The 164,806-nt window shown below is 69.6% G+C and carries 130 protein-coding genes, 4 pseudogenes and 2 riboswitches; of the genes and pseudogenes, 52 read left to right on the forward strand and 82 right to left on the reverse strand.

The window, feature by feature from the left end:
• Positions 1–587: 587 nt before the first annotated feature.
• Positions 588–1,658: a DUF6973 domain-containing protein gene (locus ACH4FH_RS29435; RefSeq protein WP_398558974.1), complete on the reverse strand. Its 1,071-nt coding sequence runs from the start codon at positions 1,656–1,658 to the stop codon at positions 588–590.
• A gap of 267 nt (positions 1,659–1,925) precedes the next feature.
• Positions 1,926–2,108: riboswitch (cobalamin riboswitch) on the forward strand.
• 234 nt (positions 2,109–2,342) lie between these two features.
• Between ACH4FH_RS29435 and ACH4FH_RS29440 the strand changes: the two genes are divergently transcribed.
• Positions 2,343–3,041, forward strand: coding sequence for a (2Fe-2S)-binding protein (locus ACH4FH_RS29440; RefSeq protein WP_398558975.1), 699 nt, complete (start codon positions 2,343–2,345; stop codon positions 3,039–3,041).
• 53 nt (positions 3,042–3,094) lie between these two features.
• On the opposite strand, the gene ACH4FH_RS29445 is transcribed toward ACH4FH_RS29440, so the two are convergent.
• From ACH4FH_RS29445 to aceA, 14 genes and pseudogenes are all read right to left on the reverse strand, one after another.
• The gene (locus ACH4FH_RS29445; RefSeq protein WP_398558976.1) at positions 3,095–4,417 is read right to left on the reverse strand and encodes an MFS transporter; all 1,323 of its coding nucleotides are present in this window, start codon (positions 4,415–4,417) and stop codon (positions 3,095–3,097) included.
• Positions 4,404–5,648, reverse strand: coding sequence for an ATP-grasp domain-containing protein (locus tag ACH4FH_RS29450; protein WP_398558977.1), 1,245 nt, complete (start codon positions 5,646–5,648; stop codon positions 4,404–4,406). Before ACH4FH_RS29450 ends, ACH4FH_RS29445 begins: the two co-directional genes overlap by 14 nt.
• Entirely contained in the window at positions 5,645–6,829 is a 1,185-nt protein-coding gene (locus ACH4FH_RS29455; protein ID WP_398558978.1) for a pyridoxal-phosphate dependent enzyme, read from the reverse strand. Before ACH4FH_RS29455 ends, ACH4FH_RS29450 begins: the two co-directional genes overlap by 4 nt.
• On the reverse strand, positions 6,826–7,851 hold the full coding sequence (locus ACH4FH_RS29460) for an ABC transporter substrate-binding protein (protein WP_398558979.1): 1,026 nt from the start codon (positions 7,849–7,851) through the stop codon (positions 6,826–6,828). The genes ACH4FH_RS29455 and ACH4FH_RS29460 overlap by 4 nt, the downstream gene beginning before the upstream one ends.
• A complete protein-coding gene (locus tag ACH4FH_RS29465) occupies positions 7,848–8,669 on the reverse strand; it encodes an ABC transporter ATP-binding protein (RefSeq protein ID WP_398559097.1) in 822 nt (273 codons plus the stop codon). Before ACH4FH_RS29465 ends, ACH4FH_RS29460 begins: the two co-directional genes overlap by 4 nt.
• A 6-nt stretch (positions 8,670–8,675) precedes the next feature.
• The gene (locus tag ACH4FH_RS29470; protein WP_398558980.1) at positions 8,676–9,815 is read right to left on the reverse strand and encodes a FecCD family ABC transporter permease; all 1,140 of its coding nucleotides are present in this window, start codon (positions 9,813–9,815) and stop codon (positions 8,676–8,678) included.
• Positions 9,812–10,561, reverse strand: coding sequence for a class I SAM-dependent methyltransferase (locus ACH4FH_RS29475; protein ID WP_398558981.1), 750 nt, complete (start codon positions 10,559–10,561; stop codon positions 9,812–9,814). The genes ACH4FH_RS29470 and ACH4FH_RS29475 overlap by 4 nt, the downstream gene beginning before the upstream one ends.
• A gap of 144 nt (positions 10,562–10,705) precedes the next feature.
• Positions 10,706–11,278, reverse strand: a complete 573-nt coding sequence (locus ACH4FH_RS29480) for a GNAT family N-acetyltransferase (RefSeq protein WP_398558982.1) — start codon at positions 11,276–11,278, stop codon at positions 10,706–10,708.
• Positions 11,278–11,544: pseudogene (locus ACH4FH_RS29485) on the reverse strand (tRNA (adenosine(37)-N6)-threonylcarbamoyltransferase complex transferase subunit TsaD); the annotation flags it as partial. The pseudogene ACH4FH_RS29485 and the gene ACH4FH_RS29480, both read right to left, overlap by 1 nt.
• A pseudogene (locus ACH4FH_RS29490) lies at positions 11,513–12,329 on the reverse strand (phosphotransferase). The pseudogenes ACH4FH_RS29490 and ACH4FH_RS29485, both read right to left, overlap by 32 nt.
• A gap of 135 nt (positions 12,330–12,464) precedes the next feature.
• Positions 12,465–14,789, reverse strand: coding sequence for a 5-methyltetrahydropteroyltriglutamate--homocysteine S-methyltransferase (metE, locus tag ACH4FH_RS29495; RefSeq protein ID WP_398558983.1), 2,325 nt, complete (start codon positions 14,787–14,789; stop codon positions 12,465–12,467).
• Between the two features lie 162 nt (positions 14,790–14,951).
• A riboswitch (cobalamin riboswitch) is annotated at positions 14,952–15,172 on the reverse strand.
• Positions 15,173–15,342: 170 nt separating this feature from the next.
• Positions 15,343–16,212, reverse strand: coding sequence for a 3-hydroxybutyryl-CoA dehydrogenase (locus tag ACH4FH_RS29500; protein ID WP_398558984.1), 870 nt, complete (start codon positions 16,210–16,212; stop codon positions 15,343–15,345).
• Positions 16,209–17,801 (reverse strand): malate synthase A, encoded by a 1,593-nt coding sequence (aceB, locus tag ACH4FH_RS29505; RefSeq protein ID WP_398558985.1) that lies wholly within the window; start codon positions 17,799–17,801, stop codon positions 16,209–16,211. The genes ACH4FH_RS29500 and aceB overlap by 4 nt, the downstream gene beginning before the upstream one ends.
• A gap of 99 nt (positions 17,802–17,900) precedes the next feature.
• Positions 17,901–19,184, reverse strand: a complete 1,284-nt coding sequence (gene aceA / locus ACH4FH_RS29510; protein ID WP_398558986.1) for an isocitrate lyase — start codon at positions 19,182–19,184, stop codon at positions 17,901–17,903.
• A 418-nt stretch (positions 19,185–19,602) separates the two neighbouring features.
• Here aceA and ACH4FH_RS29515 point away from each other — a divergent pair, with 418 nt between their 5' ends.
• Positions 19,603–21,009, forward strand: a complete 1,407-nt coding sequence (locus tag ACH4FH_RS29515; RefSeq protein WP_398558987.1) for a short-chain fatty acyl-CoA regulator family protein — start codon at positions 19,603–19,605, stop codon at positions 21,007–21,009.
• Positions 21,010–21,033: 24 nt separating this feature from the next.
• Here the strand turns inward: ACH4FH_RS29515 and ACH4FH_RS29520 are convergent, their stop codons facing one another.
• Entirely contained in the window at positions 21,034–21,663 is a 630-nt protein-coding gene (locus tag ACH4FH_RS29520) for an alpha-ketoglutarate-dependent dioxygenase AlkB (RefSeq protein ID WP_398558988.1), read from the reverse strand.
• Positions 21,664–22,089: 426 nt separating this feature from the next.
• Between ACH4FH_RS29520 and ACH4FH_RS29525 the strand changes: the two genes are divergently transcribed.
• Entirely contained in the window at positions 22,090–23,424 is a 1,335-nt protein-coding gene (locus tag ACH4FH_RS29525) for a cytochrome P450 (protein ID WP_398558989.1), read from the forward strand.
• Positions 23,425–23,429: 5 nt separating this feature from the next.
• Entirely contained in the window at positions 23,430–23,618 is a 189-nt protein-coding gene (locus tag ACH4FH_RS29530) for a hypothetical protein (RefSeq protein WP_398558990.1), read from the forward strand.
• A gap of 223 nt (positions 23,619–23,841) precedes the next feature.
• On the opposite strand, the gene ACH4FH_RS29535 is transcribed toward ACH4FH_RS29530, so the two are convergent.
• The 3 genes from ACH4FH_RS29535 to ACH4FH_RS29545 all read right to left on the reverse strand — a co-directional run bounded on the left by ACH4FH_RS29535 (position 23,842) and on the right by ACH4FH_RS29545 (position 26,175).
• Entirely contained in the window at positions 23,842–24,399 is a 558-nt protein-coding gene (locus ACH4FH_RS29535) for a hypothetical protein (RefSeq protein WP_398558991.1), read from the reverse strand.
• 548 nt (positions 24,400–24,947) lie between these two features.
• Positions 24,948–25,592, reverse strand: coding sequence for a LysE family translocator (locus ACH4FH_RS29540; protein WP_398558992.1), 645 nt, complete (start codon positions 25,590–25,592; stop codon positions 24,948–24,950).
• 199 nt (positions 25,593–25,791) lie between these two features.
• A complete protein-coding gene (locus ACH4FH_RS29545; RefSeq protein ID WP_398558993.1) occupies positions 25,792–26,175 on the reverse strand; it encodes a winged helix-turn-helix transcriptional regulator in 384 nt (127 codons plus the stop codon).
• 114 nt (positions 26,176–26,289) lie between these two features.
• Here ACH4FH_RS29545 and ACH4FH_RS29550 point away from each other — a divergent pair, with 114 nt between their 5' ends.
• Positions 26,290–26,697, forward strand: coding sequence for a RidA family protein (locus ACH4FH_RS29550; protein WP_398558994.1), 408 nt, complete (start codon positions 26,290–26,292; stop codon positions 26,695–26,697).
• Between the two features lie 154 nt (positions 26,698–26,851).
• Positions 26,852–27,322 (forward strand): pyridoxamine 5'-phosphate oxidase family protein, encoded by a 471-nt coding sequence (locus ACH4FH_RS29555; protein ID WP_398558995.1) that lies wholly within the window; start codon positions 26,852–26,854, stop codon positions 27,320–27,322.
• Between the two features lie 130 nt (positions 27,323–27,452).
• Here ACH4FH_RS29555 and ACH4FH_RS29560 read toward each other — a convergent pair whose 3' ends face one another.
• From ACH4FH_RS29560 to ACH4FH_RS29570, 3 genes are all read right to left on the reverse strand, one after another.
• Positions 27,453–29,510 carry a phosphocholine-specific phospholipase C gene (locus ACH4FH_RS29560; RefSeq protein ID WP_398558996.1) on the reverse strand — a complete coding sequence of 686 codons (2,058 nt, stop codon included), beginning with the start codon at positions 29,508–29,510 and terminating at the stop codon, positions 27,453–27,455.
• A gap of 294 nt (positions 29,511–29,804) precedes the next feature.
• Positions 29,805–30,806: an agmatine/peptidylarginine deiminase gene (locus ACH4FH_RS29565; RefSeq protein ID WP_398558997.1), complete on the reverse strand. Its 1,002-nt coding sequence runs from the start codon at positions 30,804–30,806 to the stop codon at positions 29,805–29,807.
• A 435-nt stretch (positions 30,807–31,241) separates the two neighbouring features.
• Positions 31,242–31,451 (reverse strand): helix-turn-helix domain-containing protein, encoded by a 210-nt coding sequence (locus ACH4FH_RS29570; protein ID WP_398558998.1) that lies wholly within the window; start codon positions 31,449–31,451, stop codon positions 31,242–31,244.
• Positions 31,452–31,683: 232 nt separating this feature from the next.
• On the opposite strand from ACH4FH_RS29570, the gene ACH4FH_RS29575 reads away from it, so the two are divergent.
• Both ACH4FH_RS29575 and ACH4FH_RS29580 read left to right on the forward strand, forming a co-directional pair.
• Positions 31,684–32,265: a TetR/AcrR family transcriptional regulator gene (locus ACH4FH_RS29575; protein WP_398558999.1), complete on the forward strand. Its 582-nt coding sequence runs from the start codon at positions 31,684–31,686 to the stop codon at positions 32,263–32,265.
• Between the two features lie 584 nt (positions 32,266–32,849).
• Positions 32,850–33,095, forward strand: coding sequence for a hypothetical protein (locus ACH4FH_RS29580; protein ID WP_398559000.1), 246 nt, complete (start codon positions 32,850–32,852; stop codon positions 33,093–33,095).
• 341 nt (positions 33,096–33,436) lie between these two features.
• Here the strand turns inward: ACH4FH_RS29580 and ACH4FH_RS29585 are convergent, their stop codons facing one another.
• The 3 genes from ACH4FH_RS29585 to ggt form a co-directional block, all read right to left on the reverse strand.
• A complete protein-coding gene (locus ACH4FH_RS29585; RefSeq protein WP_398559001.1) occupies positions 33,437–35,287 on the reverse strand; it encodes a beta-galactosidase family protein in 1,851 nt (616 codons plus the stop codon).
• Between the two features lie 49 nt (positions 35,288–35,336).
• The gene (locus ACH4FH_RS29590) at positions 35,337–36,224 is read right to left on the reverse strand and encodes a hypothetical protein (protein WP_398559002.1); all 888 of its coding nucleotides are present in this window, start codon (positions 36,222–36,224) and stop codon (positions 35,337–35,339) included.
• Positions 36,225–36,820: 596 nt separating this feature from the next.
• On the reverse strand, positions 36,821–38,701 hold the full coding sequence (gene ggt / locus ACH4FH_RS29595) for a gamma-glutamyltransferase (protein ID WP_398559003.1): 1,881 nt from the start codon (positions 38,699–38,701) through the stop codon (positions 36,821–36,823).
• Positions 38,702–39,500: 799 nt separating this feature from the next.
• Here ggt and ACH4FH_RS29600 point away from each other — a divergent pair.
• The 10 genes from ACH4FH_RS29600 (at position 39,501) to ACH4FH_RS29645 (ending at position 51,773) form a co-directional block, all read left to right on the forward strand.
• Complete coding sequence (locus tag ACH4FH_RS29600) at positions 39,501–40,973, forward strand: APC family permease (RefSeq protein WP_398559004.1); 1,473 nt, start codon at positions 39,501–39,503, stop codon at positions 40,971–40,973.
• 494 nt (positions 40,974–41,467) lie between these two features.
• Positions 41,468–41,659, forward strand: coding sequence for a putative ATP-grasp-modified RiPP (tgmA, locus tag ACH4FH_RS29605; RefSeq protein ID WP_398559005.1), 192 nt, complete (start codon positions 41,468–41,470; stop codon positions 41,657–41,659).
• Positions 41,660–41,665: 6 nt separating this feature from the next.
• The gene (tgmB, locus tag ACH4FH_RS29610; protein WP_398559006.1) at positions 41,666–42,598 is read left to right on the forward strand and encodes an ATP-grasp ribosomal peptide maturase; all 933 of its coding nucleotides are present in this window, start codon (positions 41,666–41,668) and stop codon (positions 42,596–42,598) included.
• A 576-nt stretch (positions 42,599–43,174) separates the two neighbouring features.
• Positions 43,175–45,364: a catalase/peroxidase HPI gene (gene katG / locus ACH4FH_RS29615; protein WP_398559007.1), complete on the forward strand. Its 2,190-nt coding sequence runs from the start codon at positions 43,175–43,177 to the stop codon at positions 45,362–45,364.
• Positions 45,365–45,482: 118 nt separating this feature from the next.
• Positions 45,483–46,013 carry a peptidase inhibitor family I36 protein gene (locus tag ACH4FH_RS29620; RefSeq protein ID WP_398559008.1) on the forward strand — a complete coding sequence of 177 codons (531 nt, stop codon included), beginning with the start codon at positions 45,483–45,485 and terminating at the stop codon, positions 46,011–46,013.
• Between the two features lie 251 nt (positions 46,014–46,264).
• Positions 46,265–46,687 carry a potassium channel family protein gene (locus ACH4FH_RS29625; RefSeq protein WP_398559009.1) on the forward strand — a complete coding sequence of 141 codons (423 nt, stop codon included), beginning with the start codon at positions 46,265–46,267 and terminating at the stop codon, positions 46,685–46,687.
• 281 nt (positions 46,688–46,968) lie between these two features.
• Positions 46,969–47,808, forward strand: a complete 840-nt coding sequence (locus ACH4FH_RS29630; protein WP_398559010.1) for an SDR family oxidoreductase — start codon at positions 46,969–46,971, stop codon at positions 47,806–47,808.
• Positions 47,809–47,814: 6 nt separating this feature from the next.
• Positions 47,815–49,155, forward strand: a complete 1,341-nt coding sequence (locus ACH4FH_RS29635) for an NAD(P)/FAD-dependent oxidoreductase (protein WP_398559011.1) — start codon at positions 47,815–47,817, stop codon at positions 49,153–49,155.
• A gap of 87 nt (positions 49,156–49,242) precedes the next feature.
• Complete coding sequence (locus ACH4FH_RS29640; protein ID WP_398559012.1) at positions 49,243–50,733, forward strand: cytochrome ubiquinol oxidase subunit I; 1,491 nt, start codon at positions 49,243–49,245, stop codon at positions 50,731–50,733.
• Positions 50,733–51,773, forward strand: coding sequence for a cytochrome d ubiquinol oxidase subunit II (locus tag ACH4FH_RS29645; RefSeq protein WP_398559013.1), 1,041 nt, complete (start codon positions 50,733–50,735; stop codon positions 51,771–51,773). The genes ACH4FH_RS29640 and ACH4FH_RS29645 overlap by 1 nt, the downstream gene beginning before the upstream one ends.
• Before the next feature lie 34 nt (positions 51,774–51,807).
• On the opposite strand, the gene ACH4FH_RS29650 is transcribed toward ACH4FH_RS29645, so the two are convergent.
• The 4 genes from ACH4FH_RS29650 to ACH4FH_RS29665 form a co-directional block, all read right to left on the reverse strand.
• Positions 51,808–53,388 (reverse strand): GMC oxidoreductase, encoded by a 1,581-nt coding sequence (locus ACH4FH_RS29650; protein ID WP_398559014.1) that lies wholly within the window; start codon positions 53,386–53,388, stop codon positions 51,808–51,810.
• Between the two features lie 176 nt (positions 53,389–53,564).
• Positions 53,565–54,080, reverse strand: a complete 516-nt coding sequence (locus ACH4FH_RS29655; RefSeq protein WP_398559015.1) for a gluconokinase — start codon at positions 54,078–54,080, stop codon at positions 53,565–53,567.
• Positions 54,077–55,021, reverse strand: coding sequence for a cyclase family protein (locus ACH4FH_RS29660; RefSeq protein WP_398559016.1), 945 nt, complete (start codon positions 55,019–55,021; stop codon positions 54,077–54,079). The genes ACH4FH_RS29655 and ACH4FH_RS29660 overlap by 4 nt, the downstream gene beginning before the upstream one ends.
• A 3-nt stretch (positions 55,022–55,024) precedes the next feature.
• The gene (locus tag ACH4FH_RS29665; RefSeq protein ID WP_398559017.1) at positions 55,025–56,845 is read right to left on the reverse strand and encodes a glycoside hydrolase family 15 protein; all 1,821 of its coding nucleotides are present in this window, start codon (positions 56,843–56,845) and stop codon (positions 55,025–55,027) included.
• A 390-nt stretch (positions 56,846–57,235) separates the two neighbouring features.
• On the opposite strand from ACH4FH_RS29665, the gene ACH4FH_RS29670 reads away from it, so the two are divergent.
• Both ACH4FH_RS29670 and ACH4FH_RS29675 read left to right on the forward strand, forming a co-directional pair.
• On the forward strand, positions 57,236–58,156 hold the full coding sequence (locus ACH4FH_RS29670; RefSeq protein ID WP_398559018.1) for an aldose 1-epimerase family protein: 921 nt from the start codon (positions 57,236–57,238) through the stop codon (positions 58,154–58,156).
• Positions 58,157–58,376: 220 nt separating this feature from the next.
• Positions 58,377–59,120, forward strand: coding sequence for a class I SAM-dependent DNA methyltransferase (locus ACH4FH_RS29675; protein WP_398559019.1), 744 nt, complete (start codon positions 58,377–58,379; stop codon positions 59,118–59,120).
• A 40-nt stretch (positions 59,121–59,160) separates the two neighbouring features.
• On the opposite strand, the gene ACH4FH_RS29680 is transcribed toward ACH4FH_RS29675, so the two are convergent.
• The 14 genes from ACH4FH_RS29680 to ACH4FH_RS29745 form a co-directional block, all read right to left on the reverse strand.
• Positions 59,161–59,586 (reverse strand): pyridoxamine 5'-phosphate oxidase family protein, encoded by a 426-nt coding sequence (locus tag ACH4FH_RS29680; protein ID WP_398559020.1) that lies wholly within the window; start codon positions 59,584–59,586, stop codon positions 59,161–59,163.
• 145 nt (positions 59,587–59,731) lie between these two features.
• On the reverse strand, positions 59,732–59,974 hold the full coding sequence (locus ACH4FH_RS29685; RefSeq protein ID WP_398559021.1) for a ferredoxin: 243 nt from the start codon (positions 59,972–59,974) through the stop codon (positions 59,732–59,734).
• A gap of 4 nt (positions 59,975–59,978) precedes the next feature.
• Positions 59,979–61,220 (reverse strand): cytochrome P450, encoded by a 1,242-nt coding sequence (locus tag ACH4FH_RS29690; RefSeq protein ID WP_398559022.1) that lies wholly within the window; start codon positions 61,218–61,220, stop codon positions 59,979–59,981.
• Between the two features lie 92 nt (positions 61,221–61,312).
• Positions 61,313–62,104 carry an ABC transporter permease gene (locus ACH4FH_RS29695; RefSeq protein WP_398559023.1) on the reverse strand — a complete coding sequence of 264 codons (792 nt, stop codon included), beginning with the start codon at positions 62,102–62,104 and terminating at the stop codon, positions 61,313–61,315.
• The gene (locus ACH4FH_RS29700; protein WP_398559024.1) at positions 62,101–63,039 is read right to left on the reverse strand and encodes an ATP-binding cassette domain-containing protein; all 939 of its coding nucleotides are present in this window, start codon (positions 63,037–63,039) and stop codon (positions 62,101–62,103) included. Before ACH4FH_RS29700 ends, ACH4FH_RS29695 begins: the two co-directional genes overlap by 4 nt.
• A gap of 207 nt (positions 63,040–63,246) precedes the next feature.
• Positions 63,247–64,083 carry a DUF4097 family beta strand repeat-containing protein gene (locus ACH4FH_RS29705; RefSeq protein ID WP_398559025.1) on the reverse strand — a complete coding sequence of 279 codons (837 nt, stop codon included), beginning with the start codon at positions 64,081–64,083 and terminating at the stop codon, positions 63,247–63,249.
• Between the two features lie 93 nt (positions 64,084–64,176).
• The gene (locus ACH4FH_RS29710; protein WP_398559026.1) at positions 64,177–64,701 is read right to left on the reverse strand and encodes a hypothetical protein; all 525 of its coding nucleotides are present in this window, start codon (positions 64,699–64,701) and stop codon (positions 64,177–64,179) included.
• A gap of 707 nt (positions 64,702–65,408) precedes the next feature.
• On the reverse strand, positions 65,409–66,710 hold the full coding sequence (locus ACH4FH_RS29715; RefSeq protein WP_398559027.1) for an NADase-type glycan-binding domain-containing protein: 1,302 nt from the start codon (positions 66,708–66,710) through the stop codon (positions 65,409–65,411).
• Between the two features lie 3 nt (positions 66,711–66,713).
• Positions 66,714–67,271, reverse strand: a complete 558-nt coding sequence (locus tag ACH4FH_RS29720; RefSeq protein WP_398559028.1) for a phage tail protein — start codon at positions 67,269–67,271, stop codon at positions 66,714–66,716.
• On the reverse strand, positions 67,268–69,277 hold the full coding sequence (locus tag ACH4FH_RS29725; RefSeq protein ID WP_398559029.1) for a putative baseplate assembly protein: 2,010 nt from the start codon (positions 69,275–69,277) through the stop codon (positions 67,268–67,270). The genes ACH4FH_RS29720 and ACH4FH_RS29725 overlap by 4 nt, the downstream gene beginning before the upstream one ends.
• On the reverse strand, positions 69,277–69,693 hold the full coding sequence (locus tag ACH4FH_RS29730) for a GPW/gp25 family protein (protein WP_398559030.1): 417 nt from the start codon (positions 69,691–69,693) through the stop codon (positions 69,277–69,279). Before ACH4FH_RS29730 ends, ACH4FH_RS29725 begins: the two co-directional genes overlap by 1 nt.
• A 48-nt stretch (positions 69,694–69,741) precedes the next feature.
• Positions 69,742–71,661 (reverse strand): VgrG-related protein, encoded by a 1,920-nt coding sequence (locus tag ACH4FH_RS29735; RefSeq protein WP_398559031.1) that lies wholly within the window; start codon positions 71,659–71,661, stop codon positions 69,742–69,744.
• A 16-nt stretch (positions 71,662–71,677) separates the two neighbouring features.
• Positions 71,678–72,472 carry a LysM peptidoglycan-binding domain-containing protein gene (locus tag ACH4FH_RS29740; protein WP_398559032.1) on the reverse strand — a complete coding sequence of 265 codons (795 nt, stop codon included), beginning with the start codon at positions 72,470–72,472 and terminating at the stop codon, positions 71,678–71,680.
• Between the two features lies 1 nt (position 72,473).
• The gene (locus ACH4FH_RS29745; RefSeq protein WP_042160550.1) at positions 72,474–72,911 is read right to left on the reverse strand and encodes a phage tail protein; all 438 of its coding nucleotides are present in this window, start codon (positions 72,909–72,911) and stop codon (positions 72,474–72,476) included.
• Between the two features lie 2,500 nt (positions 72,912–75,411).
• Here ACH4FH_RS29745 and ACH4FH_RS29750 point away from each other — a divergent pair.
• Complete coding sequence (locus ACH4FH_RS29750) at positions 75,412–75,552, forward strand: hypothetical protein (RefSeq protein WP_398559033.1); 141 nt, start codon at positions 75,412–75,414, stop codon at positions 75,550–75,552.
• Between the two features lie 713 nt (positions 75,553–76,265).
• Here the strand turns inward: ACH4FH_RS29750 and ACH4FH_RS29755 are convergent.
• From ACH4FH_RS29755 to ACH4FH_RS29780, 6 genes are all read right to left on the reverse strand, one after another.
• Entirely contained in the window at positions 76,266–76,424 is a 159-nt protein-coding gene (locus tag ACH4FH_RS29755) for a DUF6760 family protein (RefSeq protein ID WP_362607040.1), read from the reverse strand.
• A complete protein-coding gene (locus ACH4FH_RS29760) occupies positions 76,421–76,834 on the reverse strand; it encodes a hypothetical protein (RefSeq protein WP_398559034.1) in 414 nt (137 codons plus the stop codon). Before ACH4FH_RS29760 ends, ACH4FH_RS29755 begins: the two co-directional genes overlap by 4 nt.
• Positions 76,834–77,277 carry a phage tail protein gene (locus tag ACH4FH_RS29765; RefSeq protein WP_018087540.1) on the reverse strand — a complete coding sequence of 148 codons (444 nt, stop codon included), beginning with the start codon at positions 77,275–77,277 and terminating at the stop codon, positions 76,834–76,836. The genes ACH4FH_RS29760 and ACH4FH_RS29765 overlap by 1 nt, the downstream gene beginning before the upstream one ends.
• 76 nt (positions 77,278–77,353) lie before the next feature.
• Positions 77,354–78,931, reverse strand: a complete 1,578-nt coding sequence (locus tag ACH4FH_RS29770; protein WP_398559035.1) for a phage tail sheath family protein — start codon at positions 78,929–78,931, stop codon at positions 77,354–77,356.
• A gap of 86 nt (positions 78,932–79,017) precedes the next feature.
• On the reverse strand, positions 79,018–80,742 hold the full coding sequence (locus tag ACH4FH_RS29775; RefSeq protein WP_398559036.1) for a DUF4157 domain-containing protein: 1,725 nt from the start codon (positions 80,740–80,742) through the stop codon (positions 79,018–79,020).
• A gap of 135 nt (positions 80,743–80,877) precedes the next feature.
• Positions 80,878–82,089 carry a hypothetical protein gene (locus ACH4FH_RS29780; RefSeq protein ID WP_398559037.1) on the reverse strand — a complete coding sequence of 404 codons (1,212 nt, stop codon included), beginning with the start codon at positions 82,087–82,089 and terminating at the stop codon, positions 80,878–80,880.
• A gap of 439 nt (positions 82,090–82,528) precedes the next feature.
• Between ACH4FH_RS29780 and ACH4FH_RS29785 the strand changes: the two are divergent.
• Positions 82,529–83,194, forward strand: a pseudogene (locus ACH4FH_RS29785) (BTAD domain-containing putative transcriptional regulator); the annotation flags it as partial.
• Between the two features lie 328 nt (positions 83,195–83,522).
• Positions 83,523–86,558: an NB-ARC domain-containing protein gene (locus tag ACH4FH_RS29790; protein ID WP_398559038.1), complete on the forward strand. Its 3,036-nt coding sequence runs from the start codon at positions 83,523–83,525 to the stop codon at positions 86,556–86,558.
• Positions 86,559–86,603: 45 nt separating this feature from the next.
• On the opposite strand, the gene ACH4FH_RS29795 is transcribed toward ACH4FH_RS29790, so the two are convergent.
• The 7 genes from ACH4FH_RS29795 to ACH4FH_RS29825 form a co-directional block, all read right to left on the reverse strand.
• A complete protein-coding gene (locus ACH4FH_RS29795) occupies positions 86,604–88,706 on the reverse strand; it encodes an ATP-binding protein (RefSeq protein WP_398559039.1) in 2,103 nt (700 codons plus the stop codon).
• On the reverse strand, positions 88,703–89,362 hold the full coding sequence (locus tag ACH4FH_RS29800; RefSeq protein ID WP_398559040.1) for a DUF4255 domain-containing protein: 660 nt from the start codon (positions 89,360–89,362) through the stop codon (positions 88,703–88,705). Before ACH4FH_RS29800 ends, ACH4FH_RS29795 begins: the two co-directional genes overlap by 4 nt.
• Before the next feature lie 130 nt (positions 89,363–89,492).
• Positions 89,493–90,194: a response regulator transcription factor gene (locus ACH4FH_RS29805; protein ID WP_398559041.1), complete on the reverse strand. Its 702-nt coding sequence runs from the start codon at positions 90,192–90,194 to the stop codon at positions 89,493–89,495.
• A 216-nt stretch (positions 90,195–90,410) separates the two neighbouring features.
• A complete protein-coding gene (locus ACH4FH_RS29810; protein ID WP_398559042.1) occupies positions 90,411–90,731 on the reverse strand; it encodes a hypothetical protein in 321 nt (106 codons plus the stop codon).
• Positions 90,732–91,130: 399 nt separating this feature from the next.
• On the reverse strand, positions 91,131–91,805 hold the full coding sequence (locus ACH4FH_RS29815) for a GntR family transcriptional regulator (RefSeq protein ID WP_398559043.1): 675 nt from the start codon (positions 91,803–91,805) through the stop codon (positions 91,131–91,133).
• A gap of 54 nt (positions 91,806–91,859) precedes the next feature.
• Positions 91,860–93,212 (reverse strand): MFS transporter, encoded by a 1,353-nt coding sequence (locus ACH4FH_RS29820; RefSeq protein ID WP_398559044.1) that lies wholly within the window; start codon positions 93,210–93,212, stop codon positions 91,860–91,862.
• A 26-nt stretch (positions 93,213–93,238) separates the two neighbouring features.
• On the reverse strand, positions 93,239–94,228 hold the full coding sequence (locus ACH4FH_RS29825) for a 2-hydroxyacid dehydrogenase (RefSeq protein WP_398559045.1): 990 nt from the start codon (positions 94,226–94,228) through the stop codon (positions 93,239–93,241).
• 146 nt (positions 94,229–94,374) lie between these two features.
• Between ACH4FH_RS29825 and ACH4FH_RS29830 the strand changes: the two genes are divergently transcribed.
• Positions 94,375–95,250: a dihydrodipicolinate synthase family protein gene (locus ACH4FH_RS29830; RefSeq protein ID WP_398559046.1), complete on the forward strand. Its 876-nt coding sequence runs from the start codon at positions 94,375–94,377 to the stop codon at positions 95,248–95,250.
• Between the two features lie 96 nt (positions 95,251–95,346).
• On the opposite strand, the gene ACH4FH_RS29835 is transcribed toward ACH4FH_RS29830, so the two are convergent.
• Genes ACH4FH_RS29835 through ACH4FH_RS29850 form a run of 4 tightly spaced genes read right to left on the reverse strand, consistent with a single transcriptional unit; the run spans position 95,347 to position 100,244 of the window.
• Positions 95,347–96,816, reverse strand: a complete 1,470-nt coding sequence (locus ACH4FH_RS29835; protein WP_398559047.1) for an FGGY-family carbohydrate kinase — start codon at positions 96,814–96,816, stop codon at positions 95,347–95,349.
• Positions 96,813–98,447: a fucose isomerase gene (locus ACH4FH_RS29840; RefSeq protein ID WP_398559048.1), complete on the reverse strand. Its 1,635-nt coding sequence runs from the start codon at positions 98,445–98,447 to the stop codon at positions 96,813–96,815. The genes ACH4FH_RS29835 and ACH4FH_RS29840 overlap by 4 nt, the downstream gene beginning before the upstream one ends.
• The gene (locus ACH4FH_RS29845; protein WP_398559049.1) at positions 98,444–99,532 is read right to left on the reverse strand and encodes an exo-alpha-sialidase; all 1,089 of its coding nucleotides are present in this window, start codon (positions 99,530–99,532) and stop codon (positions 98,444–98,446) included. The genes ACH4FH_RS29840 and ACH4FH_RS29845 overlap by 4 nt, the downstream gene beginning before the upstream one ends.
• A 34-nt stretch (positions 99,533–99,566) precedes the next feature.
• Complete coding sequence (locus ACH4FH_RS29850; RefSeq protein WP_398559050.1) at positions 99,567–100,244, reverse strand: GntR family transcriptional regulator; 678 nt, start codon at positions 100,242–100,244, stop codon at positions 99,567–99,569.
• A 219-nt stretch (positions 100,245–100,463) separates the two neighbouring features.
• Here ACH4FH_RS29850 and ACH4FH_RS29855 point away from each other — a divergent pair, with 219 nt between their 5' ends.
• Both ACH4FH_RS29855 and ACH4FH_RS29860 read left to right on the forward strand, forming a co-directional pair.
• Positions 100,464–101,840: an MFS transporter gene (locus ACH4FH_RS29855; protein ID WP_398559051.1), complete on the forward strand. Its 1,377-nt coding sequence runs from the start codon at positions 100,464–100,466 to the stop codon at positions 101,838–101,840.
• Between the two features lie 278 nt (positions 101,841–102,118).
• A pseudogene (locus tag ACH4FH_RS29860) lies at positions 102,119–102,866 on the forward strand (vWA domain-containing protein).
• A gap of 90 nt (positions 102,867–102,956) precedes the next feature.
• On the opposite strand, the gene ACH4FH_RS29865 reads toward ACH4FH_RS29860, so the two are convergent.
• The 3 genes from ACH4FH_RS29865 to ACH4FH_RS29875 form a co-directional block, all read right to left on the reverse strand.
• A complete protein-coding gene (locus ACH4FH_RS29865; RefSeq protein ID WP_398559052.1) occupies positions 102,957–103,466 on the reverse strand; it encodes a molybdopterin-dependent oxidoreductase in 510 nt (169 codons plus the stop codon).
• Positions 103,467–103,612: 146 nt separating this feature from the next.
• Positions 103,613–106,414 carry a molybdopterin-dependent oxidoreductase gene (locus tag ACH4FH_RS29870; RefSeq protein WP_398559053.1) on the reverse strand — a complete coding sequence of 934 codons (2,802 nt, stop codon included), beginning with the start codon at positions 106,412–106,414 and terminating at the stop codon, positions 103,613–103,615.
• Complete coding sequence (locus ACH4FH_RS29875; protein WP_398559054.1) at positions 106,411–107,244, reverse strand: FAD binding domain-containing protein; 834 nt, start codon at positions 107,242–107,244, stop codon at positions 106,411–106,413. Before ACH4FH_RS29875 ends, ACH4FH_RS29870 begins: the two co-directional genes overlap by 4 nt.
• Before the next feature lie 230 nt (positions 107,245–107,474).
• Here ACH4FH_RS29875 and ACH4FH_RS29880 point away from each other — a divergent pair, with 230 nt between their 5' ends.
• Entirely contained in the window at positions 107,475–108,995 is a 1,521-nt protein-coding gene (locus ACH4FH_RS29880; protein WP_398559055.1) for a PucR family transcriptional regulator, read from the forward strand.
• Between the two features lie 13 nt (positions 108,996–109,008).
• Here ACH4FH_RS29880 and ACH4FH_RS29885 read toward each other — a convergent pair whose 3' ends face one another.
• Both ACH4FH_RS29885 and ACH4FH_RS29890 read right to left on the reverse strand, forming a co-directional pair.
• Positions 109,009–109,404, reverse strand: coding sequence for a molybdopterin-binding protein (locus tag ACH4FH_RS29885; protein WP_398559056.1), 396 nt, complete (start codon positions 109,402–109,404; stop codon positions 109,009–109,011).
• Positions 109,405–109,646: 242 nt separating this feature from the next.
• A complete protein-coding gene (locus ACH4FH_RS29890; protein ID WP_398559098.1) occupies positions 109,647–110,402 on the reverse strand; it encodes an IclR family transcriptional regulator in 756 nt (251 codons plus the stop codon).
• 595 nt (positions 110,403–110,997) lie between these two features.
• Between ACH4FH_RS29890 and ACH4FH_RS29895 the strand changes: the two genes are divergently transcribed.
• From ACH4FH_RS29895 to ACH4FH_RS29925, 7 genes are all read left to right on the forward strand, one after another.
• Entirely contained in the window at positions 110,998–112,104 is a 1,107-nt protein-coding gene (locus ACH4FH_RS29895; protein ID WP_398559057.1) for a chitinase, read from the forward strand.
• 459 nt (positions 112,105–112,563) lie between these two features.
• Positions 112,564–113,979, forward strand: coding sequence for a DEAD/DEAH box helicase (locus ACH4FH_RS29900; protein ID WP_398559058.1), 1,416 nt, complete (start codon positions 112,564–112,566; stop codon positions 113,977–113,979).
• A gap of 193 nt (positions 113,980–114,172) precedes the next feature.
• A complete protein-coding gene (locus tag ACH4FH_RS29905) occupies positions 114,173–114,889 on the forward strand; it encodes a GntR family transcriptional regulator (protein WP_398559059.1) in 717 nt (238 codons plus the stop codon).
• Between the two features lie 236 nt (positions 114,890–115,125).
• Positions 115,126–116,409: an amidohydrolase family protein gene (locus ACH4FH_RS29910; protein ID WP_398559060.1), complete on the forward strand. Its 1,284-nt coding sequence runs from the start codon at positions 115,126–115,128 to the stop codon at positions 116,407–116,409.
• Positions 116,410–116,486: 77 nt separating this feature from the next.
• Positions 116,487–117,836 (forward strand): amidohydrolase family protein, encoded by a 1,350-nt coding sequence (locus ACH4FH_RS29915; protein WP_398559061.1) that lies wholly within the window; start codon positions 116,487–116,489, stop codon positions 117,834–117,836.
• A 367-nt stretch (positions 117,837–118,203) separates the two neighbouring features.
• Entirely contained in the window at positions 118,204–119,784 is a 1,581-nt protein-coding gene (locus tag ACH4FH_RS29920; protein ID WP_398559062.1) for an MFS transporter, read from the forward strand.
• Between the two features lie 848 nt (positions 119,785–120,632).
• On the forward strand, positions 120,633–122,276 hold the full coding sequence (locus ACH4FH_RS29925; RefSeq protein WP_398559063.1) for a purine-cytosine permease family protein: 1,644 nt from the start codon (positions 120,633–120,635) through the stop codon (positions 122,274–122,276).
• A 38-nt stretch (positions 122,277–122,314) separates the two neighbouring features.
• Here ACH4FH_RS29925 and ACH4FH_RS29930 read toward each other — a convergent pair whose 3' ends face one another.
• Together ACH4FH_RS29930 and ACH4FH_RS29935 are read right to left on the reverse strand one after the other, a co-directional pair.
• Positions 122,315–122,992 carry an adenosylcobinamide amidohydrolase gene (locus ACH4FH_RS29930; RefSeq protein WP_398559064.1) on the reverse strand — a complete coding sequence of 226 codons (678 nt, stop codon included), beginning with the start codon at positions 122,990–122,992 and terminating at the stop codon, positions 122,315–122,317.
• Between the two features lie 327 nt (positions 122,993–123,319).
• Positions 123,320–124,804 carry an MFS transporter gene (locus ACH4FH_RS29935; protein WP_398559065.1) on the reverse strand — a complete coding sequence of 495 codons (1,485 nt, stop codon included), beginning with the start codon at positions 124,802–124,804 and terminating at the stop codon, positions 123,320–123,322.
• Positions 124,805–125,118: 314 nt separating this feature from the next.
• Between ACH4FH_RS29935 and ACH4FH_RS29940 the strand changes: the two genes are divergently transcribed.
• Positions 125,119–125,745: a GntR family transcriptional regulator gene (locus ACH4FH_RS29940; protein ID WP_398559099.1), complete on the forward strand. Its 627-nt coding sequence runs from the start codon at positions 125,119–125,121 to the stop codon at positions 125,743–125,745.
• Positions 125,746–125,839: 94 nt separating this feature from the next.
• On the opposite strand, the gene ACH4FH_RS29945 is transcribed toward ACH4FH_RS29940, so the two are convergent.
• The 3 genes from ACH4FH_RS29945 to ACH4FH_RS29955 all read right to left on the reverse strand — a co-directional run bounded on the left by ACH4FH_RS29945 (position 125,840) and on the right by ACH4FH_RS29955 (position 128,439).
• On the reverse strand, positions 125,840–126,193 hold the full coding sequence (locus tag ACH4FH_RS29945; RefSeq protein ID WP_398559066.1) for a cupin domain-containing protein: 354 nt from the start codon (positions 126,191–126,193) through the stop codon (positions 125,840–125,842).
• Positions 126,190–126,993: a carbon-nitrogen hydrolase family protein gene (locus ACH4FH_RS29950; protein ID WP_398559067.1), complete on the reverse strand. Its 804-nt coding sequence runs from the start codon at positions 126,991–126,993 to the stop codon at positions 126,190–126,192. The genes ACH4FH_RS29945 and ACH4FH_RS29950 overlap by 4 nt, the downstream gene beginning before the upstream one ends.
• An 87-nt stretch (positions 126,994–127,080) precedes the next feature.
• On the reverse strand, positions 127,081–128,439 hold the full coding sequence (locus tag ACH4FH_RS29955; protein WP_398559068.1) for an MFS transporter: 1,359 nt from the start codon (positions 128,437–128,439) through the stop codon (positions 127,081–127,083).
• Positions 128,440–128,561: 122 nt separating this feature from the next.
• Here ACH4FH_RS29955 and ACH4FH_RS29960 point away from each other — a divergent pair, with 122 nt between their 5' ends.
• Together ACH4FH_RS29960 and ACH4FH_RS29965 are read left to right on the forward strand one after the other, a co-directional pair.
• Positions 128,562–129,248, forward strand: coding sequence for a DUF2848 domain-containing protein (locus ACH4FH_RS29960; RefSeq protein ID WP_398559069.1), 687 nt, complete (start codon positions 128,562–128,564; stop codon positions 129,246–129,248).
• A gap of 421 nt (positions 129,249–129,669) precedes the next feature.
• Positions 129,670–129,900 (forward strand): chaplin, encoded by a 231-nt coding sequence (locus ACH4FH_RS29965; RefSeq protein ID WP_398559070.1) that lies wholly within the window; start codon positions 129,670–129,672, stop codon positions 129,898–129,900.
• Positions 129,901–130,058: 158 nt separating this feature from the next.
• Here ACH4FH_RS29965 and ACH4FH_RS29970 read toward each other — a convergent pair whose 3' ends face one another.
• The 3 genes from ACH4FH_RS29970 to sigK form a co-directional block, all read right to left on the reverse strand.
• Complete coding sequence (locus ACH4FH_RS29970; RefSeq protein WP_398559071.1) at positions 130,059–130,769, reverse strand: 4'-phosphopantetheinyl transferase family protein; 711 nt, start codon at positions 130,767–130,769, stop codon at positions 130,059–130,061.
• Positions 130,770–131,038: 269 nt separating this feature from the next.
• Positions 131,039–131,773 (reverse strand): anti-sigma factor, encoded by a 735-nt coding sequence (locus tag ACH4FH_RS29975; RefSeq protein WP_398559072.1) that lies wholly within the window; start codon positions 131,771–131,773, stop codon positions 131,039–131,041.
• The gene (sigK, locus tag ACH4FH_RS29980) at positions 131,770–132,375 is read right to left on the reverse strand and encodes an ECF RNA polymerase sigma factor SigK (RefSeq protein ID WP_398559073.1); all 606 of its coding nucleotides are present in this window, start codon (positions 132,373–132,375) and stop codon (positions 131,770–131,772) included. The genes ACH4FH_RS29975 and sigK overlap by 4 nt, the downstream gene beginning before the upstream one ends.
• A 739-nt stretch (positions 132,376–133,114) precedes the next feature.
• On the opposite strand from sigK, the gene ACH4FH_RS29985 reads away from it, so the two are divergent.
• From ACH4FH_RS29985 to sbnA, 5 genes are all read left to right on the forward strand, one after another.
• Positions 133,115–135,664, forward strand: a complete 2,550-nt coding sequence (locus ACH4FH_RS29985) for a Pls/PosA family non-ribosomal peptide synthetase (protein WP_398559074.1) — start codon at positions 133,115–133,117, stop codon at positions 135,662–135,664.
• A 6-nt stretch (positions 135,665–135,670) separates the two neighbouring features.
• Positions 135,671–138,724, forward strand: coding sequence for an amino acid adenylation domain-containing protein (locus ACH4FH_RS29990; protein ID WP_398559075.1), 3,054 nt, complete (start codon positions 135,671–135,673; stop codon positions 138,722–138,724).
• A 41-nt stretch (positions 138,725–138,765) separates the two neighbouring features.
• A complete protein-coding gene (locus ACH4FH_RS29995) occupies positions 138,766–139,770 on the forward strand; it encodes a TauD/TfdA family dioxygenase (RefSeq protein WP_398559076.1) in 1,005 nt (334 codons plus the stop codon).
• Positions 139,767–140,840, forward strand: coding sequence for a 2,3-diaminopropionate biosynthesis protein SbnB (gene sbnB, locus ACH4FH_RS30000; RefSeq protein ID WP_398559077.1), 1,074 nt, complete (start codon positions 139,767–139,769; stop codon positions 140,838–140,840). The genes ACH4FH_RS29995 and sbnB overlap by 4 nt, the downstream gene beginning before the upstream one ends.
• Positions 140,841–141,068: 228 nt before the next feature.
• Positions 141,069–142,124 carry a 2,3-diaminopropionate biosynthesis protein SbnA gene (gene sbnA / locus ACH4FH_RS30005; protein ID WP_398559078.1) on the forward strand — a complete coding sequence of 352 codons (1,056 nt, stop codon included), beginning with the start codon at positions 141,069–141,071 and terminating at the stop codon, positions 142,122–142,124.
• Between the two features lie 600 nt (positions 142,125–142,724).
• Here sbnA and ACH4FH_RS30010 read toward each other — a convergent pair.
• Both ACH4FH_RS30010 and ACH4FH_RS30015 read right to left on the reverse strand, forming a co-directional pair.
• On the reverse strand, positions 142,725–143,198 hold the full coding sequence (locus ACH4FH_RS30010) for an ATP-binding protein (protein WP_398559079.1): 474 nt from the start codon (positions 143,196–143,198) through the stop codon (positions 142,725–142,727).
• A gap of 567 nt (positions 143,199–143,765) precedes the next feature.
• Complete coding sequence (locus tag ACH4FH_RS30015; RefSeq protein ID WP_398559080.1) at positions 143,766–144,833, reverse strand: Lrp/AsnC family transcriptional regulator; 1,068 nt, start codon at positions 144,831–144,833, stop codon at positions 143,766–143,768.
• Between the two features lie 113 nt (positions 144,834–144,946).
• Here ACH4FH_RS30015 and ACH4FH_RS30020 point away from each other — a divergent pair, with 113 nt between their 5' ends.
• From ACH4FH_RS30020 to ACH4FH_RS30030, 3 genes are all read left to right on the forward strand, one after another.
• The gene (locus ACH4FH_RS30020) at positions 144,947–145,336 is read left to right on the forward strand and encodes a VOC family protein (protein ID WP_398559081.1); all 390 of its coding nucleotides are present in this window, start codon (positions 144,947–144,949) and stop codon (positions 145,334–145,336) included.
• 15 nt (positions 145,337–145,351) lie between these two features.
• Entirely contained in the window at positions 145,352–145,813 is a 462-nt protein-coding gene (locus ACH4FH_RS30025; protein WP_398559082.1) for a hypothetical protein, read from the forward strand.
• Positions 145,814–146,222: 409 nt separating this feature from the next.
• Positions 146,223–147,860 (forward strand): flavin-containing monooxygenase, encoded by a 1,638-nt coding sequence (locus ACH4FH_RS30030; RefSeq protein ID WP_398559083.1) that lies wholly within the window; start codon positions 146,223–146,225, stop codon positions 147,858–147,860.
• A 123-nt stretch (positions 147,861–147,983) separates the two neighbouring features.
• Here the strand turns inward: ACH4FH_RS30030 and ACH4FH_RS30035 are convergent, their stop codons facing one another.
• Positions 147,984–148,931 carry an alpha/beta fold hydrolase gene (locus ACH4FH_RS30035; protein WP_398559100.1) on the reverse strand — a complete coding sequence of 316 codons (948 nt, stop codon included), beginning with the start codon at positions 148,929–148,931 and terminating at the stop codon, positions 147,984–147,986.
• 478 nt (positions 148,932–149,409) lie between these two features.
• On the opposite strand from ACH4FH_RS30035, the gene ACH4FH_RS30040 reads away from it, so the two are divergent.
• The 3 genes from ACH4FH_RS30040 to xdhC are packed head-to-tail and all read left to right on the forward strand — an operon-like array spanning position 149,410 to position 154,122.
• Positions 149,410–150,873, forward strand: a complete 1,464-nt coding sequence (locus tag ACH4FH_RS30040) for a xanthine dehydrogenase small subunit (protein WP_398559084.1) — start codon at positions 149,410–149,412, stop codon at positions 150,871–150,873.
• Positions 150,870–153,311: a xanthine dehydrogenase molybdopterin binding subunit gene (gene xdhB, locus ACH4FH_RS30045; RefSeq protein ID WP_398559085.1), complete on the forward strand. Its 2,442-nt coding sequence runs from the start codon at positions 150,870–150,872 to the stop codon at positions 153,309–153,311. The genes ACH4FH_RS30040 and xdhB overlap by 4 nt, the downstream gene beginning before the upstream one ends.
• 1 nt (position 153,312) lies before the next feature.
• Positions 153,313–154,122, forward strand: a complete 810-nt coding sequence (gene xdhC / locus ACH4FH_RS30050) for a xanthine dehydrogenase accessory protein XdhC (protein ID WP_398559086.1) — start codon at positions 153,313–153,315, stop codon at positions 154,120–154,122.
• Between the two features lie 178 nt (positions 154,123–154,300).
• On the opposite strand, the gene ACH4FH_RS30055 is transcribed toward xdhC, so the two are convergent.
• Together ACH4FH_RS30055 and ACH4FH_RS30060 are read right to left on the reverse strand one after the other, a co-directional pair.
• A complete protein-coding gene (locus tag ACH4FH_RS30055; RefSeq protein WP_398559087.1) occupies positions 154,301–155,359 on the reverse strand; it encodes a PP2C family protein-serine/threonine phosphatase in 1,059 nt (352 codons plus the stop codon).
• A gap of 482 nt (positions 155,360–155,841) precedes the next feature.
• Positions 155,842–157,047, reverse strand: coding sequence for a cytochrome P450 (locus tag ACH4FH_RS30060; RefSeq protein ID WP_398559088.1), 1,206 nt, complete (start codon positions 157,045–157,047; stop codon positions 155,842–155,844).
• A 199-nt stretch (positions 157,048–157,246) separates the two neighbouring features.
• Between ACH4FH_RS30060 and ACH4FH_RS30065 the strand changes: the two genes are divergently transcribed.
• On the forward strand, positions 157,247–157,906 hold the full coding sequence (locus tag ACH4FH_RS30065; protein ID WP_398559089.1) for a MarR family transcriptional regulator: 660 nt from the start codon (positions 157,247–157,249) through the stop codon (positions 157,904–157,906).
• A 247-nt stretch (positions 157,907–158,153) separates the two neighbouring features.
• Here ACH4FH_RS30065 and ACH4FH_RS30070 read toward each other — a convergent pair whose 3' ends face one another.
• Entirely contained in the window at positions 158,154–158,519 is a 366-nt protein-coding gene (locus ACH4FH_RS30070; RefSeq protein WP_398559090.1) for a hypothetical protein, read from the reverse strand.
• A 78-nt stretch (positions 158,520–158,597) separates the two neighbouring features.
• On the opposite strand from ACH4FH_RS30070, the gene ACH4FH_RS30075 reads away from it, so the two are divergent.
• Complete coding sequence (locus ACH4FH_RS30075; RefSeq protein WP_398559091.1) at positions 158,598–159,038, forward strand: hypothetical protein; 441 nt, start codon at positions 158,598–158,600, stop codon at positions 159,036–159,038.
• Here ACH4FH_RS30075 and ACH4FH_RS30080 read toward each other — a convergent pair.
• From ACH4FH_RS30080 to ACH4FH_RS30090, 3 genes are read right to left on the reverse strand one after another with little or no spacing between them, the layout of a single operon-like run.
• On the reverse strand, positions 159,016–159,882 hold the full coding sequence (locus ACH4FH_RS30080) for a sugar phosphate isomerase/epimerase family protein (protein ID WP_398559092.1): 867 nt from the start codon (positions 159,880–159,882) through the stop codon (positions 159,016–159,018). The genes ACH4FH_RS30075 and ACH4FH_RS30080 overlap by 23 nt on opposite strands.
• Positions 159,879–160,901 carry a Gfo/Idh/MocA family oxidoreductase gene (locus ACH4FH_RS30085; protein ID WP_398559093.1) on the reverse strand — a complete coding sequence of 341 codons (1,023 nt, stop codon included), beginning with the start codon at positions 160,899–160,901 and terminating at the stop codon, positions 159,879–159,881. Before ACH4FH_RS30085 ends, ACH4FH_RS30080 begins: the two co-directional genes overlap by 4 nt.
• Before the next feature lie 47 nt (positions 160,902–160,948).
• Entirely contained in the window at positions 160,949–162,379 is a 1,431-nt protein-coding gene (locus ACH4FH_RS30090) for a sugar porter family MFS transporter (protein WP_398559094.1), read from the reverse strand.
• A 296-nt stretch (positions 162,380–162,675) separates the two neighbouring features.
• Between ACH4FH_RS30090 and ACH4FH_RS30095 the strand changes: the two genes are divergently transcribed.
• Together ACH4FH_RS30095 and ACH4FH_RS30100 are read left to right on the forward strand one after the other, a co-directional pair.
• Entirely contained in the window at positions 162,676–163,719 is a 1,044-nt protein-coding gene (locus tag ACH4FH_RS30095; RefSeq protein ID WP_398559095.1) for a LacI family DNA-binding transcriptional regulator, read from the forward strand.
• Positions 163,720–163,797: 78 nt separating this feature from the next.
• Positions 163,798–164,151, forward strand: coding sequence for a hypothetical protein (locus ACH4FH_RS30100; protein WP_398559096.1), 354 nt, complete (start codon positions 163,798–163,800; stop codon positions 164,149–164,151).
• Positions 164,152–164,806 lie beyond the last annotated feature (655 nt).

Below are 164,806 nucleotides of genomic sequence, written 5' to 3' on the forward strand. Positions count from 1 at the left end.
CCACGGCCGTGGTGAGCTGGCTGACGGCGGTGCCGCTCGCGGGAACTTCCAGTCGCACCGTCATCGAATACGAGACGCTAGGCGCCGTTGCCATGAGTGACTTCCTCTGCTTTTCCTGTGGTGCTGTTGTCTACCGCCGGGCAGTCCGAAGCCGGACTCCGGAGAGTCCCCTCGTCCGCCGCCGGGCCGGTCCCGTACGTCTGTGTCCCGCCGAAGGCGCCCGCGTGACCGTCGGCAGCCGGCGTCCTCTCGTCAGCGGCAGCCTGCCGACCAGAACTTCGGTCACACGAGCCTGTCGCACTCCTTGGTCGAGGTTCCGCTCAGCTCAAATCCGCGGCAGTGCTGGTGACTATGCAGCAGCAGGGGTTGCCAGTCACCCTTGCGTTCATTTCGTTCGGAGTCACGGGGCACCGGAGTCCTCCAGGACGAAGCGGCCGCTGTCACCCCAGGGCGTGACAGCGGCCGCTTCGTCCTGGAGGACGCGCGGGGACCGGTGGGCGGCACGGAGCCCTCCGCAACCTTCGCGGAGTCGGTACGGGGCCTAGTCCGGGCGGCGTTCCCCGCGCACATTTCACCGCGCGGGGCGGTCACTCCATGAAATGCAGGACATTGCGGTACGGCCCCCCGGAGACCTGCACCCTCGTCGACCAACTCGGCTTTTCGGCAGGCACCTTGGTGTCCATCTGCATAGCCCGCACCGCCTCGCCGTCCTTGCTGAACACCCACAGGGAGGGCCCCGAATACGACGTCGTGGCGGTCTCCCACTCGACGCGGTCGCCCACCGCATCGGAGATGTCGCCATCGCTGGTGTCGTGCGCGAACACCTGAAGCCGGTCCCATGCGAAGCCGGTCATTTTCGCCAGGGGCAGTGGATGGCCCTTGATTGCCCTATCCACCTTTTTCTGGAGGGCTTTGTCCGTGGTGCTCACCACCGCCGGCTCTCGGAACACGTACCAGACGGCGCCCAGCGTGACGACCGCGACCAGCACGGCAGTCACTTTCCGCTTCAGGCTTCCCTCCCGGTCGATCACCACGGTCCTCCCCTGTTGCACCGCTACCTGCACTTTTTCGGCGAGCTGGGCCGGAGTGGCCGTCGGGTTCTCCACGGCAATGCGGCGCCCCAGCTCGTTGTTGTGCAGATCCATCGCCTCACGGTCCGACGGATTACCCGACATCCGCTCGTGCGCCGATCCGTAGCGCTCTGCCCAGTCCACGCCGTACCGCTGCGCCATCAGCGAATTCCAGTACGTGTGCCGGAAGGCGTCCATGTGCCCGTCTTGCTCGTCGTCGGGGAACCGTGCCTGGCACTGTTCCCATGCCTGGTCCCTGATTTCCATGAAGTCGAGCTTCTCGCCGGCGCTGAGTTCGGAAAGGATGTCTGCCTCGCCCTGAGTGACGTCCTCCCCGAAGTACGTGGTCATGCCTTCCGGATCGTCAGTGACCTGGTACTGACGCAGCATCTCCTTGGGGCTGAGCCTCCGCCCCATATGTACCCGGACGTTGAAGGCGTTCCTTTGGGTACCGCCATCGTCCTTCAGATCCCAGGCGATCCTCTCGTCGGCCCGTTCCCCCATCCGGAGCGCATCGTGAATCTGCGCCTGTGCCGCTCTTAGCTCTTCCCCCAGAGGGCCGCTGACCAGAACCGGATCGTCAAGCATCGTCGCAAGCCACCCGCCCTCGCCACAGCCGGTCGAGCGGATCCCCCCGGGAGGAGCATCACCTGCGGTGCGCCCGTGCGAGGGTGGGCGGTGACCTCGCCCGCCACCCCGTACACGACGGCCGGCAGCTTCGGAGCGAGCCCTCGCCCGGCGGGCCTGAGGCGGTGACTTCACCGTCGCGCAGGACGTAGAGCCGCTTGCCGCGTTGCGACAGGGTGCCTCGGACGAGGTCCCCCATGGCCGGTACGGCTCTGGTGCGTGGCGCGGGGTTTTCTGGGATGCTGCCGTCCGACCCGCGACGGCGGAACGAGGAGCCGGTGAGAATCCGGCACGGTACCGCCACTGTGAGGGGGGAGCCAACTTGCCACCGCCACGGCCTTCTTGTGGGGCCGGCGGCGGGGGCGGCGTCGCACCCGAGTCAGGAGACTCACGCCGTCGTACCTCGGCAAACCGGGGCGGATCTCCCCGAGAGAGGATGGTGGCATTCGTGTGCTCGCGTGCGTGCCTCGGCTGGTGTACGGCCTGCGTTCCTTCGTGGGGAGGGGGCGGCCGGCCCGCGGTGGGGGCGAAGAAGCGCAGGTCGTTTGCCCGGTCCGCGTCGAGGGGGACCGGCGCTTCCCGCGGCGCCGAGGACATCGTCCACTACGCCTCGTTCCGCGCACCGAACCGGCCGGTACGCACGTGGTGACCGCCGAGGATTTGGCCGAAGTCTCCACCGTCGGACCGTACTTCGCCATCTCCTGCGGACCACGAGGCGACGCCGAACGCTTCCGTCCCCTGACCGACCTCTACACCGACCACGACGCCCTGGATCGGTACGTACGCGCCCTAGGGCGGCGGCTGGGGACCGACCAGGCCAGGGTGGCCGCCTCCACCCTGCACATCGGCACGGCCGCCCGTCTGTGGTCCGTCGCCCTGGCCACCACCGCGCTGACCGGCCGGGTACCCGACCTGGCGCCCGAGCGGCTGTGGTGGCGGGCCCCCGAGACCGGCCCCATCGAGCTGTGGCTGCCCGAACCAGGGGAAGCCCCGGGGGATGACGCGCCCGACGTGCTCCACCGGACCGTCGTCGTGCGCAATCTGCTGCCGTTGGGCGACGCCGTACGACGCGCTACCGGGGTGTCCCCGCACGCTTTGCGGGGCAACGCGGCATCGGCGCTCGTCGGCGCCCTGCAGACGCTGCTGGCTCGCGTCCCCGACGCCCCGTGTTCGCCCGTCCCGCTCGCGAGTGCCCTGCTGACGCGGGAGCCACTCGCGAGCGCGGGCGTGTTCACCGTCAGCCCCCTCGAGTACCGCCGCCACAACTGCTGCCTCTATTACCGCGTTCCGGGCATGGGGACATGCGGCGAATGCGTCCTCAACGACAAGAAGACGCGCGCATGACCGGCCCCGAGCTCCCTGGCCCCGTGCTCTCGACTGAAGGCCATGGCGCAGGTTCAATGCGTCGGCGCCGCGGCCGGGTGGTCCGAGTTGGCTGTTGTGCAGGGGTGTCGGCGGCGCAGGAAGCGGAGCAGCAGCGGAGGCAGTAGTGCGCACTGCACGGCGACGGCTGTCCAGAAGAGGCCGGGATGGCCGGTCCGCTCGGCCAGCGCGTAGCCCTCTCCTCCCGCGATGCCGCTGACGAACGCGCCGATTCCGGCTGCCAGCCGCTGACGGCCGAAGACGACGGCGGGTGGGCGGGGGGACCGGGCCAGGGCTTCGAGATCGTTCTTGAGGAAGAGGACGATCTCGCCGAGGCAGATGAGCAGGGCTCCGGCCAGGATGGTGGTGGGAGAGCCGACGGCGAGGGTGCCCATGCCGAGGGCCAGCGCGGCGAAGCCCAGGAGCAGGGCGCGGGTGTAGGGCAGGCGGGCGATCCAGTCGGACAGCAGCGGCTGCGCGACCACGAGCAGCGCGGCGTAGACGGCCAGGACCAGGCCGTAGAACACCGTCGAGGTCCGGGGCACGGCGTAGACCGCGAGGTAGTGCTGGAAGAACATGAAGACGTACACGCTCAGCACGGTGATCGCGAACGGCAGGACCGGCAGTCCGGCGCGTGCACTGTCCCGGCTGTCACGTGCCTGGTCCCGGCCTTCCCCGTGTGGGGGCGGTCGGTCGGCGCCGTCGCCGTCTTCCGTTTCTTCCGGCCCGCGTTCGGGGTGTTCCACGGGCAGCAGGGCGTGCCCCGCGGTGACGGCCGCGAACAGCACGGTGACCGCGGTGAAGAGTCCCATGGAGGCGCTGAGGACGAAGGGCGCGGCGGCGAGCGGGCCCAGCGCGATACCGGCGTTGAGGGCGGAGCTGCTCGCGGACAGCAGCAGGGGGCGCTGTTCCTCCTCGACGCGGTGCAGCAGATACGCCTTGTTGGCGGGTAGATAGAGAGCGGCGCCGCAGGAGACGAGGAAGAGCGCGGTGACGGCCGCGGCCGGATGGCCGAGTCCCGGCAGGAAGCCGGCGAAGCCGGCCGTCCGGATGACGAGCGCGAGCAGCATGGTGCGCTGCAGCCCGATGCGCTCGGCGACCGCGGCCCCTACGACGCCGCCGGAGAACTGCACGAACGAGGCGACGGCGAGCACCACGCCGACGGTGCCGAGGCCGATGCCCAGCCGTTGATGCAGCAGGACCGACATGAAGGGCAGTACCGCGAAGCTGCCCAGCGGGATGAGGAACGATCCGGCCAGCAGGACGTACTGCGGTCCGGTGAGGTGGGCGAGCTGTGCGAGCCGGGCGGTCGACGGTGTCCGTGTGACGTGGGGCGGGATGATGTCACCCCTGGCCATCGGCCGTGACGGCCGGACGTATGCTTCCGGCGGCGCTGAGCGCCCGGTGCAGGGCCAACTCGGCGGTGGCGGCTTCGGCCAGCACGATGCCGGTGCAGCTGCGCTGATCGCCCAGGTGCTCCACCCGCTGCCCCGGGGCGGCCGTGGGGTACCACTCGGGGGAGCCGGGGAAGGCGGGCAGACCGTCAAGTCCGGTCCAGCCGGTGAGAGTTCCGGGTCGGTCGGGGTAGACGAGCACGAAGCCGGTGGCGGGGCCGGGAACCGGGGCGGGGTCGGTAGCGGCAAGGGTGTCCAGCAGTGCGGGGTGGCGGCCGAGAGCCGTGTCGACCATGGCGTCGTAGACGTTGGTGCCCAGGGAGCGGCACAGGGCCTCGCCGACGAGCGCGCCGCCGATGCGGCGGTTGATCTCCACCAGTTCCGGGCCCTCGGTGGTGAGGACGAACTCCACGTGCGCGAAGCCGGTGTCATGGCCCGCGGTCTTCAGTACGCGTCCCACCCAGTGCTGGATCAGGTCGAGTTCGGCGTGGGGGAGGGCGACGGGGAAGGCCGCGGCCTCTTCGCGGACGGAGGGCTCGGGGGACATCTGGCGGCTGAGGACGCCCAGGAGCTTCGCGTCGCCGTTCCAACTGAGGGTTTCCGCGCTGTAGACCGGGCCGCAGAAGAGGGGCTCGGCGAACAGCTGCCCGGTGAAGGGGCGTTGGGCGGCCTGGGACAGGGCGGTGTGCAGTTGTCCCTCGTCGCGCACCAGCCAGACGTTGCGGGAGGAGGTGCCCGCGGAGTCCTTCAGGACCGTGGGCAGACCGATCTCGCGAAGGATCTCGGCGGCCGCGGAGGGATCGGCCGGGACGGTGAGGGCTCGGCCGCGGCTCAGGCCGTGCGTGTGGAGGAGGCTGCGCACGCGGCTCTTGTCCCTCAGCAGGCGGACCGCGGCGGGGTCCGGTCCGGGGAGGCCGAACTTGGCGGCGAGGTCGGCGCCCGGAATGCTCCAGGTGTCGGTCGAGTTGACGATCCCGCGCAGGTCGGGCAGGGAGGCCAAGGCGTCGGCGCAGGCGGACTCGTCGGTCGTGTCGACGTCGACGACATCGAGTGCTCCCCGGTCGAGGCGTGCGAGTTCATGGCGGTAGACGGACCGGTCGCCGGTGAGCAGGCACAGCCGATGCCCGGCGTTTTCGGCCGCCTCCGCAAGGCGTCCCAGTCCGAAGGTGAGTGCTTCCAGGGCGGCGATGGTCACGATGCCGGGTCCTCCTTGGTCGGTGCGGCGAGCGGTGCCGGTGCTTGCGGAGACTCTTGCGCCGACGACGACGTCGGCGTGGGTGTGGCCGCGGAGGCCGGTGGGGAGGCCACGGCTTGTGCGGGCACGGTCTCCCTGCGTACGTCGAAGCGCCGTCGTTTCCACTCCATCACCGACCAGGGCGGGGCGAGGTCGGCGAGGGCGGTGATCTGGTGTGGTTTGAGGGTGCGCGGGTCGAGGGCTTCGTGGTGGCGGGCGAAGACGCGTTCGGTGTAACGGTGTCCGGTGTCGGCGCCGATGACCAGGTGCATGTGGTCCGGGTGGCGGGCGGCCTCCCAGCCCGCTACGAGGTGGGCGGCGCCGGTGGACAGGCCGGCGAACACGGCGTGTTCCCGCAGCAGGCCGACGGCGCCGGCCATGGCGTGGCGGAAGTCGAGCCAGTGCAGCGTGTCGTAGAGGTCGTGGCGGACGTTGTCGAAGGGGATGGAGCTGCCGATGCCGGCGATGATCGCATCGGGGTCGCTGAAGTCCTCGCTGCCGAAGGTCACACTGCCGAAGGGCTGGATTCCCCGTAGGCGGACGGACCGGCCGCGCCGGCGCAGCGGGCGGACGAGGCCGCCGGTGGAGGACCCGGTGCCCACGGCCCCTACCACTACCAACGGCGCATCGGGCAGGGCGCGGTCGACCAGGTCGGCGAACTCGCGGTAGCCGGTGTAGTGCACGGCGTCGTGGTACTGGCGCATCCAGTGCATGCCGGGCTGCTCGGTCAGCAGTTGCCGGACCCGGCGGACCCGGCGTTCCTGGTCGAGCCTCAGGTCCTCGGAGGGCGGCATCTGGTCCACGGTGGCGCCGAGGACCTCCAGTTGGGCGCGCATCGCCGCGTCGACGGTGGTGGAGGCGACGATGTGGCAGCCCAGACCGTAGCGGTGACACGCCATGGCCAGGGCCAGTGCGTAGATGCCGCTGGAGCTGTCGAGAAGGGTCTGGCCCGGTCGGACGACCCCCCGCTCCAGCAGGGTGCGGACCGCGCCGAGGGCGGCGTAGACCTTCAGGGTCTCGAAGCGGGCGAGCACGACGTTGTCGGACAGCCGAAGCAGGTCGGGCGCCTTGATCGCGTCGGTGATGTGCTCGTGGACCAGGGCGGTGGGGGCGAGTGCGGTGCGCGTCGGGTTCACGGTCACCGCCCGACCGATCGCAGGTAGCGGCCCAGGTTCTCGGCTCCGGTGACATTGCGCGGGCCGCTGACGGCGTCGCCGTAGGAGATGACGAAGAAGCGCTTGTTCTTCACGGCGGGCACCGACTTCAGGGCGGGGCGGGAGGTGAGGTAGTCGATCTTGTCCTTGGCGGGCTGGTCGGCGTAGTCGACGATCACGATCACTTCGGGCTTGGCCTTGACCACCGGTTCCCAGCCGACCGTCGTCCAGCCCTTGTCGAGATCGTGGAAGACGTTGGATCCGCCGGCGGCGGCGATGATGCCGTCGGGTGCGGCGTGGCGGCCCGCGGTGAACGGCTGGTCGGTGCCCGAGTCGTAGACGAACACCTTGGCGGGTTCGCCCTTGTCGGGCCAGGTCTTCTTCAGCGCGGTGAGACGGTTCTTGAGATCGGTGACGAGCTTGTCGGCCCGTTGCTCCACGCCGAAGATCCGGCCCAGGTTTCCCAGGTCGGTGTAGAGGGCTTCCATGGGTGTCACGTCGACGCTCTTGTCGCCGTAGTCCCAGCAGGTCTCGGTGTGCAGGTAACTGGCGATACCGACCTTCTTCAACAGGGCGGGCGTGATGCCGCGTTCCTCGCTGAAGCCGGAGTTCCAACCGGCCAGCACCCAGTCGGCCTCGGCGTCGACAACGATCTCCCGGGTGATGCGCTCGGTGCCGAGGCGCTCGGCCTTGGCGTAGTCCTTGCGCCAGGGCGAGCCTTTGATGGAGGGGTCCCCGAGTTTGTTCATGACGTAGCCGCGCATCCGGTCGGCCAGGCCGAGGGAGAACATCTTCTCCGCGCCGCTGACGTCGTAGGCGACCGGACGCTGCGGCTGGGCGTAGGTGATGTCCCGGCCGCAGTTGGAGACGGTGACGGTATCGGATCCGTCCTTCGCCGTCGGCTCGACCTCGGCGCCGCAACCGGTGATCGCCAGGAGCCCGGCCGCCAGTCCGGCGGCGAGGGCACGGGAGCGCACCCGGGGCAGTGGTCGTCGGATTCGTCGGATCATGCGTGCGGTCCTTCCGATGGGGCTACGGCAGGTGTGCGGATGCCGTTGGGCGCCGGGGAGAGGTCGTAGAGCAGTTGGGGGATTCCGGTCCGCGGGTGGGGCACGACCGTCGCGTCGACGCCGAACACCTTGCGGACCAGCGCGGGCGTCAGGACCTCCGCCGGATCACCGGAGGAGACGAGGGAGCCGGAGCCCAGTACGGCGATGCGGTCACAGACCTGGGCCGCGAGGTTGAGGTCGTGCAGGGCCGTCAGCACGGTCAGTCCGGACCCGCGCAGGAAGGACAGCAGCTCCACCTGGTGCCGTACGTCCAGGTGATTGGTCGGCTCGTCGAGGACCAGGACACGGGGCTCCTGGACCAGCGCCCGCGCGACGAGGACACGCTGGCGCTCCCCGCCGGAGAGGGTCAGCACGCTGCGGCCGGCGAGGTGCGCGATGTCCAGCCGTTCCATCGCCTGCCGGCACAGGGCACGCTCGTGAGCGGTCAGGGGCCGGTTGCCCCGGGCGTGCGGGGCGCGGCCCAGCGCCACCACCTCCTCGACGGTGAAGTCGAGTTCGGTGTGGCTCTCCTGTGTCAGGGCGGCGATCGACCGGGCGCTGTCACGCAGTTTCCGCGAGGTGAGGTCGCTGCCATCGAGCAGGACGGCCCCGGACGTGGGCTTCAGCGCCCGGTAGACGCAGCGCAGCGCGGTGGACTTGCCGCTGCCGTTGGGGCCGACGAGCCCCACGATCCGGCCGGCGGCCACATCGATGCTCAGCCGGTCGACCAGGGCGCGACCGGCCGCCTCGACCGTCAGGTCGCGCAGGGAGAGGACCATGTCCATCTACCGGCCTCCGAACAGATAGCCGCGGCGGCGCATCAGCACGATGAACACGGGCACACCGATCAGCGCGGTGATCACGCCGAGCGGCAGTTCCTCGGGCGCGAAGACGGTCCGCGCCACCAGATCGACCCACACCATGAAGCAGGCTCCGGCGAGCGGCGCGACCGCGAGCACCCGCCGGTGGGTGGAGCCGACCCAGATCCGCACCACGTGCGGCAGGACCAGTCCGACGAAGCCGATCGCGCCACTGACCGCGACGATCAGCCCGGTGACGGCCGCGGTCAGCACGAACATCCCGCGCCGCAGCGCCTCCGCGTCCACGCCCAGGCTGGCGGCGGTCTCGTCCCCGAGCGACAACACATCCAGCGACCGGCTCCGACGCAGCAGCACCACGATCGCCACCAGGACCGCCGCTGCCGCCGGTGGCAGCGACTCCCAGGACGCCGACCCCAGACTGCCCAGCAGCCAGAACAGCACCGTCCGCGCGGCCTGCCCGTTCGGAGAGAGGAAGACCAGGACGCTCATGAGCGCCTGGAACCCGTACGCCAGCGCCACCCCGGTCAGGACCAGCCGCAGCGGCGTCAGCCCCAGCGGGCTGCGCGCGGCCAGATAGACCAGCACCGTGGCACCGAGGGCGCCGAGGAACGCCGCGGCCGAAAGGGCGTAGACCCCCAGCCCCGCGAAGACCCCGAACACCACCACCGCGGTCGCCCCGACGGACGCGCCGGACGAGATGCCCAGGACGAATGGGTCCGCGAGGGCGTTGCGCACCAGTGCCTGGATGGCCACGCCGACGACCGAGAGCCCCGCCCCGACCACCACGGCGAGCAACACCCTGGGGGTACGCACATGCCAGACGATGGAGTACCCGGTCACCTCGTCCGCGCCGATGCTGCCACCGGTCACGGCCGCGGACAGGAAATGCACGACGTCGCCAAGCGGTACGACGGTGGGCCCCAGCGCGATACCCGCCAGGACGGAGACCACTAGGGCCGCCGAGAGCGCCACCAAGGTGGTCGGCAGCCTGCCGCGGCCCGCGGGACGGCCCTCCGGATCCTGGTGATTCTCCTCCGGCGGGAGGGCGGCGGAGGGGCCTGCCGGCGAGATGGCGGACGGCATTCCGGAAATGGCCTCGCTCATGACGCCCCCTCACGGGTGCCCCGCACGATCAGTCGCTGCGAGTGGTTGTCGTACGGGGCGCCGTCGAAGCCCCCGTAGCACCGCACGTCCGTGAAGCCGACCGCCTCGAACAGCGCACGCAACTCGGCCGCGCTGTAGAGGAAGGAGGTGATCGACGCCTCGCGCGCCACCCCGTCGCGCACCAGCGTCCAGTCGGTGCGCAGCCGCGTCCAGCTGTCCAGGACGGTGTCGCGCTGCACCACGTACGCGCCGTCGCCGAGTTCGACGAGCTTGGGGCGGCCGATCCAGCCCGCGAGGACCTCCTTGCCCATCACATCGACGAGCAGCTGTCCGCCCGGCACCAGCGAGTCATGGGCGTTGCGCAACACCCGCTCGTTGTCCCGTGGATCGTCGAAGTAGCCGAACGACGTGAAGACGTTGAGCACCACGTCGTACGACTCCGGCTCGACGTGCGTCAGCATGTCCGCCTGCACCAGCCGGACATCGACGCCGGCCTCCTCGCAGGCCGCGCGGGCCCGCTTCAACATGACCGGACTGAGGTCCACCCCCGTCACCTCATAGCCGCGACGGGCCAGCGGCGTCAGATACAGGCCGGGCCCGCAGCACAGGTCCAGCACGCGGCTTCCGGCCGGGAAGTCGAGCAGCGGCGAGCCGGCCACGACGCCCGCCGTCTCCGTGCGCCTGCGCTCGGAGAACATCGTCTCGGAGAAGTCCGACCAGAATCCGTCGTCCTCGTACCAATGCATACGGCTGCAACCTCGCTCCAGTGCCGGGTCAGGTCGGACGCCGCAGCGCCGCGACCTGGTCAGTGCGGGCCTTTCACTACACGGGTCGGTTGCCAAGGCCCGTGAGTTCCCGGCAAGTTCACCATCGGCTCAGGAGAAGGCTGTTCAGTCGGGAAGAGCGGCCGGTACGTCGGCAGGGTGGCGGGGACCGAGGAATACCGCCACCCCTCTGCCGCCGGGTGCCGGGTGGGTGGCCTGGCGCCAGCGGAGCCGCCGATAGAAACCGAGAGCGCCGCCGGCCCGCGCGGAAGTGAGCAGCCACGAGCGGCCATTGGCGGTCTCCGCGGTGAGCGCGCCGAGCAGGGCGGCGCCCAGACCGCTGCCACGCACCCGCGTGTGCACGGCCAGTTCGTCGACCTCTTGGGCGCCGCACAGCCAGCTTCCGGTGCGCTCGGCCCCCAGGGCGGCGGCCGCCTCGGGATAGCAACGGCCGGTGGGAAACGGGGCGGGGGTGGTCCAGGCGGTGGCGAACCCCACTATCGTGCCCTCGTCGAAGGCGAGCGCGGCCAGGAACCCTGGGCGGCGGGTGTCCTCGGCCAGCCGGGCCAGGTAGGTCTCGGCGAGTGCGGGGTCCTCCCGCCACGGTGGTGCGCCGAAGGCGTCGGCGTATACGGCGCGGATGCCGTCGGCGTACGGGGCGAGCCGTTCGCCTGCGACCAGGCGGACGCCTCCGGCCATCAGGCGGCCTTCCCGGCGAGGGGCCGGGCGACCGGGTGCAGCGTCGCGTATTCCAGGGGAGCCGACGGGTCGATCGAGACATCCAGCGGCGCGGGCTCCGCACCCGCCCGGACCAGGAGATCCCCGATGGCGGCGATCATCGCGCCGTTGTCCGTGCACAGCCCCATGGGTGCCGCGGACCTGGCGTTGCGGACGACGGCGGGGACGGCCGTGCGGGCGCGGCGCCCGCGCCGGTCAGTCAAGGAGAGCGGCCGAGAGCGTCTCGCGGTGGGCCGTCAGCCAGCCCTGCATGCGGTCCCAGCGTTGCCAACCACCGTGCTGTGCAAGTGACTTGATATAGGGCGGGTCACCGCCGGCCACACGGGTGGCGACGAAGGCCCGGCAGGTTGCGGTGGCCTGTTCGATGACGCCGGGCAGCTCGGTACGTTCCTGTGCCGAGAGGCCGTAGCTGTCCGCGAAGATCCGCAACCGTTCGTGCGCATCCAGCTCGGGTGGGTAGAGGGCGGCCGCGGAGTCCGGGTCGAGCATGGGCACCCAGTAACGGGCGGTCATGGCGACGTCCCAGATGGCGCGGCCCGGTGCGGCCATGTCGGAATCGATCAGGGCAGCGGCACGGCCGTCGCGGAAGACGACGTTGTCCGGGCACACGTCGTTGTGGCACAGCATCGTTCCTCCCTCCGGATCGGCCAGGTCCCGGGGCCAGTCGACGCGGGTGTCCACCGCGATGGCTGCGTGCGCCTCGTGCAGTCGCCGCAGCAGCTTGCCCACCGACCTCAGCGCGGTCTCCGTCATCACCCAGCGGGGGAACGGCGGCAGGGCGACATCGCCGGAGAGGAAGGTCAGTTGCTCACGGCCATCCGCGGTGAGACGGACGGGGACCGGAGCTGCGTCGAAGCCGTGCTCATTCAGCGCGAGAAGGTGAGCGTGCAGGGCGCGCGCGGTGCGCGGTGCCCGGACCTTCGACCAACGCACCCCGACGGAAGACCGCGCCTGCGTTCACCATGCCGCCGACCAGCGCTTCGCCGTCCGCCGCCGCACCCTCAGCCGTCATGCCCTGCACGCTACTGCCAGGCCGGCGGCGCGAGGGCAGGTCTCGAACGCCGCACGCCTCGTCCCCTGCGGGTCGCTCCTGCCCGTAGGGCCGGTCCGGGCCGGACACCACGGTGTCCGGCCCGGACTCAAGGGGTCAGGAGCCGTCGGCGGCCAGCTCGCTGCGGATCTCGCGGGCGGCGGTGACGAGGTTCTCCAGGGACGCCCGCGTCTCGGGCCAGCCGCGGGTCTTCAGTCCGCAGTCGGGGTTGACCCACAGCCGCTCGGCCGGGATGGCCTCAAGTCCCCTGCGGAGAAGCGCTGCTGCCTCTTCGGCGCTCGGGACACGCGGGGAGTGGATGTCGTAGACGCCTGGGCCGGCTTCACGCGGGTAGCCGTGCTGTGCCAGTTCGCGGGCGACCTGCATGTGGGAGCGGGCGGCCTCCAGGCTGATGACGTCGGCGTCGAGGGCGTCGATGGCCTGGACGATGTCGCCGAACTCCGCGTAGCACATGTGCGTGTGGACCTGGGTGTCCGGCCGTACGCCACTGGTGGTGAGGCGGAACGCCTCGGTCGCCCAGTCCAGGTAGGCGGCGTGCTCGGCGGCGCGCAGCGGCAGCGTCTCGCGCAGCGCCGGCTCGTCGACCTGGATGACGGAGGTACCGGCCGCCTCCAGGTCGTTGACCTCGTCGCGCAGGGCGAGCGCCACCTGGCGGGCGGTGTCGCCGAGCGGCTGGTCGTCACGCACGAAGGACCAGGCGAGCATGGTGACCGGGCCGGTGAGCATGCCCTTGACGGGCCGTTCGGTGAGCGACTGGGCGTAGCGGGTCCAGCGCACCGTCATCGGCTCGGGGCGGGAGATGTCCCCGGCGAGGACCGGCGGGCGGACGTAGCGGGTGCCGTAGGACTGCACCCAGCCGTGCTGGGTGGCCAGGTAGCCGGTCAGCTGTTCGGCGAAGTACTGCACCATGTCGTTGCGTTCGGGCTCGCCGTGCACCAGGACGTCGATCCCGGCCTTCTCCTGGAAGGAGAGGACCTCGCGGATCTCGTCCTTGATCCGGTCCTCGTAGCCTGCCGTGTCGATCCGCCCGGCCCGCAGATCGGCCCGTGCCGTGCGCAGCTCGGTGGTCTGCGGGAACGAACCGATCGTCGTCGTGGGCAGCAGCGGCAGTCCGAGGTGCGTGCGCTGGGCGGCGGTCCGCTCGGGATACGGCTGGGAGCGGCGCCCGTCGGCGTCGGTGACGGCCGCGGTGCGGGCCCGCACCGCGGGATCGTGGGTGAGCGCGGACCCGGACCGGGACGCGAGATCGTCGCGGTTCGCGGCGAGTTCGCCGGCGATGGCTTCCGTGCCCCGCGCCAGACCGCGCGCCAGAACGGCGATCTCTCGCGTCTTCTGCCGGGCGAAGGCCAGCCAGCGGGCGATCTGCGGGTCGATGTCGCGTTCGGCGGTGGCGTCCAGCGGGACGTGCAGCAGCGAGCAGGAGGCCGAGACGTCGACGTGGTCGGCGAGACCGAGGAGCGTGCCCAGCGTGGACAGCGACTTCTCGTAGTCGTTGATCCAGATATTGCGGCCGTTGACGACGCCCGCGACCAGGCGCTTGCCCGACAGCCCGCCCGCCGCTGCGAGGTCTTGCAGGTTGGCGGCGCCCGACTCGGTGAAGTCGATGGCCACACCCTCGACCGGGGCCTTGGCCAGGACGTTCAGCGCGTCGCCGAGCCGACCGAAGTACGAGGCGGCCAGGAGCTTCGGGCGGTCGGTGGCTTCGCCGAGTTCACGGTAGGCACGGGCGGCGGCGTTCAGTTCGGCCGGCGTGCGGTCCTGGACCAGGGCGGGTTCGTCGAGCTGCACCCACTCCGCGCCCGCTGCCCGCAGGTCGGCGAGGACCTCGGCGTACACCGGAAGGAGCCGGTCGAGCAGGGTCAGCGGCTCGAAGTCCGCGGCCACCCCCGGAGCGGGCTTGGCCAGCAGGAGGTAGGTGACCGGCCCGACGAGGACCGGGCGGGCGGAGTGCCCGAGCGCGAGTGCTTCCTTCAGCTCGGCGACCTGTTTGGTGGAGTCGGCGGTGAAGACCGTGTCCGGGCCGAGCTCGGGGACCAGGTAGTGGTAGTTGGTGTCGAACCACTTGGTCATTTCCAGCGGGGCGACATCCTGGTTGCCCCGCGCCATCGCGAAGTAGCCGTCGAGCGCGTCGGCGTCGACCGCCGCGCGGTGCCGCTCGGGGACAGCGCCGACCATGACACTGGTGTCCAGGACATGGTCGTAGTACGAGAAATCGCCGGACGGCACTTCGTGGATGCCGGCGTCGGCCAGTTGCTGCCAGTTCGCACGGCGCAGTTCTGCCGCGGTCTGCCGGAGGGCGTCGGCGTCGACGCGGCCCTTCCAGTAGCCCTCGATGGCCTTCTTCAGTTCCCGGTGCTGTCCCTGGCGGGGGTAGCCGTACACGGTGGCCCGTGCTGCCGCGGCTGCGGACTTCGCTGTCACGGAACTCTCCTTCGCGAAGATGTCTCGTTGGTGTCCCGGAGACGGAACGAGAGCGCGAAGGGAACGACAGACCGGGCGGACCACGCGGTGATGTCGTCGCGTATGCCGCTCGATATGTACGCCGACCCGCCCACGAGGTCACCGGGATGGCCGCACGCGATCGGTCGCGTGCGGGCAACGGGCAGGTCTTCGGACTCGTGGGCCCGTCTCGTACGCGTACGAGACACCTACTGGCCGTCGCTTCCCAGACCCGGCCGGGCCCAGTGCGTATGACGGCGTTCGTTCCCACTCACCGCTGCGGGGCAGTCCCGGATTCCCACCGGGTTCCCTCTTGCGACGCTCCCGCCTGGCGGACGGGGCGAACCAGCTGCACTCGTCACCCTAGAGGGACAACCAGCGGGCGCACACCCCGGACCGAATCGCGGACGGTGACAAGAGACACGGGCCGTGCACGCATAACAGTGCGCGAGGGTGCGGGACAGCCTCGTCAGGCGTCCCGCACCCCCGCAGCACAGCAGTCGCGGCCCCTCAGCCCCGACCAGACCCGGGTCCCTCAACCCCGGTCGTATGTGTGGAACCCGCGGCCCGTCTTGCGGCCGAGCAGCCCCGCCTCGACCATCCGCAGCAGCAGGGGAGGCGGCGCGTACAGGGGTTCCTTGAACTCTTCGTACAGCGATGCGGCGATGGAGGAGACCGTGTCGAGGCCGATCAGGTCGGCCAGCTTGAGCGGTCCCATCGGGTGCGCGCAGCCCAGCTCCATCCCGGCGTCCACGTCCGCCGCGGAGGCGAAGCCGGATTCGGACATCCGGATCGCCGACAGCAGGTAGGGGATGAGCAGGGCGTTGACGACGAACCCGGCGCGGTCCTGGGAGCGGACCACGGTCTTGCCCAGTGCCGTGGCGACGAACTCCTCGGCCGTCGCGGCGACGGCCGGTGAGGTGTGCAGGGACGTGACGACCTCCACGAGGGGCAGCACGGGCACCGGGTTGAAGAAGTGCAGACCGAGGACGTGGTCGGCGCGCCGGGTGGCCATGCCCAGCCGCATGACGGGGATGGCGGAGGTGTTGGTGGCCAGGATCGCCTGTGGATCTTCGATGATCTTGTCGAGGGCGGTGAACACCTCGGTCTTGGCCTCGGTGTTCTCGACGACCGCCTCGACGACGAGCTGCCGGTCGGCGAGGTCGACGAGGCTGCCGGTGAAGACCATCCGCGCGAGGGAGTCCTCCGCGGTGATCCGGTCCAGCTTTCCCCGCTGGACGGCGCGTTCGAGGGAGACGGCCACCCGCTCACGGGCGGCACGGGCGGCTACCGCGTCCGCCTCACAGACGACGGTGTCGAGCCCGGCGCGGGCGCACACCTCGGCGATGCCGGCGCCCATCTGGCCGCCACCCACCACGCCGACCCGTCGGATGTGCCGGCTCATGAGCGTGCCTCCGTCTGCTGGACGAGGTGCCGGGAGTAGGCGTCCGGGGTGAAGAAGGGCGGCAACTCCTTTGCCATCGCCGTCCGTTCGAAGAGGCCGCGGACCGCCTCGACCCGGGCCCAGGGGAACTCCGCCCCCAGGGCGGCGGTCTCGTCGTCGAGCACTCGCAGGACCGTCTCCCGGTCGATGACGCGATGCCGCAGCCATTGCCAGATCTGCACGCGGGCGATCTCGGCGGTCGCCGCGTCCTCCATCAGACCGTACAGCGCGACCGCCCCGCTGCCGCGCAGCCAGGCGTCGAAATAGCGCAGCGCGACCGCGATGTTGGTCCGCACGCCCTCCCGAGTGGGCGGATCGCTGATACGGCGCACCGACAGCAGGTCCGTCGCGGTCACCTCCACATCGTCACGGGTGCGCTCGATCTGGTGCGGCCGCTCGCCCAGAACGTCGTCGAAGACCGCGCGGCAGACGGGGACGAGGCCGGGGTGGGCGACCCAGGAACCGTCGAAGCCGTCCTCCGCCTCGCGCTCCTTGTCCAGCCGGACCTTGGCCAGCGCGGCCTCGTTGGCCTCCGCGTCCTTGGACGGCACCTGGGCGGCCATGCCACCGATCGCATGGGCACCGCGCTTGTGACAGGTGCGCACCAGCAACTCGGTGTACGCCCGCATGAACGGAGCGGTCATCGTGACCTTCGCCCGGTCCGGCAGCAGGAAGTCGGTGCGGTGCCCGAACGTCTTGATCAAGCTGAACAGGTAGTCCCACCGGCCCGCGTTGAGCCCGGAACTGTGCTCGCGCAGCGCGTGGAGGATCTCCTCCATCTCGAAGGCCGCGGTGATCGTCTCGATGAGGACGGTGGCGCGCACGGTGCCGCGGGGGATCCCCAGGAGTTCCTGGGCGAGGACGAAGACGTCGTTCCACAGGCGCGCCTCGTAGTGGTTCTCCAGCTTGGGAAGGTAGAAGTACGGGCCCTTCCCGGCGTCGATCTGCCGCTGCGCGCAGTGGAAGAAGTACAGCCCGAAATCGACGAGTGCGGCGGGCACGGGCCGGCCGTCCCACTCCAGGTGCTCTTCGAGGAGATGCCAGCCGCGGGGACGGACAACGATGGTGGCGACCTGGTCTCCGAGACGGTACGCCTTGCCCTCGGGAGTGGTGAAGTCGATGCGGCGCTCGATGGCGTCGAGCAGGGTGAGCTGGCCTTCGACGATGTTGTCCCAGGTGGGGGAGGTGGCGTCCTCGAAGTCCGCCATCCAGACGTCCGCCCCCGAGTTGAGGGCGTTGACGGCCATGCGGGGTTCCGGAGGGCCGGTGATCTCCACCCGCCGGTCGCTCAGGCCGGGCGCCGGCGGTGCCACGCGCCAGGACGGATCCGCACGGACCGCGGCCGTGGCGATGGAGAAGTCCAGGCCGTGCCCGGAGGCGAGCCGCGATGCCCGCCGCGTGCGCTCCTTCAGGAGCTCCGGGCGGCGTTCTCCGAAGGCGGCGGCGAGGTGGCCGATGAAGTCCAGAGCCTCCGGCGTGAGGATCTCCTCATGACGGTGCCCTGGTGCCGCGAGGACCTGGACGCGGTGCGTCAGTGCGCTGGTGGACATGCGGGTCTCCTGACGAGGGGAGGAGCGGGGCCGGACGGAGACGGTCGTCCGGCCCCGCTTGATCATGGGCCGACGGTTACGCGGGCGCCGTGGGGCGGCCTAGTGGAACTGCTCTTCCTCCGTGGAGCCGGCGAGCGCGGTCGTGGAGGACGTCGGGTTGAGGGCGGTGGAGACCTGGTCGAAGTAGCCGGTGCCGACCTCGCGCTGGTGCTTGACCGCGGTGAACCCCTGCGCCTGGGCGGCGAACTCCTTCTCCTGGAGGTCGACGTAGGCCGTCATGCCGGACTCGGCGTAGCCGCGCGCGAGGTCGAACATGCCGTGGTTGAGGGAGTGGAACCCGGCCAGGGTGATGAACTGGAACCGGTAGCCCATCGCGCCGAGTTCGCGCTGGAACTTGGCGATCTGGTCGTCGTCCAGCGCGGCCTTCCAGTTGAAGGACGGGGAGCAGTTGTAGGCGAGCATCTGGTCGGGGTGCTCGGCGTGGATCGCCTCGGCGAATTCGCGGGCCTGCGCCAGGTCAGGCGTACCGGTCTCGACCCAGATCAGGTCGGCGTACGGCGCGTAGGCCAGACCGCGGGCGATCACCGGGGCCATGCCGTTCCGCACGCGGTAGAAGCCCTCCGCGGTGCGCTCGCCCGTGACGAACTCGGCGTCGCGCTCGTCGACGTCACTGGTCAGCAGGTTCGCCGCGAGGGCGTCCGTGCGGGCGACGATGAGCGTGGGCACGTCGGCGATGTCCGCGGCGAGGCGGGCGGCGTTGAGGGTGCGGATGTGCTGCCCGGTGGGGACGAGGACCTTGCCGCCGAGGTGGCCGCACTTCTTCTCCGAGGCGAGCTGGTCCTCGTAGTGGATACCGGCGGCGCCGGCCGCGATCATCGCCTTGGTCAGTTCGAAGGCGTTGAGCGGGCCGCCGAAGCCGGCCTCGGCGTCGGCCACGATCGGCGCGAGCCAGTCGATGGGGTCACTGCCGCCCTCGGCGGTGGCGATCTGGTCGGCGCGCAGCAGCGCGTTGTTGATCCGGCGCACGACCTGGGGAACGGAGTTTGCCGGGTAGAGGCTCTGGTCGGGGTAGGTGTGACCGGCCTGGTTGGCGTCGGCGGCGACCTGCCAGCCGGACAGGTAGATGGCCTCCAGACCCGCCTTCACCTGCTGCACGGCCTGGCCGCCGGTCAGTGCGCCCAGGGCGTGGATGTAGTCGCGCTCGTGCAGCTGCCGCCACAGTCGCTCGGCGCCGCGCCGGGCCAGCGTGTGCTCCTCGCGGACACTGCCCGACAGCCGGACCACATCCTCCGCGCTGTAGGTGCGCTCGATCCCCTTCCAACGCGGATCGGACGCCCACCGCTGCTCGAGCTGCTCGGCCGCTGTCGTCTTCGCCTCTGCCATGACCTTCACCGTCTCCATGAGTCGCCTGGTCTGCCAATGTCTCCTCAGCCGTGCACCGGTTCTGAGGAGAGTGGCACTGCGTGTCTTGTATGGGTGCGGCCCGCCGTCCCTTCGAGGGCGACGCTGAGCAATGCTGCCTGGCTGTCGGGCAGAAGCTGCCGGGATCTCCGACGTCAGGGCATGAATCGCGCCCGGTTATCTGCCTCGGCTGCCAGGATTCGGCGGGCCGCACTGGAACCCTGACACTGGCACCGAGTGCCATCAATCATGGACGTGTGCCAAGTTCTGCGAATCTTCTCCGCTTGATTTGCCAAGGTTGCGAAGGGTCGAGGAGAAGGAATGCCGCGTACGCTGGAGCCCACGTCGACGGCTGCGCACACGGCCGGACCGACAGGTGACCGGACGGGACAGGAGCGCCGTGAGCAAGACATACGCGGGAGCGCGGCTGCGGCGCCTGCGCGAGGAACGCCGGATGAGTCAGGCGGAACTGGCCCGGGTCCTGGCCATCTCGCCCAGCTACCTGAACCAGATGGAGCACGACTCCCGCCCGCTCACCGTGCCCGTGCTGCTCAGGCTCACCGAAGCCTTCGGCGTCGACCCCGGCTTCTTCTCGGAGCGCGACACCGGCAGACTCGTCGCCGACCTGCGCGAGGCACTGGCGGGTGAGGTCGCCGAGGCCCGGGTCTCACCGTCCGATCTGGCGGAACTCGCCTCCCGGATGCCGGCCGTCGCGAAGGTGCTGCTGGATCTGGGCCGACGCGGTCAAGTCCTCGCCGAGCGGATCGCCGGGGAGGCCGACGATCGGGACGGCGCGCCCGTCGCGCCCCGCTCACCCCACGAGGAGATCCGGGAGTTCTTCTACCGCCGCCAGAACTACCTGCACGACGCCGATCTCGCTGCCGAGGACCTGGCCCGCCGCATCGGCATCCGGCCGGGCGACGTCGTCCGGGTGCTTTCCGACAGGCTCACCGAGACGCACGGTGTCCGTGTGACGACCGAGGCCACCGAGCGCCTGCACCACTACGACGAGACCTCTCGCACCCTGCACCTCTCCAGCCGGCTCCGGCCTGGTCAGCAGGCGTTCCGCATGGCCACCCAACTCGCCCTGCTCGAATTCGGCGACGAACTGGACCGCCTGGCCGAGGAGGACTTCCCGACCGGGTCGGCCACGCACGCACTGACGCGCATCGGCATCGCCAACTACTACGCGGCCGCTCTGATCCTTCCCTACCGCGCCTTCCACACTGCCGCCGAGAACGTGCGGTACGACATCGAGCGCCTCACCGACCACTTCGGACTCGGCTACGAAACCGTCTGCCACCGCCTCAGCACCCTCCAGCGGCCCCGCCTGCGCGGCGTGCCGTTCTCCTTCGTTCGTGTCGACCGCGCCGGCAACATGTCCAAACGCCAGTCCGCCACCGGATTCCACTTCTCCCGCGCGGGCGGCACCTGCCCGCTGTGGAACGTCTACGAGGCCTTCGCGGCGCCGGGCCGCATCCACGTCCAGATCGCCTCCATGCCCGACGGTCAGCGCTACTTGTGGACCGCCCGCGCGATCACGCGGCACCGCGGCGGCTGGGGCGAACCCGGCAAGACGTTCGCCATCGGCCTCGGCTGCGAAATCCGGCACGCCTCCCGGCTCGTCTACTCCGACGGCCTCGACCTCGACAACGCCTCCGCCGCGACCCCGATCGGCATGGGCTGCCGCATCTGCGAACGCCTCGACTGCCCGCAGCGCGCGGTTCCGCCTCTGGGGCGCCCGCTCGCGATCGACGAGAACAGCAGCACGTTCGTTCCGTATCCGGTGGCCGACCGTACGCAGTGATCTTTCCCCGAGCTCGGTGACCGGTCAGTGCACTCCGTGCGGCCGGAACTGGATGCTGATGCGTCCTCCGGTGGCTCGGGTCGACTTGGGGATGGCGTGCTCCCAGGTGCGCTGGCAGGAGCCGCCCATCACGATCAGGTCGCCGTGTCCGATCGGGCGGCGGACGGCCTTGCCGCCGTGGCGCGGGCGGAGCAGCAGGTCGCGGGGTGCCCCCACGGAGAGGATGGCGACCATCGTGTCCTCGCGGGCGCCCCGGCCGATACGGTCGCCGTGCCAGGCCACGCTGTCGCGCCCGTCCCGGTAGTGGCACAGTCCGGCCGTCGTGAACGGCTCACCGAGCTCTGCGGCGTAGTGCGCTGAGAGGGTTTCTCGCGCCTCGTCGAGGACCGGGTGCGGCAGGGGTTCGCCGTCGCGGTAGAAGGCGAGCAGGCGCGGCACGTCCACGACCCTCTCGTACATCTGCCGGCGCTCGGCCTTCCACGGGACGTCCGTGGCCAGCCGCTCGAACAGGACATCAGCGCCACTGAGCCAGCCGGGCAGGAGGTCGATCCAGGCTCCGTCGCCGAGGACCGTCCTGCGGACCCCCTCCAGCGGGCCCAGGCGCACGTCGTCGCTCTGATCGAAGAGCGATCCTTGGAGCTGGTGCGTTGCCATGCGGTCAGTGTAGACCCGATTCGAACGTGTGCACTAATTCGAACGTCGATCGCTTGCACCTCTTCGGGCCGCACGGGTCAGTGTTCCTGCAGGGGCAGGGGCAGGGGCAGGGGCAGGGGCAGGGGCAGGGGCCGGGGCAGGGCCGGGGCAGGGCCGGGGCGCAGGCTTCGGCGATCCTGCTCGCATCGGTGGCGTCGGCAACGGCGCAGGGAGAGCGCCGGGTGCCCGCCACGATGGGCTCGGCCGGCCCCCTGTGGTGTGACGCCACCACGTCATGAGCAGCGCGAGCGGCTGGAGCCCCGGCCGTGCTCGCCCCGTGGGCCGGGTTGCCCGTGCGGCCTGTCACCGGGTGCGTTCGCTCCCGTACAGTCCGTGGTGCCAACGCTCCATCAGGGACCCAGCCCAGTCGGCCGACAGGAGAAGAACGTGGCCACCGAAGCCAGCCCTGGCCCCCTCCCGTACATCCCCCGAACGGGGCTGCCGGTCCCCGAAGTCCAACCCGCGCTCGTGGAGCGGTGGCGCTCCCAGGGCGGCGAACTGGTCGATCTCCTGTCCCAGGTGCGCGAGCGGTGCGGCGGCGTCGCGGCGTTCCGCCTCGGGCCGGACCCCACTGTCCTCGTCACCGACCCGGACGCGGTCCAACACGTACTCGCCCGTCACCCGGACCGCTACGTCAAGCGGTCCCACCGCGCCCGCCTGCTGATCGGCGACGGCGTCCTCGCCGCCACCGGCGCGGCGTGGAAGCAGCAACGCCGCCTACTGCAATCCCAGTTCACCGGTCCCGGGATGCGCCGCTACGAACAGCGGATCACCGACGCGGCCCGGACAACAGCCGGTCGCTGGGCCGGCTACGCCCGCACCGGACAGACCCTTGATGTCGGGCGGGAGATGCACCGCTTTGCCCTGGACACCATCTGGCGCTCGCTCACCGGGCACCCCCTCGATGACGGGACCGAGCGCGAACTGACCGCCGTGGCAGCCGTCGTAGCGGCCCTTCCGACGCTGCCCGCCGATGCCACCGACGCCCAGAACGCCGTCGCCGCCGATCTCGCCCGGATCGACGCGGTCGCCCGGCACGCCATCGAGGCCGCCCGCGACGGCACGGCCGGCCCCGACGGCCCGGGGCTGCTGCATGTCCTGCTCGACGCCGCCACCGAGCGCCCCGAGTACACCGACCGGCTGATCCGCGACGAACTGGTCACGCTGCTCGTGGCCGGACATGAGACCACCGCCACCACCCTGACCTGGCTCTACCTGCTCCTCGACCGGTACCCCACCGCCCGCGAACAGGCCCTCGCGGTCGGCGGCGAAGACCCCGCACGACGACGCCGGGCCATCCAGGCCCTGATCCATGAGACGCTCCGGCTCTACCCGTCCGCCTGGATCCTGCCCCGTCATGCCACCGAGGACGACACCCTCGCCGGCCACACCGTCGCGGCGGGCACCGACATCCTGGTCTGCCCCTACCTCACGCACCGCGACCGCGAACTGTGGCCGGACCCGGAGCACTTCGACCCCCGGCGCTTCCTCACCCCCGACGGCCGGACCACTCACCCGGGCGCCTACTTCCCCTTCGGTATCGGCCCCCGCGCCTGCCTGGGTCTGCAATTCGCACTCCGCGAAGCGACCATCCTGCTCGAACACCTGCTGCCGGCCTACGCCCTGGCCTTCCACTCCGCCCCGACGACGACCACCTTCGGCATCACCGTCCGCCCCGGCGGCCCCACCCCCGCAACCCTGAAGCGGGCACAGTGCGGGTAGGCCTCGTGGCCACGGTCGAGAGGGAGGCCTGCCGGCTCCTTCGGGACCTGTTGGCCAACGCGCGCCAGGCAAAGGGACTCGGCGGCCTGATCACCGACGCCGGCGGCCAAGCGATCCGCCTCGGCGAAGGCGTCAACGCGGACGCCGACGGCGTGGTGGTCGTCCGGGTGACGACCTCGTCATTTGCAACCTGATGCCGATCCTGACTGCGAAGGGCGTCGCTCTCGAGGAGTAGTCGGCCCGTGCACCGTTGCGGGAGGTCAGAAAAACAGTGACGTGGCAGTGGAGGCGGAAGGGGCATCGTCGGGTCCGGCTCCGGCTCCGCCCACGACGGTGCCGGCCACGGCCCGGCCGGATGTGCCGCACGTCCGTCCTGCAACGCGCGGCACTGCCCGGTTCCGGGCCCGGTCGCGGTGCTTACGCGTCCGGGGGGAGCCAGAGGGCGAGGGTGGCGCGGAACGCCTCGATACGGGTGCGCCAGACGGCGTCGATCTGATCGGTGTCTTCGGGGCCGTTGACGCCTGCCTCGGTGTTCGGGAGGACCCCGAGGTCCGCGATGAAGCCGGCGAGTGCGGTGCGGTACTGCTGCGCGCCCTCATCCGTGCAGAGTTGGTGACGGGCGTCGTTGGTGAGCTGATCCGTGCCCGTCACGGCGCGGCGTGCGTCGGCCTGGGGGTCCTTCGGGGCGTCGTAGCTGCCGAAGACGACGGGCAGGTTCTGGAAGTCTTCGAGTAACCGGGTCTGGATTGCCGGTTCGAAGTCGTCCTTGGTGCAGAGCGCTTCCGCGATCACGCCCGCGTCATTGGCGAAGCCTTCGTCGGTGGGGTGGGCGTAGCCATCGGGGAGTGCAGGGGCGGAGAAGGATGTCTGGGGGATTTCCGGGTCGTCTGCGGCTTGGGCACTGCCTGCGGGAGCCAGGCAGGCACATGTCACTGCGACGGCCACGGCGAACCTGGTGGGAGTGGAGGGCTTCATGATGACTCTCCCTGCCGTAACGCACCTCAAGGTGAGGTGTGGTCACGGGGCGCCTACCCGCGCAGGCCCGCATCTCTGTGATAGCCAAAGCACTTCAGCATATCGAGGTATGGTGTGCACAAATTTTCGCATGCTGACGCGGGTGGCCGACGGCGGGTTGCCCTGAGGTCGGGCCCGCGTCCCTCTCCGACGCGGGCTGAGAGACTCAAGGAATGAAGCGGACGACTGACCAGAACACACGCCGTCTGCTGGCGAGCGGCTTGGTCTTTGTAGCGGTCATCGCGGCTGCCGGCGGATTCGGCCACAATCTGTGGCCCGGCCTCGCCATCTCGATCATCGCTCTGCTCTCAGCGGCATTCTTGTGGCGGCCCCGAACCAGATCAAGCACGCCATTTCCGACCGCAGAGAGCTGAGCGAACGAAGAATGCCCTCACGGGCTTCCGGGCCGTGCCCAAACGTTCCGAAAACGCGGCGCATGTCTGCCATGGCACGTTGACCGTCGCAGTCGTACGCTCCGCCCCTGACTCGCGGTGCGGTTCCAGTCGGCTTCAGTCGGCGCGACCCGTCGCCGCCACCGTTACGCCCAGGCCGATCATCGCGAAGCCGCCCGCCCCGCCGACCATCGAAAGCCGACGGTCCGAGCGGGCGAACCAGGAACGGGCCGCCGAGGCTCCCAGGCCCCACAGGGTGTCCGTGATCATGCCGATGGCGACCGGGACCAGGCCCAACACCATCATCTGAAGGGGGACATGGCCCGCCGAGTGGTCCACGAACTGCGGCAGCACCGCCGCGAAGAAGACGAGGCCCTTCGGATTGGTGACGCCCACGAAAATCCCGTCCAGGATCGTGCGCAGATCGCCACGCTGCTCACCCGCCGGGGCCTCCATGTCCGCCGCGCGCATCTCTTTGCGGTGGCGGAACGCCTGCACGCCCAGGTAGACGAGATACGCCGCTCCGGCCATCTTCACGCCCATGAACACTGCCGCCGAGCTTTCCACCAGAGCGCCGAGGCCCCACGCCACAGCGATCACCAGGGCGTACGAACCAACCAAGTTGCCAAGGACCGTCGCGAGCGCCGTGCGGCGGCCGTGTGCGAGGGCTCTGCCGATCACGAACAGCACACTCGGCCCCGGAATCACGATCACCAGTAGCGATATCGCCGCGAACGCGAGAACGCTCTCCGTGGACACCATGTGTCCGTCACCTCCTGAATTGCATTTCAGGGGGCAATACAAGCAGATGGCGGACCGCCGACTCCAGGCTCGTCCACATGCCGACGTCACCGGGTACCGGCGGACGCTGCCCCGCAAGCAGAACAGCTCGCGCCTACTGCACCATGGGCCCGTAGCCACAGCCGCGATCCCGTTGCTGGGCACGCGAGCGGCCCAACCGTCAGGCGTCGAAGCGGCGGCGGGCGGTCTCGATATGACCGAGGTATCGATGGGTCCAGTCGCACATTCCGTCAACTGTCTCTCGCAGGGCCCGGCCCGACTCCGTGAGGGTGTACTCGACCCGCGGCGGCACGGTGGGGTGCACGCACCGCTCGACCAGGCCGTTGCGCTCCAGCATGCGCAGGTTCTGGGTGAGCATCTTGTGGCTGATGCCCTCGATCTCGTTGCGCAACTCGGTGAAACGCAAGGTGCGTTCACCCACAGCTTCGATGATCAGGAGCGCCCACTTGTTGGCGACGTCCGAGAAGATCTCCCGCGCCAAGGAGTCCGCGCGTGTCAGGTCTGCTTCGTCCTTGGGCGAGCCCTTGAACTGCTTGGTCACCATGAGGTTCCCCAGTCACCGAAAAGTGCGTTCTTCCATGTCAGCAGCCACTCTCCTACGGTGCCTGAGTAACCACAAGAGACCGAAGATGTCTCTTCGGACATGGAGGCAGGCAGCATGGCCATCACTCTGATGAACCCCGGCGGGTTGCCCGCGATTGACGTCTACCGGCAGGTGTCGATCGCATCCGGGTCGAAACTGGTCTTCGTCGCCGGGCAGGTCGCCTGGGATGCGGAGGGGGCCACGGTCGGCGGAGGCGACCTCGCCGCGCAGGTCGAGCAGTGCTACCTCAACATCGGAACTGCCCTGGCCGCGGCCGGTGGTTCTTTCGACGACGTGGCGAAACTGACCGTCTACGTCGTCGACTGGACCCCCGACAAGATGCCCCTGCTCCTGGAGGGGATCTCAAGGGCGGCCGGAAAGCTGGGGGCAGCGCCGGTCCCGCCGGCCACACTGCTGGGTGTAGCGGCACTGGACGTGCCAGACCATCTGGTCGAGATCGAAGCCACCGCGGTCCTCGACTGAACAGGCCGACGAACCGGCAGGGACGTGTCTCGGTCTGCCAAGAGGGCCCATCAGATTGACCCGTGGTGTGACGTGGTCCGAGGCCCGCTCTCGGCCCTTCGTCCTAGATCCGCTGACGGATGTGGTGCGGTGCCTCAAGCCATAACCTCGCTCCATGACGTCAGTTGATTCTCGTCCCAGCGGCCCCCGCAGCCAGGAGCAACGCAAGCGCGAGGCGCTGGAACGGCTCACGCGGGACAACGATGTATGGGTCGCTACGGCCGACACCACCGGCGAGCCGTGCCTGGTTCCGCTCGCCTTCTGGTGGGACGGCGAGGCCGTGTGGCTGGCCACCCGCGCCACCAACCCGACCGGGCGCAACCTGTCTGCCACGGGGCAGGTCCGCCTCAGCTTCGGCCATACCCGGGACGTAGTCCTTGTCCACGGCACCGCGCGCACGCTGACCCGCGAGGAGCTGCCGGCTGAGGTGGGCGATGCCTTCGCGGCCAAGGACGGCTGGGATCCTCGGAAGGATCACCCCTCGTATGTCTTCTACCAGGTCATCCCAGAAGTTCTGCAGGCGTGGGGAACGGTTCCCGAGATGAAGGGACGGACTCTTATGCGGGAGGGGAAGTGGCTGGTCTAAAACCCGCCTCGACCTGCAAAGCGTCACTCGTCGATGGGCGCGCCGCGACGAGGACCGTCGTCTCGTAGTGGACCGCGAGCGGCAGGCCCGGCCCCCCCCCCCCGACCGGGCCTGCTCGCGGTGGTAGGGGTCAGGCGGTGCGGAGCGCGGGGTCGCTGGTGCCGGGCTCGCCTGTCTCGACGTGTCCTGCGAGCCGGCGCAGGTAGGTGCTGTCGCTGTCGGAGTGAATGCGGAGGTCGTACCAGCGCTTGCTGTGACCGAGGTCGACCCAGCGGGTCTTCCGGCCGCCCGCCTCGATGGTGATCTCGCTGCTCTTGCCGCCGTAGGCGTTGGTGATGGTGAGGCGGCAGGCGGTCTTGGTGGGGTTGGTGATGTTGAGTTTGATGCGGCCGGTGAGTTCGTCGTGGTGGCCGGTGACTTCCGGGCTCGCGGTCGCGGCCGTGCCCTCGTACGTACGCAGGTAGCCGTTGGGGCCGTGCGCGGTCAGGTCGTACGTCCCGTCGGAGGGGCCGGTGCTCCAGGTGTCGGAGATCTTTTTGCCGGCTTCGGTGGTGTAGGTCCAGGGCCCGTCGTCGCGGTTGCCGGAGGTGACGAGGAAACAGGCTCCGGTTTCGTCACCCGGGGTGAAGGTGAGCTTGATGTTGCCGCTGGAGGGCCTGAGGGCCGCGGTGACGAGGGGCACGTAGGGCAGGGGCCGGGTGGGCTTGGTGCCCTTTTCCTGCTTGGGCAGGGTCGGGGCGGCCGGCGGTGAGTGGGTGTAGCTGCTGTGCCGCTCCTTGTCCGGCGGCTGATATGCGTCGGTGCTGGGCAGCGGTGCGTGCTTGGTGTGTTTGAGGCTGAAGTCGAAGGCGGAGGTGAGGTCGCCGCAGATGGCGCGGCGCCAGGGCGAGATGTGCGGTTCATGGACTCCGAAGCGGCGTTCCATGAACTGGATGATGGAGGTGTGGTCGAAGACCTCGGAGCAGACGTAGCCGCCGGTCGACCACGGGGAGACGACGAGCGTGGGGACGCGCATGCCGAGCCCGTACGGTCCTGCGCTGTAGCTGCTGTCGCCGGGGAAGATGTCGAGCTCGGTGTCGACGGTGGACGCACCCCAGGAGGAGTCGGCCGGCGGGTAGGGCGGGGGCACGTGGTCGAAGTAGCCGTCGTTCTCGTCGTAAGTGATGAACAGGGCGGTCTTGCTCCAGACCTCGGGGTTGGACGTCAGCGCGTCCAGGACCTGGGAGATGTACCAGGCGCCGTAATTCGCCGGCCAGTTGGGGTGTTCACAGAACGCTTCCGGGGCGGCGACCCAGGAGATTTTCGGCAGGGTGCCGGCCTTGACGTCCGACCGGAGGTCATCGAGAAGATGGCCGCTCTTCTTGATGTTCGTTCCCTTGCATGCCTTTTCGTAGAGCGGGTCACCCGGCTTGGCGTTGCGGAACTGATTGAAGAACATCAGCGAGTTGTCGGCATAGTTTCCGCGGTAGGCGTCTTCGAGGGCGCCCCAGAGACCTTCCTCGGTGAGGCCGTCGCCGATGTCCTGGTAGATCTTCCACGACACCCCGGCCTTCTCCAGGCGCTCGGGATAGGTGGTCCAGTCGTAGCCGGCTTCCTCGTTACCGAGGACCGGTCCGCCGCCCTTGCCGTCGTTTCCGACGTGGCCGCTGTAGAGGTAGTAGCGGTTGGGGTCGGTGGCTCCCATGAAGGAGCAGTGGTAGGAGTCGCAGACCGTGAAGGCGTCGGCCAGGGCGTAGTGGAACGGTATGTCTTCCCTGGTCAGGTGGGCCATGGTGCCGGACGACTTGGCCGAGATCCAGTCGTCGTACTTGCCCTTGTTCCACGCCTGATGACCGGTTTCCCAGTCATGGTCGAGTCCGGCGATGAACTGCATTCCCAGATCGTCGGCGTCCGGGTGGTAAGGCAGGACCTCCTCGCCACTGCCGGACTGGTGCCATACGGATTTTCCGCTCTCCAGCGTCAGCGGCCGCGGGTCACCGAACCCCCGGACGCCCTTGAGCGTGCCGTAGTAGTGGTCGAAGGAGCGGTTTTCCTGCATGAGCACAACGATGTGCTCGACGTCCTCGATCGATCCTGACCGGCCGGAGGCGGGGATGCCGGTGGCGCGCATGATGCTGGCGGACAGGGCCGCGAAGCCGGCGGTGCCACCCGCTACCTGGAGGAAGCGCCGGCGGTTGAATTCAGGCATGGAGCTGTACCTCTGAAACGTGGGGGAGAGGGTCGGTCACCGTAATCCGGCTCGCCCTTGAGACGTCAAATAGTGCGAAGGAAAGGTGAAGGACCGGGAATATTTCAGCTTCAGAAGCAACGTGCCGTGCCTTCTGGGCCTCGCCATATTGGGCCTGCTCGACGAGGCCGAAAACGACAACCTGGGCTGCCGTTGCCGCCACGGCGAGCAGGGCCAGCCTGGGATCAGCGCTCTGCGGCGGGACGGGGGATTCGTCGCATGGTTAATGCAGCGGTTCCGTGGGTGTGTGCCGAATCAGTCGACCGGTTTGCCGGGTTCGTCGTGGGTGGAGCAGTGGATACCGCCGCCACCGGAAGCGATGGTGTCGATCCGGATCGGCACGATGTCGCGCTGGGGGAAGTGCTCCTGCAGGATGCTCCGGGCGCGATGGTCGGCCTTCCGGTCGCCGAACTTGGGTATGAACACGGAGTCGTTGGCGACGTAGAAGTTGGCGTAGGTCGACACGAAGTCGTCGCCCTCACCGGCGATCTTGTCCGGGTCGGGCTGGGGCAGATCGATGATCTCGAAGGACCGGCCCCTGGCGTCCGTCGCCTTGCTGAGGACGGCCTTCGCCTGGTCGGCCGCGCGTGACCAGGAGTCGGCGGGCATGCCGGGGAAGGCCCTGTCCAGGAGCACCACACCGGGCGCGGCGAAGCGAACCAGGCTGTCCACGTGCGCGTCGGTGATGTCCTGGCCGCGTACGCCGGCCAGCCAGATCACCTTCTTCATGCCCAAGGTCTGCTTGAGCTCGGCCTCGATCTGATCCCGGCTCTTTCCGCGGTTGCGGTTGTCGTTGACGATCGAGCTCTCGGTGATGAGGAGGGTGCCCTCGCCGTCGGTCTCGAAGGAGCCGCCCTCGGCGACGAGGGGAGCCTTCTTGCGGGGGATCCCGTACTTGGACAGGAGGGTGCGACCCACCCGGGCGTCGTTCGGGTGTTGCTGCTTGTTGCCCCACCCGTTGAAGTTGAAGTCGATGCCGAGGGTGTCGCCGTCCCGCTCCACGAACACCGGCACCGTGTCACGCGCCCACAGGTCGTCGACCGCCAGCGGGATGACCTCGACGTCCCGCCCGCACGCCTTCTGCGCCGCCGCCTGCTGGTCGGGCCTGGCCATCATCACGACGTACTCGTACTCCGCGATCGCGCGGGCGACGCGCGCGATGTCCTCGCGTACGTAGGGGAGGTCCTCCTCCCACACCGCCTCAAGCGCGGGCCACGCCATGAAGGTACGCGCGTGGCTTTCCCACTCGGCACCCATGCGCACGCCCTTGGCTGCCGTGCCCTCACCGGCGGTGCTTGCGGCCCCCGTCAGTTTGTCGCCGGAGTCGCAAGCCGAAGCGCCCAGGACGACAGCCCCGGCCCCGGCGAGTGCGCGGAGGGCTGACCTGCGGGAAGGGAGGGGAAGGGGCACGGTGAACTCCAACCATCGTGATGGGGATCAAGCTATCCGTCGACATCGCGTGACGCTCGACGAGCGCGGCGCGGACGGGCGTGACACGTGAAGGGGTGCGATGCGGGCAGAGCCGATCGCTGTCGCGACTCTGGCACAAACTGAAAATTCAGTCAAAGAAATCAGTCAAAGAGCTGAGAGCGGTACGCCGCAGCTGCGACAGTTCCACCGCGATGGCCTCGCGCATGAGCACGCGGGTGTGAGTCAAGGGCAGGGCCTCGCTGAGCCACCGTGTGCTGAGGTTCACCAATGCGGCGGTGAGTCGAAGTGGTGGGAGACGTGCGCCGTGGAGGTGCCTGCCTCGGCGGCGATCTCCGGCATGCGGGGGCCCCGGACTCCGTGCCGTTCGATGACCCCCCTGGCCTCCGCTTTCAGGATGGCCTTCCTGCGGTCGGCCCTCACCTCGTTCCCTCCTCGCGCACGGCCGGTCGTCGCCTCGCATGGACCACACATTGGCTGAAACTTTAGTCAGGGTAGGGTCGTCCCCCCAGCCGGCCCGCAGTCGCCACGTCACCGCATGCGGGTGCGGACACCGCTCTGTCCCGCGTTCGGGGCCCGTCACGGTGGTCGCGAGCCGTTACCGCGAGAGTGGCTGTCGAGGAGCCGTCAGGTCGGGCTGCGCTCCGTTCGGCCACCGGTCGCCCGAGATCACCGGGCAGGGAACGGCCCGGTAGGGTTCGGATCCATGGCGCCTCGCACTACTCAGATCCTCGAAGCGGCCGCACGGCTGATCGCCCGTCGCGGGGTCCGCGGCCTGCGCGTCGAAGAGCTCGCCGCCGAGGCCGGTGTCTCGACAGGGCTGATCTATTACCACTTCAAGGACCGCACCGGGATCCTGCGCCATACGCTGGAGTTCATCAACGACCGCGCCGAGCGCTACACCACGGGCCGCGACCCGGACGCCGAACCTCTGGCCCCCCGCGCGGAACTGGCGGAGACCCTCCTCCTGGAACTGCAGGACACCCCGGAGATCAGGGAGAACAGCTCGGCCTGGGGCGAGTTGAGGGCGAGCGCCGTCTTCGACGAGGTGCTGCGGGAGGACCTCGCCCGGGCGACCCTGGTCTGGGTCCAGGAGGTGGCGGCCCTTCTCGGTCAGGTACAGCCGATGGCCCCGGCGCCGGCCCTGGCCGCGGCCGGCGAGCGCCTCACCGCCCTGCTGGAAGGGCTCAGCATGCGCTGGCTCAGCGGCGGAGTGCAGCTCGACCACGCGCGTGACCTGGTGCGCGGCGCCATCGACGCCGAACTGGCACTGCTGCGGGAGAAGTAACCTCAGGCGCCTGCGGGCGCCGTCCTGCCACTGTCTCCGCTGCCGGTACGCAAGATTCACGACCATCAGCGATCAATCGGCGATCACACCGTCTCCCAGGGTGGGGCTCTTCCCGTCTGAACTCTCGACTGAAATTTCAGTTGGGCGAGCCCACAGGCCCGCAGTGGTTCGTGGGAGCGCACGCCGTCCGGCCCGCGCCCGCGAGGTGCAGATGGTCTTCCAGGAGCCCCTATCTGTCCCTCGACCCGAGGACGGCGACCATCCCCGGCTGGGTTGGTCCAGGCTGTTGTGCTGAGCGGAACACCCGCCGTCCTCAGCAGCCGCGCGCGGCTCAGTGGGCCGCTCGCCGGCCAAGGGCACCAAGCGCAACAGAGGTCGAGGCGTGATCCGGCTACCCGGCCAGAAGCGGCCCGCGGGCCGTCATCGACGGAGCCTCCGCCAGGCCATCGTCACCTGGCCCGGCGGGTGCCCGACACCCTCAGGGCGCGTGATCGCTGCGCAGTCCGGACGGTCTCATCAACAAGAGAGCATGAGGGTTGGCTGTTCTGGGCGCGATCACGCGGCTGCGCCCGTACCTTCGCCTCATGGACTTCAACATCACAGCGGAAGAGGAGACCCTCGTGTTCCGAATCGCGGAGCGGGCGGGGGCCGGCGACTCCCCAACAGATGACGATCTGGCGGGGGAGCTTGGTGACGAGGTCCGACCGCAGCTGCAGAGCCTCCTTGAAAAGGGCTGGCTCGTCGTCGACACCGAACGCTCTCTGAGCCTCTCCAGGATTGCTCAGGTGGCCATCTCAAGTCGGCGGGAGACCGGCGGTTCGGGAGCCTGACGACGCCCCCGCCTCATGACGGGAAACTCCCCGTTGCCGACCTCAACACAACGCAAGCCCCGCCCCGTCCCACCGCGCCGTCCGCCGGATGGCGGTACGGCGCGGCCGGTGGAGGGCGCGGCCGGTGTGTGGGACGGCGTACGACCAACGGGCGGAGGACGCACCCGACCGGTGCGCTGAGGCATGCACGCGACGGCTGAACGGCCACAGTGCGAAGAGGGCCGAGCCCGCCATCGCCTACCAAGGCGCGCACCTCACCGACCTTCATCCTCACTTGCACCCGCGCTGACCAAGAGGCAGAACCCAGAACCTGACCGGCGTCGGGCCTGACCGGTGTCGGCCTAGCCGATGTCGGGCTCGGACCGTACCTCGATCGGTTCCCCCGTCCGCTCCATCTCCAGGACGACGAGCTCGTTCAGCCCCTGCCGCCACAGATGGCTCGGCGCGTACAGGGTGGCCTGCGGCCCGAGGGACCAGTACCGGCCGAGCGTGAACCCGTTGAGCCACACCATGCCCTTGTCCCAGCCCGGAAAGGCGAGGAAGCCGTCCGCGGGCGTGTCCACGTGGATCCGCGCCCGGTGGAACGCGGGGCCGGTCGGCGTGTCTCCGCTGCCGAACTTCAGCGCCGAGAGGTTGTCGAGAGGCAGCCGGCGGATCTCCCAGTCGCTCAGTTCCTCGTCGTCGAGGAGAACCTTGCCGCTGATTCCCTTGGGGTCATTGAGCCCCTGGCCGAAGTTGACCCGCCCGGTGGGATCGACCAGGAGGTCGAGGGTGCTGGACGCGCCGGCCACGGTGAAGTCGACGGTGTGCTCCGGCTGATTACGGTCGAAGGTGCCGATGCGCGTGCCGTCGCCGAACACCAGCGCGCGGTCGCCCAGGCCCGTGATGCTCAGCCCCTTGGTCCCCTGCGGCCCGGGCACTCGGGTGCGGTAGTGGATCAGCCCGTACGGCTGCCCTAGCGCCTCCATGTGGACGGGAGCGGCGCGCCGCACCGGAGTGCTCAGCACGTCGAGCGCCTCCAGGAGCGGCACCGACTCACGGACGGCGACCCGCTGGGCCGGCATACGGCGGGGCGTCGCCGGCAGGGGCGTGCTCGGCAACGTGGTGTATTCGGCCAGCACTTCACGCACCTTGTGGAACTTCTCGGTGAGTTCGCCGGATTCGCTGATCGGGGAGTCGTAGTCATAGCTGGTGACGGTGGGCTGGTAGTCGCTGCCGCTCAGGTTGGCACCCGCGGACCAGCCGAAGCTCGTTCCGCCCACCGCCATATAGAAGTTGATGGATGCTCCCGCTTCGAGGAGCTTCGCCACGTCGGCGGCGGTCTGCGCCGGGTCGGTGGTGTGGTGCTGTTCTCCCCAGTGGTCGAACCAGCCGTCCCAGAACTCCGTGCAGAAGAGGGGCTTGTCCGGCTGGAATTTGCGCAGCTCCGCGAAGGGCCCGGTGGGGTCCCCGGCGAAGTTGACGGTGGACAGGAGGTCGGGAAGGCTGCCGGCCTCCAGCATTTCCTGGGTGGCTCCGTTGGAGCAGAACAGCAGGCTGTCCACGCCCTGCGCCCGCATGGTGTCCCGCAGATGCTCCAGGTGCGCATGGTCGTCGCCGTAGCTGCCGTACTCGTTCTCGACCTGCATGGCGATGATGGGCCCGCCGCGTGTGGCCTGCAGATCGACGAACCGGGGCAGCAATTCGGCGAACCAGGCGTCAACCGCCCGCTCGTAGGCGGGGTCGGAGCGGCGCAGTGGGGCGTCCTTGTCCTTGAGGAGCCAGGCAGGCAGGCCACCGAAGTCCCATTCCGCGCAGATGTACGGTCCGGGCCGCACGATCACCTTGAGCCCGACCTCGTCCGCGGTCCGCACGAAGGCGGTGACATCACGCCATCCGGTGAAGTCGGCCTTGTCCTCGTACGGTTGGTGGAAGTTCCAGGCGACGTAGGTCTCCACCGTGTTCAGGCCCATGGCCCGCATCCGCAGCAACCGGTCGCGCCAGTCCTTGGGGTGCGTCCGGAAGTAGTGGAAGGCACCCGAGAGGATCCGGAACGGCTTGCCGTCCAGCAGGAACTCGCTCCCGCGGATGGTCAGTCCTCTCGGGCTGTCGGCCTGGGCGATGGTCGTACGGCCGCTGCCCAGCATGACACCCGCGGACGCGGCCCCCACCACGGCCGCGCTCAGAAATCTACGTCGGTTCAACTCCGTCATGTCCGCTCTCCTCGACTCGAACGACCCGTCACCCAAGGTTCGAAGATGTTCAGTGGTGCGCGTTTCTGTGCATGGAGAGTGTTGTGTAGAACAGAATCGAGCACAAGGGGTCGTGAATGGCCACGGTGAACCAAGCGGGCGGGGCAAGTGCGGTGTCGTGTGCTGTCGTTCGGGGATGCCGGCGGCCAGGTCTCTTGCGCAGGAGCGCACGGACAACCGCGCTGGTCTGCGGGCAACGGCGTGCTGGTGAGCGGTGCGTCACGAGTCGGCCCGCCGGACCCCGCGGACGTGGAGGAGGGTCTTCTGCGTAGTTCGGGTTCTGGGGAGGCACCATCCCGTCCGCCGAGTAGCGGTGCGTCTCCGTCTCCCACTGGTGGTAGCCGCGCATCCACGCCTTCATCGCGTCGACATAGCGGTCGACGGCATTGCGGTCCTCGTCGCTCAGCGACAACGTCGAGCAGACTCCCGGGAGTTGACGCTCCAAGGCCGAGAAGGTCTCGATATGAGACATGGCGAGGCCGTGGACGTGGTCCAAGGCTTCGCCGCGGGAGAGGTTCCGTTCGCGTTGCACCACCAGCACGGCGTTGTCGACATCACCGCGGGGCTCCTCCTTGTGGACGGCGTACACGTCGTTGCACAGCAGAGGGACATCGGTGGCGGCCTGCCGCATCATGCGCAACTGCGGTGTGTGGAAGACGGCAGGCGGTACGTGGAACCGGCCGATTCGCTCGCCGTAGTCCATCAGGGTGCAGGTGCCGGCCATGCCCCGTCGTACCTGCAGGAAATGCTCCATCGAGGGGACAGTGCCGCCGACCCGGTCCAACGCCTCGCCGACGTAGGCCGCGAAGTAGTACTCCCAGTTGTGGGCGGCCCGCGCGCACCACGACGGCGCCATGCCCTGCACGCTCCGGTCCCAGAACGAACCGATGAGTGTCATCGAAGAGGAAGAAGAACGCCATCTGGTCCACCCCCAGGACCAGTTCGTCGCGCGCTGCGTAGGGGTAGCCGTATCCGGCCAGCTGCGCCATGTCCCAGCTCAGATACCACTCCTCCGCCGCGTCGGTCGCGAGCATCCCGTGCGATTGCAGACGCTCCAGATTGATCTCACGCGCGTACGGAACATGCGGACTGCTCCGCAACGGGAAGGGAATGCCGAAACCAGGGAGGTGGGCGTCGGTCACGTGTGGGCCCCTCATCAGCCGGCGCTGCATGAACACCACCGACGACAACAGAACACTTGGCGGTGGCGGAACGGCGCATGCTCGCAGGCTTGGGGCACGAAGACGTGCCCCTGTCTGCCGTGCGTGTCCAGACCACCGCTTCCCGTGGTTCTCCGGACCTGATCGACCGACCTCAAAAGGCTGTTGGAGCAGTTCAAGCGGGGCGCCGATGTCGACGTGCCGACCTGCTGTAGGTATCTGACCTTGCCCTTCTCCCACCGACACGAATACGGGTACGGGGCCACCGCTCAGCAGTGGCCCCGTACCCGTACGTGGTGCCTGTTTCCCGGCCGGACGTGGACCTGGTGTGGGACTACTGGTGCGCATCCTCCGGGGCCTGGGCCTTACGGAGAACCATTGCGGACCCGCCACCCCGGCGCTCCGGCTCGGCGACCGCCTGGACCCGGCCGTCGGCGAGGAACTCCAGGGCGGCGACGGCGCCGATCTCCGGTGAGGGGGTGAAGGTTTTCGGCGCCTCGACGAAGTGCTGGCCGAGGCGTTCCAGCGCGTCGCGATCAGGCGACTTGAGGAACGCCGGTTCGGCCTCGGTTTCCTCGCGGTTGCGCTGCGAGATCCGTGGCGCAGCGACCGCTTCGGGAAGGGGCATCCCCAGGTCGACTCGGTTGACCAGGGTCTGCAGCACGGTCGTGATGATCGTGGCGCCGCCGGGCGAGCCGACGGCGATGAGCGGCCGGCCGTCCTTCAGGACGATCGTCGGGGACATGCTGCTGCGCGGGCGCTTGCCGGGGCCGGGCAGGTTCGGGTCGGGTACGCCCTTGGTGATCGGGGTGAAGTCGAAGTCGGTCAGCTCGTTGTTGAGCAGGAAGCCGCGTCCGGGCACCGTGATCGCGGAGCCGCCGGTCTGCTCGATGGTGAGGGTGTACGACACCACGTTGCCCCAGCGATCGGAGGCCACCAGGTGAGTGGTCGAGGGGCCTTCGTAGGGCTCCGTGCTGCCGGTCCCCTTCGCGCAGCCGCTACCGGGGTGGCGCGGATCTGCGGGAGCGACCGGGCTGGTCAGGGTGGCGGTAGGGCTGATCAGGCAGGCGCGGGCCTTGGCGAACTTCTTGGAGAGCAGCTCGTCGGTGGGAACGTCGGAGAAGTCGGGGTCGCCCACCCACCGGTTGCGGTCGGCGAACGCGATGCGGCTGGCCTCGAGGTAGTGGTGCAGCGCCTGGACCCGGTCCTTGGCGGAAAGGCGGGAGTGTTCCAGCATGTTGAGCGCCTGGCCGACGGTGGTGCCACCGGAGGAGGAAGGCGCCATCGAGTACACATCGAGGCCGCGGTAGGTGGTGTGAGTCGGGTCGCGGCGCAGCGCGGTGTACTTCGCGAGGTCGCCGGCCGCCATCAGGCCGGGACGGACCCTCTTGTCGGCGCCCGGCGCCACCGGCGGGTGCTGGACGGTCCGCACGACGTCGCGCCCGATCCCGCCCCGGTAGAGCGCGTTCATCCCCTCCCGGGCGAGTTGCCGGTACGTACGGGCGAGGTCCGGGTTGCGAAAACGCGATCCCACGACCGGGAGCTCACCGTGTGGCAGGAAGAGCTTCGCGGTGGAGGAGATATCCCGGAAGCGCTCCTCATTCATCTTGGTCTGGGCGCGGAACTCGTCGTTGACGACGAAGCCGCGCTCGGCAAGCCGGGTGGCGGACCGCAGGGCCTTGGCGGGGGAGATCGTGCCCCAGTCGCGCAGCGCCTTCCGCCAGGTGGCCGGTGTACCCGGTACACCCACGGAGAGGCCGGAGTTGACCGCCTCGTCGAAGGGGATGGGCTTACCCGTCGAAGGGCTGATGAAGGCGTCCGATGCCATCCGGGCCGGCGCGGTCTCCCGGCCGTCGATGGTGCTGACCTTGCCGGTGCGGGCGTTGTAGTACGTGAAATAGCCCCCGCCCCCGATACCCGCCGAGTACGGCTCAACGACTCCCAGGGCCGCGGCGGTGGCGACCGCGGCGTCGACGGCATTGCCGCCGTGGCGCAGCACCTTCATGCCGGCCTTGGAGGCGTAGGGGTTGACGCTGGAGACTGCGCCGCCTTTGCCGGTGGCGACGGCTTCCTTGGCGGGCGGCTTTGCTGTGGATGCTGACGCGGTGGGAGATGACCCGGCGCCCGGCCGGGCATGGGCGCTGAGGGTGAGAACCAGGGGGACGGCGATCACCGCGGCGGATACCGCGGCGACCAAGGTGCGACGGACAGGCAACGAAGCCTCCGGGTGTTACGGGGGGAGCTGAGATGGATGAAACCCTGGCAGGAGGTGATCGCCACGGCAACGATTGATAGCAAGAATTGCGCTACTCCTGAGTTTCCTATGAGGTGACGTGGCAGCCGCAGGCCGACGCGATATCGGTGTCCGTGGTCCAGGTGCGGTCAGCCACGGGGATGCGGTGCACACGTCGGCACGCACGCAGGTCCTGCCGGGCGGGGATTTCTGATCCCAGAAGCAGCGTTTCAGCCCGCCAGACGGCTGCCGGGGCAGCGGTCTGGGTCGGGCTCGTGGCTGCGGACGATTTCGTGTGTGACCGGAGCGGTGTCCCCGCGGCCGAGCAGACCACCGGAACACGGGCGGCATGAGGCCACCTTCGGCGCTGCGTTGCGTCGCCCATTCTTAGCCCGCTCGGGTCATGTCCGCGCCAGGGATGGCAAGGATCCGGTGCGTACCAAGGGGAGGAGAGCCACGGAGCGCGAAAATGGCGGTCGTTGCGGTGCTGGCCTGTGAGTGGAGCGGTGATGAGGAGGGGATCGGTGACCGAGCCGTATGGAGGCGATGAGCCTGCCGCGCTTCAGGGCTGGGCCCGCGGGTCGAAGGCTGCAGATTTCTCCGGTCATTGGGCGGTGAGGGCAATGGGCAGCTTGAGGCGATCCGGCTATCCAACGGACGGTGAGAGCTCGGCCGCTGCGTTCGCCTCGTCGCGGGATCTGTCAGCCGCTTCGGCTGCTCAGTGGGCCGTGTACGCGCCCCGGCCGCATGACACGGCCAACGGGCAGGGGAGGCACTCCCGGTGACAGGAAACCCCGCCCCCGCACCAGAGGGCGCCGCAGGCACAGGGCCGGAAGAGGAGTCGGAGTTCCGCAAGGACATGGGCCCGTGGGCCAATTTCGCCCTCGGTTTCACCTACCTCTCCCCGGTGGTCAGCACCTACACCCTCTTCGCCACGGCACTGGCGACCGGCGGGCCGCCGATGATCTGGGCGTTCGTCCTGGCAGGGGCCGGCCAGTTCCTGGTCGCGCTCGTCTTCGGTGAGATCGTGGCGCAATATCCCATCGCGGGCGGGGTCTACCCGTGGGCCCGTCGGCTGTGGGGCACACGCTGGGCGTGGATGACCGGCTGGGTCTACATGTGGGCGCTGCTGGTCACCATCACCAGCGTCGCTTACGGTGCCGGGCCGTACATCGCCATCCTGATCGGCTTCGAACCAACCGTGCACACCACAGTGCTGTGCACGGTCGCGCTCATCATCGTGGCGGTTCTGATCAACTACGCGGGGACCAAGGCCCTGTCGTGGGCGGCCATGATCGGTTTCAGCGCGGAGCTGATCGGCGCGCTCATCGTGGGCATCTATCTGCTGGCCACCCACCGCGCCCACGGCCTGGGCGTCATCTTCGACACCTACGGGACACAGGGCGACGGTTCGTACGCCCCGGTGTTTCTCGCCGCCGCCATCATCGGCTTCTACCAGTACTACGGCTTCGAGGCCTGCGGCGACACCGCCGAAGAGGTCGCGCATCCAGGGCGGGTCATCCCCAAGGCCATGCGCCGCACCATCTACGTCGGGGGAGCGGCGGCCACCTTCACCTGCCTGTCACTGCTCCTGTCCGTGACCGACTACCGAGCGGTGATCGCCGGGGAGGACACCGATCCTGTCGTGAACTTGCTCTTCGACGCGATGGGCGAGACGGGGGCACGACTCGTGATGGCCGTGGTGCTCATCTCGTTCCTGTCCTGCACCATCAGCCTCCAGGCAGCCGCCGGCCGGCTGATCTACTCCTACGCCCGCGACAAAATGATCGTCGGCCACCAGCTGCTCCGCAGGTTCTCCCATGCCCGCGCCGTCCCCGGCTTCGCCCTGCTGACGGCAGCGGTCATCCCCGCACTGATCGCGTTCGGCTCCCTCGTCTCCGCCGACGCGCTGACCAAGATCGTGTCATTCGCCATCCTCGGCATCTACGGCTCGTTCCAGATGGTCGTCCTGGCCGCTCTCCGCGCACGCCTCAAGGGCTGGAAGCCCGCCGGAGAGTTCGTCATGGGCAGGTGGGGGCTGCTGGTCAACGTCGGTGCGCTGGCCTACGGCATCTTCGCCATCATCAACATTGCCTGGGCCCGCACTCCGGAAGATCCTTGGTACGACAACTACATCGTGCTGCTGTGCGGCGGACTGGTGGTCGGGGTCGGGCTCCTCTACATGTTCACCACCCACCACTACGGGCGCAGCGACGCGCCGTCCGGCGTCGCGATTCCCGAGCGCCGGAACTGACCAGCGGCAGGCCTGCCCGTGACCGCGTGGCAGTGCTCCAGAACTCCCCTCTGTCGCTGTGATGTTGACCATGAGGCGACGGCTCGGGGCAACACGCTCCACCGCCCGGCCCGGCAACCGCTGAAGGCCGGCCAGGCCGACGTCATCCGAGCGGGACAGGCCCTGGAGCTGCGGGAAGTCCGGCGGCCAGGCGCCCATGACGTGCCGTCAGGCAACGGGGTTCGGACGGGATGGCGTCAAGCGCCGGGGTCGTTGCCCCTGGCCGGAGACGGTGTCGCTGCACGGCCGGATGGAACCCCGGCCGGGATTCAGTCGTCTCTCCTCTCGCGAATACGCCCCGACCGGTTTCGTCAAGAACATCGGCAGAAGCGATCAAAAATGGCCATGATTCGATCGCTTTTGCCGTGTTTCTCGTAGAGATGAGTCAGAAGGCGCTACGTGTCCCCGGCCCAGACCACCGGATGTTGCGGCGCCCCGAGCCCTGAAGGAGAGGTATGCGACCGTTCGCTCTGAGCTTTGCCCGTCCGTTGGCTCAGTCGTCGTCCGCCGTGCCGTACACCTATGACGCCACACGGCAGTTGAACGTTCTCCCAGACGGCCGCCCGGCGGCGCACAGCAGGGCGGTGCTGCTGGCCACCGGCACCACCGCGTCCACTGCCGGCTCCAAGACCCACTTCGACGACTGATCCGCGATGACCGTCCTGATTCTCACCTGCGAGGAGGACATGACGGCGGACATGGTGGTGGCGAGGCTGCACGAACTCGGCACCCCGCTCGTCCGTCTCGACCCAGCCGACCTTCCCGGGGAGGTCGCCCTGTCGGCGGAGTACGTCAAGGGCGACTTCGAGGGCTACCTCAAGGCGGGCGAACGCGTGGTGAGTCTGAGCAGTCTGCGGTCCGTATGGGTCCGCCGCCCCGGCACGCCCGGGGCACGCGCCCCGGAGCCGTCCGCATGGCTCACGGCCGAGTCCGAGCATGCCCTGGACGGTGCGCTCGACTGCACCAGTGCACGCTGGATGAACCATCCCGTCGCGTCCGCGCGAGCACGTCGCAAGCCCTGGCAATTGCGCGCCGCCCACCACAGCGGATTCCCCGTGCCCCCCACCGTGATCACCTCATTCCCCACGGTCGCCCGGCAGTTCGCCAGGACGCATCGGGATGTCGTGGTGAAATCGGTGTCCGGCGGGCACCCCACCGATCCGCCGATGCTGCTGCCGACCACGCGCATCAGTCCGGACGCGGACTTCTCCGGGGTGGCGGCAGGTCCGACCCTGCTCCAGCTGCATATCCCCAAGCGGGCCGATGTCCGGCTCACCTGCGTCGGAGGGCAGCTCTTCGCCGCCCGTAGGAAGGCCGACCCCGAAGAGGTGGACAGCCGCTTCGGTGAGGGCGGCCTGTGGGAGCCGGTCGAGGTGCCGGACCGCGTCCGAGACGCGGTGGACTCCTATATGCATCACGCCCAACTCTCCTACGGGGCCTTCGACTTCGCTGAGGACGCCGACCGGACGTGGTGGTTCCTGGAGTGCAACCAGGGCGGCCAGTTCGGCTTCATCGAGCTCGACACCGACCAGCCCATCGCTCAGGCCGTGGCCGCTTGGCTCGCAGCCGAGCCCTCCGCCCGCTGAGGCCACCGCCGAGGACCTCGCCGGGTGGCGGCGACCACTCGGCGATATGCCGGGGGTGAACGTCCCCGACCCGTGCTCGCGCGTGCCGCCCCACGCCCCTGCAGCCGATCGCTTGGTGAAGCGAGTCCGGCGGGAAGAGCCTTCGGGAGGACGGCTCACTGTACGGGCGGCACTCCTCGCCAATTGATTTTCTGTCGCCTGATTTTCTGTCGCCGTTTCCCGTTTCCCGGTCATGCTTCCCGCGTCACTGATCAGATGATCGGAAGAATGCGCCTTTTCGTGCGTGCCTCGGATGCCGAAGTGTCGTCAACCAATGAGCAACCTCTCAAACAACTTTGGGCTTTGAGTGCTTGTTACGAGGGAGTGCTCTGCGTGTTCTCGTAGCGCTGCGGTCCGTGGTGCGCGACCATACGGACGCCGAGACAGGCTCGATCATCGACGTCTGGTCAGACGTTTCCAGCCGACGGGCGCCGTGGCGCGCTACCGCGGATCGCTGTGCTCGACACCAGCAAAAGCAACCAACTCAAGAGCAAGCAGTCAGCAAAAGGAAACACCGAGACAGGAAGAAGGACGGACGTGTCCGGCAGTGAAAGCGAGAACCCGGTAATCCCTTCCCCGACCCCTACGGCGACTCGACCCAGGACGAACCGGGACTGGTGGCCGAATCAGCTGGACCTTCAGGTTCTCCACCAGCACTCGCCTCGGTCCAACCCGATGGGCGAGGACTTCAACTACGCGGAAGAGTTCGCGACTCTCGACCTCGACGCGCTGAAGCGAGACGTCTTCGAGGTGATGACGGCGTCGCAGGACTGGTGGCCTGCCGACTACGGCCACTACGGGCCGCTCTTCATCCGGATGAGTTGGCATTCCGCGGGAACGTACCGCATCGCCGATGGCCGGGGCGGTGGCGGCGCCGGCGCTCAGCGCTTTGCCCCCCTCAACTCTTGGCCGGACAACGCGAGCCTCGACAAGGCACGGCGTTTGCTCTGGCCGGTCAAGCAGAAGTACGGCCGGAAAATCTCCTGGGCCGATCTTCTGGTCTTCGCCGGCAACTGCGCCATGGAATCGATGGGGTTCAAGACGTTCGGGTTCGGCTTCGGGCGGGAGGATGTCTGGGAACCCGAGGAGATCTTCTGGGGGCCCGAGGACACCTGGCTCGGAGATGAGCGCTACAGCGGCGACAGGGAACTCACCGGTCCTTTCGGTGCCGTGCAGATGGGACTGATCTACGTCAATCCCGAGGGGCCCAACGGCAACCCGGATCCGATGGCCGCCGCCAGGGATATTCGCGAGACCTTCGGGCGTATGGCCATGAATGACGAGGAGACGGCTGCGCTCATCATCGGCGGCCACACATTCGGCAAGTGCCATGGGGCAGTCGATCCCGAGTACATCGGTCCGGAACCCGAGGCCAGCCCCATCGAGCAGCAGGGCATCGGCTGGCGGAACACCTGCGGCAGCGGCAAGGGCGCCGATGCGCTCACCAGTGGGCTCGAGGGCGCATGGACCTCCGCGCCGACGACGTGGGACAACGGGTACCTGGACAACCTGTTCAGGTACGACTGGGAGCTGACGACGAGCCCCGCCGGTGCGCAGCAGTGGACTCCCAAGGATCCCGCGGCCCAGGGCACTGTGCCTGATGCGCACGATCCGTCGAAGAGGCACGCTCCCATGATGCTGACGACGGACCTCGCGCTGAGGGTGGATCCGATCTACGGCCCGATCGTGAAGAGCTTCCACGAGAACCCGGACAAGCTCGCGGATGCGTTCGCCAAGGCTTGGTACAAGTTGCTGCACCGCGACATGGGGCCCCTCTCGCGTTACCTCGGCCCGTGGATTGCCGAGCCGCAGCTGTGGCAGGACCCTGTCCCCGAGGTCGATCACGCGCTGGTCGCGGACAAGGACATCGCTGCCCTCAAGGGAAGGATCCTCGCCTCGGGGCTGTCCATTTCCCAGCTGGTCACCACCGCTTGGGCGGCGGCGGCGAGCTTCCGCGGCACCGACAAGCGCGGCGGGGCCAACGGGGCGCGGATTCGACTCGCGCCGCAGAAGGACTGGGAGCTCAATGACCTGCCCGAGGTGACCGAGGTGGTCCAGACCCTTGAGCAGATCCGGCAGGACTTCAACGGCTCACAGGCCGGCGGGGCGAAGATTTCGCTCGCTGACCTGGTCGTCCTGGGCGGGTGCGTGGCCGTCGAGAAGGCGGCGAAGGACGCCGGGCACGACATCACCGTCCCGTTCGCACCGGGGCGCACGGACGCCTCGCAGGAGCAGACCGACGTGGAGTCGTTCGCCGTGCTCGAACCGAGCGCGGATGGGTTCCGCAACTACCTCCGAGCCGGGGAGAAGTTGGCGGCGGAGACTCTCCTGCTGGACCGGGCCAACCTGTTGACGCTGACCGCCCCCGAGATGACGGTTCTGATGGGCGGCATGCGGGCCCTGAACGCCAACTTCAGGCGATCCCCGCACGGCGTCTTCACCGACCGCCCCGAGACATTGACCAACGACTTCTTCGTCAACCTGCTCGACTCGGGCACGGAGTGGAAGGTGTCCACCGCGACTGAGAACGTGTTCGAAGGTCGGGATCGCGCCACGGACGAGGTCAAGTGGACCGCCACCGCCGTCGACCTCATCTTCGGATCGCACTCCCAGCTCCGAGCGGTCTCGGAGGTCTACGCGTGCCAGGACGCGGGAGAGAAGTTCGCGCGTGACTTCGTGGCCGCGTGGGACAAGGTCATGAACCTCGATCGGTTCGACCTCGCCTGAGCCCGGTGTCCCGGTCGGCCACTCGTCGGCCGGCCGGGACGTCCTCGGGATCAGGTCAAGGCGTGCGACGAGCGGTCCGTGCAGCGTGCCCTGAGCGGGGCCCGCACGTTATTCGGTCATGAAGATCACTTCCGTGAAGCAGGGCCAGGGCCTGGAGGCCTGCCAGGCAGGCCAGTTCTGCCTGTACGAGAACGAGAACTACAACGCGTCGGGCAGCGCCCGCATCTGGATCTTCGCTCCCGACGCGGGCAAGCAGTGGGAGGGCTGGAACTTCAACGGCCTGACCGTCGCCAACAGGGGTCGGTCCGCCGCGAACAACCTCGCCGAGCACGACGTGTGTCTCTACGACAACTGGAGCGAGCCCCAGTCCACCGACTGCATTTTGATGGAGCGAGGGGACCGGCTCCCCAGCCTGAACAACGTCAGCAGCGGAGAGGGCGGAAGGAAGATCGAGCACAACGGGACCCTCCACGACGGCGGCCCGGCCCCCGAGCCGCACGGTGCCACCGTCCACATGAACAACCGTCTCGGCTCCATCACCACGACCAAGAACACCGGCCCGTCGCAGCGGCCCTCGTTCGGCGAAGTCCTGAGGAAACCGGTACGGATGGAACGGCATCTGGGCGACGACTCCGATCTGATCAAGTGACCCAGCCCATCTGACAGACCTGCAGAGCAGCGCCCCGTACCGGCTCTCGGTGCGGGGCGCCGTCGGTTGCCTGCACCGCGACGGTGTGAATCCAAGGAGAAGCAGTGGAAGTTCCTGACGCGCCACACGGGAACGGCGTGAGCCCTACAGTGCGGCAACCCCGGACAGTTGGGCCCCGCCGGGCGCTCCTTGCGGGGATCCGGTCTGCCGGCACCGCGGCCGGCTGCATCCTGGCGTACTACCTGCTCCCCATGGACGGCGAGTTCACCGGCGGTACTGCGGCCGGCCTCGTGGTCGGTCTGGTGGCCCTGGTGCTGCTTTTCGCCGGGCAGATCCTTTTGATCACGCGGTCCTCCGCCCCTCGGCTGCGCGCCGTGGAGGCACTCTCCACCACGGTCCCGCTGTTCCTTTGCCTGTTCTCGACCGCCTACTACCTGCTGGAGCGCGGCGAACCGGGCAGTTTCAGCGAGCCCCTCACCAGAACCGACGCGCTGTACTTCACCCTCACCGTGTTCAGCACAGTCGGTTTCGGCGACATCACCCCCCAAACCGCGCCGGCACGCGTGGTCACGATGGGACAGATGACCGGCAACATCCTGCTGGTCGCCGTTGCTGCCCGGGTGATGGTCGGCGCGGTCCAGGCCGGACTGCGCCGACTCAGGAACGAGGTCTGACGAGCCCGGCGGAGGCGAGCCGTCCGCCGGCACGGGTTTACGGCGGGCCCCGGGGAGCGTCCGGGCAGCTCGTAGCCCGACCGTGTGACGTGCCCGGCTGAAATGCGGCTGCGTGGCGTGCCGGTCCGTCTCGCCCGCAGCGCAGGGTGCTTTGGTCTGGGGGCCGAGTATGCGACGGCTCCTGTGTCTGTCCTGGCGGGCCGGCCGACTCATGGTCTTCCTCATGGGCGGCGCCCGGTCTCTGCGGGCGTGCCGTCCGAAACGCCGAAGGAGAGATCGTCGTGGCAGGGAAAGTCGACGAGAAGCGCGGGGTGGTGTCCGCGCAGCTTCTCAGGGGGCAGAAGGCGCTGGTGACCGGTGCCAACTCGGGCATCGGCCTCGCGACCGCCATTGCCCTGGGCCGGGCCGGAGCGGACGTGGTGGTGAACTACGTCGCCGGTGCGGACGAGGCAGAGAATGTCGTGAAGGAGATCGAGGGCTTCGGGGTCCGCGCCTACGCCCACGAGGCCGACGTGTCCGACGAGGACCAGGTGTCCGCCATGGTCGCGCGGGTGGTCGAGGAGTTCGGCACCATCGACATCATGGTGGCCAACGCGGGCCTCCAGCGGGACGCAGCCGTGACGGAGATGACGCTCGCCCAGTGGCAGAAGGTCATCGACGTCAACCTGACCGGCCAGTTCCTGTGTGCGCGGGAGGCCGCCAAGGAGTTCATCCGGCGCGGCGTGGTGGAGGAGGTCTCCCGTTCGGCGGGAAAGATCATCTGCATGAGCTCGGTCCACCAGGTCATCCCCTGGGCGGGGCACGTGAACTACGCCTCCTCCAAGGGCGGTGTGGGCATGCTGATGCAGACTCTCGCCCAGGAGCTGGCCCCCAAGCGGATCAGGGTCAACGCGGTCGCACCCGGCGCCATCCGCACGCCGATCAACCGCGACGCGTGGTCCACCCCCGAGGCCGAGGCCGAGCTCTTGCGCCTGATCCCGTACCGCCGCGTCGGCGACCCGGACGACATCGCCAACGCCGTCGTCGCCATGGCGTCCGACCTGCTCGACTACGTCGTCGGCAGCACCCTCTACGTCGACGGCGGAATGACGCTTTTCCCCGGCTTCGCCACCGGAGGCTGATCTCCGATGCAGGATCACGTCACGCCCCGCCGGGTGGTGATCCTCGGCGGGGGGTTCGCCGGGCTGTTCGCCGCCCGTGCCCTACGAAGGTCACCGGTCGCGGTGACCGTGGTCGACCACTGCGCCCACCACCTCTTCCAACCGCTTCTCTATCAGTGCGCCTCCGGAATCCTGTCCGAGGGGCAGATCGCGCAACCACTCCGCGCGGTCCTGCGGCGCCATCACAACGTGAGCTGTGTGCTCGCCGAAGCCACCGATGTGGATGCCGGCGCCCGGCTGGTGCACGCCCGGCGACCCGAGGGCGGGGCTGTACAGCTGCCCTACGACGACCTGATCGTCGCGGTCGGCATGCGCCAGTCCTACTTCGGGCACAACGAGTTCGCGGCGCACGCCCCTGGAATGAAGACCCTGGACGACGCGCTGGAGATCCGCCGGCGGATCTACCGGGCGTTCGAGATGGCCGAAACGGCCGGGGACGACCGGGAAAGGCAGCAGTGGCTCACCTTCGCGCTCGTCGGCGCCGGGCCGACCGGCGTCGAACTCGCGGGACAGATCCGGGAGATCGCCGGTCACACGCTCGACCGGGAGTTCCGGCAGATTGATTCCCCCAAGGCCAGGGTGCTGCTCTTCGAGGGGTCCAACGCGGTGTTGGGCACGTTCGGCCCCTCGCTGGCGCATCGTGCGGCCCGAAGCCTGCAGGGCCTCGGTGTGGAGATCCACCTGGGCACGGTGGTCACCGACGTCGATGCGCAGGGCCTGACGGTGAAGGACCATGACGGCAGGACGACCCGGTTCGACGCGCGCACCGTCCTGTGGACCGCGGGCGTGGAGGCCCCGCCGATCGCCGCCGCGCTGGCCCGGGCAACCGGCGCCGAGCAGGACCGGGCCGGCCGCATCCTCGTCGCACCCGACCTCACCGTCCCCGGCCATCCGGAGATCCGCATCACGGGCGACGTGATGAGCCTGAACCGGCTGCCGGGCCTGGCCGAGGTCGCCATGCAGTCGGGCACCTACGCGGGCCGCAGCGTACGCCACGCGGTCGAAGGCAGGACGAAAGAGCCGAAGCCGTTCAGGTACGTGGATCTCGGCAGCGCCGCCTACATCGCCCGCGGCCGGGCCGTCGTCAAGGCCGGCCCGCTGCACCTGTCGGGCTTCACCGCCTGGCTCGCCTGGCTCTTCATCCACCTGGCCTTCCTCACCGGCTTCCGCAACAGGCTGGGAGCGGTGCTCAGCTGGTCCGTCGCCTTCGCCACCAGCTCGCGCCGCGAACGCGCCTTCACCATGCCCGACTCCGACGCGCTTTCGGCCAGGGCGCCCGGGCCGAAGGCGCCTCCACCGCCTCCCTGATCCCGGGTCCGGCCGACCCTTAAGGGGCGTCCATCCGCATCCTGTCCTTCCTCAGCCCCGCCCGCAGGGCAGACCATCGAGGCGCACATGCTCAGCACCGCCGTCCTTCTGGCGAACAGCACCCCGGCCCAACTCCTGCCGGCCCGGGAGCTGATGGCCTTCACCCTGGGCTCGCACATCCTGCTGGTCCCGTTCGGCGTGGCACTGCCGTTCATCACCTTGCTCATGCACCACCGGGCGCTCCGCCGCAATGATCCCGTCGCCCTCACACTCGCCCGGCGCTGGTCGGCGGTGATGGCCGTCCAGTTCGCCATCGGCATCGTCACCGGCACCGTGCTGTCCTTCGAACTCGGCCTGCTGTGGCCGGGCATGATGGGCCGCTGGGGGGACGTCTTCGGTCTCGGGTTCGGTATCGAGGCGTGGGCCTTCTTCCTGGAGGCCGTCCTGATCGCGATCTACCTCTACGGCTGGCGCCGGCTCAAGCCCTGGACGCACTTCTGGCTGGCCGTACCGCTGCCGCCGACCGCCCTGATGGGGGCGTTCGGCATCATCGCGGCCAACTCCTGGATGAACACCCCACAGGGGTTCCGCCTGGACGCCCAGGGCAATCCCGTCGACGTCAATGTGCAGCAGGCGATCTTCACACCGATGTTCGGCCCGGAGTACTGGCACTTCGTGGTCGCGATGCTCCTGACCGCCGGCTACGTGGTCGCCGGCGTGTACGCGGTCGGTTGGTTGCGCGGGCGCCGCGACCGCTACCACCGGCTCGGCTTCACCGTGCCGTTCACGGTTGCCGCGATCCTCACACCGGTCCAGTTCATGCTCGGCGACTCCGCCGCTCGCGCCGTCTTCCACAAGCAGCCGGTCAAGTTCGCCGCCACGGAACTCGTCTGGAAGACCGACACCCATGTGCCCGAGTACCTCTTCGGTCGGTTGCGCAGCGACGGGACGATCTCCGGCGGAATCAAGATCCCTCAACTGGACTCGATCCTCGCCGGCTTCAAGCCCAGCACGCAGGTGACCGGGCTGACCTCGGTGCCGGCCGCCGACCGCCCCACCGTCGTCCAGGCCACCATCGCCCATTGGGCCTTCGACATCATGGTCACCGTCGGCAGCGCGCTGATCCTGCTGGCGCTCTGGTACGCCTGGTCCTGGTGGCGGCATCGGGACAATCCCGGCAGCCGCTGGTTCTACCGCTGCGCCGCGATCGCGGGAGTCGCGTGCCTGGTCACCGTTGAATGTGGGTGGATCACCACGGAGGTCGGCCGTCAGCCCTGGATCGTCTACCACCACATGAGGGTCTCGGAGGCGGTGACCGACACCCGTGCCTCGTCTCTGTGGGCGATGCTCGGCATCGTCATGGTCGTGTACGTGGCCGTGTTCGCCGGGTTCCTCGCGGTCGTGCTGAAGATGCGCACCCGCTGGCGCATCGCCGACGAGGGCTCGGCCGCCGCGCGCGCCGAACTGCCGCCGGAGACCGACACCCCCTATGGCCCCAGAAGCGAGCCCGAGGCTGCCGCCACCGGGGCCGCGCCGCCCGGTGGCGGGTCCGACCACACCCCTGGCGGTGCGTCGTAGTGGCCGAGTTCATCGCATGGGTGTTGGTGCTCGCCATCGCCGCCTATGCCTGTGCCGGTGGCGCTGACTACGGCGCCGGCTTCTGGGACCTCCTCGCCGGCGGCGCGGAGCGTGGCAAGCGGCCCCGCTGGTTGATCGACCACGCCATGGCACCGGTCTGGGAGGTCAACAACGTCTGGTTGATCTTCGTTCTGGTCCTCATGTGGACCGGCTTCCCGAGGGTGTTCCAGGCGATCTTCTCGGCGATGTGGCTGCCGCTCGTGCTCGCCGCCGTCGGCCTGGTGCTCCGCGGCGCCGGTTTCGCCCTGCGCAAGCCGTCCCGTCGACTGGCCCAACGACGCATCTACGGCGCGGTGTTCGCCGTCTCGTCGCTGGTCACGCCGTTCTTCCTCGGGGTGGTGCTCGGCGGCGTCGCCTCCGGGCGGGTCAAGGTGGGCACGACCGCCTCCGCGGACGCCTGGGCCAATGGAACCTCTGTTCTCGCGGGTCTCCTGGCCATCGCCGCCACCGCGTTCCTCGGGGCCGTCTTCCTCTGCTCCGACGCCCTGCGGTTCGGCGCGGACGACCTCGTCGACTACTTCCGCCTGCGGGCGCTGATCGCCTTCGCGGCGGTCGTCGTCCTCGCCCTCATCGGCCTGCCTGTCACCCACAGCAGCGCCCGGTATGTCTGGGAGGGCCTCACCGGGGGACCGGGCCTGCTGCTGATCATCCTGGCCGCGGTCTGCGGCCTGGCCACAGTGCTGCTTCTGTGGCGCCGGGCCTACGGCTGGTCCCGCTACACCTCGGTGGCGAGCGTCGCACTTGCCATCGGCGCCTGGGGCTTCGCGCAGCGGCCCTACGCGCTGCCCACCTCGCTGACGGTGGCCGAGGCGGCCGGTTCTCCGCACTCCCTGCGCTGGCTGGTGATCGTCACGGCCATCGCGATCGTCCTGGTCGGCCCGGCACTGGTCCTGCTCTACCGGCTCGACACGATGGGTGAGCTGGAGGAGCTCACCGACGCCGACACCCGGGCCGCCAGAACCCCGGGGGACAACCTGTAGTGACGCTCAGCCGGTTCGCGTGGCGGCGGAGCCGTCAGCTCAGCCGGGCGGCGATGTGGTCGCCGACCCTCAGAGCGTTGGCGATGGCCGTCAGTGACGGGTTCACCGCGCCGATGCTGGGGAAGAAGCTGGTGTCCACGACGTAGAGGTTGTCGAGGTCGTGGGCCTTGCAGTTGACGTCGAGCGCCGAACTCTCCGGGTCGTCGCCGAACCGCACGGTGCCGGCCTGGTGCGCCGTGGCGCCGATCGGCATGCCCTTGTGCAGGTAGATGCTGTGATCCAGCAGGTGGTGCTCGTGCATGCCCAGGCTCCCGAGCATCCCCCGCAGCTTGTGCTGGAGGCGATTCAATCCGGCGATGTTGTTCTTCTCGTCGAGGGCCAGGTGGATGTCGTCGTCCTTGTCGAGGGTGACCCGGCTCTCGGGCAGCGGAAGGTCCTCTCCGCACAGCCAGAAGTCGACGGCATGGTGCGCCAGTACCTCGAAGGGCATGTCGGGCAGGACCGTGCCTGCCCAGCGTGGCGCCTCGCCGTGAATCTGGTCGGCATCCGACTTGCCCAGCATCTGGATGCCGCCCAGCGGGTACTCCCAGTCGTCCGCGCCCAGGTACCAGTCGTTCAGCGCCAGGGTCTTCTGGAATCTGGTGGGGTTCGGTTCTTTCGACACCGCCATCAGCGCCAGGTTGTTGTGACGCATGTAGTGGCGTCCCACCACGTCCGAGCTGTTGGCCAGGCCGCCGGGGTGCTTGTCGTTGGCCGAACGCAGCAGCAGAACAGCGGAGTTGACCGCGCCGGCAGCGACCACCACGATGTCGGCGCTGAATTCCTCGGTCGCTCCGTTCTTGAGCTCGGCGACGACCCTGGTGACGGTGCGTCCGGTCGGGTCCGTCTCCAGGCGCCGCACATCGGAGTCGGTCACCATCGTGACGTTGTCGTACCGGAGCGCCGGGTCGACGCAGATCACCTGCGCGTCGGACTTGGCGCCCATCAGGCAGGGGAAGCCGTCGACCCGGTCGCAGCGGATGCAGACGCTGTCGTGGGTGGCCCGGCCGTTCTCGTCCTGGGTGAGGTTCACGCCGATGGGCAGGTGGAAGGGGTGCAGGCCGGCCTTCGCAAGATCGTCGCTGAGCTGCTGGATGCGCGCCTCGTGCTCGACCGGTGGGTAGGCGTACTGCGCGCCGGCCGGCCCGCCGGTGGGGTCCTCGCCGTGCCGGCCGTGCACCAGGTAGAGGTGCTCGGCCTCGGTGTAGTACGGCTCCAGGTCCTCGTAGCGGATCGGCCACGCCGGAGAGATGCCGTCGTGGTGGCGCAGCTCGCCGAAGTCCTCGGGCCGGAGCCGGAAGAGCGCGGCGCCGTAGAACTTGGTGTTGCCCCCGACGTAGTAGTTCACCTCCGGCGGGAACCGATTGCCGTGCCTGTCGTACCAGAACTCCGGCGCACGGTACTTGCCCTTGACGAAGACGGCGGTGGAGTCCCAGTTGTCCCGCTCCCGTGGCAGATAGCCGCCGCGCTCCAGGATCAAAACCCGCTTCCCCGTGGGGGCCAGCCGGTGCGCGAGCGTGCCGCCGCCCGCTCCCGTCCCGATGATGATGACGTCGTAGCGCTCGTCGTCGGCCATGCGAGGTCCCGTTCTAGGAGTCGATGACTGTCCTGGCCGTAAGCGCCCACCCGGAGGGACGGCTGCGCTGTGCTGTACCGGACGGGCCCTCGCGCAATCGGGACATTCGGTTTCAATTTTCAAAGTAACGGGTGGGCCGGCTGACGGCGACCCGGCCGATTCGAACGAATGTGCGGTCACTCGATCTCCCGCAGGGCGAGTACCGCCCTGTCGACGATCGCCTGTGGATCGGCCGACGCATCGACCGTCATGCCCGGCTCGTCCGGGCGCAGCGGCTCAAGGGCGGCGTACTGGGAGTCCACCAGCCGGGCAGGCATGAAATGGTCCACACGGCCTGCGACCCGGCGGTCGGCGGCCACTCGGTCGAGCGCCAGGTGCAGGAACCACACGCCTGGGCCTGCCCTGCGGAACAGATCCCGGTACGCGTACCTGAGGGCCGAGCACGCCACCACCCCGCCCTTGCCGGCGCCGGCTGCCTCCCGGATCCATGCGGCGATGGACAGCAGCCACGGCCGGCGATCGTCGTCGTCGAGCGGTCGGCCCGCAGCCATCTTGGCGCGGTTCGCGGCCGGGTGAACGTCGTCCGCCTCCAGGAAGGGCACCATGAGCCGCTGCGCGAGCAGCAGTCCCACGGTGGACTTGCCCGATCCCGAGACACCCATGACCACCACGACCGTGGGCACCGGGGTCACAGGACGGCGATGGGGTTGACCGGCGAGCCGGTGGCGTCCGGCAGCCTCAGCGGGGCGATCACGCAGAGGAAAGACCAGCGTCCCTCCGCCTCGCAGACCGGTGCCAGGTCCTCGAACTGCAGGTAGTCCAGCAGGTGAACGCCCATGGCGTGGACCGCCAGCACATGCACGGGGAAGGCGACGCCCTCGGTGGAACTCGGGGCCGTGTCGTTGTTCCCGTCGCCGCCGAGCACGGCGACCCGTCGGTCCGCCAGGAACTCCAGCGCGGACGGGTGGAGCCCGGCGCGCTCATGTGCCGTGTGCCAGGGCCCGAGTTCGGCGCGGCGCCGGCGGTGGCCGACCCGGACGAACAGGAGGTCGCCCTCGGTCACGCGGACGTGCTGGGCGGTCTCGGCCGCGAGGAGGTCGTCGGTGGTGACGTGGTCACCCGGTTCGAGCCACGGCACGCCGCGCAGCCGCGGGATGTCCAACAGCACGCCGCGACCGACGATCCCGTCGCGAGCCGTCTCGATGGAGAGCGCCGTCGCCCCGTCCGCCGTGACGCTGCTCGCGGCCACGCCGCCGTGCAGCGTGCCGTCGTAGATCACGTGGCAGAGGGCGTCGATGTGGCTGTCGGCGTCGCCGTGCACGTTCATCGCGAAGCGGTCCATCGCGAAGTGGAGTCCACCCGAGGTGTCTTCCTCCGGCTGCCCGTTCATCCGGTGCCTCGCGGGCTCCGGATTGTCCGGACCTGGCAGCGTCTCCACCGGCGCGGCGAGCGTGACCGTCCGGCCGGTCCGCACCTCCCGGGCGGCGGCCACGACCCGGGCAGGAGTGAGAGCGTCCAGAGCGCCCCGGTCAGTCGTGGCCCAGGCGGCGCACGAGCGCAGGCGCCGGTACAGCACGTCGAACTCGTCCTCGGTCAGCCGTGGCGGTCCTGCCGGACGGGCACGCGTGACCACCGGTCAGCGCCCCTGCTCCGCGTCGAGTGCCTTGTCGAGGGTGGTGGCCGCCATGATCAGCGACAGTTGGGTGAACGCCTGCGGGAAGTTGCCCAGTTGCTCCCCGCTCGGACCGACCTCCTCGGCGAACAGCCCGACGTGGTTGGCGTAGGTCTGCATCTTCTCGAAGGTGTAGCGGGCCTGGGAAAGCCGCCCCGCCCGGGCCAGCGCGTCGACGTACAGGAAGGTGCACAGACTGAAGGTGCCCTCGGAACCGCGCAGCCCGTCCGGTGATGCCGCCGGGTCGTAGCGGTAGACGAGGCTGTCGAAGACGAGCTTGCGGTCCATCGCGTCGAGCGTGGAGAGCCAGACCGGGTCCTTCGGGGCGATGAAGCCGACGCTCGGCATGAGCAGGAGGGAAGCGTCCAGGACGTCGCCGCCGTAGTGCTGGACGAAGGCGCCCTCGCTCTCGCTCCAGCCGCGTTCCATGACCTGCTCGAAGATGGTGTCCCTGGCGTTGCGCCACTTCTCCAGGTCGGCGGGCCTGCGGAACTGCTCGGCCAGAGCCATTGCGTGATCGAAGGCGACCCAGGACATCACCCGGCTGTAGGTGAAGTCCTGGCGGCCGCCGCGGGTCTCCCAGATGCCCTCGTCCGGCCGGTCCCAGGAGTCGGCGAACCAGTCCAGCATCCTGGCCAGCGCCTTCCATGCCGGGTAGGTGGCCTGCGGCATGATCTCGCGGCCCTGGGACAGCGCGTAGATGGCCTCGCCGTAGATGTCCAGCTGGAGCTGGTCGGCGGCGCCGTTGCCGATACGGACGGGGAAGGAGCCCCGGTAGCCCTCGAAGTGTTCGAGTGTCTCCTCCGGCAGGTCGGGGTTGCCGTCGATCCGGTACATCGTCTGGAGCGGCTCTGCCTCCTTGCCCTCGCGCTCGTGCAGCCTGGCCACCAGCCAGTGCAGGAAGGCGGTGGCCTCCTCGACGAAGCCGAGGTCCAGCATGGCCCGCACGGACAGCGCGCCGTCGCGTACCCAGGTGAACCGGTAGTCCCAGTTGCGCTCTCCGCCGACCTGCTCGGGCAGGCCCATGGTGGCCGCCGCGATCAGGGCGCCGGTGGGGGCGTAGGTGAGGAGCTTGAGGGTGATGGCCGAGCGGTGCACCAGCTCGGGCCAGCGGCCCCGGTAGCGGGACTTGCGCAACCAGTGCTGCCAGAACTGGCCGGTCTCCTCGACCTGTGCGGTGAGCCCGTCGACCGAGAGAGGTGCGGGTGCCTCGCCACCGGGCTCGCAGACGGTGAACACGGCGCCGCCCGACTCACCGGCGCTCAGCGTCACCCTGCCGCGCACGTCCTGGCCGTCCCGCGCCAGCGGGAAAGAAGCCTGCAAGTGCGCGTCCATCCCCGGGGACCGGAACAAGCCGCTGTTGTCGCCGAGTTCCAGATGGTGCTCGGCGCGGCCGTAGTCGAAACGCGGCCGGCACTCGAGCGTGAAGTCGACGGACCCCCGCACGGCACGCACGACGCGTATCAGGGTGTGACGGTCGGTAGCGGTGCGGGTTTGGTCCGGAGGCATGAAGTCGACCACCTCGCCCACCCCGTCCGGTGACATGAATCGGGTCACCAAAATGGCCGTGTCGGGGTAGTAGAGCTGCTTGCAGATCGCGTCGGGGTGCTCGGGGGCGAGCCGCATGTACCCGCCGCGGTCATGGTCGAGCAGGGCGGCGAAGACGCTGGGCGAGTCGAACCGGGGAGCGGCGAACCAGTCGACGACGCCCTGCGACGAGACGAGTGCGGCGGTCTGCAGGTCGCCCACCAGGCCGTGTTCGGCGATGGGAGGGTAGCGGTCCATGGCTGCTCCGCAGTCTCGGAAATGCCCCCCACGTCCACTATCGGCCACCCGGGTGGTCCTTGCCCGTCGGAGCCGGTCGACGACCGTTTGCCTTCGGCGCTGATCCCCCCCTCCGGGCGTTACCGAGTGGAGTCGGTCGGTAACAGATGGGCGTCGTTGTGGCGGTCGGTGCAGCGATCGCTCGTACGGCAGGTGAAGCGACCGTTTCGCCCGGCTGCTGCCCGTCGGCCCCAAGTGGGCGAACGCTTCGGCCGATTCCGCGCGCGGGAACGTGTTGCGCTTGACCGTGCCGGTGCGGGCCCGCACTCTCCCGACGAGAGGGCCGACACCGCAGGCCACCACTACGCCCGTGTCCACGAACGCCGGCCGGGCGAGCTGAGGAGGCCATGCGTGCAGGAGAGCCGCACCGGACGGCAAGTGACCCTCCGCCACGGCGCGCACAGTGCCGTCATCGTTGAACTGGGCGCGGCGCTCCGGTCGTACTCGGTCGGCGAGCGAGCCGTGATCGACGGATTCGGCGAGCAGGAACAGATCACCGGCGGGCGCGGCCAGATCCTGGTTCCGTGGCCCAACCGGATCCGCGATGGCCGGTATCCCTGGGACGGGCAGGACCTGCAGTTGCCGCTCACCGAGCCGGCCGGCGGCAACGCCATCCACGGGTTGCTCCGGTGGGTCGCGTGGCGCGTCGTGGAGGCGAGCGACAGCCGCGCGGTCCTGGAGGTTCCGTTGTGGCCGCAGCCGGGGTACCCGTTCCACCTCCACGTCCAGGTCGAGTACGTCCTGGGCGAGGGTGGGCTCGGCGTCTCCGTCGCCGCGCGCAACCTTGACGCGAGCGCCGCACCCTGCGGTTTCGGCCAGCACCCTTACGTCCTTGCGGGCACCGCGGTCGTCGATCAGGCGGTGCTGACGGTCCCCGCGCGGACGTGGCTGCGCACCGACGAGCGTGGCCTGCCGGTGGCCGCCGAGCCGGTCGCCGGGACCGACTACGACTTGCGTACGCCTCGGGCTCTCGGGTCGCTCGAACTGGACACCCCGTTCGGCGACCTCGACCGGGACGCGGACGGGCGGGCCGTGGTCCGTCTGGCCCACCCGTCGGGTGCGTTCGGTACGGACGTGTGGCTGGGTGAAGGCGCCGACTACGTCCAGCTCTACACCGGCGACGCCCTCCCGCCGGGGGAGCGCCGTCGCGCGGTCGCCATCGAACCGATGACCTGCCCGCCGGATGCCTTCCGTAGCGGCACCGGGCTCGTCACCCTCGAGCCCGGCGAGCGGCACACCGTCCGGTGGGGGATCGCTCCGTGGGGAGAGTGACGGCGCGCGTCCGCCGGAGTAGCCGTAACGCGGGCCCTAGGAGACCGGGTGTGGTCTTGGCTGACGCGCAGTGGGTCGCGGGCCGAGCCGTTGTTGCTCGATGCGGCGGCTCGCTAAATGCGTGGTGGCGCGGGGAACTTCGGCGGTAGGGTCCGGCCCGGCACGCGAGGATTCGTCAGGCTCGGCCATGCGAATCGGCTGATCATGAGAGGAACGTTCCGTGGAGGGATTCGATCCCAGGACGAGCTTCGGCTTTGAGGTGTCCCAGCGGTACGACGACGATCCACGCGGTGATGAGGACGAGACCGTCGCGTTCCTGGCCCAGCTCGCAGGGCAGCAGAACGCCCTGGAACTCGCAGTGGGTACCGGCCGGGTCGCGCTGCCCCTCCTGCGGGCGGGGGTACGGGTGGACGGGATCGAGCTGTCGCAGGACATGGTCGATCGGATGCGTGAGAAGCCGGGTGGCGATCAAGTGGACGTGACCATGGGCGACATGTCCCGCGTCACGACCGGCCGCACCTACGGGCTGGCCTACCTGGTCTTCAACACGATCGGCAATCTGCTCACCCAGGAAGACCAGGTCCGATGCTTCCAGAACGCCGCCGACCATCTCACCGACGACGGCGTGTTCGTCCTCGAATGCCGCATCCCCACCGCGCCCGCACGCCCCGGTCATCAGTACCTCGACACCGAGCAGGTCGGCCTTGAGCACGTCGACCTCGATGCCGGTCAGTACGACCCACTGACCCAGGTGCTCGACCTGAACCACATCCGCATCACCAGCGCGGGTATCAGGCTTTCCCCCATCAGGCTACGACTGGCCCACCCGCCCGAGTTCGACCTCATGGCCCGCATCGCTGGACTACGGCTTCGCGAACGGTGGGGCGGGTGGAACGGCGAGCCGTACACCGCGCAGAGCTGGCGCCACATCAGCGTCTACGAACGCGCAGAGCCCACGGCGTAAGAGACGCGCTGCCTTCCGGCGGGACCCGCCCCCGATGCGATCAGGAGGGCCCCAAGTCGGCGGACAGCCAGTGTTCCGGCTGCATGTAGATGGCGACGTGCTCACCGAGATGGGTGTGGTCGTACTCCACGAAGTCGGCGACCTTGCCGTGCGGGAGGTACCGCGCGGCCATCTCCCAGGATCGCTCGCGACTGTCCGGTTCTGTCCTGGTGACCGGCCCCTCCACCGATACGTAGCGCACCGTCGGCTCGGCCCGCTGCACCATGAGGCTGAACCGCCCTGCGGAGCGAATCGCTCGACCTTTTCGAGAATCCGGTCCCGTACGCACCCACAGGTCGCCGCCCGGCGTGTACTGGTACCAGATGGGCACTGTCAGCGGTGCTCGGTCCGGCCGCTCGACCACCGACAGTGCACCGATGTGAGGTTCCGCCAGAAATTGCTCTCGTTCTCGCCTCGACAGTGCCATGTGCCCGACCCTAGACCGACCGACAGCTCACAGACGTGCAGAAACAGGCCAAGGCGAGGTCGGGAGGTCTTTCGTCACCGGGGAGGAGATGGTGGGCGGCTTCGGCCCGGTGCAGCTGGTTATCCGGCCACGGACCCGGATACGGCTACGGCGTGGACGAACCGTCGGGTTCCCGCTGCTCGGTGACGGTGACGGTGATGGCCCGGGCGGGGCAAAGGACGGTGGCCTCGTGGGTGGCCGCGTGGTCCTGGTGGGGCGGCTGGGAGATCAGCAGCACCACCCGGCCGTCCTCGGTGTCCTGGTCGAACACTTCGGGGGCGGTCAGGGCGCACATCCCGGCGCCGACGCAACGGTCACGGTCGATGGTGACGGTGATGGTGGCAGCCACGGGACTACTCCTTGTCCCAGGTGACCGGGAGCTGGTGCACCCCGTAGATGGTCGAGAAGGTGCGCAGGGGCACCTCCTCGGGCGGGACGGCCAGGCGCAGCGTCGGGAAGCGGGTGAGCAGTGCCGGGAGGGCGACGCGCATTTCGACGCGGGCCAGTTGCTGGCCCAGGCACTGGTGGATGCCATGACCGAAGCCCAGATGCCCGGTGGCCTTGCGGTGCAGGTCGAGCGTGTCAGGGTCGGGGAAGCGCCTAGGGTCGCGGTTGGCGGCCTCCATCGACAAGGTGACCGTCTCCTCGGCCTTGATCAGCCGGCCGTCCAGCTCGACGTCCTCCAGTGCCGACTTGATGGAGGTGTGGGTGATGGTCAGGTAGCGCATCAGCTCCTCGACGGCCTGGTCGGCGAGGCCCGGATCGTCGCGCAGGGCGGCGAGCTGGTCCGGATTGCTCAGCAGGGCGAAGGTGCCGTGCGCGATCATGTTGGCGGTGGTGTCGAGGCCGGCGCCGAGCAGGAAGCCGCCGACACCGGCGAGCTCCTCATCGGTGAGGTCACTTGTGGTCAGGTCGCTGAGCAGGTCGTCGGTGGGATCGGCACGCTTGGCCAGTACCAGCGCGTACAGGTACTCCTGCAGCCCGGTCCAGGCCGCGTACCTCTCCTCCTCGGTGGACCTGAGGTCGGTCAGCGTCAGCGCCTGCCGCTGGAAGATCTCCCGGTCGGACGAGGGCACGCCCAGCAGTTCACAGATGATCAGTGCGGGGATGGGCTGCGCGAAGGCCTCCACCAGGTCCACCGACGGCCCCTGGCCCTCCATGGCGTCCAGGTGCTCCTCGGTGATCTGCTCCACACGGTCGGTCAGTTCGCGCATCCGGCGGACCGTGAACTTGCCGGCGAGCAGCTTCCGGTAGCGGGTGTGCTCGGGGGCGTCCATGCCGGTCATGTCGCCGACCGGTGCCGGGGGCAGGCCGCCTTCGGGCCCGCCGGGGAGCGGGTAGTGCATCAGCTCGTAGCGTGAACTGAAGCGGGAGTCGGCGAATATCGCGCGGACCGTGGAGTAGCCGGTGGCAAGCCAGCCCTCGTGCCCGTCGGGGTAGGTCATCCGACGGAGCGGTTGCTCCTCACGCAGCTGCGCCAGTTCGGCGGGCGGGTCGAAGGGGCAGCCGGTGGGGCGATTGATCGGCAGCTCGGAGAGCGGTGCCGCTTCCCCGGTGGTCCTGTCGGGCGAGTGGGGCGACGGTTCGTGCTGCATGGTTTCTCCAGAGGTGAGTCGGTTGCGGTGTTCCGAGGTGCGGCGCCGGGCGAGGTGCCGGGCGCCGCGAAGCGGCCGGTGCGCCGGGGCGTTCATCGCTTGGCGTCGCGGTCGAAGGCGGAGCGCGCCCACAGGTAGCCGACCAGGGTCAGACCGACGCACCAGATGAGCGCGAGGAGCCCGCTGTTGCCGATCCCGGTGCCCATCAGCAGGCCGCGCAGGGTCTCGATGACCGGTGTGAAGGGCTGGTATTCGGCGAACCAGCGCAGCCCGGCGGGCATCGACTCCGGCGGGACGATGGCGCTGCCGAGGAAGGGCAGGAACGTCAGCGGCATGGGCATGTTGCTGGCGGTCTCGACGTTCTTGGCGATCAGACCCATGGCGGCCGCCAGCCAGGTGAGCGCCAGGGTGAGCAGGGCCAGGAGGCCGGTGCCGGCGAGCCACTCGATGGGGGTGGCGCTGGGGCGGAAGCCCATCAGCAGGGCGACGCCGATGACCAGCGTGATGCTGAGCAGGGTCTGGATGACGCTTCCGACGACATGGCCGGTCAGGAACGCGGCGCGGGAGATCGACATCGTACGGAACCGGTTGACGATGCCCTCGGTCATGTCGGAGCAGACACTGATGGCGGTGGACAGCGCTCCGGAGGTCGCGGCCATCAGGATGATGCCGGGCGCGACGTAGTCGATGTACTCGCCGCCGCCGGTGGGCGCAGCACCGATGCCGCTCCCCAGGGCGCCGCCGAAGACGTAGTTGAACAGCAGCAGCATCACCAGGGGCATCGCGACGACCGAGACGGTCATGGAGGGGTAGCGCAGCGCGTGCTTCAGATTGCGCCGCACCATCGTCATCGAATCCCTGGCGGCGTAGGACACGGTGGTCATCGGGCGTTCTCCATCTGTGAGTTGGTCCCGGCGGCGGGCTGGGCCCGGCCGGTGAGGGTGAGGAAGACGTCGTCGAGGTCGGGGGTGCGCACGGTGAGCGACTCGGCGGTGATCGACGCGGCGTCGAGGGCGTCCAGGACGGCACGCAGGGTGGGGATGCTGCCGTCGCTGGGGATGTTCAGGGCTAGCGCTTCGTCGTCGCGGGTGTCGGAACCGAAGAGGGCGGTCGCCGCGTCGAGCCCGTCCATGTCGGTGAACTGGAGACGGATGTGTCCGCCGGGGATGAGGCGCTTCAGCTCCTCCGCGGTGCCTTCGGCGACCAGCTTGCCGTGGTCGAGTACGGCAATGCGGTCGGCGAGCTGGTCGGCCTCCTCCAGGTACTGCGTGGTCAGGAAGATGGTGACGCCGTCGTCGGCGACCAGGCCGCGGATGATCTCCCACATGGTGCGTCGGCTGCGCGGGTCCAGGCCGGTGGTCGGCTCGTCGAGGAAGATGATGCGTGGGTCGCCGACCAGGGTCATCGCGAGGTCGAGCTTGCGCCGCATACCGCCGGAGAAGGTGGCGACGGGCTTCTCGGCCGCCTCCGTCAACTCGAAGCGGCGCAGCAGCTCGGTGGCGCGCCGTCGGCCCTCGCGCCGGGGCAGATGGTGCAGGTCCGCCATCAGCATCAGGTTTTCGTGGGCGGTCAGCAGGTTGTCCACCGCCGAGAATTGGCCGGTGACGCCGATCGCGGCGCGTACGGCGTCGACGTCGCCGGTCAGATCGTGGCCCGCGATTCGCGCCTGGCCGGCGTTCGCGGAGATGAGGGTGGAGAGGATCTGGACGGTGGTGGTCTTGCCCGCACCGTTGGGCCCGAGCAGCGCGAAGACCGTGCCCTCGGGGATCTGCAGATCGATCCCGTCGAGCACCACCTTGTCGCCGTAGGACTTGGACAACCCGGTGACAGTGATCGCCGCGGTGGCCGCAGTCGCTGATGAGGTGTCGGTCGGTGTGGGCGTGGGACTGGTACCGGTCCTGGGCGTGGGACTGGGACTGGGACTGGGAGAAGTCATGGGCATGACAGTCCGCTCTCTATGCTGGGTGGGATGGTTGTTGGTCGTGAGCGGCGGCTCGCGTGGTCGAAACCCACCGCTCACGTGGGGTCAGGCGCGGCGGATGGCGACGTCACCGACGCTGGTGTTGGCCCTGACCTCGACCTTGTTGTCGGCGTCGCCGGGGCCCTCGGACGCGCCTAGGGAGTTGTGCACGCGGCCGACACGGGTGTGCACGTCGAGCCAGGCCGCGGTGGACTCGCGGATGCCGACGTCAAGATCGCCGACGGAAGCCTGGAGCGTGATCCGGCCACATGTCACTTCGCCGATCCGTACGGAACCGTTGGCGCTCTTGGCGTCGACCGAGGCGTGCGCGACGTCCACGGAGATGCGGCCGTTGGAAGAGTTCGCCTTCAGGCAGCCGGCGATCTCGCCGATCGAGGTCTCGCCGTTGCTGTTCTTCACCGTCGCCGAGCCCGCGATCTCGCCGATGTCGATCCGGCCCGCGCCGGTGATCTCGGCGTCTCCCGTCACTCGGTCCACGCTGATGCGGCCGTGGTCGGTCCTCAGGTGGGCGGCGGCCGCCTCTTCGACGCGAAGGGTGCCGAGCGAGGTCTTGAGCCTGCACTCGCCCAGACCGCCTTGGCAGATGAGGTCCGCCATGGGGGAGGTGGCGAGGACATCCGAGCCGGCCGGCAGTTCGACGGTCACGTCGAGCGAGCCGCTCTTGCCGAACAGGGAACGCTTCTTGGGGCCCTTGACCAGCAACTTGCCGCCCGAGCAGGTGACTTCGGTCTGCTGCGCGGCCCGTACGTCGGCGTCGTCCGCGCCGTTGCTCGGCAACACCTCGACGACCGTGTCGGTGCGCTTGCTTGCGATGATCCGCGCGGTCCCCAAGTCGAATTCGAGGGTGACGGAGATCGGCTGTGGAGTGTCGAAATATGGCATGGCTGTCCCGTCCTCTTGGCTGTGGTCCGCGTTCCCGCAGGTCAGGCGGGGCGCGGCAAGTGAGTGACTGAGTAAGTGAGGGAGAGGGGTCGGCTAACGGACCCAGCCCGTGAAGCCCTGCCCGCCCCGGGAGCGGCGACTGGCCGGGCGGGCTCGCTCGCCGGGCTGCTCCATGGCGGCGGCGACGGCCCGTACCAGCCAGGCGTTGACCGAGAGGCCCTCTCGTCCGGCGGCTTCCTCCACCCGGGTCTTGAGGTGGGCGGGCAGTCGGAAGTTGATGCGCGCGGTGCCGCCCTTGTCGTCGTCCGCAGAAAGGACGGGCGGCAGTGCGGAGACGTCCGTACGCTCGTCGGCCTCTTCGAACGCCTCCTGCCCCGGCGCCGGTGTCACCACGAACTCGGGGTCGAGCCCGCGCAGCCGCACATCGACGGAGCCCGGCGCCAGGTCACGGGTGACTTCCCCCATGGCAGCGGACAGTGCGCTCAGGAGGGTCAGCCGGGCGGCCGACTCCAGGGGTGCGGTGAGCCGCTCGGCCAGGGCGCGGGCTTCGTCTCCGCCGGCGTCCGCGGCGACCGCGAGCTCATGCCGGAGATTGTCGACGTAGGGCGTAAGGTCCATGACGCCACTATGGCACATCGGTGGTGCCATGGATAGTCGTGAGGTGTGGAGTCACCTGTCCACCCCCTCCCGGAGGGGTGGGTGTGAAGGGGTAAAGGGGTGCTGAACTCGATGGATGACCGTAAGTTAGGGCTCGATCGATGGTGCGCGACCGCGGCGAATTCGTCGTGGGATCTGGTGCAGGTGTTGCGCCATGGACCACGGAAGTGGCGCCGCTCCCGCCCCTGGTGTCTCCGGCGGTGGGCAGGTCTGGCGCCGGGGGGTGCCACCTTGGCTCATCGGTGCCATCGCGGCGTCAGAGCGGTGCCACGCGGTGGATCGTGCTTCCGGGAGAGGCTGTGGCGCCGGCGCACGCGCTCGTACGTAAAACGTAAGGCCCCGCCACGGTGCGGGCCGGGCATCGCCGCCGGACAGGGTGAACTGGCCGTGTAGCGGAGGCCCCGGAAAGGTGGTGTCCCGCCGGCGCCGAGCCGGCGGGACACCCTTCGCCTACCGGCGGAAGTTGATGATCACCTGGCTGCCTCGCACAGGATTTTCGATGAAGGCGGGCTCCTCAGCGGCCAGGACGGAGCGCTGAGCGGGCAGGCCAGGTCCCATGCAGCTCAGCTCGCGGCCGTCGATGGCGTTGGGGCGGGCCGGTCAACCCGGACCGGTGTTTTGCTGCCCTGCCCCAGCCCCTGCCCCAGCCCCCCTGCCCCTGTCGGCTTTCACGTCGACCGGCCGAAGAACTCCAGCTCGGCGATGGCCACTTGCTTTTTATCCGTGGCGCCGTACGCGGAGTGCAGCACCACCCGTACGGTCATCGCCTCCCGTACAGCCACATCGATCTTCTGCACCCCGCCGTCATTGATCCGACGGTGCGAGAGGTACTGCTTGCCCGCGGAGTCGGTCACGATCAGGTCGAACTCGCGCGGACGGGCCGGGTCGGTGGCCTGCGGGGTGCGTGCGGAGGATCCGGAGGTGATCAGAACGTTGAGCAGGTCGGTGGGCTGGCCGAATCCGGCCTCCAGGTACTGGCCGTCCGAGTTGCCTGAATAGCCCGTGCCCCACCAGGTGTTGGAGTAGCCGTCGAATGCCAGCTTCATGTCCTGCTTGGGGTCGGAGTGCGATGCCTTCCAGGTGGCGGGGGGTACGGGGACGCGCTTGGCGAAGTGATCCTGTATGGCCCGCGCGGCCGGCGGCCCCCCGAAGATTCCCCCGACCACTGCGGCTGCGATCGCCGTCGCCACCACGGCCCGGGTGATCCACCGGGTGCGGTCGCGTTGCAGCCGCGGCCGCTGCCCTGCGTACGGGCCTTCGGCGGCCTCTCGCGCGGTGTCGGCGAGGGGGTTGGCGCAGCTCCGGCAGAAGTGCCGGCGTGGCGCGTTGAGCGCGCCACAGCTCGGGCACGGTGCGCCGTGCTCGGGCTCGGGGGCCGCCTGCGGGGTGCGGACCCGGGGCCGGGGGGCATCGGGACGGCCCGGCAGCACACTGCCGGGTGCCTCGGGAGGCGGGGTGGGGGAGGCGCCCGGTACGGGGACCAGGAGGGCGCGGATGCCGGTGTCGGAGACGCCCCCTCCGCCGGCCGGACGGGGGGCGGCCGGGGCGTCCGGACCGGCAGGGCCGGACTGGGACCGGCCCGCGCCCGCGTCGTTCGCGGCGGTGGACGGGAGCGGGACGGTCGGGTCTGCGTCCGCGCCCTGCTGCGCGTCGGCGGCCGAGTGGCTGCCATCGCCAGTGGCGGGAGCGGGAGCAGCGGTGGGAGCGGTGGGGCCCGTTGCGGGCGTGGGGGCGCCGGACGGTCCAGGGTGGCCCGGGGCACCAGGGCCGGGAGCGGATTCCGGGACGTTTGCGGCCGGGGCCGGGGGAGTCGGATGCGCCCCAGGGGCCGGACGCTCCGGACCCGACGTGGGCGACTGCGGCGCCGGCCGGTCCCAGCGCAGGAAGGCACCGCAGGAGTCGCAGAAGGACTGGCCTGTCTGAGGGGTGGGGGTGCCGCAGTCGGGGCAGGTGGCGTGGTCTGTGGGCATGGGTCAGATCCCTTCAGGGGAGAGCAGGGGGGCCACCTCGGCCGTGAAGGGGAGGTGCGCGGGGCGGGCCGCCGCGACGACGGCGTGCAGACGGTGGGGGTCGGTGGCGGAGGGGTCGCGGACCCGCAACGTCACCCGCAGGCCGGGGCGCGACGCGCCAGGGAAGGGGCCCAGGGGGCGGGCGGACCAGGTCGCGCCGCCGCTCTCGGTGATCTCCGGGCGTACTCCGAAGGCCAGATGCACGGACTCCGACAGGCCACGCCGGGTGCCTCGTACGCGGTGCAGCGAGACGGCTGTGGCCACGGCGCGACGGCGGGTGGCCAGCGGTTCCGTGCCGTCGAGTTCGGTGCCGACCCACGTGGTCAGCCAGTCGACGAAGTCCTCCGGCGCGAGGGCGGGCGTGAAGTAGCTCTCCAGGCAGTCCAGGACGTTGAAGAGGGGGGCGAGTACGACATCGAGGCCCTCGACGAAGCGCTGGGCGAAGTCGTCGTCGGCGTAGACGGCGGGGAGTTGCCCGCCCAGCGGGTGCGGGGAGGGCATCCCCGCGGGTGTGCCTCTCATCGGGCCTCGATCACGCGGACGCGGTGGTCGAAGGGGAACAGGAGGGCGGACGGGGCGAGTTCGATGCGGTCGGTGGCGTCGCCGCGGCGACCGGTGAGCGGGTCCGCGGGGTGCAGGAGGACCTCGTCGACGAGCTCCACGCCGGGTACGCGCTGCAGGGCGGCGAAGATCTCGCCGGAGCGCAGCGGGCGGCCGAAGGGCCAGCCGTCGCCGAAGGCTCCGCCGGTCAGCGGATCGAGGTAGGTGTGGAGCGCGTCCAGGGCCTCGGCCCGTACGCGGTCGGCCCGCGCCGCCCGGAAGGAGTGCAGCGTCGCGACGACCGTGACGCCTTGGTAGAAGGGCGGGCCGACCGCGAGGCGGGTGCCCAGGGGGCGGCGCTCGTCGAGGAACTGCGTGACACGGCTCAGAAGTTCTTCCCCGGGCACCAGCTGTTCGAAGCGGAGCCGGCCGCCGCGGTCGGGGACGGCCTGGGGGACGACCAGGACCCGGACGGCGTTCTCGCCGGTTTGGCCGGGGTCGGTGGCCGACGCGCTCAAGGGGCTCGCGGCGCCCGTCGAGCGCTCGGCGGGATCGACCGCGAGGCAGGCGATGCGGGCGGCCTCGGGGGCCGCACGCCGCGCCAGCTCCTCGTAGTCGCGGGCAGTCACGGCCCGTTCCTGAGCGCGCAGCGCGATCGGCGCGCGGACCTTGGCCTCCTGTACCGTCTCGCCATCGACCCCGCCGCGCGCCGCCTCGCGGTTCTCCACACGCGCCACGTACGGGATCGAGCTGCGCAGCACCTGGATAGCGCCGCGCGCCACATTGCCCGACCTCCCGCCGCCGGTGCGGTAGTGCGCGGCCCGTATCACCGATCCCTTGACCGGTACGGCCCCGAACTGCCCTACAGAACCGTCCGGTTGGCGCACCGAAGGGCCGAATGCGATCTCGCCGGTCGCTTCCTCCAGTGTGATGTGCCGGTCGTGCGGGCCGGAGGCCGCGAAGTCGGGGACGACCTGCCACTCCTGCCAGCCGTCGCCGTCCGAGACCTCCAGCCGCAGCGGCGGGCGGTCGGCGACGACGGGTGCGTGCGCCAGGCGCAGGCGCTGGCCGGGCACGCCCGCGGACTCGCCGAGCTGTTCGTCCCGCACCACGTCGGCGTGCGCGACCTTCGTCGTGCCCCCGATGGTGAACGCGGAGGCAGACCGTACGGTCGGTGAGGCGCTGTAGAACGGCTGGCCGGGCGCGGCCTCGATGACGCGGCAGCGCAGCCACGCGGCATCCGTCCTGCCGACTCGGGAGACGGTGTGCCCGGCCGGGATGTGCAGCACGACCTCGCCGGGCCGGTTGAGGCCACCGGTGGAGTCCTCCTCGACCTCGCACTCCGTCCATCCGTCGGCGGTCCATGCCTCCCAGCGCAGCGGCGGCTGGCGCGGGTCGACGCCGACGCCGTCCACCCGGCTGTCCAGCCGCAGGACGGCCACGCACCGCGGCACCGCCGCCGACAGCCCGAACAGGAGGGTGTCGCCCGGCTGCGGGGCGGTCGCGAAGACGGCCACATCGCGGCCGCCGAAGACATCCTGACCGCAGTCCTCGGGAGTGGTCCCCGCCTCCTGCCGCAGTACGTCCGACAGTTCGCAGGGCACGACGGTCAGATCGTCCTCGGTGGCGAAGGCAACTGCCTCCTCGGTCTCGGTCCGGCCGGTGGCCACCTCCGTCCCGGCGGGCAGCACGACCGGCTCGGCCTGTGGGGCGGAGAGCCAGAAGGTGACGTCGGCGCGGGCGGCGGAGGGCGGGAACAGGGTGACGCCCAGCAGGTCGAGGAAGGCCAGATGGTTCTTCTCCGGCACACGGTTGAGCCGGTAGACGATCTGGTCGGCCATGTGCGCGACGGCCTCGATGAGGGTCACTCCCGGGTCCGAGACATTGTGATCGGTCCACTCGGGGCAGCGCTGCTGGATATAGCGTTTGGCGTCGTCGACGAACTGCTGAAAGCGACGGTCGTCGAGATGGGGTGCGGGCAGGGCCATCAGGCTTCGCTCTCCGGGCTCTCCGTGGACGGGATGACATAGAAGGGGAAGACGAGGCTGCGCGGGTTGTTGGTGCCGCGCACGCTGTAGCGCACGTCGATGAACAGCACGGACGGATCGTCGGGCGCCGGGCTGACCTCGACGTCCTGGACCTCGATACGCGGCTCCCAGCGGTCGAGCGAGGACCGCACCTCGTAGCGGATGCGCCCGGCCGTCGCCTCGTTGACCGGTGCGAAGACCATGTCGTGGACGGCGCAGCCGAACTCCGGCCGCATCGGGCGCTCGCCGGGCGCGGTCGCGAGGACAAGCCGGATCGACTCCTCGACCTCGCGCTCCCTGCGGGCCAGCGCGATGCCGCCGCCGGCGTCGATGCGCAGCGGAAACGTCCAGCCCGCGCCGACGAACTGCTCACTCACGTCCGGTGACCCCCTTGAGATGCATGTCCCTCAACTTCCTCAAGCCCCTTAGAAAGGAATGCCGTTGCGCAGGACGGCCGGTGCGTTCAGCGTGACCGTGGCGGGCGAGCTGATGGCTGCCGCGGCGCCCGCGTTGACGGCTACCGCGCCGACCGCGCTGACGGAGACCGCGCCGACCGAGTTGACGGCAACCGCGCCGGCCGACTTGAGGCTGACGGCGCCGGTCGCGTTGATGTCCGCCGCGGCGCCGGCCACGACTCCGAACTTCGCGCCCGCCTTGATGTCGACCGCCCCGCCGGCGCTCATCGTCAGTGAGCCGCCCGCGGTCAGCGACAGGTTGCCGCCCGCCTTGATGCTGACGTTGCGGGTCCCGGTGATGGAGACGGAGCCGTCGCTGCGAATGGTCACGCTGGTCCGCGTCTCATCCATGTGGACGGTGAGACGGCCGTTGCCGGTCTGCAGCCTGATGCCGCTCTTCATCCGGGACTTGGCGTCCACCAGCTCGACGGTGTGGCCGCTGCGCGAGGCGATGGAGCGCCAGTTGACCCGGCCGCTTGTCGGATCCACCGCGGGCAGCCCGTCCGGGTCGGGAGTCGGCTTGTCCTTGCCGTTGTACAGCCCGGCCAGGACGTAGGGATGCTCCAGCGAGCCCCGGTCGAAGGCGACAAGCACCTCGTCGCCCACCTCCGGCAGCATCAGACCGCCGCCCCGTACGCCGCCCAGCTGCGCGATCCGGCACCAGTCGCTCTCGTAGGTGTCCGAGAGCCACGGGAAACGCAGCTTGACCCGGCCCATCCTCAGCGGGTCCTTGCCGTTGCTGACCAGCGCCATGGCGACGCCCGGCATCGGCGGCGCCGCGTCCGCGCCACCGGAAGCCAGCCCGTACAGCGACCGGAACTGCCGCCCCGACACGGTCAGCCACGTGGTGAACTGCCGCCCGGACTCGAAGACATGGCGGACGCCGGTCGCGGTGTACTTCCCTTCGAAGGGGAAACCGGCGCCCTTCAGCGCGACGGGTTGGCCCGGCTTCAGCTGCGGATTCCCGGTGACCGCCACCTCCAGCTCCGCGAAGGAGCCCGCCACGTCGTCCGCGAGCGCCCGGGCGGCATGGGTGACCTGGGCCTGAGTGGTGAACGGCGTGTCCGTGGCGGTCAGTTCGGCCGCCCCGAAGGGTTTGCTGAGCGCCGCGGGTGCGATGTCGGCGACGATGTCCTTGCTCGCCGCGGCGGAGGACTGTGCGGACAGAGCCCGCTTTGCCCGCATGTCCCAGCCCCGCGCGCCCGCCTTGTCGACCTGCCCGGCGGCGGTGACGGCGATTCGGCTGTGCAGCGCGTTGTGGCCGAACTCCAGGACGTACGGGCTCTGCGCGGCCGGTGTGGTGTCGGCGGGCGCGGACGAGGCCGGGGCGAGCTTGCCGAACTGCAGCTTGCCCTTCGGGTCGAAGGAGAGATGGACGTCGTTCTCCTGGGCGAGGCGGGCCAGGAAGTCCCAGTCGGTGATATTGGGCTGGGTGGCCAGCTCGTAGACGGTGCGGGTGGCCTCCACCTTGCCGAGGGCGAGCTTGTTGAGGCCGGCGAGACGGCGCACGATGTCACTCGCGGTCATGTTGGGGTAGCCCGCGACCCGTCGATTGCGCAGTAGCCGGTGCCCCGGGTCGTATCCGCGTACGACCAGCGACTTGCCGCTCGCGTCCGCGTCCACTTCGAGAGCGGTGACCTCGCCGGTCAGCATGGGCGTGCCGCGCTGCCCGTCCGTGAAGGGCGACAGCACCGCCTTCGCGCCGACCTTGATCTGCGGGAAGGTCTTGAGGATGTCCGAACCCGTGTCACTGAAGGTGAGCTGGAAGGCGGACGGCACATTGACGCTCGCGTCCACCCAGCCTGCGGTGAGGAGGGCGGCGAGCTTGTCGGGCAGCGGCGTGCCGCCGATCTCGGCGTGCAGGACGCTGGTGTACGTCTTCTCACTCATCGCATGTTCTCGCTGGTCATCGGGCGGCCTCGTGGGTTGTGGGGTGGCCGGTGGGACTGTGCTCGGGACGGCTTCGGGGCCGGCCTTCGGGAGGGCCTTCGTCGGCGGCGGGCAGCAGCAGCTCCGTGCCCGGCCGGAGCCGCATCGGATCGTCGATCTCGTTCGCCTCCGCGATCAGCCGCCAGCGGGTCGCGTCCCCGTACTCCCGCCAGGCCAGCGAGGCGAGCGAGTCACCCGCGACCGTGCGGTGGATACGGCGTGCGGAGAGTGCGCCGGAGGTGGGGTTCTGCCCCTTGGTGGGCATGGCCACCTCGGTGAGGGACAGCGTGCAGGTGGCGCGGATCGGCTCGCCGGTGGGGTTGAAGAGGGTGTAGGTGGCGCTGACGTTCGTCACGTACGCCACGAACTGAACCGTGTTGAACGACCCCCAGGAGAACCGGACCCAAGGCGGCGAGGGCCGCTTGGAATTGACGCTCTGCGCCGTCACCTCGCAGCAGGACAGCAGCAGTTCGACCTGCTTCTGCACCTTCCCGGAATTCGGGGTGCCGGAGGCGTCCAGGAACACCTCCAGCTGGAGCGTGGCGGGCCGGGTGCCGGTGAACTTGGGTGGGGCACCTCGCATATAGGCGACTGCGGCCTGGGTGTGCCACTCCGCCTCCCGACCCAGTTGCAACTGGGTCGGATTGAACTGGAACTCCACCTCACCGATGCGGCCGCCGATGGAGCCGCCGAGGTCGGTGGGGGGCTGGTGGATGGCGAGAGCGGCCCGTACGAGGCTCGCGCCCGCCTTCCCGCCGGCCGGTGCGGCCACCTCAGGCACCTCCCGCGTCGGTGAATCCGTGGTGCGCGATCTCCAGCGTCTCGGTCGCCACGCCCGGACTGGCCGGGTCCAGACTCGGCCCCTGCCAGCGCACGGGCAGCACCTCCACCAGCCCCCACTGCGCGACGACCGAGCCGTCTGCGCGGAGGGCGGCGATCTGGGCGGTGGGCCGGCTGATGCCGGTGGCCAGGGACGAAATCCAGGCGGCCACACGGGAGGTGTCGGCGGTGAGGGGGCGGGTGAGACGGATCGTGGAGAACGTCACGCGGGTGGGCAATTGCCAGACGAAGCCGTTGTTGCCGCCCTCCTGGCGCTGCTCCACCTCCACCTCGGAGGCCAGTCCGTCGCAGCCGTTGAAGAGGCCGAGGTCCTGGCCGTCGATGGTCAGCTTGAAGAAGACGGTGGAGCCGGGATCCTGGGCCTGGGGCATGGTGGCTGGTCTTTCGGGTGGAGTGGTGGAGTGGGGCGGGGTTGGGTTGCGGGAGGGCGCGGGTCAGCGGCCGTGATCGCGTAGTCGGCCGATGCGCTCCCGGTCGCTACGCAACTCGGCGCGGAGCAGACGGGAGAGAGGGGCTATCAGCCGGTGGGCGAGAGCGTCCAGGGCGGCCGGGTCGGTTGGGGTGGTGGGGGCAGCCGCGGCAGCCGGGGTGGGCTGTGCGGGTGTCGGTGGTGTGGGGGCGGCTGTGGAGGAGCTGGGGGCACGCTGGATCGGCCGGGGGGCTCCTTGTGGTGTGGGGCCGGGCGATGTGGCTGACGGCGGCCGTCTGGGAGTGGCGGCCGGTGCGAGGGACTGCGGGGGCGGAGTTGGCGCCGTAGCCGGGGCATCGGGAGCGGTTCGCGCGCGCTGCACCACGGGCATGCCGGGAGCGGTTGGCGCACGCTGCACCATGGGCATTCCGGCGGCGGCGGTCGGTGCGGTGGGTGCGCCCGGTGCGGTTCGGACGGTACGAGACGGAGGGAGAGACTGGCTCGGTGGCCGTGTCGAAGCCTGTGCCTGTGCCTGTGCGTGTACCTGTGCTGACGAGTATGCCCGTGCCTGAGCCGATGCCGGTTTCCGTAGGGGGACGGCTGGGACACCCGCTCGTGCGGGAGTCGGTCCCGTTGTGCCTGCCGTGCCTGCCGTGCCTGCCGTGCCTGCCGTGCCTGCCGTGCTCGCCACGGGGCGCAGGGGGATGGCGGCTGCGGGCTGCACGCTTGATCGCTGCACCGCCTCGGGGCCGGCGGACTCCGCCCTTTGCCCGGTGGTCCGTTGCCGGGCGACGGGGTCCAGCGCACGCGTCGAAGCGAGCGGTGCTCGGCGGACGGCGAGGGGAACGGTGAGAGGAGCGGGGGCGCCGGTCGTCAGCACTCGGGTCGTCGGCGTCTTTCGGGATGCCCGGGGGTGGGGTTCCGAGGCGCTGGATGCGGACGTCTGACTCTGCGACGTCTGACTCTCCGGCGTACGGCCCTCCGGCGTACGGCCCTCCGGCGTACGGCCCTCCGGCGTACGGCCCTCCGACGTGTGTGTTGTCCCCAACGGGATTATGGGGATGGGGTGTTCGGTGGGACCCGCGGCACGCTGTACCGGGCTCGGTGCTGCAGGAGCCTGGCCCGGGGCCGGGGCCGGGACCGGGGGCGGAGCCAGAGCCGGGGCGGGGGCCGGGGTCGGTGTTTGGGTCGTTGCCTGCCTCGGTGTCCGCGTAGGTTCCGATATGGCTGTCGGCGTCGGTGCAGCATCCTGGCGAGGGATCGCTGTGGAGTCGACGGGGGCGCCGATCAGTGGCTTCCGTTGGACCGAGGGCTGTGCGGGCGGTGCGGGCTGTGAGGGCTGCGAGGGCTGTCCGGGTCCCCGCGTAAGGCCGTCGTCGGCCGGAGGCTGCACGGGCCGGCCGTCGGCGCGAACCGGCGCGTTCCGGACCGGGTTAGTGGTGCCCGCGCTCGGGGGCAGCGGAGCGCCAAATCCCAAGCGCTGACGACTGGTTCCTGCCGGGCGCCGCGCTGGCGGGTGGGCGGCTTGGCCCACTGCGCGCTGGACCGGGTTGCCTGCCAGGTCGTCGCTACTCGCGGCCGGGCTCGGGGCCGCGTGCTCGCCGGGTTCGGCGTTCGTGCGTGGGGGCGTGATCTCGGGCGAGGACGTGTACGAGACCGGTCGCGGGCTCGGGGGCGGGCTCACGCTTGATGCTGTGTCCCGGGTCGACGGGGTCGTGTCACCGCTCGGCGCCGGGCCGGCGGCGGGTGCCGCGTCCGCGCTCCGGGCGGCCTCTGTCGCGCCGCGCTCGTTCGGGGTGGCCGGTCGGTGTGGGCCAACCGCCCGCCGCTGTACGACCCGTTGGGGGATGTCGCGTCGTACAGCGGCGGGGGCCGCTGCCGCACCCTCGCTCGCCGGTTCGGCGGCAGGGGTGGGGAGTGAGGGGGGAAACGGAGGGGGCGCTGTCGCCCCTTCTGTGGTGGGCTTTGGTGCTGGTGCTGGTGCTGGTGCTGGTGCTGGTGCTGGTGCTTCGGTGCGTTGCAAGGGTGTGTCGGCGGGGGAGGGGGCGGTGCCGGTGCTCCCCGTACCCGGCGCGGTGGCTGTCCGCAGCCGGCGAGGCGGCATCGCGACCTTGCCCGCCGAGGTGAGCGGGGACCGTGCGCCGACGGCCTTCCGTACGGGCATGGCTACGGGAATTGCTGGGGGGAGGGCAGCAGACCTCCCCGCACGCGACGCGGAGCGAGCGGCCTCACCTCCGCCACTGGGCATGACCTTGCCGCCGGGCACGTTCTTGCCACCGGATACGGCCGTGGCTCCCGGCGCGACCTCGCGACCAGGCACGATCGCGTCGCCCCCTCCGGCCCCGCCAAGGCCCCCGGACGCCGGCTCGGCCATAGCCGACCCGGGCCGCTCACTCCGCAGGGCGCGCGACGGCATGACAGACGGCATGACAGAGGGAGTGGCGGAAGGAGTGAGGGACGGTGTGACGGATGGCCCGCCCGCCGAGGCCAACGGCCCGCCCGCCGAGGCGGTCGGCGGCATGCTCGGCGGCATGACCGATGCTGCGTTCGGCGCGTCGTTCAGAGGAGTCGCGGAAGGCATCTCGCTCCCCGAAGCCGATTGACGAGGAGTGCCTGGGGCAGCTGTCGGGATACGCGGCGCGCTCGACGACGCCGCGCGCTGAACGGCGGCCGCACCCCGGGTCTCCGTACCTGCCTCGCCCCGGGTCCCTTTACGCGCCGCCCCTGGGGCCTCCGTGCGTGCCCCATCCCGGGACCTCGCACGCGTCTCCCGGCCGACCCCGGCCTGAGGCACGGAACGCACCCCGACGCCCTGACCGGCACCCGCACCTCGTCCCACGTCAGCCCCCGGCAGGGCAGCGAACCCAGCGCCCGCGCCTCGCCCGGCGTTCGCCCCCTGCACGGCAGCGAACCCGGAGGCCGCCCCGGCGCTCCCGGCCGCCGCCTCATCGATCCGCCCCGCGACCGGAAGCTGCAGAACCGGCAGGCCGAGGTCGAGGGGGCGGCCCGCGACGGGCACCAGCGCATCGCGCACCACTCCGCCGGGTGCCGAAGCATGTACGTCATGCCCCAGCTCCCCTCCGAAGGAGGGATTGCGGTGCGCGCTCAACGACGCGGCGAAGCCGGCCTCCGCGACGGTGCGGGGCGCCCCCAGGACTCGCTGGATGGGGGGCATGGCGGACCAGCCGCCACCACCGCCACCGTCCGCGCTCCCGGCAAAAACTTCCGCAACCGCCCCGGCCTCAGGCCCGTGTGCACGGTGCGCACCCTCCGCACCCCGAGACCCTCGACGCCACCTGAACAACCCCATCCTCAGTCACTGCTTCCCTTCAGCCCGCTCCACCAGGGCGGCGATCTGTGACACGTACGCGCGCCGGTCGGCGTGCTCGAGGTCGAGGATGTCGTCGACGCCCCAGTGGAAGTGGTAGGCGAGATAGGCGACTTCCTCCTCGATACGCCCGGTCGCGTACGTCACGATTCCCCCAGGCGGCTCCCGGCCAGCTCCACTTCGAAGGGCTCCTCGCAGTGCGGGCAGGACACCGCGGCGCGCGTGTGTCCCTCCGCATTGATCTGCCGATAGAAGTCCTGGAGGAAGGCCAGGTCGGAGGCGAACATGTTCTCCACCGTCCCGTCGTGCACGGACGCGAGCGTCCCGAGCCGGGTGATGACCCGGCCCAGCAGCACGACCGACAGATACGCCGGGTTCTCGCGCACGCGCACGTCCCGCAGCGGGATCAGTTCGTCCCGTGCCGTGGCGAGCCGCATCGCGCCGTTTCGGTGGACGGCACCGGACTCGTCCACGAATCCGCGCGGCAACTCGAACTCGAATTCCGTACGCAATGGCTCGCGTTGTTGTTGCGCCCCCGCCGGGCCTTCGCGCCGCATTACTCGATGACCAGCTCTTCGAAGACGATGGTGACCTGCTCGGTCAGCGCGGCGGCGTCGCCGGCCTTGACCCCGCTGGTCTCCACCTTGCTGCACCAGGCGTTGCGCATGTTGTAGCGCTTCACGGGGTTGTTCTGGTAGTCCATCATCATGATCGTGGCGTTCTTGCGGGCCGAACCCATATCGCCCGCGATGGACTTGTTGATCCACTCACTGAACGCGCCGCTCTGCGTCATACCGCGGGTCACGGTGCATTCGCCGGCCTTCTTCGTGCCGGGCATCTTCTTCACGACGGGCTTTCCGTCCGCCGAGACCTGCTGGTATTCGATGACGTCCTGCTCCATGGTCAGACCGCTGACCTCCTGCAGATATTCGACCATCACGCCGTCGATCTGCAGGCCGAAATTGTGTGAGGTGAGGGCATCACCGGGCTGAAGGGACAAGGTGGTTCACTCCTGTTGTGAGAAGAGAAGATGGTGACGGGTGAGAGGGAGCGGAAGGGGGCGCTGGGCCCGGCTGTTACTCCTCCAGCTCCCCGCCACCGCCCGAGAACTGGGCCAGCCGGAAGACCACGAATTCGGCGGGCTTGACCGGCGCGATACCGATCTCGCACACGACCCGTCCCAGGTCGACGGACTCGACAGGGTTGGTCTCCGCGTCACACTTCACATAGAACGCGTCCTCGGGCCGCTGCCCGAACAATGCGCCCGAGCGCCACTCATTCACCAGGAACGCCGAGATGTTGCGCCGGATACGGGCCCAGAGTGCCTCGTCGTTCGGCTCGAACACCACCCACTGGGTGCCGATGAGAATCGACTCCTCCAGGTAGTTGAAGTAGCGCCGTACGTTCAGGTAGCGCCACGCCGGGTCGGAGGCCATGGTCCGCGCGCCCCACACCCGGATGCCGCGTCCGGGGAAGGCCCGGATGCAGTTCACGCCGACCGGGTTGAGCAGATCCTGCTCGCCACGGGTGATCTGCAGCTCCAAGTCGACCGCACCACGGACGATTTCATTGGCCGGGGCCTTGTGGACGCCACGCTCGGAGTCGTTACGGGCCCACACACCGGCCATGTGGCCGGACGGCGGAACGGTGCGGGTCTGGCCCGTGGCCGGGTCGAAGGCCTTGATCCACGGGTAGTAGAGCGCGGCGTAGCGGGAGTCGTAGCCCGCGACCTCCTGACGCCACTTGCGGATGTCGCGTGCGTTGAGCGCCGGCGGCGGGTCCAGGACCGCCATCCGGTCGCCCATCAGCTCGCAGTGGGCCACCAGGCCCAGCTGGACGGCCTTGACCTGTTCGAGGTCGATCAGGCCCTGCTGGTAGGCGGCCATGAGGTCGGGTACGGCCACCATGTTGATCTCGTCGAGCGCCTCCAGGCCGCCGAAGCCGGTGCGGTCGGCGGAGTCGCCGATGAACTGGCCGGAGGCGATCCGCTCGCCCGCGCGGTTCGCGGCGGGTGCGGCGGGCGCCGGGGTGGGCGGGGCGAGAGTGACGCTCTGCGCGTCCGGCTTCGCCAACTGCGCCGCCGGTACGGCCTCTTCGACGGCGATCGCCTTGGACCGCTGCTTCACCTGCGCGACGACGTAGTTCCGTGCGCTCTTCTTCGCGCTGACGTCGAAACTCTCGACGACCTTGTCGCCGTCCTTGACGAGCAGCGTGAACCGGTCGGCACTGCCCTCGCCCTCGACGTCCTGCACCTCGACGGTGAGCGCCCCGCCGCCTGCGGAACCGGCCGCGATCGCCGAGACCTTGAAGGTCCCGAGCGCGGTCGGCTCCCCGGCTGTCAGCGCCTTCGGCGCCTCAGGGGCCACGGCCGCCTGCGACTCTCCTTCGCCGGAACCGCCCACCCGCACGACGTACGCGGCCGTTCCGCCGTTGTTGAAGAATCCGTACACGGAGTGCGCGAGGTAGTACCCGTCCGTGAACTCACCGAAGGCGGCCACGTACTGGGACCAGTTCGTCACCAGCGTCGGGTCATTGAGCGGGCCGGTGGGCGCAAGGCCGACGAAGGCCGCAACCGACGTCCCGACGCCTTCGATGGGCCGCGATCCGCTGGCGACTTCCTCGACGTAGACGCCGGGGGACAGGTAGGTGGGCATGTTCTGTTACTCCCTGGATGTGTGAAGTGATCTGTTCGGTGTTTCTCGTGCTGTGCGAAGGCGAGGAAAAACGATGGCGATGAGGATCAGGGCATCGAGTACTCGAAGGTGGCGGCGAAGGAACTCATCGAGGTGGCCGCGATCTTGTCGCACCCCTTGTAGAACTCCTCCGCGTCGTGCGGATCGAATCCGTTGGCGGAGACCAGTTGAGCGAGTGCCTGGTACTCGTTGATCGCTCGCTCCTTGAAGTCCCCGTCTTCCTGGTCCACATCCGCATCACGATGGAATTGAGAGTCCTTGGAGCCGCCGGTAGCGGAGTTTCCCTTGGCCTTGGCGAAGACGGCGTACTTGGTGAGGGCCTCGTGCAATGTTCCGGCCGATCCGGAGACGACCTGGTTGAAGGCGGCGATCGCCACGGTCGGGTTGGCTGCGGCACGGCGGAATTCGGCGCCCTGGATGATGGCGACGATCTTCGTGCAGTACCTACGGCCGTCCTCGCTCATTCCGTCGAAGTCATATCCCGGCTCGGTCAGGGCCCGGATGAAGTGCTTGGCGAGTTCCTTGTCGGACAGGCCGGTGCTGTTCCCGGCGCGTTCGAAAAGTACGTCGTACTCGCCTTCCTGCGGGCCGCCCAGGACGAAGTTTCCGGTATGGCCGATGGAGTAGGCGTTGCCGGTCGGCTTGTGCGTGAACGGGTTCACCATCTTCTGGCGGTTGCGGAACCCGTCAAGATCTTGTTTCGTCCCGCGCGAGGAAAGCCGCCGGCGGACCTCGGCGAGGCGATGGATCTGCTCGGTTTGAGAGAGATCCACTTCCATGTGATCCGGATTCGAAGGACCGGTCGTGATGGCGGTGGGAACCACCGGCGGCAGGTTGGCCGCCCCTGCCTCTCGGACACGCCTTTCGGCGGAATCCAAGAGTTCCTCATACGACGGCCATCGACCGAGGTCCCGCTCATCGCTCGCCATCTTGATGATTTCGTCCCGGACCTTCGCCTTGAAATCTTCGTCCCACCGGGCATGGCGTGCCTTGCCCTTGGCGAAGAGGGTGTCGAGGGGGAGGACATCTTCAGCGGCTTCGATGCTCTTGTTTGCCATCTTGAACGTTCGCTGCACGGGACGATTCCCGTCCGCGGTGCCGTGGTCCGGGGCGTGCGCGGTACCGGCCGTACGCTGCACATCTGCGGAAAGCACCCGGCTCGCATGCGCCTCCGCCTCCCTCTCGAACCGATCGGAGGGATCGCTCACCTTCGTCCCGTCGCCGCGGTCCGTGCCCGAGACCGGGCCGCTGCGCTGCTGGATGACGTGGGTCAGTTCGTGAGCGAGCATGTGCCGGCCCGCCGCGGAGGACGTGTCGTAGCGGCCGCGCTGGAAGACGATGTGCGAACCGGAGGTGTACGCATGGGCATTGACGGACTCGGCGGATTCATGGGCGGAGGTGTCGGTGTGCACGCGTACGTCGGAGAAATCCGCGCCCATGCGGGTCTCCATGTCGGTGCGGACCGGCTCGTTGAGTGGACGGCCGGGCGTGCGCAGGACCTCTTGGACGGGCGAGCGCTGCACGGAGGGGGGCGCGGTGTGTCCGCAGCCCGCGCCGTGCCGGTGCTGCTGCGGTGAGGCCAGGGCGGCCGCGAACGCCGTGTTGCCCACGGCCCGTTGGAGTGCTGCGGCAGCCTCCGGGGTCAGGCGCTCCGCCTCGCCGGCCGCTGCCTGGCGGGCTGCGTCGGAAGCAGGGGAGGGCGTCGTGCGTGCGGCGCGCGTCGCCCCCGAGCGGTCGCTCCCCGAGCCGGGCTGCCGGTCCTGTGCCCGCATGACGTTCCTCCCCCATCACCACTGCTGATCACTGCTGTCGTTACTGCGCACTACGCTCTCGACCTTGGCCGACGGACGGGCCCGGCTGTAGAGACGAACGGGCGCCGTCGGGGGCAGAGCGCGCTGCCCGTTAGGTCACGCGGGGGGTGCTGTCCGTGCCGCGTAGGCCAGGTTCTGGGCGCGGATGACCGCGTCGAAGGACTCGTCGGTCCCGGCCCGGCCGTACAGCGCGAAGTAGCCGAGGGACTTGCCGTGCTGAATCGCGCTGGTGCGGTCGGCGGCCGTCTCGTACGTGAGGCTGTCGTGACCGTCGCGCAGGATGACGGCGGCGAAGTGGTTCGCCCAGCCGTCCGGGGCCGCTCCGGTCAGGTCGACGAAGTGGTTCTCGCCCACCGCGGGTGCGTCGCGTCGCACGCTGAGGCCGCCGTCCGCCGGCCTGCCGATGAGCTGCGCCGCCGCGCCCTGGCAATCGTTGGGGAGCGTGATGAGCAGCTCGTGCACCAGGCTTTCCTGGTTCTCGACGGCGGGGAGTCCGGCGAGGAAGTCGGCGGTCAGGCCCGGCATGAGGACGGCGAGGTCCTTCAGCCCCTCCCGGCCGGTGCGTTCCGGATAGGGGAACTTCGCGGCGGCCCAGCCACCGCCCATCGTGGCCACCGCCAGCTTCATGGCTTCGGCCCGCAGACCGTCGATGACGGGGTCCGGCGTTTTGGTCCGCGTCTGGAGCGCCGTCGTGATGCGCCGGGCGAGGGCGATGAGCTGCCCGAATTCCGGGGGGTCGGCCAGGGACCGCTGATATGCGGCACGTTTGTCGTCCCGCTGCGCCGCGCTGTCCCCGCTGACGGGCTCGTGACCCGCCCCTTCCGGGGACCGGCCTGCCGCCCGTACGGCGGCCTCGGCCCTCGCCGCATCCTTGTACACGGGCAGCACCCGATACAGGGTGCGCTCACCGACCTGCACCGCTGCCCCGCGCTCCAGAGTGATCGCCACCCGGTGCTGGGCGTCGAGGCCGCGCGCGGCGGCTGTGATCATGTCGGCGTCGGCGTACGCCTCGTAGCGGCCCCGGATGGCGATGCAGCCACTTGCGGAGACCTTGTCGAAGCCGAGGGCGGCCTCTCCCTCCGCGTACCGCTGTATGGGCTGGGCGTGCCGTGGGTCTCTTGCGTTCTCCGGCGTGGGGGCCAGGGCGCGGGCGACCGCGGCATTTCCCGCTGTCCGTTGGAGGGCGCGCAGTGCGTCCGGCTGATGGGTGGGCAGGGCTGAGGCAGGGGTGCGGGGGCGCTCGGTGCCGCGGGTCGCGGTGCGTGCCGCCGATTCCTCTCTCGTGGCCCGCCGTTCGTGTGCGTGCACGATGACTCCGTTCTGGCCGCCCGGTGGCTCGTCGGTCGGCGGTCGTTCTGAGCGGCCCCGCTGCCGATTTTCGGCCGCAGTGGGGTGCGCATCCAGAGGCGGAAGGGGGGCCGAAGGGGCAGGGCGGTTGCCCTGCCGAACACCGGTGAGCGTCGGCGAGGGCCGACGAGAAGCCCTGGTGGCGGGGGGAGGCGGGGAGCGAATAGTGGGCCGAAAACGGACGTTCTTGCGTCGGTCCTGATGAATCGGTGTCCGTACGCTGCGTTACCGTTTGGTACGACTGGTACACCAGTGCTGGTCCCAAGGGGTGGCGTCGCAGGACCGACATGGGCAGGGGAGCGAGCAGGCAGTGCGCGGCCACGCGGAGGAGGTGGAGGGCGCGGACGAGGCGAGCGGTCCGGACCGGGGGGACCGGTTACGGTTCCAGGTGCTCGGCCCGGTGGGCGCCTGGAGGGGTGACCGCCCGCTGAATCTCGGCTCACCGCAGCAGCGAGCCCTGCTGGCGGTGCTGATTCTGCACGCGGGCCGGCCCGTACCCGTACCGCAGTTGGTGGACGCGCTGTGGGGGGAGCGGCCGCCGCCGCGGGCGGTGGGAACCCTTCGTACGTACGTCTCGCGGCTGCGTGGCCTGTTGGAGCCGGACCGTGAGGCACGCCGGCCCGCGCGCCTGCTGGTGTCGTCGGGCGGCGGCTACGCACTACGGGTGCCGGGCGAGGCAGTGGATTCGACCCTGTTCGAGAAGCGGTTGGTCGCGGCGCGCCGGTTACGGGGCGTGGGCGACACCGCGGGCGCGTATGAGCAGCTGAGAGGTGCGCTGGCGCTCCCGGAGGGTGTGGCGCTGGCCGGGCTGCCCGGACCGTACGCCCAGCGGCAGCGCGACCGGCTCACCGAACTGTGTGTCGCCGCTCAGGAGGAACTCTACGACTGCGTAGTGAAGTTGGGTCGGCATAGCGCTCCGATGGGCGACTCGATCGCCGCCCTTCGCGCCTTCGCCACCGAGCATCCGCTGCGCGAACGCGCCCAGGCCCTGCTGATGCTGGCCCTGCACCGCGAGGGACGCCGGGCGGAGGCACTCGCGGTGTACGCGGCCACCCGCCGTACCCTCGACGCCGAACTCTGCACCGAGCCGGGCGACGAACTCCGTGCGCTCCATTCACAGTTGCGCGAGGGGTCGCTGCGCCCTGGGCCCGGTCGTTGGCCCGGGGGATCCGGCTTTGGCCATGCCGGTGATCGGGCCCGTTCTGACCGTGGCCGTACCGGTGACAGCCGCGCCCGCCGGCCCCACCCCACCCGGGGCACCTCGCGTATCGGCCCGCCACTGCGCGTACCGGCTCAGCTCCCGCCTGACATCGCCGATTTCTCGGGGCGCGCGGAGGCCGTCGCCCGCCTGGCGTCGGCGCTGCGGGGGGGCGTCCCTCGGACGGGCACCGGTGGTGGCCACGCTCAGTGGGCTCGGCGGGGTCGGCAAGACCGCGCTGGCCCTGCATGTCGCGCACACCGTACGGGCCCACTTCCCCGACGGGCAGCTGTATGTGGACCTGCAGGCCACCGGCCTGGCTCCGGCCGACAGCAGCGCCGTTCTGACGCATCTCCTGCGCGCCCTCGGCGTCGCGGAGAGCGCCGTGCCCGACGGGTTGGAGCAGAAGGCCGCCCTGTACCGCTCACTGCTCGCTGACCGTGAGGTCCTCGTACTCCTCGACAATGCCCGCGACAGTGCACAGGTGCGGCCGCTGCTGCCCGGGGCGCCGGGGTGCGCGGTGCTGGTCACCAGCCGTGCCCGGACGCTCGCGCTGCCCGCCGCGTTCCGCGTCGACGTGGAGGTGATGGACGAAGCAGAGGCGCTGGCGCTGCTCGACGCGATCGTGGGGGCGGAGCGGGTGGCCGCCGAGCCGGAAGCCGCACGCGAACTGATCGCCGCCTGCGGCGGGTTGCCGCTCGTCGTGCGGATCGCCGCCGCCCGCCTGGCGTCCCGGCCGGGCCGGACGATGGCCGACCTCGTGGCCCGGCTGAGCGATGAGCGACGGCGGCTGGACGAGCTGCGGGTGGGCGACCTGGGAGTGGAGGCGACCTTCCGGGGTGGCTACGACGCGCTCGGGCCGGGCCATGCCCACGCCTTCCGGGCCATCGCCCTGTGCGGCATGCCGACTTTCTGCCGGGGCGCCGCGGCCGCACTCCTGGACACCACCGACGACGAGGCGGAGGCGGCGGTCGAGACGCTGGTCGACGCCGGGCTCGTGGAGCTGCACGGCGACGACCGCTACCGCTATCACGAACTCGTCGGGCTCTTCGCGCGCCGGCTGGGCGAGGCATGCGACAGCCCACGGGAGCGGGAGGAGGCGCAGCGCCGCTTCTCGGACTACGTGCTGGCCACCGTCCTGACCGCGGAGCGGCTGATCAGGCCGCACGGTGCCCTGCCCGATCTGCTGCGCCGCCCGGAGTCCCCGGGCCGTACGCTCGCCGATGCCAACGCCGCGCACGAGTGGCTGCACCTCGCGCACACGCGGTTGTACGCGGCCGTGGAGCGGGCCTTGGACACGGCGCCCGGTCTGCTTCATTCCGCCGTGGATCTCCTCACCGCGTGGTCGCATGTGCTCAGCGGCACCGACCGCCACCGCACCCTCGAACCGCTCGTTCACCGCGCCGTGGACCGTGCCCGTCTGCACGGCGACGACGTGGCCACGGCGCGCGCCCTGCGCCTTCTCGGGGCTCCGTCCCACAGCACCGAGCCTCGCGGACGGGCTGAGCGCGCGCTGCTGGAGAGCTCGCGGCCGGCCAAGTCGTCCGGTGATCCATTGGTCAGCACCGACGCCGCACACGAACTGGTCCTCGTACGCGTGGCGATGGGCCGGGAGCGCGCGGCGCCGGCGTGCGCGCAGGCACTCACCGTGGCGGAGCCGCCGATCCCGGATCCGCACCGGGCTCCGTTCCCGGGCCGGATGCCGTATCTGCGCCCGCTGAACCGCCCGGCTGCGCGTGCGGAATACGGGGGACGCCGTGCGTGTCGAGGCGACCGAGCAGCACGAGGTCCGACTGTCGTAGGAGCCGGAAGGACATCTGGTTCTGCCCCCGGCTCTGCCCTTACGGCCCTGCCACGGGCCCGGCACGGCCGGTTGACTGACCTGGTGAGTATGTGGACTTCACTGGAACCGGCCGCGATCACCGTCGACCCCGGTTCCGTCGCGAGCGTAGGGCTGCGGGTACGCAACACGGGCGACACCGTTGAGGAGTACCGGCTGCGGCCGGCCGGTGCCGCCGCCGGCTGGACACGGGTGGAGCCGGACGTACTGCGGCTGTATCCCGGGGCCGAGGGCACGGCGCAGGTCTTCTTCGCGCCCCCGCGGACGTCGGACGCCGTGGCCGGTCCGACGCCCTTCGGGATACGCGTCGAGCCGGCCGAGCACCCCGAGATCCGCGATGTGGTCGAGGGACAGATCACGGTGGGGCCGTTCACCGAACTCCGCTGTGAGCTGGTGCCCTTGTCCGTACGCGGCCGATGGCGCGCCAAAGCGGCGGTCGCCGTCGACAACCTCGGCAACCAGCCGCTGACGGTTTCCCTCTCCGGCCGCGAGAACGGCGACGCCCTCACCGTCGAGCCGGAGCCGACATCGGTCCAGGTCGCGCCGGGCCGCGCCGGCTTCGTGCAGCTCAACATCCGTCCCGGAACGGTGAGCTGGATCGGCGGCACCGACAAGCACCCCTTCACCGTCGCCGTGCAGCGCGCCGGAGTCCCCGAGCCGATCGACCTGCGCGGCACCTACATCCAGCCGTCCGTGCTGCCGCGCTGGGTGATGGCGGTGTGCTCGCTGCTGGTCGTGGCGGCGCTGGCGTTCGTGGCGCTGTGGTTCAAAGCCGTGCCCAAGGTGCCCACGAGCGCGCGGGAGAAGCCGGCCCCGGCCGGGAGCAAACTCCCGCAGGAGGACAAGAAGCCCTCTCAGGAGCCGACCAAGGAGCCCTCCGAGAAGCCCCCGCCCCCGCCCGAGAAGGAGTCACCCGAGGACACCGGCGAGGAGGAGGGCCCGAAGGCGCAGACCATCCGGTCCAACGCCAACGGTGGCTGGTACCTCCAGGCCAACGGGGGCAACCAGGTCGACGGTACGCAGATCGGCCAGAACCCCGAGTGGACGGGTGACCAGTTCGGCCGCAACCAATGGTGGATCATCCACCACTACCCCGAGGACAACACGATCGCCCTGGAGCCGGCCAGTGCCCTGGGCAGCGTTGCCGAGCTGAAGGCGAACACCAACGAGGTCCAGCTCTGGGCGGCCGACCCGGAGCAACTGACGTCGGGCAAGCTGCCGCCCCAGCAGAAGTGGCGGCTGGTGGACGCGGGCGACGGCCGGACCCGCATCGTCAACATGCGCAACGAGGAGTGCCTGACCGATCTGCAGAACGACAAGGGCGCGTTGTCCTGGAAGTGCTCGGACGGGCCCAACGAGCGGCAGGACTGGAAGATCTCCGAAGGGCCGTGAGGAATGCCGGGGCCGGGGCATCGCCCGGCCCCGGCACCCGGAGGGTCAGTCCCACAACGGCGACGCGTCCGGCACCAGCCGCCCCATCTTGCGGTACTCGCGCTTGGCCCCGGCCCGTACGTCCTCGGCCGACACCGCCTCACCGCGCCCCGCCGCGAGATAGCCCGCGGTCACCGCGGCCGACCGGATCGCCCCGCCGGACAGCTCGAACTCCTTGGCGCAGACGTCGAGTTCAAGGTCATCCACGCAAGGGGTGGCCGCCAGACATGAACGCCACAAGGCGAACCGCTGCCCGGCGTCCGGGAACGGGAAGTCGACCACCAGATCCAGCCGCCGGGTGAACGCATCGTCGATGTTGGCCCGCAGATTTGTGGTCAGGACGGCGATCCCGTTGAACGCCTCCAGCCGCTGCAGCAGATACGCGCTCTCCAGGTTCGCGTACCGGTCGTGCGAGCTCTTGACCTCCGAGCGCTTGCCGAAGACGGCGTCGGCCTCGTCGAAGAGCAGCACGGCGTCCGTGCGGTCGGCCTCGGAAAAGATCCGCTCCAGGTTCTTCTCGGTCTCCCCGATGTATTTGTCCACCACCGCGGAGAGTTCCACCACATAGAGATTCAGGCCCAGCTCGCCGGCCACGACCTCTGCGGAGTGCGTCTTTCCGGTACCGGATTCCCCGGCGAACAGGGCCACCACGCCCCTGCCGCGCCCACCGCCGGCGCGCAGTCGCCACTCGCCCAGTACCTTCTCCCGATGCCGCGCCCGCTGCACCAATTCGCGCAACAGCGCCAGTGGTTCGGGCGGCAGGACGAGCTCGTCGAAGCCGACAGCCGGCCGCACGCGCCGGGCGTGCCGGTCCAGCAGTGGCGCGGACTGCAGGCGGGCGCTGTGCTGGACATGGGCGGCGGTCAGCGGCGTCCCGTCGAAGGCGGCGAGGGCGGTGGCCGCTCGGGCCGCCCGTCGGATCTGAGCGGCCCCCAGCCGGTACGGCGCCACGGCCGCTTCGAGGTCGAAGTCCCCGTCCACGGAGCCGAGTTCCGCGCTCCAGACCTCACCCACCGCCGCCCCCTCATCCGGCGCGTCCAGCGCGAACAGTCCCGAATCAGGGGCCCAGCCCGGGTCATACGGCTCGCTTCCGAAGAAGACCACCGGCACGCCCTTGCCCGCCAGCGCCCTGACGACCCCATCGGGCCGCTCCGGCAGTGGCCCCACGACGACCGCGGCCCGCCGCAGTCGCGCTTCGCGCAGTAGCGGGCCCGCGAGGCCGGCGCCGTCCCCGCGGGGACCGTCCCGGCCATCCGGCCGATACCGCAGCACGGGCATGCCGGCGCGCCGCAGCCCGTCGGTCACCGGTTCGGCTGCGGTACCGGGCCGGGGCTCCCGTAGATGTACGGCGAGCGGTCGCTCGTACGCGAGCACGGCGAGCCGCCCGGCAAACGCCCGGTCCTCGGTACCGGCATCGCTTCCCGTACGGCCGTCGGTACGTCGTCCCGTCGGCAGCAACTCCACCTCTTCACCGCTGAGTTCGGGATCCAGAGCGTCGTCTCCCAGCAGATGTGCCACCACCCGCTCCGGCACCCGCAGCGCCCGCCCCGGCAGTGGCCGGTCCTCGTCCTCGATGACGAGCAGCCCACCGGACAGCAGGGGCGCGGCGGGGTGGAAGCGCGCGCGGGCATCGGACTCGTACGGGCCGGTGCCCGCGAGGTCCAGCGCGAGCGCGACCGTGGCACGGCGACGACCGACATCGTCGTTGAGGTAGCCGTACAGCGGCTCGAAGCCCCGGTCCACATCGGGCGCGAGCGCGGCCAGGAGGATATCCATGTCCAAAGCCGACAGCCCGAACCGCTCGGCGAGCACGGCCGGTCGATCCGATGATGCCCATCGGTCCGATGCCTCGTCATCCAGCGCGCCCGTATACGCCTTAGCCGCAGACATCTCGCCTGTATACGCCCCGCCCGTTCCCTCTGTCGGCGATGGCGCGGCGGCCAGCCGTCTGGCCGTCTCCGGGGTCACATACAGCCCGCGCAGCGGGTCGGCAGCCGTCGGATCGTCGGCGCTGCGCCGCTCGACCAGCCCGGCCACCCGCTCGCGCAGCCCCGCCAGCAGGCCCAGCAGTGCGCCGCCGGCGTTCTCGCTCACTGTCGTGGCATTCACCGTTCCCCCTCGCTGTCCCTTGCGGACGGCGAGGCACCCGGGTGGGAGCGGAGCATCCGGGGCTGGGAGTCGCCGGGGACGCCGTCGAGTCCGGAGACGACCGCGACCGCGCCCTCTGTGACCGGCGGCGCCACCGCGTACGAAGGCGAGATCGGGAAGGGCACGGTGATTACCACGTCCAGGGACGGCTTGAGTTCGCCGCCGAGTGCCGACCAGATATCGGCGATCGAGCGGGACTCGGGGGGCGGCACCGCGACCGTGAGCGGGATGCTCACCTCCAGCGCCCGGAGCGCGTCCGGCAACGCGGCCGCCGGCAGGGCCTCGTGCGAGAGCAGGCACCCCAGCGCGGCCGACAGCAGCCGGTGCTCGTCCTCCGGGCGTGTGGTCCACGCCGTGACCAGGTACGACAGCCGGAACCAGCGCGGCGGCTGATGCCTGCGCACGACCACACCACTGGCGTCCCGCTCCGATATCGTCCCGCGCTCGCGGCGGGCGACCTCCTCGCGTATGTCGTAGAGATACGCATTGAGCGTGGGTGCGTTGCGCCGCGCCGCCCAGTCGCGGGTCGGCGCCTCGAACGCGACGTCCCCGGTGCCGTCCGGCAGAACCCCGCCTCGCAGCACGGACCGCATCGCCTCATCGACTTCGTGAATCACGCCCGCTCCTCCGCCCGGTGCTCCGGCGCCCGAACGTCCGCTGCCAACCCCGTCATCGCTCCACCCTCTGCTCTCGCACCCGGTCCCCTGACCGCTGCCGCACCTGCATTCGTGCCTGCTTCCGTCCGCATCAGATGTATCCCTCGCGCAGTGCGTACGCGACGGCGTGCGCGCGGTTGTGCAGTTGCAGCCGCGTCATCAGGGCGTGCAGGACGTTCTTGACGGTGCGTTCGGAGTAGGCGAGCTTTTCGGAGATCTGCCGGGTGTCCAGCCCCTCTGCGACCAGCCGCAGCACATCGACCTCGCGCGGCGCCATACCGAGCGTCGGCACGAACGCCACGGAAGCGGATGACACCGCCGACCGCCGCAGCCGCCCCACCTGTGTGAGCAGCCTGCTGACCAGGTCCGGCGGCAGGTCGCCCTCGCCGCGCGCCGCGCTCTGCACCGCCCGTAACAGCCGTTGTGGGGTGGCCTGATGACGCCAGAGTATGGCCCGTACGCCGTACTCCACGACCGTCAGCAGTTCCGGCTCGCGCAGATCCCGAGCAATCAGCACCACGCGCTGCTCACCACCCCGTACAAGCCGTCTCAGCTCGGTCGCGGCGATCTCGTCGAACCGCTCGATGAGCATGATCGCCACGGTCCCGACCGCCTTCCCGCCACCGTCGCTCTCTCTCCCGCCCTCCACCCCTTCCGCCCGCTCCCTTGCCGTCGTTCCGCCCTGGTTCTGGACGATCTCGACGGTGGGCTGGTGCCGTAAGTGGCTGACGACTCCGGCCCGACTGAGCGGGTCGGAGGCGTGCACCGTCACCGTGACCTGTGTATCCAGCACTTATATTCCTCGTCTCGCCCCCGTATACCGACTGCCGCAGAGTCCGTGAGGGCAATCAACAATCGCTTACCGGGAAATCAACGCCGGAAGCGAACGCTTCGGCGGCCTGGCGTTGCCCGCTTGATGGGGTGGCCAGTTGGTGGGATGTGTCCGTCCGCTTCAGGCCCAGGTCTGTCGCATGCGCGAGCACACGCCTGAGATGCGGCGACTACCCACTCACTGATGCTGGACCGGCGGGCAGTGGCCGGTCTTCTCGCCGATCGTGTTGATGTCGGCGTTGGACCTCGGGTCTCCGGCGTAGTTGACCTGATCGGTGCAGCTCACCCCGGACTTCTTGGGGGTGCCCGACGGCTCGGCGTTGGGGGAGCGCCGGGCGGTCTTGGCTGTGGAAGTGGGGGACTGCGTGGCGTGCGCAGAGGCGGAGGATGATGAGGCGTCGGTGCCGCTGTCCTGACAGGCGGTGAGTCCGAAGGCGGCGACAGCGATCACCGTGGCGGCGGCGGCCTTGCGGGCGTAGCGGATCGTGGTGTGGGACATGGTCTTCCCGTTCTCTCCAAGTAGCGTTTCGGGCTCGGGAGAACAAGACTGTCGGCCACTGCTGATGATCTACCGCCGTACGACTAACGCCCCACTAACGTCCGACATGGGCCGAGCAATCGGGCGCATGCGGGGGTGACGAGGGAACGAGGGCTCGCGGAGCAGAAGGCGGCCGGGCGCCGGCGGGCAGCGAGTCCGGCCGTGATCGACGACGTCGAGGCCATTGTGCGGCGGTTTCATCGCGCGTCGTAGCGGAATGCCGTCAGCGGAGGTCGGCACGGTGGCGGTTGCGACCATCTGGCCAGAGCCCGATCCGCCCTTGGTGGCTGCACAGGGCCGCATCCTCGCCGAGGCGTTGTGGGGCCGGAGGCCCGCCGTGTCCGGTCGCGACGCCGGGGCCTACGAGTCGCGCACCTGTTGCAGTGTGGTCCGCAGCCGGTTGCCGGCGCCCAGCAGGTGGCTGCTGAGGAGGCTGGTGGCCTCCGTGACGTCGCGGGAGCGGATGGCGCGCAGCAGGTCGGCGTGGGCTTCCGCGGCGGGCCGGAGGTCGCGGTCCTGGGTGTTGGTGACGTCCAGGATGACGGCGAACACGGGCCGGTACTGTTCCCAGACCGCGGTCAGCCGTCGGTGTCCGGCCAGTGCGTAGAACGTGGAGTGGAACTCCAGGTCGGCCTGGGCGAAGGCGGTCGGGTCCCCCTTGTCGGCCGCCTCCATCATGGCGGTGACCAGCGGTTCCAGCGCGTCGGTCTCGTTCTTCCCGGCGCGGTCGATGGCGCGGGTGATGGCCAGTCTCTCCAGGGACTCACGCAGGGTGAACAGCTCGTCGATGTCGTCCTCGTCGAGCCCGGTGACGTAGACGCCGCGGCGCCGGGACTCCACCAGGCCCTCCGCTTCCAGCAGCCGTAGGGCGTCGCGGATGGGGCCGCGGCTGACGTCGAAGCGGTCCGCCAGGGCCCCTTCCACCAGATGCGTTCCCGGGTCCAACTGCCCGCTGACGATCAGTACCCGCAGCTGGTGTGCCACGCGCTCTCCGAGCGGCAACTGCCGCACCTGCCTCACGGCCAGCTGGTCCACGCCGAGCCCTCCCTCGTTCTTCGCCTGTCGCCGTCAACGGTTGACGGGCACCTACTATCCCATCGTGCGCGACGGCTGCCGGTCCAGGCGCAGTGGCTCCACCGCCGGCAGGAGGAAGGCGTATGTGACCGCGCCCAGCAGCGCGACGCAGCCGGCCGTGATCAGTGGGACGAAGAAGGAGCCGGAGCTGCCCATCAGCACCCCCAGGAGCAGCGGGGAGACGATTCCCGCGATGTTGCCGGCGGTGTTCTGGATGCCCGCGATGGAGCCGACGTGGCCGGGGGTGGGGGCGATGTCGCCGGGCAGTGCCCACACGCTGGCGGCCGCGAAGGTGGAGCAGAAGTACGACGCGGACAGGGCGGTCAGGGCCATGCCGACGCTCGGGGAGACGACGGCGAGAGCGATGACGGAGGTGCCCAGCAGGCCACCGACGAGGCAGACCTTGCGGGCCTTGGTGACGGGGGTGCCGCGCCGCACGAGCCAGTCCGAGACGAGGCCGCCGCACCAGCCGCCGACCATGGAAGCGAGCCCGGGCACCATGCCCAGGAAGCCGAACTTCATCGTCGACAGGTGGTACGTCTCCACCAGGTACGACGGGAACCACGTGATGAAGAAGTAGGCGACGAAGTTGACGCAGAAGAAGCCGAGCATCATCGCCCACACCAGGCGGAACCGGAACAGGTCGCGCCAGCGGACCTCGGTCTGCTCGGGTGCGTCGGTGCTGTCCTGGCCGGCCTTGATGTACTCCAGTTCCGGCTTCGTCAGCTGCCCGTGCCGCTCCGGGTCGCGGTAGTACAGCCACCAGCCGAACGCCCACACCACGCCAAGTCCTCCGGCGATGGCGAAGGCGGCCCGCCAGCCGAAGGCGCCGACGACGATCGCGACGAGCGGGATGGACAGGGCGCCGCCGACGGCGTTGCCGTTGTTGAAGGTCGCCGACGCGAAGCTGCGCTCGGTCTTCGGGAACCACCGTGAGACGACCTTGGCGCTGGACGGGAAGGACGGAGCCTCGCCCAGACCGAGCACCATGCGCAGGGCGAGCAGCAGTCCCGTGCCGCGGGCGAGCCCCATCAGGGCGGTGGCCACGCCCCACCACAGGCTCGCGAAGAACAGCGTGACGCGCGGGCCGAACCGGTCGGCCAGCCAGCCACCCGGCATCTGTCCGAACGCGTAGGTCCAGAAGAACGCGGACATGATCGTGCCGGCGAGGGCGGGGGAGATGTGGAAGTCCTCACTGATGTGCGGCAGTGAGACGCTGAGGGCGGCGCGGTCGATGTAGTTGATCGTGATGCCGACGAACAGCAGGCCGAGCACGGCGAAGCGGACGCGGCCGACGCGCGGCGGGCCGGCTGCCGGGGTCTTGGCGTCGGCCGTCGGCGTTCCGTCGGCGGTCCGGGTTCCGGTCATGCTGGGCTCCCTGGGAATGCCGGCCATCAGGCGCGAGCCTGGTCGGGGGTGACGCCGTTGACGACGTTGCGGGGCTGCTTGCCGGAGAGCACCAGGTCGAGGCTCTCGATCACGTCGGCGCGCAGGTTTTGGTACGCCTCGTGGGTCACGCCCGCGGCATGCGGGTTCAACAGGACATCGGTGCGGCCGCGCAGGGGCGAGGCGGCGGGCAGCGGTTCCTCGGCGAAGACATCGAGCGCCGCGCCGGCCAGTTGCCCGGAATCGAGTGCCCGCACGACGGCCGCCTCGTCCAGCACGCCACCGCGCCCGGCGTTCACCACCCAGGAGCCGCGGGGCATGCGCCCCAGCGCGTCGTCGCCGATCAGGCCGCGGGTGGCGTCGTTCAGCGGCATGTGCAGGGTCAGAACATCGCTGCGGGCGGTGAGTTCGTGGAGGTCGACGTACTCCCGGCCGGGCTCGCTGGGTGCCGGGTCGTGGACGAGGACGCGGGCACCGAACGCGTCGAGGCGGCGGGCGACGGCACGCCCGATATTGCCGAAGCCGGCAATCCCGACGGTCAGCGACGACACGTCGCGGCCCCTGACCCCCTCGGGCCCCCATTCTCCGCGCTCGACCTTGGCGTGACCGAAGGCGTACGGCCGCAGCAGATACAGCAGTGCGCCCACGGCCCAGTCGGCCACCGCGTCGGTGTTGAAGCCGGGCAGGTTGGCGACGGGGATGCCGCGTTCGGCGGCGGCGCGGTGGTCGACGCCGTCGAAGCCGACGGCGACGGACTGAATCAGGCGGCATCGCGGCATGGCGTCCAGCAGTTCCGCGGTGATCCGGCGTTCCTTCTCCAGCGGGGCCAGCACGATCGTCGCGGTCGCCAGCGCGTCGAGGTGGTCGCGCGGGTCGTCGTCCGGGCCGATCTCGGTGATCCGCAGGTCGGGGTGGCCCGGGAGGAGGCGGCGCAGGTCGGCGGGGCGGAGGTCGTTCAAGTGGTAGCGGCTGACCAGATGTTCCGGCTGCTCCGGCATGTGAGTGCTCCGGTGTTCTGAAGGGGTGGCGGCGACCCCGGCGGCTCGTGACACCGCAGATCATCGGGCGTACGATGAAGTCTCGTCAACGGTTAACCGTAGACTGATTCTGGAGATTAACCGTGCCCCGGAAGGACCGCTCGCCCATGCCTGCGACGCAGACCACCGTCATCACCCCCCTGACCACCCCTTTCACCCCGGACGGCGACCTCGATCCGGGCGCTGCCCGCGAACTGTTCCGCTTCACCGCCGACACCACGGGGCAGCTGATGATCGCCGGGACAACCGGGGAGTTCCCCGCCCTGGACCGTGCGGAGAGGTGCGCTCTGATCGAACTCGCCCTGGAAGTCGCAGGCCCTGACGCCGTCATGGCCCATGTCGGTGCCCCCGATGCGCACACGGCCGTGGCGCTCACGCGTGACGCGGTCTCCGCGGGCGCAACCCGGCTCGCGGCGCTCACCCCGTACTACCTGGCCGCCGAACCGGACGAGCTGCGCGACTATTTCCTGCGCGTAGGGCAGGCGGCAGGGGATGCCGAGCTGTACGCGTACCTCTTCCCCGAGCGCAGTGGCATCACCGTCGCCCCCGAGCTGTTCGCGCAGCTGGCGGAGGAGTGCGCCCTGGACGGTGTGAAGCTGAGTGGCGGGCCGTCCACCGAGGTCGCGGCGTACCGTGCCGCCCTGCCTGCGGAGTTCACCGTCTATTCGGGCAACGACGCCTTGCTGACCACGGTCCTCGACGAGGGTGGCGCGGGTGTGATCTCCGGCTGCTCCGGCGCGCTCCCCGAACCCTTCCTGGAGCTGGCCACCGCCAAGCTGGCCGGTGCCGGAGCCGGCGAACTCGCGCCGCTGCAGGAGCGGGTGGACCGGGTGGTCGCCCTGCTCGGCCCGAGTGCCGGACGGATCAAGCACGCCCAGCGCGTACGCGGCCTGCCGGCCGGCTCCTCCCGTATGACCGTCGGCTACCCGGACCCGCAGACGGCGGCCGAGATCGAGAAGCTGGTGGCGGACCTGGCCGGCTGAGTTCCCGCGAGGGGCCACGGCGACTTCGACGACACGGCCTGGCGGCGGGTGCACGAAGGACCGCGCACCCGCCGCGTCGCGTGCCGCCCGACGGGGTCAGCTCTCGCGCTGGAACCGGGCCAGGGCGTGGGCCGTCGCCCGTGTCGCCGGATACAGCTCCCGGTACAGGCCGTGCAGCCGGTCGTACGCCACCACCGCGGCGGGGTCCGGCACGCGCTGTTCGCGTACCGGGTTCCAGACCGCGATGTCCGCCTCCGCGGTGCGCTGCGCGGCCAGCCGGGCGGCGCCGTAACTGGCGCCGACCGTGACGGTGGGGATGTCCTGCGGCAACCCGGTGACGTCGGAGACGATCTGTGTCCACAGCCCGCCCTGTGTGCCGCCGCCGACCGCGACGACACGTTTGATCCCGGCGCCCGCCTCGCCCATCGCCTCGATGTTGTGGCGCACGCCGTGCGCGGTGGCCTCCAGCGCTGCCCGGTACAGGTCCCCGCGGGTGTGCTCGACGGTGAGACCGGCGATCACGCCCCGTGCGTCGGGGTCGGCGACCGGAGTGCGCTCACCCGCGAAATACGGCAGCATCGCCAGACCGCGCGCACCGAGACCGCTGAGAGCGGCCTCCTTGAGCAGGTCCGCGTGACCGGGCGAACCGAACAGGCCGCGCAGCCACTCGGTGACCGCCCCCGAGGTGGCCATGCCGCCGGCTAGAGAGCGGGTGTCGGGGAAGGCGCCGACGGTGCTCCACAGCTCCGGCACCCGCAACTGCTCGGTGACGGTGGCGATCAGGAACATCGTCGTGCCGTACATGAGCATCAGATCGCCCGGTCGTGTCGCGCCGACGCTGACGGCCTCTGTCCAGGCATCGATGGTGCCGGTGATGACGGGGGTGCCCGTGGCGAGACCGGTCGCCGCTGCCGCCTTGGCGCTCACCGTGCCCGCCGGGTCGCCGGGCCAGCGCAGCTCGGGGAGTTCCGCATGCGGCCACACCGCCTCCACCCACGGCCGGTACCAGTCCCGCGCCCGGGTGTCGTAGAAGGGGGCGGACTGGCTGGCCGAGTGGTGGTCGAGAACGTAGGCCCCGGTGAGCCGGTGGGCGAGGAAGGACGCCGGCATGAACAGCCGCCGGGCGGCGGTGAACACCTCCGGCTCATGCTCGGCCACCCAGGCCACCTTCGGCCCGACCGCCTGTGTGGACAGCACGCTGCCGCACCGGTCGAGGACGGCTTCCCGGCCGAGTTCCGCATGGAGCCGGGTGATCTGCGCGCCGGCCCGGGTGTCCACGCCGTACAGGATCGCCGGTCGCAGTTGCCGGTTCGCGGCGTCCGCGAGGGCGACGCACGGGCCCATCCCGCTGACGCCGACCGCGTCCACCCGCTCGCCGCCGGCCAGGAGCTCGCGCGTGATGCCGCAGAACTCCGCCCACCACACTTCGGGGTCCATCTCGACATGCCCCGCCCTCGGGCGGGAGACCGAGTGCCGGCGCACCGCGGCCGCCAGGACCGTGCCGGAGGCATCCACCAGGACGCCCTTGCTGCTTGAGGTGCCGATGTCGACGCCGAGGAATCTCATATCCGGGTATCCCCGCACAGGTGGACGGTGACACCGAGTTCGTGGAACGCCGCTGCCTTGGCGACGAGTGCCGCGTCGGCGGTGGCGGCGTCGGCGGCGTACACGAGCTGGACGTGGTTGGCCTTGTGCCGTGCCATGAACTGGTCGCGGCTGACGCCGTGGGTGACCACATGGGCGATCGGCCACTCGGGGTTCGTCGCGGCCCAGCGGCGCTCGGTCTCCTCGGCGGGCAGTTCGACGACCGAGCCGCGGCCGATGTCCAGGTGGAGCCCGCCGTCGGCGATGTAGAGCCGGGACCAGACGATCTCGCCCGGTTTGCTCACGCCCTTGATGGTGCCGCCGCCGGCGGGGAAGTACACCGGGCTCTGCCGCAGGCTGACCGCGCCCGCGTAGCCGCCGGTGAGGTGGGAAGCCGGTACCGACCCGGAGATCTCGTAGACCCAGACGAACTGCCCCTCGTACTCCGCGCCCCAGCGCACATCGTGCAGCGTGGTCGCCGGGTCCAGGCCCATGGCGGTCCAGATCCGGTGGGTGAGGAGCGCGTCGACGGCCACGCCTTCGTCGGCCTCGTTGAAGTGCGGTAGCGGCTCGCCCTCGTACAGCACGCGTGAGCCGTCGCGGCTGGTCACCTGCGGGCGCTCCCGGTTGTTGAGCAGGCCCTCGGCCAGGTCGGATGCGGGGGTGAGGTCCTTCAGGCCCTGCTGGTACTGGATTCCGACCGCGTCCAGACCGAAGTCATCGGCGATCCGCAGCCCCGCGATGTACATCTTCAGCTGTTCGCTGATCTGGCGGTCCGTCAGCTCGGTGGCTTCGTCGGTCCCGGTCGCGAAGGTCATGCCCGCCCGGTCGAGCCAGGCGCGGGCGGCGTCGGCCTCCGCGTCCGGGACGCGCAGCATCTCGGCGTACAGGGCGCTCTGCGACAGCCGTTCCTTGTAGATGCCCAGTGGATTGAGCAGCTCGTCGTCGATGATCGCGTTGTACATGCCCATGCAGCCCTCGTCGAAGACACCGATCAGGGCCTTGTCTCGGCGCAGTTGATCGGCAATCGCGACGCCCAGCGTGCGCTCCGCGGATGGGGGCAGCTCGGGCAGCGGCCGCACGTGGGAGTCGTCGTGCGTGACGAGCCCCGTCTCCGTCCACTCGCGCAGCCCGTCCAGGAACATGGCGTCGGTGAAGTCGACGGACCAGAGGGTGGAGTACTCCCGGCCCATCTTCGTCAGACCTGCGTTAAGCCCGAGCAGGCCGACGAGGCCGGGCCAGGTGCCGTCGAAGTTGGCGACCGTCAGCACGGGGCCGTCATGGGTGCGCAGGCCGGCCAGCACATGGTGGCTGTACTGCCACACCGCCTCGGCGGCGATCAGCGGGGCCTGAGGCGGGATGGTCTTGAAGACCTCCAGTCCGGCACGCTGACTGTCGATGAAGCCGTGCCCCTTGTCCTTGTCGTACGCGTGCGCCCGCCGCACCGTCCAGCCGAGCCCGGCGAAGGCCTCGGTGACGCTCTTTTCCAGCGCTTCCTGGGCGGGCCAGCCCGCCGCGTTGGCGGCCGGGCGCAGATCGCCGCTGGAGATCAGGTACGCGGTGCGCGGCGGGACGCCGAGGTGTGGCCGGGGCGTGGGCAGCCGGTAGGTCACGATTTCTCCAGAAGGGTCAGGGGCAGCCGGGCGAGGACGATGCCGCGCCGCTGCCAGGTGTAGGTGATGAGCAGGTCGGATCCGTCGAGGACGGCGGTCGGGTACGAGAACTCCGCGACGCCGCTGGTCACCACGCCGGTGTCACCCGGCGCGAAGCCGGGCCGTGCCCGCGCGTCGAGCAGTTGCGGTACGGCGGGGTCCACGGCGGTGAGTCCGTCGTCGACGACTGCCGCCTGACGCCAGGTGACCCCGTCGTCGTCCGAGACGGACACGGCGAGGGGGCAGCGGCTGCCCCAGTCCTGCGACGAGGGGTTGTGCACGCAGGCGATGCGTCCGGAGGGCAGGGCGAGAGCGCACAGCCCGGAGTTGTTGTTCGGCAAGCCGGTCGGGGCGGCCGCGCCCCAGTGCCGTCCGCCGTCTCCGGAGACGGCGCGGTAGGCGCGGCCTTCGGTACTGCGCATCAGGGCCACCGGACCGTCCGGGCCCAGCCACAGGGACGGCTGGATGTGGCCCGCGCCGCGCAGCGCCGAACGGTCGACGGGGATCGGGGTGCGCAACCAGGTCGTGCCACCGTCCGCCGAGATGTCGACGAACGGTTCCCAGCAGGGCGGTTCGGACCAGTGCTCGACCGAGGCCGGCGCCAGCCACACACCTTCGGGGGTGACCAGCGGCGGGTTCTTCACCGGTCCGCGGCCGCCGGACCTGTCGCCCTGGACCAGCTCCCTCGGCGGTTCCCAGGTCGCACCGCCGTCTCGTGTCCGGGTCACGAGGGTGACCCACTGCGAGATCCGCGGTCCGGCCTTCGCGAACAGCCACACCACACCGGCCTCGGACGGGTCCGGCGCGAGCACCGGATTCCAGTGGGCGACGTCGCGTCCGGTGTCGAGCGGATGGATCCCGTTCGGGCCCGACAGCCAGATGCGGTTGTCCGGCGTGCCCTCGCGGGTCCCCGCGAACCAGGCGACCACCGGGGCGCCTTCGGCGACGGCAACGGTCGAAGCGTGGCACTGGCGCCGGCGCGGATCGTCGACGGTCACGAACGAACGGGTGGGCGCCGGAAGGGCGGTGGCCTCGGGGTGTGACATCTCGGTCTCCGGAAGGCCGGCGGAACAGGGGTGGTCACGACGCCCGGCGGCGCGCGGGCAGTTCGATGAGGGAGGCCCGCATCCGTTCCTGGGAGCCGGCCAGGTGTGCGTCGAGCGTCGCGAGGGCGGGCTCTGCCGCGCCGGTACGGATGAGCTCCGCGAGGTCGGCGTGGTCCTGCGCGGTGGGGTGAAGGTCACGGTCGCGGGTGTTCGTCACGTCGAGCATGGCCGCGAACAGTGGGCGGTGGGTGGCCCACGCGGCCGCGAGCCTGCGGTTCCCGCACAGCTCGTAGAAGGCGCTGTGGAAGTCCATGTCGGCGGCGGCGAACCGGGCCGGATCGCGGGCGTCCGCCGCCTGCCACATGGTCCGCAGCGCCGCGTCGAGAGCCGACCACTCCGCGTCCGCGCGCCGCGCGATGGTCTCCCGGATGGCAAGGCCCTCCAGGGCGCCGCGCAGTGCGTACAGCTCGCGGAGATCGTCGTCGTCCAGGCCGCGTACGGACACTCCGCGGCTGCGGGGTTCCACCAGCCCCTCGATCTCCAGTTGGCGCAGCGCGTCGCGCACCGGCCCGCGGCTGACGCTGAACTCCTCGGCGACCTTGCCCTCGACGAGGTGCGTGCCCGGCGCCAGGTCGCCGCGTACCACGAGCGCGCGCAGCTGATCGAGGACCTGAGCGCCGAGGGACGGCCGGCTGATGGGGCTGACGCGCATGGGCCTCCTTTTTCGTGGCTTCGCCTTGCACGATGGCGGGGCCCTGGGTGCCGTGTATGGGGCCCTGTTCGCCGGTGAACGGCACGCTACTTCGGCAAACGGTTAACCGTCAACGAAAACCGTTGACGGTTAACCAACTGCCATGCATAGTCATGGCCGGGCACGACGGCGTGCCTCCCCGGCCACGGCAGGGGGTGCAACGACATGAGAGGGACGTGCATGGCCGCGACCACTCCGCAGACAGACCGGCGCTACGCCTGGAAGGTCGCGGCATCCAGCTTTCTGGGCAACACGCTTGAGTACTACGACTTCCTGGTCTACGGCACCGCAGCGGCCGTGATCTTCCCGAAGGTCTTCTTCCCCGGCCAGGAAGGCTTCCTCGGCACCCTCGCCGCTTTTGGCACCTTCGCGGTCGGCTTCCTGGCCAGACCGCTCGGCGGCCTGTTCTTCGGGCGCCGCGGTGACGTCCGCGGCCGCAAGTCCACGCTCCTGTTCACCCTGTCCCTGATGGGCCTGTCCACCATCGCGATCGGACTGCTCCCCGGGTACGGCACGCTCGGCATCCTCGCGCCCGCACTGCTCGTCCTCCTGCGTCTCCTGCAGGGCTTCGCCGTCGGCGGCGAATGGGGCGGCTCGATGATCATCGTTCTTGAGTCGGCCCCGGCACACCGGCGCGGCTTCTTCACCGCCTGGCCCAATGTCGGCGGCTTCTCCGCCCAGATCCTCATCACCGCGCTCTTCGCCTGGGTGTACACCCTGCCGGACGCGGCGCTCTACGCCTGGGGCTGGCGGGTCCCGTTCCTGCTGTCCGCCGTCATCCTCGTCGTGACCTTCTGGCTGCGCCGCTCGCTGCACGAAAGCCCGGTCTTCACCGAGGCCGTTGACCAGCCAAAGACCTCGAAGCGCGAAAGCAGCCCCATCCGCGCCATCTTCGTCAAGGACTGGCGCAATCTGCTGCTGATCGTCGGCCTGCGCTTCGCCGAAGCCCTCCCGTACTTCCTGCTGACCGTGTTCGCCCTGTCATACGGCAGCGGTTCCCTCGGCCTCGACAAGTCCACCCTGAACACCGCGATCCTCGTCGTCTCGGTTCTCGCCTTCCCCGCGCACGGGCTGTACGCGGCGCTCTCGGACCGCAAGGGGCGGCGGCCGGTCTACATGTTCGGCGCCGTCGTCGTGGCCGCCGCCGCGTTCCCCTTCTTCTGGCTCCTGCAGTCCGGGAACTTCCTGCTGATCCTGCTCGGCTACGTCCTCGTCCTCAACCTCGGCCACAACGCCATCAACGCGGTCCAGCCGGCATTCTTCGCGGAGCTCTTCCCCGCCGACCGCCGCTACACGGGCGCCGCTGCGGGCCGCGAAATCGCCTCCATCCTGACCGGCGGCCTCACCCCGTTCATCGCCACCGCCCTGGCCGGCCCGGACGGAACCCGCTGGCCGCTGGTCGCCGGATACGTCGTACTGGGCGCCGTGATCACCATGGTCGCGGTGTGGAAGTCCCCCGAAACCTTCCGCCGCGACCTGCGCGACACGGGCGCGAGCGCGTCCACAGCTCCCGGCGACGCGGGTACGCCCCATACGAAGGTGACCACGGCAAGGTGACGAGCCACCGGCCTCCGCGCCAGGCAACGCCCGGTCCCGGCAACCCACGTGGTTGCCGGGGCCGCGCCGCGCGCCGGCCCCGGCAGACAACTACGCACGCCCCAGGCCGTGCAGGCGAGGCGAGCGCCGGCCTCGACGACGGCGCTTGACGGGAACGCCCGGTACCCGCAGCAGGCCGAGGTTGCTGTCCACGACGACGGTGCTTGATATGACTTGAACAACTTCCCGCTGGACAGAGGCACTTGCCAGGGCGGGGGCGACGAAGGGCGGGCACGGCGATGACGACGCAGGCGAGTACCACGAGGGTGAGCTTGGAGAAAGTACAGGCGACCGCGCCGGGACTGGTCGACCTCTACAAGAGCCGGCATCAGCCTCAAAAAGCATGGGCTGGCGGGGGAACGGGCTGCTGTCCACCTCGTCCTCGACCGTTCCGGTTCCATGCGCCCGTACTACAAGGACGGCACCGTCCAGCATCTGGCCGAGCAGGTCCTCGGGCTGTGCGCACACCTCGACGACGACGGCACCGTGCCGGTCGTCTTCTTCTCCACCGACGTCGACGGCACCGCGGACTTCGGGCTGGACAACTATGAGGGACGGATCGCCAAACTGCACCAGGGCCTCGGGCACATGGGACGCACCAACTACCACTGGGCCATGGACGCCGTCATCGACCATTACCTGGCCGCCGGGAGCACCGCTCCGGCGCTTGTCATCTTCCAGACGGACGGCGGCCCCACCAGCAAGGCCGCCGCTGAACGCTACCTGTGCAAGGCCGCGAAATTACCTCTGTTCTGGCAGTTCGTCGGTTTCGGCGACCCGGACGACAACGAGTTCCGGTTTCTGCACAGGCTCGATGACCTCGCCGTACCGGGCAAGCGCATCGTCGACAACGCCGGTTTCATCCACGCCGGCCAGAACCCACGCGCGCACACCGACGCCGCCCTGTACGACCACTTGCTGAGCGAGTTCCCCCAGTGGCTGGCCGCCGCCCAGACAGCGGGGGTCGTGGAGAAGCCGGTGCGGTGATCCGCCCGGCGTCCGCCCAGCGGCGCGCGGTGGACAGCGAGAAGTCGTTGCTCCGGATCGGACGGCGGCCGGAGTTGCCTCCGGCCGTTCTCAGGCGTCCCCGCGCGTGTCGGCGAGTTCGTCGGACAGGTGGCAGGCGCCGATCCAGATGCTGGTGACGGCGCTGATGTAGCGCGCGCCGCAGCGGTCGGAGGGTACGACCAGCTGGGTGCCCGCCGCGTCGAGGTCCTGGCCGTCCAGGCGGGTCGCCAGCAGCATGGGTGCGTTGCCGAAGTCGGCGTCGATCTCTGCCCACGACAGGACGGTGTGGTGGCCATCCCCGCTGCTGACGGCCAGCAGGAAGCGGGAGCGGTCCTTGCGTCGGCGGGGATCGAAGCCGGGGCGGGCGTCACCGACCACCTCTCGGAGCAGGGGCCCGTGGAAGGTGTGGTGCTGCGGGCCGTTGGTGGCGCAGTCGAAAACCACCTCGGCCCGATGCTGCTCCCAGCCCTGACGCAGGTCCGCGACGCTCAGTGTGGCCGGCTCCGCCACATCGCCGCACACGACGAAGGCCCCGGTCTGTGCGGCGCTTGTGCGCGGCGGAGCGCTGAGTCGACTCATCAGGTTCCCCTTTGAACGGTCGGTGCGGCGACTGCGCCCAGTGATACCCGACGACCGTCCAGAAGAATCGTGTTTGCGAGCCTGTTCCGCGAGTTTCCCTCGCGTTTGTGAGGTTGCTACGAATATCGGGGCAGCATCCTCCAGGTTCATGCACCAAGGGACGGGCTCCCGGCGGCGGACGTGGCGTGCCGGTGGAGAGCGAGCCAGACCCGGTCCCGGGTGGCAGGCAGTTCGGTGAACCGGATTCCGGTGGCATCACGCAGCGCGTTGGCGAACGCCGGAGCCACCGGGTTGAACGGGCTCTCGCTCATCGACTTGGCGCCCAGCGGGCCGATCGCGTCCGCCGTCTCCATGAAGTGGACCTCGGTGCGCGGGATGTCGGCGTACTGAGGGAGGCGGTAGCGGCGGAAAGCCGCCGTCGTGACCTCACCGCGCTCGTCCACCCGCACGGTCTCGAAGAGAGTCGCGCCCAGCGCCTGGGCGACACCGCCTTCGACCTGGCCGCGGCACTGCATCGGGTTCATCACCTTGCCCGCGTCGGCCGCGTGCACGCTGCGCAGGATGCGGATCTCCCCGGTGCCGGGGTCGACGGCGATCCGGAACCACTGGGCGTTGAAGGCCACCGAGCGCGGGGATCCGCCCCAGTGTCCGTCCGCGGCCAGTTCCTCCGCCGCCCCAGCCGCGTGGGCCGCCTCGAACAGCTCCTTCAGGGTTACCGTCCGGCCCGCGCAGTCGAAGGCTTCGGCGCCGAGCTTGCACAGATGCCGCGCCGCGCCCGTGTGCCGGGCCGCGAAGGTCTGCAGACGCTCGGCCAGTGCGGCCGCGGCCAGCAGGACGGCCTTGCCCGCGACGACGGTGCCGGCCGAGCCGAAGGCTCCCGTGTCGTGGCGCACGACGTCCGTGTCGGACTGCCGGATCGCGATGCGATCCTCGGTGGTGTTGAGGGCGCCGGCGGTGATCTGCTTGTGGACGGTGGTGGTGCCGTTTCCGAACTCGGCCGTGCCGACGGCGATGTCGTACGTGCCGTCCCGGAGGAGGGAGACACGCGCGTCCGCGTAGTGGCCGCCCGGCGGGCCGGTTGCGATCATCGCCATGCCCGTGCCCTGGCCGACCAGCCAGCCTTCCGGGGCCTGTTCGGTGCTGGTGTCCTCCGCGATCGCGGTGCGGACCACCGACAGGCACTGGTCGAGGCCGTAGGAGGCGATGTGGAGGTCCTCCTCCTCGCCGATCGGGCTGAGCATGTGCTCGCCGGGGCCGATGATGTTCTTCTCGCGGAAGACGAGGGGATCCAGGCCCAGGCGGCGGGCCAGTTCGTCCATCACCGACTCGACGGCGAACGTGACCTGGCCCAGGCCGTACCCGCGGAAGGCGCCCGCCGGCACGCAGTTGGTGTAGACGGAGTAGGCGTCGACCTTCTTGTGCGGGGCCCGGTAGACGGCCATCGACTCACCCACACTGTGGAACATCACGGCCGGGCCGTGGTTGCCGTAGGCGCCGGTGTTGGACACCACCCGGAAGTGAAAGGCGGTCAGGGTGCCGTCGTGGCGGGCGCCCATCTTGATGGCGACCTTGAACGGGTGGCGGGTGGTGGCCCCGTAGAACTGCTCGGCCCGGGTGTACTCCAGCTTCACCGGGCGGCGCAGCTTGAGTGCCGCAAGGGTGACGATGTCCTCGGTGAGCATCTCCTGCTTGCCGCCGAAGCCGCCGCCGACCCGGCCGGCGACGACCCGGACCTCGTCCTCGGGCAGGTCGTACAGCGCGCACAACGCGCGCCGGGTCAGGAACGGTGTCTGGGTGGAGGAGCGCACTGTCAGGCGCTCGCCCGTGCCGTCCTCCTTCGGCTCGAAGTACGCGACACAGCCGTGGGTTTCGAGGCTGGCGTGCTGGACCCGCTGGGTCCAAAAGGTCTCCTCGTGGACGATGTCCGCCTCGGCGAAACCTTCCTCGACGTCGCCGATCTCCCCGTGTACCTCGCCGGCGACGTTGTTCTCGGCGCGGGCGATGCGCGCGTCGGGGCCCTTGTCGCCGTGCAGTGCGGGTGCGCCCGGGAGCATCGCTGCTTCGGGGTCGGTGACGTGGGGGAGTTCCTCGTACGTGACCTCGATGCGCCGGCAGCCTTCCTCGGCGGCCTGCTCGCTGTCGGCGACGACGGCGGCGACGCGCTGGCCGACGTAGCGGACGGTGCTGTCGAGGACACGCGTGTCGTCGGGGTCCTCGGTGGGGTGCTCGTGGCGGGCGGAGGAGTACAGGCGCTCGGGGGCGTCCTCGTGCGTGAGGACGGCGTGCACGCCCGGGACCCGGAGGGCGGGGGAGGTGTCGATGCCGAGGATCCGGGCGTGCGGGTGCGGGGAGCGCAGGAGCTTCATGTGCAGCAGCCCCGGGACCTCGATGTCGAAGGTGTAGCGGGCGGTGCCGGTGACGACCTGCGGGCCGGCTGGTGCGCCGAGGCTCTTGCCGACCGCTTTGCCGGCGCACGGCCGCTCGGTGTGCTTGACGCCGCACACCGCGTCCTCGATGGCGCGGTAGCCCGTGCAGCGGCAGATGTTGCCCTTGAAGGCGCGGGGCAGGTCGGCGAGTTTGCCGTCGTCGTGTGCGGTCCCCTTCTCGGCTTCGAGGGCTGCCGTGGTCATCAGGAATCCGGCGGTGCAGAAGCCGCACTGGAAGCCCTGGGCGTCGAGGAACTTCTGCTGGACCGGGTGGAGTTCACCCTCAGGGGAGGCGAGGCCCTCCACGGTCGTGACACTGCGGCCCTCCGCACGTACCGCCGGATAAAGGCAACTGTGCACGGGCTCGCCGTCCACATGGACGGTGCAGGCACCGCAGTCCCCGGCGTCGCAGCCCTTCTTCACACCGAACCAGCCGCGCTCGCGCAAATAGGTGCGCAGGCACTGCCCGGCGCGGGGTTCGGTGTCGAAGGGCTGGTCGTTGACCTGGATGTGGAAGCTCATCGCGCACCGTCCGGGGGAAGCTGGGTGAGTTCGCGGCGGATCTCCTCGGCGAAGCGGATCGCCATGTGGTGCCGCCATTCGGGCAGGCCGTGGATGTCGTCGAACCACTCGTCGTCGGCGACGGCCGCCTCGATCGCGCGGCGCAGACCGCCCGCGTCGGGAGGCAGCGGGAACCAGAGCCGGAAGGGCCGTACGGTGGCAGCGGTGAGGGTCACCGCCAGCGAGCCGTCCAAGGGGTCGAGGGTGCCGATGACCAGCGCACCTGAACGGCCGAGACCGTACAACGACGCCTGGCGGAAGGCCGTCCGGCTTCCCATGCCCCGTGCGGGCAGAGCGACCGAGCGCAGCAGTTCCCCCTCCCCGAGGTCCTTGCGGCCCGCGCCGGTGATGAAGTCGGCGACCTTGACGCGACGCAGCGTGCCGCCTTGTGACTGGAGCAGGCACTCCCCGTCGAGCGCCGCCGTCAGCGAGATCATCGGCCCGGCCGGCAGCCCGTTGCAGAGATTGCCGCCGACGGTCGCCATGTTCCAGATCTTGAACGAGGCCAGAAAGGCCCGGCAGCACTGCTCGAACAGCGGCGAAGCCACCGCACGGCACGCTCGACCGAAGCGGGAGAGCTGGGCGATGGTGCAGGTCGCAGCGATCTCAAGCGCCCCGTCGGCCCCGTGCCTGATCGGGTCCCAGCCCATCCGGCTCAGGTCCACCAGGCGCCGCAGATGCGGCTGCGGCTCGGAGAAGAGGTACGTGCCCCCGCCGAGCCAGGCGTCCCCTGGCTGCCAGGGCTCACGACGACGCGCGTCGCGAACGTCCAGCACCGTGTTCAGATCCATGGTCCCCCACCCCTTTCGGCCATTGCTTCCCCGTCAGTGAAGCCCCTGACCGGGACCTGAAACGACTGGTTCAGAGCACGGAAAACCACCCTCCCGACCACCCGTGGACTGGATGATCAACCAAGAGGGTTTCTGCGCAAAGACTTGGGCATTTACGATGTGCTCACTCGCACTCGCCTGGTGAATGTGAGATGTGGGGTCGTCCCGCAGCCGCGCAAGGAGCCACCCGCATGCACGTCGAAAATCTCCTCCAGCTCGACAGCCTCGACATCGCTCTCGTCTGGGGCGACGCGTCCCTTCTCGGCCAGGAGATCAGCGGAGTCACCGCCACGGATCTGGAAGACCCGACCAGATTCCTTCAGCCGGGCGAGATCGTGCTCAGCGGGCTCGTGTGGTGGAACCCGGGCGACAGTCGGGCCAAGATCGATCGCTTTGTCTCCGCCTTGCGCACCGTTGGCGCGGCCGCGCTCCTCGCCGGCGAGGAGACGCACGGCACGGTCCCCGAGGATCTCGTCGACTCCTGTCGCCAACACCGGATCCCGTTGCTCGCCGTATCCGCGCAGACCAACTTCCGGGCCATCACCGAAGCCGTCTATCTACGGCAATGGGGAGATCTCAGCCGCCGCCCCGCACCCCACTACGCGCTCGCGGAGAACGTACGCAACGAACTCGGCCGGCTGCTCGAACTGGGCGCGGCCCCGGCCGAGCTGCTGGACCGCGCCTTCGCTCACCTCGGCACCCCGCCGTGCTACCTCTTGACCAGCAGCGGACGCACGGTCGCCCGCACCGCCTCCGCTTCGGTGCTCCCCGCCCAACAGGCCGCGAAGAGCCTGCGCGGTACGTCCGGGACCACGCTGCGCATCCAGGCCGATGGCACTGCCTACGACGCCTGGCACCTCCATCTGCCGGGAGTGGACGAGGCCCCACCGCGCGTCCTGCATGAGATCGCCGAGGTCTTTGCCCAACACCGTCACCATCACGACCGACGGCAGGCGGCCGGACGGCAAGCACAAGAAGATCTCATTGCACTGACCGGCACCGCGGCATCCGACACGACCGCCATCGAGAACGCGCTGCGCTCATGCGGTCTCGCCGGCCAAGGGCCCTACCGCGTGGTCATCGCAACCATGAGGGCGGCCGATGGGCGCCTCGGGGGCGGCGAGGCCCTCGCTGAGGCACTGAGCCATTTCCCCTCCGTATCCACCGCTATGGGGCAAGGCCCTGACGGCGAGGCCATCGCCATCGTCCACACCGAGTCCGACGACGACATCGCGACCCGACTGGGGGAGGTGTGGACCCTGCTCCATGACTGCCGGCCGGACACCGCACTGCATGCAGGCGTCAGTGCCCTCATGCCGACCCCGGCAGGTCTGGGAGCGGCTCTCGCCCAGGCGCGCTACGCCCTGGCCGCCGCCCGGTCCGCAGCTCCGCGGGGCGCCCATGTGACGGCTGTCGAGGACCTCTCCAACCTGGAGTCCCTCCTCGCGGGTGTCCCGGACGACGTGCGAGCGGCGTACCGCAGCAAAACGCTGGGACAGCTGCTCGGCGGACCGGCGTCGCACAACACGCTGTTGGAGACCCTCGAAGTCTTCCTCGCGCACAACTGCTCCTGGGCCCGGACCGCCGAGGCCCTGCATCTGCACGTGAACTCCGTCCACTACCGCATCCAGCGCGTGGAGTCCCTCACCGGACGGGACCTGTCCCGCCTCGACCACAAGCTCGACCTGCGCGCCGCGCTGCTCTGCCGCTGACACGTCTCACCGGTCACGAGACATCGACGTGGACGTTCGTCGACTTAGCCCTCGCCGTGACGGTGACCCCGACGACGATGCCGAGTTCCTCCACGGACTCCCGGGTCACCAGCGAGACCAGCCGGTGCGGACCGGACTGGATCTCCACCTGCGCGGCCACATCGTCGACGCGTACGGCGGTCACGATCCCGATGAACGAGTTGCGCACGGAGGTGGATACGGACTCCGGTACGGGATGCAGGCCCGCGGCCCGCTCCTTCGCGAACGCCGCCAGGCCCACCCCGTCGATCACCCGGTTGCCCGAGCCGTCCCGGTCCATGCGCAATCGACCGCCGTCCGCCCACCGGCGAACGGTCTCCGAACTCACACCCAGCAGCCCTGCTGCCTGCCCAATGCTGTACGACGGCACACGCGCACTCTAGGCCAGAGCCCGGTGCCGGCCTGACGGGACCCGCGGCCCGGCCGGCGGGTACGGGGGGCAGGACCTCGGCATGACCCGAGCCAAGGGCCGCACCGGCCGAATCACGGAAAGACCATTGCCGCTCCGGTGGTACGTTCCGAGCAGGGCCGAGCGAGGGCTGGACGGTAGCGCAGGAGACTTCGACCACGGCTCGGTGGGCGGAAGTTACAACGAATACCGCAGACCTGAACTCAGATGGTGAGCGAGAGTCCCCGGGTCACACGCTTCGCCGCAGGTATCAGCCGGTCGCGGACCTGGTTGATGTGCGAGAGCCGGTCCACCCGCAGGGACACTCCGAGCGAACCGGGCGTCTGCCCACGGAACACCGGTACCGCGACGCAGTACGTCCCGAGCGAGTACTCCTCCATGTCCGTGACGACCGGTGGACGAGGTGAGGTGTCGAGCCCCCGCATGAATTCGGAGCGAGCGGTGATGGTGCGCGGCGTGAGGTCGGCGAGCGGGTGCCGGGAGAGATAGTCGTTGCGCGCCTCGTCGCCGAGTTCGCGCAGGAGACACTTGCCCAGCGCCGTGGCGTGTCCCGCGTCCTCGAAGCCCACCCAAGTGTCGACCCGCGGTGCCAGGGGACTGTCGACGATCTCGGCCACCTGGATCTCGCCGTCCTCGTAGAAGGTCAGGTAGGCGGCGGCCGAGAGATCGTCCCGCAGCGATGTCAGAGCCGGGCGGACGTAGCTCAGCTGTTCCTGTTCACGGCCGCCGGAATGCAGGGTGTCCAGGCGGTCCCCGAGGACATAGCCATCGTCCTCCAGCCGGCGGAGGTACCCATCGTGAGTGAGCGTACGCAAAAGGTGATACGTGGTGGTCAGCGGCAGTCCCGCCTCCTGTGCCAGCTGCTGTGCCGGCGCGCCGCCCTCGTGCGCGCCCACGGCCTCCATCAGTCGGAAAGCCCGCTGAACGGAAGCGACCAGGTTGGGCCCGTCTGCCGCCATACCCCCAGCCTGCGCCCGCTGCTCGGCGTAGGCAAGGCGGTACTTCGCGAGGCTCACGCATCCGCACCGCGCCCTTACGGACCGCGTCCGCGGTCGGTACGCGATCTGGCTCCGCCGATGCCGTAGGCGTTGTGCGTCAAGAAGGCCGTCCGCATGGAGGGGGGCTCAGTGGGGAGTGCTCGGAGGCACGGTTCCGGATCGTGGGCGTGGCCGATTGGTTCCTTGATGACGACGAGGTCGACGCCCCGCTCCAGGAGCGGGGCGTGGCGCGACGCCTCTGCTGAAGTGAAGAGCCGGAGTTCAGCCCTATGCGGCCGCAACGAGGCTCGTAGCGGTGTCCCACCTGAGTTCGTATTTCTGTGAATCGTCCGATTCGTTGCCCCTCTCCCGCTTTCCGGTGGCTCACGCAGCGCCCGTTCTGTAGCGGCGCAGACGGAAATTGAGTCCCCGCGGCGCCGTGCCGGTAGCGTTTCCCCTTTGCGGCCGAGCGTCTTCCGGGTTCCGGCCCGCAACACCCTGATTGTTCAATCTGGGCGCTTTCCGGCGCCCTGACCGCTACCAACTGCCCACCCCCTCCGAAGGAAGCAGGCCGACGATGACGAACGACGCAGACATGCGGGCTTCCCGGAGAAGAGAACTGAAGCCGATCGGCGCTGTTGTGACGGCGGCGATTGCGTTGTCATTGCTTGCCGGCTGTTCGTCCGGGGCCGAGGAGGAGCAGCCGGACCCGACACCGTCGGCGCCCTCCCGTAGCGAGAGCCGGCCCCCCTCCAGCGCACCCCCCACCGAGGCGACCGAACCCCCGGCTCCGGAGCCCAACGCCTTCGCGCCGTACGTGGACACCTCGCTCAAGCCCTCTTACGACCTTCTCCGGAGCGCGCGGGAGACCGGCGTAAAGGAGTACAACCTGGCGTTCGTCTCCCCAGGAGGCGGTTGCACGCCCAAGTGGGGCGGCAGGCAGGAGCTGGGCGACAACCCGGTGGCGCGTCAGGCGGATGCGCTGCGCGCCAACGGTGGCGATGTGCGGATCTCCTTCGGCGGACAGAGTGGTCACGAACTGGCGCGGGTCTGCGGCTCGGTGGACCAGTTGGTGCGTGCGTACAACCAGGTCATCGACGCCTACGACCTGACGAAGGTCGACTTCGACATCGAGGGCCCCGCCCTGACGGACAAGAAAGCCAACACCCTCCGCGCCCAGGCGATCGGCCGGCTACAGAAGCAGCATCCGGACCTGGACGTGTCCTTCACTCTCCCGGTGCTCCCCTCGGGCCTGAACAAGCATGCCGTCGCGGTCCTGGAGAACGCGAAGAAGAGCGGCGCCCGGGTCTCCGCCGTGAACATCATGGCCATGGACTACGGCAGTTACTACGACGGCGACATGGGCGAATACGCCATCGCGGCCGCCACCGCCACCCAGAAGCAGATCAAGAAGACGCTCGGCATCCGGCGCGACGTCGCAGCCTGGAATGCCGTCGCCGTCACACCGATGATCGGCGTGAACGACGTCGAGGTCGAGGTCTTCACCCCCGCCGACGCGGTCGAGCTCAAGAGGTTCGCCGCCAGGAAGGGACTCGGTCGGCTGTCCATGTGGTCGGCCACCCGGGACAAGCCGTGCCCGGGAGGTGCCAACTCCAAGGCGATGGCGACCTGTTCAAGCACCGAAAGGAAGACGAGCGAGTTCATGCGGGCATTCACCGGCTGAGGGACGTCTCTGTGTCGGTGGCTACGGGTGGCAGGGTGCCCTGGTGGCCGCGGTGATTGGGTACGGGTTGCCTCAGCTCTCGGGGGCTGGTTCCTCTCTCCGCCGCCGAGTCGGTCGGTGAGCGGGGGAGGGGCTGGCCTCTTCGATGGTCTTGCCTGTCTTGCCTGCCTTGCTTCGGGCGAGGAGGTCATGGTCGTTCGAGCCGCTCTTCCGTGACGACATCGCCTCGATGGGGAGCCCGTCCAGGCACCTCGGAAACGGCTCGCGGTCCGCGGCGCGTCGCCGACGCAGGCGGTGCGATCAGCACCACAGCGCCGGGTCGAACTGTCACTTTGTGTTAGCCTCAAATGTTTGGCGGCCATGGCGGCCGGCGATTCGGCCCGTCCGGCTCGCATGATTCGTCGGCTGCTCGTTCCTGCCGGGCCTTCCTCGGTACGTTCCCCATGCGGAAGGCTCTTCATGAACCACTCAGACCGCCTCGGCACCTCGCACGGCGACCTCGCCCGGCCAGTGGCCCCCGCTCCGACGGTGCCCCCGGTCGCCTCCTTCGCCGACCTGGAACTGCCGGCCGAGGTGCTGCGAACGCTCACGGAGCTCGGCGTGCGAGAGCCCTTCCCGATCCAGGCAGCCACGCTGCCCAACGCCCTCGCTGGACGCGACGTCCTGGGGCGCGGGCGCACGGGATCGGGTAAGACGCTCGCCTTCGGTCTGCCGCTGCTCGCACGGACGGCCGGGCGGCGCGCGGAGCCGAAGCAGCCCCTCGCCCTGATCCTGACGCCTACCCGGGAGCTGGCCCAACAGGTGACCGAGGCGCTCGCGCCGTACGCCGACGCGCTCCGGCTGCGGATAGCCACGATCGTCGGCGGCATGTCCATCGGCCGACAGGCCGCTGCGCTGCGCGACGGGGCCGAGGTCGTCGTCGCCACCCCGGGCCGCCTGCATGACCTCATCGAGCGCGGGGCCTGCCGCCTGGGACGGGTACGGATCACCGTCCTCGACGAGGCCGACCAGATGTGCGACATGGGCTTCTTGCCGCAGGTCACCGAGGTACTCGACCAGGTGCACGCCGCCGGTCAGCGGATGCTGTTCTCTGCCACCTTGGACCACGACGTCGACCAGCTGATCCGCCGCTACCTCAACGACCCCGTCGTCCACTCGGTCGATCCGTCCGCGGGCGCGGTCACGACGATGGACCACCATGTGCTGGTCGTCCACGGCCCCGACCGGTACGCCGTCACCACGGAGATCGCCGCCCGCGACGGCCGCGTACTGCTGTTCCTGGACACCAAGCACGCCGTCGACCAGCTCACCCGGCACCTGCGGGCCAGTGGAGTGCGCGCCGAGGCCCTGCACAGTGGCAAGTCCCAACCACAGCGCACACGGACCCTTGCACAGTTCAAGAACGGCCAGGTCACCGTCCTGGTGGCGACCAATGTCGCGGCCCGTGGCCTGCACATCGACGACCTCGATCTCGTGGTGAACGTCGACCCGCCCACCGAACCCAAGGACTACTTGCACCGCGCGGGCCGCACTGCCCGGGCCGGTGAGTCCGGCAGCGTCGTCACGCTGGTGCTGTCGAGCCAGCGCCGCGAGATGACCCGACTGATGGCCGGAGCCGGCATCGAGCCGACGATCACCAAGGTGCGCTCGGGGGAGGCGGAGCTGAGCCGGATCACCGGGGCCAAGGCCCCCTCCGGCCCCCCGCTCGACGGTGGGCCCGCCGGGGCCCGGCCCAAGAACACCAACGCCCCTTTCCGCGGCCTGGGCACCAGCAAGGACGCCTCCCGCGGCACCGGCGGCAAGTCCCGCAAGGCCACCGAGGCCCGCAAGCTCGCCGAGGCCCGCAAGGCGGCCCGGGTCCGCCGCGGCGGCTGAGAGCCCGCTGCCCTGACCGCCGGACCCTTACAGGCTGCGGGCGGTGGCGTCGCCGTGGGCGGCAGCGTCCTCGACTCCGCGGAGCCGGGCGCCCGCCGAGTTTCGTCCGCCGCGTAGCGCGCCCCGAGCCCCGCGGCGTCCGTGTGGTGCCGCGTATCCTCACACCGGGCACGCTGAGCGAAGGACGGTGCACGTGGCGGGCAGCAGCAAGCAGCATGGCGGTGCGCCCGACAGCGGGAGCACCACCACCGGGGCCGCCGGGCGCACCTCGCTCAGCGCCTGCGCGCGCGACGCCGTACGGCAGCGGATCGTCGACCGGCGCTACCCCCAGGGCGCCCGCCTGGTGGAGCGGGAGGTCGCGGAGGAGCTGCGGATGTCTCGCGTACCGGTACGCGAGGCGCTGCGCGCGCTCGTGGCGGAGGGCCTGCTGGAACTGCTGCCGCACAGCGGCGTGCGCGTGCGCCGGCTTGAGCGCATCGATGTGCAGCACCTGTACGAGGTGTGGGAGCCCCTGGCCATACAGGCCTCGCGACTCGCTGCCCGCCGTGTGGCAGGGGCGGGAGCGGACGAGCCGTCGTTGCTCTCCGCTCTGCGGGCCTCCCTCGACAGGGCGGAGCAGGCGGCCGCCGACGGCGAGGGGGCGAGCGAGGTGGCGGCCCATACCGCGTTCCACGAGGACATCGTGACACTGAGCGACAATCCCCTGCTCGCCCGCATGATGGAGCAACTGGGCTGGCAGCTCCAGCTGTTGTTCGGTCTGCGCGAGGAGCCGGAGCACATGCGGGCCCAGCACGCGTTGATGTTTCGGCACATCGCCGCGGGCGACGAGGAGTCGGCGGCCGCGAGCACGCTGCTGCACGTACGCGACAGCCGTGCGGTGGCCCTGCGCTCCCTCTTCGGAGCCGGTTGAGCCGGTTGAGTCGGTCCGCTCACCGGTCCCAATCTTTGTATACCAAGAGGAATCATTCCGTGCTCTCCGCTGCCTGCCGGGCGCAACATCCCTCCGGTGAATGCCGCCCATTCCTGCTCTGATCAGGGCAATTGGCGCGTAGGCCGCGGGGTGGAATCGCATCTTCCCAGCCACCCTTCCCCGCTGGTATACAAAGTGCTCCCCGCATTCGCCGACCGCGATCAAGGAGCCCATCGATGTGCGTAGAGCCCGCCCCGCCACCCCCGAGCCGCCTGACCCGGCGCGGCGTTCTCGCGGGCGCCGCCGCCCTGGCCGGCACGTCGACGCTGCTGACCGCGGCCGCTCCCGGAGCCGCGGCCACCGGGCGCCGCCTCGCGAGCGGCCGCGGCGGTGACCTGGTCATCGAGGGCGGCACGCTGCTCGACCCGGCCACCGGCGAGGTCACCGAGAACGCACTCGTCATCATCACCGGCGGCCGCGTCCACGCCGCCGGCTCCAGGGCACGTACCGCCGCACACGTCCCCGACGGCGCACCGGTGCTGCGGGCCGACGGCAAGTGGATTCTGCCGGGACTCGTCGACGCACACATTCACCTCAACACGGCGGCCGAGGCGCGCGACGCGGTCCGCAAGGGCGCGACCAGCGCCCGCAGCGGATCGACCAACTTCTACCAGGACATCGCCGTACGGGAGTTGGCCCACCAGGCGCCGCAGCAGGCGCCGCGGCTCCGGGCCGCGGGCATCTTCGTCACGCCGGACCTGGGGGACACGATCCTCGCCGACCCGGATCTGGCCCCGCTCGCCCGGCTGCGGAACGGTGTCCGCTCGAAGGAGGCCCTGCGCCGCGTGGTCGACGTGAACCTCGCGCGCGGCGCCGACGTCATCAAGACGCGGGTGAACGAGCGCGCCGGGCTGCCGGAGCAGGATCCGCTCACCCAGGTGTACGACCACGACCAGCTGTCCGCGGTCGTCGCGGCCGCGCGGCGCGGCGGCAAGGGCGTGCTCTGTCACAGCTACAGCGAGAAGGGCTGCCACGACGCGGTCACGGCGGGTATCCGCTCCCTGGAACACGGGGTGTTCGTCGCCGAGCGCACCCTGCACCAAATGCGGCGCAGGGGAACGTACTTCACCCCCACACTCACCGCGATCGCCGGACTCATCGATTCCTCGGATCCGATTCTGGCGGAACGCGGGCGCAGCTACCTGCCGGTCCTCAAGCGCGCGGTGCTCGCCGCGCACGAGCTGGGCGTTCCGCTCGCCGCGGGCACCGACTCCTCCGGCGGAACGGTCCAACCCATCGGCGGCGAGGTGGAGTTGATGCATGCCGCCGGGCTCTCCGCCCTGGACGCGATCCGCACCGCGACGACCGAAGCGGCGAAACTGCTGGGGCTGGAAGGGACGGTGGGCCGTCTGGAGCGGGGCTGCACAGGCGACGTACTCATCGTGGACCGCGATCCGCTCGCCGACCTCGGCGTCCTCAAGAAGCCCTCGCACGTGGTCCGTTCCGGCCTCATCGTGTAGCGCCCGCCAACCATCGCCTCCTCATCGCCTCCCCATCCCCTCCCTCCTCCCCCCCGCCACACCGAAGGAGCCAACCGATGCGTGCCGAGTCGCCTCATTCCTCCACCGGCAGCCTCTCCCGTCGGGGCGTACTGGCCGGAGCCGCCGCCCTCGCGGGAACCGTGGCCGCGGACGAGACCGCTGCGGCCCAGAGCTCCGGATCGACGCCGTACGCCGCCGCGAGGATCACCGAGCACGCGGGCCACCACCCGAACGCCACGGTCTTCAGGAACGTCCGCCCTTACGGCGCCGGCGCCCCGGTCGATCTCACCGTCGTCGACGGCCTCGTCACGAACGGCCCGGCGCCCAAGGGCGCGGGGGTCATCGACTGCAAGGGCCGGATCGCCCTGCCCACGCTGGTGAACGCACACGTCCACCCTGACAAGACGGCATGGGGCGAGCCGTGGGTGACGCGCAACCCCGCGCACTCCATCGCCGAGTACGCGGCCGAGGACGTGAAGCTGTACCACGCATTGCGCACACCGCTGAAGGACCGCGCCCAACGCCTCATGGCGCACGCCGTCACCCAGGGCACGCGGGCCATGCGCGCACATGCCGATGTGGCGCCCGCCTTCGACCTGGAGGGCGTCGAAGGGATCGCTGCCGCCGGTAAGGAGCTGCGGCACGCCCTGGACGTGCAGATCGTGGCGTTTCCCCAGCACGGCGTCATCCGCACACCCGGCACCAAGGAACTCCTGGAGGAGGCGGCACGCACGGGGATCATCGACCAGGTCGGCGGTATCGACCCGATCGAATTCGATGAGGCGCTCGACGAACAGCTCGACGTGGTCTTCGGCATCGCCGACCGGCACGGCGTGGGCGTCGACATCCACCTCCACGAGCGAGCCAGCACCGGTGTGAAGTCGCTCCGCGCGATCATTGACCGCACCCGCGCGCTGTCGCTCCAGGGCAAGGTCACCGTCAGTCACGTCTTCTGCCTTCCGGGGCTGAACGGCCGTGAACTCGACGACATGGCGGTGAAGTTGGCGGACGCGGAAATCTCCCTCACGACGGTGGCGCCCTCCTCCGACCTGGTCCTGCCCATCGACCGACTGCGCGAGCACGGGGTCCATGTCAGCCTCGGCACCGACGGCGTACGCGACGCTTGGAGCCCCTTCGGCAACGCCGACATGCTGCATCGCTCCCACCTGCTGGCCTGGGTCCAGGACGTCCGCCTGGACGAGGACCTGGAGGCCGCCTTCCGCGCGGGCGCCGACGGCGGTGCTCAGCTCCTCGGCCTGCCCCGCGCCGATCTGAAGCCCGGCTCGCCTGCCGACTTCCTTCTCGTGCGCGGCGAGTGCCTGCCCCAGATCGTGGTGGATCTCCCCAGGCGGGAGATGGTGGTGCGCGGTGGACGCGTAGTCGCCAGGGACGGCGAACTCACCTGAAACAGAAGCTCGACAGTGAGGGCGACACCCTCACCCTGATCGATGATCCCTCGGTGAACCCTTGCGCCCAGGGCTGTGGACGGCCGTCCACAGCCCTGGGGGCGCCCTACGGCTGACCACATCGATGGCGCTTTCGCCGGACCGGCCGGTCCGGCTCTACCGGGGGCCACGAGCCAAGCCGAATGCCTCCTCGCAAGCTCCTCGCAAGGACAGAGCTTCGCCCCACGACTGCTGTGCCGCACCCCCCACGAGTAACCGCTGCCTGCCCTTCCGAGACGCCCGATTGATCGACTGGTGAGGGCCGGCACGCAGGCATAACGTGGGTGAAATGACCGGTCCGGTTCCCCGGAGCGGAAAGGCAACTCCTATGACGAGTCGCACGCCGACCCCCGAACCGACAGCCGGCTCCGGGCAGCGGCGGGGTGGAAGCAGCCGGATTGCTCTCCTCGTCATTTGCTCGTGCCAGCTGATGGTGGTCCTCGACATCACCATCGTGAATATCGCGCTTCCGCACATCCAAGAGGCGCTCGGCTTCTCGACCGAGAGCCTCTCCTGGGTGATCAATGCGTACACCCTCACCTTCGGCGGGCTGCTGTTGCTCGGCGGCAGGCTGGGTGACATCCTCGGCCGCCGCAGGGTATTCATCGCGGGAATCCTGCTGTTCGTTGTCGCCTCGCTGCTCGGCGGCTTGGCGCAGGAATCCTGGCAGTTGCTGGCCGCACGTTCACTGCAAGGCATCGGCGGTGCCGTCGCCTCGCCGACCGCACTCGCCCTCATCACCACCACTTTCCGCGAAGGCCCGGAACGCAACCGGGCCTTCGGGGTTTTCGCCGCCGTCTCGGCCGGCGGTGGCGCGATCGGTCTGCTCGTCGGCGGCATGCTCGTCGAGTGGCTGGACTGGCGGTGGGTGCTGTTCGTCAATGTGCCGATCGGCCTGGTCATCGCCGTCGCCGCGCCGCGCTTCATCCGTGAGTCCGAGCGCCACCCCGGTCATTTCGACGTCCTCGGCGCACTCACCTCCACGGCAGGCATGGTCGCGCTCGTCTACGGCTTCATCCGTGCCTCGGAGGACGGCTGGAGCGATCCGCTGACCGTCGGAGCCTTCGGCGCGGCGGTCGTGCTGCTCGCTGTGTTCCTCACCATCGAGCGCCGTTCGCGGCAGCCCATCACACCACTGCCGATGTTCCGTGACCGCAACCGCGCGGGTGCCTTCGGGATGATGCTCAGCCTGGCCGCGGCACTCTTCGGCATGTTCTTCTTCCTGACCCTGTTCGTCCAGAACGTGCTCCGCTTCAGCCCCCTGCAGGCAGGTCTGGCCTTCATTCCGGTCAGCGCCGTCATCGCGGTGGGGGCGGGCATCGCCTCCCAGCTGCTGCCCAAGTACGGTCCCAAGCCGTTCATGGTGGCCGGCGCACTGCTCGCGGCGGGTGGGCTGTCCTGGCTGACCCAGACGGATGTGCACAGTACGTATCTCGGCAGCCTGATCGGGCCGATGCTGGTGTTCGGCTTCGGTATGGGCTTCCAGTTCGTGTCCCTGACGCTGATGGCCGTCTCGGGAGTGGCGGCGCACGAGTCGGGGGCGGCTTCCGGGATTCTGAACGCCACCCAACAGGTGGGCGGCTCGCTGGGGTTGTCCATCCTGGTCACGACCTTCGGCACGGCGAGCCGCAACGAGGCCACCGACCAGATCCCGGCATTCTTGGCGCAGGCGTCGCCCGCCGAACAACTACAGTTCCAGCGGACCGGCCAACTGCCACCCCCCTGGGGCGACGAGGTCCTGTCAGCCGGGGTCTCCAGCGCCTTCCTCGTCGCGGCAGCCTTCGCGGTCGTCGCGGCGCTGATCGCCCTGCTGGTCATCCAGGTACGCGCGTCCGATCTGCAACGTCTCCAGGGCGGGACACCCGACCCTGCACCGTCGGCAGCCGCGTCGGACGACGACACGTCCTGACCTCGCGGGCACGGGGCCCGTCGCCCGTGCCGGTCTTGCCGCTGGCAGTCGTCCGCCCGCCGGTGTCAGGTCAGCGGCCGTACATCTGCCGGCGCAGGGCGAGCAGGTCCGGACGGACATGACCGGCGGTCATCCGGCACACCACCCTGGCGTAGGCCGTCATCCGTGTTCGTGGCCGCGGCGCGGCGGGCGCACGGTGTCTCGCCCGCTTCCCGGGCAGGGGCCTGCACCGGATCCAGCTGTCGCGACGGCTGGACCGGCGCCACTGCGCGCACCGGGGAAGGGGGGCGCGGACCCCGGAACGGGCCGGCGGAGGGCACGGAGACGCAGCCGGTGGTGAGCAGCAGCGTTGCCGTAGCGGCGGCGGTGGCGAGGAGGGGGACAGGAGGGCGCACGCTCTCACCGTGGCGAAGGGGTGGGGGCCGTCCAAGCGACGCGCCGGGCCACCACGCGGACGAACGACGGATATGGCCCGCTGTCCGACTCCCTGACACGGGGTCGGACAAATTGGCTGGGGTAGCGGTCGAAGCCGGCCACCAACCGCGGACAGCGTCGCTGATCCCGCAGCGGATGCGACCGGGGCACGGCTGCGGGGGCCGGCGGCATCTGGCGGCTGAGGACAAGGACCTCGGCGCTGACAGCCGAAGGTCCTGACGAATCGGGACACCACTGACCATGCGCGCTGCCTCCGCGTTCTCGATCGCCCGCGCGGCGGGCCGGCGGCGGCCGGGCATTCGGAAACAGCGGGTTCACCCGGGAAGTGTGCCGCGGTAACACGCGCTTCCTAACGTCCGGCCGTGAGCGACGCAGCACCGTCGCAGTTCCCACGGCACCCCAGGAGGCGCTGCATGACCCAGGCTGATGCGAAACCGGCTGTCGCGGCGGAGCCCGCCCGCGGACAGGCGGTATCGGAGACCCTGGAGGACTACACCCTCCGGTTCGCGCCGCGCAGTTACCGCCGTTGGACTCCGATGGTGGTGGCGACCACCGCGCTGGGTGGCATCGCCTACATGGCCGACTTCTCCATCGGCGCGGGCATCGGCCTCACGCACGGCACCGGGAACGCGCTGGCCGCGATCCTCGTCGCGGCCGTGGTCATCTTCGTCACCGGCTTCCCGCTCGCCTACTACGCGGCGCGGTACAACATCGACCTGGACCTGATCACTCGCGGCTCCGGCTTCGGGTACTACGGCTCGGTGCTCACCAGCGTCATCTTCGCCAGCTTCACCTTCATCTTCTTCGCGCTCGAAGGCTCGATCATGGCGCAGGGGCTGAAGCTGGGCCTCGGGCTGCCGCTGTGGCTGGGCTACCTGGTCTCCACCGTGATGGTGATCCCGCTGGTCATCTACGGGATGAAGGCGCTCAGCAAGCTCCAGGTCTGGACGACCCCGGTCTGGCTGCTGTTGATGGCGGGCCCGCTGCTCTATCTGGTCGCCACCGACCCGGGATCGGTGCACCGCTTCGTGTCGTACGCGGGTTCCGACGGCGGCGGTGGCGTCAACACCGCATCGGTGCTGCTGGGCGCGGGCGTCTGCCTGTCGCTGATCGCACAGATCGGTGAGCAGATCGACTATCTGCGCTTCATGCCGCCCAAGACCGAGGCGAACAAGCGCAGTTGGTGGACAGCCGTGGTGATGGCCGGCCCCGGGTGGGTGGTGCTGGGCGCGCTGAAGCAGGCCATCGGGCTCTTCCTGGCCGTCTATGTCCTCGCCGAGGTGGGCCCGGCCGCGGCCACCGAGCCGATCCAGCAGTTCACGGGCGCCTTCGCCGCGATGCTGCCCTCGTGGCTGGTGGTGCCGCTGGCCGTGATCCTCGTCGTGATCAGCCAGATCAAGATCAACGTGACGAACGCCTACTCCGGTTCGCTGGCATGGACCAACTCCTTCACCCGCGTCACCAAGCGCTACCCCGGCCGGATGGTCTTCGTCCTGGCCAACCTGGCGTTACCCCTGATCCTGATGGAGGCGGACATGTTCAGCTTCCTCAACGCCATCCTGGGCTTCTACTCCAACTGCGCCATCTCCTGGGTCGTCACCGTCGCCACCGACATCATCGTCAACAAGTACCTGCTGAAGCTGTCCCCGCACGCTCCCGAGTTCCGCCGGGGCATGCTCTATCCGGTCAACCCCGTGGGCGTGGTGGCCTTCGTCGCCGCCTCCGGGCTGTCGATCGCGATGTACTTCCATGTGCTGGGCGACGTCCTCCAGCCGTACTCACCGGTCGCGGCGGCCCTGATCGCGTTCGTCCTCACGCCGCTGATGGCGCTGGCCACCAAGGGCCGTTACTACCTGCGGCGCACCGATGACGGAATCGACGAACCGCTGCTGGACGCGGACGGCAACCCCAGCGCGACCACCTCCACCTGCCATGTCTGCCGACAGGACTTCGAACGCCCGGACCTGGCCGCCTGCCACACCCACGACGCGGTGGTCTGCTCACTGTGCCTGAGCACCGACCGGGCCGGCGACCATGTGCTGCCCGCCGCTTACTAGGCCGTGTTCGAGATGTGCGCACCGCGTCAGCGCACGCTTCACTGCCAGGTGAGCGCGCCGCGTACGGCGTTGTATACCGACCGGGCAAGGCGGGCACCCCACAGCGAGCGTGGACCCGCGAAGGCGTGGACGTCGTCTCCCGGTCGTGCAGTGCGAGCGGCGATGCACACAGCATCGGTCGGCGTGCCCGAGCAGTCGTACCCCACGTCGAGCAGCGCTTGGACCTTGGCCTCGGTGGCGGTGGCGACCGCGTTGACCAGCGCCGAGTCGGAAAGCGGCACGGGCAAGGCGGCGATGATGTTGATCGTGCCCGGCTCCACGGGCACGGGCTTCTCCTCAGCCGGCGAGGCAGCCCAGCCGCGGATCCTGACTCCTGCGGTCACAACGGCCTCGGTACCGCCGTCTTCCGCGTGGACGTACGCCCGGACGTCCGCAGCAGTCATCAGCCCGACACCGATGCCGTGCGCTCCTGCCTCGTCCGCCAACTGCTTCAGGTGCCGGCCGGGGTCGGTACGCCGGTAGCCGTGAGCGACTTGGGCGTTGAGGACCCAGGCCCGTTCCCCGATGCCACCGCCGAGCACCGCGCTGCTGATCATCCGCCAGCCGGGCCCGGCGTACCACATCAGTGCCGGTAGCTGCTCGCCGTCCTCGGTCCGACTCAGCTGCCGCACAGGCAGGAGATTGGCAGTACGAGGCGGCGGGATGGTGGCGGTCACCGGGCTGAACTCCTCGGGTGCGAAGACTGCCTGATCGTACTTGGCGGACTCCACGGCACCCGCCGCCGTCACCGCTCGGGAAGTCCCGTCCAGTTGCCTTGTCACGGGCCTCGTCGTCCGGCACCGCACCCGCCTGGCCGGTCAGCCCCTGGCCACCATGGGCCAGGCGGCCGGCGGTCCGGTCATCGAAGGAGGCGTCTTTGCAGGGGCGGATTCGTCGCTTCCTGCCCATCACCGGCAGCTCCGGCAACACCGCCGGCAGACAAGCCAACTGCCGGCAGGGGATAGACGCGCAGGCCGCTGTGCCGGGGGTCGGCGGACCCGGATTCAGCGGCAGGAAGTCTCGGCATCGAGCCGTGCCCGCTCCTCCGCGTCCGCGTCGAAGCCGACGGGTTCCCAGCGCTTCACGAGCAGCGCGATCAGGCCGAGGACGGGCGCGATGAGGATGACCCAGTACAGATCCGTGCCGAGGCCGCTGCTGAGGACGGGGAAGAAGAAGAGGGTCAGCGTCGAGCCGAGTCGCAGCACGGCCTGGTTGAAGCCGATGCTGACGCCGCGCATCGACGTCGGGAAGCCCAGTGAGGCGTAGCTCATGATGTGCGCGCCGGGGCCGAAGCCCTGGGCGAACATGAAGGTGCCGAGCATCAGGATCCCCGCCGTCACGACGGCCGTCCCCGAAGGCTCGCCGATGAGGCCGAGCACCGCGATGGCGACGAGCTGGATCGCGAATCCCAGCGTCATCATCGGCCAGGCGCCCCGGGTCGCCGCCCAGCGGATGCCGAGCAGCCCGCCGGTCAGGGCGAAGACGAGGTTCAGGATGAAGGAGGAGGCGATCGTGGTCAGCGGGCCCTGGGTCATCAGCGTGGCGATGATGATCGGCAGCCCGAATGCGACCGCGTTGTAGCCGAAGGTCTCGGCCACGCCGACCGTCACCGACTGGATGGTGCGCGCACGGTACGGCGGGCTGAAGAGCCGCGCGTACGAGGCCAGGCCGGGCCGGGGCGGGCGGGGCGCCTTCGGGGGCACATCGTCGGCGACGCGTGCGTCCACGCCGTACGACTCCCGCAGGATCCGCGCCGCGCTCTCCAGGTCACCCTGGTCGGCGGCCCAGGTCGGGGACTCGTTCATGTAGCGCCGGCGCAGCAGCAGCACGACCAGTGCGGGCACCGCGCCGAAGCCGACGGTGAACCGCCACAGCCAGCCCAACTGGGCTTCCGGCAGGAAGAAGTACAACAGCATGATCACGAGGTAGCAGCCGCTGGTCGCGGCGTACCAGGCGGGCGACCAAGCGGCCGTCCGCGAGCCCTTGCTTCCCTTGCCCCGCAGCCGGGAGAACTCGGCGAGGAACGCGATGGCGACCGGAATGTCCATGCCGACGCCGATGCCCATCACGAAGCGGGCAAGGGTCAGCGTCCAAAAATCTTGCGCCACCGCGCACACCAGCGCGGTGACGACGAAGAACAGCATGTTGGCCATGAAGACCCGGTAACGGCCGATGCGGTCCACCAGCCAGCCGCCGAGGAGGGCACCCACCAGCGAACCGACGCTGATCGAGGCGGTGAGCAGCCCGGCCGCGGTAGAGCTGAGGCCGAACTGTCTCGTGATGTCGGGCAGTCCGTACGCGAGGGAGCTCAGGTCGTACGCGTCGAGGAAGATGCCGCCGAGCGCGATGATCACGATCATCTTTGCGTGACGGCCGCGTGCCGTGCCCGAGTTGACCAGATCGGAGACGTCGGCCGCCGTACGGATCAGCACCGTGCCGGACGCCGTCTCCTGCGGCGAGCTGACTGGCAGGGGAGAGGTGGAGCTCACAGGGGCCTTCCGGTGTGGTGCAGGGACGTACCGCGGAATCGTATGCACCGTCCGGGTCCCGCCTGCGCGGGTGTCCGCATTACGGTCACCTGTGCGGAGGCTGCGCTCGGCGGTCCTTCTGCTGCGGCGGGACTTCCTGCGCCGGCCCGCCGCAGCCGACGGCGCGGATCTGATGGAGGCTCGGGCGGGGACGGCCGGTTCGCCGGTCCGGCGGTGGCGGCGAGCGCACCGCGGATCATTCTGCGTCTGGACCCTGTGCTCGCTCTCACCTCGTGGTAACTTCCGTATACAAGGTGTATACGATGGGGGTAATGGTGGCGTCCGGTCGGGAGAAGGCGTACGCGTACCTCAAAGAGACGGTACTGACGGATCCGGCGATGCAGGGAGAGTTCCTCTCCGAGCAGGACATCGCCGACCGGATCGGGGTCTCGCGCACCCCGATCCGGGAGGCACTGCTGCTGCTCGCCGCGGAGGACCTGGTGGAGCTGGTGCCCAAGCGCGGTGCGCGGGTGGCGCCGCTGTCGGGCCGGGAGATCTCGGAGCTGATGGAGCTGCGCGGGATCGTCGAGCGGTACGCGGCGGAGCAGGTCCTGACCTCGGGGCGGACCCCGGTACGTGAGCTCACCGAGCTGCTGGACCGGCAGGTCGGACTGAGCGGTCCCGAACAGGCCAAAGAGTTCATCGAGGTGGACCACCTCTTTCACTCGACGCTGGTGTCGGCCGTGGGCAACGCGCTGCTCGACCGGCACTACGACGGCCTGCGCAGTCGGCAGGTCCGAGCCGGTGTGGTCGCGCTGTACAACCAGCAGGGCCGCCAGGAAGCCGTGCTTCACGAACATCAGGCGATTGTGGACGCGCTCGCAGCCGGTGACGCGGCAGCCGCGTGTCGGGCGATCGACGACCACCTGGGGTCCACGCTCAAGGTGCTGCTCACCGGTTAGCGGTTCACCGGGTGAACGAAGGTCGCAGCAAAAGGGGCGGGCCCCACGGCCCGCCCCTTCTGCGTCATCCCGGTCAGTTCATCCGGGTCGTGCTTTACCCCGACGCGTTCTCCGGATAAGTGATCACGAGCATGGTGACGCCCTCTGCCGCGGTCCACGGGCCGTGCGGCATACCCGGCGGGCGGCACGCATACGCACCCCGGACGAAGACCTCGTCGAGGGTCAGGTCGTGCAGAGCACCTTCGAGGATGTACACCTCTTCCCAGAACTCGTGCCGTGCGACGCCCTGTTCGGAGGTGTCGGTGCCCGGATCCCAGCGCTGGAGGACCGTGCGGCGCTCGCCGCTCGCGTCCTCGGCCAGTACGCGTTCGGCCACCCCGGGCGCGGCGCCCTCCGGCACCGCCCACGGCCCGGCAGGAAGGTGGAACTCCAACTCCGGTTTGCTCACCTCGGCGACTCCACCCGGCGGTTGGCCAGCACCGGGATCTTCTCCCGGATCGACGCCACTTCGTCCACGTCCAGATCGGCCACGAGAAGCCCCGGCTCCGCATCCAGACGATGCCGTACGGTCCCGTCCGGGCCCACCACCCTGCTGTGTCCGATTCCGGTGGGCGCGGTCCCACGGACCTCGGCTCCCGCGGCGGTGGGGTCGGCCTGGTCGACGGCTGCGACCCAGACCGTCGCGTCCAGGGCCCGGGCCCGCACCAGCAGCTCCCACTGATCGAGTTTGCCCGGACCGGCGCCCCAGGAGGCAGCCAGCAGCGTCGCCACCGCCCCCGCGTCGGCATGGGCCCGGAAGAGCTCCGGGAAGCGGACGTCGTAACAGGTGGCCAGCCCGAGGCGTACGCCGTCAACGTCGATGGTGGCGATCCGCGACCCCGCGGCGACCGTCTCGGACTCGGCGTAGCCGAAGGCGTCATAGAGGTGGATCTTGTCGTACGCGGCCTCGACGCCGGGTCCCGTCGCCAGCAGGGTGTTGGTGACCCGGCCGCCGGGGGCTGGCGTGAACATGCCCGCCACCACGACGATGCCCGCCGTAGCGGCGATGTCTCGCACCGCGTCGGCCCAGGGGCCGTCCAGGGGTTCGGCGACATCGGCCAAGGGGGTACCGAAGCAGGCCATGGACGCCTCAGGGAACACCACGACGCGGGCACCGGCTTCCGCCGCGCGCGACGTCCACTCCTCGATGAGACGGAGGTTCTTCTCGGGGTCGGATCCGGTGGTCAACTGACTCAGCGCGATACGCACGAGGTACGGCCTTTCTGTGGCGGAGTTTTGTGTGCCGGAGATCCTGTGGCGGGCTGTCCGTGCCGAGGTTTCTCAGGTGGGGAGCCACTACAGAGCATGAGCAGCCGGTTCGTTCTGCTGAGCGGCGGCGAGCTGCGCGTCCTCCTTCTCTGCCTTGGCGGAGTCCCTGCCCAGGCAGAGACCACCAATGGTCACCGCCGCTGTCACCGCGATGTAGAGCGCCAGCGGAACCCAGCTGTCGTAGGAGCTCAGGAGCGCGGTGAACAGGAGCGGAGCGATCGCGCCGCCGAGGAGGCCGGCCAGCGTGTAGGCGAGTGACGAGCCCGTGTAGCGCAGCTGGGGCGAGAACTGCTCTGCGACGAATGCCGCCTGCGGGCCGTACATGAAGGAGTGGATGGCCAGTCCCACGATCACGCCGAACACGAGCAGGAGCCAGCTGCCGCCGTCGATCAGCAGGAAGAACGCGAAGGGCCATATGCCTGCCGCGATGGCCGAACCGCCGTACAGCAGACGCCGGTTGACTCTGTCGGAGACGGCCCCGGCCAGTGGGATGAGAAAGATCTGGAGCGTGGAGCCGACCAGGACGGCCGTCAGTGCGGAGCCGCGCGACATCCCCAGCCTGTCGGTGGCGTAGGTGAGCACGAAGACGGTGAACATCGCGTACAGCACGTCGGGGGCCACCCGGCACAGGATCGCGGCGAACAGGGCGCGTGGCTGGGTCGTGAACACCTCGCGGATCGGCGCCTCGGGCCGGGACTGCTCGGCCTCCATGGCCTTGAAGACCGGCGTCTCCTCCAGCTTCACCCGGATCCACAGGCCGAAGCCGACCAGCACCCCGGACAGCAGGAACGCCACCCGCCAGCCCCAGGACAGGAACTCGTCCTCGGTCAGCAGTACCCCGAGCGCGGCCAGCACGCCGTTCGCCAGGAGGTTTCCGGCAGGCGGTCCGACCTGGGCGGCGGAAGCGTAGAAGCCGCGTCGGCGCGGGTCGCCGAACTCGCTCGACAGCAGGACGGCCCCGCCCCACTCGCCGCCGACCCCGACACCCTGGGCGAATCGCAGCACGACCAGGGCGATCGAAGCGGCGATGCCGACGGTGCCGTACGCCGGCAGGAGCCCGATGAGGAACGTGGCCGCGCCGATGAGGACCAGGGTGGCGATGAGGACCTTCTTGCGGCCCATCACATCGCCGAGCCGGCCGAAGACGAAGCCGCCGAGCGGGCGTGACACATAACCGACCGCGTAGGTGGAGAAGGCCAGCAGGGTGCCGGTCAGAGGGTCCTGGGTGGGGAAGAAGAGATCACCGAAGACCAGCGCCGCGGCTGCGGAGTAGACGGCGAAGTCGTACCACTCCAGTGCGGTTCCGGTGAGGCTGGCGAAGAAGGCCCGGCGCATGGCGGAGCGGCCAGGGCGGGCCCCGTTGTCGTCCTGCTGGGTGTGTCGCATACGTCCCAATCCTTGCATCGAGTGGACATCGACCTTTCGGCATACTTCTTGTATACAGGTCGTATGCGCAAGCCCTGCGCCCAAAGTTAATCGCTTCGAAACCGCCCCCATGAGGAGACCCCGTGGCCGTGCTGACCTTCGAACTGCCTGATGGCACCACCCGCGATGTCGATGTCCGGCGGGTGCTGAACGCCGGCTACGCCGGGCGCAGCCAGGACGACGTCGCCGCGCATGTCGCCGAGCTCGCCGAGCTCGGCGTACCCGCGCCGTCCGAGACCCCGGCCCTCTACCCCGTCTCGCCCTACCTGGCCCAGCAGACCGACCGGGTTGCCGCGCAGCACCCCCGCACGTCCGGCGAGGCCGAGTGGGCCCTGATCGTGGCGGCGGAAGGCGAGCTGCTCCTGACCGCCGCCTGTGACCACACCGACCGTGATCTGGAAGTCCACGGCGTGGCCTGGAGCAAGAACGCCGGTCCGGATGTGCTGGCCCGACGCGCATGGCGCCTGGCCGACGTCGAGCCGCGCCTCGACGCGCTCACCCTGCGTGCCTGGGTCAGCCACGACGGCAAGGAGAGTGAGATCCAGCACGGCACGCTCGCCGAGCTGCTCACTCCCGGCTACTGGGCGGACGTGCTGCGCTCCCGGGGCGACCTGGTCCCCGGCACGGTCCTCATTTCCGGGACCATCCCCATGGCCGGGGGCGTGGACCAGTTCGCCGACGGCTGGCGCGTGGAGCTGGGCGATCCGGCCACCGGGGATGTCATCCAGCTCGCCTACGACGTGGTGCCCATGCCCGAGCCGATCGGCTGACTCCTGCCCTGACACCGGGCTCCGCGCCGGACGGCGCAGCCCGGTGAACGGCCTCCTGGACGTCGCGCCGCCAGGAGCACGGGGCAGCTCCCGCCGGGAATCCCGGTGCGGGGCTGCGAGTGTGCGTTCGACGATGACGCCGCCGTCCTCGTTGCCGAGGCTGCCGCCCGCCCTCGCTGAGCTGGCTGACGGGGATCTGCTCGCGACGTCGGCGGGCATTGGCCGCCCGGTCTGCGCCGACCGGGCGGCCGACACGGCAGTTCCCCTGCGGGGCGGGTCAGGTTTCGTGCGGGGAGGTGTTCGATGCCATCCCCATTCGGGTGATCAGCGCATGTTCATATCTTGGCTTGGGCAATTAATCGGGCGACTCGCACCAGCCGCTGAGTCACCGCCAATTGCCGTGCCTCGAAAGGGAATTAGCATGCGCCGTATCGCCGCTGTCGCTCTCGGAACCACCGCTCTTCTCGGCGTCCTTGCCGCGCCCGCCTTCGCCGACTCCGGGGCGCTGGGCGCCGCCGTTAACTCACCGGGCGTCGTGTCCGGCAACGTGATCCAGGCCCCGATCCACATTCCTGTCAACGCGTGCGGAAACAGCATCAATGTCGTAGGCCTGCTGAACCCGACGTTCGGAAACACCTGCGTCAACTACTAGCGGGCTGACCGTGCTGTGGTGCTTTCCCGTTCCTCCGCCGGCACCACAGCACACCGTCCGGATGGGCCCAGGAGGGTGGCCGGGTTCGCGACTCACCAATGCCCCGATGGACCGTTTATCCCGGAGCCTGGGCGGCCGCAGGGATGCGGGCTTCGCGCTCAATCCGTGGAGACGAAGCGGGGGGCGAGCAGACTCAAGCCGAAGTCCGCGGCGGGTGCCTTCACTGCTACCGCAGCGGCATGGACGGCGTCAGTGGAGAAGTTGATGACGGTCCATCCCTCGGGGGTGGGCCTGATCCTCCTCGTGCCGAGGTAGTCGGCGTTCAGTTCGCGGCCCAGACCGGCGCCGATGCCTTTGAGGTATGCCTCCTTACGGGTCCAGATTCGAGCGAACGTCTCGGGACGGTAGTTGCCCGAGACGATTTCGTCCTCTTCGGCTGGATGCAGCTCGGGGGCCAGGTTTCTGACGGTCGCTGCTTCAGGAAGCGTTTCGACGTCCACCCCGACCGGCTCGGCCGCAATCGCGATCAACACCAGATTGCGGTTGTAGGAGAGCGAGAAGTGAGTGGGCACCATCGGCTCCGTCACCGCTGGTCGCCCGTGCGGCTCTTCGCAGCATGGGCAGCGTTCCCGGAAGAATTCGAGGCCCGCAGGCGGGGAATTCAGCCGTCGGCCCAACAAGCGACGCAGCGCGATGTGGGCGGCGCCGTAGCTCACGCGATCCGGCGCGTGGTCGAAGCGGCCGAGCCTCTCGCGCTCTCCTTCGTTCAAATCGGCCAGATCGAGCGCAGACTCCTCGACCCCACGGGTGGGCAGCTGCCACAACTCGGCCCTGACGGGCATGACAGGGGCTGGAGCGGTCGGTTGCATGCGACGGACAGTAGTAGCGCAAGTTGGGTGCAGAGCAACGACACGGTGAGGGTGGAACAGGACGGCGTACCGGTGGGCGACGCTGTGATGCGGACCGGCCGTGTCCTGGCGTTCCAGGAACTCGTCGTCCGTTCGCCTGTGTCAGGATGCTCGGCCCCCTTCGCGTTCGTGCGCCGGCTCCCCGCGTTTGGCGGCAGACCGCGTGTCAGCATGCCGCCGATTCAGCTACCAGGGCGTTTCTCATCCGCCGGGTGGCCGCGACTGCCACTTCACGCGGGGATCGGGATAAGCCCCAGGGGGCTGGTGGTGGGCTGTTCGGATCCACCTGCCGGCTCCACGGTGATGCCCACGGCGGTCGCGCCGTCCAGTTGTCCTGCCAGCAGATGGGTCTGCCGGCCGCCGCTGCCGGGTAGCAGGCCCGCGGGGCGCATCTTGCCGGCTTCGGCGTACCAGATTTCGTAGACCTGACTGTTCGTGAGGGGCGGCAGGCCGACGGCGATCAAGGCCGCTTGGCGCTGAGTGCGCGAGGCGACGACGCCGGCGGTGGCGCCGTCGGGGAGCTGCTGGGTTCGGATCGTTGCGTCCGGCGCGGACAGTACGTCCGTGAGCCCTGAGGCCTGGGACTCGACCTCGGCCATGCGGGCTCGGGCGTCACCGGCCTCCTGCGTCTGCCAGACCGTGATGCCGCCGAGGGCGGCCGCTGCGGCCAGGCAGGCCGCGAGCACCAGCTTCATCCCCCTGTGGCGCGACGGGGCGGCGCGCCGGGAGTGGTGCTCCTGACGGGTGGTCGCGATCGTTTCGAGAACTCGCTGACGCAGTGCTGCAGGAGGGGCAACCGGTTCCGCAGCGGCCAAGCGTGCGGCGGTGGCCGCCAGGTCGGCTCGCTCCTGGGCGCAGGCTTCGCAACCGGCCAGATGGTTCTCGAAGGCGGCCTCTTCGCTGGGCGGAAGGGCGTGCAGGACGTATGCGCCGACCGCCAGGTGTGGATCCTCGGTGGGAATCATCGGTCGGTCTCCAGACAGGCGCGCAGTTTCCGCAGTCCGGTGCGCATCCTCGACTTCACCGTGCCGGAGGGAGTGGACAGGGCCGCGGCGACCTCCGCACAGGTCAGCCCCTGGTAGTAGGCCAGCACCAGTGGAATGCGCTGGATACTCCCCAGGCCGGCCAGACAGCGATGCACCCGCGCCTGCTCCTCCTTCCCCTCGACGGCTTCAATCACTTCGTCGAATGGGGCCGGGGAGTCCAGCAGCGCGGCTTTTCGTTCGCGCTCCGCACTGGCCTGTGCGGACCTCACCCGGTCCACCGCCCTCCGATGGGCCAGCGTGAGAACCCACGTCTTGGCGGCGCCGTACTCAGGGCGGAACCGGTCGGCTGTCCGCCACACTTCGATCATCACGTCCTGAGTCACCTCCTCGGCCTGCGCCTCGTCGAGCAAGATCCTGCACGCCAGGCCCATCACGGGCGGAGCGAGCGCGTCGTACACGCCGGCGAATGAATCCTGGTCCCCTTGGGCGACCTGCATCAGCAGGTTGTCCACGCTTCGGTCAGAGGCGGTGCGTTCCGTCGGCTGGTGCCTCTCGGTTCCAGTGTGCGGTATCCGCCTCATGACGTGTCGAACCGTCCCATCTGTCTGTGGTATTGCTCCACAGACCCAGTAAGGCAGGCGCCGGGATGTCAGACCGTGCGCCGGCAGGCTCTCTCACGCTGATGCCCATCCACGTAGGCCGCAGCTCGTCGGGGCCCGTTCGGCTGAGCCGTCCGCCTCGGTACGTGCATGCAGACCGCGCAGGACTGCTGTGCTCTGCTACCGCCTCAGCCACGGCAGGGCGCTCAGGTATCGCCCCCGCCGGGTCGCCAACGGCGGAAATGACAAGCTCTCGGACGTCCGCAGGATCTGTGGGTGAGGTTCGTCGTGGCGGTCGGTGCCTCGTCAGGCGATGCCCTTCCGTGGTGCCGTTACCCGCCGCCTCGGGCGATCCACCTGAAGCAGGCGACAGAAGGATGGAGCGGCGAGATCGCCGCCATTTCTGTAGCGCACGCGGAAGCGCGTCTTCGAATCGAATGTGTCACCCGGCGGTGATCAGGCACTCCAACCGCAAGGTGAGGTGGCCTTCACCCGCCTGCGCAGGCGCGGCTACTCCTCGCCGGCGTGGCGGTCTCCTGGCTGTCCAGTCGTCGATCCAACCAGAAATACCTGAAGAAATATCCACACAAACCCATCCACGCCCTCGCGAGATTCGAATACACAGTAGGACCGCCCGCATGGCGCGAACCGAGCGCCCGTGGGGCTGGGGGTGACAGCCGCAGCGCAGAGACGGTGGTCGGATCGTCGCCGAGGAGCTCACATGATCGGAAAGCCGGTCGAAGAACTCGCCGCATATCCAGGAGAGTCCTCCATCAGCCTTTGCGAGCGTGATGCTCCATCCGCCGATATCGAGGTGGTGCTCGCCTCCACACTGGCTGAGGTCATGCGCGCGGAAGATGTGTCGCTTGACAGTCACTTCTTCGATGACCTGGGCGCCGACTCCTTGGTGATGGCACATTTCTGTGCACGGGTCAGGAAGCACGCTGACCTGCCGACGGTGTCGATGAAGGACGTCTACCGACACCCGACGATCAGGATGTTGGCGACAGCCGTGACAGCCTCCGCGCCGTCTGCCCCCGCCGAGGCGACCACAGCCGACGCGAACAGCCCATCGGCGGCTCCTGCTCCGGCCTCATCTTCGACGGACATGCCGCAGTACATCCTGTGCGGAGTGCTGCAGCTCCTGGCGTTCCTCGGGTACTCGTATCTCCTCGCCCTCATCACCACCCGGGGCTACGAATGGATCTCAGCGGGGACCGGCGTCTTCGACGTGTACCTGCGGTCGGTCCTCTTCGGAGCCGCCGGCCTTCTGGTGCTGTGCGCCCTCCCCATCCTGGCGAAGTGGGTCCTCATCGGCCGGTGGAAGCCCCAGCAGATCCGCGTCTGGAGCATGTCCTACGTCCGCTTCTGGGCCGTCAAGACACTTATCCGCTCGGACCCGCTGGTCCTGTTCGTCGGTTCGCCGCTCTACACGCTCTATCTCAGGGCCCTGGGCGCGAAGGTCGGGCGAGGTGTCACGGTCTTCTCACGCCATGTCCCCGTGTGCACCGACCTGCTCACCATCGGCGACGACACCATCATCCGCAAGGACTCGTTCTTCAACTGCTACAGGGCCTACGCCGGGCTGATCCAGACGGGCACGGTCTCTCTCGGGAAAGACGTGATCGTCAGCGAGGCCACCGTGCTCGACATCGAGAGCTCGCTGGGCGACGGTGCCCAGCTCGGCCACGCATCCTCCCTGCACAGCGGGCAGGTGGTATCCGACGGCGAGCACTGGCACGGGTCGCCCGCACAGCGCACTGATGTGGACTACCAGGCGGTGGGACCGGCCGGCTGCGGTGTCCTGAGAAGAGCAGTTCACAGTGTCCTGCAACTGCTGACCGCACTGCTTCTTTACGTGCCGTTGGCGGTCGGCGGAGTCGGCATACTGTTGGCCGAGGCCCCGCAGCTCTCCGCGGCATTGCAACCAGGCCCTACGGCCCTCACGAGCTGGACCTTCTACGGGGAGGCTCTGGCGGCGTCCTTCGTGCTCTTCTTCGGTGCCGTACTCCTCGGACTCCTCTTCCTGGCCACCGTCCCCCGGCTGCTCAGCCGGACCATCACCCCGGGCAAGGTGTATCCGCTTTACGGATTCCACTACGCGGTGCACCGGATAATCGCACTCACGACCAACCGCAAGTTCCTGATGCGCCTGTTCGGCGACAGCTCCGGAATAGTCCACTACCTGCGCTGCCTCGGCTATGACCTCTCCCGAATAGAGCAGACCGGTTCAAACTTCGGTATGGAGGTCAAGCACGAGACCCCCTACCTGAGTTCCGTCGGGAGCGGAACCATGGTCGCCGACGGCCTGTCGATCATCAATGCCGACTTCTCCCACACGTCCTTCCGGGTGTCACGGGCGTCGATCGGGTCTCGTAACTTCCTCGGGAACAGGATTGCCTACCCCTCCCGGGGAAAGACGGGCGACAATTGCCTGCTTGCGACGAAGGTGATGGTCCCCGTCGACGGGGAGGTCCGGGAAGGTGTCGGGCTCCTCGGCTCGCCCAGCTTCGAGATTCCGCGTTCGGTCCAGCGGGACAGCACATTTGACCGGCTCAAGAGCGGTGAGGAGCTGAGCCGCGGCCTTGCCGCCAAGAACAGGCACAACGCCGCCACCATGGGGCTCTACCTGCTGGTGCGGTGGGTCTACTTCTTCTGGGTCACCCTGCTCGTCGCCGTCGCCGCGGAACTTTACGCCCCGCTCGGCGCCGGTGCGATCGCGCTGGGCAACGTCCTGGTCGTCCTGTCGGGCGCCGCGTACTTCATTCTGGTCGAGCGCGCCGTAACGGCCCTCCATCCCCTCGTGCCGCTGTTCTGCTCGATCTACGACCGGCGCTTCTGGCGACGGGAACGCTTTTGGAAGGTTCCCTCGGAGGCGTATCTGCGGATCTTCAACGGCACCCCGTTCAAGAACGTGATCTGGCGCCTGCTGGGAGCCCGTATCGGCACCAGGGTCTTCGACGACGGAGGCCACCTGACCGAGCGGACGCTGGTCACCATCGGCGACCGCTGCACCCTCAATGCGGGAAGTGTCGTCCAGAGCCACTCGCAGGAGGACGGCACCTTCAAGTCCGACCGGAGCGCGATCGCGTCCGGCTGCACGCTCGGAGTCGGTGCCCTGGTCCATTACGGAGTGGCGATGGGCGAAGGAGCGACTCTCGCGCCCGACTCCTTCCTCATGAAAGGCGAGGTCGTCCCGCCGCACGCACGGTGGGGCGGGAATCCGGCCCGGGAGACCAACCGCCGTGACACAGGGGCGGAGTGGAGGTAAGAGCTGATGAGTACGTCCTCGCAGACCCATGCCGAATTCTGGTGCGACGTGTTGACCTCCGGCGCGTACACCAGGGTCCCGCCATGGACCCGCTCCTCCGCGCGGGGCACCGCCAAGCACGAGACGGATGTCCCCGACCACCTTGTGGCGTCGCTGCGCCGGCTGGCGGACGGTCAACACATCACGCTGAGTGCGGTGCTGCTGGCCGCCCACGCCAAAGTGCTTGCCGCACTGTCCGGTGAGCGCGAGGTCATGACTGGCTACCTCGGCGAGCGCGGAGGCGCCCCGCTGCCGTGCAGGCTGACGACCGCGTCCAAGTCGTGGCGAACCCTGCTTCTGGACACTCACCGGGCTGAGGCGGAGCTGCTCGCGCACCAGGAATTCGAGGTCGACGCCCTCAGGAGGGACTTGGGCCTGGCCGAGGAGCCTCCGGAGACCGTGTTCGACCTGGCCGATGACGACGGCAGCCCCGCCGACGACACCCTGTTGCGCGTTTCCCTCTCCCGCCACGGCAGCCGACACGTACTTCGTCTGCGGTACCGAACCGACGTACTCGACGCGGAATGTGCCGCCAGAATCAGCGGGTACTACATCACTGCGCTCACACGGATCGCCGCCGATCCCGATGCCACGCACGGGCGACAGACCCTGCTGTCCACCGATGAACTCCATTTCCAACTCGAAGGACTGGCCGGGCCCCGTCGGGAACTTCCGGACCGCCGGTTCCACGAGCTGTTCGAGCAGCGGGTGCAGGCGCACCCCGATGCCCTTGCGGCCGTGCACGCGGATCGGCAGTGGACCTACCGGGAACTCAACACGCGTGCCAACCAGCTGGCACATGCCCTTCTTGCGCGCGGACTGCGCCGCCAAGATGTGGTCGCAGTGGTCACCGAGCGCAACCTGGAGTGGATGGCGGCCGTCATCGCCATCTTCAAGGCCGGCGGCGCGTATCTGCCCATCGAGCCGCACTTCCCGGCCGACCGTATCGCCACCATGCTCTCGCGCGCCGGGTGCCGACTCGTGCTGACCGAACCCGGCAGCACCGCCTCCCTCGACCAGGCTCTCGCCTCGGCGTCCGGCGTCCGGACCCTCTTCATCGACGCCGCCTTCGAAGCGACCGCCGCAGACAGCGATCCGGGCCTCGACGTGGCCCCGGACCAGCTCGCCTACATCTACTTCACCTCCGGCTCCACCGGCGAGCCCAAGGGCGCGATGTGCGAGCACGCGGGCATGCTCAACCATCTCTTCGCCAAGGTCGACGACCTGGAGGTAGGCGAAGGGCAAGTGGTCGCCCAAACCGCACCCCAGTGCTTCGACATCTCCCTGTGGCAGCTGCTCTCAGCGCTGCTGGTGGGCGGTCGGACCCTGCTGGTCGAGCAGACGGCGGTACTGGATGCCGGTCGCTTCCTCGACACGATCGCCGACGGTCGGGTCGGGGTACTGCAGGTGGTCCCGTCGTACCTCGATGTGGTTCTGGCCTGTCTTGAGCAGCACCCCCGTGAACTGCCCGACCTGCGGTGCGTTTCGGTCACCGGCGAGGCATTGAAGAAGGAGCTGGTGCAACGCTGGTTCGCGGCACAGCCCGGAATCAGGCTGGTCAACGCCTACGGACTTACCGAGACCTCGGACGACACCAATCACGAGGTCATGGACCAGGTGCCGGACACCGATCGGATCCCTCTCGGCCGGCCCGTCAACAACGCCCATGTGTACGTCGTCGACGAGAACCTGGCTCCGGTGCCACTCGGCGCCCCGGGAGCGATCGTCTTCTCCGGAGTCTGCGTCGGCCGCGGCTACATCAACGATCCCGAGCGCACCCGACCGGCCTTCATGGCGGACCCGCACCACCCTGGGCGACGGCTCTTCCGCGGAGGTGATTACGGACGCTGGTCCGCCGACGGGAAACTGGAGTTCTTCGGCCGTCGCGACAGCCAGATCAAGATCCGCGGATTCCGCATCGAGATCGGCGAGATCGAGAACGCCCTGCTGCGCATGCCCGGGGTCCGTGACGCCGCGGTGGTCGTCGCCCAAGAGGGCACCAACAAACGGCTGGTGGCCTTCTACTCGGGCCGGCAGCCGCTGGAGACCGATGCCCTCAGGGAACGGCTGGGTCAGTCGCTGCCGGAGTACATGGTCCCGCCGGCCTTCGTCTGGCAGGAGAGCCTTCCGCTGACCGCCAACGGCAAGATCGACAAGAAGGCACTCGGGAAACTCGCGGGAGACCTCGACCCGTCCGAGGACGACTACCACGCACCGCGCACACCAACGGAGCGGAAGCTGGCCACGGCCTGGGCCAAGGTGCTGGGAATCCCGCAGGACCGAATAGGCCGTCAGGACCACTTCTTCGACCGCGGCGGCACCTCACTGTCCGCCGTGAAACTCGCGATCGCTCTGGGCCGCGTGGTCTCCGTCAAGGAGGTCGCCCGCCACCCCGTCCTCGCCGATCTCGCAGAGCTGGTTGACGGTCGGTCGGAGGGCCACTCCAAGGTGCTTCACCCCCTGACGGAATCGGAGAGCGCACCGGCAAGTTCCCTCGTGTGTTTCCCCTCGCGCAGGGGAAACACAACCGAGTTCCATGCCCTGGCCGAGGCGCTGGACGGCACCGGAACGGCGCCCTACGCCGTCACACTCCCCGTGCCCGACACGGCCGGCACGGGAGAAACATCCGCACCGACCGCGCAGGTGGCCGACCAGGTTGCCGACGAGATCATCCGCCTCGGCCTGACCAAGGTCCGTCTCTGGGGCCAATCGTCGGGCACCGAGTTCGCCGTGGCGACAGCCATGGGCCTTGAGGAACGCGGCGTGGACGTCCAGCGGGTCTTCCTCGGCGCGCCGCCGGTCGATGACGCCCTGAACGCCCCACCAATGGTGAAGCTCTCCGCACCCATCACCGTGATCGTTGCCGCCGACGACCCGCACACAGCCGAATCTCCGCACCGGAACCGGGACTGGCAACTCCTGGCCGAGTGCGTGGACCTGCACGAGCTGCCCGACGGCGGCCACTTCTTCTTGCGAACCCGTGCGAAAGACGCTGCACAAGTCGTGCTGCGCGACATCTAACGGCCGGTTTCTTCCCGCGCCCCACTCAGAGGAGAAAAACGATGCTGTCCTCACTTCCCCACCTTCTACCCGACCTCGAAAGGGAAGTTGGCAAACCTCCGATGCTACGTGTCGGCGCCACCGTCGACCCTGGGAGCTGGGCGGCGGAGCAGCGCGAAACGCTGCGGGCCATCGTCACCGGGCACGGTTCGGTGCTGATCCGGGGTCTGGAGGTGCACGACGCGGAGGAGGTCGCGGCCGTTCTCCAAGGTCTGGGCCTCGCTCCGATGGCGGAGAAGGAAGCCTTCGCCCAGCGGCAGACCTACTTCGACGGCATCTACTCCTCGTCGAAATGGCCCTCGAACCAACCGATGTGCATGCACCACGAGCTCAGCTACACCCTTGAGTTCCCCGGCCTGATGCTGTTCGCGTGTCTCGCCGCGCCCGCTCAGGGCGGGGCGACCGCGGTGGCCGACTCGGCGGCAGTGCTCGACGCGCTTCCGGCTGCTCTGACCGACCGGTTCGAGCGGGAGGGCTGGCTGCTGACCCGCAGCTACAACGACGAGATCGGGGCTTCCCTGGACCAGGCGTTCGGTACCGAGGACCGAGAGGCCATCGAGCGCTACTGCCGTGCCAACGCAATCGACTTCGCGTGGCAGCCCGACGGTGGGCTGCACACCGGACAGCGCCGCAGCGCCGTGGTACGCCACCCGTCCAGCGGCCGGCACTGCTGGTTCAACCAGATCGCCTTCCTCAACGAGTGGACGATGGCGCCCGAGGTGCGGGAGTTCCTGATCGACGAATACGGCCCCGACGGGCTGCCGTTCAACACCCGCTACGGAAACGGCGACCCCATCACCGAGGACGTCGTGCAGCTGCTCAACGAGGTCTACGAGGCCCACACCGCACGCCGCCCGTGGCAGGCCGGCGATCTTCTGATCGTCGACAACGTCCGTACCGCGCACAGCCGGGAGCCGTTCAAGGGGACGCGGGACGTCGTCGTGGCCTTGGCCGAGCCGATACGCCTGGCCGCATGCTCACCGACTGTCGAGGTGACTCTCCCATGACCACCACAGCCCGCCCCACCACAACCCCTGCCACGCTGCCGGATCCTCACGCCGTCCCGTCCTTCGCGGTGATTCCCGGAACCCAGGTCCAAAAGGCGCTGGAGGGACGCGAAAAGCAGATCGTGGAGGTAGTCGAAGACACCTACCGGCTGCACGGCGCAGGCGAGTCGGTGAACCCGCCGTCGTCCTTCCTGCGCTTCACCGACCGGCCCACCTCCCGGATCATCGCCCTGCCCGCCTCGATCCGCGGCGAGGCGCGGGTGGACGGACTGAAGTGGATCTCCAGCTTCCCGCCGAACGTGGCGTCAGGCATCCCCAGGGCCTCGGCCGTGCTGATCCTCAACGACTACGTCACCGGCTATCCCTTCGCCTGCCTGGAGAGCTCGATCATCAGCGCCACCAGGACCGCCGCATCAGCCGCGTCCGCCGCCGACTGGCTCAGCCGCGAACGCCAGCGCCCGACGCGTATCGGGTTCTTCGGGGCGGGCCTCATCGCCCGCTACATCCACACCTTCCTTCAAGGGACCGGCTGGTCATTCGAGGAAACCGGCGTACACGACCTGTCGCCCGAGAGCGCGGCCGGCTTCCGGCTGTACCTGGAGCAGTCCGGCGCCGGCGGTCGGATCACTGTGCACGACAGTGCCGAGGAACTGATCCGCGTCAGCGACCTGGTGGTCTTCGCCACGATCGCCGGGCAGCCACACGTCAGTGACGTGGCGTGGTTCGATCACAACCCGGTGGTGCTGCATGTGTCACTGCGTGACCTCGCGCCGGAGATTCTGCTGGCGTCGACCAACATCGTCGACGATATCGAGCACTGCCTGAGAGCCTCCACCTCCCCTCATTTGACCGAACAGGCCACAGGAAACCGGAATTTCCTGCACGGCACGCTTGACGACGTGATGGCTCGCCAAGTGGCAGTGCCGCCGAACAGGCCCGCCGTGTTCTCCCCGTTCGGCCTCGGGGTGCTCGACCTGGCGGTCGGCAAATTCGTCTACGACGAGGTGGTCCGATCCGGAGAACTACAGATCGTCGACAGCTTCTTCCATGAACTGCGCCGGTACGGATGAGCAGCCGAGCACTCGGTCTCCCATGACATGGAGGTCATAGGGAGCTATTCGCCACAAGAGATCAGCGGCTGAACGCCGCAGGCAAGTACGCACCACACCGCGGCACTGCCGCGACTTCCCGCCTTCCTCGGTTGGACACCGGTCCCGCCCTGAAGAGCGCGAAGCTCGCCGCCACGGTCGGATGGATGGACATTCCGAAGGTGCTCTGCCGCGAAGGAGGAGACCATCGTGCCAGTCATAACCGTGCCCCAGGCATTCAACGAGGAAGAGCTCTACGTCGACCTCCGGCCGATTTTCGAGCACTCGCTCTTCCTCAAATGTGAGGGCTTCAACTTCGCCGGCTCGATCAAGCTGAAGGCAGCGACCGAGATGGTGGAGGCCGCCGAACGGGACGGAGACCTGACGCCGGCATCGGTCCTGATCGAGTCCTCGTCCGGAAATCTCGGCGTGGCGCTGAGCATCATCGCGGCGAGCAAGGGCTACCAGTTTCTGTGCGTCACTGATTCCCGCTGCAATCTGACAACCAGGCTGATGATGGAGGCACTGGGCAGCCAGGTGCACGTGGTCTCCGACGAGGAGGGCAACGGCGGATTCCTCGGCGCACGACTCGCGTACGTCCGCGACATGTGCGCCTCTGACCAACGGTGCATATGGCTCAGTCAGTACACAAACCCGAGCAACTGGAAGGCGCACTACCGCCGGACGGCTCCCGCCATCGCCCACTCTTTCCCGCAGCTGGACCTGCTGTTCGTCGGCGCGGGAACCACGGGCACCCTGATGGGCTGCGCGCGCTACTTCCGGAATTGGCACCGGCCGGTGCAGATCATCGCCGTGGACAGTGTCGGGTCGGTGACCTTTGGCGGGCCACCAGGACGCAGGATGATTCCCGGCCTGGGCATGAGCGTCCGGCCGCCGCTGCTCGAGGACTCCTACGTGGATGATGTCGTGCGCGTGGAGGAAGCGGACACCATCCGGGCGTGCCATCGACTGGCCAGACGCGGCTTCCTGTTCGGCGGATCGACCGGCACGGTGGTCAGCGGTGCCACCGACTGGCTGGCCCGGCACGACACACGAGGACGCACGGCGGTGGCCATCGCCCCGGACCTCGGTGAGCGCTACCTCGACACCATCTACCAGGCCAACTGGGTGCAGGACCTGTACGGCGACGAGGTGCTCGACACCGACCTGCCGCCCAACGCCGAAGCCGCGACGGCCCGCACCGCACCACCGGTCCGGTCACTGGACACTCAGCCGCACCGACGGCATCACCGGCACGAAGCCTGACTGCCGAACGCCCTTGTCCCGTGCGGCGGCGCCTCCCCGGCGATAACTCAACTGGCCGTGAACTCCTCTGACGTGGGCTTCGGCGGATGCCGCCGTAGCCCACCAGCAAGCTCGCCGGCACAATGCCGAAACCGCGGTGAGGTACGCAGGCAGCCAGGAGGCCGGGCAACCGTCCAGCGCGAAGATCGGTTGTCGGGCCTGGACCGCGCGCACAGCGCGCAACGTATCCCGGGGCGAGTGCCGGTGCGTTCGGCGGCCTCAGCGGGAGTGGTCGGGAAGGGTAAGCGGATTTTGGTACGCCCGGGTATGGGTCCTCAGCGATGAACGACCAGGGTGTGGCCACCCGCGTGGGCCGCTCATCAGCCTCTCCGAGCGAAGAGCCGTGGACTGGCGTGGCCCGGCGCGTCCGCCCAACTCCCTCAAGCCACAGGAGCAGTCAGGCTGCCGCCCTCTGACGGAGTGTCGTGATCCAGCTCTTCAGCCCAGACCTCTCACCGACTGGCACGCTTTCCGTCATCGCTGGTGACGACGACCCGACAATGCTCGCCACGCGAGCGTGGCCCTGGTCGCAGGCGGCCTCAATTCCACGTCTGCGTATCCTCATGCGGACGCGCCGACCCGACAGGGCTCCTCCGCCCAGGGGAGGTGGGCGTGGACAGTTTTGCCGCCGCCGGGATTCGGGGCGGCATCGAGTTGATCGCATACCGCGGTGATGAGGTACCAGCCCAAGCCACCGGTGCCGTTCTCGGTATCGGGGCGGCGTGCGTGCGGGAGCTCGGGGTTGGGGTCGGTGACGGTGATGTCGAGCCCGTCAGGGTGTGCGGTGAGGGTGAGGGTGCCGGGCCCATGACCGTGCCGGATCGCGTTGGTGACGAGTTCGGACACGACAAGGGCCGCGGCTTCGACGTCGGCCGAGTTGCCTGGGTGCACCTGGTCGAAAAAGCCGCGGGTGGCATCGCGGGCGGCCGCGACCTCCTCCGGCCTCTCGGCGAAACAGCATGCGCATCGCAACTCGCCGCCTGGGTGCCTGGTGCCCAATGGGGCGGGTGCGCTGGTTGAGAGGGTGGCAGTCATGACGGGACCTTTGTCGCGGTGTCCGCATGGCGGTTGGGTGGCGCCGATGCGTTCTGAGGGGAGCGCGGCTTCCAGAAGACCGAGAACCGCTGTCGCTCCTCCAACTGTCGGGATGATGATGGTGGTGCTCTCGGCTACTGAGGTCGAGCCCTTGGGGCATCGCCGATGTGAGCTCGCGTGCGGCCCGCGCGCGGGTCCTGGTTTCGCACTCTGGTCGGTACAGGAATTGGCGTCATGCCCCTTATTCGGAGCCCACTCCGTCCCCGGATGGGTTCACAGCGCATAAATAGCTGTTTCTTTGCGTATGGCATCCATGGCGCACCGTGACACCCTTGCGCACCTGCCGACGCCGGAGTCCACCAGCGGCCAGCACATGGGCAGCGGGGCCTCAGGACTCCTGTTCCAACGCCTCGCCCCAAGTGCCTTACAGGGAAGTCGACTTCGACGGGCTGGGGTGAGGTGCGGGGCGGGCGGACACCGGCGGGCACGGACGCCATGCGCTGTGCGCTGCGCTCCGCGGTGACGCGTCTCAAGGGAGTGCCGGCCGCATCGGGCTCCGTAGGGGCTTCAGGCTCTTCGCCGGCGCCCTGCCGGCGGGATCGGCATGAGCAGGGGGCCCGCCCGCTTGGTGCGGCGCTGTACGAGGGCGGTCTCCGTGCGGCCGATGCCTGGCAGACCGCTCAGTTCGCGAGCGAGGTAGTCGTAGAGGGCGCCGGTGTCGCGGCATTGAACCATGGCGAAGACGGACGCCGGACCGGTGGTGACGGCAGCGAAGGCGACCGGCGCGTGGTGGGACAACGCGTCCGCCACCGCGCCGAGCGCCGCGGGCGCCACCTCCAGCCACAGCAGCGCCTCGATGGGGGAGCCGAAGTGGGCCGGGTCCACGTCCACCTCGAAGTGCAGTACCCCGGTGGCGCGCAGCCGTGCGATGCGGCGGCGCACGGTCGAAGCCGACCACCCGGTGGTGGCTGCCAGCTGCCGCACGTCCGCCCGGCCGTCCCTGGCCAGCTCGCCCACCAGCCAAAAGTCAGCCTCGTCCCAGTCGACCGGCCCGCCGCCTTCGACCGGCCTGCCCCCGTCCTCCGGCTCGCCGACACCCTCCTGCCGTACCTCCCGGTCGTCCGATGCCGCCAGCCGGCGCAGCTGTGCTTCCTCGGCCTTGCCCAGGGCGCTCGTCCGGCCCGCCCAGCCGCCGACCCCGGCAACCGGCCGCAGGACGCAGCTCGCCTCCATGTCCCGCACCCCTGGGGTTCGGGCGAGGTGCTCGAAGAACGGACGGCCACCGTCCGCGCCTGTCCCCGGAGTGCGGACCATGCAGGCCAGACGGTTTCCACCGGCGAGCGCGGCGACCCACGAGGTGTCATCCCGATGGGCGAGGACGGCGATCAGCGCGTCCACCGCGTCGGGTGCGCAGTCGACGCGGACGAGCCAGTCGAGCATGCCGATGCGCGAGCTGTCGACAAGCCCCGCGACCCGGACGACCAGGGCGGACCGCAGCCGGTGGTAGCGGCGTGCCACGGTGCGCTCCGGCACCCCGAGCACGGCGGCGATCCTGCTGAACGGCGCCCGGCCGTCCAGCTGAAGCGCGTGGACCAGGCGACGGTCCAACTCGTCGAGCGTGACGGATTGCGTCACCTTGCCCCCTCCGGACTGCGGATCGCGTCGTTCCCGGCGAATGTACAGCGCCCACCGGGGCGCCCGGCGGGACGCTGTCCGCACCACTTGGAGACACCGGAGCGAGGTACACCATGCTGACCGTTCTTCCCATCAGGTATGTGGCCGACGTCGAGGCGTCGCGGCACTTCTACGCCGGGCTGGGGCTCGCCGTGCGGCAGGAGCCGGGCGCGGCCGTCTGGGTCCGGCTGACCGCCGCCGCGGGCGCCGTCGGCATCCACGACGCGGCAGTGTCGAAGGGCCGCCCGCCCGGCACCGCCGAACTCGGCTTCACGACGGACGAGCCACTGGAGGAGGTCGCGCTGCGGCTCGAACGGACCGGCTACGCCTACGAAATCGTCGACGAGGACTTCGGCCGCAGCATCCGTGTCACCGACCCGGACGGCGTCGTCGTCCAGATCCAGCAGATCGATCCGGAGACCGTCGGCAGGTCGGCCGCTGCGGTGACCGGCGAGTCCGGCTGAGACGGAAGGCCACCTGTGGAACCCCTCCTCACCCTCGCCGCCGTCACCGGCCTGCTGTTGCTCGTCGGGGCGCTCGGAGCAGCACGGCTCCGTCGCCCGGCCGTCGCCCTGCGCGGCGGACTGGCCGCCATGTTCGCCCTCACCGGCGGCGCGCACTTCATCGGGATGCGCGAGGAGCTCATCGCGATGGTGCCGCCGGCGCTTCCCTTCCCGGGGCTGCTCGTCACCCTGAGCGGCATCGCCGAACTCGCATGCGCCATCGGGCTGCTGTGGTCGAAGACGGTCCGGGTCTCGGCCGCCGCGCTCGGCCTGCTGTTGGTCGTGATGTTTCCTGCCAACGTGTACGCGGCCGGGCCGGACGTCCCTTGGTGGGACCAGCTCGGGCCACGAACGGCAATCCAGCTCCTCTTCCTGGCGGCGACCGTCACCGTCCTGGTCCGGCACGGCCGGCCGGCGCGGCGCTACGGCCGGTCGTGAGCCGGCTGGGCGGCGGCCCCTGAAAGGCCCCTTGTCGGATGGCGTCGGATTGCCTTGGGCGACATCACCGCCCTGGTCCCACCGCGAACCTCACCACGGCGGCTACCAAGTGGGCGCGGCGCTGCGAGACCTGAGCCAGGGCGGGCACTCGCGAGTGTGGGCGCCGGGGGGCGAGGAAGGCGAGCCGGCCGGGCGGGTGCGGGCCGGCGGGGCGGACGGAGGGGGGAACCGGCTCGGAACCGCGGCCGTTGGACGGTACGGACTTTCGTCCCACCGGAAGTTCAGCAGGATGCCGACGCTGTTCCTACGCCCTACTCGCCCACGCCTTCGCCCGGCCTCCGCACGACGCCCGTACGCGCCCCGCACACCACGCGGCCGCGTGCCGCGTGCGAGGAGACAGGAGAACCCGATGGACACCACCCCCGTCCCGCCTTCCGCCGCCCGCCCGGTCGACGCCGTCGTCGTCGGGGCGGGGCTCTCCGGCCTCTACCAGCTCCACCGGCTGCGTGAACTCGGCCTGACGACGGTGGTCTTCGAAGCCGGTGAGGACGTCGGCGGCACCTGGTACTGGAACCGGTACCCAGGCGCCCGCTGCGACGTCGAGAGCATGTCGTACTCCTACTCCTTCTCCCCGGAACTGGACCAGGAATGGGAGTGGAGCGAGCGCTATGCGTCCCAGCCGGAGATCCTGCGCTACATCCACCACGTCGCCGACCGGTTCGACCTGCGCAGGGACGTGATGCTGCGCACCCGGGTCACCCGCGCCGTGTACGACGAGGCGGGCCACGTCTGGCAGGTCTCCACGGACACCGGACGGACCGTCACCGCCCGGTTCATCGTGCTGGCGTCGGGCTGTATGTCCGTGCCCAAGGACCCCGGGATCCCCGGCAGTGACGATTTCGCAGGCGCCACCTACCACACCGCCCGCTGGCCGCGCGAGGACGTCTCCTTCGCCGGCAAGCGGGTCGCCGTGATCGGCACCGGATGCTCAGGCGTCCAGGCCATCCCCGTCATAGCCGAGGAGGCGGCCTCCCTCACCGTCTTCCAACGCACCCCGGCCTACGCGCTGCCGGCCCACAACCGCCCGCTCCGAGCCACCGAAATCGCGGAACTCAAGGCCCGATACCCGGAGTTCCGGCAGGCCCAGCGGCTGTCCCGGGGCGGGACCGTCTTCGAGCCGCCGACCGGTTCGGCCCTGGAGGCGGACGAGGCGGAGCGCACGGCCGCCTACGAGGCTGCCTGGGGTTCGGGCCTGTTGAGCGGACTGCTGCGCACCTACACCGACATCCTGACCGACGAGACGGCCAACGAGACCGTGGCCGAGTTCGTCCGGTCCAAGATCCGGTCTATCGTCTCCGATCCGGCGACAGCGGAACGGCTCTCCCCCCGCACGTTCCCCTTCGCGACCAAGCGTCCCTGCCTGGACACCGGCTACTACGCCACCTACAACCGGCCGCACGTCACGCTGGTGGACTTGCGTACCACCCCGATCGAGACGATCACGTCCCGGGGCATCCGGACCTCGGACGGGGAGCACGACTTCGACGCGATTGTGTTCGCCACCGGATTCGACGCCCTGACCGGCTCCCAGCTCGCCATCGACATCGTCGGCAAGGGCGGCGCGACGCTCCGGGACAAATGGGCGGACGGCCCACGGAACTACCTGGGGCTCGTCTCGGCCGGCTTCCCCAACCTCTTCACCGTCCTCGGGCCTCTCAGCCCGTCCGTACTCAGCAACATCGCGGTGTCCCTGGAACAGCAGGTGGAGTGGATCACTGACTGCATCGACCATCTTCGGAGTAACCGCCTCACGGAGATCGACGCCATTCCAGGGGCCGAGGCGGACTGGGGTGTCCGGGTGGCGGAGTTCGCCGCCCGGACGCTCTATCCGGCCGCGGCATCTTGGTACAGGGGAGCGAACGTACCGGGCAAACCCCACGTCTTCCTGGCCTACGCGGGCGGGCTGGACCGGTACCGGGAGGAGTGCGACGCCGTGGCCCGAAGCGGCTACAGGGGGTTCGCCCTCTCCGCTGCCTCCTCTTCATAGAACGACAGCGGGGCTTCCTCGTTCCCGGAACGAGGAAGCCCTCTTGACCGATGGCCACGAGAACACCCCCGTCACCATTTCACCTGCCAGGTTCGACCATCGGCAGGTCACGCCAGGCCAGGCTCAGGCACAGGCCCTGAGGAATTCGATGAGCGCCGTGTTCACCTCTTCCGGGCGTTCCTGCTGAGTCCAGTGCCCGCAGCCGGCGAGTTTGAGGGGCTTGCGCCAGAGGTTGGGCATGAGGTCGGGGAGGCGCTCGATGAGTTCGGGTGTGCCGGGGAAGGCGGGGACGAGGTCGCGGTCGCCGTAGATGTACAGGGCGGGCCGGGTGACGACGGCGCCGTGCCATGGAGCGGTCAGTTCCCAGTTGCGGTCGAGGTTGCGGTACCAGTTGAGGGCCCCGGTGAACCCCTGGGAGAAACTCTCGGTGAGGGCGTCGAGATCGTCCTCGGTGAACCAGTCCGGCAGTACCTCGGGGTCCGGCATGGCATCGAGCCAGCCCTGCCCGGGCTCGATCAGCGGCTGCTTGACCTCGCCGGTGTGCGGAGCGGAGCCGGAAGCCGCGTAGAAGAACTTCCGCAGGGTGGTGCGTACGTCCCTCGCGAACTCGGCGTCGGCGACACCGGGGCGGTTGAAGTAGTTCCAGTAGAAGCGGCCGCCGAACTTCTTGTCCATGGCGGCCAGCGGAGGCTGCGTCCCCCGGAAGGGGGGTGGCACGCTCAGGCCGGCCACCCCGAGCACCATGTCCGGTCGCAGCAGCGCGGTGTGCCAGGCGACCGGGGCGCCCCAGTCGTGTCCGACGACATACGCCTTCTCCTCGCCAAGGGCCTGGATCAGTCCGACGACATCGCCGACCAGGTGGAGGATGCTGTAGGCGTCGACGTCTTCGGGATGGTCGCTGCGTCCGTATCCACGCTGGTCGGGGGCGACCACTCGGAAGCCCGCATCGGCCAGGGGACCGATCTGGTGGTGCCAGGAGTGCCATGACTCGGGGAAGCCGTGCAGCAGCACCACCAGGGGGCCGTCGCCCTGCTCGGCGATGTGCAGCCGAACGCCGTTCACGTCAACCATTCGATGCTCAACCATGATGATGAGCGTACGCCCCGTGATCTTCGGGTGGCGGTGCCGGTTTCACCGGTCGGCCCTCGGCGAGCGCGTCGACGATGCAGGCGGCGGTAGCCGGCCGGCAAGGACGCTGTGCGAGGTCAGCCTCTTGACCCCTGTGGCCCCAGCAACTAATTTGCGGTAGTCGTCGACCCACCACGACCGAAAGGAGGCGACCAGCGGATGTACACCAGCTCTGATCTTGGTCGCCTCGCCCAGTGCACGGTCTGGGTTCCGGGTCGCATCGCGCACGGCTGCTGAGCACGCCGTTCTGATGTGCCCGTTCGTGGCACTTCCGGGTTTCCCGTCACCACCTTCCCGCACGTCGCTGTTACGTGCCTTTCTGCGCCCATTCCTCTCACGTGGCGCGTCTGAACACAGAAAGCTGCCTGAAATTGGCGAACATGATGAATCGACCGATCGCGCACCGAAATGAAGGCCTGTCATGGTAGAGGCGCGGATCACGGTCAACGGGAAAGAAGCACCGATTTCACCGGCTGCGCCCCACACCACAGCGCTGGATTTTCTGCGGGAGCGCGGCCTCACCGGCACCAAGGAGGGCTGCGCCGAGGGTGAATGCGGCGCCTGTTCGGTCCTGGTGGCCCGACCCGGGGTGAACAAGCCCACCGACTGGGTGGCGGTCAACGCCTGCCTGGTCCCGGTCGCGGCGCTCGACGGTCAGGAGATCATTACCTCCGAAGGTCTCGCCACTGCCGGCGAACCCGGCAGGCCGCCCACCCTGCACCCGGTGCAGGAGGAGATGGCGGTCCGCGGCGGTTCCCAATGCGGCTACTGCACGCCGGGGTTCATCTGCAGCATGGCCGCCGAGTACTACCGGCCCAACCGCTGCGCGCACGCGGACTCGGCCGACAGCACCGACGCCGAGCACGGTCCGAACGGTTTCGATCTGCACGCGCTGAGCGGAAACCTGTGCCGCTGCACCGGCTATCGCCCGATCCGCGACGCCGCGTTCGCCGTTGGTACGCCCACCGACGAGGACCCGCTGGCGCAGCGTCGCGAGCAGTCCCCGCCCGCACCGGTCGCCACCGAATACACCCAGGAGGGCAGCGCGTTCCTGCGGAAGAGCACCCTGGCCGAAACAGTGCAGTTGCTGCGCGAGCGGCCCGACGCCGTGGTGCTCGCCGGCTCCACCGACTGGGGCGTCGAGGTGAACATCCGTTCCCGGCGGGCGGATTGCGTGGTCGCCATCGACCGGCTGCCCGAATTGCGGGAGCTGCGCGTCGAATCCGACTACATCGAGATCGGGGCGGCGCTGACGCTCACCGAGATCGAACGCCGCCTCGACGGCGGCGTCCCGCTGCTGGCAGAGCTGTTCCCGCAGTTCGCATCCCGACTCATCCGCAACGGTGCGACCCTCGGGGGCAACCTGGGAACCGGCTCGCCCATCGGTGACAGCCCGCCGGCGCTGCTCGCGCTGGAGGCGTCGGTGGTGCTCGCCGACGCCGACGGTGAGCGCGAGGTCCCGCTGGCGGAATACTTCACCGGCTACCGGCAGAGCGTGCTCCGTCCCGGCGAGCTGATCCGCACGGTGCGCGTCCCGCTGCCGCTGTCGCCGGTCGTGGCCTTCCACAAGATCGCCAAGCGGCGCTTCGACGACATCTCCAGCGTGGCAGTCGCTTTCGCGCTCGACATCGAGGACGGGATCGTCCGCAAGGCACGGATCGGCCTGGGCGGCGTGGCCGCCACCCCGATCCGCTCCCTCGCCACCGAGGCGGCCCTGGAGGGCAAGCCGTGGGCGGCGGAGACGATCGAGGCCGCTGCCCGGGTGCTGCAGGTCGAGGGCACACCGATGAACGACCATCGCGCCAGCGCCGAATACCGCTCCGCGATGCTCGGCCAGAGCCTGCTGAAGCTGTACGCGCAAACCAATGAGGCGGTGTCGTCATGAGTCATTTGTCCGAGCGCCCCGAAAAGCCTGTCGTCGGCGTCTCGATGCCGCACGAGAGTGCCACCCTGCACGTCACCGGCACCGCGCTCTACACCGACGACCTGGTCCATCGCACCAAGGACGTGCTGCACGCCCACCCGGTCCAGGTCATGAAGGCCCACGGCAGGATCACCGCGCTGCGCACCGAGCCCGCGCTCGCCGTGCCGGGCGTGGTCCGCGTGCTGACCGGTGCCGACGTGCCCGGCGTCAACGATGCCGGGATGAAGCACGACGAGCCGCTGTTCCCCGACGAGGTCATGTTCCACGGCCACGCGGTCGCCTGGGTGCTCGGCGAGACCCTGGAGGCGGCCCGGCTCGGTGCGGCGGCCGTCGAGGTGGAACTCGACGAACAGCCCTCCTTGGTCACGCTGCAGGACGCGATCGCGGCCGACAGCTTTCACGGCGCTCGGCCCGTGATGCTGACCGGCGACGTCGACGCCGGCCTCGCCGACTCCGCGCACGTGTTCACCGGCGAGTTCCAGTTCTCCGACCAGGAACACTTCTACCTCGAGACGCACGCGGCGCTGGCCCATCTCGACGAGGCCGAGCAGGTGTTCGTCCAGAGCAGCACCCAGCATCCTTCGGAGACCCAGGAAATCGTCGCGCATGTGCTCGGTCTGCACAGCCACGAAGTGACCGTGCAGTGTCTGCGGATGGGCGGTGGCTTCGGCGGCAAGGAGATGCAGCCGCACGGATTCGCGGCCATCGCCGCGCTCGGCGCCAAGCTGACCGGTCGGCCGGTCCGGCTGCGGCTCAACCGGACGCAGGATCTGACCATGTCCGGCAAGCGGCACGGTTTCCACGCCACCTGGAAGATCGGCTTCGACGCCGACGGCCGGATCCGGGCCCTGGACGCCACCCTGACCGCGGACGGCGGCTGGAGCCTGGACCTCTCCGAGCCGGTGGTGGCCCGCGCGCTGTGCCACATCGACAACACCTACTGGATCCCCAACGCGCGCATCGCCGGTCGTATCGCCAAGACCAACAAGGTCTCCAACACCGCCTTCCGCGGCTTCGGCGGACCGCAGGGCATGCTGGTGATCGAGGACATCATGGGCCGGTGCGCGCCGCTGCTCGGCCTGGATCCGATGGAGCTGCGGGAGCGCAACTTCTATCAGCAGGGTCAGTCGACGCCGTACGGACAGCCGGTCGCCCAGCACGAGCGGATCTCCGCCGTCTGGCAGAAGGTTCAGGACAACGCCGGCATCGCCGATCGCAAGTGCGAGATCGCCGCCTTCAACGCCGCGCACCCGCACACCAAGCGGGCGCTCGCGATCACCGGCATCAAGTTCGGCATCTCGTTCAACCTCACCGCCTTCAACCAGGGCGGCGCGCTGGTGCTGATCTACAAGGACGGCTCCGTCCTGATCAACCACGGCGGCACCGAGATGGGCCAGGGCTTGCACACCAAGATGCTGCAGGTGGCCGCGACCAGCTTGGGCATCCCGCTGCACAAGGTGCGGCTGGCCCCGACGCGAACCGACAAGGTCCCCAACACCTCTGCCACCGCAGCCAGCGCCGGGGCGGATCTCAACGGTGCGGCGGTGAAGAACGCCTGCGAGCAGTTGCGCGAGCGGCTGCTGGGGGTGGCCGCCACCCAACTGGGTTCGCATGCCTCGGACGTGCGCATCGTCGAGGGCGTCGCGCGCACCCTGGGCAGCGAAAAGGAGCTGGCCTGGGACGACCTTGTGCGCACCGCGTACTTCCAGCGAGTTCAGTTGTCGGCGGCCGGTTTCTACCGGACCGAGGGTCTGCACTGGGACGCGAAGACGTTCAGGGGTTCGCCGTTCAAGTACTTCTCCCACGGCGCCGCCGCGGCAGAGGTGGAGGTGGACGGCTTCACCGGCGCGTACCGCATCCGGCGGGTGGACATCGTGCACGATGTCGGCGACAGCCTGTCCCCGATGATCGACATCGGTCAGGTGGAGGGCGGTTTCGTGCAGGGCGCGGGCTGGCTGACGCTTGAGGACATGCGCTGGGACGCCACGGACGGCCCGAACCGTGGCCGGCTGCTGACCCAGGCCGCCAGCACCTACAAGCTGCCGAGCTTTTCGGAGATGCCCGAGGAATTCAACGTCACGCTGCTGGAGAACGCCACCGAGGCGGGCGCGGTGTACGGGTCCAAGGCGGTGGGTGAGCCTCCTCTGATGCTGGCGTTCTCGGTGCGAGAAGCGTTGCGGCAGGCGGCCGCCGCGTTCGGGCCGAGCGGGGTCAGCGTCGAGTTGGCCTCGCCCGCAACGCCGGAGGCGGTGTACTGGGCGATCCAGGCGGTTCGCCAGGGCGATGCCTCCCCGAACGGTCACGCCGGTAACGGGTCTGCCACCACCGGCCACACCGGAAACGGGCACGCCGCCAACGGCAGGATCCGAACCGACGCAGAAGCGTTGAGCGGTGCCTGACATGGCGTGGATCGCCGCGGTCGCACGGTTGCGAGCACGCCGGGAGTCCGGCGTGCTGGTGACCGTCGCGACCGTGCGCGGTCATGCCCCGCGCGACGCCGGAGCGAAACTGGTGGTGGGGCAGACCGAGACGTGGGGCTCGATCGGTGGCGGCAATGTCGAGGCCGTCGCGATCGATCGGGCCCGGGAGATGATCGCCGTGTCAAAGCCGGAGCCGGAGCTGATTGATTTCACCCTGAACGACAAGGTGACCAACCAGCATGGTGTGCAGTGCTGCGGCGGCACGGTCTCGGTACTGCTCGAACCGCTGCCGGTGGTACGGGCGGTGGCGATTTTCGGCGTCGGGCACGTCGGGCTGGAACTGGCGCGCATCCTGGCACGTCAGGACCTCGACCTCCATCTGATCGACACCCGCTCCGACGTCCTCACCGAGGAGCGGCTCGACGTGCTGGCGGACGCGGTGGCGCAGGTGCACGTGCATCACACGCCGCTGCTGCCCGAGGAGGTGCTGGAGAAGTTGCCGCCCGGCACCCACATCCTGATCATGACCCATGATCACGCCGAGGACGCCGCGCTGTGCGACGCCGCCTTGCGCACAACCCACCTCGGCTCCCTCGGGCTGATCGGGTCGGCGGCCAAGTGGGTGCGGTTCCGCAAACGCCTCGCCACCGAGGGCGGTCACGGCGACGCCACCATCGATCGGATCAAGACCCCGATCGGGCTGGTCGACATCGCCGGCAAGGAACCCGCGACAATTGCGGTGAGCGTCGCTGCCGATTTGCTGCGTACCTTCGAAACCGAGGGGAACTGACTCTCCAACCGGATCGACAGGGTGCCTCGCCGCCCGCCTACGTGCGGGGCACCCTTTCGGCGCGACAGCGCCCGTCCCTTCGACAGGCATGGGCCTCACCAGCGCAGTCACCAGCTGGGATCGCTGCCTGGAGGTCGGCCGGCGCCGCGTCCGACCTACGGGCGGGCCTGGATGCAGGCTAAGCGGGCTGATCCCTCCGACCGGCAAGCGGCTCCGTAGGGGCGTCCAAGCGCACGGCGAGGGCGGCGATGTCGTCGTCGAGGCGCCCTTTGCTGTAGCGGAGCAGGTCATGGTGCAGAGCGTTGAGCAGTTCGCCGGGGTGCCCCTGGGGCTGTCGACGCAACCAGGCCGGCACCGAGAAGAACTCGCCGTCGCGGTCGCGGGCCTCGGCGACACCGTCGGTATAGAAGAGCAGCAGGTCGCCGGCGGCGAAGTCGAAGGTGTCGATGCTGTAGTGATCACCGATCAGCTCCGCGAGGTTGAGAAGCGGTGAGGGAACGGTGGGCTCCAGGGCGCGGATTTCACCGCGGTTCAGGAGCAGCGGCGGAGGATGTCCGCAGTTGAGGATTCCGATGCTGCCGCCGCCGTGGGGGATCTCGGCGAGAAGGGCGGTGGCGAAGCGCTCCATCACGCCCTCGGTGGGAAAGGCGGCGTTGTAACGGGTACTGCTGGCTTCCAGGCGACGGGCGATTTTGACCAGGTCCGCCTCGTCGTAGGCTGCCTCCCGAAAGGCGTTGACCATCGCCGCGGCCGTGCCCACAGCCGGCAGCCCCTTGCCCCGGACATCGCCGATGAGCAGGCGGACCCCGTACTTCGTGTCGACCACCTCGTAGAAGTCGCCGCCGATACTGGCCTCCGCCGCGGCCGCGAGATACAGCGCCTCGATCTCGACGCCCCCGAAGCGGCGCGGCATCGGGCTCAGGACCACCTGCTGCGCCGCGTCGGCGACGAGCCGGACCTGGAGCAGGGTCTGCTCCCGCTGGAGCCGGATATGACTTCCGTACGCGGCGGCCACGGTGACCGCGACGATCCCCGCCGCAGTCCACCATGTCCCCAGGCCGGGGAACACGAGGCTGAGGCCGATCATGAGAAGAAGGCACACCGTCCCCAGCAGGACGGTGGGGAGCACGGGCCACATGGCGGCGGCGAGGGCCGGCGCCGCGGGCAGGAGCCGGCTGAACGCCACTTCTGGGGGAGTGACGTACGCCAGGCTGGCGATGACAACGGTCAGGATCACCGGAGACAGCAGAATGAGTGGCCTCCGGCCGAGGCGACGACGGAGGCGTAGCCGTCCAGGCTTGATCACACTTCGCAGGATATCCACGCAGAGCGGACATGGCGCTCTTGTGGGTCGGAGTCGGCAGTCTGTGTTCGAACGAAGCACCCTGCTGGGCGATGGTGCCGAGGCTGAGCAGAGCCGGGCTCCTCACGAACCGAGTGTGACCCGGACGGCTGTGCCGGTGAAGGGCTCACCGGCCTTTCTCGGCCGACGGGGTTCCGGATGGCTCGCACTGTGGCTGCTCGCTCCTGCCCGCCTATCACGTCCGGAGCCAGCTCTTCCGGCAAGCCGCCGACTGGCAGATGCGTCAGATCCGTCGGCGGGGCTCACCACCTCTGAACGCTCCGGGCACGCGACGTGGCGGCAAGTCCACCGCAGTGAGTTGCCCACCCGGAGCGATGCGTGGGGAGGCACGCCGGTGACCCGTCACTCGCTCGTGGTCACACGTCCCAGGTGACCGGGAGGCTCTTCACCCCGTAGATGTCCGCGACCTCCGGGCGCAGGGCGACCTCTTCAGCCGGTACGGCAAGGCGCAGCGTGGGGAAGCGGTTGACCAGTGCGGGGAACGCGACCCGCATCTCGACGCGGGCCAGCTGCTGCCCCAGGCACTGGTGGATGCCGTGGCCGAAGGCCAGGTGCCCGCCGCCCTGCCTCTGAAGGTTGAGCGCGTGGGGATCGGCGAAGCGTTCGGGGTCACGGTTGGCGGTGTTGTACGACAGGATCACCGGCGAGCCGGCCTTGATGGTCCGGCCGCCGAGTTCGACGTCTTCCAGCGCCGTCCTCATGAACGTCTTGGCGACGCTCAGATACCGCAGCAGCTCCTCCACGGCCCGGTCGGCGAGCGCGGGATCGGCGCGCAGCGCGGCCAGTTGCTCCGGATGCCGCAGTAGCGCGAAGGTGCCGAGAGCCAGCATGTTCGCGGTGGTGTCGAGACCGGCCGCGAGCAGAATCAGGCTGATCCCCTTCAGTTCCTCGTCGGTCAGATCGCTGCCGGTGAGGTCGCTGAGCACGTCATCGGTGGGGTTCGCACGCTTGGCGGCCACCAGCTGCGCGAGGTAGTCCTGGGTCCCGGTGTAGGCCGCCATCAGGTCCTCGTCGCTTGTCTCCCCGTTCATGAACGAGTCGACCTGCTCCTGGAAGGAGCCCCGGTCCTGGTACGGCACCCCCAGCAGCTCGCAGATCATGATGGCGGGGATGGGCTTGGCGAACGCGGTCACCAGGTCCGCCGGCGGCCCGGCCTCCTCCATGGCGTCCAGGTGGTCGGCGGTGATCTGCTCGATGCGTTCGGTGAGCAGTCGCATCCGCCGTACGGTGAACTTGCCCATCAGCGGTTTTCGATAGCGGCTGTGCTGGGGCTCGTCCATGAGGAGGAACTCGCCGGGCGGCGCCGGAGGGGACTGGATGTCGCCATAGTCGATGGTCGGGTGGAGCATGAGCTCCTTGCGTGAGCTGAACCGCGAGTCGGCCAGGACCGAGCGGACCAGGTCATATCCGGTGATCAGCCAGCCCGGTTTTCCGCCGGGGAAGGTGTAGCGGCTGAGGGGGGCGTGCCGGCGGGCGTCGATCAGCTCTGTCGGCGGGTCGAAGGGGCAGCCGGGCTGACGCGCCGTCGGCATCGTCGTGACGGTGTGAAGGGATTCCCCCATGGCCATTCCTCTTCTCGCGATATTACGTGTTTGGGAATGCTCGAAAGCTACGTTGCATTCAGAATGACTGTCAATCAGTTGAAAGTCATATGCCCAGGTGGATAGCCACAAATTGATGCAATGACGCTGGGCTCGAATGCAATGCTGCGTTGCAATGAATGGCGGCGAAGGCAATACTGACGACATGCCAGGAGGACGGTTGACCCAGCAGGACCGCCGGCGCATCGCGGCCGGACTCGCCGGCGCGCTCTCCTACGCCGAGATCGCGAGGCGACTCGACCGTCCGACCTCGACGATCAGCCGGGAGGTCGGACGCAACGGCGGCCCCGGCGGTTACCAGCCTCAGCAGGCGCAGCAGGCGACCGGCCGGCGGGCGCGGCGTGGCACACCGGCACCCCCGCGCGCGGCCGGACCACCGGGAGGCGCGACGGGAGAGGAGATCATCGAGATGGCGGTCGGGTCGGGGATGCCGAGAATGACAGCGCGCGTGCACGTCGACCTGCTGCTGTCCGAGCACGGCAGGCGCACCGCGGCCGAGCTGACCCGGAGGCTGAAGGTCAGCCCCGCCTCCGTCTCCGTGGCCACGAACTACCTGGTCCAGCACGGCTATGTCCGGCGCGAGCGCGATCCGCAGCGACGGCGCGACATCTACGTGATCGATGACGAGGCCTGGTACCACTCGATCGTGATCAGCTCGCGGCAGACGCTTGCGGCGGTGCGGGCCTCGATGGCGGCGGCGGAGGCGTTCGGGATCGACAGCCCCGTGGGCCGGCGGCTGGCCAGGGGAGGGACGTTCTTGGAGCGGGTCGTCCTGGACATGACGGAGTCGGCCGACCGCTGGCGCGCCCTCCTGAAGTGATGGGTCTCGTGGTTCTCCTCCGCCCTGCAGCCGGGCCGCTGCGGAGGTGCCTCGTCGTGGGCTTGACCGCGTGTCCGCTGCGAAGCGTTGTTCGGGGATCGGTGGCGCGATACTGCAGTCGGTCGGTGTGGACGTGCCGACGGCGGATCAGTCCGCTCGTGATGAGCGCGCCGGGTTCCCCCGCACACGAGTGGGCCACACGACGACGAGAAGGACGAAGGCGAGGCCGGTCAGGGCCTCATCTCTTTCAAGCGCCAGTCAAGTCGTGTCGCGCGTCTCCAAGGTGTCGGGGCCTCACATCGTGAGGCTGCTCAGTTGGCGTGGTCGGGTGGGCCTGGTGGTTGGTCGAGAACAGTTCGTCCCGGTCACGCAGGACTCCGATGATCGCCTGGGCCGCCACGGCGAGCGCGCCGACCAGTCCGGCCATCCGGGGGCCGGCCAACCCGGGAGTGATTGCGGGGGCGACGATCAGCAGGGGCCCTAGATGGATGTCGCCTGGGGCCAGCACGTCGACAACCGAATTCACAACGATCAGTCCGAGAGGGATCGCCAACAGCGCGTGACCTGGTTGCCATGGCTGCCACAGATCCGCGAGGCGTCGCCGGAAGGTCATACCCCCACTCTGCACCGGCCACGGCCACGGCCACGTCGCAGAGCGTAGCCCGGCCCTCGCGTACAGACGTTCCGAGCGGTGCGCGTGGCCAACGTGCTTGTCGTCCGCTCGCCGGCTGCGGCCGGCCGCTACTCGTATCTGTCCTACGTCAGCAGTGCCTTGCGCAGCACGGGCGCGGCCAGCCCGCGCACCACACGGCGGATGCCGAGCAGTCCCGCGACCTGGATGGCGCGGCCGCAGGTCGGCGGCGTGCGCTGGACCGGCCACCGGGTCGCCGTTGACGTCGATCCCGGTGAGCTCGATGCCGGACTCGGCGAACGGCTTCAGATATGCCTTGGGGGACAGTGCACCGGACAGCAGCTATTCGACCGGCAGGTGCGGGATCGGCAGGAAGCCGCCCGCATTGATCTCGGCGCCGGTCAGCCTGGGCGAGGCGATGGCCGACAGTGCCCCTTCGAGGGGAGGTCGTGCAGAACGGCGGTCCAGACGCTCAGTTTCATCGCGCCAATTCCTTGGTGATCCGGTCGAGCATGAAGGCGGAGGACTCGCGGGCGCGTTCCTCCCAGGCGAAGACGCAGGCCGTCGCGACGCCGTCGAAGTCCAGCTCGCGCAGCGTGCCGAAGAAGGCGTCCCAGTCGACCTCGCCCTGTCCGATGTCCAGGTGCTGATGGATACGGGCGGCCGTGCCGGGAGGGTTGAGGATGTAGCGCAGGCCGGACGAGCCCTTGTGGTTGAAGGAGTCCGCGATGTGTACGTGTTGGAGCTTGTCCCCGGCGTAGCGCATCATCGCCGCGATGTCCGCCGCCGGGTCCGCACCCGAGAGATGGAAGGAGTGCGGGGCGCAGTAGAGGTAGTTCACCCAGGGCTTGTTGATCGCGCGGACCAGGTCGACCGCCGGGCGGTTCTCCTCGCAGAAGTCGTCCGGGTGCGCTTCGAGGTTGAGGGCGATGCCCTCGCGTTCGAAGAGCGGCAACAGCTCCTCCAGGGACCGCCAGAACGCGGCCTCGCTCGCCGCCGCCTGCTCCGGGCGCCCGTTGAACTCCGAGTTCATCAGCGGGCAGCCGAGGTCCGCGGCGATCTCGATCATCCGCTTCCAGTACCGGACGGCGGCCTGCCGCTCGGTCTCGTCGGGCGAGGACCACTTGTAGAGGGGCAGCACGCTCGCCAGCTGCACACCGTGCGTCCGCAGTGCCGTCTTCAGCTCCCCGATCCGAGCGTCGTCCGCGCGCGGGTGCAGGAAGAAGGGCATGAAGTCGTCGCGCGGCGACAACTCGATGTAGGAGTAGCCCAGTTCGGCGACGGTGCGCACCATCTCGTCGATCGGCAGCGCACGGAACATGTACGGGTCGAGGGCGATCTTCATCGGGCGTCTCCGGTGGTGTGAAAGGCGGGCCGGTCCTTCAGGTGGACATCGACGATCCGGCCCGATTCCAGCGCCTCGACGGTCGTGTTGGTGATGACGGTCGCGGCGTAGCCGTCCCACGCGGACGGGCCGGTGGGCCCGGTTCCCGCCTGCACGGCGGCGATCCACTCCCGGAACTCCTCGTCGAAGGCGTCCGTGAAGCGGCCCTGCCAGTCCTGGAGTACCGCCGTGCTGTGCCGGGCGGCGCTGCGCACACCGACCGCGGCCGGGTCGGGCAGCCGCACCACGCCGGTCTCGCCGACGGCCTCGCACTGGATGTCGTAGCCGTACCGGCAGTTGACGAAGACCTCCAGGTCGATACGCACACCGGCCGCGGTCTCGAAGAGCATGATCTGCGGGTCCTTCAGGTGCGGGTGCCGGTTGCCGGTGGCACGCGGGGTGAGCACCTGGACCGAGACGATCTCGTCGTCCAGCAGCCAGCGCAGCACGTCGATCTCGTGCACCGCGGTGTCCAGCGCGGCCATCCGGGAGGTGTAGGACTCGGGGACGGTCGGGTTGCGGTGGGCGCAGTGCACCATGAGCGGGGCGCCGATCTCCCCGGTGCCGAGGACCTCCTTCATCTGGCGGTAGCCCGCGTCGTAGCGGCGCATGAAGCCGACCTGGACGAGCCGACGGCCGTGCGCCATCTCGGCCTCGACGATCTCCAGACAGTCCTCGGCGCTGGTGGCCAGCGGCTTCTCGCAGAAGACGGGCTTGCCCGCGGCGACGGCGCCCAGCACGTGCTCGGCGTGCGTCGGCCCCCACGAGGTGACCACGACCGCGTCGACCTCGGGCAACGCGATCAGCTCGGCTCCGGTGGGCACGGCGCGGGCGCCGGCAGCGGCCGCCGCCTCCTCGGCGCGGGCGGTGTCGATGTCGGTGACCGCGACGACCTCGGCGCCCGTGATGACGTGGGTGAGGCGGCGGATGTGGTCCTGTCCGATCCAGCCGGCGCCTATGACCCCTACGCGCACAGTCATGGGATTCCTTTCTGCGGTTCTTCGAGCCCGTGGGCCCGGGAGGAAATTCAGGAAAAGCGGTCGCGGAGTTCCGTTTCGAGGGCTTCCAGGGAGCGGCCCCTGGTCTCGGGCACGTACCGCTTCACGAAGGCGATGGCCAGGAGGCCGAGCGCCACGAAGACGAAGAAGGTGTTGGAGATGCCGACTCCGGAGACCAGCGAGGGGAAGGCGAGGCCGATCGCGAAGTTGGTCAGCCAGAGCACCACGGCTGCGATGCCCATGCCGAGGGCCCGCATCCGCGTCGGGAAGATCTCCGAGAGCATGAGCCAGGTGACCGGCGAGATCGCGCCCTGCTGGAAGGCGAGGAAGGTGACGGTCATGGCGAGCACGGCGAAGGCGCGTCCGTCGCCGGCCGGCATCACGTACGAGAAGACGCCGATCAGCAACAGGGCGCAGGTCGTGCCGATCTGGCCGGTCATCAGCATCGGGCGGCGGTTGACGCGGCCGAGCAGCCAGATGCCGGCGAAGGTGGCCAGCACGGAGATCACGCCGTTGGCGATGTTCGCGGTCAGCGCGCCTTCCGAAGCGAAACCGGCGTCGGTGAGGATCTGGGTGCCGTAATACATGATCGTGTTGACGCCGGTGATCTGCTGTACGACGGCGATACCGAAGCCCACCCACATCAGCCGGCGGAGCCACGGGGTGGCCCTGAGGTCCTTCCAGCCCCCCAGCTTCTCCTGCTCGTCCCTGACGGCGAGCGCGGAGACCTCGCTCAGTTCGGCCTCGGCCCGCTGCGTGGACCTGACCTGCTTCAGCACCTCGAAGGCGTCGTTGAAGCGGCCCTGTGCGGCCAGCCAGCGGGGGCTCTCCGGCATCACCAGCATGCCGAACCAGAGCACCACGGCGGGCACCGTCGCGATCACCAGCATCCAGCGCCAGACGCCGCCGGACTCGCCGCCGAGATGGGCGATGACCGCGTTCGACGTGAACGCCAGCAACTGCCCGCTGACGATCATGAGTTCGTTGCGGGTGACGAGTGCGCCTCGGCGCTCCGCCGGTGAGATCTCGGCGAGATACACCGGCACGGTCACCGACGCGCCGCCCACCGCGAGGCCGAGCACGAAGCGCGCCGCGATCATCACCGCGGTGCCGGGCGCGAGCGTGGCGCCCAGCGCACCCAGGAAGAACAGCACGGCGAGGAGCAGGATGTTCCGGCGCCGGCCGCGGGCGTCCGAGAGCTTTCCGCCGACGACCGCCCCCAGGGCGGCCCCCAGCAGGAGGGAGCTGGTGACCAGGCCCTCCGTGAGGGGGCTGAGGCCGAGGTCATCCCTCATGTACGGCAGTGCGCCGTTGATGACCCCGGTGTCGTAGCCGAAGAGCAGTCCGCCGAAGGTGGCGATGACGGTGATGACCCGCAGGCGGCGCGTCACGTGGCGCGGTGTGTCTCCCGTGCGGGCGGGTGGTGCGGTGTGTGCCATCTCGTCGTCCCTGACGTCCATGGCCAGCTCCTACCGGTTGTTCGGGTGTCGGGTGCCGGAGAGGCCGCGTTCGGCCGGGTGGGTGCGGGTACGGACCGACATCTATGTCCCTTCGCTCCTCGGACACCCGTGGCCTCGGCCAGGGCATCCATGGGGGCTGACAGTGACTGTCGCGCTCTACTAGCGCGCTCTAGTGGCTGTATGATTGCCGTCGTCCAAATGTCATGTCAATAGGTTGTTGCGCGGCGATTTCCTGCGTGTCGCAGCTCGGGAGGATGGGGGCACAGGTGGATGCAGCGGGCGAACGGCGCCCCACGATGTCCGACGTCGCGGAGAAGGCAGGGGTGTCCAGGGCCCTGGTCTCCATCGTCTTCCGCGACCGGCCGGGCGCGAGCCAGGAAACCCGCGAGCGCGTGCTGCGCATCGCGGACGAGCTCGGCTACCGCCCCGACAACGCTGCCCGGCTGCTCGCCCGCGGCCGCAGCCGGACACTCGGCGTGCTGCTCACCGTGCACCAGCCCTTCGATGCCGACCTCGTCGAGGCCATCTACCCGGAAGCCGAACGGCTCGGCTATGACGTGCTGTTGTCCGCCAACGCGCCCGGCCGCTCCGAGCAGAAGGCAGTCGAGGCGCTGCTCAGCCACCGCTGCGAGGCACTGATCCTGCTCGGCCCGGCCTCGGACCCCGCCTACCTCGACGCACTAGGGCAACGCACGGTCGCCGCGTCCATCGGCCGTCGTATCGAGGGCGCCCGCATCGACAATGTGCACACCGCAGAGGGCAAAGGGGTGCGCGAGGCCATGGCTCACCTCGTCGGACTCGGCCATCGCCGGATCGTCCATGTCGACGGCGGCCGCGACCCGGGCTCGGCCGAACGCCGCCGCGCCTACCGCGCCGCGATGCGCCGACACGGCCTCGCCGACGAAACCCGCGTCCTTCCCGGTCGGCACACCGAGGATGCGGGCATCGCGGCAGCCCGTCTGCTACTGGCGGAGAGTAGCCTGCCGACGGCGGTCCTGGCGAGCAACGACCGTTGCGCGTTGGGCCTGTTGATGACATTCACCCGGGCCGGAATCGAGGTACCGGGCGACATCTCGATCGTCGGCTACGACGACAGCCACCTGTCCCACCTCATGCCCGTCGGCCTCACGACGGTCCGTCAGGACCCGGCTCTGCTCGCCGAACGCGCGGTGCGCTTCGTCGTCGAACGGCTGGAAGGGCAGGGGGTGGAGCCGCAGGAGGCGGTGCTGGACCCGAAGTTGGTGGTACGCGCCTCCACGGCGGTGCCGCGGGACGGCGAACCGTCGACCGGCGCGGCCGCACCCCGCAGCCGCGTCGAGTTGCCGCAGGGGCATCGATAGGTGCTGCTTCTGGATCACGAAACCCGGTGACGGAGCGACGGACAACTGCGCACGGCCGAGCCGTCGCTCTCCGGCGTCATGGATGCCTACGCGCACGCCCTGCTGCAGTCCTTCGCCGACAGCAGCAACCTCTTCCCCGAGCTGCTGCGCGCACGGGGGACCACGTCTCTGGACCGCGGGGCTCGCACCATCACTGAAATCCACCGCCTCGTGCTCGAAGCCGCAAACCCCTACACCGACCAGATCCGGCGCTCCAACCCGGAAGCTGCGCTGGACACCGCGGCCCGCGCCGTCCTGGGCGCCTGTTTCCACAACTCCGTGCGCCCCGACCCCGCCACCGGCGAAGCAGCCAGGCGGCAGTACGCGGACGAACTCAGCGACATGGCGATCGCTTATCTCCTCACTCCCGACCGCCGCACCGCCCACACCTGAGCCGCCCGCACTGCCGGGTCCCGCCGGCTGACGCCGCCTACTCGGGCGAGTTGCTTGCGGCGTCTTGCCCAGCATCGCGGGCGCGGCCTCACATTGAGGCGTGCTTACGCTCATGCATGACCGCGATGTGATCGGCGAAGGTGTCACCCCTCAGAGGAGCGCCTGCTGCCCAAGACAGGGGGATGCAGGGCGCGTTCTGCCCGGCGCCGGTCATGCGCTTACGGCGCCAAACCCGCCCGCCCGGCCAGCCGGCCTACGGAGTTGATCACCGGTCTCGTCGATGCCGACGCCGACGCCAAGGTGTGTGCGGGCAGGGCATTCGAGGCCCCGCCACAACCGCGGACCAGCGGCGTCGGCGATCACTTGCGTGGCCGACTGGTCGCCGGCATAGGAGCTTCCCCTGATGGTCGGCAAGAATGCAGCCGCCGTGCCCCATGTCCTCGGGGCACGGCGGCGTAGTCGCGGCGGTCACGGCCTGGGAGTCGCTGCAGGCGCCACCAACGTGCCAGTGTTCTCCGTGAGTTGCCTCAGAAACACCCCTCGCCTACGGGCTTGCGCGATCAGCCCTTGCGGGTCTTGACCTCTTCGGTGAGGGTCGGGACGACCTCGAAGAGGTCGCCGACGATGCCGTAGTCGACGAGGTCGAAGATCGGGG

The organism is Streptomyces sp. NPDC017993 (assembly GCF_044328065.1).
In the GTDB taxonomy this organism is placed as follows: Bacteria; Actinomycetota; Actinomycetes; order Streptomycetales; family Streptomycetaceae; genus Streptomyces.

Excerpts from the sequence above, each read along its gene's own strand:
- ACH4FH_RS29435 (WP_398558974.1), bottom strand. The coding sequence starts at position 1,658 with ATGCTTGACGATCCGGTTCTGGTCAGCGGCCCTCTGGGGGAAGAGCTA.
- ACH4FH_RS29445 (WP_398558976.1), bottom strand. The coding sequence starts at position 4,417 with ATGGCCAGGGGTGACATCATCCCGCCCCACGTCACACGGACACCGTCG.
- ACH4FH_RS29460 (WP_398558979.1), bottom strand. The coding sequence starts at position 7,851 with ATGATCCGACGAATCCGACGACCACTGCCCCGGGTGCGCTCCCGTGCC.
- ACH4FH_RS29465 (WP_398559097.1), bottom strand. The coding sequence starts at position 8,669 with ATGGTCCTCTCCCTGCGCGACCTGACGGTCGAGGCGGCCGGTCGCGCC.
- ACH4FH_RS29470 (WP_398558980.1), bottom strand. The coding sequence starts at position 9,815 with ATGAGCGAGGCCATTTCCGGAATGCCGTCCGCCATCTCGCCGGCAGGC.
- ACH4FH_RS29475 (WP_398558981.1), bottom strand. The coding sequence starts at position 10,561 with ATGCATTGGTACGAGGACGACGGATTCTGGTCGGACTTCTCCGAGACG.
- ACH4FH_RS29480 (WP_398558982.1), bottom strand. The coding sequence starts at position 11,278 with ATGGCCGGAGGCGTCCGCCTGGTCGCAGGCGAACGGCTCGCCCCGTAC.
- ACH4FH_RS29500 (WP_398558984.1), bottom strand. The coding sequence starts at position 16,212 with ATGAGCCGGCACATCCGACGGGTCGGCGTGGTGGGTGGCGGCCAGATG.
- aceB (WP_398558985.1), bottom strand. The coding sequence starts at position 17,801 with ATGTCCACCAGCGCACTGACGCACCGCGTCCAGGTCCTCGCGGCACCA.
- aceA (WP_398558986.1), bottom strand. The coding sequence starts at position 19,184 with ATGGCAGAGGCGAAGACGACAGCGGCCGAGCAGCTCGAGCAGCGGTGG.
- ACH4FH_RS29520 (WP_398558988.1), bottom strand. The coding sequence starts at position 21,663 with ATGGCAACGCACCAGCTCCAAGGATCGCTCTTCGATCAGAGCGACGAC.
- ACH4FH_RS29535 (WP_398558991.1), bottom strand. The coding sequence starts at position 24,399 with ATGAAGCCCTCCACTCCCACCAGGTTCGCCGTGGCCGTCGCAGTGACA.
- ACH4FH_RS29540 (WP_398558992.1), bottom strand. The coding sequence starts at position 25,592 with ATGGTGTCCACGGAGAGCGTTCTCGCGTTCGCGGCGATATCGCTACTG.
- ACH4FH_RS29545 (WP_398558993.1), bottom strand. The coding sequence starts at position 26,175 with ATGGTGACCAAGCAGTTCAAGGGCTCGCCCAAGGACGAAGCAGACCTG.
- ACH4FH_RS29550 (WP_398558994.1), top strand. The coding sequence starts at position 26,290 with ATGGCCATCACTCTGATGAACCCCGGCGGGTTGCCCGCGATTGACGTC.
- ACH4FH_RS29555 (WP_398558995.1), top strand. The coding sequence starts at position 26,852 with ATGACGTCAGTTGATTCTCGTCCCAGCGGCCCCCGCAGCCAGGAGCAA.
- ACH4FH_RS29560 (WP_398558996.1), bottom strand. The coding sequence starts at position 29,510 with ATGCCTGAATTCAACCGCCGGCGCTTCCTCCAGGTAGCGGGTGGCACC.
- ACH4FH_RS29565 (WP_398558997.1), bottom strand. The coding sequence starts at position 30,806 with ATGGGTGCCGAGTGGGAAAGCCACGCGCGTACCTTCATGGCGTGGCCC.
- ACH4FH_RS29570 (WP_398558998.1), bottom strand. The coding sequence starts at position 31,451 with ATGTGTGGTCCATGCGAGGCGACGACCGGCCGTGCGCGAGGAGGGAAC.
- ACH4FH_RS29575 (WP_398558999.1), top strand. The coding sequence starts at position 31,684 with ATGGCGCCTCGCACTACTCAGATCCTCGAAGCGGCCGCACGGCTGATC.
- ACH4FH_RS29580 (WP_398559000.1), top strand. The coding sequence starts at position 32,850 with ATGGACTTCAACATCACAGCGGAAGAGGAGACCCTCGTGTTCCGAATC.
- ACH4FH_RS29585 (WP_398559001.1), bottom strand. The coding sequence starts at position 35,287 with ATGACGGAGTTGAACCGACGTAGATTTCTGAGCGCGGCCGTGGTGGGG.
- ACH4FH_RS29590 (WP_398559002.1), bottom strand. The coding sequence starts at position 36,224 with ATGACACTCATCGGTTCGTTCTGGGACCGGAGCGTGCAGGGCATGGCG.
- tgmA (WP_398559005.1), top strand. The coding sequence starts at position 41,468 with ATGCGACCGTTCGCTCTGAGCTTTGCCCGTCCGTTGGCTCAGTCGTCG.
- tgmB (WP_398559006.1), top strand. The coding sequence starts at position 41,666 with ATGACCGTCCTGATTCTCACCTGCGAGGAGGACATGACGGCGGACATG.
- ACH4FH_RS29620 (WP_398559008.1), top strand. The coding sequence starts at position 45,483 with ATGAAGATCACTTCCGTGAAGCAGGGCCAGGGCCTGGAGGCCTGCCAG.
- ACH4FH_RS29625 (WP_398559009.1), top strand. The coding sequence starts at position 46,265 with ATGGACGGCGAGTTCACCGGCGGTACTGCGGCCGGCCTCGTGGTCGGT.
- ACH4FH_RS29635 (WP_398559011.1), top strand. The coding sequence starts at position 47,815 with ATGCAGGATCACGTCACGCCCCGCCGGGTGGTGATCCTCGGCGGGGGG.
- ACH4FH_RS29640 (WP_398559012.1), top strand. The coding sequence starts at position 49,243 with ATGCTCAGCACCGCCGTCCTTCTGGCGAACAGCACCCCGGCCCAACTC.
- ACH4FH_RS29650 (WP_398559014.1), bottom strand. The coding sequence starts at position 53,388 with ATGGCCGACGACGAGCGCTACGACGTCATCATCATCGGGACGGGAGCG.
- ACH4FH_RS29665 (WP_398559017.1), bottom strand. The coding sequence starts at position 56,845 with ATGGACCGCTACCCTCCCATCGCCGAACACGGCCTGGTGGGCGACCTG.
- ACH4FH_RS29680 (WP_398559020.1), bottom strand. The coding sequence starts at position 59,586 with ATGGCACTGTCGAGGCGAGAACGAGAGCAATTTCTGGCGGAACCTCAC.
- ACH4FH_RS29690 (WP_398559022.1), bottom strand. The coding sequence starts at position 61,220 with ATGCAGCACGAACCGTCGCCCCACTCGCCCGACAGGACCACCGGGGAA.
- ACH4FH_RS29695 (WP_398559023.1), bottom strand. The coding sequence starts at position 62,104 with ATGACCACCGTGTCCTACGCCGCCAGGGATTCGATGACGATGGTGCGG.
- ACH4FH_RS29705 (WP_398559025.1), bottom strand. The coding sequence starts at position 64,083 with ATGCCATATTTCGACACTCCACAGCCGATCTCCGTCACCCTCGAATTC.
- ACH4FH_RS29710 (WP_398559026.1), bottom strand. The coding sequence starts at position 64,701 with ATGGACCTTACGCCCTACGTCGACAATCTCCGGCATGAGCTCGCGGTC.
- ACH4FH_RS29715 (WP_398559027.1), bottom strand. The coding sequence starts at position 66,710 with ATGCCCACAGACCACGCCACCTGCCCCGACTGCGGCACCCCCACCCCT.
- ACH4FH_RS29720 (WP_398559028.1), bottom strand. The coding sequence starts at position 67,271 with ATGAGAGGCACACCCGCGGGGATGCCCTCCCCGCACCCGCTGGGCGGG.
- ACH4FH_RS29725 (WP_398559029.1), bottom strand. The coding sequence starts at position 69,277 with ATGGCCCTGCCCGCACCCCATCTCGACGACCGTCGCTTTCAGCAGTTC.
- ACH4FH_RS29735 (WP_398559031.1), bottom strand. The coding sequence starts at position 71,661 with ATGAGTGAGAAGACGTACACCAGCGTCCTGCACGCCGAGATCGGCGGC.
- ACH4FH_RS29745 (WP_042160550.1), bottom strand. The coding sequence starts at position 72,911 with ATGCCCCAGGCCCAGGATCCCGGCTCCACCGTCTTCTTCAAGCTGACC.
- ACH4FH_RS29760 (WP_398559034.1), bottom strand. The coding sequence starts at position 76,834 with ATGCGGCGCGAAGGCCCGGCGGGGGCGCAACAACAACGCGAGCCATTG.
- ACH4FH_RS29770 (WP_398559035.1), bottom strand. The coding sequence starts at position 78,931 with ATGCCCACCTACCTGTCCCCCGGCGTCTACGTCGAGGAAGTCGCCAGC.
- ACH4FH_RS29775 (WP_398559036.1), bottom strand. The coding sequence starts at position 80,742 with ATGCGGGCACAGGACCGGCAGCCCGGCTCGGGGAGCGACCGCTCGGGG.
- ACH4FH_RS29810 (WP_398559042.1), bottom strand. The coding sequence starts at position 90,731 with ATGTCCCACACCACGATCCGCTACGCCCGCAAGGCCGCCGCCGCCACG.
- ACH4FH_RS29820 (WP_398559044.1), bottom strand. The coding sequence starts at position 93,212 with ATGACCGGAACCCGGACCGCCGACGGAACGCCGACGGCCGACGCCAAG.
- ACH4FH_RS29825 (WP_398559045.1), bottom strand. The coding sequence starts at position 94,228 with ATGCCGGAGCAGCCGGAACATCTGGTCAGCCGCTACCACTTGAACGAC.
- ACH4FH_RS29830 (WP_398559046.1), top strand. The coding sequence starts at position 94,375 with ATGCCTGCGACGCAGACCACCGTCATCACCCCCCTGACCACCCCTTTC.
- ACH4FH_RS29835 (WP_398559047.1), bottom strand. The coding sequence starts at position 96,816 with ATGAGATTCCTCGGCGTCGACATCGGCACCTCAAGCAGCAAGGGCGTC.
- ACH4FH_RS29845 (WP_398559049.1), bottom strand. The coding sequence starts at position 99,532 with ATGTCACACCCCGAGGCCACCGCCCTTCCGGCGCCCACCCGTTCGTTC.
- ACH4FH_RS29850 (WP_398559050.1), bottom strand. The coding sequence starts at position 100,244 with ATGCGCGTCAGCCCCATCAGCCGGCCGTCCCTCGGCGCTCAGGTCCTC.
- ACH4FH_RS29855 (WP_398559051.1), top strand. The coding sequence starts at position 100,464 with ATGGCCGCGACCACTCCGCAGACAGACCGGCGCTACGCCTGGAAGGTC.
- ACH4FH_RS29865 (WP_398559052.1), bottom strand. The coding sequence starts at position 103,466 with ATGAGTCGACTCAGCGCTCCGCCGCGCACAAGCGCCGCACAGACCGGG.
- ACH4FH_RS29870 (WP_398559053.1), bottom strand. The coding sequence starts at position 106,414 with ATGAGCTTCCACATCCAGGTCAACGACCAGCCCTTCGACACCGAACCC.
- ACH4FH_RS29875 (WP_398559054.1), bottom strand. The coding sequence starts at position 107,244 with ATGGATCTGAACACGGTGCTGGACGTTCGCGACGCGCGTCGTCGTGAG.
- ACH4FH_RS29880 (WP_398559055.1), top strand. The coding sequence starts at position 107,475 with ATGCACGTCGAAAATCTCCTCCAGCTCGACAGCCTCGACATCGCTCTC.
- ACH4FH_RS29890 (WP_398559098.1), bottom strand. The coding sequence starts at position 110,402 with ATGGCGGCAGACGGGCCCAACCTGGTCGCTTCCGTTCAGCGGGCTTTC.
- ACH4FH_RS29895 (WP_398559057.1), top strand. The coding sequence starts at position 110,998 with ATGACGAACGACGCAGACATGCGGGCTTCCCGGAGAAGAGAACTGAAG.
- ACH4FH_RS29900 (WP_398559058.1), top strand. The coding sequence starts at position 112,564 with ATGAACCACTCAGACCGCCTCGGCACCTCGCACGGCGACCTCGCCCGG.
- ACH4FH_RS29910 (WP_398559060.1), top strand. The coding sequence starts at position 115,126 with ATGTGCGTAGAGCCCGCCCCGCCACCCCCGAGCCGCCTGACCCGGCGC.
- ACH4FH_RS29915 (WP_398559061.1), top strand. The coding sequence starts at position 116,487 with ATGCGTGCCGAGTCGCCTCATTCCTCCACCGGCAGCCTCTCCCGTCGG.
- ACH4FH_RS29920 (WP_398559062.1), top strand. The coding sequence starts at position 118,204 with ATGACGAGTCGCACGCCGACCCCCGAACCGACAGCCGGCTCCGGGCAG.
- ACH4FH_RS29925 (WP_398559063.1), top strand. The coding sequence starts at position 120,633 with ATGACCCAGGCTGATGCGAAACCGGCTGTCGCGGCGGAGCCCGCCCGC.
- ACH4FH_RS29955 (WP_398559068.1), bottom strand. The coding sequence starts at position 128,439 with ATGCGACACACCCAGCAGGACGACAACGGGGCCCGCCCTGGCCGCTCC.
- ACH4FH_RS29965 (WP_398559070.1), top strand. The coding sequence starts at position 129,670 with ATGCGCCGTATCGCCGCTGTCGCTCTCGGAACCACCGCTCTTCTCGGC.
- ACH4FH_RS29970 (WP_398559071.1), bottom strand. The coding sequence starts at position 130,769 with ATGCAACCGACCGCTCCAGCCCCTGTCATGCCCGTCAGGGCCGAGTTG.
- ACH4FH_RS29975 (WP_398559072.1), bottom strand. The coding sequence starts at position 131,773 with ATGATTCCCACCGAGGATCCACACCTGGCGGTCGGCGCATACGTCCTG.
- sigK (WP_398559073.1), bottom strand. The coding sequence starts at position 132,375 with ATGAGGCGGATACCGCACACTGGAACCGAGAGGCACCAGCCGACGGAA.
- ACH4FH_RS29985 (WP_398559074.1), top strand. The coding sequence starts at position 133,115 with ATGATCGGAAAGCCGGTCGAAGAACTCGCCGCATATCCAGGAGAGTCC.
- ACH4FH_RS29990 (WP_398559075.1), top strand. The coding sequence starts at position 135,671 with ATGAGTACGTCCTCGCAGACCCATGCCGAATTCTGGTGCGACGTGTTG.
- ACH4FH_RS29995 (WP_398559076.1), top strand. The coding sequence starts at position 138,766 with ATGCTGTCCTCACTTCCCCACCTTCTACCCGACCTCGAAAGGGAAGTT.
- sbnB (WP_398559077.1), top strand. The coding sequence starts at position 139,767 with ATGACCACCACAGCCCGCCCCACCACAACCCCTGCCACGCTGCCGGAT.
- ACH4FH_RS30010 (WP_398559079.1), bottom strand. The coding sequence starts at position 143,198 with ATGACTGCCACCCTCTCAACCAGCGCACCCGCCCCATTGGGCACCAGG.
- ACH4FH_RS30020 (WP_398559081.1), top strand. The coding sequence starts at position 144,947 with ATGCTGACCGTTCTTCCCATCAGGTATGTGGCCGACGTCGAGGCGTCG.
- ACH4FH_RS30030 (WP_398559083.1), top strand. The coding sequence starts at position 146,223 with ATGGACACCACCCCCGTCCCGCCTTCCGCCGCCCGCCCGGTCGACGCC.
- ACH4FH_RS30035 (WP_398559100.1), bottom strand. The coding sequence starts at position 148,931 with ATGGTTGACGTGAACGGCGTTCGGCTGCACATCGCCGAGCAGGGCGAC.
- ACH4FH_RS30040 (WP_398559084.1), top strand. The coding sequence starts at position 149,410 with ATGGTAGAGGCGCGGATCACGGTCAACGGGAAAGAAGCACCGATTTCA.
- xdhB (WP_398559085.1), top strand. The coding sequence starts at position 150,870 with ATGAGTCATTTGTCCGAGCGCCCCGAAAAGCCTGTCGTCGGCGTCTCG.
- xdhC (WP_398559086.1), top strand. The coding sequence starts at position 153,313 with ATGGCGTGGATCGCCGCGGTCGCACGGTTGCGAGCACGCCGGGAGTCC.
- ACH4FH_RS30060 (WP_398559088.1), bottom strand. The coding sequence starts at position 157,047 with ATGGGGGAATCCCTTCACACCGTCACGACGATGCCGACGGCGCGTCAG.
- ACH4FH_RS30070 (WP_398559090.1), bottom strand. The coding sequence starts at position 158,519 with ATGACCTTCCGGCGACGCCTCGCGGATCTGTGGCAGCCATGGCAACCA.
- ACH4FH_RS30080 (WP_398559092.1), bottom strand. The coding sequence starts at position 159,882 with ATGAAGATCGCCCTCGACCCGTACATGTTCCGTGCGCTGCCGATCGAC.
- ACH4FH_RS30085 (WP_398559093.1), bottom strand. The coding sequence starts at position 160,901 with ATGACTGTGCGCGTAGGGGTCATAGGCGCCGGCTGGATCGGACAGGAC.
- ACH4FH_RS30090 (WP_398559094.1), bottom strand. The coding sequence starts at position 162,379 with ATGGACGTCAGGGACGACGAGATGGCACACACCGCACCACCCGCCCGC.
- ACH4FH_RS30095 (WP_398559095.1), top strand. The coding sequence starts at position 162,676 with ATGTCCGACGTCGCGGAGAAGGCAGGGGTGTCCAGGGCCCTGGTCTCC.
- ACH4FH_RS30100 (WP_398559096.1), top strand. The coding sequence starts at position 163,798 with ATGGATGCCTACGCGCACGCCCTGCTGCAGTCCTTCGCCGACAGCAGC.